The 230686-nt window shown below is 39.4% G+C and carries 197 protein-coding genes, 2 tRNA genes, 1 other RNA gene and 1 riboswitch (1 of these 201 cut by a window edge); of the genes, 115 read left to right on the forward strand and 85 right to left on the reverse strand.

From position 1 onward, the window contains the following. Positions 1–743: 743 nt before the first annotated feature. From ACH30E_RS05140 to ACH30E_RS05150, 3 genes are all read left to right on the forward strand, one after another. Complete coding sequence (locus ACH30E_RS05140; RefSeq protein WP_294994036.1) at positions 744–1820, forward strand: TolB family protein; 1077 nt, start codon at positions 744–746, stop codon at positions 1818–1820. Positions 1821–1951: 131 nt separating this feature from the next. Next, the gene (locus tag ACH30E_RS05145; RefSeq protein ID WP_490823934.1) at positions 1952–2749 is read left to right on the forward strand and encodes a glycerophosphodiester phosphodiesterase; all 798 of its coding nucleotides are present in this window, start codon (positions 1952–1954) and stop codon (positions 2747–2749) included. Positions 2750–2854: 105 nt separating this feature from the next. Beyond that, positions 2855–3328 carry a hypothetical protein gene (locus tag ACH30E_RS05150; RefSeq protein ID WP_294994042.1) on the forward strand — a complete coding sequence of 158 codons (474 nt, stop codon included), beginning with the start codon at positions 2855–2857 and terminating at the stop codon, positions 3326–3328. Positions 3329–3421: 93 nt separating this feature from the next. On the opposite strand, the gene ACH30E_RS05155 is transcribed toward ACH30E_RS05150, so the two are convergent. Next, complete coding sequence (locus ACH30E_RS05155) at positions 3422–4204, reverse strand: DUF3108 domain-containing protein (RefSeq protein ID WP_490823935.1); 783 nt, start codon at positions 4202–4204, stop codon at positions 3422–3424. A 174-nt stretch (positions 4205–4378) separates the two neighbouring features. Here ACH30E_RS05155 and ACH30E_RS05160 point away from each other — a divergent pair, with 174 nt between their 5' ends. From ACH30E_RS05160 to ACH30E_RS05170, 3 genes are read left to right on the forward strand one after another with little or no spacing between them, the layout of a single operon-like run. Then, positions 4379–5401: a sensor histidine kinase gene (locus tag ACH30E_RS05160; protein ID WP_490823936.1), complete on the forward strand. Its 1023-nt coding sequence runs from the start codon at positions 4379–4381 to the stop codon at positions 5399–5401. Then, positions 5398–6111, forward strand: a complete 714-nt coding sequence (locus ACH30E_RS05165) for a LytR/AlgR family response regulator transcription factor (protein ID WP_490823937.1) — start codon at positions 5398–5400, stop codon at positions 6109–6111. The genes ACH30E_RS05160 and ACH30E_RS05165 overlap by 4 nt, the downstream gene beginning before the upstream one ends. A 17-nt stretch (positions 6112–6128) precedes the next feature. Beyond that, complete coding sequence (locus ACH30E_RS05170) at positions 6129–6599, forward strand: hypothetical protein (protein WP_490823938.1); 471 nt, start codon at positions 6129–6131, stop codon at positions 6597–6599. 412 nt (positions 6600–7011) lie between these two features. On the opposite strand, the gene ACH30E_RS05175 is transcribed toward ACH30E_RS05170, so the two are convergent. The 4 genes from ACH30E_RS05175 to ACH30E_RS05190 form a co-directional block, all read right to left on the reverse strand. After that, positions 7012–8148 carry a pyridoxal phosphate-dependent aminotransferase gene (locus ACH30E_RS05175; protein WP_490823939.1) on the reverse strand — a complete coding sequence of 379 codons (1137 nt, stop codon included), beginning with the start codon at positions 8146–8148 and terminating at the stop codon, positions 7012–7014. Between the two features lie 99 nt (positions 8149–8247). Next, positions 8248–8673, reverse strand: coding sequence for a nuclear transport factor 2 family protein (locus ACH30E_RS05180; protein WP_490823940.1), 426 nt, complete (start codon positions 8671–8673; stop codon positions 8248–8250). Between the two features lie 89 nt (positions 8674–8762). Further along, on the reverse strand, positions 8763–9257 hold the full coding sequence (locus ACH30E_RS05185) for a metallophosphoesterase family protein (protein ID WP_294992665.1): 495 nt from the start codon (positions 9255–9257) through the stop codon (positions 8763–8765). Next, positions 9254–9679, reverse strand: coding sequence for an NUDIX hydrolase (locus tag ACH30E_RS05190; protein ID WP_490823941.1), 426 nt, complete (start codon positions 9677–9679; stop codon positions 9254–9256). The genes ACH30E_RS05185 and ACH30E_RS05190 overlap by 4 nt, the downstream gene beginning before the upstream one ends. Before the next feature lie 269 nt (positions 9680–9948). Between ACH30E_RS05190 and ACH30E_RS05195 the strand changes: the two genes are divergently transcribed. The 14 genes from ACH30E_RS05195 to ACH30E_RS05260 all read left to right on the forward strand — a co-directional run bounded on the left by ACH30E_RS05195 (position 9949) and on the right by ACH30E_RS05260 (position 22860). Continuing rightward, positions 9949–11106 (forward strand): homogentisate 1,2-dioxygenase, encoded by a 1158-nt coding sequence (locus ACH30E_RS05195; RefSeq protein WP_294992660.1) that lies wholly within the window; start codon positions 9949–9951, stop codon positions 11104–11106. A gap of 110 nt (positions 11107–11216) precedes the next feature. Next, positions 11217–11597, forward strand: a complete 381-nt coding sequence (locus ACH30E_RS05200) for an iron chaperone (protein WP_294992657.1) — start codon at positions 11217–11219, stop codon at positions 11595–11597. 241 nt (positions 11598–11838) lie between these two features. Next, complete coding sequence (locus tag ACH30E_RS05205) at positions 11839–12243, forward strand: hypothetical protein (RefSeq protein WP_294992655.1); 405 nt, start codon at positions 11839–11841, stop codon at positions 12241–12243. A gap of 366 nt (positions 12244–12609) precedes the next feature. Next, on the forward strand, positions 12610–15411 hold the full coding sequence (locus ACH30E_RS05210; protein WP_490823942.1) for a hypothetical protein: 2802 nt from the start codon (positions 12610–12612) through the stop codon (positions 15409–15411). A gap of 128 nt (positions 15412–15539) precedes the next feature. Continuing rightward, complete coding sequence (infA, locus tag ACH30E_RS05215) at positions 15540–15758, forward strand: translation initiation factor IF-1 (RefSeq protein ID WP_026752042.1); 219 nt, start codon at positions 15540–15542, stop codon at positions 15756–15758. 66 nt (positions 15759–15824) lie between these two features. Continuing rightward, on the forward strand, positions 15825–15941 hold the full coding sequence (gene ykgO / locus ACH30E_RS05220; RefSeq protein WP_026774906.1) for a type B 50S ribosomal protein L36: 117 nt from the start codon (positions 15825–15827) through the stop codon (positions 15939–15941). Positions 15942–16005: 64 nt separating this feature from the next. Beyond that, complete coding sequence (rpsM, locus tag ACH30E_RS05225) at positions 16006–16386, forward strand: 30S ribosomal protein S13 (RefSeq protein WP_294992641.1); 381 nt, start codon at positions 16006–16008, stop codon at positions 16384–16386. Between the two features lie 178 nt (positions 16387–16564). Next, positions 16565–16975, forward strand: coding sequence for a 30S ribosomal protein S11 (rpsK, locus tag ACH30E_RS05230; RefSeq protein ID WP_294992637.1), 411 nt, complete (start codon positions 16565–16567; stop codon positions 16973–16975). Between the two features lie 145 nt (positions 16976–17120). After that, positions 17121–17726 (forward strand): 30S ribosomal protein S4, encoded by a 606-nt coding sequence (rpsD, locus tag ACH30E_RS05235; RefSeq protein WP_294992634.1) that lies wholly within the window; start codon positions 17121–17123, stop codon positions 17724–17726. 120 nt (positions 17727–17846) lie between these two features. Then, positions 17847–18848, forward strand: a complete 1002-nt coding sequence (locus ACH30E_RS05240; RefSeq protein ID WP_294992631.1) for a DNA-directed RNA polymerase subunit alpha — start codon at positions 17847–17849, stop codon at positions 18846–18848. 121 nt (positions 18849–18969) lie between these two features. Then, the gene (gene rplQ, locus ACH30E_RS05245) at positions 18970–19539 is read left to right on the forward strand and encodes a 50S ribosomal protein L17 (RefSeq protein ID WP_490823943.1); all 570 of its coding nucleotides are present in this window, start codon (positions 18970–18972) and stop codon (positions 19537–19539) included. A gap of 145 nt (positions 19540–19684) precedes the next feature. Beyond that, a complete protein-coding gene (gene carA, locus ACH30E_RS05250) occupies positions 19685–20791 on the forward strand; it encodes a glutamine-hydrolyzing carbamoyl-phosphate synthase small subunit (RefSeq protein ID WP_294992628.1) in 1107 nt (368 codons plus the stop codon). A 72-nt stretch (positions 20792–20863) separates the two neighbouring features. Then, positions 20864–21286: a type II 3-dehydroquinate dehydratase gene (gene aroQ / locus ACH30E_RS05255; RefSeq protein WP_294992624.1), complete on the forward strand. Its 423-nt coding sequence runs from the start codon at positions 20864–20866 to the stop codon at positions 21284–21286. Between the two features lie 35 nt (positions 21287–21321). After that, positions 21322–22860 carry an ArnT family glycosyltransferase gene (locus ACH30E_RS05260; protein ID WP_490823944.1) on the forward strand — a complete coding sequence of 513 codons (1539 nt, stop codon included), beginning with the start codon at positions 21322–21324 and terminating at the stop codon, positions 22858–22860. On the opposite strand, the gene ACH30E_RS05265 is transcribed toward ACH30E_RS05260, so the two are convergent. From ACH30E_RS05265 to ggt, 4 genes are all read right to left on the reverse strand, one after another. Continuing rightward, positions 22861–27594: a translocation/assembly module TamB domain-containing protein gene (locus ACH30E_RS05265; protein WP_490823945.1), complete on the reverse strand. Its 4734-nt coding sequence runs from the start codon at positions 27592–27594 to the stop codon at positions 22861–22863. A 143-nt stretch (positions 27595–27737) separates the two neighbouring features. Beyond that, a complete protein-coding gene (nudK, locus tag ACH30E_RS05270; protein ID WP_490823946.1) occupies positions 27738–28325 on the reverse strand; it encodes a GDP-mannose pyrophosphatase NudK in 588 nt (195 codons plus the stop codon). Between the two features lie 21 nt (positions 28326–28346). Then, positions 28347–28880: a DUF1572 family protein gene (locus tag ACH30E_RS05275; protein ID WP_294992612.1), complete on the reverse strand. Its 534-nt coding sequence runs from the start codon at positions 28878–28880 to the stop codon at positions 28347–28349. Positions 28881–28900: 20 nt separating this feature from the next. Then, positions 28901–30622 carry a gamma-glutamyltransferase gene (gene ggt, locus ACH30E_RS05280; RefSeq protein WP_490823947.1) on the reverse strand — a complete coding sequence of 574 codons (1722 nt, stop codon included), beginning with the start codon at positions 30620–30622 and terminating at the stop codon, positions 28901–28903. Between the two features lie 122 nt (positions 30623–30744). Between ggt and ACH30E_RS05285 the strand changes: the two genes are divergently transcribed. The 6 genes from ACH30E_RS05285 (at position 30745) to ACH30E_RS05310 (ending at position 40835) form a co-directional block, all read left to right on the forward strand. Beyond that, positions 30745–33243: a M14 metallopeptidase family protein gene (locus tag ACH30E_RS05285; protein ID WP_490823948.1), complete on the forward strand. Its 2499-nt coding sequence runs from the start codon at positions 30745–30747 to the stop codon at positions 33241–33243. Positions 33244–33316: 73 nt separating this feature from the next. Further along, positions 33317–34156, forward strand: coding sequence for an alpha/beta fold hydrolase (locus ACH30E_RS05290; protein WP_490823949.1), 840 nt, complete (start codon positions 33317–33319; stop codon positions 34154–34156). Between the two features lie 289 nt (positions 34157–34445). Next, positions 34446–37040: a PIG-L family deacetylase gene (locus ACH30E_RS05295; RefSeq protein ID WP_490823950.1), complete on the forward strand. Its 2595-nt coding sequence runs from the start codon at positions 34446–34448 to the stop codon at positions 37038–37040. Positions 37041–37043: 3 nt separating this feature from the next. Then, positions 37044–37187, forward strand: coding sequence for a hypothetical protein (locus ACH30E_RS05300; RefSeq protein WP_294992599.1), 144 nt, complete (start codon positions 37044–37046; stop codon positions 37185–37187). A 125-nt stretch (positions 37188–37312) separates the two neighbouring features. After that, positions 37313–39028: a sodium:solute symporter family protein gene (locus tag ACH30E_RS05305; RefSeq protein WP_294992596.1), complete on the forward strand. Its 1716-nt coding sequence runs from the start codon at positions 37313–37315 to the stop codon at positions 39026–39028. Positions 39029–39569: 541 nt separating this feature from the next. Further along, positions 39570–40835, forward strand: coding sequence for an alpha-amylase family glycosyl hydrolase (locus ACH30E_RS05310; RefSeq protein ID WP_490823951.1), 1266 nt, complete (start codon positions 39570–39572; stop codon positions 40833–40835). Positions 40836–40895: 60 nt separating this feature from the next. Here the strand turns inward: ACH30E_RS05310 and ACH30E_RS05315 are convergent, their stop codons facing one another. Continuing rightward, positions 40896–42416 carry a trypsin-like peptidase domain-containing protein gene (locus ACH30E_RS05315; protein WP_490823952.1) on the reverse strand — a complete coding sequence of 507 codons (1521 nt, stop codon included), beginning with the start codon at positions 42414–42416 and terminating at the stop codon, positions 40896–40898. Positions 42417–42796: 380 nt separating this feature from the next. Beyond that, entirely contained in the window at positions 42797–43054 is a 258-nt protein-coding gene (locus ACH30E_RS05320; RefSeq protein WP_490823953.1) for a hypothetical protein, read from the reverse strand. Positions 43055–43302: 248 nt separating this feature from the next. Here ACH30E_RS05320 and ACH30E_RS05325 point away from each other — a divergent pair, with 248 nt between their 5' ends. Next, the gene (locus ACH30E_RS05325) at positions 43303–43857 is read left to right on the forward strand and encodes a hypothetical protein (RefSeq protein ID WP_490823954.1); all 555 of its coding nucleotides are present in this window, start codon (positions 43303–43305) and stop codon (positions 43855–43857) included. A 54-nt stretch (positions 43858–43911) separates the two neighbouring features. Here the strand turns inward: ACH30E_RS05325 and ACH30E_RS05330 are convergent, their stop codons facing one another. The 5 genes from ACH30E_RS05330 to ACH30E_RS05350 form a co-directional block, all read right to left on the reverse strand. Continuing rightward, positions 43912–44781 (reverse strand): IS1 family transposase, encoded by an 870-nt coding sequence (locus ACH30E_RS05330; RefSeq protein WP_490823955.1) that lies wholly within the window; start codon positions 44779–44781, stop codon positions 43912–43914. Between the two features lie 98 nt (positions 44782–44879). Continuing rightward, positions 44880–44962: transfer RNA gene (locus ACH30E_RS05335), tRNA-Tyr, on the reverse strand. Between the two features lie 143 nt (positions 44963–45105). After that, the gene (locus ACH30E_RS05340; protein WP_490823956.1) at positions 45106–46095 is read right to left on the reverse strand and encodes a hypothetical protein; all 990 of its coding nucleotides are present in this window, start codon (positions 46093–46095) and stop codon (positions 45106–45108) included. A 55-nt stretch (positions 46096–46150) separates the two neighbouring features. Next, positions 46151–46390: a hypothetical protein gene (locus ACH30E_RS05345; protein ID WP_490823957.1), complete on the reverse strand. Its 240-nt coding sequence runs from the start codon at positions 46388–46390 to the stop codon at positions 46151–46153. Positions 46391–46582: 192 nt separating this feature from the next. After that, entirely contained in the window at positions 46583–47581 is a 999-nt protein-coding gene (locus ACH30E_RS05350; protein ID WP_490823958.1) for an acyl-CoA reductase, read from the reverse strand. A 59-nt stretch (positions 47582–47640) separates the two neighbouring features. Between ACH30E_RS05350 and ACH30E_RS05355 the strand changes: the two genes are divergently transcribed. The 4 genes from ACH30E_RS05355 (at position 47641) to ACH30E_RS05370 (ending at position 50501) form a co-directional block, all read left to right on the forward strand. Next, on the forward strand, positions 47641–47988 hold the full coding sequence (locus tag ACH30E_RS05355; protein ID WP_294992583.1) for a 4Fe-4S dicluster domain-containing protein: 348 nt from the start codon (positions 47641–47643) through the stop codon (positions 47986–47988). A 269-nt stretch (positions 47989–48257) separates the two neighbouring features. Continuing rightward, positions 48258–49238: a D-alanine--D-alanine ligase gene (locus ACH30E_RS05360; protein WP_490823959.1), complete on the forward strand. Its 981-nt coding sequence runs from the start codon at positions 48258–48260 to the stop codon at positions 49236–49238. Between the two features lie 93 nt (positions 49239–49331). Next, positions 49332–50180 (forward strand): PASTA domain-containing protein, encoded by an 849-nt coding sequence (locus ACH30E_RS05365; protein ID WP_294992576.1) that lies wholly within the window; start codon positions 49332–49334, stop codon positions 50178–50180. A 15-nt stretch (positions 50181–50195) separates the two neighbouring features. Further along, positions 50196–50501 (forward strand): rhodanese-like domain-containing protein, encoded by a 306-nt coding sequence (locus tag ACH30E_RS05370; RefSeq protein ID WP_294992573.1) that lies wholly within the window; start codon positions 50196–50198, stop codon positions 50499–50501. Positions 50502–50589: 88 nt separating this feature from the next. Here the strand turns inward: ACH30E_RS05370 and ACH30E_RS05375 are convergent, their stop codons facing one another. After that, positions 50590–52974 carry a TonB-dependent receptor gene (locus ACH30E_RS05375; protein WP_490823960.1) on the reverse strand — a complete coding sequence of 795 codons (2385 nt, stop codon included), beginning with the start codon at positions 52972–52974 and terminating at the stop codon, positions 50590–50592. 62 nt (positions 52975–53036) lie between these two features. Then, positions 53037–53141: riboswitch (TPP riboswitch) on the reverse strand. A gap of 80 nt (positions 53142–53221) precedes the next feature. Between ACH30E_RS05375 and ACH30E_RS05380 the strand changes: the two genes are divergently transcribed. From ACH30E_RS05380 to porQ, 7 genes are all read left to right on the forward strand, one after another. Beyond that, positions 53222–53956, forward strand: coding sequence for a head GIN domain-containing protein (locus ACH30E_RS05380; RefSeq protein WP_490823961.1), 735 nt, complete (start codon positions 53222–53224; stop codon positions 53954–53956). Between the two features lie 55 nt (positions 53957–54011). Next, positions 54012–54083: transfer RNA gene (locus ACH30E_RS05385), tRNA-Met, on the forward strand. 232 nt (positions 54084–54315) lie between these two features. Further along, on the forward strand, positions 54316–55188 hold the full coding sequence (gene era, locus ACH30E_RS05390; protein ID WP_490823962.1) for a GTPase Era: 873 nt from the start codon (positions 54316–54318) through the stop codon (positions 55186–55188). 61 nt (positions 55189–55249) lie between these two features. Continuing rightward, on the forward strand, positions 55250–56563 hold the full coding sequence (gene der, locus ACH30E_RS05395; RefSeq protein WP_294992563.1) for a ribosome biogenesis GTPase Der: 1314 nt from the start codon (positions 55250–55252) through the stop codon (positions 56561–56563). 78 nt (positions 56564–56641) lie between these two features. Continuing rightward, positions 56642–56821: a hypothetical protein gene (locus tag ACH30E_RS05400; RefSeq protein WP_294992561.1), complete on the forward strand. Its 180-nt coding sequence runs from the start codon at positions 56642–56644 to the stop codon at positions 56819–56821. Between the two features lie 223 nt (positions 56822–57044). Then, positions 57045–59447 (forward strand): endopeptidase La, encoded by a 2403-nt coding sequence (gene lon, locus ACH30E_RS05405; protein WP_294992558.1) that lies wholly within the window; start codon positions 57045–57047, stop codon positions 59445–59447. Between the two features lie 223 nt (positions 59448–59670). Further along, entirely contained in the window at positions 59671–60705 is a 1035-nt protein-coding gene (porQ, locus tag ACH30E_RS05410) for a type IX secretion system protein PorQ (protein WP_490823963.1), read from the forward strand. Between the two features lie 6 nt (positions 60706–60711). Here the strand turns inward: porQ and ACH30E_RS05415 are convergent, their stop codons facing one another. From ACH30E_RS05415 to porW, 4 genes are all read right to left on the reverse strand, one after another. Beyond that, a complete protein-coding gene (locus ACH30E_RS05415) occupies positions 60712–61335 on the reverse strand; it encodes a CatA-like O-acetyltransferase (RefSeq protein ID WP_490823964.1) in 624 nt (207 codons plus the stop codon). Continuing rightward, complete coding sequence (locus ACH30E_RS05420) at positions 61332–62024, reverse strand: HAD family hydrolase (protein WP_294992550.1); 693 nt, start codon at positions 62022–62024, stop codon at positions 61332–61334. Before ACH30E_RS05420 ends, ACH30E_RS05415 begins: the two co-directional genes overlap by 4 nt. A gap of 143 nt (positions 62025–62167) precedes the next feature. After that, the gene (locus ACH30E_RS05425) at positions 62168–64573 is read right to left on the reverse strand and encodes a transglycosylase domain-containing protein (protein ID WP_490823965.1); all 2406 of its coding nucleotides are present in this window, start codon (positions 64571–64573) and stop codon (positions 62168–62170) included. Between the two features lie 75 nt (positions 64574–64648). Then, positions 64649–67585, reverse strand: coding sequence for a type IX secretion system periplasmic lipoprotein PorW/SprE (porW, locus tag ACH30E_RS05430; RefSeq protein ID WP_490823966.1), 2937 nt, complete (start codon positions 67583–67585; stop codon positions 64649–64651). Between the two features lie 84 nt (positions 67586–67669). Between porW and ACH30E_RS05435 the strand changes: the two genes are divergently transcribed. From ACH30E_RS05435 to ACH30E_RS05450, 4 genes are read left to right on the forward strand one after another with little or no spacing between them, the layout of a single operon-like run. Then, positions 67670–68065, forward strand: a complete 396-nt coding sequence (locus ACH30E_RS05435; RefSeq protein WP_294992542.1) for a hypothetical protein — start codon at positions 67670–67672, stop codon at positions 68063–68065. Beyond that, the gene (locus ACH30E_RS05440; protein ID WP_490823967.1) at positions 68058–68267 is read left to right on the forward strand and encodes a hypothetical protein; all 210 of its coding nucleotides are present in this window, start codon (positions 68058–68060) and stop codon (positions 68265–68267) included. Before ACH30E_RS05435 ends, ACH30E_RS05440 begins: the two co-directional genes overlap by 8 nt. A gap of 5 nt (positions 68268–68272) precedes the next feature. After that, positions 68273–68665, forward strand: a complete 393-nt coding sequence (locus ACH30E_RS05445; RefSeq protein WP_490823968.1) for a hypothetical protein — start codon at positions 68273–68275, stop codon at positions 68663–68665. After that, positions 68652–69278 (forward strand): SprT-like domain-containing protein, encoded by a 627-nt coding sequence (locus ACH30E_RS05450; RefSeq protein WP_490823969.1) that lies wholly within the window; start codon positions 68652–68654, stop codon positions 69276–69278. The genes ACH30E_RS05445 and ACH30E_RS05450 overlap by 14 nt, the downstream gene beginning before the upstream one ends. Before the next feature lie 161 nt (positions 69279–69439). On the opposite strand, the gene sucC is transcribed toward ACH30E_RS05450, so the two are convergent. After that, the gene (gene sucC, locus ACH30E_RS05455; RefSeq protein ID WP_294992533.1) at positions 69440–70651 is read right to left on the reverse strand and encodes an ADP-forming succinate--CoA ligase subunit beta; all 1212 of its coding nucleotides are present in this window, start codon (positions 70649–70651) and stop codon (positions 69440–69442) included. A 121-nt stretch (positions 70652–70772) separates the two neighbouring features. On the opposite strand from sucC, the gene ACH30E_RS05460 reads away from it, so the two are divergent. Beyond that, positions 70773–71330: a YceI family protein gene (locus ACH30E_RS05460; RefSeq protein ID WP_294992531.1), complete on the forward strand. Its 558-nt coding sequence runs from the start codon at positions 70773–70775 to the stop codon at positions 71328–71330. 83 nt (positions 71331–71413) lie between these two features. After that, positions 71414–72205: a hypothetical protein gene (locus ACH30E_RS05465; RefSeq protein WP_490823970.1), complete on the forward strand. Its 792-nt coding sequence runs from the start codon at positions 71414–71416 to the stop codon at positions 72203–72205. 57 nt (positions 72206–72262) lie between these two features. On the opposite strand, the gene ACH30E_RS05470 is transcribed toward ACH30E_RS05465, so the two are convergent. The 13 genes from ACH30E_RS05470 to panC all read right to left on the reverse strand — a co-directional run bounded on the left by ACH30E_RS05470 (position 72263) and on the right by panC (position 85830). Then, a complete protein-coding gene (locus ACH30E_RS05470) occupies positions 72263–72775 on the reverse strand; it encodes a DinB family protein (RefSeq protein ID WP_490823971.1) in 513 nt (170 codons plus the stop codon). A gap of 3 nt (positions 72776–72778) precedes the next feature. Continuing rightward, positions 72779–74476, reverse strand: a complete 1698-nt coding sequence (locus ACH30E_RS05475; RefSeq protein WP_490823972.1) for a S8 family peptidase — start codon at positions 74474–74476, stop codon at positions 72779–72781. 156 nt (positions 74477–74632) lie between these two features. Beyond that, positions 74633–75160, reverse strand: a complete 528-nt coding sequence (locus ACH30E_RS05480; RefSeq protein WP_490823973.1) for a DinB family protein — start codon at positions 75158–75160, stop codon at positions 74633–74635. Between the two features lie 5 nt (positions 75161–75165). Further along, positions 75166–76692 (reverse strand): L-piperidine-6-carboxylate dehydrogenase, encoded by a 1527-nt coding sequence (amaB, locus tag ACH30E_RS05485; RefSeq protein ID WP_490823974.1) that lies wholly within the window; start codon positions 76690–76692, stop codon positions 75166–75168. A 219-nt stretch (positions 76693–76911) separates the two neighbouring features. Next, on the reverse strand, positions 76912–77610 hold the full coding sequence (locus ACH30E_RS05490; RefSeq protein ID WP_294992515.1) for a LytR/AlgR family response regulator transcription factor: 699 nt from the start codon (positions 77608–77610) through the stop codon (positions 76912–76914). After that, positions 77607–78692 carry a sensor histidine kinase gene (locus ACH30E_RS05495; protein ID WP_294992512.1) on the reverse strand — a complete coding sequence of 362 codons (1086 nt, stop codon included), beginning with the start codon at positions 78690–78692 and terminating at the stop codon, positions 77607–77609. Before ACH30E_RS05495 ends, ACH30E_RS05490 begins: the two co-directional genes overlap by 4 nt. Positions 78693–78930: 238 nt before the next feature. Beyond that, positions 78931–79746, reverse strand: a complete 816-nt coding sequence (panB, locus tag ACH30E_RS05500) for a 3-methyl-2-oxobutanoate hydroxymethyltransferase (RefSeq protein ID WP_490823975.1) — start codon at positions 79744–79746, stop codon at positions 78931–78933. An 85-nt stretch (positions 79747–79831) separates the two neighbouring features. Continuing rightward, on the reverse strand, positions 79832–80728 hold the full coding sequence (locus ACH30E_RS05505) for a Ppx/GppA phosphatase family protein (RefSeq protein WP_294992506.1): 897 nt from the start codon (positions 80726–80728) through the stop codon (positions 79832–79834). Further along, positions 80709–82799 carry a polyphosphate kinase 1 gene (gene ppk1, locus ACH30E_RS05510; RefSeq protein WP_490823976.1) on the reverse strand — a complete coding sequence of 697 codons (2091 nt, stop codon included), beginning with the start codon at positions 82797–82799 and terminating at the stop codon, positions 80709–80711. The genes ACH30E_RS05505 and ppk1 overlap by 20 nt, the downstream gene beginning before the upstream one ends. Positions 82800–83035: 236 nt before the next feature. Next, complete coding sequence (gene rfaE2 / locus ACH30E_RS05515) at positions 83036–83533, reverse strand: D-glycero-beta-D-manno-heptose 1-phosphate adenylyltransferase (protein WP_294992500.1); 498 nt, start codon at positions 83531–83533, stop codon at positions 83036–83038. Further along, positions 83520–84533 (reverse strand): lysylphosphatidylglycerol synthase transmembrane domain-containing protein, encoded by a 1014-nt coding sequence (locus ACH30E_RS05520; RefSeq protein WP_294992497.1) that lies wholly within the window; start codon positions 84531–84533, stop codon positions 83520–83522. Before ACH30E_RS05520 ends, rfaE2 begins: the two co-directional genes overlap by 14 nt. A gap of 63 nt (positions 84534–84596) precedes the next feature. Continuing rightward, the gene (gene panD / locus ACH30E_RS05525; RefSeq protein WP_294992494.1) at positions 84597–84941 is read right to left on the reverse strand and encodes an aspartate 1-decarboxylase; all 345 of its coding nucleotides are present in this window, start codon (positions 84939–84941) and stop codon (positions 84597–84599) included. A gap of 37 nt (positions 84942–84978) precedes the next feature. Then, on the reverse strand, positions 84979–85830 hold the full coding sequence (gene panC / locus ACH30E_RS05530; RefSeq protein WP_490823977.1) for a pantoate--beta-alanine ligase: 852 nt from the start codon (positions 85828–85830) through the stop codon (positions 84979–84981). Positions 85831–85936: 106 nt separating this feature from the next. On the opposite strand from panC, the gene ACH30E_RS05535 reads away from it, so the two are divergent. Genes ACH30E_RS05535 through ACH30E_RS05570 form a run of 8 tightly spaced genes read left to right on the forward strand, consistent with a single transcriptional unit; the run spans position 85937 to position 93342 of the window. Continuing rightward, positions 85937–86755: a glycogen/starch synthase gene (locus ACH30E_RS05535; RefSeq protein ID WP_294992488.1), complete on the forward strand. Its 819-nt coding sequence runs from the start codon at positions 85937–85939 to the stop codon at positions 86753–86755. 13 nt (positions 86756–86768) lie between these two features. After that, complete coding sequence (locus ACH30E_RS05540; protein ID WP_490823978.1) at positions 86769–88259, forward strand: DUF4270 family protein; 1491 nt, start codon at positions 86769–86771, stop codon at positions 88257–88259. 40 nt (positions 88260–88299) lie between these two features. Next, positions 88300–89553 carry a methionine adenosyltransferase gene (metK, locus tag ACH30E_RS05545; protein WP_294992482.1) on the forward strand — a complete coding sequence of 418 codons (1254 nt, stop codon included), beginning with the start codon at positions 88300–88302 and terminating at the stop codon, positions 89551–89553. Between the two features lie 56 nt (positions 89554–89609). Next, a complete protein-coding gene (locus ACH30E_RS05550) occupies positions 89610–90143 on the forward strand; it encodes a hypothetical protein (RefSeq protein WP_490823979.1) in 534 nt (177 codons plus the stop codon). After that, positions 90133–90687, forward strand: a complete 555-nt coding sequence (locus ACH30E_RS05555) for an NUDIX domain-containing protein (RefSeq protein WP_294992477.1) — start codon at positions 90133–90135, stop codon at positions 90685–90687. The genes ACH30E_RS05550 and ACH30E_RS05555 overlap by 11 nt, the downstream gene beginning before the upstream one ends. A gap of 11 nt (positions 90688–90698) precedes the next feature. After that, the gene (gene rlmB / locus ACH30E_RS05560; protein WP_294992474.1) at positions 90699–91448 is read left to right on the forward strand and encodes a 23S rRNA (guanosine(2251)-2'-O)-methyltransferase RlmB; all 750 of its coding nucleotides are present in this window, start codon (positions 90699–90701) and stop codon (positions 91446–91448) included. Positions 91449–91464: 16 nt separating this feature from the next. Next, the gene (locus ACH30E_RS05565) at positions 91465–92334 is read left to right on the forward strand and encodes a hydroxymethylglutaryl-CoA lyase (RefSeq protein WP_294992472.1); all 870 of its coding nucleotides are present in this window, start codon (positions 91465–91467) and stop codon (positions 92332–92334) included. Between the two features lie 3 nt (positions 92335–92337). Next, positions 92338–93342: a GSCFA domain-containing protein gene (locus ACH30E_RS05570; RefSeq protein ID WP_490823980.1), complete on the forward strand. Its 1005-nt coding sequence runs from the start codon at positions 92338–92340 to the stop codon at positions 93340–93342. A 1-nt stretch (position 93343) separates the two neighbouring features. Here ACH30E_RS05570 and ACH30E_RS05575 read toward each other — a convergent pair whose 3' ends face one another. After that, complete coding sequence (locus tag ACH30E_RS05575) at positions 93344–93952, reverse strand: MiaE family protein (RefSeq protein WP_490823981.1); 609 nt, start codon at positions 93950–93952, stop codon at positions 93344–93346. A 169-nt stretch (positions 93953–94121) separates the two neighbouring features. Here ACH30E_RS05575 and ACH30E_RS05580 point away from each other — a divergent pair, with 169 nt between their 5' ends. The 5 genes from ACH30E_RS05580 (at position 94122) to trhO (ending at position 102245) form a co-directional block, all read left to right on the forward strand. Continuing rightward, the gene (locus ACH30E_RS05580) at positions 94122–95129 is read left to right on the forward strand and encodes an aminotransferase class I/II-fold pyridoxal phosphate-dependent enzyme (protein WP_490823982.1); all 1008 of its coding nucleotides are present in this window, start codon (positions 94122–94124) and stop codon (positions 95127–95129) included. A gap of 409 nt (positions 95130–95538) precedes the next feature. Continuing rightward, positions 95539–98007: a penicillin acylase family protein gene (locus ACH30E_RS05585; RefSeq protein WP_490823983.1), complete on the forward strand. Its 2469-nt coding sequence runs from the start codon at positions 95539–95541 to the stop codon at positions 98005–98007. 13 nt (positions 98008–98020) lie between these two features. Then, the gene (locus tag ACH30E_RS05590) at positions 98021–98377 is read left to right on the forward strand and encodes a hypothetical protein (protein WP_490823984.1); all 357 of its coding nucleotides are present in this window, start codon (positions 98021–98023) and stop codon (positions 98375–98377) included. A gap of 126 nt (positions 98378–98503) precedes the next feature. After that, positions 98504–100963, forward strand: a complete 2460-nt coding sequence (locus tag ACH30E_RS05595) for a DUF5686 and carboxypeptidase regulatory-like domain-containing protein (RefSeq protein ID WP_294992454.1) — start codon at positions 98504–98506, stop codon at positions 100961–100963. A gap of 241 nt (positions 100964–101204) precedes the next feature. Beyond that, on the forward strand, positions 101205–102245 hold the full coding sequence (gene trhO / locus ACH30E_RS05600) for an oxygen-dependent tRNA uridine(34) hydroxylase TrhO (RefSeq protein WP_490823985.1): 1041 nt from the start codon (positions 101205–101207) through the stop codon (positions 102243–102245). Between the two features lie 78 nt (positions 102246–102323). On the opposite strand, the gene ACH30E_RS05605 is transcribed toward trhO, so the two are convergent. Next, the gene (locus tag ACH30E_RS05605; RefSeq protein WP_294992449.1) at positions 102324–103256 is read right to left on the reverse strand and encodes a phosphoribosylaminoimidazolesuccinocarboxamide synthase; all 933 of its coding nucleotides are present in this window, start codon (positions 103254–103256) and stop codon (positions 102324–102326) included. 146 nt (positions 103257–103402) lie between these two features. Here ACH30E_RS05605 and ACH30E_RS05610 point away from each other — a divergent pair, with 146 nt between their 5' ends. From ACH30E_RS05610 to ACH30E_RS05630, 5 genes are all read left to right on the forward strand, one after another. After that, entirely contained in the window at positions 103403–106318 is a 2916-nt protein-coding gene (locus tag ACH30E_RS05610) for a TonB-dependent receptor domain-containing protein (RefSeq protein WP_490823986.1), read from the forward strand. A 135-nt stretch (positions 106319–106453) separates the two neighbouring features. Continuing rightward, positions 106454–107443, forward strand: coding sequence for a pyruvate dehydrogenase complex E1 component subunit beta (locus tag ACH30E_RS05615; RefSeq protein WP_294992443.1), 990 nt, complete (start codon positions 106454–106456; stop codon positions 107441–107443). 86 nt (positions 107444–107529) lie between these two features. Then, entirely contained in the window at positions 107530–108852 is a 1323-nt protein-coding gene (locus ACH30E_RS05620) for an alpha-L-fucosidase (protein ID WP_490823987.1), read from the forward strand. Next, positions 108849–110909 carry a TonB-dependent receptor gene (locus ACH30E_RS05625; protein WP_294992437.1) on the forward strand — a complete coding sequence of 687 codons (2061 nt, stop codon included), beginning with the start codon at positions 108849–108851 and terminating at the stop codon, positions 110907–110909. The genes ACH30E_RS05620 and ACH30E_RS05625 overlap by 4 nt, the downstream gene beginning before the upstream one ends. 34 nt (positions 110910–110943) lie before the next feature. Continuing rightward, the gene (locus tag ACH30E_RS05630) at positions 110944–112095 is read left to right on the forward strand and encodes a sigma-54-dependent transcriptional regulator (RefSeq protein WP_490823988.1); all 1152 of its coding nucleotides are present in this window, start codon (positions 110944–110946) and stop codon (positions 112093–112095) included. A 55-nt stretch (positions 112096–112150) separates the two neighbouring features. Here ACH30E_RS05630 and ACH30E_RS05635 read toward each other — a convergent pair whose 3' ends face one another. Then, on the reverse strand, positions 112151–113041 hold the full coding sequence (locus ACH30E_RS05635; protein WP_490823989.1) for a MerR family transcriptional regulator: 891 nt from the start codon (positions 113039–113041) through the stop codon (positions 112151–112153). Between the two features lie 409 nt (positions 113042–113450). Here ACH30E_RS05635 and lepB point away from each other — a divergent pair, with 409 nt between their 5' ends. Both lepB and ACH30E_RS05645 read left to right on the forward strand, forming a co-directional pair. Then, complete coding sequence (gene lepB / locus ACH30E_RS05640; protein ID WP_294992428.1) at positions 113451–114962, forward strand: signal peptidase I; 1512 nt, start codon at positions 113451–113453, stop codon at positions 114960–114962. A 405-nt stretch (positions 114963–115367) separates the two neighbouring features. Further along, complete coding sequence (locus ACH30E_RS05645) at positions 115368–115853, forward strand: cytidine deaminase (protein WP_294992425.1); 486 nt, start codon at positions 115368–115370, stop codon at positions 115851–115853. A gap of 72 nt (positions 115854–115925) precedes the next feature. Here ACH30E_RS05645 and ACH30E_RS05650 read toward each other — a convergent pair whose 3' ends face one another. Beyond that, positions 115926–116423: a methylated-DNA--[protein]-cysteine S-methyltransferase gene (locus ACH30E_RS05650; protein ID WP_294992423.1), complete on the reverse strand. Its 498-nt coding sequence runs from the start codon at positions 116421–116423 to the stop codon at positions 115926–115928. Between the two features lie 248 nt (positions 116424–116671). After that, the gene (locus tag ACH30E_RS05655; protein WP_490823990.1) at positions 116672–117001 is read right to left on the reverse strand and encodes a tRNA-binding protein; all 330 of its coding nucleotides are present in this window, start codon (positions 116999–117001) and stop codon (positions 116672–116674) included. Between the two features lie 36 nt (positions 117002–117037). On the opposite strand from ACH30E_RS05655, the gene ACH30E_RS05660 reads away from it, so the two are divergent. Beyond that, positions 117038–117448: an OsmC family protein gene (locus tag ACH30E_RS05660; protein ID WP_490823991.1), complete on the forward strand. Its 411-nt coding sequence runs from the start codon at positions 117038–117040 to the stop codon at positions 117446–117448. Positions 117449–117490: 42 nt separating this feature from the next. Here the strand turns inward: ACH30E_RS05660 and ACH30E_RS05665 are convergent, their stop codons facing one another. Continuing rightward, a complete protein-coding gene (locus ACH30E_RS05665; protein WP_294992414.1) occupies positions 117491–118363 on the reverse strand; it encodes a transglutaminase family protein in 873 nt (290 codons plus the stop codon). A 229-nt stretch (positions 118364–118592) separates the two neighbouring features. On the opposite strand from ACH30E_RS05665, the gene ACH30E_RS05670 reads away from it, so the two are divergent. Next, positions 118593–119672, forward strand: coding sequence for a fatty acid desaturase family protein (locus tag ACH30E_RS05670; protein WP_490823992.1), 1080 nt, complete (start codon positions 118593–118595; stop codon positions 119670–119672). Positions 119673–119749: 77 nt separating this feature from the next. Here ACH30E_RS05670 and topA read toward each other — a convergent pair whose 3' ends face one another. Continuing rightward, complete coding sequence (topA, locus tag ACH30E_RS05675) at positions 119750–122326, reverse strand: type I DNA topoisomerase (protein WP_490823993.1); 2577 nt, start codon at positions 122324–122326, stop codon at positions 119750–119752. 264 nt (positions 122327–122590) lie between these two features. Beyond that, positions 122591–123457, reverse strand: coding sequence for an alpha/beta hydrolase (locus ACH30E_RS05680; protein ID WP_490823994.1), 867 nt, complete (start codon positions 123455–123457; stop codon positions 122591–122593). A gap of 11 nt (positions 123458–123468) precedes the next feature. Here ACH30E_RS05680 and ACH30E_RS05685 point away from each other — a divergent pair, with 11 nt between their 5' ends. The 7 genes from ACH30E_RS05685 to ACH30E_RS05715 all read left to right on the forward strand — a co-directional run bounded on the left by ACH30E_RS05685 (position 123469) and on the right by ACH30E_RS05715 (position 128570). Next, the gene (locus ACH30E_RS05685; RefSeq protein WP_490823995.1) at positions 123469–124233 is read left to right on the forward strand and encodes a Rossmann-like and DUF2520 domain-containing protein; all 765 of its coding nucleotides are present in this window, start codon (positions 123469–123471) and stop codon (positions 124231–124233) included. 99 nt (positions 124234–124332) lie between these two features. Further along, complete coding sequence (locus tag ACH30E_RS05690) at positions 124333–124668, forward strand: 2Fe-2S iron-sulfur cluster-binding protein (RefSeq protein WP_294992402.1); 336 nt, start codon at positions 124333–124335, stop codon at positions 124666–124668. A 158-nt stretch (positions 124669–124826) separates the two neighbouring features. Beyond that, on the forward strand, positions 124827–125066 hold the full coding sequence (gene iscX, locus ACH30E_RS05695; protein WP_294992400.1) for a Fe-S cluster assembly protein IscX: 240 nt from the start codon (positions 124827–124829) through the stop codon (positions 125064–125066). Positions 125067–125077: 11 nt separating this feature from the next. Beyond that, entirely contained in the window at positions 125078–125593 is a 516-nt protein-coding gene (locus ACH30E_RS05700; protein WP_294992398.1) for a KdsC family phosphatase, read from the forward strand. A gap of 115 nt (positions 125594–125708) precedes the next feature. Next, positions 125709–126584, forward strand: coding sequence for a geranylgeranylglycerol-phosphate geranylgeranyltransferase (locus ACH30E_RS05705; RefSeq protein WP_490823996.1), 876 nt, complete (start codon positions 125709–125711; stop codon positions 126582–126584). Between the two features lie 70 nt (positions 126585–126654). Beyond that, positions 126655–127236: a Maf family nucleotide pyrophosphatase gene (locus ACH30E_RS05710; RefSeq protein WP_294992392.1), complete on the forward strand. Its 582-nt coding sequence runs from the start codon at positions 126655–126657 to the stop codon at positions 127234–127236. Positions 127237–127301: 65 nt separating this feature from the next. After that, on the forward strand, positions 127302–128570 hold the full coding sequence (locus tag ACH30E_RS05715; RefSeq protein ID WP_490823997.1) for a DUF2851 family protein: 1269 nt from the start codon (positions 127302–127304) through the stop codon (positions 128568–128570). Positions 128571–128609: 39 nt separating this feature from the next. On the opposite strand, the gene ACH30E_RS05720 is transcribed toward ACH30E_RS05715, so the two are convergent. Then, positions 128610–129014: an OsmC family protein gene (locus ACH30E_RS05720; RefSeq protein WP_294992386.1), complete on the reverse strand. Its 405-nt coding sequence runs from the start codon at positions 129012–129014 to the stop codon at positions 128610–128612. 45 nt (positions 129015–129059) lie between these two features. Here ACH30E_RS05720 and ACH30E_RS05725 point away from each other — a divergent pair, with 45 nt between their 5' ends. The 3 genes from ACH30E_RS05725 to ACH30E_RS05735 all read left to right on the forward strand — a co-directional run bounded on the left by ACH30E_RS05725 (position 129060) and on the right by ACH30E_RS05735 (position 131986). Next, a complete protein-coding gene (locus ACH30E_RS05725) occupies positions 129060–129881 on the forward strand; it encodes a hypothetical protein (RefSeq protein ID WP_294992384.1) in 822 nt (273 codons plus the stop codon). A gap of 130 nt (positions 129882–130011) precedes the next feature. After that, the gene (gene lipA / locus ACH30E_RS05730; protein WP_294992381.1) at positions 130012–130950 is read left to right on the forward strand and encodes a lipoyl synthase; all 939 of its coding nucleotides are present in this window, start codon (positions 130012–130014) and stop codon (positions 130948–130950) included. Between the two features lie 73 nt (positions 130951–131023). After that, positions 131024–131986, forward strand: a complete 963-nt coding sequence (locus ACH30E_RS05735) for a phosphodiester glycosidase family protein (RefSeq protein ID WP_490823998.1) — start codon at positions 131024–131026, stop codon at positions 131984–131986. Between the two features lie 57 nt (positions 131987–132043). Here ACH30E_RS05735 and ACH30E_RS05740 read toward each other — a convergent pair whose 3' ends face one another. Beyond that, complete coding sequence (locus tag ACH30E_RS05740; RefSeq protein ID WP_294992376.1) at positions 132044–133021, reverse strand: ROK family protein; 978 nt, start codon at positions 133019–133021, stop codon at positions 132044–132046. A gap of 27 nt (positions 133022–133048) precedes the next feature. Continuing rightward, a complete protein-coding gene (locus tag ACH30E_RS05745; RefSeq protein WP_490823999.1) occupies positions 133049–134656 on the reverse strand; it encodes an MFS transporter in 1608 nt (535 codons plus the stop codon). A 126-nt stretch (positions 134657–134782) separates the two neighbouring features. Here ACH30E_RS05745 and ACH30E_RS05750 point away from each other — a divergent pair, with 126 nt between their 5' ends. The 7 genes from ACH30E_RS05750 (at position 134783) to ACH30E_RS05780 (ending at position 143296) form a co-directional block, all read left to right on the forward strand. Further along, entirely contained in the window at positions 134783–136198 is a 1416-nt protein-coding gene (locus ACH30E_RS05750; protein ID WP_294992369.1) for a glycogen synthase, read from the forward strand. Positions 136199–136277: 79 nt separating this feature from the next. Beyond that, complete coding sequence (locus ACH30E_RS05755; RefSeq protein ID WP_294992366.1) at positions 136278–137561, forward strand: glucose-1-phosphate adenylyltransferase; 1284 nt, start codon at positions 136278–136280, stop codon at positions 137559–137561. 124 nt (positions 137562–137685) lie between these two features. After that, positions 137686–139080 carry an MFS transporter gene (locus ACH30E_RS05760; protein ID WP_490824000.1) on the forward strand — a complete coding sequence of 465 codons (1395 nt, stop codon included), beginning with the start codon at positions 137686–137688 and terminating at the stop codon, positions 139078–139080. Positions 139081–139240: 160 nt separating this feature from the next. Continuing rightward, positions 139241–141112, forward strand: coding sequence for an alpha-amylase family glycosyl hydrolase (locus tag ACH30E_RS05765; RefSeq protein WP_490824001.1), 1872 nt, complete (start codon positions 139241–139243; stop codon positions 141110–141112). 95 nt (positions 141113–141207) lie between these two features. Further along, positions 141208–142395, forward strand: coding sequence for a cation:proton antiporter (locus ACH30E_RS05770; RefSeq protein WP_490824002.1), 1188 nt, complete (start codon positions 141208–141210; stop codon positions 142393–142395). Positions 142396–142398: 3 nt separating this feature from the next. After that, positions 142399–142761 (forward strand): hypothetical protein, encoded by a 363-nt coding sequence (locus ACH30E_RS05775; protein WP_490824003.1) that lies wholly within the window; start codon positions 142399–142401, stop codon positions 142759–142761. A gap of 106 nt (positions 142762–142867) precedes the next feature. Further along, complete coding sequence (locus ACH30E_RS05780; RefSeq protein WP_490824004.1) at positions 142868–143296, forward strand: tail fiber domain-containing protein; 429 nt, start codon at positions 142868–142870, stop codon at positions 143294–143296. A gap of 212 nt (positions 143297–143508) precedes the next feature. Here ACH30E_RS05780 and ACH30E_RS05785 read toward each other — a convergent pair whose 3' ends face one another. The 4 genes from ACH30E_RS05785 to ACH30E_RS05800 form a co-directional block, all read right to left on the reverse strand. Continuing rightward, positions 143509–144246: a GLPGLI family protein gene (locus tag ACH30E_RS05785; RefSeq protein WP_490824005.1), complete on the reverse strand. Its 738-nt coding sequence runs from the start codon at positions 144244–144246 to the stop codon at positions 143509–143511. Between the two features lie 17 nt (positions 144247–144263). Then, positions 144264–147041 (reverse strand): outer membrane beta-barrel family protein, encoded by a 2778-nt coding sequence (locus ACH30E_RS05790; protein WP_490824006.1) that lies wholly within the window; start codon positions 147039–147041, stop codon positions 144264–144266. A gap of 217 nt (positions 147042–147258) precedes the next feature. Beyond that, the gene (locus ACH30E_RS05795) at positions 147259–148014 is read right to left on the reverse strand and encodes a GLPGLI family protein (protein WP_490824007.1); all 756 of its coding nucleotides are present in this window, start codon (positions 148012–148014) and stop codon (positions 147259–147261) included. After that, positions 148007–150736 carry a TonB-dependent receptor gene (locus tag ACH30E_RS05800; protein ID WP_490847329.1) on the reverse strand — a complete coding sequence of 910 codons (2730 nt, stop codon included), beginning with the start codon at positions 150734–150736 and terminating at the stop codon, positions 148007–148009. The genes ACH30E_RS05795 and ACH30E_RS05800 overlap by 8 nt, the downstream gene beginning before the upstream one ends. Positions 150737–150893: 157 nt before the next feature. On the opposite strand from ACH30E_RS05800, the gene glgB reads away from it, so the two are divergent. Together glgB and ACH30E_RS05810 are read left to right on the forward strand one after the other, a co-directional pair. After that, positions 150894–152921, forward strand: a complete 2028-nt coding sequence (gene glgB, locus ACH30E_RS05805; RefSeq protein ID WP_294995740.1) for a 1,4-alpha-glucan branching protein GlgB — start codon at positions 150894–150896, stop codon at positions 152919–152921. Positions 152922–153240: 319 nt separating this feature from the next. Further along, complete coding sequence (locus ACH30E_RS05810; RefSeq protein ID WP_490824009.1) at positions 153241–153906, forward strand: head GIN domain-containing protein; 666 nt, start codon at positions 153241–153243, stop codon at positions 153904–153906. A gap of 64 nt (positions 153907–153970) precedes the next feature. Here the strand turns inward: ACH30E_RS05810 and ACH30E_RS05815 are convergent, their stop codons facing one another. The 4 genes from ACH30E_RS05815 to ACH30E_RS05830 form a co-directional block, all read right to left on the reverse strand. Continuing rightward, entirely contained in the window at positions 153971–157450 is a 3480-nt protein-coding gene (locus ACH30E_RS05815) for a TraB/GumN family protein (RefSeq protein WP_490824010.1), read from the reverse strand. Between the two features lie 126 nt (positions 157451–157576). Further along, positions 157577–158341: an SDR family NAD(P)-dependent oxidoreductase gene (locus ACH30E_RS05820; protein WP_294995747.1), complete on the reverse strand. Its 765-nt coding sequence runs from the start codon at positions 158339–158341 to the stop codon at positions 157577–157579. A 69-nt stretch (positions 158342–158410) separates the two neighbouring features. Further along, the gene (locus ACH30E_RS05825; protein ID WP_490824011.1) at positions 158411–159361 is read right to left on the reverse strand and encodes a helix-turn-helix domain-containing protein; all 951 of its coding nucleotides are present in this window, start codon (positions 159359–159361) and stop codon (positions 158411–158413) included. 57 nt (positions 159362–159418) lie between these two features. Further along, positions 159419–159940 (reverse strand): GNAT family N-acetyltransferase, encoded by a 522-nt coding sequence (locus ACH30E_RS05830; protein ID WP_490824012.1) that lies wholly within the window; start codon positions 159938–159940, stop codon positions 159419–159421. A gap of 100 nt (positions 159941–160040) precedes the next feature. Here ACH30E_RS05830 and ACH30E_RS05835 point away from each other — a divergent pair, with 100 nt between their 5' ends. Then, complete coding sequence (locus tag ACH30E_RS05835; protein ID WP_294995756.1) at positions 160041–160334, forward strand: hypothetical protein; 294 nt, start codon at positions 160041–160043, stop codon at positions 160332–160334. Here ACH30E_RS05835 and ACH30E_RS05840 read toward each other — a convergent pair. Both ACH30E_RS05840 and ACH30E_RS05845 read right to left on the reverse strand, forming a co-directional pair. Further along, entirely contained in the window at positions 160306–161463 is a 1158-nt protein-coding gene (locus tag ACH30E_RS05840) for a sensor histidine kinase (RefSeq protein ID WP_490824013.1), read from the reverse strand. The genes ACH30E_RS05835 and ACH30E_RS05840 overlap by 29 nt on opposite strands. Positions 161464–161593: 130 nt before the next feature. After that, on the reverse strand, positions 161594–162568 hold the full coding sequence (locus ACH30E_RS05845) for a DUF8428 domain-containing protein (RefSeq protein ID WP_294995762.1): 975 nt from the start codon (positions 162566–162568) through the stop codon (positions 161594–161596). A gap of 40 nt (positions 162569–162608) precedes the next feature. Between ACH30E_RS05845 and ACH30E_RS05850 the strand changes: the two genes are divergently transcribed. Both ACH30E_RS05850 and holA read left to right on the forward strand, forming a co-directional pair. Next, entirely contained in the window at positions 162609–163325 is a 717-nt protein-coding gene (locus ACH30E_RS05850; RefSeq protein ID WP_490824014.1) for a ribonuclease H-like domain-containing protein, read from the forward strand. A gap of 223 nt (positions 163326–163548) precedes the next feature. Then, on the forward strand, positions 163549–164547 hold the full coding sequence (gene holA, locus ACH30E_RS05855) for a DNA polymerase III subunit delta (RefSeq protein ID WP_490824015.1): 999 nt from the start codon (positions 163549–163551) through the stop codon (positions 164545–164547). A gap of 82 nt (positions 164548–164629) precedes the next feature. Here the strand turns inward: holA and ACH30E_RS05860 are convergent, their stop codons facing one another. Further along, entirely contained in the window at positions 164630–165586 is a 957-nt protein-coding gene (locus tag ACH30E_RS05860; protein ID WP_490824016.1) for a bifunctional riboflavin kinase/FAD synthetase, read from the reverse strand. 187 nt (positions 165587–165773) lie between these two features. On the opposite strand from ACH30E_RS05860, the gene ACH30E_RS05865 reads away from it, so the two are divergent. Further along, positions 165774–166952, forward strand: coding sequence for an AIR synthase related protein (locus ACH30E_RS05865; RefSeq protein WP_490824017.1), 1179 nt, complete (start codon positions 165774–165776; stop codon positions 166950–166952). A 60-nt stretch (positions 166953–167012) separates the two neighbouring features. Further along, on the forward strand, positions 167013–167699 hold the full coding sequence (locus tag ACH30E_RS05870) for a cell division ATP-binding protein FtsE (protein WP_294995777.1): 687 nt from the start codon (positions 167013–167015) through the stop codon (positions 167697–167699). Here ACH30E_RS05870 and ACH30E_RS05875 read toward each other — a convergent pair whose 3' ends face one another. Both ACH30E_RS05875 and ACH30E_RS05880 read right to left on the reverse strand, forming a co-directional pair. Next, positions 167700–168836 (reverse strand): glycosyltransferase, encoded by a 1137-nt coding sequence (locus ACH30E_RS05875; RefSeq protein WP_490824018.1) that lies wholly within the window; start codon positions 168834–168836, stop codon positions 167700–167702. It lies immediately after the preceding gene. Further along, on the reverse strand, positions 168833–169915 hold the full coding sequence (locus tag ACH30E_RS05880; RefSeq protein ID WP_490824019.1) for a glycosyltransferase family 4 protein: 1083 nt from the start codon (positions 169913–169915) through the stop codon (positions 168833–168835). The genes ACH30E_RS05875 and ACH30E_RS05880 overlap by 4 nt, the downstream gene beginning before the upstream one ends. Positions 169916–170154: 239 nt before the next feature. On the opposite strand from ACH30E_RS05880, the gene smc reads away from it, so the two are divergent. Then, complete coding sequence (gene smc / locus ACH30E_RS05885; protein ID WP_490824020.1) at positions 170155–173676, forward strand: chromosome segregation protein SMC; 3522 nt, start codon at positions 170155–170157, stop codon at positions 173674–173676. Between the two features lie 160 nt (positions 173677–173836). Beyond that, positions 173837–174274 carry a hypothetical protein gene (locus tag ACH30E_RS05890; protein WP_490824021.1) on the forward strand — a complete coding sequence of 146 codons (438 nt, stop codon included), beginning with the start codon at positions 173837–173839 and terminating at the stop codon, positions 174272–174274. A 15-nt stretch (positions 174275–174289) separates the two neighbouring features. Here the strand turns inward: ACH30E_RS05890 and ACH30E_RS05895 are convergent, their stop codons facing one another. Next, on the reverse strand, positions 174290–175123 hold the full coding sequence (locus ACH30E_RS05895) for a hypothetical protein (RefSeq protein WP_294995792.1): 834 nt from the start codon (positions 175121–175123) through the stop codon (positions 174290–174292). A gap of 100 nt (positions 175124–175223) precedes the next feature. On the opposite strand from ACH30E_RS05895, the gene ACH30E_RS05900 reads away from it, so the two are divergent. The 3 genes from ACH30E_RS05900 to ACH30E_RS05910 are packed head-to-tail and all read left to right on the forward strand — an operon-like array spanning position 175224 to position 180882. Continuing rightward, positions 175224–176345, forward strand: coding sequence for a DUF3667 domain-containing protein (locus ACH30E_RS05900; RefSeq protein ID WP_294995794.1), 1122 nt, complete (start codon positions 175224–175226; stop codon positions 176343–176345). Positions 176346–176363: 18 nt separating this feature from the next. Next, a complete protein-coding gene (gene mazG, locus ACH30E_RS05905; protein ID WP_490824022.1) occupies positions 176364–177131 on the forward strand; it encodes a nucleoside triphosphate pyrophosphohydrolase in 768 nt (255 codons plus the stop codon). A gap of 7 nt (positions 177132–177138) precedes the next feature. After that, on the forward strand, positions 177139–180882 hold the full coding sequence (locus ACH30E_RS05910; protein WP_490824023.1) for a sensor histidine kinase: 3744 nt from the start codon (positions 177139–177141) through the stop codon (positions 180880–180882). A 7-nt stretch (positions 180883–180889) separates the two neighbouring features. Here the strand turns inward: ACH30E_RS05910 and ACH30E_RS05915 are convergent, their stop codons facing one another. From ACH30E_RS05915 to rplU, 4 genes are all read right to left on the reverse strand, one after another. Beyond that, positions 180890–182563 (reverse strand): DNA polymerase/3'-5' exonuclease PolX, encoded by a 1674-nt coding sequence (locus ACH30E_RS05915; RefSeq protein WP_490824024.1) that lies wholly within the window; start codon positions 182561–182563, stop codon positions 180890–180892. A gap of 93 nt (positions 182564–182656) precedes the next feature. Beyond that, positions 182657–182869 (reverse strand): hypothetical protein, encoded by a 213-nt coding sequence (locus tag ACH30E_RS05920; RefSeq protein WP_490824025.1) that lies wholly within the window; start codon positions 182867–182869, stop codon positions 182657–182659. Positions 182870–182942: 73 nt separating this feature from the next. Beyond that, entirely contained in the window at positions 182943–183209 is a 267-nt protein-coding gene (gene rpmA / locus ACH30E_RS05925; RefSeq protein ID WP_294995806.1) for a 50S ribosomal protein L27, read from the reverse strand. 52 nt (positions 183210–183261) lie between these two features. Continuing rightward, complete coding sequence (gene rplU / locus ACH30E_RS05930; RefSeq protein WP_294995809.1) at positions 183262–183567, reverse strand: 50S ribosomal protein L21; 306 nt, start codon at positions 183565–183567, stop codon at positions 183262–183264. Between the two features lie 275 nt (positions 183568–183842). On the opposite strand from rplU, the gene ACH30E_RS05935 reads away from it, so the two are divergent. Beyond that, positions 183843–185339: a GH3 auxin-responsive promoter family protein gene (locus ACH30E_RS05935; protein ID WP_490824026.1), complete on the forward strand. Its 1497-nt coding sequence runs from the start codon at positions 183843–183845 to the stop codon at positions 185337–185339. 14 nt (positions 185340–185353) lie between these two features. Here the strand turns inward: ACH30E_RS05935 and ACH30E_RS05940 are convergent, their stop codons facing one another. Then, a complete protein-coding gene (locus ACH30E_RS05940) occupies positions 185354–186106 on the reverse strand; it encodes a DUF6498-containing protein (protein ID WP_490824027.1) in 753 nt (250 codons plus the stop codon). A 395-nt stretch (positions 186107–186501) separates the two neighbouring features. On the opposite strand from ACH30E_RS05940, the gene ACH30E_RS05945 reads away from it, so the two are divergent. After that, positions 186502–187659, forward strand: a complete 1158-nt coding sequence (locus ACH30E_RS05945; protein ID WP_294995824.1) for a 1-deoxy-D-xylulose-5-phosphate reductoisomerase — start codon at positions 186502–186504, stop codon at positions 187657–187659. Positions 187660–187731: 72 nt separating this feature from the next. Then, positions 187732–189084, forward strand: a complete 1353-nt coding sequence (rseP, locus tag ACH30E_RS05950; RefSeq protein WP_490824028.1) for an RIP metalloprotease RseP — start codon at positions 187732–187734, stop codon at positions 189082–189084. A 51-nt stretch (positions 189085–189135) separates the two neighbouring features. On the opposite strand, the gene ACH30E_RS05955 is transcribed toward rseP, so the two are convergent. Continuing rightward, positions 189136–190308, reverse strand: a complete 1173-nt coding sequence (locus tag ACH30E_RS05955) for a hypothetical protein (protein ID WP_490824029.1) — start codon at positions 190306–190308, stop codon at positions 189136–189138. 124 nt (positions 190309–190432) lie between these two features. Beyond that, positions 190433–190805: a transfer-messenger RNA gene (gene ssrA, locus ACH30E_RS05960) on the reverse strand. A gap of 739 nt (positions 190806–191544) precedes the next feature. Here ssrA and ACH30E_RS05965 point away from each other — a divergent pair. Both ACH30E_RS05965 and ACH30E_RS05970 read left to right on the forward strand, forming a co-directional pair. Further along, the gene (locus tag ACH30E_RS05965) at positions 191545–193065 is read left to right on the forward strand and encodes a DUF2271 domain-containing protein (protein ID WP_490824030.1); all 1521 of its coding nucleotides are present in this window, start codon (positions 191545–191547) and stop codon (positions 193063–193065) included. Further along, positions 193055–193702, forward strand: a complete 648-nt coding sequence (locus tag ACH30E_RS05970) for a PepSY-associated TM helix domain-containing protein (RefSeq protein ID WP_490824031.1) — start codon at positions 193055–193057, stop codon at positions 193700–193702. Before ACH30E_RS05965 ends, ACH30E_RS05970 begins: the two co-directional genes overlap by 11 nt. 76 nt (positions 193703–193778) lie before the next feature. Here the strand turns inward: ACH30E_RS05970 and ACH30E_RS05975 are convergent, their stop codons facing one another. Beyond that, the gene (locus ACH30E_RS05975) at positions 193779–194381 is read right to left on the reverse strand and encodes a bactofilin family protein (RefSeq protein ID WP_490824032.1); all 603 of its coding nucleotides are present in this window, start codon (positions 194379–194381) and stop codon (positions 193779–193781) included. A 178-nt stretch (positions 194382–194559) separates the two neighbouring features. Between ACH30E_RS05975 and ACH30E_RS05980 the strand changes: the two genes are divergently transcribed. Together ACH30E_RS05980 and ACH30E_RS05985 are read left to right on the forward strand one after the other, a co-directional pair. Continuing rightward, positions 194560–195024: a bactofilin family protein gene (locus ACH30E_RS05980; RefSeq protein WP_490847330.1), complete on the forward strand. Its 465-nt coding sequence runs from the start codon at positions 194560–194562 to the stop codon at positions 195022–195024. 9 nt (positions 195025–195033) lie between these two features. Continuing rightward, the gene (locus ACH30E_RS05985) at positions 195034–195531 is read left to right on the forward strand and encodes a cupin domain-containing protein (RefSeq protein ID WP_294995845.1); all 498 of its coding nucleotides are present in this window, start codon (positions 195034–195036) and stop codon (positions 195529–195531) included. Here the strand turns inward: ACH30E_RS05985 and ACH30E_RS05990 are convergent, their stop codons facing one another. After that, the gene (locus ACH30E_RS05990) at positions 195532–195891 is read right to left on the reverse strand and encodes a hypothetical protein (RefSeq protein WP_490824033.1); all 360 of its coding nucleotides are present in this window, start codon (positions 195889–195891) and stop codon (positions 195532–195534) included. After that, positions 195891–196454, reverse strand: coding sequence for an RNA polymerase sigma factor (locus ACH30E_RS05995; protein WP_490824034.1), 564 nt, complete (start codon positions 196452–196454; stop codon positions 195891–195893). Before ACH30E_RS05995 ends, ACH30E_RS05990 begins: the two co-directional genes overlap by 1 nt. A gap of 71 nt (positions 196455–196525) precedes the next feature. Between ACH30E_RS05995 and ACH30E_RS06000 the strand changes: the two genes are divergently transcribed. Beyond that, positions 196526–197290, forward strand: coding sequence for a C40 family peptidase (locus ACH30E_RS06000; RefSeq protein WP_490824035.1), 765 nt, complete (start codon positions 196526–196528; stop codon positions 197288–197290). Between the two features lie 53 nt (positions 197291–197343). Here the strand turns inward: ACH30E_RS06000 and ACH30E_RS06005 are convergent, their stop codons facing one another. From ACH30E_RS06005 to ACH30E_RS06020, 4 genes are read right to left on the reverse strand one after another with little or no spacing between them, the layout of a single operon-like run. Continuing rightward, entirely contained in the window at positions 197344–197496 is a 153-nt protein-coding gene (locus ACH30E_RS06005) for a hypothetical protein (RefSeq protein ID WP_294995857.1), read from the reverse strand. Between the two features lie 44 nt (positions 197497–197540). Beyond that, the gene (locus ACH30E_RS06010; protein WP_294995860.1) at positions 197541–197981 is read right to left on the reverse strand and encodes a sulfite exporter TauE/SafE family protein; all 441 of its coding nucleotides are present in this window, start codon (positions 197979–197981) and stop codon (positions 197541–197543) included. Between the two features lie 5 nt (positions 197982–197986). Further along, positions 197987–198535 (reverse strand): inorganic diphosphatase, encoded by a 549-nt coding sequence (locus tag ACH30E_RS06015; protein ID WP_294995863.1) that lies wholly within the window; start codon positions 198533–198535, stop codon positions 197987–197989. A 38-nt stretch (positions 198536–198573) separates the two neighbouring features. Beyond that, positions 198574–198975: a hypothetical protein gene (locus ACH30E_RS06020; protein ID WP_294995866.1), complete on the reverse strand. Its 402-nt coding sequence runs from the start codon at positions 198973–198975 to the stop codon at positions 198574–198576. A 125-nt stretch (positions 198976–199100) separates the two neighbouring features. Here ACH30E_RS06020 and ACH30E_RS06025 point away from each other — a divergent pair, with 125 nt between their 5' ends. From ACH30E_RS06025 to ACH30E_RS06035, 3 genes are all read left to right on the forward strand, one after another. After that, positions 199101–200099: a fatty acid desaturase gene (locus ACH30E_RS06025; protein ID WP_490824036.1), complete on the forward strand. Its 999-nt coding sequence runs from the start codon at positions 199101–199103 to the stop codon at positions 200097–200099. Positions 200100–200287: 188 nt separating this feature from the next. Further along, on the forward strand, positions 200288–200491 hold the full coding sequence (locus ACH30E_RS06030) for a hypothetical protein (protein ID WP_294995872.1): 204 nt from the start codon (positions 200288–200290) through the stop codon (positions 200489–200491). 97 nt (positions 200492–200588) lie between these two features. Next, complete coding sequence (locus ACH30E_RS06035) at positions 200589–201305, forward strand: TlpA family protein disulfide reductase (RefSeq protein WP_490824037.1); 717 nt, start codon at positions 200589–200591, stop codon at positions 201303–201305. Between the two features lie 2 nt (positions 201306–201307). Here the strand turns inward: ACH30E_RS06035 and ACH30E_RS06040 are convergent, their stop codons facing one another. Then, positions 201308–201751 (reverse strand): acyl-CoA thioesterase, encoded by a 444-nt coding sequence (locus tag ACH30E_RS06040; protein ID WP_490824038.1) that lies wholly within the window; start codon positions 201749–201751, stop codon positions 201308–201310. Between the two features lie 413 nt (positions 201752–202164). Here ACH30E_RS06040 and ACH30E_RS06045 point away from each other — a divergent pair, with 413 nt between their 5' ends. Then, positions 202165–202914, forward strand: coding sequence for a M12 family metallo-peptidase (locus ACH30E_RS06045; RefSeq protein WP_294995881.1), 750 nt, complete (start codon positions 202165–202167; stop codon positions 202912–202914). Between the two features lie 206 nt (positions 202915–203120). After that, positions 203121–203576, forward strand: coding sequence for a DinB family protein (locus ACH30E_RS06050; protein ID WP_490824039.1), 456 nt, complete (start codon positions 203121–203123; stop codon positions 203574–203576). Between the two features lie 78 nt (positions 203577–203654). On the opposite strand, the gene ACH30E_RS06055 is transcribed toward ACH30E_RS06050, so the two are convergent. The 9 genes from ACH30E_RS06055 to ACH30E_RS06095 form a co-directional block, all read right to left on the reverse strand. Continuing rightward, positions 203655–205091 carry a TolC family protein gene (locus ACH30E_RS06055; RefSeq protein WP_490824040.1) on the reverse strand — a complete coding sequence of 479 codons (1437 nt, stop codon included), beginning with the start codon at positions 205089–205091 and terminating at the stop codon, positions 203655–203657. A 2-nt stretch (positions 205092–205093) separates the two neighbouring features. Next, the gene (locus tag ACH30E_RS06060; RefSeq protein WP_294995891.1) at positions 205094–205762 is read right to left on the reverse strand and encodes an ABC transporter ATP-binding protein; all 669 of its coding nucleotides are present in this window, start codon (positions 205760–205762) and stop codon (positions 205094–205096) included. Between the two features lie 15 nt (positions 205763–205777). Next, positions 205778–208177, reverse strand: coding sequence for an ABC transporter permease (locus ACH30E_RS06065; protein ID WP_490824041.1), 2400 nt, complete (start codon positions 208175–208177; stop codon positions 205778–205780). Positions 208178–208204: 27 nt separating this feature from the next. Next, positions 208205–210607, reverse strand: a complete 2403-nt coding sequence (locus ACH30E_RS06070; RefSeq protein WP_490824042.1) for an ABC transporter permease — start codon at positions 210605–210607, stop codon at positions 208205–208207. 10 nt (positions 210608–210617) lie between these two features. After that, positions 210618–212975 (reverse strand): ABC transporter permease, encoded by a 2358-nt coding sequence (locus tag ACH30E_RS06075; RefSeq protein WP_490824043.1) that lies wholly within the window; start codon positions 212973–212975, stop codon positions 210618–210620. A gap of 32 nt (positions 212976–213007) precedes the next feature. Further along, the gene (locus tag ACH30E_RS06080; RefSeq protein WP_490824044.1) at positions 213008–215368 is read right to left on the reverse strand and encodes an ABC transporter permease; all 2361 of its coding nucleotides are present in this window, start codon (positions 215366–215368) and stop codon (positions 213008–213010) included. A gap of 25 nt (positions 215369–215393) precedes the next feature. Continuing rightward, positions 215394–216071, reverse strand: a complete 678-nt coding sequence (locus ACH30E_RS06085) for an ABC transporter ATP-binding protein (RefSeq protein WP_490824045.1) — start codon at positions 216069–216071, stop codon at positions 215394–215396. 111 nt (positions 216072–216182) lie between these two features. Then, entirely contained in the window at positions 216183–217439 is a 1257-nt protein-coding gene (locus tag ACH30E_RS06090) for an efflux RND transporter periplasmic adaptor subunit (protein ID WP_294996733.1), read from the reverse strand. A gap of 16 nt (positions 217440–217455) precedes the next feature. Continuing rightward, positions 217456–217608, reverse strand: a complete 153-nt coding sequence (locus ACH30E_RS06095) for a hypothetical protein (protein WP_294996735.1) — start codon at positions 217606–217608, stop codon at positions 217456–217458. Between the two features lie 240 nt (positions 217609–217848). Between ACH30E_RS06095 and ACH30E_RS06100 the strand changes: the two genes are divergently transcribed. Together ACH30E_RS06100 and ACH30E_RS06105 are read left to right on the forward strand one after the other, a co-directional pair. Then, positions 217849–219213, forward strand: a complete 1365-nt coding sequence (locus tag ACH30E_RS06100) for a sigma-54-dependent transcriptional regulator (protein ID WP_294996737.1) — start codon at positions 217849–217851, stop codon at positions 219211–219213. 10 nt (positions 219214–219223) lie between these two features. After that, positions 219224–220585: a sensor histidine kinase gene (locus ACH30E_RS06105; RefSeq protein WP_490824046.1), complete on the forward strand. Its 1362-nt coding sequence runs from the start codon at positions 219224–219226 to the stop codon at positions 220583–220585. A gap of 190 nt (positions 220586–220775) precedes the next feature. Here the strand turns inward: ACH30E_RS06105 and dnaG are convergent, their stop codons facing one another. After that, entirely contained in the window at positions 220776–222710 is a 1935-nt protein-coding gene (gene dnaG / locus ACH30E_RS06110; protein ID WP_490824047.1) for a DNA primase, read from the reverse strand. Between the two features lie 149 nt (positions 222711–222859). Between dnaG and ACH30E_RS06115 the strand changes: the two genes are divergently transcribed. The 5 genes from ACH30E_RS06115 to ACH30E_RS06135 all read left to right on the forward strand — a co-directional run. Beyond that, positions 222860–223606 (forward strand): DeoR/GlpR family DNA-binding transcription regulator, encoded by a 747-nt coding sequence (locus ACH30E_RS06115; protein ID WP_294996743.1) that lies wholly within the window; start codon positions 222860–222862, stop codon positions 223604–223606. A 310-nt stretch (positions 223607–223916) separates the two neighbouring features. Continuing rightward, positions 223917–227072 carry a SusC/RagA family TonB-linked outer membrane protein gene (locus tag ACH30E_RS06120; RefSeq protein WP_490824048.1) on the forward strand — a complete coding sequence of 1052 codons (3156 nt, stop codon included), beginning with the start codon at positions 223917–223919 and terminating at the stop codon, positions 227070–227072. 19 nt (positions 227073–227091) lie between these two features. Continuing rightward, complete coding sequence (locus tag ACH30E_RS06125) at positions 227092–228741, forward strand: SusD/RagB family nutrient-binding outer membrane lipoprotein (protein WP_294996747.1); 1650 nt, start codon at positions 227092–227094, stop codon at positions 228739–228741. A gap of 109 nt (positions 228742–228850) precedes the next feature. Continuing rightward, the gene (locus ACH30E_RS06130) at positions 228851–229618 is read left to right on the forward strand and encodes a hypothetical protein (RefSeq protein WP_490824049.1); all 768 of its coding nucleotides are present in this window, start codon (positions 228851–228853) and stop codon (positions 229616–229618) included. 72 nt (positions 229619–229690) lie between these two features. After that, a protein-coding gene (locus tag ACH30E_RS06135; RefSeq protein WP_490824050.1) for a hypothetical protein crosses the window boundary here: on the forward strand, positions 229691–230686 show its 5' portion. 1503 nt of this gene lie beyond the right edge of the window; the window shows 996 of its 2499 coding nt (coding positions 1–996); the start codon lies at positions 229691–229693; its stop codon lies beyond the right edge, outside the window.

A 230686-nucleotide genomic window follows, 5' to 3' on the forward strand; every position in this document is an offset into this window, starting at 1 on the left:
TACTAATTGCTTGCAGCTTGTGGCATGTAGCCTGTGGCTCAGAAGATGCTAGCAAATTTTCCCCGGACAGCAATGGCTAACAGCTAATGGCTAATAGCTGTTTTTCCCCCGGAAAGTACTGTATACATTAAGCGGGCTTGTAAATTTCTTAGGGTTTTCCCCCATATACCTACAGGGTAATAACAATGCATCAACACTTAAAAACACAAATTTGTGTTGTGATATGTTTTTGATGTGTTGATGATGTGTTGATGGTTCGTGTAAATCCTTGATAATGTGCGAATTAGAATTGCCTGTTTTTTGATGGAAATTGCGATGGGAAATCCATTAAAACCAGGTCGTAAAAATCTTCTTTTACCGCCAATCAATGCCTAAAGCTTGCAATCATTACTATCCAGGTAAATTTAGCTACAGGTAGGATGGAACACGGATTTTCATGATTTTCAAGATCTATCATGATAAATCTTGAAAATCATGAAAATCCGTATTCTATTAATAGCAGATAGCGCATTTGGAGGAATCACTTATTTATTTACCTGCTGAGTTTAAATGATCTTATTCGTAATCCCCTCATTTATTCCATTAAAAGCAGAAAGTCCATAATAAGCACCCATCAAAGCTTGTAGCCTGCAGCTTGCCGCTTGAAGCATTTTGCCAAATTCATTTACTTACCAATTTCCTATGACAATTCTTTGACAATTCAAGCGGCTGATTCTGAATACTTTTGCGGCAGATTTTTAACTATGAGCAAACTATTTCTATCTACCCTTTCATTATTAGTCCTTACGAATTGTCTGGCACAGAACACGTCAAGCGATACTGTACACTTCGATGGTGAAAAGCATTTTAAAAATGTACAGCAATTAACTTTTGGAGGCGATAATGCAGAAGCTTACTGGAGTTATGATGGTAAGTATGTCATTTTTCAGAAAACTTATGCAAAAGAAGGGATACCCTGCGACCAGATATATATTGGTAAAGTACCAACCAAGCCTGGAGAAAAATTTACCCCTAAACTGGTAAGTACCGGAAAGGGAAGAACCACCTGTGCTTATTTTCTGCCCGATGGCAAACACATCATCTATGCATCTACCCATTTAGGTAGTCCTGATTGCCCACCAACCCCTGATCGTGCGAAATATGGTAACCGTTATATATGGCCTCTCTACAGCAGCTATGATATTTTCATGGCCGATACCAGTGGTAAAATCGTAAAGCAACTGACCAACGCAAAAGGCTATGACGCTGAAGCAACGCTGTCGCCCGATGGTAAGAAAATGATTTATTGCAGTGATAAAGATGGCGACCTGGAACTATACATCATGGACCTAGCCACAGGAAAAGAAAAAAGAATTACCAATATGCTCGGCTACGATGGAGGCGCCTGGTTTAGTCCTGATGGAAAGAAGATTGTATGGCGTGCAAGCAGACCTAAAACAGAAGCAGAAATAAAGGAGTATAAAGAATTACTGGCGGAAGGCATGGTAGCTCCAACCAATATGGAAGTATGGGTAGCCAATGCAGATGGATCGGATGCAAAACAAATCACCAATCTCGGACAGGCTAACTGGGCTCCTAATTTTACACCGGATAGCAAGAACATATTGTTCTGCAGTAACCACGAATACAAAAGAGGATTTCCATTCAATATGTACCTGACTGATCTGAATGGAAACGGATTGGAAAAAATAAGTCGCGATAAAGGCTTTGACGCATTTCCGATGTTTAGTCCAAATGGCAAAAAAATAATCTTTGCTTCTAACAGAAATAATGGGGGCACCCGAGATACCAACCTTTTCATCGCTGATTGGGTGAAATAATTTTACTATGAAAAGTCCATTTTTTAAAGCGGGTCAATCTTGATCCGCTTTTTTGTTTCCCTGTTCACGAAATCTTCATTTTTAAGCTGCTTCAGCTTTACTACATTTGAGCATCTTAAATTCAGAACGATATGAAACGGGTATTATTCTCGCTCTTTACCATTATGACGATTTCGGGTATTGCACAAAAAAATGAAAAGAAAATGACCTTCGCAGCTAACCAGGTAGTGGCACATCGTGGGGCATTCAAGGCAAAAGCTTTGCCCGAGAATTCATTGGCAGGACTCCGAAACGCTATTTCTATGAAATGCACCGGTTCTGAATTTGATGTTTGGATGACTGCAGATGATTCACTGGTGGTGAACCATGATCCTAAATTTCATGAACTTCCAATTGAACAAACAAAATATGCCGACCTGCTTCAGTTTACACTATCGAATGGAGAAAAAATACCTACGCTTCATGAATATTTGTCTGAAGGACTTAAAAACAACACAAGTACCCGCCTGGTTTTAGAAATTAAACCATCTAATGTCAGCAAAGAAAGAGGCAGAATTGTAGCGGAGAAAGCCTGGAGACAGGTACAGGCACATAAAGCTGCTAATGCTACTACTTATATCAGTTTCGATTTAGGGATCCTTACCCGAATCCTTGAACTGGAACCAACAGCACCCACTCAATACCTTAATGGAGATAAATCACCGGAAGAGCTTAAAGCATTAGGAGTGGCAGGTGCAGATTATCATTTCAGTGTATTCAGAAAAAATCCTGATTGGATTACCAGCGCCAAAAAATTAGGCATACTACTCAATGCCTGGACAGTAAACTCAAAAGAAGATCTGCAATGGGCACTCGATAATCACTTTGATTTTATTACAACCAATGAGCCAGAGCTCTTGTTTGAGATGGTGCGGGAGCGTAGACCATAGTCCATGGTCCATAGTCCATAGTAAAATTCTGCTCAGGTCCATGGACTATGGTCTATGGACTATGGACTACAGTCCCTATCTTGCACTAACAAAAAATCAAAACAGATGGAAACCGGACTACTTCACTTACATAACCTGCTTCGCTGGGTAATACTTATTTTGCTGTTGGTATCAATTGCCAAAGCCTGGACTGGATGGCAACAGAAAAAAGTATTTTCTCCTGCAGATAAAAAAGTATGGTTATTTACCATGATAGCAGCCCATATTACGTTGCTGTTAGGACTATACCAGTGGCTTGCTGGCCGCTATGGCGTTTATACCACTACACTGCCAGAAGGTGTGAGTATTATGAAAGACAAATTTTATCGGTTTTATTGGGTAGAACATCCATTGGGAATGATACTCGCTATTATACTTATTACCCGTGCACATGGTATGGCTAAAAAACAGGTGGCAGATATAGTAAAGTATAAAAAAGCCTTCTTTTTCTTATTAATAGCCTTACTGATTATTCTCGCAGTAATTCCATGGCCATTCCGTGATGCATCAATCGCAAGAGGGTTGATGCCGGGGATGTAGGTAATTTGAAAATTTGAAAATGTGTTAATTTGAAAATGAAAGAAGTATACTGCTCACTTAATTTTCAAATTAACACATTTTCAAATTTTCAAATTATAAAGAAAACGGCAGCTTGATTTTATACCTGAATCTCTTTCCAAACTGTTGTTCCAGTTTTAAAACTTCTTTTGTTTGCTTACTCACCCAGAATACTTCTTTGTTATTGAAACTGGGGTCTGAATGTTCGAGCAACCAGCAATCAGCTTCTTTGCCATCAAGTCCTGGTAATTTTCCACTTCCTGTTACGGTATAAGGTACCCATTTTGGTTTGCTTGATCCGGGATCATAAAAGTTAATCATGAATGTGCGGTTTGCCTTGTAAGGCAGTAGGGGAAACACTTCCAGGTCGAGGTGCCAGTTAAGTGTATATTGATTTAAAGCACTGTCGAACGCCTGGCGGATTGTTTTTGTCCTCATGGCGGTATCGGATGCTGTTAACGGTTTATCGTTGATGCTGGCTTCCCCTGATAAAAAATTAAACTTAGTGCTGCCTCTTTGCTTCCACCATGACTCGTGGTAAAGCGTATGAAAATCCTTTGCATCGGCAATGGATAAAGTAGTATGCATGATGCTGTCATTGTCTTCCCATTCCTGCTTTACGACAATGGCATTTTTGCCATTATATTGTTTCCTTTCGATATTCCTCGACCAGATATTAAACATTTTTCTTGGACTGTCTACACCCATTTTAAAATATACCAACCACCGATGAGTGCCCTGTATCAAAACACGGGTATTGATGTTTTCGGGTTTTATATAAATCGTATCAGATTTTTGGGCGATTACACTGCCAAAGGGGAGCAATAAGGCCAGGATTAATAAACTAAATGGATTCATGGTTTCTTTTTTGTAAAAATCAATGTATCCTGTTCCTGTAAAAACCATTTTTTAACAAGTGAGCGCATTTATTAAACCAATCAGCTAATTAGCCCATGTAATCAATCTGTTGAAGAAATCCATTAATTGGTTGAAAGGGTTTACCTGATGGTAAATTCCCTGTAGTTTTGGTATATGCGAAAGCTTCTTCGGTCCTGGGATATAGCACAAATACAGTGGGTGATCTGGATATTGTTATTCGGAATCAATGTAATTACCTTATTGCATTTTGATACACTGCCGCAGGCGATGGGTTATGCGTTTATCATGATCAGTTCCTATATGTTGATTGTATATGGTAACGCTGCATGGCTGATACCAAAGTTTTATATGCGGGAACAAAAGCTGATTTACACCATCCTGGTATTGGTTTTATTGCTGGTGGTTGCATTCTACCGTGCTGGTACTTCATGGTGGTTTTACAATACTTTTTTTGCACCAAAACCTGAAGCATTTCCTTTCCGGTCAGTGTTCAGCACTTTTGTGTCCAGCATTCTTATATATTTTACCAGCGTACTTTTTTATATCGCACTGCGTTATTTCCGCCTGCAAAAAGAACAACAGGTTTTGCAAAAGAAACAACTTGAATCTGAACTGAACTTATTAAAAGCACAGGTACAACCTCACTTTCTATTCAATTCACTGAATAATATCTACTACTACGCACAGAAGGAATCTCCGGTAACAGCCGCAATGATTGAAAAACTTTCTCAGATCATGCGCTATTTTGTTGATGAGGCACCAAAAGAAATGATTCCTTTACAAACAGAATTAAATTTTATACATCATTATATCGATCTCGAGAAAGACAGGATGCGTTATCCGCTTGATCTTTCTTTGAATATTTCGGGAGATATATCATCCATTCAAATTCCACCCATGCTCATCATTCCATTGGTAGAGAATGTTTTTAAACATGGGGTAGACAAAAGAAAGGATGATAATTATATCCTGATTGATCTGCAAAACACCGGTAAGCAGTTAAAGGTAAAAGTGGAAAACAGGCTGATTGCGTCAAGGGAAAAATCAATAAGTGGAAAAGGGTTGGCTAATCTTAAAAACAGACTTGGATTACTTTATGGTGAAAATGGCTTAATTAGTGCGGGTGCCGATGACAGTGGTTCCGTTTTTACTGCTAACTTAACCATTCCCTTATGAGCACAAAAATTACCTGTTTGATCATTGAAGATGAGCCACCGGCCATGCAGTTGTTGGAAGACTATATTCATAAACTGCCCATGCTTCAGTTGAAAGGTAAATTTTATGATGCTTTGGAAGCGTTGGATTACCTGAAAAGGAATACGGTTGATGTTATATTTCTCGACATCAATTTACCTGCATTATCAGGACTTGAAATGGCCGCAATACTTCCCAGGGACCAAAAAATTATTTTCATTACTGCCTATGCAGAACATGCCTTGGATAGTTTTTCCTATCATGTGATTGATTACCTCTTAAAACCGGTTTCTTTCAAAAGGTTTTTACAAACCATTCAGAAACTCCAATTGCATATAATACCAGCCCCGCAAAAAGAATTACAACAGTCTAAACAGCAGGAACTACTTTTTATAAAAACCGGGCGTTCAATGATACAGATTCAATACCATGAAATTTTGTATATAGAAGCACACAAAGAGTATCTCTGTATTCATACAGAAAAACAAAAACACCTGGTTTATAAGCGAATGAAAGAAATGGCCGGTACACTGCCGGAGAATTTTGTACGTATCCATAATTCATATATCATTAACCTGCAACATGTAAAAAAGCTAGGTACACAATCTGTGGAAATAGCGAATAGAGAACTACCGGTAAGCGCAGGGTATAAGGAAGCTTTCCAATTGCGTATTCAACAACATCTTATGTAATAAAAAAACAGATAGTGATGAAAAACGGCAAACTATTTATCAAAGCCTGGATTTTGGTAGGGTTGCTCGATATACTTGCAGCATTTATTTCATTTTACCTCTCTACAGGAAAATCGCCTCTTATTGTACTGAAATTTATCGCTTCAGCTGTATTGGGACAATCTGCCTATACACCTGAATCCGGCAGTATTTGGATCGGTCTGTTGCTACATTTTACTATAGCTTTTTTATTTACAGCTTTCTTTTTTTTACTCTATAAACCATTACGATTATTCAAAGTGCAGTGGGTTTTTCTGGGTGTGATCTACGGATTAGTAATCTGGCTGGTAATGAATAAATTGGTACTCCCGCTCACCTTGGTAAAACAACAACCATTTAACTGGATGGATGCTGCAAGGGCTGTTTTAATTTTAATTACAATGATCGGACTGCCCCTCTCATGGATGCTTAAAAAGGCAGGAAAACAGCCTTTAGCCTTTAGCAATTAGCTGTTAGCTGTAAGTCTCGCTTAGGGCGAGAGGGGGGGGGGTTTTAGACTATCTGCTTTTATTGGAATAAAAGAGGGAGATACTTTAAAATGAGCGTGTTAAATAAATAATTGATTGTTATTAATGTACTACCTGTTATTAATAGAACACAGATTATCATGATTTTCAAGATCTGTCATGATAAATCCTGAAAATCATGATAATCTGTGTTCTATCTAAGCAGCCAAATAAGATTAGGAGTTATTATTTTATAGGTGCCTGCTTTAATAAAGTCAAAAGACCTCACTATTGATAATTTTCACATTTTTGGCAGAATTCAACCTTTGATTCGCATTAAAGGCTAATGGCTAATAGCTAAAGGCTAACGGCTATAACAACGTTCATCCCCTTAATTCGCATTATAACCGAGTAGTTATACTCTCACAGTTTTCATTACTTCAATAAATTGTTTCATTTCATCCATTGTGCCAACACTTGCCCTTGCCCACTTGCCATGTACATAATTGGAGGAACGCAGGTAGATGTTTTTTGTCAGCATATCTGCGGCAAAGTCGCCCTGATAATTTGGAATCGGGAAGAAGAGGAAATTGGTATAGGAGCGTACCACATCAATGTTTAATGCCTTTAAGGCGTTGTATGCATAATCTCTTGCTGCAGCGTTTTTATCTTTACACTGTTTGAGCCAGGCCGGGTCTTTCAAACTGGCCAGCGCGGCACTCATTGAAAGCGCGGAAAGCGACATTTGTGTTCTGGTAAAATAATTATCAGCAAGCGATTTGATCAGCGTGGGATGTCCGATTACCCAGCCAATACGCAAACCAGCCATGGCATGAATCTTAGAAAAAGTGCCTATAACAAAAACCTTCGGATGTTTTTCTATCAATTGCATCATGGACTCATTATCCGGAGCATCGAGAAAATCAATATAAGCTTCATCAACACCTACATAGGCTTTTTTAGAAGCTTCTATACAGAAATTTTTCAATGAAGCGGAAGAAACAATAGTACTACTCGGATTAGCCGGGTTGCAGACATATACCAATGAAGTATTATTATCAACCGCTTTAAGCATTGCTGGTAAATCATGTTTTTGATCGGGGGTTAATGGTACTTCTATAACTTCTTGCCCGAGCATTTTTGCAGTTGCAGGAAGTATGCCAAATGTAGGATTGGCAGTAACCAGTTTACCATTGCTGAAATGGCGTGGGAGCAATCCAAGTGCCTCGCCAGACCCTGCCGACACCAGCACCTGGTTTTCATTCACACCATAATGTTCGGCGATTTCTTTCTTGAAATTTTTAAGGTGAGCATGATTGTATTGATAGCGATGCGCTTCATTCAAAGCATTAAGCAAAGCCTCTCTGGCCTTAGGTGAAATACCATAAGGGTTTTCGTTTGAACTAAGGTTAATCAAACCATCAGGTGCAACAGGCGTTCTTATTAAACCTTCTTCATTACCTAAACCCCAGGAAGGGGCACTTAATCCTAAACCAAGGGCTGTTAAAGAACCCAATTTTAATAGGTCGCGACGATTGATAGCGGATGACATAATAAGCAGCTTTAGTGATGAAAAGATACTAAAACTGTCTGATTTTAAGCAACAGATTTGCGTATTCGTTTTTAACCTGAGCGATGCCGACAGTCGCATTTATTTATTTACCCTTGAAAATATCTTGCTCACAATTTTCCATTCTCCATTTATTTTCAGCATATTCATATAATCGTATAAGATTACCGTATCTGTTTCAATTTTAATTTTCGCATTGGCGGCTGTACTTTCAATATTGAGCGATTCAATTCCGATGGTTCTCTTACCCGGACCAGAACCAGCTTTTACACGGGCAATATAATCTGCGATGGGAACATCTTTAAATTCACCGGTATTAATGTCAATATATTTCATGAAAGCTGTTGGATGAAAGGCTTTTTCAACACGATCACCAACACCACTCATGTAATTCTCCAGACAGGCTTTTATAGCCGTTTCTTCAGGGTGAGATTGTGCCTGCAAAAAGTTCAGCAGGAAACAAAATAGTAAGGTTGTTAATATTTTTTTTGAAATTCTGCTTAGCATAATAGTTTGGATTTGAATTCCTAATATAAACCTCTGTTTCATACACAAGCATGTTAAATAGGGATGAACGGTTGCCAGATAAAATTTGTTTACCGCCCTCCAAGTTCAATCACCTGGCAATTTTTCATGTCTTTACCATCGATAGTTAGCTTTACTAATGTGCGTACTTTATGCCAGCCTTGTTTTCCTGCGGCTCCGGGGTTAATATGCAGGCATTGCAGCTTATCATCAAACATAATTTTGAGGATATGTGAATGTCCGCTGATAAATAGTTGAGGCTTCTCTGAAATAATAAGCGGTTTTGAGTGGGTATTGTATTTGGGTGGATATCCGCCGATATGAAGCATCATGACCTTTATTTCCTCGCAGTTCCATATCAATAACTCAGGATACAGAGATCGGATATCTTGACCATCAATATTTCCATACACTCCCCGAAGTGGTTTAAATTGTCTGAGTTGTTCAGCCAGGGCATCATTGCCAAAATCACCGGCGTGCCATATTTCATCACAATCACTGAAATGATGAAATACTGCTTCATCCAGAAAGCCGTGTGTGTCGGAGATAATACCTATTCTTTTCATAAAGCATCTACTTTATCGTCATCAACGAGCTGTTGAAATAGCAGTTCAACACCTGGTACCTGTATGGCTTCTTCCCGGAATGTACGGTAACTGAAAAATCGAATTGCTGCTATTTCTGCATCAGCAACCGGTGTGGTATTTAATGAATAGAAATAGCAATCTTGTTCCATCATCAGTGGCGGGTATTCTCCATAAGCTGGAGCTGAAATATGGCAATACCATTGCAGTTCTTCTGGTAAAATATGGATAGACAGTTCTTCTTTTACTTCCCTGATTAGTGCTGTCACCGCATCTTCACCCGGATTTAATTTACCTCCCGGCAAATAAAAAGCCTGTTTCCGACTACTGAATGCCCGCAAAAGTTCCCGATCTTGGATAACTACCAGTCCGGCCGTGAATAATTTTTTGGTTCCTTCATCCATAAACTTTCCTAATTTCACAGAGAGATTGCAACCTATGCCATTTAAACGAAATTTCACTTATTGGATCGATAAACGGGTATGGAAATATTATTTCCTGCTACTCTCGCTTTCTCTTGTAGAAAATCATTGATTTTTTCCTAGAATAATAATCTCTTCTCCTTTTTTCGAGTTGATTTTCATCGTTATAGATTGAGTGTAATCACCGCAGAGAACAGGAGAATGCTGAGTTAACGCTGAGTTTTTTTATTTTTTAATCTTAAGATTATTTTATGCCACATTATCATAGTTTAGGAACTATACCCCATAAACGTCACACCCAGTTTCGCAAAGCTGATGGAACATTATATTCTGAACAATTATTCTCAACGGAAGGTTTTAGTAATGATTATTCCCTGCTTTATCATCATTATCCGCCAACGCAAATTATTCATACAGATGAGCCCATCAATGTTCAACCAAGGGTAGCCGAGGAAAAAATGTTGAAGCACAGAAGTTTTGAAGGGTTTAATGTTAAACCTGAAAAAGATTACCTGACTAGTCGCAAACCTGTATTGGTTAATAATGATTGTCATATAGTTCTTGCTGCACCGACACAAAGCATGACCGATTATTTTTATAAAAATGCAGATGCTGATGAAATGATTTTTGTGCATGAAGGAACTGGTGTTTTAATAACACAATACGGGCAGCTTCGATTCGGATATGGAGATTACCTGGTGATTCCAAGGGGAACCATTTACCAGATTTCATTTGACACTCCTGATAACAGGTTGTTCATAGTAGAAAGTTTTAGTCCGATCCGTTACCCCAAACGTTATGTAAGCAAATACGGTCAGTTATTGGAACATGCACCGTTTTGCGAACGCGATATAAGGGTACCAACGGATCTGTTGACTTTCGATCAGGAGGGTGATTTTCTGATCAAAACAAAAAAGAAGGGGGTTCAATATGGGTTACACTATGCACATCATCCTTTTGATGTGGTAGGATGGGATGGATACTGTTATCCCTTTGCATTTAGTATCCACGATTTCGAACCTATTACAGGCAGGGTTCACCAACCACCTCCGGTTCACCAGACATTTGAAGCGCATAATTTTGTGGTATGTAGTTTTTGTCCGAGATTATACGATTATCATCCGGAAGCAATTCCTGCTCCTTACAATCACAGCAATATCGACAGCGATGAAGTATTGTATTATGTAGATGGTGATTTTATGAGCAGGAAAAATGTAACCAGGGGGATGATCACTTTACATCCTGCCGGAATCCCGCACGGTCCACATCCTGGGGCCGTTGAAAAAAGCATCGGAAAAAAAGAAACACAGGAGCTGGCCGTAATGGTAGATACCTTTCATCCATTACAACTAACAGTGGAAGCATTGGAAATTGAAAATCCCGGTTATACGATGAGCTGGGCGGAATAGTGTGAATTGTCAATGGTGAATGGTGAATAGAGAATTAGGAGTATTTTTTTTGTATTTTACAATCTAAACATTCCTATTCACCATTCACCATTGACAATTCACACCCCTCAATGAAAGCCTACGAAAACATAGATGCCTACATTGCAGATTTTCCACCGGAGAAGCAGGCCTTACTTATTAGGATGCGTGCTCTAGTGCAGAAGGCCGCACCGAAAGCAACGGAGAAAATCAGTTACGGGATGCCCTGTTTTTTTCAGGAAGGTAACCTGGTATATTTTGCTGCAATGAAGCATCATATTGGTTTTTATCCATCGTCTTCAGGTGTGTCGAATTTTAAAAAGGAACTGGAAGGGTACGTTACTTCAAAGGGGGCCATTCAATTTCCGCTGGATAAACCTTTACCGGTAAAGCTTATTACCATGATCGTTAAGTTCAGGGTGCTGGAAAATCTGGAAAAAGCTGCCCTCAAAAAAAAGACCCCCAAAAAATAACCCAACTCCTTCAGTGCCTTTCTGTGTCTTCAGTGGCAAATTAAATTAGTCCGGGAGTCCGTCCTTCCTTCGTCAGGATGTCCGAAAGTCCGGTGAAGATTGCCACTGAAGACACAAAGAGGCACTGAGGTATGGGTTTGTAAAAATTCTTTCGGACTCTCGGACTCCCGGACTTCCGTACTCCCAGATTTCCCCCCAATCCAAAAATTCCTTAACTTATGCTCCTAAAACGAATTGCCATATGATTAAATTCAGCGACATTAAAATCGGGGACTACGTAATGGCGGAATATGAAGGAAAAATGTGGGAGGGTGAAGTGGTTCGCCTAAACGGTGATGAAAAACAGGTTTGCGTACAAACTGATGTACAGGAATTTTGGTTTACCACCGATCATTTGCATCCACTTCCGCTTAACGATGATGCACTTGCAAAACTGAGCTTTGCAAAACAGTCAAACGAAGATGGATCGGTGAAGTACATGAAAGGATCGTTTCGTTTGGTAACACCCCAGCCAAATGATTTTTCAAAAATTGAAATGTGGTACAGGGAAGACAGACGCCATCACCCGGATGTTCATTATGTGCACCAGTTGCAAAATCACTATTTAGACATGACTAAAATACATTTGACACGAGATCCGATGTAAGAATAAACAATTGAAAAGGGTGCTGAAAACAGTACCCTTTTTTTTGTTATGTACTGAAAAATTATCAAGGCGACTCAAGGATTGTAATTACATAAGAGCAGAAAATGGAACGCAGATTTATCATGATAATCATGATAAATCAGTGTTCTATCTAAGCAGCCAAAAAAGATTAAGGGCTGAAATTTCTTATGAGTCTACTTTTAATGACGTCAAAGGACCCCTCTAATGATTTACTCATTTTGGCAGATTTCAACCATTTATTCGCATCAATGGCTAATAGCTAACGGCTAATAGCTAATAGCCATTTGCCATTGATCCGCTTTATCAGATGATTGGTTTATGTATCTTGTTATAAAATTCAGTTTCATGCGGTATGTATGCGCAGTGATATGTGTATTGTTTTTTTCCATGAAAATCTGTGCTCAGCGTTTTGGAGGGAACCCATCTTCGCAGCAATGGAGACAGATTAAAACGGATACTGCACGCATTATTTTCCCAGCCGGAAATGAAAAGCAGGCTGCAAAGATTGCCTCAATTATTCATGGGTTGCAACTGCAGAATAAAAATAGTCTGGGAGGCGGGTTGCGGAAAATTAATATAGTGCTGCAGCATCGCACTTTGTTTTCAAATGCCTATGTAGGATTGGCACCCTATCGTAGTGAGTTTTATACCACAGCTCCGCAAAATGCTTTTGAACTTGGAGGGTACGATTGGATAAGTAACCTGGCAGTACATGAATACAGACATGTACAACAGTATAATAATTTCAACAAAGGTTTTTCAAAACTGGCATCTGTAATATTGGGAGAAGAGGGGCAGGCAGTAGCCAATGCAGCCAGTGTTCCGGACTGGTTTTTTGAAGGGGATGCTGTTTATAATGAAACATTGCTCACAAAACAGGGGAGGGGAAAATTACCTGCTTTTTTTAATGGTTACAGGTCACTTTATCGATCCGATAAAGCCTATAGCTATATGAAGCTGCGTAATGGATCTTTGCAGCATTATGTTCCCAATCATTATGAGCTGGGTTATCTGCTGGTAGCCTATGGCAGAAAACAATATGGAGATGATCTGTGGGAAAAAGTCACCAACGACGCAGCAAGGTTTAAACCATTGCTCTATCCTTTTCAGGGAGCAGTTAAAAAACATACCGGTATTTCTTTTAACCGGTTTGTTGATGATGCATTATCTTATTACAGAACCCAGTGGGAAAAAACGGAAACGGTTGAACCAGAATGGATCACCGCTATTGAAAAAAACAATGTAGTGAACGATCGTTATCCAACCCTAATGGAAGACGGTTCAATACTCGCATTGCATAACAGTAATTCCGCAGTTCCCCGTTTCATGAAAATATCTGCTGACGGAAACAGGGAGCAAATAGTGGTTAGGGATATTGCGATTGACCCCTACTTTACCTATAAAAAGAATAAGCTTGTTTATACTTCCTATCAGCCGGATACACGGTGGGCAAATGTGGAATACAATGCCTTGAAAATATTTGATCTTTCAACCAAAACAGAAAAGCTGGTAAGGTCTGGAACGCGGTTGTTTTCTCCGGATATATCCAACGATTTACAAAAGATACTGGCAGTTGACATGCGCACTGATGGAAGTGCAGCATTAGTACAATTAAAAGTATTGAACGGGGAAGCTGATACATTGCTGTCATCACCAGACAGAATTTATTCTTATCCACGCTATGCGAAAAACGACGAAGGCTTTTATTCTATATACCGTGAAAGGAACGGGAATATGGGCATCAGTTGGTTTAATGAACGGGGCAATACGGAGAGAAAAATACTTAACCCTTCAAATCGTGTAATTGGATACCTGCAGATACAGGGTGATACGCTTTTATTTACTTCAACAGGTAATGGTAGTGATGAGTTATGGGCAGTGATTGACGATGGAAAGCAATCGGAAGGTCCATTTAGACTGGCAACTTACCCTACAGGGATTTATCAGGGGGTATTAACCAGACAAAAGCTGGTTGGTTCAGTTTTTACGGCAGATGGGTACAGACTGGCTGCCTTTGCGCCAAAATGGGAGAAAATAACACAGGTAAAAGAATTAGTTCCTTTATATACGGGGAATACCCTTCAAACCCAAAGCTTCGGCTTTACGGAAAATATCCGGGATAGAAATTTTGAAACGAAACCATATAAAAAGTTTACAAAACCGTTTAATATTCATAGCTGGAGGCCTTATTATGACCGTCCGGAGTATTCTTTCACTTTATACGGCGAGAATGTGTTGAATACTTATGCATCGGAAATGGCCTATACCTATAACGAGAATGAGGGTAGTCATAAATTGAGTGCTGATATAATTGGAGGAAGCACCTACCTGCAGCCTGTTATCGGAATATCGAATACCTGGCAGCGTTCGGGGGCACTGAACAGGGATACTACTTTAACCTGGAATGAATTTTCCTGGCGCGCAGGTTTACGGTTACCTTTAAACCTGACTTCAGGCAAATCTTATAGAAACCTCTTGTTGCAGGCCAGTTTTAATCAGAATAAGGTTAGCTGGACAGGCATAGCGAAAAGATTATTCAGGGATGCGAGTGTTGATTACCTTGATCTTAGTATGTCCTATTCAGCCCAATCGCAACGGGCAATAAAGCATATATTCCCCCGGTGGGGTATTGCCCTTGGCGGCAGATACAGGATGGCAATGGGTAAAACTGAAGCAAACCAATTACTTTTAAATGGGGCATTGTATTTGCCCGGTCTGGCTTCCACGCATAACCTGGTTTTAACGGGGGCAATACAGCAGCGTGATACCATGAACCAATATATATTCTCCGATAATTTTCCTTTTGCCAGGGGGTATCGGGCGGTAAATTTCCCGAGGATGTATAAAATAGGGGTCAATTATCATTTTCCCCTGTTTTACCCGGACTGGGGTTTTGGGCAGTTGGTTTATTTTCAGCGGGTGCGGATGAATGTATTTTATGACCAGACGGTGGGAAAAAGCCTCAGAACGGGCCGGAAATTCCATTTTGGATCGGTGGGAGGAGAGTTGATGTTTGATACAAAGTGGTGGAACCAGGAGCCTGTGAGTTTTGGATTGAGGTATAGCCGGTTGCTCGATCAGGAGTTTGGCGGGATAACCCAGGCCAATTATTGGGAGATTATTTTGCCTGTGGCATTGTTTAGATGAGTTATATTTGCCTTTATAAGGGGTTCAGGGCCATCATTTTAGCTCATTTTCCACAAAATTGGGAATTTTTCCCCCATTTTTTTCATATTTCAGTTGCAATCTAATATCTTTGCAGCCCCAAAAATAGTATGTCGAAACAACCGCTGATTAAACAAGATGGAGTAATTCTGGAAGCCCTGAGCAATGCTATGTTCCGGGTGAAGTTAGAAAATGGCCATGAAATCCTGGCCACCATCTCAGGAAAAATGAGGATGCACTACATCAGAATTTTACCTGGGGATAAAGTAGGGGTTGAGATGAGTCCATACGATTTGAGTAGGGGAAGGATCATTTTCCGATACAAGTAAACATTTGCAGAACGCTGAAGGCTTAAGCTGGAAGCCGGAAGCAGTAAAGCGATAAATAATAAAGCAATGAAAGTCAGAGCTTCTATCAAAAAGCGTAGTGCAGATTGCAAGATCGTGAAGAGAAAGGGCAAGTTGTACGTGATTAACAAAAAGAATCCCCGTTATAAGCAACGTCAGGGATAATTTTTAGTGCTATTAACAGAGGGTTAATAGTACCAGTATTAAAGTTTAAAATTAAAATCAGAATATGGCTCGTATTGCCGGTATTGATTTACCAAAGAACAAAAGAGGCGAAATTGGTCTGACCTATATATTTGGTATTGGTCGTGCAACCGCTCAGTATATCTTAACACAAGCTGGTATTGACTTTGACAAGAAAGTACATGAGTGGAATGATGATGAGCAGACTGCTATCCGTAACATCATTAACAATGAGTTTAAGGTAGAAGGTGCTTTGCGTAGTGAAGTGTCGATGAATATCAAGCGTTTGCTGGATATCGCCTGTTACCGTGGTTTACGTCACCGTAAAGGTTTGCCTGTTCGTGGTCAGCGTACCAAAACGAATAGCCGTACCAGAAAAGGTAAGCGTAAAACAGTTGCCGGTAAGAAGAAAGCTCCTAAGAAATAAATGATACCATGATGCTGGAATGAATTCATTTCAGCATCATGCTGTTATAAAAATCCTCTACAGCTTGGATAGTCCGCCTCAGGTGGAAAGGAGAGTGTAGCGGTTTCCGCCCGGTGCGGAATTTTTCATTGTTAAACGGATCCCGATAATTTCGGGGTGACTACCTCAAAAAACGAAAATGGCAAAACCACAAAAAGCGCAGAACAGTGCAAAAGCTGCTGCCAAGAAAAGAGTAGTAAAAGTAGATGCGGCTGGTGAAGTACGTATTTCTGCTACTTTCAACAACATTATCATCAGCTTTACCAACAAAACCGGTCAGGTTATCAGTTGGAGCAGTGCTGGTAAAATGGGTTTCAAAGGTTCTAAAAAGAACACTCCATATGCAGCTCAAATGGCTGCTGCTGATGCTGCAAAAGTTGCATTGGAAGCTGGTCTGAAGCGTGTAGAAGTATTTGTAAAAGGTCCAGGTGCTGGTCGTGAAGGAGCTATCCGCTCTATTTCTCAATCAGGTATCGAGGTTGTATCTATCAAAGACGTAACCCCATTGCCACACAATGGTTGCAGACCTCCTAAGCAGAGAAGAGTATAATGATATTAGATGTCAGATGGCAGATCTCAGATATAATAAAATCTGACATCTGCCATCTGACATCATCAAATATTAACAGGGTTCGTTATCAATTTTAGATTTTTAAGATACCGGATCGTCATTAAAAAATCGCAAAACAACAAAAATGGCACGTTACACTGGTCCAAAGACCAAAATTTCCAGAATCTTCGGTGAACCAATCCTGGGTAACGGGAAGTGGTTAGGTAAGAACAGCAACCCTCCAGGTCAGCATGGTGCTGCCCGTAAGCGTAAAAGCCTTGGTGAATACGCATTACAGCTTAGAGAGAAACAAAAGGCTAAATACACTTACGGTGTATTAGAGCGTCAGTTCCGTAAAACTTTCGAAGAAGCATCTCGTCTGAAAGGTGTTACTGGTGAAAACCTGATCAAATTACTGGAAGCTCGTTTGGATAACACTGTATTCCGTATGGGATTAACAGCAAGCCGTCCTGAAGCTCGTCAGTTGGTTAACCATAAGCACATCACCGTTAATGGCGAAATCATGAATGTACCTTCTTACCAGTGTAAGCCAGGCGACATCATCGCTTATAAGCCAAAGAGCGCGGATAATTCTTCTATCGTAAGCAAAACCCGTGGTAAAAATCCTAAGTTTAGCTGGGTTGATTGGAATGAAGCTGAGAAGAAAGGTACTTTCATTACCTATCCTGAGCGCGAGAATGTTCCTGAGAACATCAAGGAACAACTGATCGTCGAATTGTATTCTAAATAGTGAATAGTGAGTAGTCTGTAATGAGTAAAATATTCACTACAGACTACTTACTACTCTCTCATATCATCCGGAAACCAATAATGGGTTCCGCCACAATCAAGTAAAAAATAAAGTTTTAATATGGCCATATTAAGCTTCCAGAAACCCGACAAAATCGTTTTACAAAAAGCAACTGATTTTGAAGGTCAATTTGAGTTTCGTCCATTAGAACCAGGTTATGGTCTTACCATAGGTAACGCCTTACGCAGGGTATTACTGAGTTCTTTGGAAGGATATGCTATCGTAGGTATCAAAATCGAAGGTGTAGACCACGAATTTGCTACCATGAAAGGTATTACAGAAGATGTAACCGAAATCATCCTGAACCTGAAGCAGGTACGTTTTAAAAAGCATGTGGAGCATGATGTAGCCACTGAAAAGATCAGCCTTTCTATCAAAAACCGCACTGAATTCACTGCAGGTATGTTAGGTGAGGTATCCCAGCATTTTCAGGTTATGAACCCTGAACTGGTGATCTGTACCCTGGATTCTTCTGCAAAAATGGATATCGAACTTACCATTTCACGTGGTCGTGGTTATATCCCTGCTGAAGAAAACAAAATTAAAGATGCTCCTTTCGGATATATTGCCATCGATTCTATCCACACTCCAATCAAGAACGTTAAATACGCTATTGAAAACTATCGTGTGGAACAACGTACGGATTATGAAAAACTGATCCTCGATGTAGCAACTGACGGAACCATCCATCCTGAAGATGCTGTTAAACAGGCTTCAAGAATCCTGATCCAGCACCTGATGATCATCACCGACGAAAACATCACTTTCGATAACAAAGAAGATAAGAAAGAAGATGTAGTTGATGAGCATGTATTGCAACTGCGTAAAGTATTGAAAACACCACTTGAAGATTTAGATCTTTCAGTACGTGCTTTCAACTGTCTGAAAGCAGCAAAAATCAACAGTCTGAGTGAACTCGTACAATACGAGCAGGAAGACCTGATGAAATTCAGAAACTTCGGTCAGAAATCCCTCTCTGAAATTGAGCAGGTATTAACTGAACGCGGTCTGAGCTTCGGTATGGATCTGAACAAGCTTGGATTAGATAACTTAGATAATTAAGCTGCTAGCTGCCAGCTTCTAGCTTCTAGAAAATTGCTAGAAGCTAGAAGCTAAAGGCTAGAAGCTATTCTTAAACGCTCTGCAATTCCTGACACGGTGCAGGGTATAAAAACAACAAGTCATGCGTCACGGAGACAAAATCAACAACCTGGGTCGTAAGAAAGCACACAGGGAAGCATTACTGGCCAATTTGGCTAGTCAACTGATCACACACAAACGTATCGTTACAACTTTGGCTAAAGCTAAAGCACTGAGAACTTACGTTGAGCCACTGATCACCAAAACAAAGAAATCTGATAGCAAAGAAACCATCATGCACCAGCATAGAGTGGTATTCAGCTACCTGCAAGACAAAACCGCTGTGAAAGAACTTTTCACCGTTGTTGGTCCTAAAGTAGCAAGCCGTCCAGGTGGTTATACCCGTATCCTGAAACTTGGTATTCGTCCAGGTGACAACGCGGAAAAAGCGATGATCGAACTGGTAGACTTCAACGAAATTTATGGTAAAAGCGTTGCACAAGCTGCTGAACCTGCTAAGAAAACTCGTCGTAGCCGTGCTACCACTAAGAAAGCAGCTGACGCTGAAACTGCTTCCGCTGAAGCTACAGCAGTTGAAGCACCTGCTACCGAGGTAGCTGCCGCTGAAGCTCCAGCTACGGACGCTCCTTCAACTGATAAAGCAGCTGAATAAATTGAAAGAACAATTTCTACATAAAAAGCAAGACTTATTTGTCTTGCTTTTTTTATGCGCAGGCCATAAAAACCAATTGTGTGAAACTTATTTGCCAAGATTAACCAACAATTCTTTTTTTTGCACCGTAAAACCGTAAACAATTATGCCCCAATCAAAACAACCCGCTATCCTTGTACTGGCTGATGGTAATGTCTTCTATGGACACGCTTTTGGAAAAACTGGTACTACTACGGGTGAAATTTGTTTTAATACCGGTATGACCGGGTACCAGGAAGTATTTACCGACCCAAGTTATACCGGACAGGTACTGATCATGAACAATGTTCATATCGGGAATTATGGCGTGAAGGAATCTGATGTAGAAAGCAGCAGCGTAAAAATTCATGGTCTTATTGCCCGAAACCTGGAAGAACAATACAGTCGCATCCAGGCAAATAACAATCTTAATGCCTACCTGCAGGAAAACAATATCGTAGCCATCGATAATGTTGATACAAGGGCTTTGGTAGCTCATATCAGAACCAAAGGAGCTATGAACTGTATCATCTCTTCAGAGATATTAGATGTTGAACAATTAAAACAACAACTGTCTGGCGTGCCTGATATGGATGGACTTGAACTTGCAAGCACCGTTAGCACTACTGAAGAATATGAAATGGGTGATGTAAACGCTCCTATAAAAGTAGCTGTGCTCGATTTCGGTGTAAAGAAACATATCCTTCAGTGCCTGGTAGACAGAGGCGCGCATATCAGGGTACATCCTGCCAAAACTCCTTTAAGCAGACTGAAAGAGTTTAACCCGAACGGATATTTTATTTCCAATGGTCCTGGTGACCCTGCTGCAATGGATTATGCAGTTACTACTGTAAAAGACCTGCTGACAGAAAACAAACCTGTTTTTGGGATCTGTCTTGGACACCAGCTGCTGGCATTGGCTAATGGAATACCAACTTTTAAAATGCACCATGGACACCGTGGACTCAATCACCCTGTAAAAAATATCATTACAGGTCAGTGTGAGATAACTACCCAGAACCATGGATTTGGTGTAGATCCTGAAGCAGTAAGAAATCACCCTAATGTAGAAATTACACATATCAACCTGAACGATCAGTCAATTGAAGGCATCAGGATAAAAGATAAACCCGCTTTTAGCGTACAATACCATCCGGAAAGCACACCTGGTCCACACGATAGCAGGTATCTCTTCGATGATTTTCTTACCATGATCAAAGACCGAATGAATTAATATAATTCGTTTCAACATGCTGGCCACGGACTACAAATGATCCGTGGCCATTTTTTTTCCTAACTTCGGACTATGAAGATCGCCATCATAAACGGTCCAAACCTCAACTTACTGGGCAAAAGGGAGACAGATATTTATGGTAACATGCCATTCGATGAATATTTTTCATCCTTACAAAAACTGTTTCCGCAAATTGAATTGACCTATTTTCAAAGCAATATTGAAGGAGAACTCATAGACGCTATACAAAAAGTAGGATTCAGTTATGATGGTATAGTATTGAATCCCGCTGGATATACCCATACCTCAGTGGCATTGGGAGATGCCATAGCTGCGGTAAAAACACCCGTTGTGGAAGTTCACATCAGTAATGTACATGCAAGAGAAGAATTCAGAAAATTGTCGCACGTTTCAGGAAAGTCGGCAGGGAGTATTTTTGGATTAGGACTTAAAGGATATGAATTAGCCATACGTTGGCTGATTGAAAGGCACTAATCTATTGGTACGGTCTTTGCATTTTCAGCAACATCATGTATCAACAATATAGCAGAAAAGTTTTTTGGCTGATTATTATCAGCGCTATTGTAAAACTCATCATCGCAGGGTTCCTTGAATTGGGCAATGATGAAGTGTACTACTGGACCTATGCCCTGCAGCCAGACCTTAATCATTTTGATCATCCTCCAATGGTTGGTTGGTTGATACGACTTACTACTTTGAACTTGTGGTGGGTAAATGAAGTAACAATACGATTAGGAGCTATACTTTGTTCAGCTATTGCAACTTGGATCATTTTTAAATTAGGTAAACTGATCGATAGTGAAAGAGTAGGGTGGCTTGCGGCACTTATTTATACCTTGTCTGTTTACACAGGTTTTATAGCTGGTTTATTTATTTTACCTGACTCTCCACAAATGCTCTTTTGGGTAGCATCCTTATACCTGATGGCTTATCTCATCTTAAAAAGAGAAGAAGAAAATATCGGGGTATGGCTATTATTGGGTTTAACCATTGGACTTGCTACACTTAGTAAAGTGCATGGATTATACTTATGGGCAGGCTTTGGAGCATTTCTTTTATTTACGCGTATACAATGGTTAACCAATTGGCGACTTTATGTAGGTGTGCTGATTACACTTCTCTGTATCGTACCTATTGTTTATTGGAACTTTGAGTATGATTTTATTACCTATCGGTTTCATTCTGCAAGGGTAACCAATACTAGTTTACAATGGGATATGTTGGGAAGAGAAGTTGTTGGCGAAGCATTGTACCAACATCCGGTTGTCTATATCCTCATGCTGCTTTCTTTATTCGCAATCGCTACTAACCGGATCCGGTTTGGTAGAAAGCGCGTAACCTCCTGGCTCTTATGGATGAGTGTTCCGATGATATTAATCTTCTGGGGCGTATCCTTATTCAATCCAACTTTACCACATTGGGCAGGACCAGCATACATACCACTCTATTTAATCGCGGCACTGTTTTTACAGAAAAGCAGTAACCGGATTTATCCGATATGGATACAGGCTTCCTTTATATTGGTTGTTGTTGTGCTTACAGCCGGGGTAATTTTGGTTCGTTATTCACCAGTAAATTTTGGTAGCCAGCAAAAAGAGAACTATGGTGAATATTGTCCAACACTTGACTTATCGGGCTGGGAAACCATGAGTGAACAATTCAATAAAATTTATCAGGCAGATATTAATGCCGGCACCATGCGAAAAGATGCTGTATTAATAACAAACAAATGGTTTCCTGGTGGTCACCTGGAGTTTTATACAGCAAGAAAAACCGGCATGAAATTAATTGGAGTGGGTGAATTACAGGACTTGCATAAATTCGCATGGTTGAATAAAGCAAGGGGAGGATTGCAAAAAGGAGCAGATGCTTATTTTATTGCTGCTTCTAATCTGCCCTACGATGTAAAGTCCAATTTGTCCAAATACTTTACCTCAGTTGAAGATCCGATTATAATTAATCAAATGCGAGCAGGAAAAATAGTGCGCTATTTCTATGTATATCGTTTGAAAGATGCAATAGCTACTATTCCCGAAATATTGCCCTGATTATTTTTTTCCGCCAGTTGTACCTGTAGTATCTGTTGGAGCCTTAAACTGAATATTTTCCGGCTTGTTTGCGAAAATATTGTCGAAGTCACGGCGGTAGGAGATACTGGCACCAAATCGATTTCTTCTGCCAATTCCACTGCTTGAGTTAGATATGTCCAGACTGTTTTTATTAAACAATATAGCCCTTAGTTTTCTGTCTTTGGAAAGAATGAATTCTATATTCAGATCGGGTAACCATTGAAGGTTGCCATTTTTTATAGCTGCAGAATTGCTCACGTTAAAATCAAGGTCGCCTCCGAATGTTACAATCATTTTATCCTGGAAAAAGCTCTTTCCTAACTTAAAGTTTACCCGAGATCTGTCGATGGAATTACTATTAATAGCCCCCCCTGCAATACTATTGGTTAGTTCATTGTTACTGTACCAGGAAGTTCCCAGATCAAAACGCAGGCTTTTATCGCCAGTTAATTTATACAGGAAATTGGAAAACATTTTATTGATCTCCTTGGTGAGTATTTGAGAAAGGGTATTGGCTCCAATAGTAGTAAATGAATTATTGGCACCATTGCCGCCACCATTACCAACACTTGGTGGGGCGAAAGTGTTGAATACAATTAAAAAGGATACCTGTTTCAGTATTTCATTTTCATCCTTCTCCAGTCTGGTGATATACTGTGAAAGTTCATTATCACTTTTAACCGGACTGCCCTGTGGGAAATCGAGTTTAAACTGTATTTTCGGTTGGGTCAGTTTGTCCCTTAACTGAGCAATCACATATACTTCCCCTCTATATCCCTTTGCTGCACCACTGAGGTTAATATTGGAAACCAGGTCATATAAGGCAATGCGTTCTGCGGTATAGCGTGCATCAATATGAATGTCGGCTTTAAAAGGATCTCCATTCCATTCAATAAAATTGCCCGCATCAGGCATCAGCTCAAATGGTTTTTTTATGAGTGACTGGAAATTGAAATCGTAGTTTCCTTTTTCGATATTATACTTTCCCCTTATCGACAGTGGTTCTGATGTTCCGGCAGTTATGCGTAGGGTGCCATTGCCAGACGCTTTAATCACATCGCCGGTAAGGTCATCTAATATTACATCAATCTGGGTTTTGTTGGTAGCTGTTAAACGAAGATCAACAGACAGGTTAAATCCACTGTTCTTTTTTTCTGATGCCATTTCAGTACCATACTCCTTAAATACAATAAAGTCTGCACTGCCACTTTCTCTGCTGGTTGAGTTTGGAATATAAATATGAGAGCTGTCGGTAGACTCAGCAACCAATGTCATTTTCGCGTTTGATTCTGGTCCCTTCAGTGTAAAAGTGGTGACTTTACCAATTGCATTGCCATAAAACTGCTGGTTGTTTTCTGGTTTTGTATCAATCAGTAATAATTTATTGGTCTTAAGATCAAAATCAAAAGCCATATTTTTAAATCCACGCTCGTATAGTTTTCCACTTACCGAGCCGGTGTTTTTAAATTTGTCACGAATGGTAAATTGACCGAAGTCGATTCCATCTTCTTCAAATTTTATTTCTGCTGAATCAATGTTGTAATAAACTTGTGTGTAATCGACTTTAAGTCTTGCATCATATAATTTTACCTTACCTGAAAGCGTAAGATTGGCGGGATCACCACCTATAGATAGTTTTCCTTTGGCCTGACCCGACAAGTCAGAAAAAATACCTGTCAGGAATTGGTTCAGGAAACCAATTTTAGCATCGTTCAGTGTAATATCATTGCTAAGCGGATTTCCAATTGAATCCTTAAGGTTATAGGAACCCTTTGCCAGAAAATCAAACCCAGGATTAGGAGAAATGATATCGTATCGGATAACCCCAGTCTTCTTACTATAGTCGGCTTTAATTTTTACCAGTCCAACAGAGTCATCATCAAACCTGAATTGTTCAGCAGATAATGTTGCATCGGCATTAAACTGTCCAAAGAAATCACGCATTACTATTTCACCACTGGTAATACCTTCCAGTCTTGGATTTTTCATCACCAGTGAGGTAAGGTCACCCAAGACTACGTTACTGAGTTTAACGATCAGGTTATTGGTATTTCCACCATCTTCTTCTTCTGTTTCAACGGTGATTTCCTGAAAGCCTTGTGTAAACTTAACATTGTCTGCTAGTACAAAATTTTTCCTGATAACGAGTTCTCCTTCTTTTTCCAGGTTCCATTTTTTGTTATTCAGTACAAAGGAAGATGGCAAAAATTGTATCCTGGCCCCATCAGAAAGGGTATAAACATCTGCGTTCAGATTAGCATCATTCAGTGTGTTATCGGCACTGGTTTTAATTGACACAAATGAGTGATCATCTTTCGCAGTTACGGAAAGATTTGTGCCGGGAAAACTTAAGCTGTCACCAATAGTTATGGTGGTTATATCTCCTTTCAATGAAAGGGTATCCATATTACCCGCTCCTTTTAACTGAACACCATTGAATGCATAATTGTCGATTTTGCCAAAAGGAACATTCAGGGTTAGTTGAATATCGTTTTTCTTCGTATCAATACTGCCGTATAAAGAGGCATCGTTAAAACCGGTAAATCTTTTGTTGAAAATCTGCAGATAGGGTTCGATATAATTGGTATTTACCTTTACATCAAAACGTTGGTTTTCAGGGATGCTTTTAGGTGCTGCAACATAAACAGGGTAATAGTGATGCAAGAAAGATTGAATACTAGTGGGTAATTCAAGTATGCTGAATTCTCCTTTTATCTCTGCCCTGAATTCATTACTACCGACGCGTAAAATTTTTATACCTTCTTCCTGAACGGAGGTAATATTAAGCGAGTCGAAACTAATTCGGGTGGTTTCGTCTTTAACAGCGGCATTCAGGAATTTTGCAGTACCGAGAAAGTTATCAATATTGGTGCCAGTGAAATTGGCATCAAGTAATCCGGTTAATTCAATCTGATCCTGAATAAAATTCAAAGCTTTCAGGTTAGATTGAACAAGGTCACCAACCACGTTAAAGCTGGGCACGTCTTTTGAAAAATCAATTTCAACAGAAGTAGTGAAATTTAAATTAGGGTCATCAATTTCCAGTTCACCAGAAAATGCCTTTTTCTGAAAAGTACCATTCGTTACTATATTCGAATAGGTATAGTTATTAAAGTTGAGTGAATCGATGGTTCCTTTCAGGGTTGTTTTAATCTTGTCAACAGCAAAACTACTCCCTTCAATTTCTCCTTTAAAGTTTACCAAACCCAGTGAATTGGTATTTAAGAAGCGCCCAATATTAAAACGGGTGGTTTCAAGGTTTCCCGTATAAGTGGGTTCTCCTTTAGAAGGTAGTTTCAAACTAATATTGGTTTTCAATCCACCCAATTCAGTGCTGAACATACCAGCAGTAACAAAATTGTTAATAGTGCCTTTAAAATCTCCGCGGTAAATAATATTCCCGAGTTCAGCAAGGTTGGGATCTTTGATATCTTTCAAAGCGGGGATAAAACTATATAGATCATTATAGTTTGTTGATACCACACCATTACTAAAATTAATTAGTGTGGTATTGATATTGGGAAGTCCTTTCATGGCAAAGTTGCCGGTGATATTAGTTTTATTTCCCAATCTTGCTGAAAGTCTTTCAACAGAAAAATCCGCAACAGTTCCCTTATAGTTTCCGGAAAGGTCAATATTTCTTTTAAGGGTTTTCAATTCAGGAGCGAAAAAAGCAATATCATCACTACTGATTCTTGCTTCACGGAAACGTGCATCCATCACAACCTTTTCTACATAATCGCCAAAATCCTTATTAAAATCCGTGAATTTCATCGCATAATAGTTGCCGATTCTACTCTTGTTGGTTCTGATATCAAGAGCCGCCAACTCCATGATCTGTGGTGTAAACCTGAATTTGGTTTTTAATTTCTGAAGCTGAAATCCGCTTCGGTCTTTCACAGATAGGTCAATGTCTGCGCGTAAGGTATCTTTTACAAAAGAAACCTGGTTGAGGGTACCATTTAATTTACTCAATTGAATATGTGACCCATCGAAATAGGCTGCAGGTTTTTTTTCATTGCCATCCAGAAAAAGTCTACCGTCAACAATTTGTAAAGTTTTGGCTTTAACCAACATATTGCCCGCATTGAATTGCAAGCCTGTGTCTTTACTTGGTGGTTGTTGTTGTCGAATCTTAGCTGGTCGAAGTGCGGCAATACCCTGAACAGCAAACAGTGGTTGAACCAGTTTAATATCATCTATCAGGAAAATAGATTTCTTCAAATCAACTTTTGATGCATTCAGCACCATGCTCTGCATTTCGACGGTCATTTTTTCTCCTGCCCATCTGTCATTTTTTACAAGCCTGATATTCTTAAGGTCAACTTTTTTCAGGTCGAGGTCCAGGCCACCTCCTTTTTTCTCATCGGTAGAAGGAGAGGAAAAATGATCAACAATATACTGGTAGTTCCAGGTGCTGTCTTTCCGGTTTATTTTAATGATGGCATCTTCCAGTCCAACAAAGCGTAATACGGCTTTGTCTTTCAGAAAGAACCAGTCTGTAATACGCACTTTAAGGTTTCCAGCGTATAATAAAGTGTCTTTTGAGCGGTCTCGAACCAATAAACCCTCCATATTCAGCCTGTTGAATAATCCAATGCTGATATACTTAATCTTAATTTCGGTTCCGAGTGATTTGGATAACCTGCTTGTGGCAATGCCTACCAATTTATTTTGAACATAGTCGGTCTGGATAGCAATAAAGATCAACAAAATCAGGGCTAAAATAACCAGCAGTACGCGCCTTAATATTTTGAGGGATTTCTTCAGAACAGAACGGGTTTATCGCAAATTTACAGAATACCTACCTGAGTGCAAATTCAGTACCAAAGACTTCAAAACCAGCTAAAAAAGAATTAATTATGGTCAAAAAGTCGATTTATAGCTGCGTATTGAAGCAGCATGATGGTTTTTCCATCTTTTATTTCACCAGATTCAATCATTTCAAGTGCTTTTCTGAATGGTAGTTCCAGCACTTCTATATGTTCCTGTTCTTCAGCCACCCCACCACCATCGGATACTTTCATGTCTTTATTATAAGCAGCCACGAAGAAATAAAGTATTTCTGTAACTGATCCGGGAGACATATACGCTTCAAATACCTTTTTTACATCTGTTACCTGGTAACCTGTTTCTTCCTCGGTTTCACGTCTTATACAATCTTCAGGGTTATCATGGTCCAGTAATCCTGCACAGGTTTCTATCAGCATTCCATGATCATTTCCATTCACAAAACTGGGCAGCCTGAACTGCCGGGTTAATACAACAGTTTGTTGAAGTTTATTGTAAAGCAAGATGGTTGCTCCATTGCCTCTGTCATAAACCTCTCTAACCTGTTTTTTCCAATTACCATTGTTCTCTTGAATTTCGTAGTGTATCTTTTTTAATAGGTACCAATTGTCTGATAAGATCTCTGTACTGATAATCCGGGCAGGAGATTGCATGAATATTTATTTAATAGGAAATTATTTTTGGGCGGCTTTTACAGATGCAAGATAGCTAAGGCTTTCACCTTTAGGAATGCTCAGCGATTTCCAGTCGGTATCCCGAATCATTCTGCCAACGTAAACAATCTGACCTACATGATAAGGATAGTGTGCTAATTGCCTGAGTATAGCATCATATACCGTGAGGGGCTCTGTACGAATGGTAACTGTTTTCATCAGGTCTTCCGGTTGAAGACTTTCCAATGTTTTTAAAAGGCAGTTCCAACCTTCATTCCAAAAGGAAAGAACATCTTCCTTACTTAGGGGAGTGTTTTCAAATTCGGCATCTCTTTTACGCCACTCTTTTTCTCCGTCTTCTGTTAGGAAATTTGTCCAGCGGCTCAGCATATTACCATACATATGCTGCACAATTACAGCTATGGTATTGCTTTCAGCAGAAGGTTGAAAAAAGAAGTCTTTTTCTTCCAACTGGGCAAATGTATGGTCGCCCAGTTCCTTATAGTATTTGAATCTCTTGATGGAGTCTTTCAAAAAGCCAGCTTCGAAATGCATATTAGTTTCAAATTTTTATATTAAAATCCTGCCACTGAATCATCACCTCTTTTATCTGCCACCGCTTCACGAAGTCCGGTTGTCAGAATTCTGATGCCTTCCGTTCTTCCTATAGGATTTCTTTCTTTTATTTTATACCCCATTGCTTCCAATTGTTTTCTGGTATCCTGTAGAAAATCTCTTTCAATAGATACCTCATCAGGAAACCATTGGTGGTGGAATTTGGGTTTATTGATGGCATTGTCGAGGTCCATCCTGAAATCAATCAGGTTTACCAATGCCTGAAAAACAGAAGTAGGGATGGTTGTTCCTCCTGGTGTTCCAATGGTTAGGTAGGGTTTGTTGTTTTTAAGCACAAGGGTAGGGGTCATAGAACTTAGCATCCTTTTGCCTGGCACAATAGCATTGGCTTCCCCGCCAAGTGCGCCATACATATTTGGTACACCGGGTTTAACGCTAAAATCATCCATCTCATTATTGAGAAAAAAACCAGCACCACCAACCACGGTTCTGCTTCCATATCCACCATTCAGTGTAGTGGTGATAGCAACGAGGTTACCCTGTGCATCAATAATACTTAGGTGGGTTGTTTCTTCGCTTTGTTGGATAAGTCCGGCTTTTACTTGTGTGCTATTTCCTGCTTTGTCTGGGTTGTAATCTGCCATTCGTTGGGTGAGGTAATGCTCGCTAATGAGGCTATCAACAGGAACATCCCAGAAATCAGGGTCGCCAAGGTGTTCTGCGCGATCGGCATAAGCCCTTCTTTCTGCTTCAATCATTAACTGCACACTTTTAGCAGTTTGAAATCCATAAGCATTAACCGGATATTTCTCGATCATTTTCAGCATCTGAGCAATCAATATTCCACCGCTGCTTGGAGGTGAAAAGCTGATGATATGGTGCCCCCTGTAATCAAAACGGATGGGCTCTCTCAATTTTGCTGTATAGTTTTTCAGGTCATCATAAGTAATGATGCCTTTACCACGCTGCATTTCTTCAACAATCAGTTTTGCTGTTTCACCACCGTAAAAACCCTGTGCGCCATCTTTCTGCATTCTTTTTAAAGTTGCAGCAAGTTCTTTTTGGTATAGTGTATCACCAGCTTTCCATTTTTCGGCTTTAATAAATGCCGTTGGCCTTGTGCTGTATTTCTGTATTGATTCCCTAACACTATTCAGTGATAAAGCTTCTCTTTCTGTTAGGGTAAATCCTTTTTCTGCAAGGTCTATTGCAGGTTGTATCAAACGGGCAAAAGATAATTTGGCATAGGGTAGGGTAGCAAATAATCCGGCCACCGTTCCTGGTATACCAGATGCGAGGTGGCCATTCTGGGATAAGGCAATCCTGGCATTTCCTTTTTCATCCAGGTACATATCTCTATTAGAGGCCTCAGGTGCTGCTTCGCGGTAATCGAGCCCGATTAATTCACCATCTTTTTTTCGTGCAAGTAAAAATCCGCCACCACCGATATTTCCGGCAGCAGGATATACTACTGCTAAAGCTAATTGTGTAGCTATTGCTGCATCAAAAGCATTGCCTCCCTGTTTCATAATCATGGCACCTACCTGACTGGCCAGGGGGTGTGCACTGGAAACTGCAGCCTTTTGGTAATTGGCTTTTTTGACAATGGAATACTTATAAGGGTCAATAGCTTTCCCTTTTCCTACAATCGAAGGAATATTTTGTGCCGACACAGACAAAGAAGCACAACCGATTAACGGAATAATCCACCATTTTTTCATGGCAGAAAATTAACACATTTACCAGAGACCTGATCCATTCAGCACCTTCTGTCGATAAAAAATACCCGATTCTTGTCAGATACCTGTATTCTTCCCTACTTTCACAACACATTTTAGCATATATGAAACCAATTATCTCCTTACTTTCTTTTTTGATGCTTATTTCGGCATCTTTTGCACAAAACGTTCCGAGTCCTGAATCCTACCTGGGATATAAAATCGGAACACGTTATACAAGACACCATAAAATTGTTGAGTACTTCAATGCTGTTGCCAAAGCCAGACCAGACATGGTTAAGCTTGAACAATACGGACTTACCAACGAAGGAAGGGAACTACTGTTGGCATTTGTAGGTACGCCAGAAAATATCCAAAAACTGGAATCAATTCGATTAAATAATCTCCGTCTGGCAGGCATAGCTAAAGATAAAGCCGCGCCAGTAATAAACGGAGCCCCAGGTATTGTTTGGCTCAGTTATAATGTACATGGTAATGAACCTTCCTCTTCAGAAGCTGCATTACTGATGATACATGCTCTTACTGATCCTGCCAATACCCAAACCAAAGAATGGTTAAAAAATACCATCGTTGTTATTGATCCTTGTATTAATCCGGATGGCCGCGACCGCTATGTTAACTGGTTTAATTCAATGGTTGGAAATAACATGAATGTACATCCGATGGCAAGAGAACATGCTGAGCCATGGCCAGGTGGTCGTAGCAATCACTATAATTTCGACCTGAACCGCGATTGGGCATGGCAAACACAGGTAGAAACACAGCAACGAATTAAAAAATACAACGCATGGCTGCCACAGGTCCATGTTGATTTTCATGAACAGGGATATAACTCACCTTATTATTTTGCACCTGCAGCCCAACCTTTTCATGAAGTAATTACCACCTGGCAACGCGACTTCCAGGAACTGATTGGAAGAAATAATGCATCATATTTTGATAAAAACGGTTGGTTGTTTTTTACCAAAGAAAGTTTCGATTTGCTATACCCTGCATATGGCGATAGTTACCCAATTTATAATGGGGCTATTGGTATGACCTATGAACAGGGTGGACATAGCAGGGGTGGTTTAGGTGTTGTTACTGCTGATGGGGATACGCTTACATTGGTAGATAGGGCAACGCATCATTTTACTACAGGGTTATCAACTGTTGAAACTTCAAGCCGTAATCACGAGAAATTGATGTCGGAGTTTAAGAAATATTTTGATGATGGAAGGTCCGGTAAAGTAGGGGAGTACAAGACCTATGTATTAACTGCTTCAGATCCACACAAACTAAATCCGGTTATTGAGTTACTTGAAAAAAATGGTATTCAATGGGGAACAGTAAGCAATAAAAATTTCCGAGGCTTCAATTATTTTACCGGAAAGGATGAAAACTTTACGGATGAAGGATTTAATATAGCAGTAAGTGCCTACCAGCCAAAAGCTGTGATGGCAAAGGTTTTGCTGGAACCAAAAACAATTGTGAATGATTCCAATACCTACGATATCACAACATGGTCATTGCCCTATGCCTATGGTGTAAAAGGATATGCGGTTAAAGAAAAACTTGATTTGGGCAACGACTGGAAACAACCCGTTGTAAATAAAGTGAATTCAAGCTATGGTTTATTAATTCCTTATACCTCTTTCAATAGTGCCAAACTATTGGCTGAATTACTGAAACAGCATATTAAAGTTCGTTTTGCAGAAAAGCCATTCCGTTATAAGAATAAAAACTATGACAGAGGTACTTTGATTGTACTTAAAACAGGAAATGGTACTGTTAATTGGAATGATATTACCAATGGTGCATGTATGAAATTTGGTGTGCAGGCAGATGTGGTTGAAACAGGCTTTATGGATCAGGGAGCAGACTTTGGTTCTTCAGATATTAAAAACATCAGTGAAGCTCCCAAAGTAGCTTTATTAACCGGCGATCAGGCCTCTTCTTTGGGTGCAGGAGAAGTATGGCATTATTTTGAAAGAATGCTCGACTATCCAATTACATTGATCAATGGAAGTGATCTTGGACGCATGAACCTGAAAGATTTTAATGTAATAATTGCTCCTGATGGCTATTTCCGCTCATTGGGTGAAAAATCGGGTGCTGACCGATTAAAAGATTTTGTGCGTGGTGGTGGTAAAATAATTGCCATGGAAGGTTCTGTTTCTGCCATGGCTGCTGAATTCGGATTGAAAACAAAATCAGATAAAGAAGAAGAAAAAGGAGATTATGTTGATGTGAAAAAGTATGGTGAAAGAGATCGCTCCTATTTACCTAATGCGATTCCAGGGGCTATATTTAAAGTTGACCTTGATAATACCCATCCACTCGGATTTGGTTATCCCGACTTCTATTATACACTCAAACAAGATGGTAATCTGTATGAGTTTATGAAAGGTGGCTGGAATGTAGGCGTGCTTAAAAAAGAAGCTTACGTAACAGGCGTTGCAGGAACAAAAGTGAAAAACAGACTCAAAGACGGTATGCTGTTCGGTGTGCAGAATATGGGTTCAGGATCTGTAGTTTTTCTTGCTGAAAATCCATTGTTCAGGAATTTCTGGGAGAATGGAAAACTTTTAATGGCAAATGCTGTTTTCCTTGTAGGACAATAAATAAAAAGGCCGTCCCAAATTAACTGGACGGCCTTTTTTAAATACCATGCGTCAGAAAAAATTTAAAAAGGTTATGAAAACAACCGGGGTTGTTTTAGTGCTGGTACTGTTGACATGGGTAATAGTAGGGGAGAGTTGCATGAAATTCAGGATGAGTGATGAAACCGCTTTAGAGAAATTCAGAAAAGCTGGCGTTCCCCTGGATATCCAAAGACTGAAAGTAAATGGACGAACACTGCATTATGTGAAAACTGGGAATGATAGTCTCCCAACCATTGTATTCGTTCATGGTTCGCCTGGTTCATGGGATGCTTTCGAAAGCTATATGCGCGATTCTTTATTACTCCGGAAATACAGGATGATTTCTGTTGATCGACCAGGTTTTGGATACAGTGATTTTAGGGATGCATTGAACCTGCAGGACCAATCGATGATCATCAATGCGCTTTTTGTTAAAGAAAAGAATCACCGCCCTGTTTACCTCGTGGGACATTCCCTTGGTGGTCCGTTGATTGTTCAGATGGCCGTTGACAGACCAGATTATTTCGATGCATTAGTTATCCTTGCCGGTTCAATTGATCCGGCATTGGAAACGCCAGAAAGATGGCGCCCTTTATTCATGAATAATCCACTTAAATTTTTAGTACCGGGAGCAATGCGGCCATCCAATGAGGAATTATGGTTCCTGAAAAAAGACCTCAAATTACTTGCGCCAAAAATGGGTAATGTGCGCTCAAGAATATTTGTTGTGCATGGCAACAAAGACATTCTTGTACCTTATGCCAACCTCGACTACGCTGTTAAACAATTTAAAAATGCCCGTAGCATCGACACCTTAACACTCCCCGGTGCAAACCATTTCATACCCTGGAGCCATTATAGGGCTGTAAGGGCGGTGTTGTTGAAGCTATAATAGCTGCAGGCCACAGGCTTCAGGCTGCAAGCTTTTTTTATTATTAATTAAAATATGAACAAGCGTAAATGTGGTAATGGAATATTTCTTTTAAGTAGGGTTTGCAAAACAAATTTGCAAACCCTATTATTTATGCCAATAACAGCAGAAAGCCTAAAATAAGCACCAATCAAGGCGTGTAGCTTGCAGCCCGCAGCTTGAAGCAATAACTGCAAGCTTTGATTTTTTCTATAAATGGTGCGGCATATCATCTTCCAGCCTTTATCTTCGTTAGCACCATTCCTGTCGTATGAAAAAAAAATGTATACTGCTTTTATCGGGGTTGCTGGGTTTTAGCATTATCTATGGTCAGATCGTACCTGTTACGGCAAATGCCGCAGATATTTACCAGCAGATCAAGAAATTGAATGTACTTGGCTCTGTTTTGTATCTGGCAGCACATCCAGACGATGAAAACAACGGTCTTTTACCTTATCTCGCAAAAGAAAAGCTATATCGAACCGCATACTTAAGTCTTACAAGAGGTGACGGTGGACAAAACCTGATTGGTCCTGAACAGGGGATTGAATTAGGCATGATCAGGACTCAGGAGCTGCTTGCCGCTAGAGCCATTGATGGATCTGAACAATATTTCACCAGGGCATATGAATTTGGATTCAGTAAAAGTTCTGAGGAAGCATTAAGGGTTTGGAACCGAACAGAGGTGTTGGCTGATGCAGTATGGATGATACGATCATTACAACCTGATATCATTATTGCAAGGTTCCCGCCTGATGCAAGAGCCGGACATGGTCACCATGCCGCATCTGCAATCATTGCAGAAGAAGCGTATAAGGCTGCAGCAGACAGTACAAAGTTTCCGGAACAGTTTAGATACGGCTTAAAACCATGGCGCGCCAAAAGGTTATTGTGGAACACTTTCAATTTTGGAAGAAACAATACAATCAGCGAAAATCAATTAAAAATAGAAGTTGGTGCTTATAATCCATTACTTGGCAAAAGTTATGGTGAACTGGGAGGAGAAGCAAGAAGCATGCATAAAAGTCAGGCGGAGGGTCGGCCAAGACGCAGAGGGGAGGTATTTGAATATTTTGCACATGTCGCCGGTGATTCTGCTGTATCAGACCTCATGGATGGAATTAATACAGGCTGGTCAAGGCTTAAACATGATAAAACAGTTGTGTTTACAAATGGGTCTGGTAAAGAGACAACCATACAGTTGTCAATAGATTCTCCACTTGCGCAAATTCAACATGGCATTGATGATATACTGGCGCAATACGATTTCAGGAAACCCGAGAAATCTGTTCCGCAATTGGTACAGGTATATAAATTAATGATGAGCAAATTGCCGTCAGGCCCATGGAGAACCCAGAAACTAAAGGAGATACAGGAAATTATTGAGTATGCGTCCGGGTTATTTGCTGAAGCTTTTACACAACAGGAAACAGCCTTGATGGGAGATAGCGTAAAGGTCAATTTTTTTGTGAATAAAAGAAGCGATGTAAACCTAACCATCAGATCTATGCGGTTTGATCGACAAAAAGATTCAGTGGTGATGCAGGTGGCAGAAAAAAATAAAAATTACCAATACACGCATATACTCATTCCTGACAAAGGTTCAGACCAGACCCAACCCTACTGGCTTCGCAAAACAAAAACTACCGATGGCATGTTTGTGGTTGAAGACCAGCAAGAGATCGGCAAAGCCTGGAACGATCCTTTATTTACCGTATGGTTCGATATTGAAATCGAAGGAGTGAAATTCCAGGTTCAAAGACCAGTCATGTATAAATATGTAGATGCCGAAAGAGGCGAGTTATACCAGCCCTTTATCATTGTGCCAAACATAGAGTTGTATATGAGTCCTTCAGTGGTATTGTTGAATGTAAAAGAAGAGAATGGAAAAAACAGGGCAGATTCAATGTTGCATGTTGTTTATCGTTCGAATTTCTCCCAGAAACAAGTCACCACATCCCTGAATATCAGACAGGAAAAAATTAAACCTGTAATCAGCCGGGAGAAAAGAGATTATGTAAAAGGACAACGTGAAATCATCGATATTCCACTTGCTACAGTATATAATCCTAACGCAGCAGCACAATATCTTGAAGCTACTATGTCTATTATATCGCCACAAGGAAAAACCCTGAACTTTTCAGATTATTTTAAGTCTATTCGTTATGATCATATACCCAATATCAATTACGCATTTCGTGATCACATCAAAATAGTAAAAGAAGAAATTAAGGTAAAAGGTAAAAAAGTGGGTTATATACCTGGATCAGGAGATGTAATACCAGAAGCACTCAGACAATTAGGCTATGAAGTGAAAGAATTAGATGATGCTGATTTAACCAATGAGAACCTCAATCAGTTCGATGCAATTATTACCGGAGTACGTGCATATAACCTGCACGACTGGCTTACCGGAAAATATGATGTGATGATGCGCTATGTTGAAAATGGAGGCAACCTGATTGTTCAATATAACCGAAACCAGGGAGGAGTTCCATCACCTAAAATAGGTCCATACCCCTTCCAGATTTCAACCAATCGTGTTACGGAGGAAGATGCAGAAGTTAGGTTTGCTTTGCCGGATCATCCTGTATTAAATACACCCAATAAAATAACGGATGCCGATTTTTATGATTGGGTACAAGAGCGTAGTACCTATCAGGCTGATCAGGCAGATAGCCGTTATCAGGCTCCATTATCTATGAATGACAAGGGAGAAAAAGCCAGCAGTGGAAGCTTGATTACAGCAGCACATGGGAAAGGTAATTTCGCCTATGTAAGTTTGGTGATGTTCAGGCAATTACCTGCAGGAAATCCTGGGGCATTTAAAATACTGGCAAACCTTATCGCAATGCCTAAGCATTAATGTATGAAGCAAAGAAGACAAATCGGAATATTTACAATTGTTATTATCGGAGTTGGACTTGGATTACTGATTAAAAATGTTCGTATCGGTCTATTGATAGGATTGGCACTCGGTTTATTTGCAGGAAGTTTAATTCGAAACAGATAATTTAAGCAAATGGAAAACAAAGAAAAAATCCCCCTTTTTAAGAGCTGGAATGGCTGGTATTTACTGGTCTTATTGGTACTTATCGGGCTGATTGTTTTTTTTCAATGGCTTACTAAAAATTACGCATGAGTAAAACAGACTGGATTGTATTGGTAGTTACATTGGTGGCTATTATTACCTACGGTTTATATAAGAGCAGGACAAGCAAAAATCTCGAAGGATATTTTTTGAGTGATAGAACTATGCCCTGGTACCTGGTATTGTTAAGCATCATGGGTACACAGGCAAGTGCCATTACATTTTTATCTGCTCCAGGTCAGGCATTTACAGATGGGATGCGCTTTGTGCAATATTATTTTGGTCTGCCATTGGCAATGATAATTCTTTGTATCACATTCGTTCCTTTGTTCAATAAACTCAAGCTCTTTACTGCCTACGAGTTTCTGGAAAAAAGATTTGATCTCAAAACAAGAACTTTTACTTCCTTTCTGTTTTTATTATCCCGTGGACTTTCCACTGGAATAAGCATATACGCACCCTCTATCATTCTGTCGTCGCTGATGGGTTGGGATATATTCTGGACGAATATAGTTATGGGGGGCATGCTGATAATTTATACAGTAACCGGAGGAGCAAAAGCAGTAGCCTATACACAGCAATTACAGTTATTAATCATCTTCGGCGGAATGTTTGTGGCCGGATACCTGATAGTTGATTATCTGCCTGAAGGAGTTGGGTTTAGTGAAGCATTGAAAGTTAGTGGTGCTACAGGAAAACTAAATGTAATTACAACCGGGATAACAGAAAACGGGTTCGACTGGAAAGACAGGTATAACCTTATTAGTGGTGTAATTGGTGGTTTTTTTCTTGCCTTATCTTATTTCGGTACAGACCAGTCACAAGTGGGTAGATACCTTACTGCAAAAAATACTACAGAAAGCAGGGTGGGGTTATTGATGAATGGTTTGGTAAAAGTGCCGATGCAGTTTCTTATACTTTTATTAGGAGCTTTATTATTTACTTTTTATCAGTTCAATCCATCACCAGTATTTTTTAATAAAGCGGTGGAAGAAAAGGCCATGCAAACAAGCTATAAAGATGAACTGGCTGGTTTGAAAAATGAATTCAATACCCATCAACTTAAACAGCAGGAGTGGAGCAAGTTGTATGCTATTGAAATGAATGAATTGTATAAAGACAGTATCACCATTGGGGCGAAAAAACTGGTCACCATTCAGGATAAGTATAAAAAAGTGTTGGCTAAGGCAAGTCCAGGGTCAGATACAAACGATACCAATTATATATTTCTTCGTTTTGTGGTCGACTATTTACCAAAAGGATTGGTTGGATTATTGATTGCCATTATTTTTCTTGCGGCCTGGGGTTCTATTGCAGCAGCATTGAACTCGCTGGCATCCTGTACCATGATTGATTTTCATCAAAGGCTAAGGGGCATTGAAAGTGATAATAGCAATCTTGTACAATCGGCCCGCGAGTATAAACAATCGCGTTACTATACACTGGCATGGGGTATATTCTGTATCATCACTGCAGAGTTTGCCTCTGGTATGGGTAGTCTTATTGAAGCGGTGAATGTATTGGGCTCCCTGTTTTATGGGGTGATATTGGGTATATTTTTAGTAGCATTCTACCTGAAACAAGTAAAAGCAAATGCGGTATTTGCCGCCGCCATTCTTGGAGAATGTGTTGTGATTGCATGTTTTCTGCTGGATAAATACAATATTATCGGACTTGGATTTTTATGGTTGAATGTAGTGGGTGCTTTGGTAGTAGTATTATTGAGTGTTATTTTTCAGATGTTTCAAAGAAGGGTTGCGTAGATTAGCGTTCAATTCCATTGCTGTCCGGGGAAATTTGGCTGCATGCTACAAGCTGCAAGCTGCAGGCCTAGTTGGTGCTTTAATTGGCTTTCTGCTTTTAATGGAATATACGAAGGGGACCTGCGAATTAGATAATTTAAAATCAGTGACTTAAATAAATATTTGATAGCCGAAAACGCACAGTCTGCTATTAATAGAACACGGATCTTCATGATTTTCAAGATCTATCATGATAAATCTTGAAAATCATGAAGATCTGCGTTCCATCATACCCGTATCATGAAGCTCATGGCCCACAGCTCAAAGCCTGTTTTTGATGACATCTTTGGGCTCATCTGGGTTTTTATAACAGGCAATAACTGTTAAGGAAGTACAATCTAACTGTTCTGACTTATGTAATTCAATAGGTTTACCCTTTCGATGATGCGATACTTAACTTTTTTTATCCAAGAATTTTTAATGAACAATTCTATTAAGCCCTTAAAGCATTGACAATACCTATAAATACCTGATTTTCCCTAAAAATCAGTATCATCGTAAAATGAGTCATAGCTTTAAACCAGTGCCCTGGGCCGAATCTGCTTCGATCTATGAAGTCAATATCAGACAGTATACATCAGAAGGAACATTTACAGCTTTTAGTAAGCATCTTCCAAGATTAAAGGATATGGGGGTAGATATACTCTGGTTAATGCCTGTTACTCCAATAAGTATAGAAGAAAGACAAGGTACACTTGGCAGTTATTATGCTTGTAGCAGTTATACCCGCATTAATCCGGAATTCGGTAACGAACATGATTTTCGTTCATTGATCAATGAAGCGCATGCGTTAGGTATGCGGGTTATTATTGATTGGGTGGCGAACCATACTGGCTATGACCATCACTGGACGAAAGAACATCCTGAATGGTATATAAAAGATGAGTTGGGTAATTTCACTGAAAGAAACGGATGGAAAGATGTGATTGATCTCGATTTTAACCAGGAGGCCATGCGCACGGCAATGGTTGAAGCAATGCAATATTGGTTGAAAGAGTTTGATATTGATGGTTTTCGATGTGATATGGCACATCTTGTTCCACTCGATTTCTGGATGGAAGCAAGGGCATGCTGCGACGCAATAAAACCTGGTTACTGGCTGGCAGAATGTGAAGAAGTGAATTATCATAATGCATTTGATACCAGTTATGCATGGTGGTGGATGCACACAACGGAAAAATTTGTAAAAGGTGAAACAGGTTTACATCAACTACATGAAGTATTACATGCCTATTCACAATACCCTGTAGGAGCAAGTAAATTATTTTTTACCAGTAACCACGATGAAAATAGCTGGAACGGTACCGAATATGAAAAGTATGGTCTTTGCGCCAAAGCATGGGCCGTATTTACCTGTACCTGGCAAGGAATACCACTGATATATAGTGGACAGGAAAATCCCAATATGAAACGACTGGCATTCTTTGATAAAGATCAGATTGAATGGCATAAGGAACCAATCTTACAATCGTTCTATCAAACATTATTGCAAATGCGAAAATCGAATGCCGCAATTACTGGAGGAGAAACATTCATACTTCCTGTTGAGGCGGCACCCGCAATGGCCTATTTCAGACGGAAAGAACATAATCAGGTACTGGTGTTGTTGAATTTGTCAGAACAGGAAAAATGCACCATACCTATTTCACATGAATGGTTGGAGGGAAGCTATGTTAACCTGTTCTCCGGAATTCAATATCATTTTTCAAATGCAGAAAGTTTTGAATTATTACCGGGCGATTATTTAGTCTATATCAAACAATATTGACATAAAAAAAGCGAATGAACTTACTTCATTCGCTTTTTTTTATAGCTTTTTTGGGAGGAATTATTCTCTTGATAAATTTAACGGGTAAGTATAACTTCCTTCAAATCCAGGATAAATACCTTCAAGTCTAACAACACCGCTCTTAACAGAAGATAATACTTCCTGAAGTTCTGCAACTGTTTTTACTTCACGTCCATTTACGCCAGTTATAACAAATCCATCCTGCATTTTGCTTTTGCTTAATAATCCTGTTCCTACTTTTTTAACACGGACACCACCTTTGATTTCATTTGCAGCAGCAAGACTTTTATCAATGGTTTCCAATTCGCCACCCAGTTGTTCAAGAGCAGAAGTAGATTTTACTACTTCAGTAGTACCAACTTTGTTTTTCAGGGTAATGTTTACGGTGTTTTCTTTTCCGCCTCTTTTATAACTCACAGATATTTTATCGCCCGGCTTATATAAAGCAACCTGTTCTTGTAATTCAGGTCCATTAGTAACTACATTTCCATTTACTTTGGTAACAAGGTCACCTTTTTTCAAACCAGCAGCGGCAGCGGCACCGCCATCAGGTACTCCTGTGATAATAACACCTTCTCCTTCTTTAATTGAGGTGCCCAGTTCTTTTTCCAGTTCACGTAACTGATCGTCTGAAAGATTTTCACTAGGGTAATTAATACCTATAAAAGCTCGTTGAACTGTACCAAATTTTACGATATCGGTAACTATTTTCTTAACGATATTAACAGGAATTGCATAAGAATAACCAGCATAAGAACCAGTAGGAGATGCAATGGCTGAATTAATACCGATTAATTCTCCTGAAGTATTAATGAGGGCACCACCACTATTACCAGAGTTAACTGCAGCATCTGTTTGAATAAATGATTCAACCGGACTTTGACTTTGGCGGCTGTTGATACCGATTGATCTTGATTTTGCACTTACAATACCGGCGGTTACAGTGGCATCAAGATTTAAAGGATATCCAATTGCCAATACCCATTGCCCAAGTTTTACTTCATCACTATTTCCATATACTAAGTATGGAAGGGCTTTCCCTTCAACCTTAATTACAGCGATATCGCTGCTTGGATCTGTACCAATTAAAGTGGCTTTATAAGATTTCTTATTGGCCAGCGTAACGTTGATTTCATCAGCACCATCAACAACGTGGTTATTGGTAATGATGTATCCATCTTCAGTAATCAATACACCACTACCGCTTGCGCGTTGCTCTGGAATAACACGTGGACCACCAAAGAAATCACCAAAATCGTCACCAAATAAATCGGCAAAAGGATTACTACGCTGACGTTGTGTATTACTAACCTGGCGAGCTTTGGTTTTTGTTTTTATGTGCACCACCGCAGGGGTAGCACTGGTAGCTGCTGGCGTAAAATCAATCGCAGCCGCCATATTATTGTTTTTATCAAAAAAACCAGCATAGTTCACCGGTAGCTTTCCGGATTCCTGTATGCCTGCTCGTTGGTAATCGTTGTATTTGCTAAAACCCCAAACACTGAGGACAGCAGTGGTGGCGCTTATGGCAACCACGGCTAAAATGTTCTTAAGATTCATAATGCATGGTCTTTTAATGATTTGAATAATCTAATTGGATCAAATAATATGCCTTTCAGACAGCAAATAAACAAAGCTGTTTAATTGACAGTATACCTCTGACAGTATTTAACAAATGTTTTACGGCAATCCTCGTAGATCGAGAGGAAAGCCAATGTTAAAGCTAACGAATTATCCGCAAACTGGCTAAGCCATGCAATAATGGGTAGTGGTACAGTTTGAAAATAAAACTTTAATTAACATGGAACGTCAAAATATAGAAATACCCGATTCCCCTATTGCGCTTAAATTTCAAGACGGTAGTTGCTTGTGCTTAGGAACTGGGGTTTTACAAAAGATTGTATTTGATTGGATGGGGAAAGACCCTAACACGGTCGTTTTTAAATCCTCTTCACTCGAACCTCCCACAACTGGCACAACTTAGCGTATATCTCTTTTTCTATGTTTATACCCATTTCAGGGGATGGGTTATACTTTATATCACTACCCCATATTCCTAACGCCATAAAGGTTTGATTTTTATAGATTTCTTTCTCAAATTCTATTGGGTATTTTATAGACAACTGTTCTAAAAAGCTGTCTAATTCCTGCATTTTATCCTTTTCAGTAGTAAATACCTCTGCGTAAGAGAACTTCATAAACCGTGTTTTCAGGTCAAAATATTACATTTACCCTGAACTTTTTAGCGTTTTAGCTATTTCTTGCTTTTCAAAACTTGGCAGTCAAAAAAAGCAGACAAGAAAAAAGCCTATAAACGCTCACGCTACGGCGTGGGCTTATGGCTATTGTCTGCGGGTTCTGCCAAGTACCTGAAAAGCGGTAGTTAATAATGTCCCACGCTATTTTTATGTGCTATCCCGCCGGGACGTAGGGTTTAATACATTTTATGAAACACCTATTAACCTTCGTTTTATTCTTGTTTTCACTTGCATCTTATTGCCAAAATAAAGCAGAAACAGAGGATTGGCTTGTTTATTACTTAAATAAGTATTTTACCCACTCTTATGACATTTTTGACTACCAAAAAATGATGTATTCCATTCGTGCAAATAAGCCATACGATTATCAAACTTACCAATATTCATTTTCTGGTACTAAAATGGTTGTAATAACACAAACATTTACTATTAAGGATAGCACAACGCAACCAAGAGGAAAGTTTTTACGAGAAAGGATAGATTCTCTCCCAATTAAAAATGTATTGCGAGTTGAAGTAACTAAAGGAGAAGGGAAAAAATCTGAATCATCCCCCTATGATTACAAATTTGAATTAATATTTCGACAGCCAGTAAATAAAGCAGATTTTTTGCAGCGATATATACCGTTTACCATAATAAGCGGGGACTTAAAATTGAACGATGAATGGGCGGCTAAAATAAAAACAGCGTTAGAAACTTTGGTAATTCATTACGGAGGCAGACCAGTGAGGGAAATATTCTAAATGATCCATTGAAAACAAGAAAAAGAACCTTATGACTCACGTAGGTAAGACATATTAAACTATACTTTTCTTATATGTTCCTCTTTTACCTACTATTGGTTCGGGTACTAATTTCACTATATCCTCAATAGTCATAGGCCTTTTAGTTAATCCCGCTTGCATAGCAGGTGTTACGCTTAATGACTGATGTATTTTGCAGAAGTTGTAATAAACAAAGTGCAGGGCAATAGCATAGCAATGATTTTCTACTTTCTTGCTGAAAGCATTGGTAAGTCTTGTAAATCTTCTCATGTGCATACGCATAGTTAAGTTTTGCCTTTCAACGTAAGATGTAGATATAAACTTCTTATTAGGCTCTCCCATTACACGGGTTTTCTTTGCACCTGTACAAGTAGCGGGGCTGTACCTTCTTTCATTATCGCTTGCTCCATCAGGGCTACCGTACATTTTAATAAGCATAGCGTAGTCTATATCATATTCAAATGCTCTTTCCACAGCTACTAAATAGGCTTTATGTCCGTCTGTTGTTAATTGTACTCTGTTAGATAATCTGTCCCGTAAATCATACATAAAGGAACACGCTGCATCCGCATCTCTATCACCCACAAGCCATGAAACAACCAGTTTTGTATCTGCATCTAATCCCACCCATGTCCATACATCACCATGACCACCCGCACCATTGTTTTTAGCCTTTTCCTTGCAGCCTACAAATGACCAAATTTCATCGCACTGTACACGTTCAGACTTTACGCCCTTAACTGTTTCATCATGGAATAATTGACACGCTTTACCTAAGTCTACAAGGAACTTTAATATAGTTGTTCGAGATACACCCGTAATGCGGGTAGCTGCTCTCAAACTTGTACCCTCAACTAAGAGGCTTACTATCTGTGCTTTCTTTTGTATAGGTAACGTGTTCATAATTCAAATATACTAATTATGCTTGACCGAACAAGCATTTAGCAAAATATTTTTTACTTTTTTTACGCTGTATTCACAGGCATTGTTTAATTTTACTGCGGAAGCGGCGGGAATCGAACCCACAAGTCGTGCCGACCACGGTGTTACAGACCGCACCTTTACCATTTAGGAGAACACTTCCAAAATAATTAAGCCTCTTTCTTTACCGGGAAGGGCTTTTTTATTTCTGATAGTGCAAGATTAGCGACAGGATGGCAGACTTTTAGGAGGACAAAGGGGGACAGTCCCCCCAAAGTATATTGGTTATCAATTAATTGAACTCAATTACTTTTTTATCTTTTCTACCCATTTATTGAACTTTTGTACCCAAAATGCGGCAGCAGCATCCCGCTCTTCTAATTCTTTGGATATTTTTTCAGGGTAGTATTTTTTTCTAATGGAATTAATACTAATATTTTCAGATTTTTTAGAGGAAAAATTTTTTGAAATCAGACGGAATAATTCTTCACAAGTAGTCTGACTAATCATATGCGATTCTTGCAATAATTTAAACAAATATGTTAGTTCAGCTACCGATAAATCCATTTTAATCTTTGTATGGGCTGGTACAATAAATTCCGATGGCTCTTGTTCTATTAGTTTTTGCTTCTCAATAACAATAGTATTTATGGGTACTATTTTCCCTTCTTTATACCGATTGACTAAAGGGCTGACGGTGTTGATAAAACTGGAAACAATCTTATTTAGAAGATTGAGATAATATTCCCTAAATTCATTATTCCAGTCTATTAGTTCTGCTTCATCTTCAATACAAAAGAACTTACTATGCCTTATTGTTTTAGTCTTAGCAAGGGTAAAATTTCCTGATAAAACCCCAATATAATCTGGCGTAGTTATTTGATACTCTGTATTGTGATCTCGGTAATACTCGGATGAGTTAATAAAGTCCGTTTCTTTCTTTTCTACTTCTTTTGTGAATTTCTCATTAGCCCTATCATTATAGGCATCTATCTCATTTAATAACCAACTTTCATTTATAGAACTTATACGAACATCTTGTAGCCATAAGTCTAATTCCTCAAATACATATACTTGTGTGTTTTCATTAGTGGTATTTATCACTTGGTATATCTCATCTTCCATTTGAGAATGACAAGTAAATACCAAATCGTAATATGTATCTAAGGTATCAGGTGAAACAATAATACGGGACTTCTTACTAAACTTCTCGTAATGAGCATAAACACGTTGAGCCGTGTAGTATTCTATTGTGAACCTTATGGCATTGTTTATTCGAGGGAATACGGGCTTCATTGGTGGAATTACCAACCCAAAATAATAAATCAAACCGATTTAATGCTTGACCGAATTAATCTTCTTTATTACCCCACCGGGCGGCGGCGGCTTTTTTGGCTATTTCAGACCTTTTTTTAGGGGATAGTTTGGCGGCTCTTGCTGGCCCACCTTTCAGCCCACCTTTTCTACCCAAAGCGGCGGCGGCAGCACTAATAGCCTCTTTTGAAATATTATCGGGTGTTTGTCCTGTGGCTATATCTACTATTGATTTAGCCCTCTTATTGGGGTCGGATGGTCTTTTTGCTTTTGCCATAATACAAAGATAATACTTCTTTGCTTGACCGTAAAAGCAACTAATTTTCAAACTGTACCACTACCCAATAATGCGAACCTGGGTTGTAGGGGAGGCTTGGCGCATAGTGATAGACAATGGTCCACGGTCTTTTACTATGGTCTATCGACTATGGTCTATGGTCCATGGTCTCTTGTCTATAGCGAATTATTGTCATAAATGCTGCAAAAATGCCATAGTATCAACACCGTCGGCATAATCTGTTAAGCCAGGACTTTGTGCCTGACCTATTGGAATAAAGCCATGTCCAACCACACACTGAATATCCTGGTTTTCGGAAAGCATTTTTGTCAGGGCCTCCTTATCCTTGTAAAATTGGTAGTGAACCTGGCTAACCGGCGAGAATGGAGAGATATTTTCGGTTAATACTAATGAATCATTGTTCATGTAGTATTTATTACCCATGATTAATAATGCCAGGTGGTAATCGTAATTGTGTTTGTATTTGTGGTAATCCATCAGGTACTCGTATCGCTTCAATTCATGTAAAATAGGTACGAAATCATAACTTTCGGGTACATATAACTGCGTAATATTCCTGCATCCGAGTCCGAAATAACGTTGTATGTCATCTGCCAACAGACTTAACTCCTCTTTCGTTTCACTACCATCCAACACAGCTACTGAGGTCCTGTTTTTACGGATGATATTCGGGTATTTTCCAAAATAGTATTCAAAATACCTGCCTGCATTATTAGAGCCGGTAGCTATATATGCATCACAGCCTTTTAACTGCTCTGCAAAGGATACCTGGTTCTGAATGGTGATTTCCCATTCGTAAAGTTTTTTAACCAGGTGTTTGATGAGCCATTCATCTTTAGAGGAAGTTTTAATGACCATGGGATGCCCACTGATAAAAACTGCCAGAAAATCATGAAAGCCAACTAGTGGAATATTTCCTGCCATCACAATACCAACGGTATGTGGGTTTGCGGGAGTATCTTTTACACCATAATATACTGCCCATTGCTGAAGCAGGTCGGGTTGAAGAAAATGAGTAGCAATCTGTTGAATAGCCAAATCCTGGAATTCAGGAATAAACCAGGCATTTTCACGATAGGCACGTTCACGAACTTCCATCCATGCTTCATCCTTTCCCAGCATATATTCCCCCAAGCGGGCCATTAATTGAATTCGTTCTTGTAAAATCATTTGTCAACCGTATTTTTGGAAAGCAAATGTAGAATCACTAACCCAACAAACCCATTAATATGGCTATCAAAATAACCGAAGAGTGTATCAATTGCGGTGCCTGTGAGCCCGAATGTCCTAATAACGCCATTTATGAAGGCGGTGTAGAATGGGCAATTGCAGATGGAACTACCATAAAAGGAAGTTTTACCCTGATGGATGGCTCAGTTGTAGACGCTGACCAGCGTTTTGAGCCCATTAGCGTTGATACTTATTATATTACACCTAACAAGTGTACAGAATGTCAGGGTTTTCATGAAGAACCACAGTGTGCGGCGGTATGTCCGGTAGACTGTTGCGTACCTGATGAAATGTATCAGGAAACAGTGGATGAGCTGCTCGCAAAAAAGGAGAAAATGCACATTTAATGCACAATACCCTGTGCTAAACTTTTGACCTGAAAGCTTGCAATTACCGGGGGTATTTTGTAAATTAGTACTATCAATTATTGTTGTATCTGAACATACGACAACTAGTAACGGCGGGTGATATTTCCCGTCAACGTGAGGTGAAGAGACGGGTAGTTTCTTCACCTTTTTTTATGGCAGATGGCAGATCCCAGATTTATTTTATATCTGCGATCTGACATCTGACATCTGCCATTCTTCTATCTTTGTTGAAAACCTGCAAAATTATCATGAAGAAAAAACTGGCCTTGGTTACGGGCGGATTAAGCGGAGAAGCCCAGATTAGTTATAAAAGCGCAGTAACAGTTGGCAATAACCTCGACAGAGATCTGTTTGATGTATATAAAATCGATATCAATTCATCCGGATGGTGGTATGAAAATGAAGCTGGCGAGAAGTCGAAAGTGAATAGAGATGATTTTTCCATTACTGATAAAGGTTCGCAGGTTCATTTTGATGTAGTGCTTTTATGCATACACGGAACACCCGGAGAAGATGGTAAATTACAAGGCTATTTCGATATGCTCGGGTTGCCTTATACCAGTTGTGATGCTGCCACTTCAGCATTAACCATGAACAAACGTTATACAGTTGCAGTGGCTGCTTTTAGTGGCATTCATGTGGCGCAATCAATGCATGTATTCAAACACACACCTGTTGAACCGGAAGTTATTTTAAGTAAACTTCGATTACCTGTTTTTGTAAAACCCAACAGCGGGGGTAGTAGTATAGGAATGAGTAAGGTGAATACTGCTGAAGAACTTCCATTGGCACTGGAAAAGGGTTTCAGAGAAGATACCCAATTACTGGTGGAAGAGTTTATCAGCGGAAGAGAATTTACGATTGGCGTATTTAAATCTGCTGGTAATATCCAGGTATTACCTATTACCGAAATTGAAACCAAAAATGAATTCTTTGATTTTGAAGCAAAATATCAGGGCAAAAGTGTAGAAACTACACCGGCACAAATTACCGATACCATGAAATCGCAGCTTGAAGCCGCCGCAAAAAAAGTATATGAAGTGCTTAATTGCAGGGGGGTAGTACGTATCGATTTTATTTATGAACAAGAACTGCAACAGCCTTTTATGCTCGAAGTAAATACTGTTCCCGGACAAAGCGATGCGAGCGTAATACCACAGCAGGTAAGGGCAATGGGGAAATCACTCAAAGAATTTTATACGGCGCTGGTTAATGAGGCACTTCGTTAAAATTATAAAAAACGTTGGCCAGGGGTTTGGTACCCAAGGGGAAACCTTTAACTTGGTTAATATTCGATAGACATTTTAGGTTTATATCAGCCAATGAAACAATTTATAAAGAAGATCACCGAAAAACCGCTGTGGGTAAATATGCTTGCAGCTTTAGGTATTGTTCTGATACTGATTATACTCTTTTTCTCTTTACTTGGATGGTTTACCGGCTACGGTAACATTACAAAAGTACCTTCCGTTACCGGACAGGAAGTAACCGCAGCCACGCAATTATTAGAGCAGGCCGGATTTGAAGTAGAAATTCAGGATTCGGTTTATGTAGACAGCATTCCCAAACTGGCGGTGGTTAGACAAACACCGGAAGCCGATGCAACGGTAAAATCGGGTAGAACCATTTATCTTACGGTTAACCGAATGGTTCCACCGCAGGTTGAAATGCCCAGTTTAATTGGCTATTCTGTAAAAAGTGCGGAATTGTACCTGCAAAGCCTGCAATTGAAAATGGGGGCCATCACCTATAAACCCGATATCGCAAGAAACTCCGTGCTCGAACAACTTTATAATGGCGTAGCCGTAAAAGAAGGCGATAAAGTTCCACTTGGTGCCACCATCAGTTTTGTGTTGGGTAGTGGATTAGGTGGCAATGAAATGGATGTGCCGAATCTTGTCGGCATGACATTAAGCGAAGCACGTTCCTATCTTTCCAGTTTAAGCATCAATGTTGGAGCAATCGTAGCCATGGGCAATATCCGCGATTCTGCTACTGCTTTTGTCGTTCGCCAGTCTCCGGATTACCTGTCTGAGTTACTCGATGATGCAGGTAACAGAATGCCCAATAAAATTCGTCAGGGACAGGTGATGGATATGTACATCAGTAGTGTCGGACCTATTCGCGATACAGGAAAAATCATGATTCCTCCACCTAGTCAATACAAATAATCAAGCTTAATTATCATGCAAACCATTACTGTTGAAGACCTCAAAGCAAAATTGGATGCTGGAGAACAAATTCACCTGGTAGATGTTCGGGAACCTCACGAACATGCAGAATTTAATATCGGTGGAATACTATTGCCTTTGGGCAAAGTACAAACCATGCAGGTTGATGAAATTGAAGACCTGAAAGATGAAACCATCTATGTCTACTGTCGCAGCGGTAACCGCAGCGGCCAGGCATGCCTAATCCTCGGTACCATGGGATTTCAAAACCTGGTTAATGTAACAGGAGGGATGCTTGCGTGGCAAGAAAAAAATAAATAAGAAATATAAAATAAGAAATATGAAATAAGAAATAAGAAAGGAATTGTTAGATTTACTTTCTTATTTCTTATTTCATATTTCTTATTTCTCATTCTCCCAGCTTCAAATTCACCGCAACCACAAAGTTCCTTCCTGCCATTGGGTAATAGCCATTGTCGGTGTAAAACACACCACCACTTGTATAGCTATAACTGTAGCCATTCGGCTCGTAGCGTTTATTGAACAGGTTATTTATTTGAGCAGTTAACTGCACCTGTTTAAAGGTTTTGTTGTTAAAGCTATAGATAATGCGTAAATCCTGCGTGGCAAATGCTTTCAATTCACTTCTGCTTAACTGGCTGTTGTCCATATACTGCTTGCCCACATATTTTCCGATCAGTCCAAGTTCAAGTGCTTTAACCGGGTAAAACATTAGTTGTGTTCCGGCAATTGTTCCTGGAGAGAAAGAAATGTCTGTATTGTTTCTTAGTACGGCATCCTGATTACCGGAATCATAGTTGTCGGTATACTCAGTGAACGATTTGATTTTATTCCTGCTTAAGGAAAGGTTTGCACCAACCGCTAACCAGGAAGAGGGTTTCCATGTACCCTGTAACTCAATCCCCAGTCTGTAACTATTGGGCACATTAAAACGGGTATATGCACCAACATCATTGATCTGTCCGGTAAGCACCAATTGATTAACATAATGCATGTAATAAAAATTGGCAGCAAACTGATAAGTACTTTTTTTGTATTCAAGACCGGCTTCCAGATCCTGTAATTTCTCTGCTTTGGGTTGGTTAATTGTACCCGCTTCAAAATCATCACGGTTGGGTTCTTTTTGTCCGATGGCATAACTCAGGAAAGCCTGCCAGCTATTTTTTCGATAAGTAATACCCAGTTTTGGGTTGAAGAAATTGAAATTCCGGTTAACCAATAATGTTGGATTATTTTGAAAGCCTGTCATATTATGAGATACATGTCTGTACTGCAGATCCACAAACCCATATACATGCGAAACAATCAGTTGTTGCCACTTGGCAAATAGGTTGGCGTCTTTTTTAATTGCTGGGTGGTTATAGTATTTATATCCTGCCGGTGCAGTTCCTGTTTGCAGCCAAGGCAGTGTACCATAATGATCTCCGGTATACGTATTCCATCCGCCACCAACGGTAAATTCATTTCCTTTCTTTTGGTATTGTAGGGAAATATTCTGACCATAAAAATAGTTGTTTAGCCAGCGTTGGCGTACCAGGTCGGTACTGGTAACAGGTACGCCACCAACTACCGGATTGGGCAATCCATATTTTGAATATTGTTGCCCCGCTTTGTATTCTTCATAATAACCATATCCACGGGTTAAAAAACTAGCGGATTGAAAAGACCAATGGCTATTAAATGCATGGTTGAAGAATAACTGGTAATGTGTTTGGGTATAATTGTCGGTCTGGTTATCATAAGGTGTTCCGGGTTTTTCAGTGCCAGCCGGGTTATTGGTACGGTCAGTGTTGAGCAACGATGCTGATACACCGTACCATGCCTGATAGGTTTTTTCTTTTCCGCTGAAAACATTGAAGCGGAGAGAAGAGCGTTGGTTTAACCAGGCGCCACTAACATAAAATGATTTAAGATCACTTTTAGCGCGATCGATATATCCATCACTTTGAATACTACTTACCCTTGCATCGAGGGTAAAATGTTTACCCATCAAACCGGTACCTGCTTTTAAAGTATGTTTCCTGGTATTAAAAGAACCATAACTATTGTTGAATTCAGTGTAGGCTTTTTCATTGAATTCGTTGGTAGACAGATTAATAGTTGCGCCAAAAGCTGCGGCTCCATTCGTAGATGTTCCAACCCCTCTTTGTACCTGAATACTGTTAACAGACGAGGCGAAGTCGGGCAGGTTTACAAAAAAAGTACCCATGCTTTCAGCATCGTTATAAGGTATGCCATTCAGGGTAACATTGATGCGTGTAGCATCTGTTCCCCTAATGCGAATGCCGGTATATCCCACACCGTTCCCTGCATCTGAATTCACCACAACAGAAGGGGTTTGGTTAAGTATGAAGGGAATATCCTGAGCAAGGTTAACCTTAGCAATCTCATCTTTGGATAGATTGTTTTTGGCAAACGGTGCTTTATCTGCCGCCCGAATGGATTTTACTTCCAGTGGCTGAAGAAACAGGCTGGTGGGTTCGAGCTCAATTTCCAGCATTTTGTCGGAAGTGCCTGAGGATAGGTTTAACTGGAAATCGCGGTAACCAAGACTTTTTACCTTTAAAACCGGCTTCGTAGTGCCTGACCAGCTAATGGTAAATACCCCTTCTTCGTCTGAGGTAGATTGGAACTGGTTAATACTAACCAGGGCACCAGAAATAGTCTGGTGAGTGGTTTTGTCAGTAATGCGGCCTCTTAGGAGGTTTTTTGTTTGCCCGGATGCGAGCAGGATGAGGAATGTCAGTGACATTGTTCCCAAAAACTTTTTCATTTTTAACGTTTAAAAGTTTACAAATGGGAACAGGGAAATAGCTAATAGGAGAGAGGTACGACCAAAAAAATGTACGCCTTCCCTTCGCAGGAATTACCCTGTTCAGGTTCAACGGGTATTATCTCAGCCTCTCCGCCAATGGCGGGGAAGCACCCCGAGGAATGATCGTCACAAAAGTAATCATTGCAGTAATTACCAGCAACTGTAACTTTAACGAGCAATAGCCGTTACACTCAAAACCCCTCTTATGAAACGGATAATTTTACTTTTTGCCTTTATAGCCACCTCTCTGGTGCCGGTTATGGCACAAATTGAAAAGAACCTGGTGCACGATGAAAATGCAGAACCCCGGAACCTGAAAGGATTTTCGGCCATTGATGTGTCCGGCGCTATTGATCTTTACCTTTCACAGGGTACCGAAGATGCTGTTGCTGTTAGTGCCAGTTCTTCAGAAGTATTAGGAAGAATACGTACGGAAATGCGTGGAAGTACATTGAGGATATATTTTGATGGAAAGGGATTGAACTGGAAAAAATGGGGTAACCATAAAATGAAAGCTTATGTAACTTTCAAGGACCTAAGCAGTATTGAAGCCAGTGGTGCATGCAATGTGAAAGTGGCAGGTAAATTAAATCTCGATAAATTAAAGGTTGAAATGTCTGGGGCCAGTGATTTTAAAGGCGATCTTACCGTATCAGACTTAAGTCTGGAAGCTTCGGGTGCGTCAAGAATCACCATCAATGGAACGGTAAAAATGTTGGGCATTAATGCAAATGGAGCAAGTGATATCAGAGGGTATGATGTTAGTTCAGAGCAATGTAAAGTAGATGCCTCGGGCGCCTCTGTTGTAAGGATTACAGTAAATAAAGAATTGAATGCCACCGCCAGTGGAGCAAGCTCTGTATATTATAAAGGTGCAGGATTAATTCGTGATATCAATACCAGCGGAGGTGCTACAATCAAGCGAAAATCGGATGATTAATTAAATAATATTTGGAAGAGAACCTTCACAACCGTACCTTTGCACTCCAATAAATCGCGAGGTAGAGCAGCGGTAGCTCGTCGGGCTCATAACCCGAAGGTCGGAGGTTCGATCCCTTCCCTCGCAACAGAAAATATAAATCTCAGGCCTCGAAATGGGGCCTGACGTTTTTTTAGGGTTTAAAAACCCGGAGAAAATCAGATAAGGATTTTCAGGTTCGGCTAGAGGCTACTCTGGATACTGAAGAAAATAGTGAATAAATAAAAGCCAATTGGCTATTCTATTCTGCTTACTTATTCCTCTAAGTAGTATTCTCTTGTCTCCCGGACTTCTCGACTTTCTGACTCCGGACTTATTTTATGAAATCAGGATTTGTAAACATATTTGGACGACCCAATGCCGGCAAAAGCACTTTGTTGAATGCCCTTATTGGCGAAAAAATGGCCATTGTATCCCCAAGGGTACAAACCACCCGTCACCGCATAAAGGCGTTTCTGAATAAACCAGGTGAATATCAGGTGATATTTTCAGATACCCCTGGCATCATTGACCCTAAATACAAATTGCACGAGCGGATGATGTCGTCGGTTAAAGGGGCTTTGGAAGATGCCGATTTGGCATTATTACTAGTAGATTCAAATGACAATTTTGAGGAATGTGACCAGATATTTAGTGCCCTAAGACTTAAAGTTCCCGCAATACTCGTATTGAATAAAATAGATACAGCCGCCAATGGTAAAATAGCTGAGGCGGAAGCTTTTTTTGCTGGCAAGCCTTATTGCAAACAATTGGTAAAAATATCGGCACTTCAAAAAGTGCACCTGCAAAAATTGATGGATGCGGTAATGAGTTATCTGCCGGAAGGTGCCCCTTTTTACAGTGAAGATGACCTGAGCGATCTTCCAACGAAATTTTTTGTGGGTGAAATGGTCAGGGAAAAAATTTACCAGTTGTTCGGAGATGAGATACCCTATCATACCGCAGTACTCGTTAACGAGTTCAAAGAAAAAGAGCAGTTGGTGAAAATTCAGGCAGACATCATTGTGCAAAGGGAAAGTCAGAAAGCCATTATTATAGGAGAGAAAGGGAAGATGATTCGACAAATAGGCACCCTAGCCAGAACCGATATAGAGGCTTTTATCGGCCAGAAGGTTTTTATCGAACTGTTCGTGAAAGTAAGGCCAAAATGGAGAGATAATGAAATGCAGTTAAATGAATATGGCTATCAATAATATGATAACCAATTATTTACTGATATTATTTTAATATTTAGTTTAATTAAATTGATGAATTATGGGTTATACAGTAGCCATCGTGGGTAGGCCGAATGTGGGGAAAAGCACTTTCTTTAACCGCTTATTGGAAACAAGAAAAGCAATTGTTGACGATATCAGCGGCGTTACCCGCGACAGACAATACGGTATTGCAGATTGGAACGGGAAAGTGTTTAACTTGATCGATACCGGGGGATTTGTGCCCAATACCGAAGACATTTTTGAGAAGGAAATACGCAAACAGGTAAAAATTGCCATCGATGAGGCTAACGCCATCGTTTTTATGGTGGATGTAGCTACTGGCATCACTGACCTCGATGAGGCCATGGCTGATATGCTTAGAAGAACCACCAAGCCAGTTTATGTGGTGGTTAATAAAGTTGATAATGGAACACGTGAGTTGGAAGCTACCGAGTTTTATAGCCTTGGATTTGAGCATAATTTCTTTATCAGCAGTATTTCCGGTAGTGGAACCGGAGAAGTGATGGATGCAATCGCTGGCGGAATTTCACCTGAAGATGCTGCAGATACACTAAAAGAAGACGGACTGCCCAAATTTGCCATTATTGGTCAGCCGAATGTTGGTAAGTCTTCCCTTTTGAATGCCCTTATCGGGGAGGAAAGGACCATCGTTAGCGATATCGCCGGAACCACCCGTGATACCATCCACACCCATTACAAGCTATTTCAGAAGGAATTTATGCTGATCGATACCGCAGGGATCCGCAAAAAGAGTAAGGAAAAAGATGACCTGGAGTTTTATTCCATCATACGTGCCATTAAGGCCATGGATGAGGCAGATGTGTGTCTCCTTGTACTGGATGCCGACAAAGGAATTACTGCCCAGGATGTTACCATATTTAGTCTTGCCACGCGAAAAGGAAAAGGAATAGTTGTGCTTGTAAATAAGTGGGATCTCGTTGAAAAAGAGACGAATACAGCGCGTGATTATGAAAAAACTTTAAAGCAAAGAATTGCCCCTTTTACAGACGTGCCAGTGCTTTTTATCTCGGTTAAGGATAAAACAAGGATATTCAAAGCCATAGAAATTGCCCTTGAAGTGTACGAAAACAAAAAGCGTAAAATCCCAACTTCCCAGCTAAATGATGTTATGCTGAAGGCAGTTCAGGCATACCATGCTCCGGTTGTTAGGGGAAATACTGTGAAAATTAAATATGTGACCCAATTGCCTACTGTCGTACCTTCTTTTGCCTTTTTTACCAATTATCCGGATGATATTAAGCAACCTTATCGCAATTACCTGGAGAATCAACTACGCACCAGCTTTAATTTTAAAGGGGTACCCGTTCGTATCTTTTTTAGAAAAAAGTAAAAAAAGCTGTTAAAAGTTTGTAAAAGCCAAATGGAACTTTATCTTTGCGTCCAAATAAAACTAAAAAAAACAAGTACAATGAAAAAAGTATTCGCAATTTTAGCTGTTGCAGGTTTCTTCGCTGCATGTAATTCAGGTGAAACTTCTGAAACTCCAGCTGCTGACACAACTGCAACTGTAGCTCCAGCTGCTGACACAACTGCTGCTGCTGCTGACACTACAGCAAAAGCTGACACAACTGCTCCAGCTGCTCACTAGTAGTATTTGTTTTTAGACAATATTACTTCTTGCAAGAAGCTTTCCCGATTAAATCGGGGAAAAAGGTCTTCCACCTCAGGTGGAAGATTTTTTTTGCGACAGTTTGTACCGATTCATCCATTTTTAAGGGCATGGCATCAATATTGACTTATTTTTGCAGACTTACCCTTTGGGTAAATGGAAAATAATTCATGCCATTCTGGCTTAAGACTGAAAACGATATATGTTGAAAGAGAAACTTTTTTTCAGATCGGAAGACGATACAGACTTTATGCCCATCATTCCTATTAACGAGAATGACGGCGATTTTGATAAAGACACCATTATCCCCGATACACTTCCTATTCTGCCCCTTCGAAATACCGTGTTATTTCCGGGCGTTGTTTTGCCGATTACGGTTGGACGAGATAAGAGTATCAAGGCCGTTAATGAAGCCTATAAAACAGATAAGCTGATCGGTGTGCTTGCCCAAAAAGATGTAAATATCGAAGACCCTGAACCCAAGGACCTTTGCACTTTTGGTACCATCGCCAAAGTAGTTAAACTGATAAAAATGCCTGATGGTGGAACAACCATCATTATCCAGGGTAAAAAAAGGTTCGAACTACTGAACATGGTTTCTGAAGACCCTTATTTCAGGGCCGCTATTCGCATGCTTGCGGATGACGAAGTTCCGGTAGAAGAAAATTTTAATGCTATAGTAAGTAGCATTAAGGACCTTGCTACCCAAATTATTCAGCTTTCACCCAACCTGCCGACAGAAGCTTCGATTATTCTTAAAAATATCGAGAATCCTTCCTTCCTCATCAATTTTGTGAGTAGTAACCTCAACTCAGACCTTGCCGAAAAACAAGGACTGTTAGAGATACATGATATCCATCAAAGGGCCGAAAAATTGATCCAGATACTGCAACGTGAACTGCAGTTTGCTGAACTCAAGGATAAGGTTACGAATAAAACGCGCACCGAAATCGATAAGCAGCAACGTGACTACTTTCTTCAGCAACAACTGAAAAGCATCAAAGAAGAACTCGGTGGCGATACCAACGAAAGAGAAATAGCCGAAATGAAGAAAAAAGCAGAAGGGAAAAAATGGCCGGATGCTGCTAAGAACCTCTTTAAAACTGGTATCGAAAAATTGGAGCGCATGCACCCAAGTACACCCGACTATTCGGTTGTATATAACCATCTCGACCTAATGCTCGATCTGCCATGGAACGACCATACAGACGATAATTACGACCTCAAGAATGCCAAAAAAGTCCTCGATATCGACCATTATGGCATGTCTAAAATCAAAAGCCGTATCCTTGAATACCTTGCAGTACTGAAATTAAAGGGCGACATGAAAAGCCCTATACTGTGTTTTTTAGGTCCTCCGGGTATCGGTAAAACCTCTCTTGGGCGTTCAATTGCACATGCCATTGGAAGAAAATATGTTCGCCTTAGTTTGGGTGGTATGCACGACGAAAGTGAAATACGCGGACACCGTAAAACCTATATAGGAGCAATGCCCGGACGTATTCTCCAGAATATCCGTAAATGCAAATCTTCTAATCCGGTAATGATACTGGATGAGATCGATAAAATAGGAAACGATTTCAGAGGCGACCCATCCTCTGCATTACTGGAAGTATTGGATCCGGAGCAGAACAACAGTTTCTATGATAATTACCTGGAACTGGAATACGATCTCAGCAAGGTATTGTTTATCGCCACTGCCAATAATCTCCAGAACATCCAACCTGCATTGAGGGATCGTTTGGAAATTATCGACCTGAGTGGTTATGCTATTGAGGAGAAAGTAGAAATTGCCAAGCGTCACCTGATTCCTAAACAGAAAGAAGCGCATGGACTGGCAAAAGTGCCCGTTAAAATCAATGATAAAGTAATTGAAAAAGTCATTGAAAATTATACCAGGGAAAGTGGGGTGCGTGAGCTCGACAGGCAACTGGCATCCATTATGCGCTATCAGGCAAAAGAGTTGGCAATTAAGAATAAAGTAAAATCAACGGTAACAGCCGCTGATGTTGAAAAGATACTGGGTCAGGCAAGGTATAGTAATGAAATCTATAAAACCGCCAATATGCCCGGGGTAGCTGTTGGCTTGGCCTGGACTTATGTTGGAGGCGATATCCTGTTCATTGAAACCATACTTGGTGAAGGAAAGGGTGATCTTAAACTAACCGGTAATCTGGGTAATGTGATGAAGGAAAGTGCCAGCACAGCACTTAGTTACCTTCAGGCCAATGCAAGGAAATATGGTATTGATCCCGAGGCATTTAATAAGAAATCTATCCATATACACGTTCCGGAAGGTGCAGTGCCTAAAGATGGCCCTAGCGCCGGAATAACCATGCTAACATCTCTTACCTCTGCTTTTACCGGCAGAAAAGTAAAACCTTACCTGGCTATGACGGGGGAAATTACCCTGCGTGGTCAAGTACTGCCAGTAGGGGGTATCAAAGAGAAAGTGTTGGCTGCCAAGCGCTCCGGACTTAAAGAAATCATTCTTTGCTGGCAAAATGAAAAAGATGTAAAGGAAATTGAAGGCGATTTCATTCGCGGACTCCAGTTCCATTATGTTAAAACCATGCAGCAGGTTGTGGATATTGCACTGGTTTAAATAAAAAACATCTTTTAAGTCAACTTTTGGCCTACAATATTGTTATTAAAGCATCAACATTTTCTTCATGTTGGTTGTTTTAAGGGTTAAGATCCTCCATTTTAATGGAGGATTTTTTCTTTTCATCAGCTTCCGGTTTAGAGGAAACAGGATTTCTTATTTCTAAGAATATAACAGAAAGCCTCCCGATTTCTTCCCCAGTTATATTAGTTTTGATTGTATTGTGCATTACCGGATTCTGATAACATCTTGTCTCTTCCTCATAGGGTATATGGGAAAATCCCAAACATTGGGTGGCAATGCTGTGTTTAATTTTTTAAAGCAACCCAATACCGCTCAACTTGCTGCGCTGGGTGGATTAAACATCAGTTCTTCCGGAAAGGATGTAGGTATGGCTTTTCAAAATCCTGCTCTGCTACGGAACGATATGCACCAGCAAATCAATACATCCTTTAATGCATTTATTGCCGGGATCAGCAACTATAGTATTACGGGTGGCTGGCATTTGGAAGAGGCTAAAACCAATCTGGGAATAGGGATTAATTATTTCAACTACGGAAGTATTGACCAAACAGATGCCAGTGGTAATATCTTCGGCAGGTTTACCCCCCGGGATTATGTTGTTCAGGTTATGGCATCAAGAAGCCATAAAGAAAAATGGTGGTATGGAACAACCCTTAAATTTATTCATTCAGGTTATGGTCAATACCGATCTTCTGGCGTAGCCATGGATGTTGGCTTGAATTACCACGACCCTGAAGAAGGAATACAAGCTGCAGTGGTGGTAAAAAATATGGGAACCCAGTTAAGTACTTACGCCGGTTCGGGTAGGAAAGAAGAATTGCCTTTTGATCTGCAGATGGGTATTTCAAAACGACTTAAAAATGCACCTGTACAATTCTCTTTAAGCTTTCACGACTTACACCGGTTCAATAATTTTTATAACGATACCAGTTTCAGGGCAGGGGAGGGTGATGATGATTTTTCAAAATCCAATACACTACAAAAAGTATTCAACCATATTGTTATTGCAGCCCAATTTTATCCGCATGAAAAAATTGAATTTACTACCGGCTATAATTTCCAAAGACGTTACGACCTTAACGGATTCAATATCAGTAATGGTTTAAATGGGTTTAACTTTGGGGCATCGGTAATACTTCCAAAATTGCATATCCGATATGCTAGCGGCTTTTACCAGCAACAATTATTTCACCAGTTTTCTTTCAATTTTAACCTGAAAGGTAATTCCCTGTAGTAAATCTTACTGCAATAAAAGTTCCTGAAAGCGGTCAACAAATGTTGCAACATGAAAGCCATCCATCAATGCATGATGGACATGAATGGAAACCGGCATTTGAGCATCGTCATTTGATCCGGTCATTTTACCAAATGAAATTTTCGGACAGGAATCTTTGAAACTAAAACTCCTGGCGTGCGATAAACTCGTGAAGTTTAGCCAGGGTATTGATGAATAGTGAATCACGTTTTCACCTGAAATTGCAGGAATCAATCCAGAGGTATTACGAACTTCATCAATTATATTTTTTGCGTTGGCACTAAAAATGGAAAAATCAGGATCATAATCCATATAAGAAAACCCAAAAGTGCCATCAGGTCTGTTGATCGTTGGAGAAGCATTTACCTGATCATATACATACACCTGTTCTCCTTCAATCCGGTAACGAAATGGGGTAGTTTCATTCGCTGCTTTTAGAGAAGCATGGAGGTAGTAAAGAAAAAAAGAAAAACCGTTTTCCTTTGCCACTTTATAAGCCCTGCCGCAATTTACCTGAACCGTTATGCCAAAAAAAGGCTCTTCAAATTGATTAAAAAAACGAAACTGGTCTTTACGGTTCCAGCTATTAATATCGAGTAAGGTTTTCATGGAAGCAAAAAGGATAAAACGTCTTTAATAGAGTTAACCTGCCTGAAGTTGACATGCTCAATATCTTTATCGATGGTTTCATGTGCCCAGGTGGTATGATAAGGAATATGTACTGCATGTCCACCAATATCCAGCACAGGTAAAACATCAGACTTTAGCGAATTACCCAGCATCATAAACTGTGAAGGTTGAATATCCAGATGTTTTAACAGCTTAAGGTAATCACTGTCTCTTTTCTCAGACATAATTTCAATATGATGAAAATAATGTTCGAGTCCCGACTTCCTTAATTTTCTTTCCTGGTCCAGTAAATCTCCTTTTGTGGCAACAACCAGTTTGTATTTTCCATGTAATGATTGAAGTACATCTTCCACATCTTCTAATTGAATAATGGGCTTTTCTAGTAATTCTTTACCAAGTTCAATAATCTTCTCAATTACATCAACCTTGATGGTCTTTTGTGAAAGTTCCATGGCTGCTTCAATCATACTCAGCATAAAACCCTTTACACCATAGCCATATAAGTTGATGTTCCTGATTTCCACCTGCAGTAGTTCCCTTGCAACTGAATGATGGGGGAGATAGTCTTCCAGTAATTCACAAAACCTGTCTTCAGTTTCCCTGAAATAGGGTTCATTTACCCAAAGGGTATCATCCGCATCAAAAGCAATAACTTTTAAATCATTCATGTCCTTCTGTTTGTAGTGCGAATCAAGCGTTGAATTACGGGTTGGTTATTTATAGCTTATGGTTCAGCTAAAATCAATAGGCCATGAGTTATAATCGCTATAAACCATATGCCAGGTCTTCTTCAATCCTTGATTAGCAGTCATTATTTCCCTCCTCCGGGTTTCTTTGGTAAAACCGCTTTGGGTTTTTCCGCCGGGGGTGGGGGTGTTGAACCCTTCCCCTCTTTTTTCTCCGGTGTTTTTGGTGGGTTTATTTTGATATCTGATTCAGGGGCGATATCCTCTAGTTTTATGGTTTGCGGCACTTCATAATCCTCTGAAGTACCTGTTCCAACATCTTCTCCTTCTCCTCCCAGTATAGGTGTTGAATCGTTAAGGTAATCGATGATGATATCGTTATTCATCACATCTGGTTTTACAAAGCGGGCACTTTTATCTATACCGCAATTCGGATCTGCTGCGGCCTTACTGAAAAAATAAGCCCATATTGGCATTGCAGCTCGACCACCTTGTCCCCATGCGCTCTCTTTATTAAAGTGAATAAAACGATCATCGGCTCCTACCCATGCACCAGCCATTAACTGAGGTGTATATCCCATAAACCAGCCATCACTATTATCATTGGTAGTTCCTGTTTTGGCACCCATTTCAACCGACGGCATTCCGTAACCCCAGATACCGCGTCCGGTACCCACCTGTACTGTTCCCTGCATCATTTTTACTACTGAATAGGCCGTTACTTCGCTGATTACTTCCTTACGCTTTGGCGTAAAAGTTGCCAGTACATTACCATTACGATCCTCAACACGGGTAATATACATTGGCTTTACATTAAAACCTCTTCCAGGAAACATACTGAAGCCCTGCATCATTTCATACAATGAAATTTCGCATGATCCAAGCGCAATGGATGGATAAGGTTCTATCTTGGTCTTAAAGTCGCAACGCTCAAGAAAATTCACCAATCTTTTTGCACCATTATTTCCTTCTCCATCTAATTGCTTCATTATATAGGCTGATGCACAGTTGCGTGAAAAAGCCAGTGCCGATGCCATTGGTAAAGCGCCACCCTGGCAAGACCTGCTGGTTGCTGGTACAAGCCCATAACCACCAAAATTCTGTTGTTCATCGTAAACAGTTGTGTTTGGGGTAAATCCGGCTTCTTCGATGGCAAGACTATACAGCAAAGGTTTCATGGTAGAACCTACCTGACGCTTTGTATTGAAATTTACGTGGTCGTATTTATATGTTTTAAAACCAATACCCCCAACCCATGCTTTAATTTCCCCAGTAAGCGGGTCCATTACCATAAAGCCGGCCTGTAGCATTTGTCTGTGGTAACGAATAGAATCATAGGGCGTCATGAGTGTATCTGTCTCCCTGTTATTGTTCCAGGCAAATATGCGCATGGGTGTTTTTTCGTAGAAGGTTTTTTTGATGTCTTCTGCTGACATACCCTCTCGGTCGAGATTTCTCCATCGGTCGCTTTGTTTCATAGCAGCTTCTAATACATTTTCATAACCTTTCCAGATCGACTTGTTTTTAATATTGGCCTGGTTATTAAAAAGCTTCTGCATGAAGTTCATGTGCTTGGCAACGGCTTCCTCCGCATATTGCTGCATTCTTGGATTGATAGTAGTATAAATCTTTAATCCATCCCTGTAAAGGTTGTAATGGTCGCCATTGTTCTTCTTGTTTTCCTTGCACCATTTTTTCATTTCTTCCGCAAGTATCATCCTGAAATAGGGGCCAAGACCAGCAGTTTCATCCAGCTTTTTATAGTTGAGTTCTATTGGTTTGCGCTTCAGTATGGTAGCTTCCGCATCCGTCAGGTATTCGTTACGAACCATTTGATTGATAACGGTATTACGCCTGTCGAGGGCAAGTTTTGGATTACGTCTGGGATTATAAATGGTGGCTCCCTTCAACATACCAATCAATACGGCAGACTCTTCAATATTCAAACGGTCTGGCTCTTTTTGGAAAAATGTTTTAGAAGCATTCCTGATTCCATATACATTATCACTAAACGCAACTGTGTTAAGGTATAGCGTGATGATTTCTTCTTTGGTAAAGTTGCGTTCCAGTTTTATCGCAATAATCGATTCCTTGATCTTCTGGATCATACGCAGGAAAATATTACGCGTGCTCCAGTTGTCCGTGAAGAGGTTTTTTGCTGTTTGCATCGTAATGGTACTGGCACCACCTTCTCTTCCAAGAAATACAAGGGCACGTCCTAAAGACCTTGGGTCAACACCGCTATGGTTGTAGAAGCGTTCGTCTTCAGTTGCTACCAGTGCATGTATCACATGTTTGCTGATATCCTGGTATTTAACATTGATCCTGTCTTCGCCATTGAGGTAATATTTACCCATCAGTGTACCATCCTGTGCATATACCTGGCTAGCCAGGGAGGCAGATGGGTTTTCTATATCATCAATGGAAGGCATACTGCCCAGCCAGCCCCAGTTAATCATCAGAAGGAATAAAATTCCTCCGCCCAGGGACCAGAAAAAAATGCGCCAGAAAATGCGAACGGGTTTTGACATAACAATCCTCTATTGGTTCTAAAAAAACGATGCGTAAAACTAAGTAAGAGTAATGGAAGCATGGCTTCCTACTCGTTAAAATTTACCAGGTAAAGCCTTTTGCATAAATTCCCGGAATGCGGCAATATCTTTTTTCTGCTGCAAGATCCGAAGGTTGGCAGGACTGATAATATTAAATCCATATTTTTCAGCACTTAACCAGGGTAATATGCTTTTGGCTGCCTGCGGTTTAATAAGATCTGTATAGCTTACTGCTTCACTCGCACTAAGGAATGGGCCCACCAGTAAAAGTTGTGTTTCCGGAACAATTGTAACGGTATTAATGGGTAATCGTTTGTTATAAAAGCGCTCCTGGTTGAATCTGTTCACAGCGTTTCTGGCCTCGCCCACAAACATGCCGTCTACTTTGTTTAATACCACAACAGCATACTGTGTATCTGCAGGTATAAACTCATATTCTGGTTCAGACAGCTCAAGTTTAGGCGACTTAACTGCATTAACAAGATTCAGTCCTGCTGCAGGTTTTAATTCCTTCGGTTTTGGGATATCAGTATCTGTTGAATCCTTTTTCGTTGCTGTATTGATGATGGTTGCAGGGCCGGTAAGGTCTATCCCCCTGGTTACCGATTCTGCTGGACGCTCAACAGTTAAATTCGTGAGGTATGATTCAATTTCCTTTCTTCTTTGAAGTACATCAATCATAGTTGCCGCTTTTTCAGTAAGGGGCGATGTTGGGAAATTAGTAATTAATTGCTCCAGCCGGTCGATGGCAATACTGTCTTCAGATTTTTTGATGTAATAAATGGATTCAATATACAATAGCTGGGGAGTCCACTTAGAGTTTTTAAACTGTAGCTCAATTTGTTTTTTAGCCGCAATTGCCGCTTCAAATTTTCCTTCTACAAATAAGTTGTAAATATTGTTATAACTGGTTGTAGCCAGGTCCTTGTTTGAAGAATTTGGTGTACCTGCAAGGAAGCGACTATCTGCGAAATTTTTGGTGAAGACAGCTTCCAGTGAATCAGCGGCGGAAATTTGATTGCTTTTACGGTAGCATTGAATCAGTTTAAAGCTTGCTTCTTCTGCTTCTGCTGAACGAGGGAATCTTTTCAATAAAGATTCATAAGCTTCAATTGCCGATGGGTAGTCATTAAGCTGATCCATGAAGATTGTTCCGTTTTCCAATAGTCCTCTTGCAATAATGATATTGGATATTTCTTTTTGTTCCGGAGTTAATGGGATGGAATTCTGTAATGCTTCCAGCGAAAGCTCTTGTTTTTTATTAACCGTTTTATTATCGGCAGATACAGTAGCCTGGTTTACAGCGGGCAATACTTTGTCAACTGCGGATTGTCTTCTCCAGCCATCTACATTTGGTCTGTTGCCCCAAATTTTGGTGAACTCATTAAAACCACGGCTCTTTAAATTGGCATTCTGAAAATAAAATTCTCCGGAATTATTGGCGAATAAATCAGCGGCCTGGTTTTTATCTGCAGGAATATCACTACCAAAAGAGGGTTCGTCCGTTTCTTTTAAACCTCTTTCTTTTCTCAGTTTTCTAAGTAGTCCTTTAAGCAAACTCAAACGTTCAGCTTCCGGCATAGCAGCAATCAACTGAACACTATCTTCCCGAATAATATTCTCCTCATTCTCTGAAATGAGTTGCAGCGCTGGTTTACGTTTGGTAATTCTTTCCTGCTCTACTTCTTTCAGCATACTAACCTGAATACTGTCGTAAAAACGGAATGATTGACCATACGATTTTCGATCATAATTCAAGTCGCCCAGTAAAAGAAAACTTTCTTGCTTTTGTAGCGGATTATCGTTGCTATATGCAATACTTTTTAACAATAACTGTTGCGCCGTTGGGTAATTTTTTCTGGACAACTCAAGCTTGGCAGCAGCATAATAAATGATGTCGCGGTACACATCGTATTTATCTTTTTTGGCCATTTTGAGTAATTCGTTCAGGTTCTCCTGTAGCGCATTTTCTTTATCGCCAGTAGAAAGAGCAGCAATGTTCAGTCTTGCATAAACTTCCATAAAAGGATCAGTAGAATACCTGATGGCTGTTTGGTAAGATTGTATGGAAGCTGTATTGTTTCCGGCGAGTTCGTATAGTTGTCCAGCAAGGTAATAAGACCTAGCTCTGGCAAGGTCATCATTCCCTTTTTTTAAAGAGCGTACGAGGTAGGTGGCGGCGCTGTCGTAAGCATTCAGTTTATAAAACAGGTAGGCGCTTAATTCATCGAGTGAAGGCTGTAACCTGTTTGGGAAGAGTGCGTCGCTTCTTAGCAGGGCAAGCAATCCGGCAGCTTCGGCTGTTTTTTCCTGTTCAAGATAAGTTCTGACCATCCAGATAAAACTTTCATTTCTGCTGGGGAGTGTTGTAGTTAGTTTTTTCCAGAGATTTCTTTTTTCACTTGTGGCAATAGAGAATACACCTCCTGCATTACTCTGGTTACTTCCGATGGGAATATCATAGCCGTCGTCTTTCGGAGCAAATGCATAATTCACGTATTGGAATACCATCTGGGCTGAATCAAAATCCTTTCTTAACAAATAAGCCCGGCCCATGAGCATATAAAGATTATCTACCCAATCGCTTCTAAGATCATGTAACAGAATGCCCGCTGTACATTTATACAAAACTGTATCTATATGATCCTGTGCTGTTGTTTCCAGGTCGTAATCATAGAACGACAATAGCTGGGTATAATCGTCTCGGTGCGATTCTGTGGCCCTTTCCAAAATTTCATTCAACCGCTGGTTGGCATTGAAGTAATAGTTGAAATGCGTAACGGTATTATTATAAATCCTCTTTGGAAGGGTAAACTTTTTATTGCCTGTTTTCTCGGCTGGGAGGGTGCGGTTTTCGTATGGTTTATCCTTTTTTACTTCGATGGTTGTATATGGCTGGGCCATGGTACTGTTTTGGGCAAACAGCAACAAAGCAACTATACAGGGTATATAGGCTACCACGGGTAATATAAATCTTGCATTTCTCTCCATAAAAACACTTTAAAAATACAGTTATTTCCCTTTCTGAGATGGGTAAAAGCAGAATCATCATTACCTTTAACCTGATTTTACCTTATGGCCAGTACAGAGAATAATAGTAACCTTAAACGCATTCGCAATAATTATCGCCTTGTTGTGATGAATGACGACACATTTGAAGAAGTGGTTACCTTCCGTTTGTCGAGGCTTAGTGTGTATATTGGATTAAGTACGGTATTTGTGATTCTTGTTGGACTAACCATTGCGCTTATTGCATTTTCTCCGCTTAAATATTATATACCGGGTTATGGAACCAGGGAGAGCAGGGCCGCGCTGCAGTCGCTGAAAATGCGCACTGATTCCCTGGAACAGGCTATACGTTATAAAGAACAGTATATAGATGGAGTGAAAAAAGTACTCTCAGGAAATACACCTGCTGCATTGGATACCATTGCATTGGTGATACCCAAAGCAGATATATCCAATGAATAAGAAACAGCGGAAACCCGTTTCTTACCTTCAATATGCCGGAATGGCTTCTCAGTGGATCATCCTATTACTTGCCGCAGTATATTTGGGTCGATGGATAGATGCCCGGGTGCATGTTAAACAACCCTTATTTATCTGGTTACTGCCTTTGCTGGCACTAACAGGATTACTGGTTAAATTAATCAGAGATACTTCCAAAAAATAATACCTATGTCGAAACATATTAAACCTCTGTTACTGCTGTTCCTTGGTATTAATGCGTTGATTTTGGTTGCCAAAAGCAGGCTGGAAGGAATGGGGATGCGATATGAAGTGGTTACCATTGCCAATATCCTACTCTTTTTATTCACCCTGATCAGCCTCCTTTTACAGATAAAAGCGGCATCGAATGCTAATCCAAATGCCATTGTAAGGGCGGTAATGGCTGGAATGGGTATTAAACTCATTGGTTTTGCCGTGGCGATACTCGTTTATCTTTCAATAGCGGGGAAAGACAAGAGTAATACATCTGTATATGCTTCGCTGGGTTTGTATATGATTTATACCTGGGTGGAAGTTCGTTTATTCCTGAAACAGAATCCAAAAAAGAATGCCAAAAGCTGAGCATCCCATGCAGGCGCTGGCTGCTTTTCTTCCGGAGGGCAGCTTTGAAAAAGTTGTTGTATTTATCCAGCAATACAAAGTACACCTAACTATCACCAAAAAAAGAAAATCTGTTTTAGGGGATTACAGGCATGCCAGTATGGGCAAGAATCACCGTATTTCGGTAAACGGCGACCTGAATAAATATGAGTTCCTCATAACGTTATTACACGAGTTGGCTCACTTACTTACATTCGAACAATACCGCAATAGGGTGGAAGCACATGGAAGGGAATGGAAAAACTGCTACAGTGCATTGTTGTACGATTTTGTTCAGTTGGGCGTATTTCCCGATGATGTGCGAATGGCTTTGCAGCGCTCTATTATGAACCCGGCAGCAACAGCTAATGGCGAAACAGACCTTTTACTCGTACTTCGTAAATACAATAAACAACAACAAACGGGATTGATACCTGTGGCAGAAATACCTTCCGGACAATTATTTCAAACAGAGAATGGCCGTGTCTTTATGAAAGGAGCACTTAGAAGAAAAAGATTTGAATGTGTGGAAGTAAAAAGTGGGCTTCGGTATTCTTTTAGTGCGGTAACAGAAGTGCTGCTGATAGAACCTTAATTCCTCTGTGTTACATTGTTCTGCCACTTCTTCTGTAGTGAATGGGGAGAGTGTTCACCGCAGAGATACAGAGATAATGAGGTTTTCGCAGAGGTGGAATAAAAAGAAAAAGCCTTTTATAAAAGATTATAAAAGGCTTTTTATCAGATAATAATTTATACTTAAGCTACTGCTTTTTTCACCAGAGCTGCTGCTTCACTTAATTCAATGGCAGATTGAACTTTCAATCCACTTTCATCGATCAGTTTTTTCGCTTCAACTGCATTGGTTCCTTGTAAACGTACAATGATCGGGATATTGATATTTCCCAGTTTGTTGTAAGCTTCAATTACACCTGCAGCTACACGGTCGCAACGTACAATTCCGCCAAAGATATTAATCAGGATAGCTTTTACGTTTGGATCTTTCATGATGATGCGGAAACCAGCTTCAACAGTTTGTGCATTTGCTGTACCACCCACATCCAGGAAGTTAGCGGGTTCTCCACCACTTAATTTAATCATGTCCATGGTAGCCATGGCCAATCCAGCACCGTTTACCATACAACCTACATTACCATCGAGTTTAACGAAGTTCAGGTTGTACTGACCGGCTTCTACTTCTGTAGGATCTTCTTCAGATACATCCCTTAAAGCGGCTGTATCTGCATGACGCATCAGTGCATTATCGTCGATATTCATCTTACAGTCAACCGCGATGATTTTTTCATCACTTGTTTTAAACAGCGGGTTGATTTCCAGCATGCCGCAATCTAATCCGACATAGGCATTATAAAGATTGGTTACAAATTTTACACAGTTTTTAAGGGCCTCTCCACTTAAGCCAAGGTTAAAGGCAATTTTTCTTGCCTGAAATCCCTGTAAGCCACCACCCGGGTGTACCCACTCTTTAAATATTTTTTCTGGGGTATTATGGGCTACTTCTTCAATATCCATTCCACCTTCCGTACTGTACATGATTACATTCATGCCTTTTGCACGATCAAGCAGGATGGAGAGGTAAAACTCTTTTACCGAATTTGGACCAGGGTAGTAAACATCCTGGGCAACCAGTATTTTATTTACTTTTTTACCTGCGGCACCAGTTTGAATGGTTACCAGGGTACCTCCAAGTATATTTTTGGCAATAGTTGCCACATCTTCCACACTTTTTGCTACGGCAACACCTCTTTGTTCTGTACCCTCAATTTTACCCTTTCCACGGCCTCCGGCATGTATTTGGGCCTTGATTACGGCAAAATTATTGCCGGTTTGGGTCTTAATCTGACGATAAGCTTCCTCAGCAGCCATTACTGTATCCACCGCAATACCTTCCTGTACGGGTACATGGTATTTCTTAAGGAGTTCCTTAGCTTGATATTCATGGAGATTCATACGCGGAAAAATTTTTGCGAAGATAAGAGAATCAGCCATTCAGATTTACCTAGAAATTTTATTGTTGAAACATTAATTTCCCTATTTTTACGATGCCCTATAACTGTAAAAACAAAAAACCATGAAAAAACTAGTTCTTAGTCTGGTAAGTGCCGCCATGATCATTGGCATTTCTTCTTTTACTGTATTAAAGAAAAAAGCTCCTATTACATTAGCTGTGACTGAAAAAAGCCGCATTGACTGGATCGGATCCAAAGCAGGTGATTTTCATACCGGAACATTTGCACTTAAAAGTGGTTCGGTACAAATAGACAACGGTAAACTTACCGGTGGATCTTTTGTAATTGATCTTGCTAATCTTAAAGTAACCGATGGCGCAGGCGATCGTTTGGCTGGTCACTTGAAAAGCGCTGATTTTTTTGATGTTGCAAAATTTGGTGAGGCTACCTACACCATCAGCTCTGTAAATTATACCAGCGATACCAATTGCGAAATCAATGGTAATTTATCACTGAAAGGAGCAAGCATACCAGTAAAATTCAATGCTAATATCCGTAGTGCAAGCGAGAAAGGATTTTTCGGACAAGCTTACTTCAGCGTAGACAGAACTACCTTTGGTATTTTGTACAAAGGTCCTTCTAATGATGTGCAACTGGCAATTCACCTTTTTGCTAAATAAGCAACTATTTTGTATCTTTATAGAAAGAGACCTATGGGTCTCTTTTTTTATGCCTACTGCCTTAAGAGACTTATTTTTAACCCATGTACCGTTTTTTGCTGCTCATTATTTTATTAGCATCCTGTAGATCAATTACCCCTTTGCAGATTAGCCAGGGCACCACTGGATCTTCTTTTTATCAGAAAACTGCCGCCCAGCAATGGAAGCAGAGAGAAACAATCGCCTTAGAATTATTGTCTGCCGGTAATATGCCCGCTTTTTTAAACCATTTTGTTCCTATTCGTGCGGAAATAAAAGATGTAAAGGGTAAAAAAATCAAAGCGGTTTACTATGTAATGCCCGACTATCTATCAATCGGAACCAATGCCGATTGGGCCAGGATACCATTAACGCCACAGACAGCACAAAAAGTAGCAGATCAGTACCATTGCTTTTTACCTACCAGAAAAATGGTCAATGATATTTACCAGCAAGCTAAAATAAAACTGGACCCCATACCCATGTTTGCGTTCAGGGATAGTACCGTTACGATGTGGCAACATCATCTCATGATTGAAGGACAGCGCAAGGGTAGGGCAGGACTTATCGCTGGCATTAAAAAAGATGTGGTTATTAGTACGGCCCTAAAAGTATATGAGAAAAATGACCGTGTAGCCATATATGGGTGGCATAAGCCAGACGGTAAGCCTATTCAACCCCTTTATACCAAACACGTTAACTGGTATGTTGATTATAGCCATGGTATCAGGCTGGTCTATCAAACTATTTGGGTAAATGGTAAAGCAATGAATTATAAGGACGTACTCAGTAATCCGCTATTACAAAAATTACTTTGCGATGAGGATAATTGTGATTATGAGGGGGGTAGGTATTAGGTGCTAGGTATTAGGTGTTAGGTTTTCTGAGGAAGTCCATAGTCCATGGTCTATGGTCTACCCCAAGCAACGTTCCTCAATAATGCTCCGGTGGTGCATCATGTGTCCATAAATAATATACACGAGGGCATTTGCAGTTATTCTCATACCACTTGCAACACCTGCATTATCAAATTGGGTGGGTTGGATAGATTGAAGTAAAAGGTTGGTTGATTTTCTTACTGCCATAAACTCTTCCTTAATATCATCAAATGATCTGTTTGATGCGGCTGCCTGTTCTGCATAACTGTTTTCATCAAAGGAAGCAAGGGGAGTAGCATCGTTTCTGGCTATTCTAAGCAGGCGATAAGACATAATCCTTTCTGTATCTACCACATGCTGCAGTAAATCTTTTAAAGTCCATTTTCCGGGAGCGTATGCGAAATCTGCTTTGGCTTCGGGCAAACTGGTATAAAAATTTTCCAGTGCTGTGGCATATTTATTTTTTATCTCCGAAATACTTTCAGCATCAATTTTACTGATATAACCTTCAAAATAAGGTGGGTAATCGCCTGCTACTGGTTTGCTCATCGATTAATGTGCTTTATTTTTTTTAATGGCAGAAGGTGTTACTTCTGTATTATTAGTGGTGGTACTTGCCGTATTAAACTGGTCTGCAGTTACTATGGCATTAAATGCATTTACGATACCTCCTGATTTTGATAAAGTTGCAAATGGAACAATATCCGCTTTTGGCCCTGGTCGGAAACAAAGATTATTAGTATCAGGTATCAATACAGATTTCTCGATGATCTTTTTTACCTGAATAGCAGACAGGTTTGGATAATAGGATCTGATTAAAGCAGCAATACCCGTTACAATTGGGGTAGACATGCTCGTGCCCTGTTGGTTGCCGTATTGGTTACCTCCTGGCATGGTAGAATAGATTTTTACACCTGGTGCAAATACATCCACCATTTCTTTGCCATAATTGCTGAATTCAGCTGTAAGGTTACCCGTAATTTTCGGATCACTACTTGCACCTACGGTAATAAAATTACTGGCGATAGTATTCCATTGCTTTAAACGCGGATTAGGAAATACTTCTTTTTCATCAATATTTATTCCTTCATTGCCTGAAGAGTGCAATACGAGTACATCTTTTGTTTCGGCATAACGAATTGCACTGTCTACCCATACTTTTTCAGGGGAGAAGGATTTGCCAAAACTCATGTTGATTACTTTGGCACCATTATCTACCGCATAGCGAATGGCAAGTGCAATATCTTTGTCGTATTCGTCTCCATCAGGCACTACCCGCAACATCATGATTTTTACATTATCTGCAACGCCATCAATACCCAATCCATTGTTACGTTGTGCGGCAATTAATCCACTTACATGGGTGCCATGATCCGGATTTGGGCCCATCACATCGGCATTTCCATAAAAACGATCATTGAGGTTAAAGTAATTGTCGCCCACTACTTCAGCACGATAATCTTTAGGTGCTTTTTCTTTTGATTCGAAGGCCGATTTTTTTCCGTCAATATATTCTTCCAGTTGTGATAGTAAAACTGTGTTTTTTTCTTCTGCATCAAGGCCAATCATTTTCATACAGGTGAGGAAACCCATTTTGGCTTCTTTCCCTGTTCTGCTGGTTGGCTGAAACTTTTCCAGTTTTTCAAAATTGTATTCTTCACAACCCATTTCCTGCCGAAGCACTTTATCATGCTTTTTCAGTGCCTTGGTGGTTACTTCTACAAACATCAGTTCCATCTGTTCTTCTGCACTGAAATTCAATTCGTTCAAGGCTTTCTTCCAAAGTGCAAATTGATCACGCTCTTGTTCCGTGAGTTGTTCAAAGTTGATCACTTTATCAGCAAACTGATTTTTCCATCTGTGGAATACCCTTGAGCGTTCATCGGCCGCTTTCTTTACATTTCTTCCATCTTTGTTTCCTAAGAAATTCCATCCATATACATCATCGATATAACCGTTATGATCATCATCTATTCCATTCCCCGGTATTTCTTTTGGATTGCGCCATAAAACAGATTTCAGGTCTTCATGGGTAGTATCGACACCTGAATCAAGTACTGCTACAATAACTGGTTGTGGTTTTTTCTGACTATTGCGAAGAAAATCATAGGCTTTATTCAAACTAATACCATAGAATGAATCTTTTGCAAAATCCATCTGATACCAGGTTCTGGGAACCTGTTGTGCATTCACATAGCTTGAAGCAATCACGAGTGGCAATGCCACTATTCTGTATATCCCACGAAACATTAAAAGTATATTTTTACTATCCCTACAAATTTCGGTAATGATAATGAAAATTTAATTGCAGGGGATATTTTTAGGATAATCTTGGCGTCGGATAGACTGGTTTTGAAGGCGGTAATTTTATTTTTTAGTTTTCCTTAACAAATGGCCGGGGTTTTATTAATCCCGGAGCAGAACGCCCAGATAAGCTTTCCAAGGACCAACCTCATCTTTGTATTGATAGGATAGAACCCTTGTTACTTGATGCAGGTGGTTTAAGTCGTGCACAACCCAGGTAGATAATAATTCCCCCAGCAATACTTTTCCAAATGCAGGATGTGTAGCTGTTCGGTTATAATCTGTTTCGGTAAGATTGAAAGCTAATAGACTTTCTATATTGGCTAACCTTATTTTTTCAAATTCAGTTAATAGGTCGATAAGTGTTTTGCCCTTGCTGATTTCAAACTGTGCAAAGCGATCGAAGGGCTGAAATGTTTTTTCTTCCTGGTCTGATAAACAAATTTTCAGGCGTGGTATCCAGTCTGTATGCTCACCATGAATCAAATGCCCAACAATATCATAAGGCGACCATGTGTCCGGACCTTCATTTCCAAAAATCAGGTGATTGGGTAAACCTTTGAGCAGGGTATTCAAAAGCTTTGGTGTGCGTTCCAATAAGTTTATTGCTTCCGAAACTGAAATAGCCATAACGGTTATTTTAAATCAAATTGTATGCCCTGTGCGAGTGGCAATTGCGTGCTCCAGTTAATGGTATTGGTTTGCCTGCGCATATATGCTTTCCATGCATCGCTTCCACTTTCTCTTCCTCCTCCTGTTTCTTTTTCCCCGCCAAAAGCACCTCCGATTTCTGCGCCACTGGTACCAATATTTACGTTTGCTATGCCACAATCACTTCCTGCATGCGACAGAAATTGTTCTGCCTCGCGCATATTGAGCGTCATGATAGCAGATGAAAGTCCTTGTGGCACACCATTTTGCAAGGCAATAGCTTCCTCAATGCTGGAATACTTCATAATGTATAAGATAGGTGCGAAGGTTTCATGTTGTACTACTGGTAGGTTATTGCCCGCTTCTGCAATACATGGTTTTACATAACATCCGCTTTCATAATTGCTGCCCTCGAGTACACCGCCTTCTACAATAAAATGACCACCTTGTTGTTTACAATCTTCAATCGACTTTTTGTATAGTTCAACTGCATCTTTATCAATCAACGGACCCACATGGTTATTGGTATCCAACGGGTTGCCGATACGAAGTTGGCCATAGGCTTTTATGAGCTTTTCTTTAAACTGTTCATAAACAGATTCATGAATGATGAGTCTTCTGGTAGTAGTGCATCTTTGTCCGGCAGTGCCAACAGCACCAAATACGCATCCGATTAATGCCATATCGAGGTCGGCTTCTTTAGAAATAATGATGGCATTATTACCACCTAGTTCTAAGATGGTTTTACCTAACCTGGCGCCTACTGTAGCAGACACAATCTTTCCCATCCTGGTAGATCCAGTGGCTGAGATCAATGGAATTCTGTTGTCTTTACTCATCCATTCGCCTACTTCTCTACCACCTTGTACCAAACAGTTAACGCCTTCGGGTACATTATTTTTCCTGAATACCTCGGCAACTATATTTTGCACTGCGATACCGCATAAGGGTGTTTTTTCACTTGGCTTCCAGACTGTGGTGTTCCCGCAAACCCATGCAAGTGCTGCATTCCAGCTCCATACTGCTACAGGAAAATTAAAAGCGGAGATAATACCAACCACACCCAGCGGATGCCATTGTTCATACATGCGATGCATGGGTCTTTCGCTATGCATGGTGTTTCCATGAAGTTGACGGGAGAGGCCCACGGCAAAATCACAGATATCAATCATTTCCTGCACTTCACCAAAACCTTCCTGCAGGCTTTTGCCCATTTCATAGCTTACCAGTTTGCCAAGGGGTTCTTTATAATTACGTAATGCCTCGCCAACCTGTCTTACGATTTCTCCTCTTTTTGGAGCGGGCCACATTCTCCAGCTTTGAAAGGCGGAAGTGGCAGACTGAAGTACTTTTTCGTATGTATCGTTATCTGCTATTTGTACGCTTGCAGTTTTTTTTCCATCAACAGGAGAAAAGGAATCTATGTTGATGCCTGTACCACTGATCCAGTTTGTTCCTGTTGAAGCAGAAGGGTTCTGTGATTCGATGCCGAGTATTTGTAAGAAATCCATGCTGGTTATTTTGCATAAAGGTAAAGAAATAAGTACCAGTGGATGAGATGGGGATTGTTGGAAACAAAAAAGTATCACCTTGTTGAGAACAACGTTGTGATACTTTTTTATCTAAAACCCTGCATGAAACGCCTTTCAGCATTTACAAGGTAAATTTACTTTGATGAGCTTTTGCTAATGCACCATATAGGTGAGTAATGGGTTTGAATCGGGGAATAATTACTTGGTCTTCGATATTTCAATTAACTGGTCATAAACAGCACTATAACTGCTACCAATCGGTATTTCTTTTCCAGTGATCCAAACTTTAGATTTGCTGAATTTTTCGATTTTAGCCAATGGCACAATAAAGGAGCGATGCACCCTGACAAAATCACGTGCCGGTAACTTCTCCTGAATGCTTTTTAAAGTCATGAGGGTGAGTACCGGATTAGGTTTAATGTAAATTTTGATATAATCATCCAAGGCCTCAATCAGATCGATGTCTTTGAGGTTCACTTTCATAATTTCATAATTCACTTTTATGAATAATGAATTTAACTGAACCTCTTGAGAACTAAGGAATTCGATGTATTCTTTGGCTTTGTAACAAGCCTTCAGGAACCGATCGTATTCAAATGGTTTTAGCAGGTAATCAACCGCGTCAACATTAAAGCCTTCAACCGCAAAATCTTTATAGGCAGTGGTAAAAATAACCGGAGGTTTATCTGTCAGGTTTTTATAAAACTGTATGCCGGTGATATCGGGCATTTGAATATCGAGGAATAAAAGATCAATTTTATTGCTCTGCATGTAACTAATAGCTTCATCGGTATTAGTGAAAGTTTTCTCCAGTTTCAGGAAAGAAATCTTTGCACAATATTCCTGTATTAGCTGTAACGCTAATGGTTCATCATCTATAGCTATACAATGTATCATGTTGTGATCTCGAGTTTAACGGTATAGGTTTTGTTTTCCGCAATAGTGGTTAATGTATGTCTGTCTGGATACATAAGTTCCAATCGGCGTTTAACATTATTAATGCCTATGCCCGTGTTTTCCATTAAATGACTTTCTGATGCAACAATATTATTGCTGGCATAGAACAAGATTTTATTTCCGGTCGTATTGATGGTAATATCGATGGTTGAAGTTTCTTTTGTGCTTACCCCATATTTGAATGCATTCTCTACGAATGGTATAAATATAAGCGGTGCAATCAATAATGTTTCGATATCGCCACTGGTTGAAAAGTTGAGCGTTACTTTATCCGTTAGGCGAACCTGCTGTAATTCAATAAAGTTGTGGATGAAATCAACCTCATTTCTCAATGGTACAAGGTCATGCTGTGTTTCAGTAAGAATATAACGCATAATCGATGACAGCTTCATAACTGCCGGAGCTGTTTTTTCACTTCTTACTACCGCAAGCGAATAAATATTATTCAAAGTATTAAAAAAGAAATGGGGGTTAACCTGCGACTTAAGGAAGGAAAGTTCCGTATTCAATTTTTCGTTTTCTGTCTCTTTCCTTGTTTGTTCTGTTTTAAGCCATCTCTGTGTTACAGAAATACAGGTTCCAAAGGCAAATACTAATAAAAAGAGTACAGTATTATAGGGGTCCGCAATTGGTCTGGCTCTTCTTGGCGCACGGGTAAGTTTCGGAATTCCTTTAAATGCGGGGTTTCTGATAAATTCATTATTCTGTCTTATATATTCGGGTTCTACTAAAATATTTGCAATTTCTTTAGGTAAGAACAAGAATGCCCCCAAACATGCTGCGATGGAAAGAATATACCAACCCCACTTTTTATTAATCAGCAATTTTGGTACCAACACATGTGTGTTGAAATAATAGAACAGTACAATAAAAATGTTATTGCAGATGATCGTTGTCAGCATGTTATCGCTCATGCTGAACTCCCTTAGCCTTGGAAAGAATACCAGATAGGGCACAAAGAAAAAGCATGCCCAGGCAACTATATGGGTAAATATTGTGATGATTTTCTTGTCGTTTCGCACGAATTCGGTTGAAGTGATGAATTGAATAAATATAGTCTTTTTTATAAAAAAGACATTTTGCAAAATAGGGTTTAGTCGAAAATAACCAGGTTGGGAAGTTGTGTGCTACACAAGCGCAATAATGAAACCCTTGTTCTGCCAATCTGCAACCCTGTAACCGGTTTTAATCAAATCTATTCATGCATTTTCGATTTTGAAAATGATTTTGGGTGAAGATGGTTTGAGTATCGGTAAAATGCTAATAAGACTCTTTTTCATTGGGAAAATCGCCAGATTTCACATCTCCGATGTACTGTGTTACCGCGGAGTGAATCTGTTCCTGAAGATTGAGATATTGACGTAAAAAGCGTGGCTTAAACATATTATTAATGCCCAACATGTCATGCATTACCAATACCTGACCATTACAGCCCCCACCTGCTCCGATGCCGATTGTGGGGATATTTAATGAGTTGCTCACTTCTGTAGCCAGGCTTGCAGGTATTTTTTCAAGTACAATAGCATAGCAGCCAGCGTCCTGTAAAAGCAAAGCATCTTTTTTCAGTTTGGCAGCTTCGGCTTCTTCTTTGGCCCTGACATTATACGTACCGAATTTATAGATTGATTGAGGAGTAAGTCCGAGGTGCCCCATCACTGGTATTCCTGCAGATACAATGCGCTGAATACTGTCTAATACTTCCTCCCCGCCTTCTAACTTTATTGAGTGTGCGCCACTTTCTTTCATGATTCTTATTGCGGATGCCAGGGCGATATCGGAATTTGATTGATAAGAGCCAAATGGCAAATCAACAACGACCAGTGAACGATTAATTCCCCTTACTACGCATTGGGCATGATAAATCATTTGATCGAGTGTAATAGGAACGGTAGTTTCATGTCCCGCCATCACATTGCTGGCACTATCACCTACTAAAACAACATCTATACCTGCTTCATCAAACAAACGTGCAAATGAATAGTCGTATGCGGTGATCATCGATATTTTCTCACCGGTTGCTTTCATTTTCAGCAATGTATGTGTAGTGATTTTTTTTATTTCTTTATGAACAGACATAAGCTTGTTTTTAAATAAGCATTTGCAAAGTAGGCAGATTTTCAGGGATAAGTGTCAGAATGGAGATAAATTCATCCTAAAGCTGTTATACAACCTTACCCGTTCTTTGTAAATCATCGTAGAGGTGTTGGATAAGTCCATCTGCCAGCCCTATTTTGGGAACAAATATTTCTTCTGCATCTGCCCAGCGCATCACATTGATATAAATTTGCAATGCAGGTACAATAACATCTGCGCGGTCTCCCCTTAATTTATAGATATTGATACGATCTTCCAGTGAAAAGCTGGCGATCTCTTTGTAATAATCTTTCAAAAGCTCTATTGACAGAGGCTTGCCATCTTTTTTCTTGCTTAAGGAGAATACTTTATTGATATTACCACCGGTACCAATCGCAACGATCTTTTTATACCCTTTTGTACGGGTTTTAATGATCTCTTTCATTTCGGTCCAATAGCTTTCTTCCACCATTTCTTTTAAAAGCCTGATGGTACCAATATTGAACGATTGTTTGAAAACGAGTTTGTCTTCCGCAAAAAAAGTGAGTTCAGTACTACCGCCACCAACATCAATATATAGGTAGCTATGGTCTGTATCCATATTCTCGGCAACATGATTCTCATATATAATGGAAGCTTCTAAATCTCCACTGATGATTTCAATATCCAGGCCAGTCTCCAGTTTTATTTTTCGTATAAGGTCATTGCTGTTACGGGCATCACGCATTGCGCTGGTGGCGCATGCAATGGTATGTTCCACGCCATAGGCATTAATCAAATGACCATAGGCTTTCATGGTTTGCAAAACCATGCCTCTTTTTTCTTTGGAAATTTCTCCTTTTTCAAACACGTCAAAACCCAAGCGCAAAGGAACACGCACCAGGTTTAGTTTATTAAACCTGGGTTTTCCTTCTGCATCATGACTGACTTCTGAAATCAATAAACGAGCAGCATTACTTCCAATATCAATTGCGGCGAGCCTCAATATTTACTATGTTTTTCCGATGTAGGTAATGATAAGTCTCAATCTGAGAACGTATCTTCTTTTTACCTGCGGAAGGTACATAGTTGTTGCTTAATTCTTTGTCGAGTATCCTTGCTTTTACGTTGTCTCTTAATTGAATGTGGATAATCTCTTTTAATTCATTTCTGATATCGGGGTCATTTACAGGTACGGCGGCTTCAATTCGGTGATCAAGGTTGCGGACCATCCAGTCGGCACTGGATATGTAAATCTTTTCATTTCCTCCATTGTGGAATATTAACACACGGGCATGTTCAAGGTATTCGTCTACAATACTGATCGCTTTAATGGGGTGTTTGAATTTCTTAAGTTCAATAACTGCGCAGAATATACCGCGTACAATCATTTTAATATCGACGCCTGCAGTTGCTGCTGCATAAAGTTTCTCTATTAATCTTGCATCACTCAACGAGTTGATTTTAATAATGATAGAAGCGGGTTTGCCTGCTTTTGCAGCTTTTATTTCTTTATTGATTAATAAATCAATTTCGCGGCGCATATTATTAGGACAAACAAGCAGGGTTTTACACTGGTTCAGTTGAAGTGTGCCAGATTTATAGTTCTCTAGGTAATGGAAAATACGGTTGATGTCGGCCATTACCATTCTGTTGGCGGTTAGTAAACAGTGGTCGCCATATACATGAGCTGTTTTTTCATTGAGGTTACCTGTGCTTACGAAACCATACTGAACCGTTTTATTGCCTTTCCTTTTTTTAATGATACATAGCTTGGCATGTATTTTCATTTTAGGAACACCCAGTAATACTTTTACACCATCTTCTTCGAGTATTTTTTTCCATTCAAGGTTAGCTTCCTCATCAAAGCGGGCTTTTAGTTCGAGCATTACAATAACTTCCTTTCCATTTCTGGCTGCATTGATCAGTGCATTAATCACTTTCGAATTTGAAGCGAGTCGGTAGGCGGTTATTTTAATGGATTGCACTTCCGGATCCATCGCTGCTTCGCGCAGGAGGTCGATCAGGGCATGAAAAGAATGATAGGGGAAATGTAACATCACATCCTTTTTAAGTACCACATCTGTTACCCGATACCGACCATGAAATGCAGGGTGGGGGAAAGGTTCACGTCTGGTGTTTTTTCCATCAAACACATCTGGGAAGTCCATGAAGTGCCTGAAATTATGGATACGCCCACCAGGAATAATATTGCTTTTTCTGTTAAGGTTTAGTCTTCTGATCAGGTATTCAAGCAGGCCTGCATCCATTTCTTTGTCGTATACAAAACGAACGGGTTTGCCTTTTCTCCTGTTCTTTAACCCCTTTTCAATTTTCTCCACAAAAGTGGTACTAACGTCGTTGTCTATATCAATTTCCGCATCCTTCGTTACTTTGAAAACATGGGCATCAAAATAGTCGTAATCGAAGTAGGTGAAAATATCTGGCAGGTTATGTCGGATAACATCTTCCAGTAAAATAATCCTTTTTTCGCCAGCCTTTGAAGGTAACAAAACGAAACGGCCAAGGTCTTTAGACGGAATTTCTATCAAAGCATATTTCTGGTCGTACGCGGAATCTTTTTTTCGCATCACTACACCGAGGTAAATGCTTTTGTCGCGCAGATAGGGGAGTTGCGGCAGGCTTTCGATCATCAGTGGAATGATATTCGATCGCACTTTTTCATCAAAGAAATGTCTGATATAATGCTTCTGTTCTTTTGAAAGTTGTTTCTCTGTAACCAGGAAGATTTTTTCTTTCTTCAGTTCTTTTAATATGCCATCCCAAATTCGGTTGAATTCATTTTGCTGATTCAATACAATGGTTTGTATCTGGTCGATGATCGATTGAGGATCTTCTTCCATATGCATGTTGAGCTTACGCCTTTTATCCGCATACTCAACCATGCGCTTTAGGGTAGCCACCCGAACACGGAAAAACTCATCGGTATTATTCGAAAAAATACCCAGAAATCGAATCCTTTCTTTCAGTGGCACAGAGGGATCATTAGCTTCCTGTAATACCCTTCCATTAAAACTTAACCAGCTTATATCGCGTTGAATCAGGTTTTTTTTCACAAATGACAGCGTTGATACGTAAATACTTCAGTGCTTCAAATATAAAAAAGCTGAAGTGAGGGCAATGTTAAGTTTGGGAAATTTGAAAATTTGGGAATTTGAAAATTTGGCTGCGAGCAACAAGTCGCAAGCTGCAAGTCTAGCGTAGTATGAAACGCAGATTTTCATGAAATTTAATGCCAATATTCCTTACAGCAATAGCTAGCAGCTAGAGGCTAGAAGCTCGCAGCCAAATATCAAGAGTAAGATTGCTTGATATGTTGAATAATGCCTGTGGTGGAAAAACCTTCCACTATGGGGTTTATAACTACCCGTCCTCCGGCTTCTATTACCTGTTTTGAGCCAACTATTTGTTCCACGGTATAATCGCCCCCTTTTACAAGCACATCTGGCATGATGGCAGATATGAGTTCGAATGGAGTGTCTTCTTCAAATACCACAACCGCATCTACCACTGCAAGGTTTGCCAAAATCAGGGCCCTGCTGTGTTCACTGTTTACGGGTCGGTCAGGGCCTTTTAATTTTTTTACACTCTTATCGCTGTTTACACCAACTATCAGGTAATCGGCTTCTTTAGCGGCAGCGCTTAAAGAGAATATATGGCCTTCATGCAGAATATCAAAACAGCCATTGGTAAAGGAAATGCTTTTGCCTGTTACGCGCCATGCTGCAACCCTTGCCAGTACCTGTGGAAGTGTCAGTATTTTTGTTTCGATAGCATTAATGGCTCTCATGAGATGTCTTCTTTTTATTATAAACCGGCAATACCAGCAAACTGATACAACCCAGTAAAACTACAATCAGGAATTGGGCAAACCATTGTAAAGTACCATTGGCAAAACCAATTTCAAAAGCTACTCCATTTTCCTCTAATACTTTAGCGATGAAAAAGGCAAATGCGCCAATGCCACCTGGCGTAATAATCATTCCGATACTGCCAAATGACAAAGCCCCTAAAGCTGCACCCAGTCCTAAATGGGCAGTTCCATCAGTTGCCATGAGTCCAACCCAGGTTCCGGCAGCGTATAAAAACCAAATCAATACTGAATATAAAAGGAAAAGCCCTTTCTGTTTTAGTTTGCGGATGCTGATTAATCCTTCCCAAACACCCCGGATGATTTTTTTTCCTAATTCAACAATTTTAAGGTGGGCAAACTTTTTGATCCAAACCCTTATTGCAATTATTAAAATAATCAATATGCCAGCAACTATCAGTAATGAAGTGATGGAAACGTTTTCCCCTTTCTTGAATAGTTGTCCTATTAGTTCCTTTCCATACTCTGCTAATATATCGGATTGAGTAACCATGGTTAAAACAAACACCAGGCCCAGTGATACAACATCTACAGCTCTTTCGGCAACGATAGTACCTACGAGTTTTTCCGCGGGCACTTTTTCATAGCGGGCTAAAAAAGTACATTTTAAAACTTCTCCCAGTCTGGGGATGGCGAGGTTAGCCAGATAGCCAATCATAACAGCAAAAAAAGTATTTGCAACGCGCGGCTGATAACCCATCGACTGGATCAATATTTTCCAGCGCAAGGCTCTTACGAGGTGACTAAGGGTAAGGATCAGAAATACAGGTAATAATAGCCAGTAGTTCGCTGTTGTTAAACTCTGTTTAAAGTCACCCCATTTGTCATCCGGTATTTGTTTAAAGCTCCACCATACCAGAAAAATGCCCAATCCAAGAAAAACGGCATATTTAGCAAAAGATAAGAATCGTTTTTTCATGGCCTGAAGGGGTTACAATAATATTCAACGCAGTGTTGGTTGAACAATAATCTGATTAGTAAGCTACAGCTTATTTCCTTCTTTTGGAAATACTAACGATGGTTTAAATTGTTTTGCAGCTTCGAAGTCCATGGTAGCATAAGAGATAATTACCACTGTATCACCCACCGCACCTTTTCTTGCCGCCGGGCCGTTAAGGCAAACTACACCACTACCTCTTTTACCTTTGATGATATATGTTTCGAGTCGCTCCCCGTTATTTACATTAACCACCTGTATTTTTTCATTCTCGATAAAATTGGCGGCATCCATCAGGTCTTCGTCGAGGGTAAGACTGCCAACATAATGTAAGTTCGCTTCGGTGATTACAGCGCGGTGAATCTTAGATTTTAATACTTCAATTAGCATAGTGGGCGCAAAATTACTTACTTCTTCGGATGTACCATCAATCCTTTGTCAGAGAAATGTTATCAATTAACCTGATTCCCGAAAGAAAAGCTGCCACCAGGGCAACAAGGGGTTGTTGTCCGTCCCAGTTATTCACTTCCTCCAAACTATGAGCATCTGCTATGCTGATATAGTCAATTTTGCTGAAACCTGCTTTTAATAGTTGATCTGCTGCCCGGGTGGTTAAATCTGTTAAATCGCCCTGTTTTAGGTTAGCCTTGATCCATTGAAGGCTTTTGTATATAGCGGTAGCTTTATCCCTGTCCTGTTCGGAAAGTCGCAGGTTTCTGCTGCTCATGGCCAGGCCTGAACTTTCTCGCATGGTGGGTACTATGGTTGTTGTTACGGGTAGACCGGTTTGTCGAATAAGTTCGGTTATTACCATACATTGCTGGTAATCTTTTCTACCCAGAAACAATTCATCGGGCATAACTATGCTAAGTAATCTGTCTACCACCTGACAAACCCCTTGAAAATGTCCGGGTCGGTATTTGCCTTCCAGTAAAGTTTCCAAAGAACCGAGTTGATATTGTTTCTTCACATAATCTGAAGGGTAAATAACCTCTACTGAAGGTAGAAATAGTACATCGCAACCAGCTTGCTCCAATAACCTGATATCTGCTTCAATAGTGATGGGATATTGCTGAAAATCGGCCGGGTCGTTAAATTGGGTCGGATTAACAAAGATGCTACATACGGTACGGTCGCAATGAGTTTTTGAATTTTTTATTAATGATAGATGCCCGGCATGTAAAGCACCCATGGTAGGTACAAAGCCTATAGAAACGCCTGTTTCCCTTTGGATTTGTATATATTTATTTATTTCATATATAGATTTAACGAGTAACATGGGATGCCTGATTTGCTTGCTTTTAATCTTGAAATGCAGTTCAACTATATTTTCGTACCTTTGCCAACTCATTTTATGCTTCCCGCAATAAAAAATCGGTGCAAGGATGTCAACAAAGAAAAGAATTTTATTTATAGCCACAGAAATGTCACCCTACCTCGAATTGACAGAATTCGCGGAGGTTATCAATAAACTGGCTATCAAGAGCAATGATGGAGGATTGGAAGTAAGGTGTATTATGCCAAGATTTGGGGTGATCAACGAAAGAAGACACCGTCTGCATGAAGTAGTACGTCTATCCGGGATCAACGTATCAGTAGATAACGATGATTACCCACTTCAGATCAAAGTAGCATCCCTGCCAAATGCCCGTTTACAGGTATATTTTCTGGAAAATGAAGATTTCTTCAAGAGAAAGCAGATTTTCCATGATGATGAAGATAAGTGGTTCGATGATAATGCGCTACGTACTGTTTTCTTCTGTAAAGGGGCACTGGAGACCGTAAAAAAATTCGGATGGCCGCCGGATATTATCCACTGTAGCGGATGGATGACCGGACTTATTCCCGCGTATATTAAAACAGCTTATAAGAAAGAACCCGTATTTGGTAACAGTAAAGTTGTATTCACCATTGGTGAAAACACCTTTAAGGAAAAACTGGGTGCCGGATTCTTGAAACAGGCTGTAATCAATGCCAATATTAAAGAAAAGGATCTGGAGGCATTCAAAGATGCCAATAATACTGCACTGTTTAAAGGAGGTGCCAGCTTTGCTGATGCCATTACTTTTGGTGCAGAAAAGATAGACAAGAAACTTGTAGAAGAATTCGGTAAAGTAAAGGGAAAGAAAGTAGTACCTTTTAAAGGCTTGGATTCTGATTTAACAGAGTATTTAGAATTGTACAACGACCTTGCGGGCAAGTAATCCACAACACAACATGCGTTTATTTTCGACACTTCGTAATACATTTATTTTCTGTATTATAACCGGCATTTTTGTAACCGCCTGCACCAGGATTACTTCTACCGATTTAGGCGGAGGTTTAATACCCCCGATTGATGGCGTATTTACAAAAGATACCATTCTTGATGTAATTACTGATACTTACAACGAAACAGATACCCCAAGAATTTATAAGGCAGATATTCACATGCTGGGAGCCATTACCAATGACCCGATTTTTGGTAAAACATCGGCCTCAATGTTTTTTGAATTATCTCCTCCTTATTTTCCATTCTTTACTTCTGGAAATAAAGACAGTCTGGTAATTGATTCTGCCGTTTTGATTTTAGGATACAATGGTTTCTATGGTGATTCAACACAACCATTACGTATAACTGTTTCTGAAATTGACCAAAGTACACCGCTCGATAGGAATCGTTTATACCCGGTTACAAATCCGGGAGTAACACCAATCAATATTGCCGGTCCATTGGCTAATCCTGTAAATGTAGATATACGCAGGTTGGGCGATACCGTAAAGAATAGGTATGAAGTTGCAACCAATCAGATCCGCATCAAATTACGGAATGATGTTGCACAGCGTTTTCTAAGAACATACGATTCCACAAACGCTTACAAATCTGATTCTATCTTCAGAACTTATTTTGCTGGTTTTGCTTTAACAGTAGACCAAACTGCACCTGCGAATGCCTTATTACGTATTAATCTGGCAGATACGAATACCAAATTTGCGCTTTATTACAGTTCAAGTTCTACAGGTGCAACTGTTAGAGATACATCTGTACTCTATATGCGTTTTAATACAGCAGCAAGTGGCGACGCAAACTTTATTGTAAGAAACAGAGCCGGTAGCCAGGTTACTAACTATCTTACTACTAATAACAATCCCAAATCAGATTCTCTGGTATATGTGCAAACTTCACCGGGAACCACTGTCAGGGTTAGGATTCCAGGGTTGGCATCTTTAAGTAACCGAATCATTCACAGAGCTGAATTAATTGCTGAGCAAGTTCCAGACGATGCAAACCTGCTTACCATCGATCGTCAAATGAGTGTTCCCCGATATTTATTACTCAGTGTATTGGATTCTGTAAATAACAGAAAACGCAATGTCAAGAACGATTATATTTTTGCAACTGATGGCCCTAACATAAACGATTTTGGAGGTTTTGCCTTCTATAAAACAACGCAGGGCTATGATCGTGTTGCAGGTTATACTTTTAACCTGAGCCGATATGTGCAAGGAATTGTAACAAGAAAAGATACTTCACATCTATTACAATTGTCGGCACCAACAAACGACTCTATTTATTATTCAAACCCTTATCCGCAAACTACTTCACCCATATTGTATTACCTGAATCCGAGTATTGGTAATGATCCGGCTAACGGAAGGGTAAGATTAGGGGGCGGAACGCATTCAAGGTTCAGGATGCGATTACGAATTGTATTCTCCAGAATCTAATCTTTCATTTGCCTATATTTGCACAAATTTAAATTAACCTATGCCTTATTTATTTACTTCCGAGAGCGTGTCTGAAGGACATCCGGATAAAGTAGCTGACCAGATTTCAGATGCATTAATCGATAATTTCTTAGCCTTCGATGCACAATCAAAAGTTGCCTGTGAAACCCTGGTAACCACTGGTCAGGTAGTACTGGCAGGTGAAGTAAAATCAAAAGCATACCTGGATGTACAGGAAATTGCCCGTGGTGTAATCCGTAAAATCGGCTATACCAAGAGTGAATATATGTTTGAAGCGAATAGCTGTGGTATATTATCAGCGATTCATGAGCAATCAGCAGATATTAACCAGGGTGTAGATAAGAAGAAAAAAGAAGAGCAGGGAGCCGGAGATCAGGGTATGATGTTTGGTTATGCCAGCAATGAAACCGATGATTATATGCCACTTGCACTGGATCTTGCCCATAAGATCCTGATTGAACTGGCTGCATTGAGAAGAGAGAATAAGCAGATAAAATACCTGCGTCCTGATGCAAAGAGCCAGGTTACCCTGGAATATGATGATAACAACCAGCCTGTAAGAATCGACGCAATTGTGGTATCTACCCAGCACGACGACTTTGATACAGAAGCTAAAATGCTGGCTAAAATCAAATCAGATATCATCAATATCCTGATTCCACGCGTTAAGAGCAAGTACAAGAAATACGCTAAACTGTTTAACAACAATATCAAATACCATATCAACCCAACCGGTAAGTTTGTAATCGGTGGTCCACATGGCGATACTGGTTTAACCGGTCGTAAAATCATCGTAGATACTTACGGTGGTAAAGGAGCACATGGTGGTGGAGCATTCAGTGGTAAAGATCCTAGTAAAGTAGACCGTTCGGCTGCTTATGCAACCCGTCATATTGCCAAAAATCTGGTAGCGGCAGGTGTTGCAAGCGAAGTGCTGGTACAGGTATCTTATGCAATCGGAGTGGCACAGCCAACGAGCATCAACGTAAATACTTATGGTACAGCCAAAGTAAACTTAACTGATGGTCAGATTGCAAAGATCGTAGAAGGCATCTTCGATATGCGTCCATACTTTATTGAGCAACGCCTGAAACTGCGTAGCCCGATATACAGTGAAACCGCAGCTTATGGCCACATGGGTCGTAAGAGTGAAGTGGTTACCAAAACATTTAAATCACCAGATGGTAAAGAGAAGAAAGTAAAAGTGGAGCTGTTTACCTGGGAGAAACTGGATTATGTAGCCAAAGTGAAAAAAGCTTTCGGGCTTAAATAAACTTAATAGATCTCATAAAAAGCCTCCGTTTACCGGGGGCTTTTTATATTTATAGTATGTCTCGTCAACCAAACCATCCATCCAGACAAAAACTCATTGTAGCCGTCATTTTATTATTGGGGGTAATAATGATCATGCGTTACCAGGGTGCAGCATTGATTATGCCTGATACACCATCGGGTATTCTTGCATTGGAATTTGCAAATACATCAGAGAAATTATCCCTCATCCTCTCATTATGGCCCATAGACGCTGCAAAGGTTAATATCTGGCTCGATTTTATTTTTATAATTGTCTATACACATTTTTTCTTACTTACCTTATCTATAGCCGCCAATCAATGGAAACATAAAATACTTATAAGGATAGGTAAATGGCTTATGGTATCAGCATGGATCGCTGCAGTGTTTGATGTTATGGAGAATATAATCATGCTTGCTAGTTTAGCCAGACATTATACGGGACTAAGTCTACAGGCAACAGCTTATTTCGCATCCATAAAATTCCTCATAGTAATACTTATTCTGTTATACCTGCTGGTTAGCCTGTTGACTAATTTATTCAGCCCAAAAACAAACTATGGAAACTAACCCCTGGACAACCTTACATTCTAAATCAGTATATGATAATAAATGGATCAGTGTTACAGAAGATGATGTGATTAATCCAAATGGTGGTAAGGGCATCTATGGTAAAGTGCATTTCAAGAATATAGCCATCGGTATTGTAGCCCTGGATGAACAGGAACAGATTTGGTTGGTGGGTCAGTATCGTTATGTACTGAATGCCTATAGTTGGGAGATACCTGAAGGTGGTTGCCCACATGATGAATCTCCATTAAAGGGGGCCATACGGGAACTAAAAGAAGAAACAGGTCTGGAAGCTAAACAATGGAAAGAGTTGCTTCGGATGCATTTGTCAAATTCCGTAAGCGATGAACTGGCAATTGTTTTCCTGGCTACTGAATTAACGCAGTCTGAACCTGAACCGGAAGAAACTGAACAATTGCGGCTTCAGAAAATCAGCTTATCAGAAGCCTATAAAATGGTGGAAAAGGGACTGATTACTGATTCAATCAGTGTAGCAGCAATTACAAAAATTAAATTATTACAATTACAGGGTAAACTGTTATAGTACATTTGCATATGGCTATCAAACAAAGTGGATTAATCATAGGCCGCCAACCACTGGTGGAAGCATTAGAATCGGGGAGGCCGATCGATAAGATCCTGATGCAAAAAAATATTTCCGGAGACTCAGTTGCAGCTATTCGACAACTTGCAAGGGATAACCAGATTCCTATACAAATGGTTCCCCCTGAAAAACTGCATTACCTGACCAAGGCTAATCACCAGGGTGTTATAGCTTTTGCGGCATTGGTGCAATATATGGACCTTCAACAGGTAATTGATCATGTAGTTTCAAAAGGAGAGCTGCCGTTGTTTGTGATGTTAGACGGTGTAACTGATGTGAGAAATATTGGCGCCATTGCACGTAGTGCCCATTGCTGTGGTGCACAGGCACTGATTATTCCCGATAAAGGAGTGGGCGCGCTGAATGCAGAAGCAATGAAAAGTAGTGCCGGTGCATTGGAACACATTAATATTTGCAGGGTCAATAGTTTATTAAAAGCCGTAGACACGCTACACCTGAACGGAATACAGGTTTTTACCAGCGAAATGCGCGCCGATAAAAAAGTATATGAATTGTCGCTGGCAGAACCTTGCTGTATAATTATGGGAGACGAAGGCAAAGGTGTACAGCCATACCTTGCTAAAGCAGCAGATGCTTTTTTTACTATTCCGATGGCAACTAAATTTGATTCATTCAATGTTTCTGTTGCAGCAGGAATTGTTTTATACGAAGCAATGAAACACCGGATTTCAAAAGATTGATTTATCAATATTTACCATGCAAGTAAAAAATGAGGATACGATACAACTAATAGAATGTCCGCGTGATGCAATGCAGGGCTGGCCTCATTTTTTGCCCACCGAAACCAAAGTGGCCTATCTAAACCTATTGTTGCAGGTTGGCTTTGATACGCTTGATTTCGGCAGTTTTGTATCACCAAAAGCTATTCCCCAAATGGCAGATACCAGGGAAGTGCTCGCTAATCTTCGGCTAGAAAACACTTCCACAAAATTATTGGCTATCGTAGCGAATCAACGAGGAGCTTTGGATGCATCTGTTTTTGAAGAAATACATTATTTAGGTTTTCCATTTTCAATCTCACCCACATTTCAACTGAAGAATACGAACAGTAGCATGGAAGAGAGTTTCGATCGGGTGAAAGATATTCAAGAACTATGCATTAAATCAGGTAAAGTGCTGGTGGTTTATCTCAGCATGGGCTTTGGTAATCCTTATGGTGATTTATATGATGCATCTATATTGTTGGAATGGGCAGATAGAATGGTTCAGGAAGAGATTAAAATTATTTCACTGGCAGATACGGTTGGACTCGCTTCACCGGAACAAATCAGTCTTGCATTATCAACACTGATACCACAATATCCCGCTGTTTCATTTGGGGTGCATCTTCATTCCTCTGCACAAAATTGGAAGGATAAACTTAAAGCCGCCCATAATTCAGGTTGCAAAAGATTTGATGGAGCCCTTAAAGGAATTGGCGGATGTCCAATGGCACAGGATGAACTTGTTGGCAATATGGATACAGAAAAAATGATTGAATATTTCCAGGAGAAAGGATTGTTGCCTGACCTTAATGCAAAAGCGCTGATGGAGAGTAGCATGATGGCAGGAAAAATTTTTCAATGATATATGAAGTTTCATTACGAGTTTGATATTAAGTCTCCCGAAAAGAAAATACAGCATGGACAAAATCTGGTGCTGATGGGTTCTTGTTTTACAGAAAACATGGGGGAGAAATTAAGGAAGCATAAATTCAGTGTTACAGAAAACCCACATGGTATTCTTTTTAATCCTGTAAGTGTCGCAGAAGCAATCACTGATTATATAGAAGAGAAAACATACACAGAAGATGATCTGTTTTTATTGAATGAATGCTGGCATAGCTGGAAGCACCATAGCAGGTATTCAGGAATTACACCAGGAAATGCATTGGGTAAAATCAATGAGTCGATTAATGATACGCACAAAGCGTTAAAACAGGCTGATCATATCATGATCACATTAGGGTCGGCATGGGTTTATATGCTTACTGAAAATGCGCCGAATTATAAGTTGGGCACAGTGGCGGCAAATAATCATAAAGCGCCGTCAGACTGGTTTTCAAAGCGATTAATGACTACGGAAGATGTGCTGACCGTGCTGGATAATATGATACATCGGCTCTTTCATTTCAATCCAAAACTGCAGATTATATTTACAATCAGTCCTGTTCGACACTTGCGCGAGGGTGTGATTGAAAATAACAAGAGCAAAGCAGTGCTTATTCAGGCTGTGCATCATCTGGTAGAAAAATTTGAAGGGCTGTATTATTTCCCGGCGTACGAATTGGTCATTGATGACCTGCGGGATTATCGATTTTACGCAGAAGATTTAGTGCATCCGAATTTCCATGCAACACAGTATGTATGGGAAAAATTTACCGGGGCCTGTATGCCTGATACAACTAAGCAGCTCTTAAAAGAAATTGCAGCCATCAACCTGGCTGTACAGCATAAACCATTTAATCCCGCAACAGAGCAGCACCAGCAATTCCTTAAAACTTATCAGGAAAAAACAAAACAGATGGTAAAAATGTATCCCTTTATTAATTGGGATACTGAATTGCAATATTTTGAAGTCCAAATCAGGAATTAAATTAATGGATACGATCGCCTCTTAGTTCTATTTCCTGCATGATGGCAGTTTCATAATCGAGCCATTGTTTCCATCGACTGCGCACTTTTGCTTTGTCTACATACATTTCTGCAAGTTCAATAAACAGGGTGTAGTGTCCAGCTTCACTTTCCATGAACCTGCGATAGAAATTACGCAAGTATTTATCGTTCAGCCCTTCACTTAAACGCTTAAATCTTTCGCAACTTCTTGCTTCAATCAGGGCCATGGTTAGCATCTGGTCAAGAAACCTACCTTCCGCACTGCCCCCCTTTTGTTGAAACTCTAGTAGCTTGTTTACGTATATGTCTTTTCGTTGAATGCCGAGTTGGAGCCCTCTTTTGTGTAATTCATTCAGCACAAGTCTGAAATGTCCCCATTCCTCTGTAACAATAGGGGACAATAGTTTTACCAGTTCTGCTTTTTGGGAATACCGTTGTATAAGAGATATACAAGTAATGGCAGCCTTCTGTTCGCAATATGCATGGTCGGTAAGAATAGCTTCCAGGCTAATACTTGCAAGGTCAACCCATCTTGGGTCGGTGGGTAGCTGAAGTCCCAATATGTTTTTCGTGTGTTCTGAAAGCTCCATATACATCAATTGAGTTGCAAATTACGCTCGAACCCGGACTTTTCATTGCTCATTGGTTAAAGCAAATTAGTTTAGTTTTACGGTTATGTATCCGGATGATTTTTTAGCCAGAAAATTGCAGGCCAGGATTGATGGTCAATCGCTGAGATCACTAAGCTTATCCGAAGGGATGATAGACTTTTGTTCGAATGATTACCTCGGTATTGCCAGGCAGCGATTATTGAATTATGGAGATGTAGATGGCTTATTAACTGGTTCCACAGGTTCCCGATTACTGGCAGGTAATTATCCTTTGATAGAGGCTGCCGAATTACAAATAGCCAGTTTCCATGAAGCAGCAACCGCATTGATCTTTAATTCCGGATACGATGCTAATCTTGGATTATTATCATCTGTTCCGCAGAAAGGAGATACGGTATTATATGATTATCTGTCGCATGCATCTATCCGTGATGGTATACGGCTATCTTTTGCTAAAGCATTTTCATTTGCGCATAACGATCTGGCCGACCTGAAGAAAAAACTTGAATCAGCAACGGGAAATATCTTTATTGTTACCGAGTCAGTATTTAGTATGGATGGAGATTTATGTCCCTTGCATGAAATGGTTCAACTTGCTAAAGCATATAATGCACACCTGATTATCGACGAAGCCCATGCTACTGGTGTAATCGGAGATAAGGGGGAGGGACTGGTACAATCAATGGGTTTGCAGGATCATGTATTTGCCAGGGTACATACTTTCGGAAAAGCATGTGGTTGCCATGGAGCTGTTGTGCTTGGATCGAAGCAACTCAAAACTTATCTCATAAATTTTTCGAGAAGCCTGATATATTCTACGGCATTGCCGGCTCATGCAATTGAAATGATTATACGGTCGTATCAACTATTTCCCTTGATGCAAAACGAACGCAAGAACTTGGCTGAATTAGTAGCTATATTTCAGCGATCTGATATTCGTTTTGAAAAATTGCAGTCGTTAACCCCTATACAGGGCGTAATTATTCCTGGTAATGCACCGGCAAAGCAGATGGCTGCGCAATTACAACAGGCAGGGTTGGATGTCAGACCGATTTTGTATCCCACGGTACCGGAAGGTAAAGAGCGTTTGCGTATTGTAATTCATGCGTATAATACAGCAGAGGAAATTTATCGATTAATATCATTTATGAAATAAAGGTTGATTCAGTTATTGTTCAAGAAAAACAGCTCCTAGCCACTAGCTGCTAGCTACTAGTCATTGTTGGCTGGTGAAAATTAGGCAAGAGTTGGAAGTCACGTGTAGGATGGAACACAGATCTTCATGATTTTCAAGATCTATCATGATAAATCTTGAAAATCATGAAGATCTGTGTTCTATAAATAATGGATAGTTCATTAATAGCACTCTTATATTTCGTTAACCAGCTCATTTTAAAGTATGTAATTCGCAGGCCTCCTCATTTATTCTATTAATAGCAGAAATCCTAAAACAAGCACCAATCAAGGCTAGCAGCTAGAAGCTAGAAGCTCGCAGCCAAAATTCCTTTACATCCAAGAACCAATTCTTCTATAAAAATCTTATATTCAATTTCAAAACTTTTTAAATGAGGATAGTTCCATTTATTATTTCGGCAGTAGGAACTGCCGGTTTAATATTTACCTTAAACACGCAACTACCTGTAGACTCAGGGAAAACACCAAGGCTTGGTTATTTCTTATCCCCGCAACTTGGGTTTTGGAAAAATGCGGAGCCGGTAAACGCTTCTCACGATGGAAATATTACACTTGCCGGATTACAGGGTAAGGTAGATGTTTATATGGACGACAGACTTGTTCCGCATATTTATGCAGAGCAGGATGCTGATGCCTACTATACGCAGGGATACCTTCATGCAAAATACAGGCTTTGGCAGATGGAGTTCCAGACACATGTTGCTGCGGGTAGGTTAAGTGAAATTGTTGGTCCGGACAGGATCAATACAGATAAATTTTTCAGGAGATTAGGTATGGTGTATGCCGCCGAGAAAACCATGCGTCAGGCATCTAAAAACAAAGCCCTTAAAACGGCCATAGAAGCTTACGCAGAAGGGGTGAATGAATATATCAAAAACCTTGATCCTGCAGATTTGCCTTTTGAGTATAAATTACTTGATTATAAACCAGAGGAGTGGACACCAGAAAAAACTTATCTCTTCCTGATGTTTATGTCTTACGATTTAACAGCAAGAGGTGTTACCAGTGATCTTCGAATGACCAACGCCAGAAACTATTTTGGTTATGAGGATTTTGATCAACTATTTACCAATGTACAGGATTCTTTAGATCCTATTATTCCAAAAGGAACAGTTTATGCTGCTCCGTCCATTGCAGTTAAACCGCCTCCCGGTGTTGATTCTGTTTATTATCATAAAACCAATCAACAAGGTGGTACAGCTTCAGCCCCAATTGTACCCGATAAAAATAATGGGAGTAATAACTGGGCGGTTTCGGGAACTAAAACAAAAAGTGGTAGACCAATTCTGGCTAATGATCCGCATCTCGGACTCAATTTACCTTCTCTCTGGTATGAGGTTCAAATCACCACACCTACACATAGCACTTATGGTGCAAGCTTTCCCGGATCACCCGCTGTGATCATTGGATTTAATGATAGTATCGCTTGGGGTGTTACCAATGCTGGTAGGGATGTGATCGACTATTATGATATGAAATTCAAAGACAGTACACTCGAACAGTACTGGTATAATGGGGTATGGAATAAAGCCGATGTAAAAGAGGAAGTAATAAAAGTAAAAGGTAAGCCAGATGTAATTGATCATGTAGCCTACACCGCATTTGGTCCGGTAATGTATGATCCCTCTTACAAAAACGAAAGTGCCAGTGGTAAATATCTGGCCATTAAATGGACCGCTCATGACGGTGGACAAGGACTCGAAACTTTCTATGAATTAAACCGGGCCAAAAATTTTGACGACTACCTGAGTGCGATTGAAAAATGGACCTGTCCCGGACAAAATTTTGTTTTTGCATCAAAATCTGGCGATATCGCTTTGAAACAGCAAGGTGCTTTTATTGCGCGTTGGAACAGGCAGGGTGATTTTATTATGCCGGGTGATGATAACCAATATATGTGGCAGGGAATAATTCCCAATAGTGAGAACCCTTTTATTAAGAACCCCGAAAGAGGTTTTGTAAGTAGCGCAAACCAAAAATCTACCGACGAAACATATCCTTATTATCTTGGTGCCGGAAGCGATTTCCCGGTTTACAGAGGCGTAATTATCAATAAAAAATTGGCAGCAATGAATAATATTACAGCAGCCGATATGCAAGCCATGCAAACAGATAATTACAATGTGTATGCTGAAATGGCGAGACCAGCACTTTTGCGTTTTGTAAACGAATCGATGCTTAAACCAGTTGAGTTGAAATATTTGCAAAAGCTGAAAAGCTGGAATTTGCGTAACGATATTGGGGAAGAAGGCGCAACTGTATTCAGGGCCATCTGGGACAGTCTCGAAACAACCATCTGGAAAGATGAATTTGATAAATCCCCTTTACCATTACCCTGGCCCGATGAACCCACATTACTGGATGTAATGATCAAAGACAGTGTTTATTATTTTGCGGATAATGCCAATACCCCCGATAAAACCGAAACCTTGCAGGATGCAGTATTAACCGCCATTCAAAAAGCATCTGCTGCATGTGAAGCTTTAGAGAAAAAAGGAGAACTTGCCTGGGGTAAATTCAAGGATACCAGAGTGAGTCATCTGCTTAAACTGGATCCACTTAGCAGGTTGCATTTGCCAATTGGCGGAGGAGTGCACATCATCAATGCAACTACACCAACGCATGGCCCAAGTTGGCGAATGATTGTTCATTTAACAGATGAAATAGAAGCCTATGGGGTTTATCCCGGTGGACAGAGCGGAAACCCTGGCAGTAAATACTACGATAATTTTGTGGATTCATGGGTTGCAGGAAAATATTACCGTATCCTTTTCCTGAAAAAGGAAGCTGCTTCAAAGCATAAGCAAATGAAGTGGCATTTAACATTTACCAACAGCTAAACAGTTTGTTCCTATGAAATTTTTATCAGCACTTCTACTTACAGCATTACTCGCATTCGCTTCGGGTTTATATGGTGTTCTTCCCTGGTGGAGTTTTGCCATTACTTCGTTTATAGTAGCCCTTACGGTTCATCAGAAAGCAGGAAAAGCTTTCCTGGCCGGATTCCTGGCATTGTTTTGCTTGTGGGTTGTTCTGGCTTTTCTACAGGATAATGCAAATGAACATATCTTATCAACCAAAGTTGCTAATATTCTTCCCCTTGGAGGTTCATATTGGGTGTTGATTTTATTAACCGGAGTTATTGGTGGATTAGTTGCCGGATTATCAGCACTTACGGGAAGCTACTTACGCCAATCTGGAAGAAAATAAGCGGGGATTTATTTATGAAACGATCCCAATATGTAAATTATTAATTATTAGTTAAAGCAGGATGGAGTAAATGTAATTTGACGAAAAGCAGCAACGCTAAGCTTACTTTCGTTTTAATTCCGTTATATGAAACCAATACTGCTTATTTTATTATTCTGTATAGGGTATTATACAGGTATTGCACAAACTGTTAGTGGTACAATCAGGAATACGAATCAGGAATTGTTACCATTCTCCTCCGTTATTGTAAAAGGTACTACACAGGGTGTATCTGCCAATGCTAAAGGTGTTTATTCTATTCAATTGTTGCCCGGAAAATATACCATGGTTTGTCAGTATATTGGGTATAAGGCAATAGAGAAAACAATATCTGTTGAGAAGGGAAAGAATATTGAACTCGATTTTCAACTGGAATTACAACAATACAGTCTTCAGGAAGTTACCGTTAAAACAGGGGGAGAAGACCCTGCTTATGCAATCATCAGAAAGGCAATTGAGAAAAGAAATGAGCATTTGAATGAAATAAAGAAATTCACTGCAGATGTTTATTTAAAGGGGCAACTACAGTTGCGCGATTATCCAAAAAGTTTCTTCGGACAGAAAGTTGATTTTGAAGATGGCGATACCAGCAAACGTAAAATGTTGCTGCTTGCTGAAACCATAGCAAAGTATTCTGTTGAACCACCCCGTAATGAAAAGATTGAAATAATTTCCACCAAAGTAAGCGGAAGAAGTAACTCCTTTGGTTTTAGCAGACCGCAAATCATTTCCTTTTACAATAATATTATTTCGGTTGGGGAAGGACTTAACCCAAGAGGGTTTGTGTCTCCTATTGCTAATAATGCACTTTCCTTTTACCGCTATAAATTCGAAGGAACCTTTTATGAAAATGGGGTTGAGATTAGCAGGATAAAAGTAATGCCCAAAAGAAAATATGAACCTTTGTTTCAGGGATATATTAATATCATTGAAGACCAGTGGCGCATTCATAGTTTGAGACTTAACCTGGTGCGAGAACAACAAATGCAGTTTCTTGATACATTAGTAGTCGAGCAATTGTTTGTCCCATCTGGTAATTTATGGGTGGTAAAAAATCAGGTGATATATCCCTCCGGAAAGCTGTTTGGATTTGATTTTTTTGGAAGTTTTGTTCAGGTATATGATCATTTTAACCTTGAGCCTGTATTTGAAAAAAAATACTTCAACAATACCCTCATTAAAGTTTTTGATAGTGCGAATAAAAAATCAATGGCATATTGGGACAGTATAAGACCACTGCCATTATTAGCTGAAGAAGTACTTGATTATAAAAAGAAAGATAGTCTGGAACAGGTTAGAAAGAGTCCGGCGTACATGGACTCGATCGACAGAAAACGGAATAAATTGTCACTGGGTGGAATATTTCTTACTGGTCAGTTTTACAGCAAACAAAAGCAAAAACTTTCAGTAAGTTTTGACCCCCTTATAAAAACCTTTAACTACAATACAGTGGAGGGTGGTGTTTTATATTTTTCACCTGTAATCAGAAAAAGATTTGGGGAAGAGGAAGGTCGTAAATCTTTGCAAATTGTTCCCAATCTTCGATACGGGTTTGCCAATAAACATTTTAATGCCAGTATTTCCGGGCGATATAATTTCGGCAAGAAATATTTCAACAATATAATGGTGGAAGGGGGAAGACAGGTATTTCAATACAATAATGCCCAGCCAATTTCGCAAAGAATGAATACCTATTCAACGCTATTATATGAGAATAATCACCTTAAAATATATGAGGCCAATTATTTTAAATTGAATTATGGTGGAGGGATAGGAAATGGGCTGACTTTTTCAACAAGTTTTCAGTTCCAGGATCGGTTCGCATTAGAAAACCTGACTGATCCGGTAAGTTGGAAAGATATTAGTGGTAGAAGTTTTACGCCTAATTATCCAACAGATATTTTAACGACCAATATGCCTCGTAACCAGTCGGCCACTATCACGGTTGGCTTATCATGGAGGCCAGGTGGAAAATACATTGAACTACCAGATCGTAAAATTGGTATCGGGTCCGATTTTCCCACTTTTAATGCCAGCATAACACAGGGAGTAAAGGGATTATTTGGCAGTGATGCCAACTTTACTAAATGGCGCTTGAGTGTTTCAGATGATATGAATTTGAAACTCGGGGGGAAATTAAGTTACCGGGGAGAAATAGGAGGTTTCCTGAATGCAAAACAAGTATACGCACCAGATTATAATCATTTCCAGGGTAACCAAACTGTATTTGCCAATAATCCACTCAGCGGTTTTCAATTGGCACCCTATTACCGGTACAGTAATACCGCTAAGTTTTATGCCACCGCAAACGTCGAATACCACCTGAACGGATTACTGACCAATAAAATACCGGGCTTTAGAAGACTCAACTGGTTTCTTGTAACAGGAGCCAATCTAATGTATACCCAAAAAGGGAAGCAGTATTATGAAACATTTATCGGTCTTGAAAATATCCTTAAATTCTTAAGGGTAGACTTTGTACAAGGCTTCGAGAAAAATGGCCCCTCTCCAAGAGGCGTAAGGATAACAGTACCACTTTTTGAATAAGACTATTTTTGATCTTTGATTTCTGATCTCTGATGTCTGATGTCTGATTTGTGAGTGTAATTCACTTAAATCTCAGATCCTCAGCAAAAATCAAAGATCAAAAAATCAAAGATCAAAAATCCATCACTTGACATCTGCTCTCTTTTCGTATTTTTGCACTGATTTTGACCACCCTGCAAGTGGTTCCATTATTCATGGATCCCGTCTTTCCCTAGGCTAGACGGGGCTGAAATTTGAAAATATGCCAGTTTTACACAACCGTGTTTCAAACGAAGAGTTGAAACAGCGCTTGATGGAGGAGTCATTCCATCGTATTACCATTAGTTTTTACCAGTATTTCCCTGTTCAAAATCCACAAGGTTTTAGGGATGAGTTGTATAAGCAGTTAAATGCTTTACAGGTGTTTGGTCGCATTTATGTGGCCAAGGAGGGTATTAATGCCCAGATCAGTGTGCCTGAACATTTTTTTGAATCATTTCGGACTTACCTGTACAGTATCGAACACCTGAATGGCATTCGCTTGAATATTGCCGTAGATGATGACGGTAAAAGTTTTTGGGTGCTGAAAATAAAAGTGAGGGATAAAATTGTAGCAGACGGAATTGATGATCCCATGTTTAGTATGGAAAACAAAGGGAAGTATGTGAATGCAGAACAGATGAATAAACTGCTTGAGCAACCTGATACGATTGTGATTGATATGCGTAATCATTATGAGTATGAAGTGGGGCATTTTAGCAATGCAATGGAAATTCCTTCTGATACTTTTCGCGATCAGCTTCCAATGGCTGTTGATATGATGCAGGGTAATGAGGATAAAAACATTATCATGTATTGCACAGGTGGTATCAGATGCGAAAAAGCCAGTGCCTATATGCTGCACAAAGGATTTAAAAATGTATTTCACCTGGAAGGAGGCATTATCAATTATGCACGTCAGGCAAAAGAAGCAGCGTTGGAAAGCAAATTCATCGGTAAGAATTTCGTATTCGACAATCGGTTAGGGGAACGGATAACAGAAGATGTGATTGCGAAATGTCACCAATGTGGCAAACCTGCCGATACACATACAAATTGTAAAAACAATGGTTGCCACTTGCTATTTATTCAATGTGAATCCTGTGCCGCTGAGTATGAAGGCTGTTGCAGTGTTGAATGCAAGGACACTATAAACATGCCAATAGAACGTCAGAAAGCCTTACGCAAAGGAATTGAAAACGGCCAGAATATTTTCAATAAAAGTAAAGTGCGGTTGAGACCGAGATTGGGAGAAAACAAATAAAGGATGGTGGATTTCTGATGGCTGATGTCTGATTTGAATTCAAAAGTCGAAAATCAGACATCAGACATCAGCCATTCTTCAAACTATTTGCAGTTTCCTCAGCGCATTATTCACCGCTTCTACAATCGCTTCGTCGGTTGGTTGTTCTGGCACAAATGGGGTGCCGGTTACTTTTTCGTAGAGCTCGATATATCTTTTGCTGATCGTATCAATCCATTCATCATTCATTTCTGGAACAGATTGTCCTTCCTTGCCCATGAAATTGTTACTGATCAACCATTCGCGTACAAATTCTTTACTGAGTTGTTTTTGTTTTTCACCGCTAGCCTGGCGTTGCTCAAATCCATCAGCATAAAAATAGCGTGACGAATCGGGTGTGTGTACTTCATCCATCAGGTAAATAGTATCACCGATTTTGCCAAATTCGTATTTTGTATCAGCTAGAATGAGTCCTTGTTTTGCAGCGATAGATTTGCCTCTTGCAAAAAGTTCCAAAGCATATTTTTCCAGTATTTCCCAATCTGTTTCACTAACCAGACCCTGTTTAATGATTTCCTCTTTGGAAATGTCTTCGTCATGTCCTTCAGCCGCTTTGGTTGAAGGAGTAATAATGGGTTGAGGGAAAAAATCATTTTCTTTTAAACCATCAGGCATTGTTACCCCACAAAGTGTGCGTATACCCGACTGGTATGTTCGCCATGCATGACCAACTACATTTCCTCTTACCACCATTTCTATTTTAAAGGGAACACATTTTTTTCCAATCGAAATATTAGGCGCGGGCACATCTACGAGCCAGTTTGGACAGATATCGCGGGTTTTTTCAAGCATAAATGCCGCAATTTGATTTAAAACCTGACCCTTGAAAGGGATGGGTTTAGGTAATATTACATCAAAAGCTGATATACGGTTACTGGCCACCATTACAAGCCAGTTTTCGCCAATAGTGTAAACATCTCTGACTTTTCCGTGGTAAATATTCGTTTGTTGGGGAAATTGGTAGCTACTCATGCTGCAAAATTAGCCAGTGGCGTGAATAATAAAGCGTAACATAGTTCGTTTTTCTTAACAGTAGTTTGGTTTTGTGGACAAATTAAATTTTTACAGAAAACTAACAATTGCTATTTTACAGTAACTAAACACTAAATCTTGCCAAAATGAGAAGAGTCTACAGTAAATGTCTGTATGCGGCTATGTGCGCAGCCATAACCATTCCGGTGGTAGCCCAGCAGACAACTACCGTTTCAGGTAGCGTTAAGAATGCAAGTTCTAAAGAAGCGCTTTCAGCCGTTTCTGTTACCATTAAAGGAGGCACGGTAGGTACTTTTACCGACGATAAGGGTAATTTCAAGTTTACAACAGTTCAAAAACCTCCATTTACACTTTTAATATCTTCAGTAGGTTATGCCAGTAAAGAAGTTACGGTGAAAGGGGCTAGTGATGTAATATCAGTAGACCTCACTCCTTCATTTACACTTGGAGATGAAGTGGTAGTGTCCGCATCAAGGGTACCGGAGCGAATTCTAGAATCACCTGTATCTATTGAGCGAATTGGAACAGCAGCCATTCGAAATTCACCGCAGCTTAGTTATTACGACATGTTGACCAACCTTAAAGGTGTGGATGTGGTAACAGCTAGTTTAACGTTTAGAAGTGTTGGTACACGTGGCTTCAACAGTAGCGGTAATACCAGACTAAATCAATTGGTAGATGGAATGGATAACCAGGCGCCAGGATTGAACTTCTCAGTAGGTAGTGTTATCGGCTTAAGTGAATTAGACGTTGAGAATATGGAGTTGCTGCCAGGTGCATCATCAGCATTATATGGCCCAGGTGGTATGAACGGAACTGTGTTGATTAACAGTAAGAACCCATTCAAACACCAGGGATTTAGTTTCCAAATCAAACAAGGTGTGAACCATGTGGATAGTAAATATCGTGGAGCAGCGCCTTTCTATGACTGGAGTTTAAGATGGGCAAAGAAAGTATCTGAAAAATTCGCCTTTAAAATAAATGCTCAGTTTTTGCAAGCCCAGGATTGGCTGGCGGAGCAATCTGATAACTATTCAAGAACAGCGATTACCCCAAATGGTTTCAAAATACCGGGCAACCGCGCAACAGATCCTAACTATGATGGTGTAAACTATTATGGTGACGAGACCTCTCAGGTAATGAGTTCTATTGCCTCACAGGTTTTTGCTGCTGCAGGATTAGGTTCGGCTCAGCTTAACGCATTTAACGGGTTTTTAGCTGCAAATCCTGGTGCTAAACTCGCACAGTTTAATACATTCCTAACTGGTGCTGGTGCAGGAGCACTTGTTACAGCAGGTGTATCACCATTAATTTATGGTGCTGCTCCTTCCAGAAATTTATTGGGCTTTCAGGCTGTCAGCAGAACTGGCTATGCTGAATCAGATGTAATTGATCCTACTACATTAAATATGAAACTTACCGGCGGGCTTTTTTACAAACTCACCGATAAAATTGAAGCCTCTTTCAATGTTTATTTCGGAACAGGTAATTCTGTATATACCGGAAGTGATCGTTACTCTTTAAAAGATTTAAAAATTGCTCAGTTTAAATATGAACTAAAGCATAAAAACTGGTATGCCAGGTATTATTCAACACATGAGAATGCGGGTAATTCCTTTAATGCAACTATTGCAACCAGATTATTTAATGAAGGATGGAAAGCCAGTTCCGCATGGTATCCTCAATACATAGCAGCATATGTGTCGGCTTACGATGCAGGTGCTGATTATACAACGGCTCATAATACTGCAAGGGCTTTTGCTGATCAGGGCAAACCAACCGGTTTTATCGGAAATTCCAGCCTGTTTCAATCGATTGCCCGTAAACCGATTTCTCAAGGTGGTGGACTTTTCCTCGATCGTTCACGTTTAAAAGTGTTTGATGGTCAGTATAACTTTACAGAAGATCTTGGTCTTTCAAAAACAAATACCGACTGGCTTGTAGGGGTAAGTGCAAAACAATATGTACTTAATTCTGAAGGAACTTTATTCGCGGATACTGCTGGTGTAATTAAAATCAATGAGTTTGGCGCTTATACTCAGATATCACAGCGCTTATTCAATGATATCCTGAAATTAACCGTTTCTGGTCGTTATGATAAGAATACGAACTTTAAGGGTCGTTTTACACCAAGGGCTTCAGCGGTAATTAAACTGGCAAAAGACCATAACCTTCGTTTCTCTTATCAAACCGCTTACCGTTTCCCAACCACTCAAAATCAGTGGATCAATCTTACCGTGGGCGGTGGTACAAGATTATTGGGAGGTTTGCCACAATTACGCAATTTCTACAAGTTTAATACCAACCCTGTATTTACCTTGCCGAGTGTACAGGCATTTGGTGCAAGCGCTTTAGCTGGTTCACCAAATCCGAACCTGTTACAGCAACAAACTTTTGGAGAATTCAAGCCTGAATCAATGAGGTCTTTCGAAGTTGGTTATAAGGGTCTGATTGCTCAGAAATTATTGATTGATGTATATGCTTATTGGGGTCGTTATAAAGACTTCTTAAGTTCTGTTGTAGCAATGCAATCCAGAAATGCAACATTCAACCCTGCTGATCTCTTAAATGCAAATACAAGGATCGCTTACAGCATTTCTGTAAATGCTCCAGGTGAAGTTAGTACCTCAGGTTGGGGTGCATCTGCAGAATACCTGCTTCCTAAGAACTTCACTTTCTCTGGAAACATTTATCACGACCAAATTGGTGCGTTACCAACAGGCTTTGTTTCATACTTCAATACGCCTAAATACCGCATCAACATGGCCCTGAATAATACTGGCTTTGGTAAAGACAAACGCTATGGATTTAGTGTGGTTTACAGGTGGCAGAACTCATTCTACTACGAAGGTACTTTCGGGGTAGGTATGGTGCCATATGTAAGAACAGTTGACGCGATGATCAGCTATAAATTACCAGCAACCAAGTCTATGATTAAAATAGGCGGAACCAATATTTTCAACAAATATTACCGTACTGGTTGGGGTAACCCACAAATAGGTGGCTTATACTATATTAGTTATGGCTGGAATGTATTTTAACCCCCTGTTTTAACTAAATAATGCCTAAAGAAAGGGAAAGTGAAAGCTTTCCCTTTCTTGTTTTTAAGGGTTGGGGCTTTCTTTTTTCTTATTCCTTGGAATCCTATATTTTTGCTCCTCATTTAACAAACAGATATGATGCGTTCAATAGCTTTCAGAGAGGCCCTCAGAGAGGCCATGAGTGAGGAAATGAGAAGAGACGAGCGGGTGTTTCTGATGGGAGAGGAAGTGGCAGAATATAATGGTGCCTATAAAGTAAGCCAGGGCATGCTAGCCGAATTCGGTGCAAAAAGGGTTATTGATACCCCAATTGCCGAACTGGGCTTTGCAGCAGTAGCTGTTGGTGCGGCCCAAAATGGCCTCCGCCCGATTGTTGAGTTTATGACCTGGAACTTTGGCGTATTAGCCATGGACCAGATTCTGAATACAGCATCTAAAATGCTGGCTATGAGTGGCGGTCAAATCGGCTGTCCAATAGTTTTCCGTGGTCCAAATGGTAGTGCCGGACAGCTCGGTGCCCAACACTCAACAGCTTTCGAAAGTTATTATGCCAATATCCCAGGGTTGAAAGTAGTTTCCCCTTCTAACGGATATGACGCTAAAGGACTGCTTAAACAAGCTATCCGATACGAAGAAGATCCTGTGATGTTCATGGAAAGTGAAGTTATGTATGGCGATAAGAGCGATGTGCCCGATGAAGAATATTATATCCCATTAGGTAAAGCAGACGTAAAAAAGGCTGGTCGCGATGTAACCATCGTTTCTTTCAATAAAATGATGAAAGTAGCCCTCGGCGCTGCTGCTGAACTGGAAAAAGAAGGTGTAAGTGCCGAAGTAATCGATTTGCGCACTATCCGTCCGCTCGACTGGATGACCATTCTTGAGAGTGTTAAGAAAACCAACAGATTGGTTATTGTAGAAGAACAGTGGCCATTTGCATCGGTTTCTTCTGAAATCTCTTACCGCATACAAAAAGAAGGATTCGATTACCTTGATGCACCAATCAGAAGAATTACCAGCGCAGACGCTCCAATGCACTACGCACCTAACCTGACAGCCCTCGCCATTCCAGATGTGAGCCGCACAGTTAAACTGGTGAAAGAAGTAATGTATATGAAAAAATAATCGCAGATCTTATTTATTCAATAGTAAACCCGGGGAACTTTCTCCGGGTTTTTATTTTCTGACTAACTTCATCCAAACTAATGGCAATGAAAAAAAAAGGCCTAATATTTATTATCTGCCTGGGTTTATTATCTGCGAATGCCCAATACAAACCATCTCCCCAAAACCTTCAAACCCGCACTTGGTTCGATAGTGCCCGATTTGGATTATTTATTCATTGGGGTGCATCCAGTGTATTAGGTGCAGGCGAATGGGTAATGAATAACAGAAATATTCGGGTAGAAGAATACAAAAGACTACTGCATTTTTTTAATCCCATCGCATTCGATGCACGCCAGTGGGTTCAAATGGCCAAAAATGCAGGGATGAAATATATCACTTTTATAACCCGACACCACGATAGTTTTAGCAACTGGGATACAAAACAGTCTGACTGGAAAATCACCAACACTGCCTATGGCAAAGATGTACTTAAAGAACTATCCATTGCATGCAAAGAACAAGGCATAAAACTCTTTCTTTACTATTCTTTGGTTGATTGGTTCAGAACAGACTATCCCTATGAAACTGGCAGAACAGGTAAGGGTACAGGACGAACGCAAAAAAGCAATTATGATGCTTACCTGAATTTTATGAAAATGCAGTTGACTGAATTGCTTACGGGATATGGAGATATATCAGGAATTTGGTTTGATGGACACTGGGATCAGTTGGATAATGATACAGACAAATCACAGCAACCTAAAATAGATTGGAAATACCAGGAAATATATGCTCTCATTCATCGTCTGCAGCCTCAGGCATTAATTGGCAATAATCATCACCTTACTCCTTTGCCTGGTGAAGATTTTCAAATGTTTGAAAAGGATCTCCCCGGAGAAAACAAAGGTGGACTAAGCGGCCAGGCAGTGTCGAAACTCCCCCTCGAAACTTGTGAAACCATTAATAATTCCTGGGGTTTTAATATCACCGACAGAACGTATAAGTCTACCAAAGAAATTATTCAGTTATTGGTAAAAGCAGCAGGGTATGGAACAAACTTATTGCTCAATGTAGGTCCCATGCCTGATGGTAATGTTCAACCAGAATTTATAGTTCGATTAAAAGAAGTGGGCGATTGGTTAAAACAAAATGGACAAACAATATATGGTACCAGAGCTGGTTTTATAAAACCACAGGATTGGGGCGCAATTACAGAAACAGAAACAACAGCTTTCGTTCATATACTTTCAAAAACTGCTGATCGAATCTTTTTTCAGGTATCCTATAATATTGAGTCAGCTAGATTTTTAAAAAATAACCAACCAGCAAAAATTGAAAAATTAACCGATGGATATTGGTCAATCGACATTTCTCAGGCAGACCTTAATCTGCCCGACGATATAATCCAATTAAATATCAGACGATGATAAGAAGGGTGGGAAAGACAAAACTGTTATTATTGATTTTACTGTCACCATTTTTTACCTATGCACAAGATGCTACACAAGATACTATTGCCTTAAATGAAGTGGTTGTGAATGCTTTTTATGGACGAGCTAAATGGCAGGCATTACCAGCGGCTATTTCCATTATCCGTGAAGCTGATCTGAAAAAAACGCCGACACTTACCTTTTTACCTGTCATGAATTCACTTGCTGGGGTTCGTATGGAAGAGCGATCGCCTGGTAGTTATCGGTTATCAATCAGGGGTAGTTTATTGAGATCGCCATTTGGTGTTAGAAACATCAAAGTATATTATGAAGGGTTGCCTTTAACAGATGGGGGAGGTAATACTTATCTTAATTTAATTGACCTTTCACAGGTAACAGGTGCTGAAGTTTTGAAAGGACCAGTAGCCGCTGTTTATGGTGCTGGAACGGGCGGTGCTGTATTGTTAAGGTCGCCGCTTAAGTTTTATGCCAATCCGGTGAATAAAATAAACGGAGGGCTTGCAGGAGGCTCCTATGGGTTATTTCGTCAACTTTTGAACTGGGAATATGCAACACCCAAATTTTCCAGTAGTTTATCACAGGTCCATGCTCAATCCGATGGGTATCGCGAACAATCGGCAATGCGCAGGGATGGATTAAAATGGCAGGCTGCCATAAACGGAAAGCAGCAGAACTGGCGCATACTCAGCTTCTATACTGATCTGTATTACCAAACACCTGGAGGGATTAATGAAACACAATACAAACAAAATCCTAAACAAGCCAGACAGCCAGCAGGAGCATTACCTGGAGCAGTGCAACAAAAAACAGCCATTTATAATAAAACATGGTTCAATGGACTGCATCATGAGCTGATACTTAATACTAATAGCAGTATCCAATCATTCGGCATGTATAGCAGCACAAAATTCACCAATCCATTCATCACCAATTATGAAGAAAGAAAAGAACACAATACTGGTTTTGGCACACAATGGCAATATAAACAAGCAAAACAAGATCATCGTTGGCAATTGAATATAGGAGGTGAGTGGCAGCAGCAAAAAGCTTCTATCGATAATTTTGGCAACAGGTCAGGAGTTAAAGATACCGTACAGTACCGCGATAAAGTTTTTGCAACACAATGGTTTTTGTTTTCCCAATTCCAATATTCTTTTAAAGAGCGATTTACTATTACTGTTGGTGTAAGTAACAATCAACAACTGTATCGCTACAAACGATTAACAGATATAAGCTCAGGTTATACAAAAAGAAAAATTGAAAATATTTTTACCCCGAGGCTTGCTATGGCTTACGCAATCAAACCAAATCTTTATGTGTATGGGGTTATTGCGAAAGGATTTTCAGCACCGAGTCTTGCAGAGTTCAGACCATCTGATGGAAATTTTTATGGCGACCTGAATGCAGAAAGCGGATGGAATTTGGAAGCAGGTATTAAAGGGGAAATACTGGATAATAAATTAATGTTCGACATCGCTTTTTACCGGTTCAAACTTAATAATGCGATTGTGAGAAGAAACAGTACTTCCGGAACAGAGTATTTTGTTAATGCAGGAAGTACTTTACAAAGAGGTATTGAAGCAATGGTTAAACCTATGATCATTCAGAATGGCCCCGGATATGTAAAAGAGTTATCAGTTTCTTTTGCGTATAGCTTCCAGCCTTATCGCTTTATTAATTATCAGCAAGGTAGTGTTGATTATAGTAATAATAAACTCACAGGTGTTCCTTCGAATACTTTAAGCTCGGCGATTGACCTGCGGTTAAAGAATGGGATATATGTATCCTGTTTCTTAAATACTGTATCCGCTATTCCTTTAAATGATATCAATGATGCTTATGCTGAACATTATGAACTATTGCAATGTCGAGTAGGTTATAAAGCCAAAAAATGGGAAATTTTCATGGCTATTGATAATGCATTAAACCAGACATATAGCCTTGGTAATGATATCAATGCACTGGGACGGAGGTATTATAATGCAGCGCCAGGCAGGAACCTGCTGTTCGGCATGAATTTTGAATTACGCTGACATCACATTCTTTAACTTAGCAAAAAAGTATACCATGCCAACTATATTGATTATTGATGATGAAAGGGCTATCAGAAACGTATTAAAAGATATTCTCGGGAATGAAGGGTTTAAGGTGGAAGAGGCTGCCGATGGAGAAGAGGGGTTTAAAAAATTCTCTTCCGGATCATACGATGTAGTACTATGTGATATTAAAATGCCCAAACTGGATGGAATTGAATTCCTGCAAAAAGTAACAGAATCGGGATCTGATACACCGGTAATTATGATCAGTGGACATGGTAATATAGAAACAGCGGTTGACGCAGTTAAGAAAGGTGCATACGATTATATTTCAAAGCCTCCAGACTTAAACAGATTATTGATCACCATTCGAAATGCAATGGATCGTACCACTTTGGTACAGGAGACAAAAGTGCTGAAGCGTAAAGTTTCGAAAGTACAGGAAATCATAGGTGAAAGTGAAGCAATCATACGCATCAAAGAAACCATCGAAAAAGTGGCACCAACAGATGCCCGAGTGTTGGTTACCGGAGAAAATGGTAGCGGGAAAGAGTTAGTGGCAAGATGGTTACATGAGAAAAGTAATCGTGCCCAGGGACCGATTGTAGAAGTGAACTGTGCAGCTATTCCAAGCGAATTGATTGAGAGCGAATTGTTCGGTCATGAAAAAGGATCTTTTACCTCTGCGATAAAACAACGCATTGGTAAGTTTGAGCAAGCAAATGGAGGTACCCTGTTTTTGGATGAGATAGGCGATATGAGCCTGAGTGCTCAGGCAAAAGTATTGAGAGCATTACAAGAAGGAAAAATTACCAGAGTAGGGGGAGATAAAGAAATTGCAGTGGATGTTAGGGTAGTTGCCGCAACCAATAAGGATCTCCTGAAGGAAGTGGAAGAAAAAAACTTCCGGCTAGATCTTTATCATCGACTAGGTGTTATACTGATCCATGTACCATCCCTAAACGAAAGACGTACAGATATACCTCTTCTTGTTGCAAAATTCTTAGATGATATCGCAGCAGAATATGGTCAATCGAAAAAAGAAATCGATAAAAAAGCATTAGAGGTACTTCAGCAACATAACTGGACAGGTAATATCAGAGAGTTGCGTAATGTGGTAGAAAGATTGGTAATCTTATCCGGAAAAACAATCACAGAGCAGGACGTAACTGCGTATGTGTAATGTTACTGTTGCGAATTTGGGAATGGCTTATGGTCCATGGTAAATTGGCTATGGTCTATGGACTATCGTCTATGGACTTGATATATGCAATCATTTCCGGTAATGAATACAGCACTTTCAGATTTGAGTGGTGGGCTTTAATTTCTTTGGTCAGGGGGCCAGACATTAATATTTGTTGGTCTGGAAATAATTGAACCAAAGTAGCAACATGTTGTTCTATGGGCTGGTCACTTACATTCGCAATAGCATGAAAATATAAATGGGTGGGATTTTTATGTTTTACATAAGTAACCAGGTCATCAAAAGGCAAATCAATACCCATGTAGATGCATCGTTTACCACTGGCCTTCATAAGGTAATAAACAAGCAGTAGCGGAATTTCATGTCGTTCTCCTTCTAATGTAAACAATACATACACTTTGTCAGAAATTGAGGGGCTCTCTTTCAGCGATTCAATCTGAACAATCATTTTTCGGCGGATAATATTGCTGGAAAAATGCTCTTGTGCCGGTATTATATGGTCGGTAAGCCAGAGTAGCCCCATTCTCTCAAGAAACTGGTAAACAACATCAATCAGGGTATTTTCAAACCCCAGTTGTTTAAAAGCGGTATCCAGTATTTTTTCAAATTTTGGCTCATCAAAATCAATGGCAGCTTCAATCATTTGGTGAACCAATATAATAGAACTGGCCTTGTCTTCAGCAGACCCCATCGTCATAGAACGTATCGCGTCATCGGTTAGCCCTGCAATTTTGGATATTTTGATACCCCTATGATATAACTGTGAAATACGTAATATCTGTTTCAGGTCCTCATTGTCATAATACCTGTGCAAACTTTCCTTACGTTTAGGAGCCAGAAAATTGTATCGCTGCTCCCAAATCCGGAGCGTATGCGCTTTTATACCACTCAGGTTCTCTATGTCTTTAATCGTAAAATGATTCATCCAGCGGGTTTGATTATCAGACGGGTATAGATTTATAAACACACAAGATATAAATTAAACAAAGTTTTGTGTAATATTTTCCTAAGCTTGAAGACTAAGAGCCTGTTTACGATTTATTCTACCGGTTTATTATGAGCTATTTTCGAGCGAGCCGAGGCGAATTTTGCAGCCATAGTCTAAACGCCTAAGGCGAAAAATTCAACGAAGGCGCAGCCGAAAAGAGCCATAAGAAACTGGTAGAATAAATCGTAAGCAGGCTCTTAGTCTCAAAAGCAGCGGGAAGTGGATTATTTAATGAATCTAAATTTGTCGTTATTGATTGAAAATCATGTAGTTGGGAAAAGTTTTGTAGCTTTCCCCTCATATCTGGCTGAAAAGAATATTTTTGTTTTTATCTAAAAAATAAATCATGGGTTTAATCTTGTTTATTGTTGGTATTATCGGATGGCATCTTGGTATGTGGGGAATGTTTAAAAAAGCAGGCATTGAGCCCTGGAAGGCTCTTATACCGTTTTATAATACCTGGTTAATAGTAGAAAAATGCCATATCCGTAAATATTGGTTTTGGTTGCAATTGATTCCAATAGCCGGACAGTTTATTACTATCTGGATTACCATCATTTTTGTTATGCATTTCAAACGGTTTAATATGGTGCATCATACTGCTGCTGTATTATTACCGTTCATTTATTTTCCTTACCTGGGCTTCTCAAAAAATGAAAAATATTATGGTTCCGATGTAGTTAAGCAATATAAAAAGCCAGGATCAAGAGAATGGATAGATGCGGGTGTATTTGCGGTGGTTGCTGCAACAATTATCCGCACTTTTGTTTTTGAAGCTTATGTAATTCCAACCGAGAGTATGGAGAAAACATTGTTGGTGAATGATTTTCTTTTTGTAAACAAGATGAGTTACGGTGCAAGGATACCTCAAACACCACTTTCGTTTCCTTTTGTACATAATACCATGCCTTTCTCTCTTACTACACCATCTTACCTGAAATGGATTCAATTACCCTATAAACGTCTTCCTGCTTTTACGGAAGTTAAACGGAATGATGTGGTGGTATTCAATTTCCCTGCCGGAGATACCATCATTAATTTGCCTGAATTTGGTAGTAAGACTACCTATTATGATGTGCTCCGTTTTACATTTAAAGGAAACAGACAGGAGTTAATGGCTAGCCCGGAATATCCAATCATCGTTCATCCAATGGATAAAACGGATAACTATATCAAAAGATGTGTGGGTGTTGGAGGAGATGTGTTACAAATCAGAAATGGTGAATTATTTGTAAACGGCAATCCTGCTGAAGTGCCAGGCGGCTCACAAACGGAATACATCGTTGTTACCAACAAGCAACCATATGATCCTGATTTCTTAAAAGAAGAATTGGGTATTGATGTATCTACAGATACAAAAGGACAATTATACATGTTGAGCGATAGCAGTTACAAGTTTAACCTGACACCAGATGAACTGGAAAAATTAAAGAAACTGCCCAACTTTGTTTCTGCAACCAGGTCTATTGAAAATTATGCGGGTATGACATTCCCGAATGATGAAGCAAACTATCCATGGAGTATTGATAATTTTGGTCCGATTCGTATACCTAAGAAAGGAGATGTAATAGAACTTAACAATCAGAATATTTCTATCTATCGCAGGTTAATCGCGACCTATGAACACAATACACTCGAAGAAAAAGAAGGTAAGTTTTTTATCAACGGACAAGCAACAAACACCTATACAGTGAAACTTAATTATTACTGGATGATGGGTGATAACCGCCATCGCAGTCAGGATAGCCGATACTGGGGTTTCGTACCGGAAACGCATATTGTTGGAAAGGCATCACTTATATGGTTTAGCTGGGATAAAGGTCCACGCTGGAAAAGAATTATGAGAAGTATTAAGTAGTTATTTTTCCTGAAGGGGTTTCTTGTAGCAAGCTACAAGTAGGATAGAACACGGATTTTCATGATTTATCATGATAGATATTGAAAATCATGAAAATCCGAGTTCTTTTATTACAGACAGTGCATTAACGGCAATCTGATATTTCTTTAACCAGCTCATTTTAAATTATCTCCCCTCATTTATTCCATTAATAGCAGAAGACCTAAAATAACCGCCATCTAGCCCTAGACGAGACTAGTAGCTAAAGGCTAAAAGCTTTTTTTACCAGACAGCAATACCCCGAAACACTGAGCATACAGGGGTCATTTTTGCAATTTTTTAGATAAATAATTCGTAACTTACATTACCGTAAGGGGTCCTCATAGCGTATGCTTTGAGGACTTTTTTGTCTTAATAAGTTAGTGTATGAATCAGCAACAATTTCAGTTCTCATTCGAAGTGTTTGAAACTGAAGCACAGCTAAATGAACGTGATGCGGCACTTTTAAAAATTGCCAGAGAAACAACTAAAATGGCCTATGCCCCTTATTCACAATTTAATGTTGGAGCCGTGGCCCGCATGGCAAATGGTGAGATCATCAGGGGAACAAACCAGGAGAATGCCAGTTTTCCGGTAGGAATTTGTGCAGAAAGGGTATTACTATCCAATGCAGCCATGCAGTATCCGGGTGTTGCAATAGAAAGTATTGCCATTAGTTATGATAATACGAATGGACAAAGCCAACATCCCATTTCTCCTTGTGGAATTTGCAGACAAAGCTTGCTTGAATATGAATTAAGGGTAAAGCAACCCATTCGTTTGATTCTAGGTGGATTGTCAGGCAAGGTTTATGTTATTCCTCAGGCAAGTAGTTTACTACCATTAAGTTTTACCAGTGCCGATATGCACTAGTGGCTGTGAACTTTATAAATGATTATAGCTGTAAAGTCCATAGACCATAGTCCATGGACCATGGTCTATGGACTAAAACAGTGTCTGTACGCCGTGGGTGATCTTGAATTCATGCTGCAAAAGCCATTTCTTGCGCCACATACCGCCTGAATAGCCAACCAGCGATTTATCGCTGCCAATTACACGATGGCATGGTACAATGATGGCAATATTGTTTCTGCCATTGGCACTTGCTGCTGCTCTGATTACTTTAGGATCTCCGAGCCGCTTTGCCATGTCGAGATAACTGATGGTTTTGCCGTAGGGGATTTCCTGCAGCTCACCCCAAACCCTTTTTTGAAATTCGGTTCCTTCCTGGTGTATGGGTATATCAAAATGTTTCCTGCTTCCATGAAAGAATTCAATCAGTTGCTCAGTGCATTGATGCATCACTTCACTAATACCTGGTTCGCCATAAGTAAGCTGGTCCGGGTTGTCGACATAAGTAAGTTCGCCTATAAAATGTTCTGTGCCCCCTATCTTAAGAAGGCCAACCGGACTTTCATAATATGTAAAATAGAGTTCGCTCATGGTAACCTGCTATTGCAGAAAATCAATATCCGAATATACTACCTGAAAATGGTAATTGGTAGTTTATCAGGAAAATGGGCCATAGTCCATAGTCCATAGACAATGGACCATGGACTATGGTCGATCTTATTCTAAGTAACTATTTCCCCAGCTTTCTTAATTATTCCATTAAAAGCAGAAAGTCTATAATAAGCACCCATCAAGGCTTGTAGCTTGCGGCTTGCAGCCAGAAACTTGCAGCTAAAATACTACCCCACTCTTTGTCCATTTTCAACTATCCTTTCCGGTTGCAATAAAATTACTGCTCCTTCACTGTCGTAGACGCCTAAAACAAGGCATTCACTGAAGAAGTTAGCGATTTGTTTAACAGGGAAATTCACAACGGCCAATACCTGTTTTCCGATTAATGCATTTTTTTCATAATGCCGGGTAATCTGGGCAGAGGATTGTTTAATCCCTAATGGACCAAAATCTATTTTCAACTGATAGGCTGGTTTTTTAGCTTTGGGAAAATCTGTAACTTCAAGAATGGTTCCGCTTCGGATATCAACTTTTTCAAAATCATCCCAACTAATCATAACGCTTTTATTTTTTCAAATTTAAAATTTATTACCATGAAACGCAATGCAACCGCTGTTTGGAATGGATCAGGTAAAGAAGGCAATGGACACCTGACCACTCAAAGCACTACACTCAACCAAACCCAATACTCTTTTAATTCAAGGTTTGCAGAAGGTGTAGGAACCAATCCTGAAGAATTGATGGCAGCGGCACATGCCGGTTGCTTTACCATGAAGTTAAGTTTTGTATTAGGAGCTGCCGGATTTACACCAGACACATTAGAAACCCAGTGTACCATTACTCTCGAAGATGGAACTATAACAAGCTCACATTTGGTACTTAAAGCCAAAGTACCTGGAATTACAGCAGAACAATTTGAGGCATGTGCAGCAGACGCAAAAGCAAACTGCCCGGTTAGTAAGGCCTATAATATGGATATTACTCTAGACGCTCAGTTGGTTTAATCAGTAAAAGCTGGTCTGGTAGGAAGTATAGTTTAAGTTGAACTATACTTCCAATGAACCGGCCAACTGCATTAGTTCCCGATGCTTGTAAGCATTGGTTGGACTGTCGAAGCATTTCGCTAATTCTTCCAGTAAAAGCTGAACAAGTCTTTTGTGCGATAGTGGTTTAAAATAAGCAGCTACCGGAGGAACAGAGATACGCTTGAAATAATTTTCAATATCTGCGTGAGAAAAAGCCTGCCCCGTAGTACCATCTACAAAAAAATGGATTTTGTCTTGCGGATGTCCCGGATATAATGCATCATCATAATCTGAGTGATAGAATGCCAAAATGCATTGTTTTGGGATATTAATAATTCTGGCATTGATTTCCAGTTGGTCACAAAGTATCTGATAAATAAGGGCGTTTGAAACTGCGTTCCCTTTTTTTGATTCAAGGACTTTATGCAGGAAAAACTCATCTGGCTTTGTGTAATTTACTTCACCACCTTTAAGGTTGTAATAATTGTAAAGTATACTTGAAAGAACATTGGCCTGTTCGAGTGGTGTGAGAAAGCTGTTTAACTCAAGCCATACATTCCTCCTGATCTTTTCAATTTCATGGATAACAGGGGCTGTTTGCAGATCGGGATACTGGTATTTAGAAACCAGCAAAGCCCCGAATAAAAGGTCGTGGTAGGCGCTGTTGTTCCATTCACTGAAATCATTCGTAAGGTCGCAGAAATGCAGCCTGTGAATGATCATCTCTATTCTTTCCTGTACGTCTTCGCTGGGGGTGTTTTCCCACAAATGCTCCAGATTGGGGATAATTCCCTTGCCGTATCCAAGGATACGTTCTGAAATAGTGGAATAAACCTCTTCATCCGGATCATCGATCAGGGTAAATAGTGCATGTATTTCCTTGGTTTCCTGCATGTGTTTGGGTAAAGACCTGATAAGCAGTCTTATTTCTTATCAAACTAAAATAAAAATGATGTATTTGTCAATAAGAAGTTATTCAGTGCTGTGGAAATATTCAAATTATAGTAAATACTATAGTCATGGTTTTGTCGTTAATTTTCGCTCTGGGGTAAAATTCAGGGTTTTAACAAGCAAGTGATGCATAATTAGCGTTACTTTGTAGGATCATTTCAAGTATTTATTCATGTCACAGGTTTCTACTCCCAAATTTCCCTCCGTAAAACAATCATTGCACACTGAATTAAAAAAACGAGTACAGCAATATTTTGATGAACGGGGAATCGCTTCTACAGGTAATCCTAAACTTTTTACAAAAGCAATCATCATGGTTATTGCTTTTATAACGGTATACCTGCATTTAATTTTTTTCACACCAGTTTGGTACCTCGCAATTTTTGAATGTGTGGTACTGGGCGGCCTGGTTGCAGCCATCGGTTTTAATGTAATGCACGATGGTAGTCATGGCAGCTTCAGCAACAATAAATGGATGAACAGGATAGCAGCATCTTCTATTAGTATGCTTGGGGCTAACCATTTTATGTGGAATATGAAACATAATATGATTCACCACAGTTTTACAAATGTAGATGGGGTAGATGATGATATTGAAGTTGGATTATTGATGCGTATGGCGCCCACACAGAAGCATTATAAGCTCCATAAGTTTCAGCACCTTTATTTCTGGATTTTATATATGCTCCTTTATGTATTCTGGATATTCTTTGCAGATTACAAAAAATATTTCTCCCGTAAAATCGGTTCTGTGCCTTTGAAAAAAATGAGCCTGAATGATCATGTAGAATTCTGGGGCGTAAAAGTTTATCACGCCATCGTTTTTATACTGCTCCCTTTACTTACCGTAGGTTGGCTCTATTGGGTGATCGGCTTTGTTGTAATGAGCTTTTTCGCAGGCTTTGTATTAAGTATTGTTTTCCAACTGGCACATACAGTAGAACATACAGAGTTCCCGGTGGCTGATATTGAAAGCAATAAACTGCCCGATGAATTTGCGGCTCACCAGATTAAGACAACAGCAAATTTTGCCACCAAGAATAAGCTGGTTAGCTGGTTGGTTGGTGGACTAAACTTCCAGATTGAACACCATCTTTTTCCTAAAATTTCACATGTGCATTATCCTGCTATCAGTGAAATTGTAAGGAATGTTTGCAGAGAATATCAATTGCAATACATCGAATACCCAACCATGCGTAAGGCTGTAGTGGCGCATGTTCGCTTCTTAAGACAAATGGGTAGACCAGTTTAAACAAACAAATTGATTCGCTATAAAAAAGCCCCGTACTTTTTGTATGGGGCTTTTTATTGACTTTATATCCAAAGTGGTTACTTCTTTTTTGGTGCGGCTTTTTTAGCAGCTTTCTTGGCCGGAGCTTTTTTAGCAGCCGGAGCTTTGGTTTTCTTGGCAAATGCATTTGGAACCTGCTCTTCAATCATTTTTTTGATGTCTTCCAAATCAACTTCTGCTAGTTCCTCCGCAGTATATTTTGTGCCATCTGCCTTTCTTCCCATCTTCAACATTTTTTTATTGAAGCGGATGAATGGTCCCCACCTGCCATTTTCGATATTGATCTTTTCAGCGGGCCATTGCCTGATAAACCGGTTAGCCTCTTTCTCCATTTTTTTCTCAATCAGTTCATTGATATCCTGTTGAGAAAGCTTGTCGAAATCGTAGGCTTTGGGAATATTGATGTACATATCGTTCCATTTAATAAATGGACCGAATCTTCCCTTACCTTTTGTTACAGGTAGTTCATTATAAAAGGCCACCGGGGCATCAGCCTGTTGTTTTTCATGCAGAAGTTCAATTGCCCTGTCGAGCTCAATGGTGTGCAGGTCTTCCCCTTTTGGAATAGAGATGAATTGATCACCCAATTTAATATATGGGCCAAACCTTCCTACATTAACAGACAGTTCCTGGTCTTCATACATGCCTAATACCCTGGGTAACGCAAAGAGTTCCATGGCTTCTTCCATGGTAATGGTCTCAATACTCTGATCAGCTTTTAATTTGGCAAACCTTGGTTTTTCTTCGTCTTCTGCCTGACCAATCTGTACCATTGGACCATAACGACCCATACGGGCAATTACTTTTTTACCGCTGGCTTCATCAATACCCAATTCTCTTTCACCTTTTGCCCTTTCAGCATTTTCTAAAGTGTGTTCAATATTTTCATGGAATGGCTTATAGAACTGGTCTATCATGCTGCTCCACTTAGTTTTTCCTCCGGCAATTTCATCAAACTCTTCTTCAATTCGCGCAGTGAAACCAAAATCCATCACTTTGCTGAAGTATTGTTTAAGAAAATCAGTCACAACCATTCCAAGGTCGGTAGGAAACAATTTGGCTTTTTCCGCGCCCGTATTTTCGGTATGTATTTCTTTGGCTATTTCCTGCTGTTTGTTCAGCCTGAGAATATTTACCTGTCTTTTTGTTCCTTCTTTATCTCTTTTCTCAACATAGTTACGTTTGATAATAGTAGATATAGTAGGTGCATAAGTGGAAGGTCTGCCGATACCCAACTCCTCCAGTTTCTTTACCAATGAGGCTTCCGTGTACCTTGGGGCCGGGCGTGAAAATTTTTCTGTAGCAGTCATCTCCCTGAAATCAAGCAATTGTCCGGCAACCAGAGGAGGCAACATTCCTTCATTGTCTTCGTCCTCCTCATCATCTTTTCCTTCGAGATATACTTTCAGGAAGCCATCAAATTTCATTACTTCACCGGTTGCATTCAGTGTTTCTTTGTTGGTAGACACATCTATTTTTGCTACGGTTTTTTCAAACTCAGCATCACTCATTTGTGAAGCAATGGTTCTTCTCCAAATCAGTTCATATAACCTGCGGGTATCTTCATCGGCCACAGTCCGGTTATTCATATAAGTTGGACGGATGGCTTCGTGTGCTTCTTGTGCGTTTTCGTTTTTATTCTTGTATTTCCTGGGCTGGTAATAATCAGTGCCGTAGCTGTTATCTATTTCTTTTCTTATATCAGCCATGGCTGTATCACTCAGGTTGATACTGTCTGTACGCATATAAGTGATCTTACCACTTTCATAAAGTTTCTGCGCCAGTAACATGGTCTTGCTAACTCCATAACCCAGTTTACGCGATGCTTCCTGTTGTAGGGTGGAAGTGGTGAAAGGAGCAGCAGGAGAGCGTTTGGCAGGTTTTACTGTAACCTCATTAACCGTGTAAACAGCGTTTTTACATCCGTTCAGGAATGCTTCTGCAGATTCACGTGTATTTAGTTTAGAGGGACCCTCAGCTTTGAAAGAGACATCTCTGTTATTAATGTCTTTTGCAGCAAAAATGGCTTCTACTTTATAACTGCTATCTGGAACAAACTGGTTTATTTCCCTTTCGCGTTCAACGATTAGTCTAACGGCAACACTTTGTACCCTTCCGGCACTAAGACTCCGTTGCATCCCTATTTTGCGCCATAAAACCGGGCTAAGTTCAAAACCTACCAGTCTGTCTAATACCCTTCTGGCCTGTTGGGCATTAACCAGGTTCATATTGATAAGCCTTGGTTGTTCCACGGCCTTTTTTATAGCAGGAGCAGTGATTTCATGAAACACAATTCTTTTGGTGGTTTTTGGATCCAATCCCAATACCTCAGCCAGGTGCCAGCTAATACTTTCTCCTTCACGGTCCTCATCCGATGCCAGCCATACTTCATCTGCTTTTTTGGCCAGTTGTCGAAGTTCTTTTACCACCCTTTCTTTATCATCCGGCACAATATAACGGGGTTGATATTGGTTGTTTACATCAATACCCATATCGCCCTTATCCAGGTCTCTGATATGCCCATAACAACTTTTTACCTCGAAATCTTTCCCGAGGATCTTTTCAATTGTTTTGGCTTTTGCCGGCGACTCTACTATTAATAAGTTTTTTGCCATCTACCTTTTCCTTGCTGTTTTAACAGCCTTTTGGTTGCTTGTATACATACTTATTTATCGCATTTATACCTATATATATGTTGCAAAAAAATGGTATGCTACCCTGCAATATTAGTCGAAACGTCGAAAACACAAAAAATGTTCGCCAATTAAAGCAGTAATTCTCCGTATAAAACACGTACTGGGCTTAGGGGCGATTTTTGTTCAAATTGATTATTAGTATATTGATAATCAGTTGCTTATAGTGTCATTAAAATGACAAACTTATGACTGTATCAAAAATTTAATAATTAATTGTATAACACCCTTATCATGATAGATTTTATTATGTCCGAGACCATTCGTTATATGAAATTGAATATGTGGATGTTGCATCGATTGCACAGGAATGGTATCGGCGTAGGGACAAATCCGGTCTTCTTTATCATGAATCCATAAAATGGGTGGGTTTATTTGCTCAACAACCCTTTTGATGGAGTAATGGTCCATTTGTTTTCCAGTCATCGAATGGATCATTTGTTCAAATTCGGACTGTACGGTAGGATTAATCTTAAAAAGTTGATAAAATCCCTGTACGGCAGATCTGGTTTCTGTAGCGGGGGCAATCAAGGCAAATTTTCGGTTTTCGAGATGCTGAAAATCTTCCGCAAGGAGAGAAGTTGCTAGTCCCCCGAGGGAATGGGCTATAAATCCATAAATGCCTCCGAATTCCTGGTCTATCTTTTTCAAAAATCGCATGTAAATAAGGGCGTTGATCATGTTTCCTTCACTTAAACCGTGGGCAGGTGCGTCGAAGGCCAAAACTTCAAATCCCTCTTTTAATAATGGTTGGATATACTGCTCAAACTTATAACTGTAGCTGCTGAAGCCATGTACAACCAGTACTTTTTTGCCATTATAACGCTCTGGTATCCATTGAAACCCCAGGGTATTTAACCCTTCAAACGCAACGTTATGTTTTATCGCTTTATGAAAGATCAGCGGTTCTTTTTGTTTTACTCCTTTGCTGTAAGGGGTACAGAATATTTTGAAAGCCTGTTCTGCTGCCTTCCTGGGTGAAGCCAGACCAAGGGCGCGAAGTTTTGTTTTGTAATAACCAATCACAACTCTTTGTCCTAATTTCATCTTCATAATATAAAGATATGGACGTAGTTCTGATAGGGGCGGGGAATGTTGCACATGTATTGGGAAGATCACTTAAAGCAGCCGGTCATGTTATTATAGGTATTTGGAACAGAGATGCTTCCAAAGCGGAAATGCTGGCAAAAGAATTAGGTGCTGAATGTTTAAATAACTTATCTGCAATACCGGAAAATGCAGATTTGTATGTGCTGGCAGTAAGTGACCATGCCATTGCCGACCTTGCAAAACAACTTAACCTTAAAAATGGGATATTGATACATAATGGTGGCACGGTTGCTATCGAGGTATTAGCCGGCGCCGCCCCAAAATATGGTGTTCTCTGGCCTATGAAAATGATGCGAACTTCTATGAAAACCCTGGATGATTGCACGATGGTATTGGATGGAAGTGACGAAGAAACAAAGGAAAAGCTGAAAGAATTGGCTTATTCGTTGTCTGAACGGGTTACTATGGCCGATAATTTAACCAGGCGAAAAATGCACCTGATAGCCGCTATTGTATCAAATTTTACCAATCATTTGTACCATCTGGCATCAGACTATTGCACGGCAAATGCTATTGATTTTTCCATCTTTTACCCAATAATCGAATCGGTGGCCAAGCAAATACAAACCGAATATCCTGGAAATATACAGGCCGGACCAGCATTCAGGGGAGATGCTGATACAATTGAAAAGCATAGGCAATTATTGGCACAGAATCAATCTCTTTTAAAGCTCTATGATGCCATTACAGCCAGCATCAGGGATAAATTTCCCAGATAGCCCATTACCTGAAATTTCGCTTTCCGGAAGCAAAACCTCATATTGATCGTGGTAAAGAGACGGTTTTGAAATACTTTTGCAGTCCAAACGGCATATATTATGTACACGATTAAAGTTAAGTTTGAACAGAAAGACCTGGAGCCGGTTACTTTAACGGCCATTGAACCCGATCAGAGTTTACTCGAAGTTTGTTTAGATAACGGAATTGAATTACACCACAATTGCGGAGCTGTTTGCGCCTGCAGTACCTGCCATTTATATGTTGAAAAAGGGATGGATTATCTGGAAGAACTGAGTGATAAAGAAGAAGATTTTATTGACAGGGCAGTAAATCCCAGACTGAATTCAAGATTAGGTTGCCAGTGCGTACTGCTCGAAGGAGAAGGAGAAGTAGAAGTGCTTTTACCTGATCAAACACAGTTTTTGGGAGAGTAATTAATTTGGAAATTTGGAAATTTGAAAATTTGAAAATGATGAAGGCTTAGACGAAAGAATTATTTCCAGTTTAATAGTGCTTTTAAAAATCCAAGATCCCTCATTTCCAAATTTTCAAATTTCCAAATTTCCAAGTTTTCAAATTTTCAAATTAATATATGAACCATTTCGAACCTCCCATTCACTGGGCAGATCATGAAGACATCGCTATGAAGCTCTATGAGCGTTTTGGGGATGAGTTTAATGAAAGTAAGATATACCGTATTCGATTTACTGATTTACTGGAATGGATACTTGAAATCCCCAATTTTGCTGGAAAGCGGGAAGAGAGTAATGAAGGTCATCTTGAAATGATCCAGAGTGCCTGGGTATATGAGTGGAGAGATAACCAAAAATAACCTGATCTGCAATGTTAGAAGCATTTCGCCATATAACCACTTTTGTATTCGACGTAGACGGTGTAATGACCGATGGTACTTTATTGGTGCTTCCTGACGGAGTAATGGCCAGGCGAATGAATATTAAAGATGGTTATGCTTTGCAACTGGCCATAAAAAAAGGATACCGTGTATTGGTAATTTCTGGCGGCGATTCCCCTGAAGTAAAAGATAGGTTGAAGAAACTGGGAGTAACAGAAGTTTGGATGAAAACCCACCAAAAAAGAGCAGTCTTGCAGGAGTATATGCAAAAGGAAAGTGTTGGGGCCGGGGAGATTCTTTTTATGGGTGATGATATACCTGATCTAGATGTAATTCAAATTGCGGGACTTCCCTGCTGCCCATCAGATGCAGTTCAGGAAATAAAGGACAAAGCCATTTATATATCTCATTTAAAAGGAGGAGAAGGTTGTGTAAGGGATGTGATTGAAAAAGTGATGAAACTTCGTGGTGATTGGAACGAAGACACATCGGTCCGAGCTAAATAATGTTTTGTTGATGTGTCGCATTCTACGCTTTACTTATCTTGTGCTATAAATTTTATTATTGAAATTACTCACTGCTTTTTTTCAGTTGGTGCGGTGGCCCAACTTGTTATTTATCATGCTCACACAAATATTGTTTGAGTACTGTATCTATGCACGTATCTATGGTGAAGCAGAAGGAGTGTATCTATTCCAATTTTCTTATATCGTTATCGCATCCGTGCTCATTGCTGCTGCGGGAAACATCATCAACGATTATTTCGACCTTAATATCGATCAGGTAAACAAACCTGATAAAGTGGTGGTAAATGTAGTCATCAACCGCAGATGGGTAATTTTCTGGCACATGCTATTAAGCTTACTCGGACTGTTTTTTACGGTAATGGCCTTGCCGGTTTCTTTATACTGGCATCTTGTTCTTGCAAATATTGGAAGCGTTGTATTGCTGTGGTTTTATTCTACCAATTTTAAAAAACAATTACTTATAGGAAATATTGTGATTTCCTTATTGACAGCCTGGGTAATACTAATTCTTTTTTTAGCCAAACAACCGCTACAGATTAAGTCGCTCATGTCTGTTGGACATAATGAAATCCGGTTTTTCAGGTTAACCATTTTATATGCATCATTCGCATTCATCATTTCATTGGTTAGGGAAGTGGTGAAAGATATAGAAGATATGGAGGGCGACAGAAAATATGGTTGCAAAACTTTACCCATCGTTTGGGGAGTGCAGGCTGCCAAGATTTTTGTGGCAATCTGGCTCGTCGTATTAATAGCTGTATTGATCATACTGCAATTGTATGTTTTACCCCTGGGTTGGTGGCATAGCGCACTTTATTGTTTACTGGCAATCATTACCCCACTAATCTGGATATTGGTCAGGTTGTTCAAAGCAACAACACCTGCAGATTTTCATAAGCTTAGCACCATGATAAAACTTGTAATGCTTACAGGAATATTATCGATGGTGTTTTTTCGGATTTATCAATGAGTCCATAGTTGATAGTCCATAGACCATGGTCCATGGTCCATGGACTATTGGCTACAAAATAGAGATCAACATGAAATCAATCATCCTGGCTTCACAATCTCCGCGTAGAAAAATGCTATTGGAGTGGGCTGAAGTTCCTTTTGAAGTGGTCGTTAAGTCAACAGATGAATCCTTCCCGGAATCTCTTGAAATAGAAGAAGTGCCGGTTTTTATTGCCAGGGAAAAAGCATTGACTGTTCGTAAACATTTACAGGAAGCCTACCATGGTGAATATGCAGATCGTACCATTTTAGCTGCTGATACAATAGTTGTTTTAAATAATGAAATCATTGGTAAGCCTGCAGACAGAGATCAGGCCTTAGAAACATTGAAAAAATTATCCGGTCAGACACATCGTGTAATAACAGGCGTTGTGATACTTTCAGGTAAATCAGAAATAGCTTTTGCTGATATTACTTCGGTAAGTTTTAACACTTTGACAGAAGATCAGATTGCTTTTTATGTAGATAAATACCAACCCTATGATAAAGCCGGGGCTTATGCAATACAGGAATGGATTGGAGTAATTGGTATTCAATCTATCAACGGTGATTTTTACAATGTAATGGGCTTGCCGGTAAGCAGGGTGGTTAAAGCCTTGCAAGAATTATAGTCAACAAATAATCAGGTATATCCCGCAATCCATTTGCCAGTAGTTTGCTGCAAAACTATTGGAATATGAATGAACGTTTATTGCAGTTTATCTGGCAACACCAACATTATAACAAAAACCACCTGCAGCTTGTTTCCGGAGGGAGTTTAAAAATTATACATCCCGGATTTCTTAACCATCACCAGGGACCTGATTTTACCGCTGCTAAAATTCAATTGGATAATACCATATGGGTAGGCAATATCGAATTACATGTGAATGCATCTGAATGGTATAAGCACCAGCACGATAACGATCCAAATTATAGCGGGGTTATTTTGCATGTGGTTTGGGATGCAGATATAGTGGTTTTGGATCAATATGGCCAGGCAATTCCAACACTTGTTTTAGATGGAAGGGTAAAAGGTGCTTTACTCGAGCGTTATGAACAAATGATGGAAATAACCACCAGGGTAGCCTGTCATCATTTTTTACCTGCGGTTAACGAATTAACCTGGTATGCATGGAAAGAGCGGATTGCAATAGAAAGGATGGAAAGAAAATCCCTTCTCATCACTAACTTCTTAACGGAAACAGATAATCATTGGGATGAAGTATTTTGGCGACAGCTAGCTATGGGATTCGGTTCAAAAACCAATGCATTTTTTTTTGAGCAACTAGCCAGAAGTATCCCATATACCATCATACAAAGGCATAGAAATTCAGCAGAGGAACTTGAGGCACTGCTTTTTGGACAAGCGCATCTTTTACTTAAAAAAAGAAAAGATGCATACCCAATGCAATTATTCAGAACCTATCTCCATTTACAACGTAAATATCATTTAGTTCCACCTGCTGGTCAACCTGCTTTTTTACGTATGCGGCCTGCCTCGTTTCCAACACTGCGTTTATCGCAATTAGCTGCCTTATTGCACCATCATGAAAGCATTTTTTCAAAATTGAGGGATACAGCCTCAACAGACAACCTCATGCAACTTTTTCACGTAAAAGCTAGTCAGTATTGGACAAGTCATTACAGGTTTGATGAGTTAACCACGCCATCCATGAAATGGCTCGGACAACAAATGACCCTTCACCTGTTAATTAATGTAGCGATACCTATGGTCTTTACTTATGGGCAAGCTACTGATCAACAGATATATAAGGAAAGGGCTTTACAGTGGCTCTATGCTTTAGAACCTGAGCAAAACAGGATTACCAGGTATTGGCAATCGGCTGGTATCCATAACCGATGTGCACTAGATTCGCAGTCACTGATCGAGCTGAATACGCAATATTGTGTTAATAAGCGCTGCCTTGATTGTGCCATAGGCAACAAACTGCTTCGGCTATGAATCATTTGTTTGCTGTACTAAGGCACTTGTGGGAACTGCTTACCAATAAAACGCCATATCCAGTTCGAGGTCGGGGTGAAGGCTTCTCTCAACCGGACAGGTGCGGGCAGTTCTTTCCAGGATTTCTTTGGTTTTATCGTCTAATTGAAGGGTAGATGGGAAATAAACATGGGCTATGATTTTACCGATCCTGCGAGGATCGCTTAACATGATTTTTGTGGTGTCAATACGGGTGCCATCCAGATCAATATTCATTGTCCGGGCTTTGATGGCCATGGTAGTTACCATGCAGGCACTTAGTGCTGTAGCTACTAGGTCGGTAGGTGAAAATCGTTCACCCTTACCCTGGTTATCTGTAGGGGCATCGGTTTCAATACTGGTTCCACTCTGAAGATGGGTTGCGATTGTACGTAACTCACCTTTATAAATAATTTGTGAAGTCATTGCGTCAATTTTGCTATAAATTTACAAGTAACAAATCTAATGGAAGTGAAGAAGCTATTTATTATTGTTAGTCTCTTTGGGTCAATGGCGGTTTCCGCACAGCAGAAATCTCAAACACCGGCTCAACTAGATAAGGCCAGGAAAAAAGCCGAGAGAAAGGAAAAGATCAATCAAATGATCAAACAAGAGGAGGAGGGAGCCCTGGTTTTTAATAAGCAGGGGTCATTCAGTTTTAAATTCAATACCGATGGATGGGGCATGTTCTATGAACATGGTAAATACAAAACAGTTACTAAAACCAACCTATGGTGGCTGGAATTTGGGGAACATAAACACCCTAAAGAAGAAAAAGTTCCCACAATTAGTGCGTCCGGTGGCTTCCTGATTGTATCAAGCTATGTTTACGGAAAAAGGAATAATTTTTATAACCTTAAATTAGGTTTTGGTCAACAAAGACTCATTGGCGGAAAAGGAAATAAGAACGGAGTAGCCGTTTCTGCCATCTATGGGGGAGGTTTAACTGCAGGTTTATTGAAACCCTATTATATCGAAATCCAAAATCCCAATACCAATAAACAAGAGCAGATTAAATACGATAACAATGATAACCTGTTCCTGGATCCGACTATAATTCTGGGAAGAGGCTCTTTGACCAAGGGTTTTGGGGAAATCAAGTTTGTTCCGGGAGCCCATGTAAGAACGGCCCTTCGATTCGATTATGGGCGGTATAATGAGGTGTTGTCAGCGCTTGAAGTAGGGTTAAATGCAGAGTTTTATTCCCAAAAAATGCCCATATTACTCCTGAATAAGGAGAAAAATCTCTTTTTCAACGCATATGTAGCCCTCACGTTTGGTAAGCGAAAGTGACTTATTTTTGCATCTGAAAGTCCGAAAGTCGGAAAGACCGTAAGTCTGAAGTTTATTTGAACAGTAACAGATTGTTATTGTTTTGTTTTTCCAGTGATTTTTCTGTTTAAGGACTAAAAAAAGGCGTCAGATGCAAGAGTTACCAGTTGTTTCCAAAATAGATCCGGTTAGTTCCAAAATACAAAAACCCTCATGGCTTAGGGTTAAATTACCTATTGGAGAGAGTTATAAACATGTACGTGGACTAGTTGATACCCATAAACTGCACACCATTTGTGAAAGTGGAAACTGTCCCAATATGGGCGAGTGCTGGGGGGAAGGAACGGCCACTTTCATGATATTGGGGAATGTTTGTACCCGTAGCTGCGGCTTTTGTGCAGTAGCCACCGGTAGACCTGAGCCAGTTGATTGGGATGAACCACAGCGAGTTGCGGAAGCAATTCACCTTATGAAAGTAAAACACGCGGTGTTAACCAGTGTTGACAGAGATGAGTTGAAAGATGGCGGATCAATAATATGGTACAATACCATTAAGGCGGTAAAAAGCCTGAATCCTGACACTACACTTGAGACACTAATCCCAGATTTCAAAGGAAATGCAGATCAGGTACAACGTATTATTGACGCTGCCCCCGAAGTAGTAAGCCATAATATGGAAACCGTTGAACGCTTAACAAAACAGGTTAGGGTACAGGCCAAATACCATCGAAGTCTTGAAGTGCTCCGGTTATTAAAAGAAGGCGGGATGCGCACTAAAACCGGTATGATGTTAGGGTTGGGTGAAACGAAAGAAGAAGTTATTCAAAGCATGAAAGACCTGGTTAATGTTGGTTGTGATGTGCTTACACTTGGACAATACCTTCAACCCACCAAGAAACATCTGGCTGTACAAAGATTTGTTCACCCTGATGAATTCGCTGAACTAAGAGAAATTGGCTATGAGTTGGGTTTTGATTATGTGGAAAGTGGTCCATTGGTTCGTTCCTCTTACCACAGTGAGAAGCACGTGATAAAAGGATGGGGAATAAATAAGTGGAAAGAAGAAAAAGAACAATTGATTGCCCAATAAATAAATGCAAACGCCGGAATTTTTCCGGCGTTTGCATTTATATTTACCTGCATTCAAGATACTTTCATTTAATATGATTAAAACAACACTACTCGCACTCCTGTTTTTTTTCGGGATGGCAAATATTTCCTTCGCACAGGTTACATGGACGAATGTAGATGCATTGTTTCAGCCCTTGCCTTCATCTGTACATGTCTATAAAACAACCGATTCGTTAGATGGGAAACCTAATATTGCTTTTTATGTAAGCGTTGACCTGAACAATAAAAAACTTTCCTTAACCACAGATACCGGACTTGGTAAGCGTTACACACCAATTGAATATTTTGAACGCAATAAACAGCCGCTACTGGTAATGAACACCACCTTTTTTGAGTTCGTTCACAATAGTAACCTGAATGTTGTTATCCGCAATAATCAACTGATTTCCTATCACCAACATTCACTCCCAGGCAAAGGAAAAGATACCTTAACCTATCGCCATCCATTTGGCAGTGCAATAGGTATCAGCAAAAAAAGAAAAGCAGATATTGCCTGGCTTTATACTGATTCTGCCTTATCAATGGCTTATGCAAGTCAAACAGTCATTAATCCATTCAAAGACAGTATTGCTGATCCATCCGCAGCAGTTATGTTACAAAAGGGAGATTTTAAAAAATGGAAAATGCAAACTGCTGTTGGTGGCGGACCGGTATTGGTTCAAAATGGTGACATAAGTATTACCAATAACCAGGAAATTAAATTCGCCGGTAAAGCAATTGATGATAAGCATCCCAGATCTGCAATGGGGTATACCCTGGATGGGAAGCTGATTTTTTTGGCTATAGAAGGTCGTTTTCCAGGGAAAGCGGAAGGGGCAAGTTTAAAACAAACAGCAGCACTACTTAAAAGTATCGGATGCTATGAGGCTCTAAATCTTGATGGAGGAGGCAGCAGTTGCCTGTTGATCAATGGAAAGGAAACCATAAAGCCGAGTGATAAAACCGGACAAAGACCCGTTCCCGCAGTTTTTATTATCAGCAATAAACAGCGCTAAAATATTGTAAGAAAAGGAGCTATGGACTATGGACCATAGTCCATAGCTCCTTCAAGATCAATTTTTCTCCCAAACAAGCGCTGAAGCCCCAAGAATGGCTGCATCAGATTCTTTGAGATGGCTGACGAGTATTTTCACCTTATTCTGGAATACCTGTATTAGATTGTCTTCCATGCTTTCGCGGGTAGGCTTAAGTATCAGATCTCCGGCTTTAGTAAGTCCGCCAAATAAAACAATGGCTTCAGGACTCGAAAACATCACAAAATTGGCAAGTGCGAGTCCCAGGATTTTACCCGTATATTCAAAAATCTCTTTCGCTAATTCATCACCCTGCATAGCAGCTTCATAAACTTTTTTTGAATCAAGTTCTTCTTTGGGTATACTGCGTAATAAGCTTGGTCGATCACTTGTTTCAAGGATTTCTATGGTAGTTAGTCTTACGCCTGTTGCTGATGCATAACTTTCAAGTGATCCTTTTTTGCCAGTACCATCGTGGTATCGCCCTTCGGGAATAATGATGGTATGTCCTAATTCACCGGCAAAGCCATCGTGCCCATAAACAAGTTTGCCATTGGCAACAATGCCACTTCCCACACCGGTACCCAATGTAATCATGATAAAATCATTCATACCCTTGGCAGCACCATACATCATTTCACCAATAGCAGCTGCATTGGCGTCGTTGGTAAGGGTAACAGGTAATTTGAATTTATCTTCTATCAGTTTTGCCAGTGGGATAATGCCCTTCCAGGGAAGATTAGGTGCATATTCAATAGTGCCTGTATAAAAATTACCATTTGGTGCACCAACTCCAATTCCTTTCATTCTTCCAATTCCACCTGCTTTTACAATAAGATCCGCAAGGTGGGTATATAATTCATCTATAAATGGTTCTACTTCGGAGTGTGAACGAGTAGACATTTCACTCGAGAACAAAACATTCCCAACGCGGTCTACGATACCAAACTTAGTACCTGTACCGCCAATATCAATGCCAATTGCGAGTGGCTCTAAAGATGTCACATTACTAGCCATATCAACTCAAATTTATCTTCCACAAAATTAATGACCACCGCTTACTTGTGCATCAAAATCTAGTCCCTGCGCATTCAATACTTTTTTGAGTTTGATAGCAAGGAACCCAAGGAAAGCAAATGATGCGGCTGCAAGTAAATAGGATTGGTGCATACCTACTGATTCTATATCACCAATAGCACCTTGTAAAGGAGGAATAATGGCCCCACCAAGAATCATCATGATCAGGAAAGCCGATCCCTGGCTGGTATATTTTCCTAATCCGCCAACACCAAGTGAGAATATACAAGGCCACATAACAGAGCAGCATAATCCACCAGCCATTAAAGCATATACTGATATGATACCTGTAGTAAATACACCAACAAGCATAGCTATTGTAGCTAAAGCAGAAACTGCCAGCAATGTTTTGGCAGGTTTTTCCTGACCATAAAAGAAGGCGATGAGGGCAAACACAATACAAATGCTATAACCCCATAAGTCACGGATATCGCTGCCATATAGAGAGTTAACCCCTAATACAATAAGAAATGCCACAAACGGAACAATGATGGTCATAATTCGCTTCATTGAAGCAGATAAATTAAATACACTGATGGCGCCTGTCCAACGACCAATCATTAAACTTCCCCAATACAAAGAAATGTATTTAGAGATCATACTCTCATCAAGCCCCATTTCAGTAAGGTATCCAGGGGTTTTCAATAATGCCCCAAAGTTATTATCAATGGTAACTTCAACTCCTACATATACAAAAATGCCCAGCATGCCATAGATCAGTTGCTGGTATTTCATGGCACCCCATCCTGTATTGTTTTTTATGGCACTTGCATTCGAGTAAAAAAGAATACCTACTACCGATACAAGAGCGATTAACAATAAAGTAAGCTTTGGTACATCGGTTAATTGTCCTATAACAATAATGGCTCCAATTAATAGTGTCATGATGGTTAATGAAGCTGCCGCTTTATTGGCTTTTTCAAACTTTTCATCATTCTTGCCATCCGGTAATTTGGAGAAAGCGAAAAACAATGCCACAAGTGCAAATACACCTGCAACGATCATATAAAGAATATTGATATTGGTAACAGTTACGGCTGCATGGTCGCCCCCAATAGAGCCAAACAGGAAGAAGCTAACAATGATTGGTCCTAAAGTGGTTCCCAATGAATTTACTCCACCGGCAAGATTAAGCCTGTGCGCACCAGTAGAGGCATCACCTAATGAAATGGCAAAGGGTTGTGCAGAGGTTTGCTGTAAAGAAAAGCCCAATGCAACTATAAAGAAAGAGCCAAGTAATGCTGGAAAGGAATTGGCATTGGCAGACGGTATAATTAATAAAGCACCAACCACTGAAATCCATAAGCCGTAAATGATTCCTTTCTTATATCCTATTTTGTTTAGAATATCATATCCTAAAATGTTCGAAGAGATAAACAAAATCAAAGAACCAATAAAATAGGCGCCATAAAAAGCAGAACCAATTAATTGAGACTGAAACTGGTTGAGTTGAAAATGTGTTTTACAGAATGGGATGAGGATACTATTGGAAGCAGCAATAAATCCCCAAAAGAAAAATACAATGACCAGTGTGGCAAGGGCACTTGTATTGGTTGGTTGTTTTGGTTGGTTCATAACAATCGGTCGTTTTAAGTGGAGTGTAAAATACAGGAGAAAATCTAGCCCGAAAAATTTTAAAGTAGAATTTGACAGTACCATTTTACTTCCTAACTTGAAAGCAAATCAGCTAAATAACGATTCATGGAGATTATTCATGTAAGTGCCGAATGTTACCCGGTTGCTAAAGCCGGTGGATTGGGTGATGTAGTTGGGGCACTTCCTAAATATCAGGTAAAAGCCGGGGATATTGCCAAAGTGGTAATGCCCATGTACAGAACTAAGTTTTTATACGATAATGAATGGACTGTTGACTTTAAAGGACAATCAAATCTGGGGAACTGGTTTTTTGAGTATACCGTAATAAAAGAAAAAACTAATAAGTTGGGTTATGATCTGTACCTGATAGACATAAACGGACTACTCGACAGACATAAGATTTATGGGTATGAAGATGATGCAGAAAGGTTTACCGCATTTCAAATTGCCTTTGTAAACTGGCTGGTTCATTGGGAACATCAGCCGGATATTATTCATTGCCACGATTATCATACAGGATTAATACCCTTTATGATGCAATACTGTTATGATTATAACCGGTTAAAACATATACCAGCCGTACTTACTATTCACAATGCCCAATACCAGGGCTGGATGGGTTGGGATAAAAGCAGGTACATACCCCGTTGGGATCTTTGGAAAAGGGGAATGCTCGATTGGAACGAATCTATCAATCCCCTGGCATCAGGTATAAAATGTGCAGCAAAAGTTACCACCGTAAGCTGGAGTTATATGGATGAACTCAGGTCAAATTCAAATGGCCTCGAAAAACTGTTTGAATATGAAAGGGGGAAATGTGTAGGAATATTGAATGGAATTGATAACGAAGTATGGAACCCCGCTACTGATAAATACCTCGAACATCATTACACGATTAAAACTACTGCCGCAGGTAAGGAGAAAAATAAAGCTGTTTTATGTGAGCGTTTTGGCTTTGATATTGAAAAGCCATTATTTGTTTTCATTGGAAGACTGGTAGGCGAAAAAGCAGCAGATATCTTACCCTATGCTATTCGGGAAGCAATAGCCCAAACGCAGGGACAAGCCAGCTTTTTAGTTTTGGGAAGTGGTGAAACCACCGTAGAGTGGGAATTTCAGCAGATGGCCGAGCCTTTTAAGGGTGTTTTTGGCGTAGTAATAGGCTACGATGAATCTCTCAGCCACCTGATGTATGCCGGGGCCGATTTTCTTTTAATGCCAAGCAGGGTAGAGCCATGTGGACTAAACCAGATGTATGCGATGCGATATGGTACTGTACCAATTGTAAGAAGCACAGGTGGTTTGCAGGATACGGTGGTAGATATGGGTGACCCGGATGGTTTTGGTATCCGTTTTAACCAGGCAACTGCGGGGGATGTAATTTATTCAATCAACAGGGCTGTATCTGTTTATACAGATAGTGCGCAAATGGCAAAAATGCGAAAGTTGATGATGGAGATTGATCATAGCTGGGAAAATACGGTAGACGAATACATAAATGTTTACAAAAGCCTGAAATGATTAATGAGCATAGGTGTTGAAATAAATCTGACATCTGCAATCTGATATCGAACAATTTAACACACAAACAACAAGCTATATGAATAGTATCTCAAAATCAGTGTTAGCGGTAATCCTCGGTGGTGGAGCTGGTACACGTCTGTATCCCTTAACAGCAAGTCGTTCAAAACCTGCCGTACCTATTGCAGGTAAATACAGGTTGGTAGATATTCCCATCAGTAACTGTATCAATAGTAATATAAACCGGATGTTTGTGTTAACGCAGTTTAATTCTGCGTCATTGAATAAGCATATTAAAAACACCTATCATTTTAGTGCCTTCAGTACAGGTTTTGTAGATATACTTGCGGCAGAACAAACTCCCGATAATCCAGGTTGGTACCAAGGCACGGCAGATGCAGTTCGGCAATCGTTGAGGCATATATCCAACATGGATTTTGAATATATCCTAATACTTAGCGGTGACCAGTTATATCAGATGGATTTCAGTGAAATGCTGGAAATGCATAAAACGAAAGGGGCGGATATTTCTATTGCAACCATTCCCGTTAATGAAAGAGACGCACCTGAATTCGGAATTTTAAAAGCCAACGAAGAAAATTATATTACTTCCTTTATTGAAAAACCTAAGAAGGATTTACTGCCTGATTGGGTAAGTGATACCGGAGCAGAGATGCAATCAGCCGGGAGGAATTACCTGGCTTCGATGGGTATTTATATTTTTAGCAAGAAAGCATTATATCACCTGCTAAGTGAAGTGCATCCCAATGCTACAGATTTCGGTAAAGAAATCATCCCGGATTCTATCCAAAATTATAAAGTAGTCAGCTTTCAATATGATGGCTATTGGACAGATATCGGAAACATCTATTCATTCTATGAAGCCAACCTGGCCCTTACTCAGGAAATTCCTCCTTTCAATTTATTTGATAATACTAAAACAGTATACAGCAGGGCGAGGATGTTACCTCCGGCTAAAATTAGCGGAACAACCCTGGAGAAAACTATTATCGCCGAAGGTTCGATCATACATGCCAGCAGAATTGAACAAAGTGTGGTTGGTATAAGATCAAGGATTGGTCATGGCACTACTGTTGTAAACAGTTATCTGATGGGTAACGATTATTATGAAACCATCGAAGAAATGGCACTGAATACTTCAAAGGGTTTGCCGAAAATTGGCATTGGCGAAAGGTGCTATATTAAAGATGCTATCATCGATAAGAATTGCCGAATTGGAAATGATGTCAGGATAAACGGAGGAAGCCATCTTACCAATACCGATCATGCACTGTATACAGTGAAAGATGGAATTGTTGTAGTGAAAAAACTGGCAATTCTACCAGATGGTTTTGTGATCTAAATTTTAAACAGGCGCTAAGTTTTGAAAATAGATGATCAGCTATTTTTGGCTGAATAGTAGTTTGATCATGGTGAAAATGGTTTACATTTAAATAATGTAATTATTACACATTAAAACGATTGTTATGGCCAGTTCTGCCTCACCTACATCAACTGCTAAAGGTCTGGTGCCTAAGCCACGCTTAACCCTTTCCCAAATATGCTTTATGAGCTTTGGCTTTTTAGGGGTTCAATTTGGCTTCGCTCTTCAAAATGGCAACACCAGTAGGATTCTACGATCTTTTGGGGCAGATGTTGATCAGTTACCCATGTTTTGGATCGTAGCTCCACTTATGGGTATGATTGTTCAACCGCTAATTGGTCATTACAGCGATCGAACCTGGAATAGAATCGGAAGAAGAAAACCCTATTTTCTGTTAGGCGCACTTCTTTCATCCGCAGCACTTGTTTTTCTTCCCAATGCCGGATCTATGTCGGGGTTAATACCCGCTTTATGGATTGGTGCCGGTATCGTAATGATTATGGATGCTTCATTTAATGTGGCCATGGAGCCTTTCAGGGCATTGGTTGCAGATAATTTACCTGATACACAAAGAACCAGCGGTTTTGCCATACAGACTTTTTTGATTGGTGTGGGAGCGGTTGTTGGTTCAGAATTGCCTTCCTTATTGGCCAAAGCCGGATTTTCACAAGATGCTGGCGAATCTGGTGTTGCAGATAATGTGAAATATGCATTCTATATTGGAGCCGCAGTATTTATTTTCGCCATACTGGTAACCGTTTTCTTTTCAAAAGAATATCCTCCTGCTCAATACGAACAATACCACGGCAAACCCGATGAAGCTTCACAAAAAGCCGGTCTTGGGGAAATATTCAAAGACTTTAAAAAAATGCCCAAAACCATGAAACAACTGGGATTGGTGCAGTTTTTTTCCTGGTTCGCATTATTCAGCATGTGGGTGTTTACTACCGATGCTGTTGCTACACATGTATTTGGTTTATCACCTGATGATACAAGATCTGTAGCATACAATAGTGCCGGCAATGCAGTAAGTTCTGCATTCGGTACCTATAACCTGGTGGCAGCCGTTTATGCCCTTTTTATTCCTCTGGTAGCCAAATTTTTAGGTAGAAAAGGTACCCATGCTTTTTCACTGATTGCGGGTGGGGTAGGACTAATCTCCATTTATTTTATCAAGGACCCTGCCATGCTTAAATTTTCCATGGTTGGTGTTGGACTGGCCTGGGGTAGTATACTTGCAATGCCTTATGTAATATTATCCGGCTCAATACCGGCAGGGAAATTGGGTATTTATATGGGAATATTCAATTTCTTCATAACACTGCCGCAAATTGTAAATGGAATTGGCGGGGGCTGGATTGTAAAGAATATTTATAATGGCCAACCAATATACGCTATTGTTCTTGCCGGTTTTTTCATGCTATGCGCGGCTATAAGCGTATTGTTTGTTTATGATGCCGGGGCAATTCAGATAAAACAGCAAAAAATGCCCAACTAGGATTGTAGTACGAATCAGTTGCTTAAAGCTTTTGGGGCATCGCGTATAGTTTATCGAGATAAGCTATGATCAATGAGCTATATGCCATGTCCCTTATAACACTTGATTCGCATATAAATTAAATTCGTTTTTTTTCTATATTGATTTAGTATTTTTCCGCATGAAAAAGATCCTTTCAATTGCATTGCTAATGGTAATTGTGTATCAATTGAATGCACAAAATGTAACCATTTATCCTACACATTGGTTTGCAAACATGCAATACAATAATGTACAATTAATATTAAAGACAGAGGATACGGCTTTTTGGAAATATAAGTTTACAATTAATTATCCTGGAGTACAAAAATTGAGGTCTCACCGATTCAGTAATGGAAAATATGTTGGTCTTGATATTGTCATTTCTAAAGACGCAAAACCAGGTAAAGTAGAGATAGTAGGTGTTAGAAAAGGAAGTGCATCCATCAGATTATCATGGGAAATTAAACCCAGAAGGAATGGCAGAGGTACATTATTTGCCAGTGGAGTTACTTCGAAGGATTTTATTTACCTCATTATGCCTGATCGGTTTAGTAATGGGGATTATACAAATGATAAATTCCCGAATCTGAGGGATACAGAAGCGGATAGAAATAATGTTTTACTCAGACACGGCGGCGATTTAAAAGGAATTCAAAACCACCTCGATTATCTTTCCAATCTTGGTGTTACAACCTTATGGATGACGCCTGTTATTGAAAATAATATGCCGCTTTATAAAGAGAATGCCGGAATGATGAGTGGTTACCATGGTTATTGGTTTACCGATCATTACAAAGTAGATCCCCGGTTAGGTGGTAACAGTGCTTATCGCGCATTGTCAGATGATTTGCATAAACGTGGAATGAAATTAATTCAGGATGCGGTTTATAACCATATAGGTGCAACCAGTTGGATAGCACTAGAACCTCCCTCTCCTAACTGGATCAATAGATGGCCGCTGTATACTGGGTCTAATCATAGAGATGAGGCTATTTTTGGTCCTTACACGAGTACAAAAGATAAAAAACAAATGCTCGATGGATGGTTTGTGCCTCACTTACCCGATGTTAATCAGCGGAATCCATTTGTAGCCAATTTTTTAATTCAACATGCCATATGGAGCACAGAAGAATTTGGGATTGATGGCTGGCGCGTAGATACCTATAAATATTGCGATGAATCATTCCTGAATAATATCAATAACGCACTATTGCGTGAGTATCCTTCCTTAACAGTATTTGGCGAAGCATGGGCCAATACCGTAACCGGGAGTGCTTATTTTACCCGGAATAATATGAATGTTCCCTTTAAGCATAATGCCGGAGGTGTAACCGACTTTCCTTTAAACAGTGCAATGATTGCCTCCGTTAATCAGCCATTTGGGTGGACAGAAGGGGTGAATAAATTATACATGACACTGGCGCAGGATATTTTATACCAGCAGCCTCTCAACAATTGCATCTTCCTGGATAACCACGATATGGATCGTTTTTATTCTGTTGCTGGTGAAAATATGCAAAAGTATAAACAGGGGATAGGCATGCTGCTAACCCTTAGGGGCATACCACAGATTTATTACGGAACGGAAATATTGATGAAAAACTTTAAAGACCCCAGTGACGCTATGGTAAGACTGGATTATCCCGGAGGGTTTGAAGGTGATGCGGAAAATAAATTTGACAAAACAGGCCGAACTGAAAAAGAACAGGAAGCATTTGAGTTTGTACAGAAACTTGCTTTGTTCAGGAAAAAGTCTACGGCACTGACTGTGGGTAAAACCATGCAATACCTGCCTGTAAACGGACTGTATGTATATTTTCGATACAGTGATAAGCAAACGGTAATGTGTATTATGAATACTGGAAACAATGTGCAACAAGTGAATTTTGCTGATTATCAGGAAAGAACAAAAGGGTTTGTTTCAGGAGTCGATGTGCTTACGCAAAAAGTTTATAAGGATGGGTTAAGTATTCCTGCCCAGGGCTTTGCCGTTATTGAATTGAAAAAATAATAACCTGAAAGGCATAAGTAGCCATTTTGTTAATTGTCTTTTATCGAACCTGAATATTATGAAAAACGACTATTGCAACTTATATTGCAATTAGCATGACTACATCTATTATTATTACCCTGTGCGTATTAATATTGTTGGCTTATCTATTCGATATTAGCTCTGCTAAAACGAGGATACCAACAGTTATATTGTTATTATTGCTTGGATGGATATTAAAGCAACTAACCGTTTTCTTTACCATTGAAGTGCCTGATCTATCCTCCTTACTTCCATTGTTAGGTACTGTAGGACTAATATTAATCGTACTCGAAGGGTCGCTGGAACTGGAGATCAATAAATCAAAGCTTCCACTTATCAGAAAAGCCACCATTGTTTCCTTCTTTCCTTTGATTATAAGTGGGTTAATATTAGCCTGGCTCTTTAATTATTTTGAAGGCTATCCTTTTAAGCAGTCGTTGGTGAATATGTTGCCATTTGCAATTATAAGCAGTGCAATAGCCATTCCGAGTGCCCGTAACCTAAATACTTATAACCGGGAATTTGTAACTTATGAAAGTAGTCTGTCGGATATCGTGGGAGTCATTATATTTAATTTTGTTGCCCTCAACGAAGTAATCAACGGTGCGGCATTCCTTCATTTTGGCTGGCAATTAGTGATTATCCTGGTGGTTTCATTTCTTGCATCTGTTGGCTTATCCTACCTGCTTGGACGAATTCAGCACCATATCAAATTCATCCCAATAATGGTGATGGTAATTCTGATCTATATTATCTCCAAACATTATCACCTGCCTTCCCTATTATTCATATTGTTATTCGGCATATTCGTGGGGAATCTGGACGAGTTGAAACAAAATAAATGGATAGCGAAATTAAAACCAGATGATCTCAATAAGGAAGTACACAAGTTCAAAGAAATTGCCGCAGAAGCAGCATTTGTGATCAGAACATTTTTCTTCCTTGTTTTTGGATACCTGATCGAAACTGCTGAACTACTTAATACCGATACGCTGCTATGGACAGGTATTGTAGTAGTGGTGATATTTGGTACAAGGGCTTTACAATTAAAATTGTCGGGTCTCTCTTTGTTCCCGCTTCTTTTTATTGCACCGCGCGGGTTGATCACTATCTTATTATTTTTATCTATTGCTCCCGCAGATAAAATTCCATTGATTAATAATTCACTGATTATACAGGTGATTATACTCACTGCATTAATAATGATGGGGGGGATGATGGGAGTAAAAAAACAATCCCCTAATGAATTGTCAAAACAATAAATAATGCGACTTCACGAAATAGAACTGGGCGCGAATAATCCTGTAGTTATAAGTGATTTATTAGCAACTACTTTGGAACTTCCTGTTAAACTATCTGAAAACACATTGACGGTTTTTGATACTGGAAATCAGGGAGTAGATTTAAATGTAGCTAATCACCTTGGAAACGGAGCCGTTCGGATCAGTTTTATTACGGACAATCTTCAGGCGGTAATAATTAGGTTAAAGTCACAGCAAATAACTTTCGAAGGCCCATATGAATCTCATCTATCAATGATGGCGATAAAATTTGTCACAGCAAACGGGATAGAAATTGTTATCAATACGCCAACCGATAGCTCACCTGAATGGCTGAAGACCAAATAACTGATGATTGGTATTTTTCGGGTAGAATATTTCACAGGAATTTTAGAAAAAAGGAATCCTAATGCTGTTTCTTTGCAGTATTCGATGACCTTCTAAATGCCATATTATGAAGCCTACCCTGAAATTTATCTATGCCGTACTGATTACCTGTGGAATTAGCCAATCTTTGATGGCTCAGGAATTAAACGATTCCGAATTAAAAAAATATATAAGACCCGTTAACGATGCCACGGGGCAACTTGTAAAGCTGAAACCGGAATTATATGAATTTAAAACGGAGTATAACCGCTCATTAAAACTACCAGCAGGTAGACAGTTTGGTTTCAATGTTGAAAATGTAGAAACTGTTTTCCCTCAATTGGTAAAAAGCAGGTCAATATCTTATACTGCCGGAAAAAATTTATTCAAACAGGCTCATGTTAAAGAAGTGTCTATGGAAGGATTAATACCTGTATTAGTAGCCTCCATATCTGAATTACAGGCCGAACTTGTTAAGCTTAGAGCAGAGCTTGAAGCTATAAAGAGGAATAAATAGGATTGACTACCAGTTTAATTGAATATTGGTTTTGAATCCTGGCAAGATGAAGTTCTTACACTTGAAGCTAAGAAGGGCGGCAAAAAATAAGGAAAGTCCGTGAGTTTGTGGTTAGTAGTAATTACCCCCAAAACTATCTAACCAGGTAAACCCCCGGACTTCCCAGTATAGCTTCCATCTCACATGCGGGCTAATTGCCGCCCAGTTTGGTTTTACAGTTGAGAAGACCACAAAATTCGTGCCGCACCTGTTCCCCAATCCTTCATTGCTTTGTTTAAATCAGTTGACAATTGGGTCCAGCTTGCTTTTTTCCCTTTTTGTGAAGGAGAAAGCTGAGCAGGGGTTGGGTCAACCAATTCAACCTTAGTAGCAAACCAGGTTGTGTGTAGTCTGGGAACAGCGAGGCCGAGGATCATTCCCGGCAGGCCGCTAAAACTTTCAGGGCCACTGTTAACTAAAATCTGGTCGGTATAAAATGCGACTACATAAACAGAATCACAAATTTTTGTCACTGCTTTTTTACAATCAAAACCAGCAATATTGCGGGTTTCTTCTGTAATACGCCATTCCAGTTGGCGCAAACTATCTTGAATCAAATAGGTTTGTTCAAATACATCTCTTTGCATGGAAATAGTTCCTTTATTGATGTCTTTGATTGTTACATCAGATTCAGAAGGCTTACCCATCCATAGGTATTTATTATCCGGGTTTTCTTTTAGTAGCCGATAAACAGAACGCTCATTATTGAACCTCAGTTCATAATAATCTGTCACCATCTTCGGGTACATTTTTTTCATTTCCGCAATCCAAGGTCCTTCGCCTTCACCCTCAAACTGGCTATGCTGGTTGTATTTTCTTTCAAATTCTACACGGCCTGAGCTAATAAACCTGGTTTGACTAAAGCCTGCTGTAGTGGAGAGTAGCAATAATGCTATGAATATATTTTTCATAATCTGGTTATTAGACATTAAAATCCGTTGTTTGGTTTTCCGTTTTTACTGAAATTATAAGCCAGGGTAAACATCCAGAAGCGCTGGATATTCTGACGAACTGTTTCAGTAATAAAGTTGGTACTTATATTACGCTGGATATTTTGATTCTGGTTGAAAATATCGTTAATAGCCAGTTTAATCTCGAACTGATCGCTTTTTCCAAGGGTTTTAGTTAAGGAACTATTTACTAAATATACATTGCTGTTGCCGGCAAAAACGGTTGTTTTTTGGTACATCGTAAGTTGAGCTGAAGTATTGAAAACAAATTTAGCTGGCAGTTTAAGTGTTAAATCGGCCCATGATGAATAAGACCAATATTTTGTTGATGCATTTGGTCGGATAGAAGAGCTTGAATTATTATAACGTGCATCAAAACTCACATAAAAATTAAATTTCTTTTCAGACCAGTGATTAATACCTAAATTAATTCCAAGCGAGTTGTTTTTACTAATGTTTTCTAGTCCATTTACTACGTTTACAAACCTTGAGATCTGTGGTGAAAAACCAAAGTTCAAATTATAAGAAGGAAAGATCTCAAATCCGTAACTGCTCCACATTGAACCATTATAATTTCCGTTTACATTTATAGATTGATTGATTCTTCTGCCCAATGTATCTATAAAGTTTGCATTGGTAATGGCGTTATTGGTTGTGCTGAAATTAGCACTTAGATAAATATTCCTGCTCTTTAATACTTTATAATCGCTAAAGCTTAGATTAAAATTGTGTCTGAATTCTTGTTTAAGATTTGGGTTACCAATGGTAATATTCAGAGGGTCAATATTATCAACAAATGGTTGTATCTGTTGCAATGTTGGGTTGCGTGTAGTTCCATTGTAACCGATATTGATTCTTCGTTGCTTTTTAGGGTTGAATATAATATTGGCAGTCGGTAAGAAATTGGTAAACTGAATACTTCTGTTAGCACCCTTATTAACATCATCAAGGTTGAATTTAGAAACTCCTAAAGATGCACCACCGGCAATGCTGAATTTCTTCTCATTCAGTCTTATGGTAAAACCACCTGTATGGTTATTATTATTATAGATAAAGTGGTTGCTAAGTGTGTCGATCAGGTTTTCATATTTGCCACCCGGACTTGTTTTCTCCAGTGTTTTTCTTTCCGCATCGTTTCTGTTAAATGCGAAGCGATAGTTTAACTCCATGAAAGTGTTTTTCCAAAGAGGTTCGGTATATGATAATCTACCGTTTACTCCAGATAATGCTTCCTTATTGGTTTTTAACTGATCAAGGTTATCCTGACGAACAAGAGAGCCTGTTTTGTTGTAGAAATCGTTCTTGGCAAATAAGAAACCATCATTCTTTTTATTCATTACATTGAAGTCACCACTGAAAGAAATGGTTCGGCCTTTTTTCTTCAAACGTTTTTGCCATTGTAATGAACCCAGGAGATTCCTGTCTTCACCATCATTAGTAGTTGTACGGTCAGACTGGTTAATGATTTGACCTTCTTCACTAATTGCCTTGCTTAAAAAGTTGTTGGCATTTCTATTACTAATAATAGAGCCTGTTAAAGACATTTTTAAGGTGCTGGTAGAATCTATTCTTAAATCATACTTGCTGGTAATTCTGTTTCTCCTTCTATCACTAACGAAATCCTGATTTTGTGTATTGGTGAAAGTAGTATCTGGCAAAATATTTTGTGTAATTGTTTGTGTTCTGCCTTTTACGTTGAGGTTATTAAATTGATAGGAAGTGTTGATATTATGCTTATCCTGGTTCCATTTGTTGGTGAATAATAAACCTCCGGTTGTGGAAGTAGGTAAGCCTTGACCATAAGAAAAGTCATCACCGCCACCACCGGTAATCATAATTCCCCCATCTTCCATTATCTGCATATTGTCACCCATACCTGAGCCGTAATTGCTTCTTTCATTCCAGTTGAGCGATTCAAATTTGGTATTATCGTTGGTTATATAGGCGGCAATCTTTCTTTTACCTTTAAAAGCATTCAACATTCCCTTTCCGTAGCGATAACGATCAAAATCTGAGCCAGCTTCCACTTTTCCAAAGAATCCTTTTTTCTTGTCTTCCTTCAATTGTAAGTTGAGTGTCTTCTTGGTTTGCCCATCATCAATGCCAGTAAAAACAGCCTGATCGCTTTTCTTATCAAATACTTGTACGTTTTCTACCGCATCTGCCCTTAGATTCTGGGTAACCACTGCAGGGTCGTCACTAAAGAATTCCTCACCGTCAACCAATACTTTTTCTACTTTTTGTCCCTGAGCGGTAATTTCTCCTTTTGAGTTTACCTGAATGCCTGGCATTCTTTTTAAGAGGTCCTGAACATTGGCATTGGGGCCAACGTAAAAACTATCTGCTCTGTATACCATCGTATCACCCTTCATCCGTATGGCGGAAAGGCGTTGTCTGACTACCACTTCTTCAAGCAAATGTGCTTTGGTAGTTACATATATATTTCCCAACGATTTTTGTGATTGTGTGGTGAGATCTAATTCGTCTACAAAATCCGCATAATCCGGATAAGATACCACCATGATATACTTGGTAGAAGGGAGGTTGCTGAATGCAAACTGTCCCTGCTGGTCTGAACGGACAAATTTTACTAATACGGAATCCTTGGGTCTCAAAAGTGAAATCACTGCATTATGCAGGTTTACTTTATTGGAAGAGTCAATAATAGTGCCTTTAAGGGAGCCATTATTTTGTGCATAAACGTTTGTAAAGGCCGCAATAGCCAATACCAGGCAAAAAGTAGTCAGTTTTTTCATTGTAGTCGGTTGCAATTAAGGATGCCTAAAACAGAAAATTTCATAAAAAAACATAATAACTAATTAATTAGTTGAAAAATAATGTTAATATTTTTCGTTATTTGAATATGTTTCTTATAAATGATAAAGTTAATAAGTCAAAAAACGTCAAGTTTTTTTATCCTATTAAAGGAGTCATAAACTGACGGAAGGTTGGAATAAAGGATAAAGAGGTTTCTTATAAAAGTGATTTCAACAAATACTTCCGCCCATAACTGCCCCAGCCAGATAAAGACGATTTTCTTAGTTGATCAATTACACCGGCATAATTTGTTTTTTTCGCCCTGTTTGAAGTTGGGGGCATCAGTTTTTCGGTTTTTGGTTCTATAAGCTCGAGTTTGGTAGCCATAATCGTAATATTCATCCTTGGAATTGCGATCCCCAATATCATTCCGGGTAGCTTGGCATAGGAGAGTGGACCACCGCTCACTGGTATCTGATCGGTATAAAAAGCAATTATGTATACAGAGTCTAAAATAATGCCGGTTGCTTTTCTGCAACTGAAGCCAGCGATATCTCTTGTTTCAGTAGTAATCTGCCATTTTATTGTTCGAATGGAATCGCTGATTAGAAAAGTTTCCTCGAAAACCTTTTGCTTTTTTACAAAAGTGCTATTCTCCAGATCTGCATAAACGATATCATCTGTAGTTTCATCCTCGCCCCAATACATAATCTTCTCATCATTATCTCGCCCCTTTTCGTATAAAGTTTTCCCGTCTTTAAAATAAAGGTTGAAATAGGTGGTCTGAAACTTTGAGATTTTATCTTTAAAGCTGTCGTAAAAACTATCGCCCTCAATTTCCTTATGGATATTGAGCTTTTTTTCAAATTCTATTTTACCCTGTCTGGGGAATTGCACCTGTGCATTCGTTTTTATATTGAAAAAAAGCAATAAAATAACAAAGCAGGTAAAATAGGAGCGGTTGTTATTCATCTTCATCATTTTGTTTTCTGTTTTTACTGAATTTCCAACGGATCGTGAACATCGCATACCGCCGAACCATATCGTATGTGCTTTCTGAAATAAAATTACTGCTGACATTTCTGTTAAACCCAATTTGTTGATTCAATAAATCGTTTACAGACAATAGTGCAGTCAGGTCTTTCTTTTTTGAAATTTTCTTCTCAAGACTAATGTTCCATATAAAAGCATTATTGTTTCTGTCATTCGGAGAAAGTTTCTGACGGTAGTTAGCCTGGATATTGTTGTTAAATTGAAAACCCTGCAAAATTGTATAAGAAAACTCCAAATTAATATTCTGAATCCAGTAGCGGGTTTGTTGTCCTCGATTGATTGTTGAATTAGAACTGGTATAAGTAGGGCTATAACTTAAATAGGCATCTAGTTTTTTCTCGATATTTTTTGAAATGCTCACCGAGGGAGAAATTGAAATGGTATTGGTAGTATTCTCCAATCCATTTACAAAACTTTTAAACCTGCTTCCACTGATTCTCGGAGAGAGTCGGTAATTCAGTTTCAGGAATTTTATTTTTCTTCCATAGCCAATGCTCAGGTAATAATTGTAATTACCATTAACATTAACCGTTTGTGTGGTTCTTACACCCTTGTTATCTACCACTGTTTTTGAGCTGAATGCATTTTCAGTGAAATTGATATATCCCCAAACCGATTTACTGGCACTGGTTAATACTTTATAATCATTGAGGCTAAAGTTGAAAGAATGGTTAAACGAAGGCTTAAGATCCTGGTTACCGATGGTTAAATTTAATGGATCGGTATTATTTAATATGGGCTGCAACTGTGAGAGTTGTGGCTGTTGTGTACTACCGCTGTACCCCAGACTGAAACTTCCTGATTGTGAGTACTTCCACCTGAAATTGGAACTGGGGAAAAAGTTTATAAAATTACGAGCGTATGAGGAATCTATAATCAGATTGGTTTGACGAATAGACAGATCCTGCATCGCAAGACCAGCACGGAAATAAATTTTCTTTCCATTATAAGTGTAAGTAATTCCTCCGCGATGAGAAATACTTTTGAAAATGAAATGGTTACTGAAACGGGTGTTTAGCGAATCGTATTTGCCAGTATTCATTTTCTCAAATGTCCTGATATCCTGTTCACTATTGGAAACATTTAAGGAGTAATTCAGGTTCAGCGCAGCTTTTTTAGACAGTGGTTGTATATAACTGGAAAGGAGCTTATAAGAAGTACTTTTATTATTGTTCCTTTTAAGCTGATCTATTACCTGCGTTGAATCAAGTATGCCATTACTGAAATAGTTAATCGCATTTCTCAGGTAGCCTATATTGTCCATAGTATTGTTGGTAAAACCACCATTGAGGGTGAATGATTTGGTTCCGGTTTTGTTCAACTTTCTTTTATAGAAAATATCAGCACTTGTTTGGTTATTGGTGCCATCCGTAGAACTAGTGCGTTCGCTGTTATTCACCTGCATTTTCTCTTCCGATAAGTATTCGGTAGTACCAAATGAAGAACCACTGCTTTTGGTAAAGCCAGCTCTAGCATTAATAGTGATGGTATTAAAGGAGTCAATGTTTAATTCATTCCTGGTGCTAAAACCATGTTTTGATCGGGTGCTTTTATTGCTGTTAAATTGATTGTAATAATACAGCGTGTCAGGAAGAATGTATTGTGAGTTGTTGTAACTGTTGCCTGCAATAAATTGCCGGTTAAAGTTGTAATTGTTAGCAGTATTGTTCTTTAGTTTACCATACTTCTTATTCAGCATAAAGGCCGACTGTAAATTTTCCGGAATGCCTTGTGAATTGAAAAAACTATAGCTGTCATTTTCAAACATCAGGTAGGTTTCTCCATTCTCCTCAACTGGAGTAAATCCACCAAAATTTTCCATATCCTCCCAAGTCATAGAATTTCTTCCCGTTCGGTCAACACCAATATAGCCTCCTGCTTTCATGGTGCTGGTAAACCGGTTCGCAGTGGCTTTTCCCTGGTAATATTTGTTTAAATCAGATCCAGCTTCTATTCGTCCGAAATAGCCTTTTTTGGCATCCTCTTTCAATACAATATTGATGGCTTTTTCTTTTTCCCCGTCGTCAATACCAGTTAATGTGGCCTGATCTGTTTTTTTATCAAATACCTGAATCTGTGCTACATCTTTCTTATTTAGATTCTGTGTGGCCATTGTCGGATCATCACCAAAAAATTCTTCCCCATCCACGTATACTTTTTGAACCTGTTGCCCCTGGGCAGTTATTTCTCCTTTACTATTTACCGTAAAGCCAGGTAATACTTTTAATAAATCTTCCACTGTTGCGCCAGGCTTAACTTTAAAACTGTCAGCCGTAAAAATCAAAGTATCTCCCTTAAACCGAATGGGAGCAATTGTTTGTTTTACGATTACTTCCTCTAAAATATGCGCCCGTGTATTAAGTGCAACCTCATTGAAGTTGTTTATATCATTCGGTTTCAATAGAAGCGTATCCATCATTTCAACATAACCAGGGTAGCTGATCATAACAATGTAGCGACCCGGTACGATGTCTTTCATAATAAATGAGCCATCTGATATGGCCCTGGTAAATTTTACCAGACTGCTGTCTTTACGGTCGAGCAAGGTAATGACAGCATCCTTCAGAATTACTTTATTGGTAGTGTCAACAACCGTACCTTTAAGGGAGGAGTTTTGTGTAAATGCTTTCTTTGTTGCCATAAAGCACAACAAAAGCAAAAATGCAGTCAGTTTTCTCATTGTTTTCGGTTGCAGGCTTAGATGCCTGAATTGGAAAAATCCATAAAAAAAATCATAATAACTAAAGGATTAGTCGAAATTTTATGTTAATTTTTTCTAATTTGATTATGAATGTCTTATGAGCAATAAAAAAAATATGTCGAAAAAAGATATTACCAGTGCTTCAGACAAGGCAGCAGGAAAGGAAGAGAAAGTTGTAAAAACTGAGAAGAAATACGAAGCAATACATTTTGTGGATACCAATCAAACAGTATGGAACTACTCTTTATTTACAGATGAAGATGTCAGGAATTTTCAAATGGGTACTCATTACAGACTCTATGATTTTTTTGGTAATAAGCAGCTTGAAGTGTTAGATACCCCGGGAACTTATTTTGCAGTATGGGCACCCAATGCCACTTACGTAAGTGTTACAGGGTATTTTAATGATTGGAACAAAACAGCCCATCCCTTGAAAGTACGGTTAGATAATTCAGGTATTTGGGAAGGGTTTATACCGCATTTGCAACAAGGAGAAGCGTATAAATATCATATACACGGTTATAAAGGCATTAAGTTAGATAAAGGCGACCCTTATGCTCATTTCTGGGAGAAAAGACCCGATACTGCATCTATAACCTGGCAAACGGATTATCTGTGGAACGATCAGGACTGGATGAAAAAACGTAAAAAGAGCAATTCCTTAAATGCACCATGGTCTGTTTATGAAGTACACCTGGCCAGTTGGATGCGGCCAGACAAAAACAATGAAGAATCGTATAATTCCTATCAGCAAATTGCAGAAAGACTCGTTCCGTATGTAAAAGAAATGGGTTTTACGCATGTTGAATTCATGCCTGTAATGGAACATCCATTCGATGGTAGTTGGGGATACCAGGGAGCAGGCTATTTTGCACCCACATCCCGGTTTGGTACACCGCAAGATTATGCAGCACTGGTAGATGCATTTCACCAGGCAGATATTGGTGTAATCCTCGATTGGGTTCCATCACATTTTCCTTATGATTCCCATGGACTATTTATGTTCGACGGTACCCATACCTACGAATATGCAGATATGAGAAAGGGCTATCATCCCGATTGGAACTCTTATATTTTCAACTATAAAAGAGGGGAAGTTAAATCCTTCCTGATCAGCAGTGCCAGGTTTTGGTGCGATCGATTTCATACAGACGGAATTCGGGTTGATGCAGTAAGTTCCATGCTTCGTTTGGATTATAGCCGCAACAAAGGGCAATGGGAACCCAATGAATTTGGAGGTAACGGTAACCTCGAAGCTATTGCGTTTATAAAAGACCTGAATGAAACATTATACCGCGACTTCCCCGAAATCCAGACAATAGCTGAAGAAGCAACCGATTGGCCAAAAATCAGCAAACCTACATTCGAAGACGGACTTGGCTTTGGCATGAAATGGATGATGGGGTGGATGCATGATACACTTGATTATTTCAAGATGGATCCGATTTACCGGCAGTTTCACCAGGATAAGTTTTCATTTAGTATGATGTATTTCTATGATGAAAATTTTATGCTTCCGCTTAGTCACGATGAAGTAGTGCATGGTAAGAGTCCGATGTTGTATAAAATGCCGGGCGACGAATGGCAGAAATTTGCCAACCTGCGGATTCTCTATACTTATATGTTTACACACCCAGGCGCAAAGCTATTATTCATGGGGAATGAATTTGCAGCAACAAATGAGTGGAACTACAAAAGCGAATTGCAATGGGAGCTGCTACAGTTTGTTAGTCATGGTGGCATGAAATACTGCGTTCAAAAACTCAATGAACTATATCGCACAGAGCCCGCATTATATGAAAATCAGTTTACTCCCGATGGTTTCGAATGGGTTGACCTCAACCACCGCAGTGAATCTGTAATGGTATATAAAAGAAAAGGAAAGAAGCCTAAAGACGATGTATTGGTAATACTAAATGTTACCCCTGTAGTTCGAAATGATTGGGAAGTATATGTAAATGGGAAAGGAACATGGAAGGAAATATTTAACAGCGATGATAAATCGTTCTGGGGAACCGGGGATGTTTATAATCCGGAAATAAAGTCAAAACTGGTTGATAAAGCCACTAAATGCTACCAGTTAAAAGTGCATTTGCCAGCCCTGGGAGCAGTTGTTTTACGATAGGTAGCTGAATTTAGCTTTGAGCTGCGAGCTTCTAGCCTCTAGCTGCAAGACTAGATTGTTGCTTGTTTTAGATTTTCTGCTATTATTTGAATAAAGGAAAGGGCTTGCTAGTTTGCTTTGTGAAAATCCCACTTAAAATAAATATTTAATAACCTTATGTATGATTGTAGATGGTTGAATTCATACCGAAAAAAGCTAGCAGCTAGCAGCTAGTGGCTAGAAGCTTTATTTCCCCCGACAACAATTATCGCGTATCTCTGGCTTAAAAGCTGTAACTTTTTTTCTGACCATCCGTTACACCTAAAAAAATCAATAATTCATGAAAAAGGTATTTACAAGCCTGATGGCAATTGGTCTGTTATTTTCCTTTGCCCTTGGTCAGGAAGTAGTAACAGGTGAACATGTGCAAAAAAGAAGTGTAGGTTCATTTCATGCCGTTAAAACTTCTGCTGGGATACAGGTGGTCCTAACCAAGGGAAGTAAGCCAGAACTGGCCGTTACTGCAAGTGATGCAGATCTGCTGGATAAGGTAAGAACAGTTGTTTCAAATGGTGAACTAAAGATTTCAAGAGAGAATGATAGCTGGAGATTTTGGGAGAAGAGAAGAAACTGGAAAATAGTTGTGTATGTATCCTATACCGAACTGGATGGGCTCGATGCCAGCAGTGGCGGATCTATACAGGCAAAATCATTAAATCTGGATAGACTATCAGCCGACGTAAGTAGTGGTGGTAGTATTACCATATCGGGTACTGCAAATGCATTGTCTGTAGATGGCAGTAGTGGTGGTATATTCCGAGGCTATGATTTTTCTGTAACCAACTGTAAGGCTGATGTTAGTAGTGGAGGTGGGGTTCAGGTAACCGTAACAAAAGAAATTTCCGCTGAAGCCAGCAGTGGTGGTTATGTGCGATTTAAAGGAGACGGACTGATTCGAAACATCAGTGTTAGTAGCGGTGGGTCGGTAAAAAGACAAACGAATTAATTTGAAATAATGAATAAATAACAAAACAAAGGGCTCTTTTATCCGGAGCCCTTTGTTTTGTTATTTATTCATCCTCATTTTCTTCATTTTTATCTAAGTTCTTGAGATAGGTTTCCAGTACTGTTTTAATATCATTGTCTCCTATTACATCATCATAATAAATGCCGGTTAGTTCTTTTGCTGTTGTAACCATTTTACTGCCTAATTTATAACCACCCGCTATACCAAGATAAGTGGATTTGCCTTCCTCTTCCTTAAAGGTTACTTTGTATAAGTAGAACATATAAACAGTATCCTGAAATTTACTTGTTTGAATACCATGAAACTTTATTTCAACATCTTCTTCGTCATAATCATAAGTTGCTTCTTTGAAAATTGCAGCATCGGCAAATAGTCGTTGAGTAAGGAATGCTGGTGGATATAAGGATTCCTTTTTTTGTTCCTGAAGCGCATAGTATAAATCCAGACGGGTGCCCTGAAATTTAGCAATATCGGTTAAAACATTAGAGGGTATATTGATGTCGGCAGACAGGAGCATAATCGCAATATTATTCTTTAGGTATCTGTTTTTTGTGTTTGTAAATTTAGATGCCATATCCAATGCCTCCTTAATGTCTGTTTTACTCAATAAATAGGCAATACTGTAAGCTTCTCCCATATAATCAGTACTATCTGCCTGCAGTAATTCATGATAAATCATGTCGGCATGTTTTAGTAATGGAACGCTCAGTGTTTTTAATTCCTCCTTTGATAAATAACTGCTGTCGTATAAGTCTTGTAATACAGATACAACTGTTGGCCCCCAAATGCTATCTGTTATAAATGGGATGAAGAGCGATAAGTGTTGTTTGAATAGGATCTTGTTATTTGTTAATCCAGTAGAAACGTTATAGCCCGGTCTAACTTTGACTTCCTTTTGTGGGATTAACTTTGCAAGTAATTGATGGCTATTTGCAGATTGTTGTTTGGCTAAAATCGCGAGTGTGGATTGTATAAGTTCGTTGTCGGTTAATGGGTCAAGTTTTTTATACTTACTCTCAATAGTGGATAATAATAGGGGCTCATTAAGTTTACCTAATGCTTTGCCGATAGCGATGTTTATTAGTCCTGATGGATTGTCTGAATACGGATTTAAGTAAACTGTTAATAATTTGTCAGCAAGAGCAGTAGTGTCTTTTGCTGAATGAATATCGTTGTCGTTTAAATATTGATATGCTGCGGCTCTTATATCATTCTCAGTGCTCTCAAGATCTTTTATTAACTGGCTGGTCTTCGGGATAAAAATCCAATTCGGGTCGCCCTTGGTTGTAAATGTATAATTATTGAAAGCTTTTTCAACATTTTCTGTTTTCAGGTATTGAGGGTCAGCAAAAGCAAATATTTTATATAAGATGTTCCCATTTATGATAAATTTTGCTTTGAATTGTTTGTCTGAACCAGCTATTTTTATCAGCCATTCGCGGCTGATAGATTCTTTATTGTCTGAAGTAACTTCTTTTTCAATGCTCATGTCGTTACCTAAAGTAGGCTTATGGGTTTCCCATATTTCGTTACGATTCCTGTATGAAGTGTATTGGCTTAATGTGTCTCTTAGGAATAAAATCGAATAGGAAGTAGCAGTATCATAGGAAATAAATACCGGTTGTGTATTGTCTTGTTCAGGATTTAATTGAAAAGTGCCTGGCCCAAAAGTTCTAAATGAATTATCTGAAGCTTGCTGTAGTTCCCATGTTTTGAATACCGGTGGATGAAACGCAAATGTTTGAAAAATGGTATCGATCCTGGGAGATTGAAACATGGCATTACTTGTGACTACCGCAACCATATGTCTCTTGCCGTATTGTATGGTAGAAACCGCACGAATTCTTTGATCATTGTAATTGTTTCTATCTCCCTGATATATTTTTACTTTATTTCCATTAATTAAGGAGTCTTTCATGGACAGGTTGGCATACTCATTTTTTAAAGATTTATACCATTCTGTTTCTAATTGATTATTGTCTTGCACATAATAACCTGGTTGAGCTTCACTCAGGTAATAGAAAATATAAGAACCAGTTATATCATCAGCTCCACCATATACCGTGCCTTTCCAGATTTTTGAAGTTGATTTTTCGCTTAATAAGGAACTGTATTCAAGGTTAGTAGGACTTGTAAAAGATAGGCCGTTTTTGTTAATACTAAAATGATAGAACGAACTTGAGTCAATCTGTGCGGTGGTGACAGGATATATTTCAATACTGTTAAAGAACTTTCTGATATTTTCTGGTGAAATTTTTGCTGGATTTTGACCATTCACCATTGCCATTAATAACATGTTCTCATACGGAACCATCTGTATGCGCATGTACTGTCCATCTTCGTCCATTGTATATTCTTTACCTTCATAACCACTCCTTGAGAATTTTTCTTCAGTTGGTTCTCCGGATTCTCCAAAAATATTATCCCGCATCTGATTAAGCAGTGAATCCTTGTTTCTATTCGATAGATTAATGGGGATTGAAAAAATGGTATATGCAGCAAATTCAGCAATATCGAAATAAAAATGCATGTCCATGATGCCATACATTTTTGTAAAGGCGGGATTTCCCTGGGTTAAGAATCGGTAATTCTTGTGTTTAACTTCTGTCCATTCAATGGGTTTTTCTTTAACCTGGTATTTTTTTGCATGTATATAAGATGAAGAATACACGGGCTCAAGTATAAATCCTTTGTTTCTTAAAAGATTAATTAGCCCATACATCCCAGATAAATGTGCGCTCCCAACCGTAAAAAACATCGTGCGAATTTGCATTAAGCTATCAATGCGTCTTGCCATTTTAATATTCCTGCGTACCATCGATTTCTCAAAACCACTGCTGTCTGGTGTACGCATGCTCATTTCTATAGAATCAATATTCTGTCTCAGGTAAATATTGATTATTGTTTCAATTGATTTATCTATCTGTGGTTTCTCATCTGTTAATAGTAATTCTTTGATGTCTGTAATACCAAAAGTTCCATCCTTGGCCGATTCATAGTCTTGAATATCTTCAATACCTCCCAACCATTTGCCTTGCTTTCTGGCCAATTGATATAGCCAGGCATCAAGAAAGCTGGACATGCTTCCTTCTGTCATATAGTTAGACATCCACTTGTTTTTACCATTAAGCACATCAACGGTGGTAATGTCTTTCGCGGGTTTGCCCAGTTTTTTTTCAAGTAATGCTGCGTATTCCTTAAATGATTCAGAGGGAAGGATGTCAACAATTTTTTTTGCGTTTGTTTCCTCTGCTCCCATGAATTCTTTTATAGCATAAGCACCGATTTCATCGGGATTTATTTCAATAGCTAAACCATCTGTTTTTGCAATTGCCTGGTATACTGAATCGCCGAGATTGAATACCCGTTCATCAGATAAATGAATGGAGCCGAATAAATAGGATGGTTTTGCCAATCCCTTTCCGCTTATTTTCCAGAGTAAAGTGTTTGGTAATTTTTGCTGTCCAAGTGAAATCGCACAAACTCCAATTATGCTTACTAAAAATAAAATCCCCCTTCTCATGTGTACTTGTTTACCTCAAATTATTGTAAAAAATAATAAGAGCCATCAAATCTGAATGAATAAATTTTATTCATCAGTTTTATGAAGTATAAATACACAAGAAAAGAGGGACTAATTTTCAACCATTTAGATATGTATACCACCAGCAACCTCAATACGCTGCGCATTTACCCATTTAGCATCATCTGTACAAAGGAAAGCTACAACGGTTCCAATATCATCTGGTAAACCAACACGTCCTAAAGCAGTAAGAGAGGCAATATAGTCGTTTAGTTCTTTATTGTCCCTTATTGTACCACCGCCAAAATCTGTTTCTATAGCACCAGGTGCAACCACATTAACCCTGATTTTTCTATCGCCCAGGTATTTTGCCTGGTATTTTGTAAGTGTTTCTACTCCACCTTTCATTGTAGAATAGGCATCGTAACCGGTATAGGTAAACCTTGTCAGTCCTGATGAAATATTTACAATTCCACCACCATCATTTATCAGGGGTAATAATTTTTGTGTAAGGAAGAAAGGCGCTTTCAGGTGAATATTCATCATGCTATCAAACTGTTCCTCTGTTGTTTGTCCAAAATCGGCATGTACTCCCGAGCCTGCATTATTAACCAGGAAATCTAATTTATCCGTCTGGAAACTTGTTTGCAAAGTATGTTTAACGGAATCAACGAATGCATCAAAACTGCCTGATTGTGCCACATCTAATTGCAAAGCAGCAGCTTTTCTACCTGTTTGATTAATTTCTGCTACCAATTTTTCAGCATCTGTAACCTGCTTCTGGTAAGTGATGATTACATCCAATCCCTTTTTTGCCAGCTCTATGGCCATGCTTTTGCCCAAACCGCGACTTCCGCCAGTTACCAGGGCAATCTTTGTTGTACGAGTCATTTTATGTTTTTTTATTACAACACAAAATTGCGTACATAATAGCCAGGGCTTGTTGCAAGAATCAGTCTATTATTTGTAAATATCAAATAATTGCTCCCGATAATGCAATGGCGACATATTGCTGTGTTTCTTAAAAAAGTTGGAAAAATGAGCCACTTCTTCGAATCCGAGACTAGTGGCAATTTCGGAAATGTTCCAATTAGTTTGCCTTAGCAGTAATTTGGCTTCCTGGGCAATCCTGCTGCCAATGATTTCAGTAGTGGTTCGGCCGGTAAAGTCTTTTAATACTTTATTGAGGTGGTTAACATGAACACTTAAAGTGTCCGCATAATCTTTTGCCGTTCTAAGTGCGAGTACCTGGGTATTGTTTTCTATGGGAAACTGCCGCTCCAATAATTCAATAAACAAAGCAGAAATACGGCTCGAGGCATTAATACTGTTGCCTGTAGAAGAAATGGGTTTTAGTTTCTGTCCATTGTGAATTAATTCTAACACATAATTCCTTAAAAGATCATATTTAAATGCATAGTCCGAGCTCATTTCAAGGTGCATTTTCCTGTAAATGGCTTCAAAATCAGCAGCCTGGGACGCAGAGATTTCATATACAAAATCGCTTCCTGGTTTGAAAATCGGGATTTCATCTATTAAAATTCCGGCATTTGATTTCGATATGAAAGCATGCGTAAATACACAAAAATGTCCGGACTGATCTGAGTCAAGGGGAGTATAACTATAAGGTAACTTAGGTGTGGCAAATAATATGGCATGCTCCTCTATTTCAATGGTGCGATCTGCATAGTCGACTCTGTTTCTGCCATTGATAAGACTTATTTTATAATAAGTTCTTCTGTTATAAGGCATTTTGGCCTTTGTGGAACAGGTTGCATGTAATTTACTGATATCAAACACATTAAAATGCCCGATATCTATCCCATCATTGGCATCTAACATTTTGTCTATTTCCGGGCAGGCGCCTCCGAAAATTTCTTTATAAAAAGTTTTGATAGTTGTCGGTTCCATTGATTTGCAAAATTCAAATAAGATGCAAATTACGGTTTTTCGCCTGTTTGATAGTATTTATAATAGTTTAACCATATCAATATTGTCTTTGCCATTCATTTCAAACTTACCAAGCATCTGAAAACCAAGCGAATAATAATACCTGACGGCTATTTCATTTTTGGCCTGTACACCACCCCAGAGTAATACCTGTTTAATTTGCTTTTGTTGTAGGTCTGTCTGAATAAACTGCCAAAACAGTTTACCAACCCCTTTCCCCCTCCATTCAGAAGCAAGCGAAGGGGCATACATTGCAGAGGAGTAATTATGGTTCAGCAGGGTATACTGATTATACCGACTGAGATCATGCTCGAAATATCCATGATGGATAATGGCATATCCTATGATGAAACTACTTTCAGATTCTATCAATAAATATCCTTCATAGGATGGATGATGAAATAGTTCAATTAAAGTTTGCAGGTTAAACGCATGCGGTGCAAAACGTTCTCTGGTTTCATGGTCAAGGTGATGCAGGTAGGATAACAGATGTGGCAGATCAGTTTCCTGCCAGATATTGCAAACAATAGGAATATTCAAAATTCACAGATTATACACAAAAAAATCGGGTAACAATTCCTTTACAATTTAATCATTCTATGGTGATATTACTGTAGTCACTTGCAGCAAACAAAAGTGTATGAAAAATTCTTCTTACCAATTATTGGTGAATGCTGCCGGACAATTATTACAACAACATGCGTTTGATCATCTTTCGGATGAAAAACTTTCGAGGATGAACAGTTGTTTGCATAAGTTGGGGCAACAATCATCTAATGCAGATTTACGGTCAGTAGAAACAGAATTACTGAACTATTGCCGTGAAGCAAACCTGTATGTTGAAACAGCAACGCCACAATCATTGCATCAATGGTATGCTGCAATGAGTTGTTTTGGGGAATCAGTTATGCCTTTGGTGGAAGAGGTAGAATAAGCCGGAAGCAAGTACCTTTTCCTGCTTCGCTCCATTTTACAAATAATTTACCATTGTGGTATTCTTCCATAATTCGTTTGCTTAAGGGCAGACCTAAGCCCCATCCTCTTTTTTTGGTGGTAAAACCAGGTTTGAATACTTTATTCAGGTTTGAAGTCTGTATACCTTTTCCAGTGTCTGTAACATCGATCATTAATCCATCAGCAGTAATCTGCGATTCGATCCGGATTAAGCCCTTTCCTTCCATGGCATCCAATGCATTTTTGATCAGGTTTTCAATTACCCAATCGAACAGAGGGGCACTTAATAAGGGGTGTTGCGAAAGAGGAGCAGGATGAAACTCAAATTGAACCTGAGCCCCTGATCTTTTTTTCATGTAAAGGATCATTTGTTCAATCTGTTCGTATGGATTACCTGCTTCCAGTTTTGGTTGACTGCCTATTTTCCCAAAACGATCCGTTATGAGCAAGAGTCGGTTTACATCTTTTGTTATTTCCGGGACTATCTTTTCGTTTTCCTTATTCTGTTTCAGTATCTCAAGCCATCCTTCCAGACTAGAAACAGGTGTGCCTAGCTGGTGTGCTGTTTCTCTGGCCATAGATGCCCATAACTGGTTCTGTGCACCTTTGTAATGCGACTGCACAGCCATGATTGCAATGGCAATAAATAAAGCAACAATAACCAATTGAATTAGAGGGTAGAGTTTCGCTTCTTTCAATAGCTTACTCTGTCCATAATAGTAATGGTTGGCGGTATATGGACTATCCCTGATAACAAGTACAATCGGTTTATTATTATAGCGACGGAATTCTTTAAGTTTTGAAGAAAGGTAGGTAGGGTTATCCTGCACTAAGTTGCTATCCAGGTTTTTGTAATTGCCGGTTATGCTATCTTTTTCAGTTGTTTCAATAATGGGAATCTCTTTATTCTCAAAAGAAATAAAAGTTGCAAGATTTAAACTGGCTGTATCAGGTGTATTTAATATAGATCTCTGTGCTTCAACCCATACAGTTACATATTTTCTCTCTTCAGAAGCAATTTTTCCTGAAACATACTGCGAATAAAAAATAGTTCCACTGACGAGAATGATCGCTATGATCACCAAAACAATTCGCCAGTTAATTCGCATAAAAGATTTTTTTTTGATGAAGATAATGAAAAGGGGGCAGGCTTTTAAGCTAATTAAAGCATAAAAGGAAGTGGTAAAAAAGAAGGGCACCATTCGGTGCCCCCTGTTGCTTGCTCTGAATATTATTGATCTAGCTGAATAAACCGCCTTTCTTCAATGTTTTAGTTCCTTCTCCGATTTTAAATCCATTATTATAGATTTCAATCTTATAATTACCAGTCTGGTATTTATCACTTTGCTTCCAGTCGAAGCTTACCGGAGTTGGCTTACCCTGTTCATAGTTCACGGTTACTTTACTTGTATAAGTTTTTTCGCCGTCTTCACGGGTAACAAATTTGGTTCCTTCAGTAATTACTTTACCATCCGGTCCAGTTACACATACATAAATATCTTTTGCACCACTGGCCGCAATTCGATTCGGGTCAAGTACAAATGAAATGCGCATCAGATCGGCACGTTTCGATGTAGTGGTAGCTTTTTCTTTACCGCTGTTCCGCACGTCAATGGCTGTAATACCAATGTTTGAAGCATGCAGGGTAGAGGCAACATCTACTTTTTCGTCTAATTCTTTTTTCGTAGCACTCAGGTTTTGCTGCAGGTTCTCTTTATCAGAAGTGAGCTGCGTTTTTTCGGTGTTGAGTTGTTCGTTGGCAGCCGTAAGCTGCTTATTCTCCCCCTGCAACTTCTCAATTTCCGCGAAGAGACCGTCGATTTTTCCGTTTAATTCACTAATCATTTGTTTGGCCTGAGCCAGTTCAGCGTCTGAAGCATTCTTACGCTTAAGAATATTATTGATACTGCCTTTAAGTTTCTGGATTTCAGAACCGCGGTCAGCCAAAGCACCCTGTAACTGGATATTGTTTTGGGTTAGAGAATCAGCTTTCGCAGAAACTTCCAGAAACTCCTGCTGAATGGCATTGCGGGCGCTGTCTACATTAGTAATGCGGGTTTCCAGTTGCCCGATTGTTTCTTTTGTCTGGCTCTTATCATAAAAGATATAAGCCCATGTGCCCAAAAGGGCTAAAATAAGAATACCGTAAATTACTTTTCGGTTGTCTTTTTGCTGTGTGCCAGCATTTGGGTCGGGAGTGTTGAAGCTATTCATATTTGATGTTTTCGGTTAACAAATTTTAATTTTTTTTCGCATGCTCAAGGATTTGTTTTTACTGGATATTGAAACCGTCCCCGGTCAATCATCCCTTGCCAGCCTTGATTCTCACTGGCAATCTCTATTTTGCGACAAAATATCTAAAACCGTGCCAGAAGGCGAAACCCTGGAAGAATCTTACAGAAAAAGGGCAGGAATTCTGGCAGAGTTTGGACGTATTATCTGTATTTCAACTGCGTTTTTTTATGAGGATGGGAAAGGGCAATGTTGCTTAAAATTGAAGAGTATTTATGGTGATGATGAAGTAGAAATACTGAAAATTTTTACCTCTTTATGCGAAAAAATGCGCTCGATCAATCCTGGTTTTCAGTTTGCTGGTCATAATATTCGTGAATTTGATATTCCGTTTATTGGCAGAAGAATCTTAATCAATCGATTGGAATTGCCTTCTTCATTGCGGATACAGGATAAGAAACCCTGGGAACTAAATATGTTTGATACACTCAACTGGTGGAAATTCGGGGATCATAAAAACTATATATCCCTGGACCTGCTGGCAAATGTATTGGGTATTCAAAGTTCCAAAAGTGATATGGATGGGTCAATGGTACAGGATGTTTATTACAAGGACAAAAACCTCAAACGCATCGTGCAATATTGTGAGCAGGATGTTATTGTTACTGCTAATATAATACTGCGGTTTCTGCAACAACCACTTCTTAAGCCGGAAAATATTGAAATTGTAAAGTCGTGATGGCAATAAGCACAGGGAAATGGCGTTGAAGAATAGAGTTGGGAAGGTTTCCTGTGGCTTATTTATTAGGTATTAGGTGCTAGGTGCTAGGTGCTAGGTGTTAGGTGTTAGGTGTTAGCCATTAGCCTACTTTAAAACCTAGTACCTAATACCTAACACCTATGTTCATAACTATCCGACCTGTCATTTTTTTAATCATAAACCATCCAGCATCTTTGCACCCATGTCGGCAGAAAAGATCATAAAAGAATGGAAGATTGGCGCTTTTAAGCCTATTTATTGGCTGGAAGGCGAAGAATCTTATTTTATTGATCAGGTGGTTGATTATGCCGAACATCATATCCTGCCTGAATCAGAAGCTGGTTTTAACCTTACTGTTTTCTACGGAAAAGATGCTGACTGGGCCGCTGTAGTAAATGCCTGCAGGCGATATCCCATGTTTGCTGATCGGCAGGTAGTAATACTGAAAGAGGCACAACAGATGCGGGATATTGATAAATTGGAACCCTATATTGAAAATCCGCTCAAATCCACGGTATTCATTGTAAGCTATAAAGACAAAAAAGTAGATGGCCGATCTAAACTAGCCAAAACCCTGAAAGCAAAAGGGGAAATGCTCACTACTAAGAAAATTTATGAAAGCCAGTTGCCGGAATGGACGCAGGAAGTAGTAAAAAAACATGGCCTGACCATTAACCAGAAAGCATTAATGCTTTTAGTTGACCATGTAGGGAACGACCTGAGCAGAATTGAAAATGAAATAGAAAAACTGGCTGTTAACCTGGGTGCAAGAAAGAATATTACGGAAGATGATATTGAGAAATATATAGGAATTAGTAAAGAGTTTAATGTCTTTGAATTGCAGGAAGCAATCGGAAAAAAAGACCTCTCCAAAACAATCCGTATCATTCAGTATTTCGAGGCCAATCCCAAGGCTGCGCCTATACAACAGGTACTCCCGGCATTGTATAATTATTTCAGCAAAGTGTATATGTTATTTGGCTTGCAAAATCCAGATGAAAAAACAGCCGCAAGCTCGCTTGGTGTAAACCCTTACTTCATCAAAGACTACATGAGTTCCGCCAGAAAATATGAATATTCAGGAGTGGAAAGGGCATTGCTATTGCTCCATCAATATAATCTGCGCAGCGTAGGCGTGCATGATGCAGGAACTTCTGATGCTGGACTTATGAAGGAAATGGTGGTGAAAATGATGAACTGAGGAGGCATTACAGGTAGCGTAATTTGCTTAGGGTATTAGACCATAGTCCATAGACCATGGACCATGGACTATGGACTATGGTCTAGCTCCTAAAACCTGCTATTGTCAATGCTTCCATGGCTGCAGATTTATCTTTGGCTAGTTGTGCCTTTAACCCTTCCAGTCCATCAAACTTCACTTCGCTTCTCAATTGTTGTAAAACATGTATACGCAGGGTTTGACCATAGATATCACTATCGAAATCAAAAATATTTACCTCAATAACCCTTTTTTTTCCGTCAACTGTCGGCCGTAGGCCGATGTTCATCATGCCACCGAAAATTGTATGAGGGGTATTTACTATTTCAACTTGAACCGCATATACCCCATTCCCCGGAATGAGTTTGTCTTCGGTGCCAATATGCAGATTAGCTGTTGGGTATCCTATGGTTCGTCCTAATTGATTACCAGTTATTACCATCCCTTCAAAAAAATAGGGATAGCCTAAAGCTGCATTTGCTGAGGCAATATCATTTTCAATGATTGCTTTACGAATGCGTGTAGAACTTACCGCAATTTCATTTAGTAACTGTTCGGTTATTTCTTTTACTTTAAAACCTAATTGTTTGCCAAAGGATTCAAGTAGTTGATAGTCTCCCGTTCTCCCTTTTCCAAATCGATGATCATAACCAATAATGATGGTGTGGGGCTTGAAATATTTGTAGAGAAAATCGGTGATATATTCTTCTGCAGATTGGTTGGCAAAATGGTGGTCGAATGGTACAACTACCAAGTGATCAATACCAGCTTTTTCAAGTAAAATTCTTTTTTCCGTAAGGGTGTTCAAAAGTTTTACATCGCCGGGTACAGAAGAAACAATTTTCCTGGGATGAGGATGGAAAGTTATGATTACGGTTTCGCCATCAATAGCCGCAGCTTCTTCTTTTAATTGCTTAAGTATCTGTTGATGCCCTTTATGTACACCATCAAAAGTGCCGATAGTAACTACTGCATTCCTGAATTCCGGTAAAGAACCTGCCAGTTCACGATGTACTTTCATAAAGGAACGAAGGTAGTGAAATCTGTGATTTCAGCTACAGGCAGCAAGTCCCAAGCCTTAGACTTTAAAATCAAGATACACTAGCCTCAATTGCCAAATCCCCTTTTCAACCCTTACCTTTGCAGCCAGGAGAATAAGCAGGGCGCCAATTCTCAAATTTTCAAATTTTCAAATTTTCAAATTAAAAATGTCTCTCTATTCCCAACGTGGTGTTTCGGCTCAGAAAGAAGAAGTACATGCAGCAATTCAAAAGTTGGATCAGGGATTGTATGCCCATGCATTTTGTAAGATATATCCAGATTTTCTTTGTAACGATGATGGATATGTAAATATCATGCACGCAGATGGGGCAGGCACCAAAAGCATTCTTGCCTATTTATACTGGAGAGAAACAGGGGATGTGTCGGTTTGGGAAGGAATTGCCCGCGACGCCGTTGCAATGAACCTCGACGATTTATTATGCGTTGGCGTTACGGATCAGCTTTTATTTTCTTCTACCATCGACAGAAATAAACTTCGCATACCGGGTGAAGTATTACAAGCTGTAATCAATGGAACACAGGCTTTTTTTGATCAATTGAAAACTTATGGCGTAAATATCCATTACCTGGGTGGAGAAACAGCAGATGTAGGTGATGTAGTGCGCACTATTGCGGTGAATGGTACCATGACCAGCCGCTGGCCCAAAGAAAAACTAATTACCAATGATAAAATTGCTGCAGGAGATGTAATTGTTGGTTTTGCCAGCGCCGGCAAAGCAATTTATGAAGCAGCATATAATAGCGGATTGGGAAGTAATGGATTAACCAGTGCCAGACACGACGTACTTAACAAACATTATGCAACAGCTTATCCGGAAACATACGAAACAACTCTCGCAGATGAAGTTGTTTATATAGGCAAAAACCGAATGACAGAAACCCTGGCCGTTGATGGATTCGGCGAATTGTCTATCGGTAAATTATTGTTGAGTCCGACAAGAACCTATGCGCCATTGGTAAAACAATTGTTAGACGGTTATTTTGATCAGATACATGGAATGATACATTGTAGCGGGGGCGGACAGACGAAATGCATGAAATACCTGCCAAAACCCTATAAAATTGTCAAAGACAATCTTTTTACAATTCCCCCAATATTCAACCTGATTCGGGAAAATTCGGGTGCCGATATGCGGGAAATGTATCAGGTATTTAATATGGGGCATAGGCTGGAAGTGTTTACTGATGCCGATTCTGCCAAAGCTATGATTGAAATAGCTGCATCATTGGGTATTGAAGCAAAAATTGTGGGCAGGGTAGAAGCAGCGGATAAAGCCAGTCTGCACTTACTTACCTCAGAAGGAACAATTACTTATGAATATTAACAGGATTAAAACCTGCTGATACTTATTTTTGAATAGCAGTAGAAATTGTAATTTAGAACCATGTCAGAAACAGTAGTAGCCATAAATAACGCCAAGATTTACCAGGGAGGTAACCTAATCCTGGAAGACGTAAATTTCTCTGTAAATAAAGGAGAATTTGTGTACCTCGTGGGTAAAACAGGTACAGGGAAAAGCAGTTTGCTTAAAACCTTATATGGAGAATTGCCGCTTACAGAAGGAAGTGCATCCGTTGTAGGGTTTAACCTGCGTGATATGGACTGGAAAAAAGTACCCTTTCTGCGTCGTAACCTCGGCGTTGTATTTCAGGATTTCCAACTACTTACCGACAGAAATGTACACGAAAACCTGCGCTTTGTGTTAAAGGCAACAGGCTGGCAGGATGAAAAGCTGATTGAAGAAAAAATCAATGACGTGCTTGACAAAGTGGGGTTGAGGAGCAAGGGTTTTAAAATGCCCTTTGAAATGAGTGGAGGGGAACAACAAAGGGTAGATATAGCCAGGGCCTTACTCAATTCGCCTAAACTAATATTGGCTGATGAACCTACCGGTAACCTCGATCCGGAAACCAGTGACGAAATCATGCAATTGCTGATACATATCGCAAGGGATTATGGTACAGCCGTAATAATGGCTACGCATGATTTTATTGTCATCAATCGTTATCCTTCCAGGATTCTGAAAACGGAGAAAGGAAAAGTACTCGATAGCGCAAATGTGTCTGCTTAATCATTTACTGCCAACCATTAATTCCTGAATAAATCGGGCTCCTTTTTCATTGTTAAAGGTTGTTTGAATTAGTGCTATCCTTCTGTTCATTTCATCTGAAGAAAAAGGAAGCGAGAATAATTGGGTGATAAGCTGAATAAATTCCTCTGCTGTATCGGCTTTAGTACAAATTGAGTCAAGTTCAGAACCTCTTATTCCGGCCGTATTACTAATACAATGTCTTCCATTAATAAGCGCATTAACCAGTTTGATTTTAATGCCAGTAGTAGTTAGGGAAGGTACAATATTAATATGCGCTTTGGTAATCATATCCTGCATTTCATGTTCCGTTGGATTAGCAACGAGACAGGTATGTCCCAGTACATGCGCCTGCTTCTCCAGTTTAGGAGAAGGGTTTCTACCAGCTATAACAAACGGAATAGAAAGTTTGCTGAATACTTTTGTCAGCAGCCAGATGGCCATTTGCTCGTTGGAGTCAATGCTAAGATCCCCATGGTAAAGGCAGTAAGCGCCATTGGGATCTTTCTCTTTTGGCGCCCAGTTATCCCCAAGAAATAAAGGAATGGTATGAGTACGCTTTGCCCCAAACAGGGTTTTGTAAACCCCTTCATCTGTAGCAGTTATGCTGAGCAGAACAGCTTTGTTAGCAATGCGTTTTTCATAGGCTTTTAATAGGTAGCTTTCCCAATGGAAGTAACATTTTCTGAAGAAGGATTTCGCATGTGAAGCCAGTTCCTTATAGTATCTAAATTCTGTATTGTGCAGGCGCAGCAAACAAATGCGGTTTATAAAACGCTTATCTAAAAGCAAATAACTGGTATGTACCCCTTCCATTAGTATGGGGTAATTGTCTTTCAATAACTCATCAAATAACTGCTTATTATACCTGGAAGAGACAATATAGGGCAGGCTTAGCGAAAACGCATTGAATCCTCTTAGTCTTTTATAATAATGAACAGCGTAGCAATACTTATCGAGGGTGGCATCTTCGCCCTTTCCGTAATCGAAACAATGCAGGTGAATCTTGATGCCAAGCGCATGTAATGCTTTGATTTTATAGAATACATCAAAAATGCCCCCCTGGTCTACCGGGAAAGGAACATTAAAGGCAATAATATGTAGGTGTGTATCGCTCAATTCAGTTTCTGATAAAATTGGATCAATTTTTCTGATTCGGTTTCCCAGTTTAGTTCCAGTCTGGCTTTAAGTGCTTTTTGGACTATTTGTTTATACAGAACAGTATCGGTGAGCAGTTTGTTCAATCCTTTGGCGACACTATCTGTATCTGTGTCTTCAACAAGCAGGGCAAATCCATATTTGTCATTAATTGACCTATATTCCGGATAGTCAACGCAAATTTGTGGTATCCCTGCCATCATGTAATCAAAAAAACGATTCGCGAGTGATTGATATTGGTTAAGTCCTTTTTTGTCGAAAAGGGTAATGCCTATAAGCGCAGCTTCCGTAACTTCCCTCAGTGCCTCCGGGGCAATATTGCCTTTCAGGACGACCTTATCTTCAAGTTGATATTTGCGGATAAGTTCTTTTACTGAGTCGTAATAATTACCGTTGCCGCAAATAACCAATCTGGCATTAACCTGCAACATAGCTTCAATTAATTCATCGAAGCATCTACCTTCATTAACAGACCCCTGGTATAAAATGTAATCTGCTTTTGCAATATTTTGTAATGTTGTTTTAGTAGGTAGATTTTTGATAACATCGTATTGAACACCATATTGTTGTGAGAGCCAGTTCGAAATAAATTCATTCACGGTATAGCCATTTTTAAATCGTTTAACCATCCATTTTTCAATCAAAAGCCAACATTTTTTTATGAAGGGTCTGCGTATGATTTCAAATTGCTCAGTGAAAAGCTCATGAGCATCGTAGACCCTTTTTTGTCTTTTTAGTATACTTGAAATGTAGCAGGGAAGTATGGTGTCAAGATCTATTGCACATATGATATCCGTCTTTTGAAAAAGCAGGAATACCAATAACCGGAAATTATATTCTGCATAAAATAGGACCCCCTTATTCCAAAAACAGCGAAGTCTTTTTTGCTGAAATAGTTGTTGAGATAGTTCGGTGCTATCTTTTCTTATTCTTCCTACCAATAAAACGTCATATCCTTCTTTGACCAAAGTGCCTGCAATACGATGCATACGCTGGTCGTAATTAAGGTCGTTGGTAACGGTAAAAATAATTCGTTTCAATAGTAGGGGCTTAAGCAACAAATATACAGGCTGTAAAGCGCTTGAATCATCATGTCTTTCGGGAATATTAATATTAAAATATAGTCATCAATAAGTTGATAATCAGTTTATTGTAAGTTTTAAATCTATATTCCTTTTTTTTATCATCTTATTTCTCCACCTATTATACACAGCCCTATAATCTTTCCGAAAAATCTACCTCATTTCCTGTATGTTCGCAGGTACTAAATAGCGGAAAAGTGAGATTAAAATCATTAGAAATCAAAGGGTTCAAAAGTTTTGCTGATAAAACCGTAGTGAGTTTTGATGAGGGCATTACAGGTATTATCGGTCCCAATGGTTGCGGCAAGAGTAATATCATTGATAGTATTCGTTGGGTAATTGGCGAACAAAAAATATCGGCCTTAAGAAGTGAAAACCTAGAGGCCCTGGTCTTCAATGGTAGTAAAACCAGAAGTGCAAGTGGATTGGCAGAAGTGAGTCTCACTTTTGAGAATACCAAAAATCTGCTTCCTACAGAATTCAGCACGGTAACAGTTACCCGTCGTTTTTATAAAAATGGGGAAAGTGAATACCGCTTGAATGATGTTACCTGTCGACTAAAAGACATCCACAATTTATTTCTTGATACAGGTGTTAGTACCGATAGTTATGCCATCATTGAATTGGGGATGGTTGATGATATCATCAAGGATAAAGAAAACAGCCGCCGCCGTATGTTGGAGCAGGCAGCGGGCATCACTATTTACAAAACCCGTAAGAAAGAAGCAAAGAATAAATTAGACGCTACAGAACAAGATCTGGCACGTATTGAAGATTTGCTCTTCGAAATCAATAACCAGTTAAAAACACTGGAGAACCAGGCAAAAAAGGCGGAGAAATATTACGAGATTAAAAAGGATTACAAAGAAATTTCCGTAGAACTCGCAAAAGCGGCACTGGAAGGATTCAATATAACCTATAAGGAGCTTAATGAGCAGCAAGAACTCGAGATCAATAAAAAGGTACAACTTGATGCTGAGATAGCAGTTGAAGAAGCCGCTATTGAACAGGAGAAAGTTGGTTTTATTGAAAAGGAAAGAGCCCTTCAAAGCATGCAGCATGAATTCAACGATTTGCTGCAAAACTTACGCTCAAAAGAAAACGAACGTAACCTTGCTACCCAGAAACTTCATTACCTGAAGGAAAAAGAAACCAGCTTAAAAGACTTCCTCGAAAAAGCATCCGGTCAGTTAAAAACAATAGGTGATTCCATTGAATATACCCAATTACAGGTAGGAGAAGAAGAAACTAAGCTGATTGAATTACAAGACAGAGTAGAAACAGCCAAGCTGGATATCGAAGATAAACGTCGCATTTACGATGAGCGCAGAACTGGTGTAGACAGTTTACGTAATCAATACCAGCAGATACAGAGAAGTCAATTCGATGCTGAGAAAAAAGTAGCGGTAGCTGATACTTCTATTCAGAACCTTCAAAGGGCACAAACTCAACTGAATGAAGAAAAACAAAGCAGAGAGCAGCAATTGGAACAATTGCAGCAGGAGTTGACAGAAAAAGAAGAGGACCTCGCAGCTCGCAGAATTGATCTGCAACAATTACAGGAACAACATGAGCGTACCCGTGAGAATATTTTTGAAACCCAGGCACAACTTGAAGTGTTACGTAATGAATTGGCTGAAGAAAACCGTAAGCTAGATGCCAAAAGGAACGAATACAACCTCCTTAAGAGCCTGATCGATTCAATGGAAGGTTATCCGGAGAGTATTAAGTTCCTCCATAAAAATCCTGAATGGAATCATGCGGCCCCAATTCTTTCAGATATCATTTATGTAAAAGAAGCATACAGGGCGGCAGTTGAAAATGTGTTGGAGCCATACCTCAATTACTATGTGGTAAATAACCTTCAGGAAGGTTTGCAGGCTGTACACTTACTGGATGCCAATGCAAAAGGTAAAGCCAACTTTTTCATGCTCGAAAAATTTGCCGACCTCCGCGTTGAAACCCATCAACCTGCCAATACCATCCCTGCTATGGATGTTATTGAAGTTGATGACCAATATCGCAAACTGGCAGAATATCTTTTAGGTAACGTATATATTGCAGAGAATGATGAGGCTATTGCCAATAGCAATGGCGCAGTCGTTCTTGAAAAAACCGGTAAGTATGTAAAAGGAAAGTATACACTTACTGGCGGTAGCGTTGGACTTTTTGAAGGAAAGAAAATTGGTCGCGCGAAAAACCTCGAAAAACTGGCCGAAGAAATACAGGATCAGGAATCGGTAGTAAGTTTACTTAAAGCTGATATTCAGGCAAAGCATAATGAGGTAATTGCCTTCAATGAGCAATTGAAAGAAAATGCCATTAAGCAAACCGAAAATGAAATTAACCAGCTAACCAACCAGGTGTTTGCTACCAGAAACCGCATCGAAAACCTGCAGGCTGCCCAGCAAAACGCTTTTCAACGTCTTACCGATATTGAAACCCGTTTGCAGGATGAACAGGATGCCATTGCCGCTACTAGAGAAGAATTGTTTCAACTGAATGATCAGTTGCTGGAAACAGGCGAGCAGATGAAACTGGTAGAACAGGATTATCAGTTGGCAGAACAGGAGTATAATTACGCTTCTGTACAATACAATGAAACAAACCTTCAGTTAACCCGTCAGCAAAGCAAAATCACTACCCTTAAACAGGAGCTTGTTTTCAAAGAAAACCAGCTAAGTGAGTTGCACCAACAGATAGAAAGCAATACTGCACAGCTTTCCGAAGCTTCCGGCAATATTGAAGAAGGTGAAAAAGCTTTGATTGGTTCAGAAGAATTATTGCTCGATCTGATGCGCAAAAAAGAAGCAGAAGAGCAGAAATTGAATGAAGCAGATCAGGCTTACTATAACTTACGTAACGCGCTGCAGGAAAAAGAAAGTGAACTTCGCCTTAAAGTGAAGAGTAAGGAGATGATTGATCACCTCGTTACTGAAATCAAAGACAGGCTGAACGAACTTAAGCTGCAGTTAGCTGGTATGAAAGAAAGATTGAGTGTTGAATTCAAGGTTGAACTTGATGAGATTCTCGATCAGGCCAGAACTACGGATACTTCACTGGAAGAATTGCAAGCCAGCTCAGACAGGATGAAAAAACGCCTGGAAAACATGGGAGAGGTTAACCCTACCGCTATTGAAGCCTTTATGGAAATGAAAAAGCGTTATGAGTTTATTCTCGAGCAAAAGAATGACCTGGTTTCAGCGAAAGAAAGTCTTTTGCAAACCATTCAGGAAGTGGAAGCAACAGCCAACCAGCAATTCCTGGATACTTTTAATCAGGTTCGTGAGAACTTCCAGAAAGTGTTCAAGGCCCTGTTTACAGAAGAAGATACCGCAGATATGGTACTGGTTGACCCGACCAATCTGGCAGAAACAGGTATTGAAATTATTGCCAAACCAAAAGGTAAAAGACCTTCATCTATTACTCAATTGAGTGGAGGAGAGAAAACCCTTACTGCAACAGCATTGCTCTTCTCAATCTACCTCATTAAACCAGCTCCATTCTGTATCCTGGATGAGGTTGATGCCCCATTGGATGATGCCAACGTTGGTAAGTTCACCCAGATGATCAAGAAGTTCAGCGATAACTCACAGTTCATCATCGTAACACACAATAAGCAAACCATGGGAGCTGTTGATGTGATTTACGGGGTAACCATGCAGGAGCCCGGGGTAAGTAAACTGGTGCCGGTAGATTTCAGGAGCCTGTCGAATTAATTGGAGAATAAAAGCCTTGCGAACAGGAAACCGTGAATGGTCAATTGTGAATGGTCAATAGTTAATTGGTGAGTAGTGAGTAGTTTGATATTCAAATTATAATACTCAGTATTCACTCTTTTCGCTATTCACCATTCACAATTCACGTCCCCTGATATTCATGTACAAATCCATATTCATACTATACCTCCTCTGTTTTGGCTGCTACCTGATATTTACCAGGCAGCCAGATTATTTTGATGGTGTTAAAGTGCCGGCATTGGTTGAGTTGCGATTTGATTCAACAGCAAATAAAGAACTGTTAAGGGCTGTATTTAATACAGGTACAAAGGAATATGCGATCAATCCGGATTATCCATTAAGGTCTCTCAAAGCCGGGCAAAGCCTTACCGTTATATATGAAACAGGTAATCCCGCATTGGGAAAAGTATATGGCGGATGGGGGTATTGGTGGTTATGGGATGAATTGCTTTTGTCTGCTGTGTTATGCTTTCTGTTGTTTCAGGTAGCAGTGTCTGTAACCAGTAACCCTAACCCGGAGGCCCTCATTGAGCAACTGGAATATAAAGAAGAGAAAAAGAAAAAATACCTGGATTAAGGTTTGAATAAGCTCCTAGAAACTGGTGTATTGATACATGATTCTTCCAACCTGTAATTTGCTTTTGTCGCTGCAGATTTCTTCTGTTTTTAAACCTTTTTCGTCGTACTTGTATTTCCAAACAAAATAGTTATTGCTGCCAAGCGAAAACTGGGTCATCTGAGTTGGTTGGTTGGCAGCATTGTATTCGTAGATAAAATCGGGCAGTAGTTTCTTTAATTTGCTATTATATCTAACAATATCTGTTAACTGCTTATTGGCATTATAGTAATAATAGTAGCTTTCAATTGTTCTGCCATTCTTTTTCCATCTTTCTTCTGCAATACAACCTTGGTCATCTTTAATAAAAGTTACCATGGTGGTATCGAGCCTGTTTTTTATTTTAAGCATACTGGCCGGTGCCCCATATTCATCATAAGTATATTGATGTGTTTCAGCAATCGTGCTATTCATGAAAGTATCAACAGTAGAAAGTGATACCGAAATAATACGTCCTTGTGCATCGTAAGTGTAGTCGGTTTTACTGTTAATATTTTTATGATCGCTTTGGGTTCTCTTCAAAATACCCAGTTCATAAGTATTAACGGTAACTGTCTTTTCCTTGTTTGTTAAAGTGGTAAGCGTAACCTTTTTTCCGTCTCTGCTGATTTCCTGACTCACTGAAAAATCTTCAGTAATAGTATTGTCCGGTTCATAAGAAATGGCTTTAACAGAAGCTATTTTTTGTGCCCGCAGGATTTTATACTGCTCATTTCCCTGACGAATAGAAACGATATCGTTGAAATAGTATTGAGCATTGCCCAAAAAAGGGCCGAGTACAAAACAAAGAGAAACCACTATTTTCTTCATGCCCCAAAAATACTCAAATCCTGCTGTTCATTTTTCAACATTCAGGTAACAGCTCTTGCCACAATGGATTAGTTGTGTATTTTTAGTCAAACGTTAACAAGTGTCGCATTTACCAGAAAGAAAGGAGAAAATTTGCTTGAATTGCGGGGCAGCCCTGCATGGCCGTTTTTGTCATTATTGCGGTCAGGAAAATATTGAACCAAAAGATAGTTTTTGGCACCTTGTTACCCATTTTGTGTATGACATCATCCATTTCGATGGAAAATTTTTCAGTACACTTAAATATTTACTGTTCAGGCCGGGGTTTCTTTCGCATGAATACCTGCGGGGACGGAGAGCCGATTATCTTCACCCTATCAGGATGTATGTATTTACATCGGCTTTTTTCTTCCTGATTTTCTTTAGTTTCTATCAGAAAGAAAAGGAAATAGATATAAAAGAAATAAAAGACACGCCAGCTCAGGTGATGAAGAAGCTGGAAAGACAAAAACAGCGGCTGGAAGCGGCTTTGGCCAATCCAACTGCGGTAGTTGCAGCCTCTCAGATAAAAGACAAGCTTGACCAAACATCAGCAGAAATCATTATGCTGAAGCGGGATTCTACTTTGGTAGATTCTGTTAAAAGTTTGCCAGAGGGTGGATTCACTATCATGAGTTTTGATAATAAGATCACTCAAACCTTATCTACGGTAGCTGAATACGATTCTTTACAGGCACTATTACCAGAAAATGAAAGAGATGGTTTCTTTGTTCGGACCATTGAAAGGCAAAACCTCCACCTAAGGAATAAATATAAGGGCGACTCAAAAGCAAGTATGCGGGCCATTACGAACAAGTTCATACACTTATTTCCTCAAATGCTATTTGTTTCTTTGCCGTTGTTTGCCTTGCTTTTACAGTTATTATATACCAGAAGAAAACAATTCTATTATGTTAACCACATAATTTATTCCATACACCTCTATTGTGCCATTTTTATCATCATTCTCACAGGTTTATGGGTGAATAGTTTATTTACTTGGAGTACTCATAAAGAAAATGATTGGATCAGCGGATTGTTTACCATCGCAGGATTCTTTTATTTATATAAATCAATGCGCAATTTTTATGGACAACGAAGGGGCAAAACAATCTTAAAATATATACTGTTGTTATTTGCATCGATGCTTGTAATGGTATTCCTGTTTTTAGTGTTTTTCCTATTTTCTGCTTTCGCAGTATAATCTGAAATATATTTCCTTATGACGAATTCAGTAGCAGACAGTTTTTTGGCATTGGTGACTATAATGGACGAGCTAAGGGAAAAATGTCCGTGGGACAAAAAGCAAACCATCCACAGCCTTCGTTCTATGACCCTTGAGGAAACGTATGAACTAGTGGATGCTATCGATCAGAAAAACTGGCAGGGTATAAAAGAAGAACTGGGTGATATGTTGTTGCATATCCTGTTTTACACCAAAATCGGGTCTGAAGAAAAAGCATTCGAATTACAGGATGTAATTGAAGGAATATCACGTAAATTAATAAACAGACATCCACATATTTATGGAGATGTAAAAGTGGAGAATGATGAGGATGTTAAGCGGAACTGGGAACAAATAAAAATAAAAGAAGGAAAAAAATCTGTTTTGAGTGGTGTTCCGGTATCCTTACCTGCCGTTGTTAAGGCAACAAGGATTCAGGAAAAAGCTAAACAAGTCGGATTTGAATGGGATAACCGCGAGGATGTTTGGAAGAAAGTTGAAGAAGAGATGGGGGAGTTGCAGGAAGCGGTAAAGGCAAACGACCAGAAAGAAATACAGGCCGAATTTGGCGATCTTTTGTTTAGTCTGATAAATTATGCACGGTTTTTGCAGGTTGATGCCGAAGCTGCACTTGAGCAGACCAATAAAAAATTCATTCATCGTTTTCAGACCATGGAATCAATGGCAGCCGAACAGGGAAAAAATCTGGGCGACATGACGCTCAACGAAATGGATGCCCTTTGGAACGAGATAAAACGAAAATAACAGACTGTTGATTAAAACACTCAGAAACGCAGCCTATAAACACGGATACCTGGCCATTACAGCGGCCTGGCTTTATACTTTTTCCTTTATTTTCATCAATTACTGGAGTTATAATGCCTCACCGGAAAAGGTGAAAGCTAAGCTCGAGCAACAAATACATAAATACGAAAACAAGTACTTCGATCTGCTGCAGGATACAGCCCGGCTGGGTAAACTAATCGAAGCAACCAATAACGACACAAAAGAGGAAACAACCAAAGAGCCTATTGGCTTATTCATTTATGCATTATCGGAAAATGCAGATCCCACCCTTTTATACTGGAACGCCAATAAATATTATACCGTAAACGACGATCTTTACCGGAAAGATAGCGCATGGTTTTCTGTTAAACGAAACGGTGAATTTGAAATACTTAAAACCAATATTGCTGTTGAAAAAGGGAATTTACTGGTAATAGGCATGATACCAATCAGGTGGTCCTATTTTATTGAAAACAAATACCTGCACACTGATTTTGAAGGTTTTGAAGGACTTGATGAGCAATACGAACTGGTTACTGTTTCAGCGGATGATGTGTTACCAATCTATAACCAGGCAGGTAAAAAATTATTCAGCATAAGACTTAAACCTGGAAAGTCATTTATTGCTTACGATAGTGTTACAATTATCTTAAGGGTACTGGCCATTGTATTCCTATTGATATTTTTAAATGCCCTGGCTGTTGAACTTATGGCTGTTCATGGTTTTCGATTTGGATACAGTATGCTGGTAGGGGTGGTCTTATTACTCCGATTAATTGCCTACAAGGTTTCCTTTCCATTTGATTACGGAAAATTACCGCTATACGATCCCTCCATCTATGCCTCAAATATTATACATCCCTCTCTTGGCGATCTGTTAGTAAATGCTATTCTGTTGTTTTGGCTGATAGATGTTTATAAAAGTTATACAGATGGGAAAACATGGTTGCCAAAACCCCTCCCGGTAAAAATCAGGAATTTCGGTACCATTTTTTTACTAACCATAATCGGGTACGCCATTGCGGGAATTGTGCAGAGCCTGGTGCAGGATTCTAAAATTTCAACCGATGTAACCAATTTCTTTAGTCTGGATATCTACAGCGTGGTATGCTTTGTAGTGCTTTGTTTTCTAGTATTGGGTTTCTTTGGTCTTTCGCAAATTCTCCTGCACCCACTTTTTGAAAGAAAATTTTCATTGCTGGAGCAGGTAGTTGCAACCATATTAAGTGGGTTTCTGTACATGCTCTTGTTTTTCCCGAATAAGGAAATTCCAACCGGATTAATGATCTTATTATGGTTAGTTGGTTTTCTTGTACTGATGCATTTTCGTAAAAAAGACCTTCAACTTCCGCTGCTAAAGTCGACCTTTTTTATTTTTTGGGTCATGTTTTTTACTTTCTCCATTGCAGCCATGGTCCTTTATGAAAATAGGGTAACGGAATTCGCCCAAAGAAAACGGATCGCGGAAAAACTGGCCCTGCAGATCGATCCTTCCGGAGAGAATTTATTGAATATAGCAGCTACAAATTTCGATGACCAGTTTCTGTTACATAATTTTCACCGCTTCCAAAATGAACTGGAGAATAAGTACATCAAAGACAGCCTCATCAACCAAAACTTTTCTGGTTACCTGAATAAATACGATACCAGGATTTATACTTTCGACAGTTTATATCACCCGCTGTATAATGAAGATGCTACAGATTATGCGGCTATAAAGACCATCATCCTAAACCAAGCCAGACCTACTATAATTCAAGGTTTATACAGCTATGATAATACATCGGAGGGTTTTAGTTATCTCTACCAAAAGGAAATAAAGGAAAATAATCAAACCCTTGGGTATCTCTTTGTTATTGCAAAATCGAAAAGATATAAGAGTGAAGCATTGTATCCTGAATTATTTAATCAGGTTCAAAACCTATCATCTGATCTTAATACGAATTATGCTTATGGTATTTATAATAAAGGGAAATTAATCAACCATTTCAATACCTATCATTTCCCATCCCGGCTTAAAAAGAATGAAATTAATCAGTTCGAGTTTACTTACAAAATATCTGGAGAATACAGTGAGCTCTGGTATAATAGTGGAAATGACAAACAGGTAGTAGTAGTTAAACGTAATACATGGGTAGTTGAATTCCTGACCCTTTTTGCCTATTTGTTTTGTTCATTTTTGGCCATCATATTTGTCTTCCACCTGGGTAATCAGTTGCTAAAAGCCAGGTTTAAGTGGGAGGAAATAAAGTTATTGTTCCGGTTTAATATCCGAACACAAATACAGGCCACGATCATTTTTCTAAGTGTGTTTTCATTCCTGGTAATTGGTATTGCCACCATTTCTTTTTTTATTATTCGATTCAATAGAAGTAATGAAGAAAGACTGTCGAAGTCTATTCAGGTAATGTCGAATGAGATCAATAGTAAAATGAATTCACAGTTCAGCTTTGATGATGTATTAACCTTTAAAAATGTAGGTCTCTCACGTGAATTGGAACAGGATATTGCTGAAATTTCGGACCTGCATAATGTAGATGTAAACTTTTATGATATACATGGTAGCCTGCTTACCTCCACGCAGCCTTATATTTATAACAAACATTTGCTAAGTACGCAAATGGAGCCCAAGGCATACCAGAAGCTTCATTATGAAAGCAGTATTCGTTATATACAATCTGAGAAAGTCGGAGATTTCGAATACCTGAGTATCTACGTCCCATTATCTGACGATGCGGGTGAAAATTATGCATACCTCAATATTCCCTACCTGAATTCTCAAAACGAACTCAATCAGGAGATTTCCGGTTTTTTGGCAACATTAATTAACCTGAACGCATTTATCTTTCTTGTAGCTGGTGCTATTGCATTTTTCCTGACAAATAGAATTACCGCATCTTTTGGATTAATCGGAGACAAAATGCGGCAAATGAATATCGGGAAGAGTAATCAGGAGATTGTATGGACAAGAAATGATGAAATTGGTATGCTGGTAGGAGAGTACAATAAGATGGTTAAAAAGCTTGAGCAAAGTGCGATGGCATTGGCCAGAAGTGAAAGGGAAGGTGCATGGCGTGAAATGGCAAGACAGGTTGCTCACGAGATAAAGAATCCACTTACGCCCATGAAACTGAGTATTCAATATTTACAGAAAGCGATATTAAATGGTTCGCCAGATGTAAAAACACTCACTTCAAACATGGCCTTAACCCTGATTGAACAAATTGATCAGTTATCCAAAATAGCCAGTGATTTCTCTCAATTTGCCAATATAGGAAATGCCAGGATGGAAGAAATTGACCTTCGCGAAGTGATAGATTCAGTAACCAGGTTATATGCAACCCATCCTGAACTGGAATTATCATTTGATATGCCGGAAGAACCTGCAATTGTATTGGCCGATCGTATACAAATGAATCGTCTGCTGACCAATCTTTTGCAAAATGCGGTAGAAGCCAACCCGAATAATAACCAAAAAGTTGCTGTCACCTTGAAACTATCACATCAGGATGATAGAATCATTCTTTCTATTCAGGATAATGCGGGAGGGATACCAGCATCTATGCAGGACAATATTTTTACGCCCAATTTCACCACCAAATCATCCGGTACCGGATTAGGATTGGCCATTTGTAAGGGAATTGTAGAAAAAGCCAATGGAACAATCTGGTTCGAAACGACCGAAAACGAGGGAACAACCTTTTTTATATCACTACCAGTCGTTGGATAATTTAGTCTTACCGTTTACTATGTTGTTGCACCAGGAAAGCTTCAAATGCTTCTTTGGAAAAACTGCTAAGGTTATTTTCTTTGGTAAGTCCGGCTTTCTGGGCTACTAGCACCCCAAATCTGCAATCGTCATAACCTTCAATCGAATGTGCATCCGGATCAATAGAGATAAGCACCCCTTTTTCCACTGCTTTATCTATCCAGCGCCAGTCGATATCCAGTCTTCTTGGGTGGGCATTTAATTCAATTACTACATCATTGGCTACGCATGCGTCTATAATCTTTGCATGGTTAACCGGATATCCGTTGCGACTAAGTAATAAACGGCCCGTCATATGGCCTAGAATACTTGTATAAGGGTTCTCAATGGCATTTATAAGGCGCATCATCGCCTTATCTTCCTGCATCTTGAGGTTTGAGTGTATGGAGGCGATTACGAGGTCGAATTCGGCCAGTACTTCATCCGGGTAGTCCAGGCTACCGTCATTAAGTATATCGCTTTCGATACTTTTATAGATTCTGAAGTTGCCAAGTTTGCTGTTTAATTCATCAATCTGTTGATGTTGGGCAGAAACACGATCGATATCTAAGCCACTGGCATAAAAAGCCGATTGTGAGTGATCGCTGATTACCAGGTATTCTAGTCCTTTTTCAATGGCAGCATTGGCCATTTCCTCCAAAGTATTACTACCATCGCTCCATTTACTATGACTGTGGATGATACCCCTGATATCTGATTCCTGAATTACCCTTGGTAATCGCTTTGCTACCGCTTTATCAATAATAGTTGGATCTTCTCGTAGGTATGGTGGAATAAAAGGGATACCTGCTGCTTCGAAAATGGCTTCTTCCTGCTTGTAATACTGTTCCGGGTTCCAATTAAACCTGTTTTTCCATGCATTCAGGAATGCTTCACTACAACTTGTATCAAAAAGTTTTTGATAAAGGTGCTGTTCACTGCAGCAATAGAATCCAAGGCTAACATTTTCCTTCGACTTTACAGTTAAGTAGTCATCTGTTTTTGTTATGATTTCAAATTGTTGTGCTTCCAGAAAATTTGTGATGGAATCGATAGGGCAGGTGGTAACCCACTGTAAAATTTCAACAATTTCATCCTGTTTTCGATAGGCTCCGGTAGGCAGAAAGCTATTATCGGGAAAATGTTCACGTAGTTTTTTAGTGGCATTAATCGCCAGGCTTTCCATTTGTTGGTACAAATAACTGCCCAATGAGCCAAAATAAAACTCTATCGATTCACGGATATTGTGCTGTGTTTTTTCTCCAAAGCCTTTGTAAAGCATCAGCCTGTTTTCATTACAGGCATATAATAATTCACCGAGCGTTTCTATCTCGAGTTCCTTCCAGATCGTGGCAATTTTTTTAGGTCCAAGTCCTTTTATATGAAGCATTTCTAAAATGCCGGCAGGTGTTTTCTGGATATACTCATCCAGTAAGGCGAGTCTTCCGGTTTCCAATTGTTCCAATATTCTTTTACCGGTGCTTTCGCCGATACCTCTTTGTGCGAATATTTTATCAGCAGGGAGGGTAGAGAGTTCAACAGGTAGTTTATCTATCGTGAAAGCCGCGCTGGAATAGGATTTGGCCTTGAATGAGTTGTCTCCATGGATATCCATTAATTTGGAAAGTAGGGAGAAATTTTCGGCAATTGCTTCGTTCGTCATAGCGTAAAATAGAAGAATCGTGAAGTTAGGATAAAAAAAAGTCCCGCCGTAGGCGGGACTCTTAAATCTATTTTAGCTAAAGCTAAACTAAGATTACTTCTTTTTAGCGGCTTTCTTAGGAGCGGCTTTTTTAGCAGCTTTTTTAGGAGCAGCTTTTTTAGCAGCTTTCTTAGGAGCGGCTTTTTTAGCAGCTTTCTTAGGAGCAGCTTTTTTAGCAGCTTTTTTAGGAGCAGCTTTCTTAGCGGCTTTCTTAGGAGCAGCTTTTTTAGGAGCAGCTTTCTTAGCAGCTTTTTTTGCAGTTGCCATGTTTTTTAGATTTAATGGTTAGTAAATAATACATTAAAAATAAAAACTTATTTGTAACTACAAAAAAATTTTTTTATGCGGTCTCAGCTACCTGAGAAACCGAAACGGTAGTTTTATCGTTTTTTCCCTTTCTGAATTCAACGATACCGTCTGTTAATGCGAATAAAGTAAAGTCAGAACCAACACCTACATTCTTACCAGGATGGTAAACAGTTCCTCTCTGACGTACAATAATATTTCCAGCAATAGCAGGCTGGCCACCATATATCTTTACACCGAGACGTTTGCTCTGTGAGTCGCGGCCGTTCTTTACACTACCTTCACCTTTTTTGTGTGCCATGGTTATTTGTTTTTAAACCAGGATCATTTGCGCGATCCGGGCATGTTTTTTACTAAGCGATGCTTTCGATTTTGATACGCGTATAATGCGTTCTGTGACCGTGCTTCTTACGGAAGCCTTTTCTCCTTTTCATTTTAAAGGCGATCACTTTGTCACCCTGTACCAGGTCACTGATGATTTCAGCTTTAACAGTAGCTTTTACACTACCACCTGCTGCAACAGTACCTGCATTGTCAGTAAACAATACATCGGTGAATTCTACTTTGTCTCCGGTTTTACCCTGCAGGTGAGGAACATACAGGCTTTGACCTTCCTGTACCTTAAATTGCTGACCTGCGATTTTTACAACTGCTAACATAGCTATCCAAAATTAGGACGGCAAAGGTAAGGATTCACTGGCAAAATTTGCAAAGATTTTTGAAATAATTCTTATTCACATGCCTTGACAAAGTTTTTTTTCATCTAATCAGCCATTTTTAATCGATTTAAGATGTATTTCGCAATAGTATAATATTTAAAATTGCTGTTTAAGTAATTGAAATCAAATATATTATAATTATATCCCCCATCAACTGATATAACCCCCAACTTCTATCTATTTTTGCCCGACAGGTCTTAAAGACCATCTGTACTATGAACCTGAAATCTTTACTGGCAAAACCATTTGCCCAATATATATATAAACAGATCAAAAGAAACAGTGTCCATGCTCTTGAAGACCAGGAACTTATTCTGAAGCAATTGCTAAAAACCGGCAGGGGTACACAATTTGGAAAGGAGCATGGTTTGCATGAAGTTGAAAATCATGCCGGATTTGCTCAGGCTGTACCTATTCGCGACTATGAGGCTTTTAAACCTTATATAGAACAGATTAAACAGGGCAAGGAAAATATACTTTGGAAAGGCAAACCCATCTATTTTGCCAAAACAAGTGGTACCACCAGCGGAGTAAAATATATACCCATTACCAAAGACTCTATTCCCAATCATATCAATACAGCCAGAAACGCATTACTCTGCTATATGGCTGAAACCGGTAATACTGCATTTGCCGGGGGTAAAATGATATTTTTAAGTGGTTCACCGGTATTGGAAAGAGTTGGCGGAATTCCAACCGGACGTTTAAGCGGAATCGTAAACCACCACGTGCCAAGCTATCTCCGCGCCAACCAATTACCCGGCTACGAAACCAATTGCATTGAAGACTGGGAAACCAAACTCGATAAAATTGTTGAAGAAACCATTCAAAAAGATATGACCCTCATCAGCGGCATACCACCATGGATGCAGATGTATTTCGACAGACTGATAGAAAAAAGCGGTAAAAAGGTTGGAGAGCTCTTTCCAAATTTTAGTTTAATGGTACAAGGTGGCGTAAACTTCGAACCCTATCGCGCTAAATTATTTGAAAGTATCGGAAGAAAAGTTGACAGTATTGAATTATTTCCTGCCAGCGAAGGCTTCTTTGCATTCCAGGACAAACAAGATGGGGAAGGATTATTACTGAATACAAACAGCGGTATTTATTATGAATTTGTACCAGCCGCAGAAATCTTCAATGAACATCCAACAAGATTAAGTTTGAAAGATGTAAAGGTTGGCGAAAACTATGCCCTCATCATTAATAATAATGCTGGTCTATGGGGGTACAATATTGGTGATACTATTAAATTTATCAGCACAGATCCATATAGAATTATTGTTAGTGGCAGAACCAAACATTTTATATCCGCATTCGGTGAACATGTTATAGGAGAGGAAGTGGAATTTGCCTTATTAAAAGCTGCTGAAGAAACCAATGCTCATATAACCGAATTTACCGTAGCACCTATGATTCAACAGGGACAAGGAAAAAGCTACCATGAATGGTTTATTGAGTTTGAAAAAGAACCGGATAATTTCAACACATTCATACAAAAAACGGAAGAAAACCTGCGTAATAAAAATGTATATTATGACGACCTGATTCGTGGAAATATACTCCAAACACTACAAGTACGCCGGGTTCGCAAAAACGGATTTATTGATTATATGCGTTCTATTGGAAAACTTGGCGGACAAAACAAAGTGCCCAGACTGAGTAACGATAGAAAACTTGCCGACGCTTTATCGGCCTTTATTACAGAATAAAAATGCAAAAGAAGTTATTCTAAAAAGAGATCCAATTGCTCATCCGTAACCTGCAATTTGCTTCCTTTAGCTGAAAGCTTTTCTTTTAATTTGTTTCTTGCCTGAGCGTTATATTTTATAGCTTGAAGGTAAAGGTCTAATACTAGTCTGGTTATAATTAATAATAACGCAGCAACCATTGCGCCGTCTTTGAAAAAGAAGAAAAATCCTGCAAGTATTGCAACCAGTTGTTGTATAAAAATCCGAATATAGGGTTGCATGAAAAGCGTATTCACCGTGTATTTGTGATACCTGCCTGTAACGAAAAAATTTCTAAATGTATAACCAATATTGGCTAATGCAATCGACGCAAATGCCAATTGCATATCAGTCTGAGATAATAGAAATTTATAATTGCCGAAAACATTAAACGCGTCCGACGATAAGCCAGGCAAACTCTTACCTACCGCAGAAAAAATAAAAACCGACTGCACAAAAATGAAAAAGAAATAATGAACAAGGAAGAATGGAATAATGCCATAGCCATTAATCTGTCTGGGATCTTTTGAAGCAACATGATTATTTTGAGCCTCACCATATTTTAATACATACCAAAGCTTAAACAGGTGAATGATACCAATAATGATGGTTTCGAAAACATAAGCAAATACAATAATTACCGGTCTCCAGCCAAAAAAGAATAAACCCGCCAACATCAGCAAACTGTTGGCCCAGATAAATAAATTACGACCAGTCGGCAAAAAGTATTTATAAATTGATGGTTCCAATTAATAAATTATGGTAGTAAGATATTGCATATTTATGAAATTAAGAAAGTGTGTATTGTTTGGCAGAACTGGTTGGGCAAAATTAGCTGCGAGCTTCTAGCCTCTAGCTGCTAGCTTTGATTGGTGCTTGTTTTAGGAATTCTGCTATTATTTTAATAAATGGCAGGGCTTGCGAATTTGTTTTGTAAAAATCCTATTTAAATAAAAATTTAATTATAATGTTTAAGATTGTGGATGGTTTAATTAATAGCCCAAAAAAACTAGTAGCTAGCAGCTAGAGGCTAGAAGCTGTTTTTCCCCGGAAATCAATACTTAAAAACCCTCGCCAAATATCACGATACTCCTTTTTTTGGCATAAATTGTGTAACTATGCCCGCATCTTTGGGAATGAAATTATGAATCAAAAAAGGATTGCCATATTTGGCTCTACAGGATCTATAGGTACCCAGGCATTGGACGTGATTGCGGCTAATCCAGACCTTTTTACAGCGGAAATATTAACTGCTCAAACCAATGATGCATTACTGATTAAACAGGCTTTGACTTTTAATCCGAATGTAGTGGTGATTGGGGATGAAAAAAAATATACCACTGTAAAAGAAGCACTTGCTCATACTGATGTCAAAGTATTTGCAGGTGAAAAAGCATTGGTGGAAGCTGCTGGGATGGACTGCTACGATATGATGCTGGCCGCAATTGTTGGCTATGCGGGATTAAAACCTACCCTGATGGCTATTTCAAATGGAAAAGCCATTGGCTTGGCCAATAAGGAAACATTGGTGGTTGCAGGAGATATTGTAGTAAGAATGGCCATGGAGAAAAAAGTGCCGCTTATTCCCGTTGACAGTGAACATTCTGCCATATTTCAATGCCTGGTAGGTGAGGGCAGGAATAAAATAGAAAAGATCATACTTACTGCAAGCGGAGGTCCGTTCTTGGGCAAAAAGCCCAATTTTCTGGTTAATGTAAAACGTGACCACGCATTACAGCACCCAAACTGGAGTATGGGAGCTAAAATAAGTATCGATTCGGCTACATTGATGAATAAAGGGCTGGAGATGATTGAAGCAAAATGGTTGTTTAATCTTCATCCCGATCAAATTGAAGTATTGGTACATCCACAGAGTATCATACATAGCATGGTGCAATTTGAAGACGGTAGCCTCAAAGCACAGATGGGCTTACCTGATATGAAACTGCCGATTCAATATGCCATGGCATTCCCTGAAAGAATACCTAATGGATTCCCCAGGTATGATTTCAGAAAGCCCAATACACTTACATTCGAAGAACCAGATACTAAAACCTTCCGAAACCTTGCACTGGCAACAGAAGCACTCTATAAAGGGGGGAATATGCCCTGTATTTTAAATGCTGCCAACGAAATAGCTGTATTTGCCTTCCTGAGAAACCGGATTGGGTTTCTCGACATGACAGAAGTAGTGGCCCAAACCATGCAAAAAACGGCATTTATCGAAAAACCCACGCTTGAAGAGTATTTTGAAAGCGATGGTGAGGCACGTAATTTCGCCGCTTCTTTGATTCACATGTAATCTTTGCCTATTTTCACAACCAATATACTGCACGAAATGAGGTATAACATCTAAAACAATCAGTAAACCTGTATGACTTTATTAGCAATTGACTGGGGTAGTGTGGCAGTTAAAGCCGGACAATTTATTCTATCTTTCTCCATTTTAGTGATCTTGCATGAACTGGGGCATTTTTTACCGGCGCGTTGGTTTAAATGCCGTGTAGAAAAATTCTACCTGTTTTTCAACCCATGGTTCAGTCTATGGAAGAAAAAAAAGGGAGAAACTGAATATGGTCTGGGTTGGGTACCATTCGGAGGCTATGTGAAAATAGCTGGTATGATTGATGAAAGCATGGATAAAGAGCAGATGAAACTGCCCCCACAACCATGGGAGTTTCGTGCTAAACCAGCCTGGCAAAGACTAATTATCATGATTGGCGGTGTAGTAGTAAATGTGCTACTGGCTATTGTTATTTTTATAGGCATCACCTGGGTTTGGGGTGAAGAATACCTGCCGGTAAAAAACCTTAAATATGGTGTTCATGCCGACTCTCTCGCTAAATCAATTGGCGTACAGGATGGAGACCTGATTACGGGCATCAATGGTAAGCCTCTTGAAAACTTTTCTGCGCTTGAATCTGAAATCATGTTTAAAGAGGCCGCAACGATCGAAGTACAACGCAATGGTACAGAGGTAGCATTGAAAGTTCCCGGGGATTTCACCAAGAAAATGGTGAAAAACAGAAAACTGGGAAGCATGATCCTGCCTCGTTATCCTGCAATTGTTGATAGCGTTTCAGCAAAAGATGCAGTTTTCAGATCCGGAAAATTACAAAAAGGAGACACCCTTGTAGCGTTTAATGGAGAACCAATTACTTATTACCACGAATACCAACAACTGGCAAAAAATTATGCAGATTCAATCATCACATTATCTGTATTGCGTGGAGCTGATACTGTTCAGGTAAGACTTTTACTAAATGAAAAAGGAAAAGCTGGTTTTTGGGCAGTATCTCCTTTCAAAATATTTGGAACAGTTGAAAAAGAATATACGCTGGCACAGGCTATTCCGGAAGGATTTAACCGTTGCTGGGAAGCATTAGACAGGTATATGACTGGTCTTAAACAGTTGTTTACCGGAAAACAAGACGTAAATGATTCACTCGGTAGTGTAATCAGCATTGGGAATACTTTCCCAGGCGAATGGGACTGGCAGCGTTTCTGGACACTAACCGGTATCTTTTCAATTGTATTAGCATTCATGAATATTCTCCCCATACCTGCACTTGATGGAGGACATGCGCTATTTACACTCATCGAAATGATCACAGGCAGAAAACCTGGCGATAAATTCATGGAATATGCGCAAATGGTAGGAATGGTGTTGTTGTTGGGATTGATGGCGTATGCGTTGGGACTGGATTTCTGGAGATTGTTTAAATAGTCCAAAATAAATTATTTAATAAAAAAGCGTTACACTTCATGTGACGCTTTTTTATTGCTGCATGCTTTGTTTTTTATTTAGCACAAGATGCTCAAGTAATAACAGGTGGTTGTAAGCCGGACAATAGTAATAGAATGTACCTAGTTTTAATTTTGTCATTCTTTTTTTCCATGAATCTGGTAACATAGATGCCATGCTGGCGATAAAAAAGCAGAATTTTTCATCTTCAACCATGTTAATGAATTTTGTGTCGCTGGAATTGCCAAGATTAATTACAGGTGGTTTAACACCCCATCGCAATAATGAAGTACCTAAAATTACCTGATCCATAAAAACAGTGGAAGTACTTAGTGCAACTTTTGCATCTTCAATTAGTTGAGGCTTTAGTTTTTCCAGTGGAGGAATGGGTTTTAAAGCCATTAACCTGGAAATATGGTACAGTATATTCGGAACAGTTACATAATGTGGAGAAACATAATTGGAATAATTAATGTGCTTCTTTGTTTTAATCATGTCTTCAATCAAAAATAAACTGGCTGAGTCTGCTGCGGTCCATGTAAGATTATAAAACTGAACAAAATACAGCACATTACAGAGTACGCTGATATCAAAATCGACCGGCATTTTTTTGCCAAACCAAGTAGAATATGCTCCAATCTTTTTATATTCAGGAAAAGTATTGCTGATTTTTTTCTCTTCATTATTAGTATAGCCCTGCATCAGATCATGAACTTCTTTAGCGATGGAATCGCTTTTGCGTTGTGCCATCAATAGAATAACGGTATCATCTAAATCATCAGGAAGTGCTCTTTTTTTGTTGAAAAGATTTAGCCATCCACTATAAGTGAATATGCGTGGAGTATCGGTAGGCCAGAAATTATAGGTATTCCTATCCGCATTTCTGTTTTTAAATTTCGGGTATGCAGAAAATGATTGGTGAATAATTTTGTTGGCCAGTTCATGTTGATAGGGTGAGAATTCGGATTTTAGGTCTTCCAGTGTAAACCCTATCAGACCAGTAAAAAAAGGGTTGATATCAGCTTTCTGTCTTTGCTTCTTCAAAGCATACGTGCGATAAGTAGGGAAACTCCCCTTAGGAAATATACCATCTTCTTTTGTTTGTAATATATCCAGTCGTTGTAATAGTCTGGAAATGATAACGCTGTCATTTGCCATCATACCCGAGCCAGTCAGTAAACATAAAAGTAATAAAGACAATTTCATGAGTGGTAAAAATACAATGTTTTACACCTTTATGTTTTTTAGCTGATCGAATTCTGTCTAACTGAGGCATCATACACTCAATGTTATCCATAAAAAAAGCAGGAAATCTCAAGTATCTCCTGCTTTGTGGAGTCGAGGGGAGTCGAACCCCTGTCCAAACATCGCTACCATTAGCTTTCTACATGCTTATTTCATGATTATTTGTCGGTATACTGCCGGACATGAACAAACCAACAATACACTTAGCTGGATGGTCTTAAGCAACAGTCACAGCCTTCTGTTGCAGCAACCTGTGTTTATTTTGAGTCGGCGGCGGCACCTGGTAACAGATCAACCTGTGCGGCGGCCCAAATGACTATCTAATCACCGATTAGGCAGCCATGGCATACTGTGTATTGCCATTTGAAGTTTGAATATTCAGATTTAAGTGCTAATTATCCAACGCACTGCATGCTTACACCAACCGTACCATATGCTGTCAAAACCAGTACGACCCCGGTAAGTTTGCAAAGGTATGAATATTCGAGGATTACCGTAGGGAAAAGAGCTTCGAGCTTATAGCCTCTAGCTGCTAGCCTTGATTGGTGCTTATTTTAGGCTTTCAGCTATTGATGGAATAAATGAAGGGGGGATAATTTATAATGAGCTGGTTAAATAAATTATTTGATTGCTGTTATTGCACTTCCTGTTATTAAAAGAACGCAGATCTTCATGATTTTCAAGATTTACATGATATATCTTGAAAATCATGAAGATCTGTGGCCCACCATAGACACCCCTAAAGATCGTCGTCAAATTTTCCCGGACAATACTGACCACTAGCTTCTGGCTTTTTTTATCATGAACTGAACCTTTCATTAGCTTAAGTTCTACAATTAAATACTCCTTTTGAGCAGGGATATCATAAAAAATCGCATGCCCTCTTATATATTCCAGTCAAAGCTGATAGTCTGCAATACGCACCAATCAAGGCTAGCAGCTAGAAGCAAGAAGACAGCAGCCCATAGTTTTATACCGATTTCGACAATGTGTCCATTAAACTTATGATAAATCCATCCATCTAATGCTGTTATCACAGCATTAGCGCGAAATAGTACTTGGTCGTTATTTACGCCTTTTTTACCGATCTGGTAAATGGTTCAGCGTGAATGATTTTACTTTTAACCGCTTATTCTAGCCTTCTTGCATGCCTAATTTGAAATTAACTTTTAAATAGTCTACAAACATTTGTACTTCATGAAAACATCCGGACGTATCAGTTGCCTCTTACTGCTGCTAGCTTTTTTCTCCAGCGCTACACCCAAAAAAACAAAACCCGCCAAAATCTTTATCGCCGATTATGAGAATGTACTGGGTACTTCTATGGAGATAAAAATTGTTGCCGATCAGGAACAATTTGCCAACAAAGCAGAGCAGGCAGCATTAAACGAAATTGACAGGCTCAATAAAATATTAAGTGGCTACGACGCAAACAGTGAATTCAGCAAATGGGTAAGTACTACTAATACAGCCACTCCGGTTTCGGCTGAATTATTTGAAGTGCTCGGTCTCTTTGAGCAATGGCGTGCCAGAACCAATGGCGCACTTGATGCCTCTGCAGAAGCTATAGGTAAGCTTTGGAAAACCACTGCTAAAGAAAACCGAAAGCCCAATGAAGCAGAAATAGCAGCAGTTTTAAACATAGTTCGTCAACAGCACTATTCATTAAATGAAACAAATAAAACCGCAACCCATAAAACCAATGCGGCGCTTATGTTGAATTCATTTGCGAAAAGTTATATCCTTCAAAAAGCAGCAGATGCAGCACTTGCTGTTGCAGGTGTACATGGAGTAGTGGTAAATATTGGAGGCGATATACTGGTAAAAGGTACACATACCGAACAGGTACTTGTAGCAAACCCGAAAGCAGATGCAGAGAATGATCTTCCTATCGCACAACTTGAAGTTGCCAATAAAACCATCGCCACCAGCGGTAACTACAGAAGGGGTAATATGATTGAAGGTAAATGGTATTCCCATATTGTTGATCCCAGAACCGGCTTCCCTACCAGCGAAGTAATCAGCGCTACCGTAATTGCAGATAATGCCACCGATGCCGGAGCACTGGCAACTGCTTTAAATGTGTTGAGTCCGGCAGAAAGCGAAAAACTCGTAGCAACTGTGCCCGGGGCAGCATACATGCTCATTACTGCAGATGGAAAGCGCATTGAAAGCAAAGGCTGGAATGCAAGCATGCCATTTAATAAAACAGCCCCGGCACCGGTATCTAACAACTTTGCAGATAAACAATGGAACGATAAATATGAATTGGCCATCAACCTTGAATTAGCAACCATTGAAGGAACACGTATAAGGAGGCCATTTGTGGCTATCTGGGTAACCGATGCCGATAAAAAACCAGTCCGTTTGCTGGCGCTATGGTATAATAAACCGAAATGGCTCAATGATATGCGTACCTGGTATGCAACTTATTATGATCAGTTTTCTGCAGGCCCTAATAACATCAGCTCAACAAGCAGCGCAACAAGAACTCCCGGTAAATACACCATTAAATGGGATGGGAAAGATGATAAAGGCAATCTGGTGAGCCAGGGTACTTATACCATTCATATTGAAGCAGCAAGAGAACACGGCACTTACCAGTTGATGCGTCAGGAAATAAAAATTGCGACAAAAGCACAACATATCGATATCCCCGGAAACCTGGAAGTAAGCTCAGCATCATTGGATTTTCAAAAGAAAGCGAATGGAAATTAAGCAGACCGCTACAAAGGACAAAAAAGCCGGAGCTAAACAATCTGAGTGGAAAAAATTAACAGCCAGGTATTCTCGTTGGTTACATATTTACCTGTCGATGTTCAGTTTTGTAATCGTGCTTTTCTTTTCTGTTACCGGAATCACCTTAAACCATCTCGAATGGTTCGATGAATCTGTTGAACGTGAAAATAAAGTACAAGGTTCTATTCCTGCCAGTTGGGTTAATATGTCTGATACTGCTCTAATTAAAAAAATGGAAGTAGTTGAGTTGCTGCGAAAACAATATGGTATCAAGGGATATGTAAGTGATTTTATGATCCAGGACGACCAATGCATGGTGTCCTTTCGTGGACCAGGATATAGCGCCGATGCATTTATAAACAGGGAAGACGGTGCCATGCAATTAACAGAGATGAAACTCGGGGTTATCGCATTGTTCAACGACCTTCATAAGGGACGCGACAGCGGAAATGCCTGGAAATGGGTTATTGACCTATCGGCAGCATTCCTGATCATTGTTTCATTGAGTGGGTTGGTGATGCTGTTCTTCTTAAAGAAAAAACGGGTAAATGGGTTATTGATCGCTTTAATAGGCGGACTTATTTGTTACCTGATTTATAAAATCTGGATACCATAGCATATCAAATGAGTATAAAAAGTAAAAGGGATACTGAACAGTATCCCTTTTACTTTTTATGATGAACTGAGATCTGTTAAGACTCAGTTTCAGGAGTGTCGTCGCTTTCAGGTGCAGCCGTTGTTCCCGGATTAGGGGCCACGTAAATCGTCTGGTGGTAAAATTTATTGGAAGGCTTAACCAGGTTCATTTTCTCCTGGAAAATATTCAGGTAATTGTTGTCCTTATTATTCTTACCAAATACTTCTTTCAGGTGTGTAAACAAATCCATTGAACTACTTTCAAAAGCAGCAGCTTCCAGGCTAATCAGTTTAATATTCGCATCAACGTATTGGTTCATTTCTGTATTGATAATGGTACAATGGATATTTCCTTTTAATACCGAATCCTTACAGAGATTAACCCTTAAACCATACACAGATCCTTCAAACTCACCTTCCACTTTAATATCATTACAGATGATAACACCGGTCATTACACCAGTAGGAGTGATATGAACAGTTTTCTTACTGTACAATACACCACTGAAATTACCGTCCAGAATAATGTCATTCTCTGAATCAAGTATACCAGATACATTGGTTGATTTAGTAATCAACAATTGTTTGTCTTCCGGGAAAGACTGTGTGCCGAAACTTGCATTGGGATCATGCAATAATTGCTCCCTGAACTTGTTCATGTGTTGGTTTTTTATAAACGTATAACAGACACAAAGCTAAGGCCTGTTGGCGGTTAGAAGGTCAAGATACAAATTATTATTTATTTGTAAACATTTAGGAATCGCGTTATAATCGAGGTAAAACCACATATTTTGGCTATCTTAAACGTCCATTTCCTCATAAAACCAATCCAATCCCATGTTTTTCCTTAAAAAAAACAAATCAGAGCCCATGCTGCCAGCCGTTCAGGTTGTCTCGGGGGGCTTTTATTTTGGCATCATCAGAACCATTTCACCAATCAGGATAGAAGGCGATTTCAAAGGCATTATTTTTTGTAACAATAAGGTTATCGTAGACAGTAAAGCCACTGTTAGCGGTGATATCTTATGCCATGAAATAGTTGTTGGTGGACTTATTGAGGGAAATATAATCTGTAAAAACAAATGTCACCTGCAGGAAGAAGCTACCGTTAGTGGTGTTGTTCGGACAGCATTGTTTGAAAACGAAACAAACAGTTCTGTATCAGGCCCGGTTTACGTTAACAAGGAAAACAATAATATTGATATCGATGAGTATTATGATCTTTTCAATAAAAAAGAAAACCTCGAAAAAATTAAGAATGAATATTTCTCACTGCCGCAAAAATTAATCCTGATTACCTGATCTTTGGACATGCATTTACCTGCGAAGCAACTAATTGAACAGTTTCAGCTTATACCGCATCCGGAAGGGGGGTATTATCGTGAAACATATAAATCCGATGAACATATTGAGCATAATGCCCTGCCGGATCGCTTCAAAGGCAGACGTGCTTTTTCTTCCGCAATCTATTTTTTATTAGAGAAAGCCAATTTCTCTGCTTTTCACCGGATACAGTCCGATGAATGCTGGCATTTTTATGCAGGGGATACTTTATTGGTTCATGTGATAACTCCGGAAGGTGAATTAACCACCGTTCAACTGGGAAACAGTCCTGGTACTACTTATCAATATGTGGTGCCGGCTGGTTATTGGTTTGCTTCTGAAACAGCACCGGGTGGAGAATATTCTTTTGTAGGATGCACCGTGGCTCCTGCTTTTGACTTCGCCGATTTTGAAATGGCAGAAGCATCAAATCTGATAAAAATATTTCCGCAGCATAAAACCTTAATTAAGCGGTTGTGCAGATAATCAACCATTATGTTGGTAGATCCTGATAACCCAATAAGCCAATATGCATAACAAGAGAATCGTAACAATGGTTATTAAGGTCCATTGTTGGTTATTGAGTTGTCTCCTGCGTTTATTCCTGCGGCCTTTGGAAGTTTGTTTTTGCAATTGCAGGTTTAATTGTCTGGCATATTGATCTAACTTTCTTTTATCCTGAAAATCTTGTAAGCCTTCAACAGCATCATTGATAAATTCAGAATCGGCCATCCTTTTCTCAATGGCATAGCGCTCTTCTGCTGAAGTTTTACCCTCCAGATAGCGGAGCAGGTCTTCCTGCTTTAATCCATCATCATCCTGTAATATGTCTTTCAGGTCGCTCATCAGGCTTGTTTCATTTTCTTTTCAACCAATATTTTCAGGTTTCGTTTTCCGTTCTGAATATGGCTTTTTACTTGTAAAAGAGAGAACCCGGTCGTATCAGCAATCTCCTGGTAGCTTCTTTTTTGCAGATAGAATAAAGTTACACATGTTTTTTGCTCGTCATTGAGTTCTTCTAATGCCTTTTCAAGATAATTAAGGGTAATTTCTTTCTCAATCAGTGCATCCTTGTCAGATTCAGGCGCAGTTAGTCCTTTTTGCTCTTCTGCAGACACAATCACATGTTTGTCGCGCAGTTTCATCAGGCAATGGTTCTTGGCTACCATATATAGCCAACTTTTCAGGTAGTCAACCTTGTATTTACCCAGTTCTGTTATGGCTTTTAAAAATATCTGCTGTACGGCATCTTTGGACTCTTCTTCGTTTTTCAGGTATTTCATACAAACACCGAGCAGGAGGTAAGTATAGCGTTCCAGCAAAATACCCAACCATTCAATATTATTGTCGGCATAGAAGAATTCCAACAGTTCGTTATCGCTGATATGTGAATACTTTCCTGAATGCACGCTTTAAAATAGCTATTTCTTATTAGATGCCCAACCTTTAAAATTCCATATCTTGAACACAAATATTCGATATGTCTTTTGTTATGCCTATTGTGGCAGTTGTTCCTATGCGTAAAGAGCCTTCTCACAGGTCAGAAATGGTGAGTCAGTTATTATTTGGAGAACTTGCAATGGTAAAAGAAACCAGTACCGATTTTGTACTGGTGCAAACATTATACGATGATTATGAAGGATGGTGTCAGCAGTCGCAATTGATTTTTTTGGAGCATGCACCAGATACGCAATCTGACCAGCTTAGTACGGGATGGGCATCAGCACTTCAATACCACGGTACAACTATCATGATAGGAGCGGGTACACCTTTGCATCTGTTTAAAAACGGAGAATTGGTATTACCCGAACATCGTTTCATCTATTCCAGCCAAACCTGGAAAACCGGTATGGCTGAATTCAATGAAAGTAGTATAACTTCTATTGCTATGCAATATTTGAATAGTCCTTATTTATGGGGAGGAAGAACGGTATTTGGAATAGACTGCAGTGGATTTGCTCAACAGGTTTATCGTCATTTCGGAAAACATTTACCCAGAGATGCTTATCAACAGGCAGAAAAAGGGGAAACAGTTGGTTTTTTACAGGAAGCAATATGTGGTGACCTGGCTTTCTTCGATAATCCGGAGGGTAAAATTACGCATGTAGGGATTATGTTAGGTCCAGATACAATTATACATGCTTCCGGACAGGTCAGGATCGACCGAATCGATAATATGGGCATTGTTCATTCGGGAAATGGAAAACGAACACATCAGTTAAGAATCATTAAAAGGTATGTATAAAAGAAAAGCAACCCTGAGGTTGCTTTTCTTTTATACATACGGTTGAAAATAGCTTACATAATATCCATGCCTTTGGCAAAATAGGTAACAGTGCCCGGTAAAGCCAGCCAGAAAAACTCACGGTATACAATCAGTAATACGATCATCAGGGCTAACCAGAAAAAGCAGAGTGCCCAATATTTGGCAGTGGATTTTTTTGCTTCCATTTTTTTCAATTTTGGCAAAGATAGGGTGATGCCTTGAATCGGCATCAGCCTTTTTCATGGTTTTTTTCGGTCCTTTGAACCTGAGTATTACTTGCCTGTGCTTTTTTATCGCCCGAACGATCGAAAAAAAGCATTTTAATAGACAGGATAAATAAAAGCACGGCAAATACCTTCTTCATTTTCTCATCGCTCAGGGAGAGTGCCAGTTTGCTTCCCAAAAAGCTGCCGGCCACGAAAGCCACGGCTACGATTAGAATGTAATTAACATTGATATATCCCTGTTTATAATATTGTATTACCGCAAGAATCCCGATAGGTAATAGCATAATACCCAATGAAGTTCCCTGGGCCTGTTTTTGGGTAAATCCAAGTAATAAAACCAATGCTGGTACCAGTATTATACCACCTCCGATTCCGACAAGTCCACTTAAAAAACCTGCTGCAAGGCCTATCAGGACCAATAAAACAATCGTTGTACTATTCATATATGTTATTTGTGGCCGAATTGTTCTTTGTAGAAGTCAATCGCCTCCTGAACAATAGTTAGTGCTTTGGCTTTATCGCCAAAATCTTCAACAACTACTGATTTGTTTTCAAGTTTTTTGTATTCCTCAAAGAAATGCCTCAATTCGTCAAAAAAGTGTTTGGGCAGTTCTTCAATATTATTGTAATGGTTAACACCAGGGTCTGTTGCCGCTACGGCAATAATTTTATCATCCGGGTCGCCCCCATCTATCATTTGCATAACCCCAATTACCTTGGCATCCATTAATGTAAGTGGTTGCACCGATAAAGAGGTAATAACCAATATATCGAGCGGATCTTTATCTCCACCATAAGATTGTGGGATAAAACCATAATTAATAGGGTAATAAAAAGATGAGAAGATAACACGGTCTAGTCTTAATAAACCTGTTTCTTTATCAATCTCATATTTACACCTTGAGCCTTGCGGTATCTCAATAACTGCATTTACAATACGCGGAGCCTGTTCGCCGTAATGAACACCATGCCAGGGGTGAAGAACTGTTTTATGCATATTTGCTTGCTTTATGGTTCAATTGAAAATCTACTGGGTTATAAATTCGGGTTGAAGGTATATTTAAAATCAACCAGCCATTTTTCTGCTTGTTTAATCACTTTAATCTTAAGCGGTTGCTGATCAAAAGAATTACTATAATAAATGATTGAAGTTGCTGTATCTACATCGCTTACTTCGCTGATATTTATAGAAGCAGACCTCAATTGTTGCCGCCCTTCTTTATCGTAATTCCTGTATTTGGTTTCAGCTCTGTTCAAATGCCCCTGATTGGTGCTATCATCCACCATATACCATTTTGCGCGGGCAAAATCACCTTTTAAACAGGCATCAATAAATTCACGGCCTGCATCAAGTGCATTTTCTGCATTTGTATAAGGTTTCTGCGATTGTCCGCATGCCATCAACAGCACCAGCATTGCATAAATGAATTGTTTCAAGGTCTTTTTTTGATAAAGGTAATACGGTCTTCGGAAACCTACACATATTTCATGTTGCACCATCGTATTCAGATAATTGCTCTATTAATGCCCTATCTGTGTATTTATGCATATATTGTCCGGATATGCAGCCAACGAAAAGCTTTATCTATTCTCAGGAATCAGAACCCCATCGTCATAGGACCAAAAAAATTCTCAAAGCTCATCCCCAGATCAGACAGTTGATTGGTAAGAACAAGCTAACTTTTATTGCTATTTTCTTACTGGTAGTTGCTCAAACCTGTATTGGATGGTTCCTGGGTGCACAATCCTGGTGGATCGTACTGGCAACTGCGTATATTATTGGTGCATTTATTGATCATGCATTATTTGTAATGATTCATGAATGTGCGCACCGACTTATTTTTAAATCACCCGTTGCTAACAGGCTGGCAGGGATATTCGCAAACCTGCCGCTGATATTTCCCAGTTCTGTATCCTTTGAAAGGTACCATATCAAGCACCATTCTTTTCAGGGAGTACATGAACTTGATGGCGATCTGCCCAATCATTGGGAAGCAAAATTGATCGATAATTATTTTATCGGGAAAGTAATCTGGTTGTTGTTTTATCCCTTTTTTCAATTGTTTCGTATATCAAGACTAAAAGAGATCAAACCTTTTGATAAATGGATATTGTTGAATTGGGTAGCGCAAATCGCATTTGTTTCAGCAATTACCATCTTTTTTGGCCCAAAAGCATTGGTATTTATGATACTGAGTTTTTTCTTCTCAGTTGGCTTGCATCCACTGGGTGCACGATGGATTCAGGAACATTATCTCACACACGGAGAACAGGAAACCTATAGCTACTATGGAGTATTTAACCGGGTAGCATTTAATGTGGGTTATCATAATGAACACCACGATTTTCCTTCAATACCATGGAACAGGTTACCCAAGATCAGAGAAACGGCACCTTCTTTTTATAATTCACTGTCATACCATACTTCCTGGACAAAACTATTTTTCCGCTTCTTATTCGATAAAGAAATCAGTTTATACTCGCGTATTGTCCGCAAAAACAGGGGGGCAGTGCCACTTTGTGACCAATCAACACCAGATTTAACCACTCAAACCTCCTGAGGACCAATTTAACAAGTATTTTATTGTTTTATTTTTTTATGAGCCTGTTATGTAGTAATTTTGCACCCTGAAAATGAGCAGGTAATAACATCTCGCGGGTTCGCTTTGCATTCTGCACCAACGATTGACTTAAATTCCCCCTGATACTGCTCACAGAAACTTTGTTGTAAAGAATAAAACGAAATATTATGAAGAGTAATGTCATGCCTTCTATTGTCCAAATAGAAGCAGAAGAACTGAAAGAACTGGTAAGAGAAGTAAAAGAAACTGTTGCTGTTGATGTAATCAACGCAAAAAAAGAAAAATCGGGCACTTCATTTGGTGCTATCGACCTTTGGAAAGTTCGCAGGAATGTGAAAACTGCAAGAGCTTCTTTCCACTGGGAATATTAATACCCTTATCAATTCATTTCAAAGTCCTTACGTGTAAAATCGTCAAGGACTTTTTTTATGTTAAAAATTGTTGTAATTTAAGTTTATAAACCTTGTTATGAGAATCTGTTTATTTATCCTGGCATTTACAACAGTATTACTTGCAGGTGCTCAGGCACCCACTACAAAAGTTAGACTTGACGACAGGTCAGTAGTAAAAGATTCTGCTGGAATATTATATCCGTACGCAGTATGGCAGAAATTGATACAATCAGGTGAATATGGTATAAGAATAGTAAACGCAAATGCAAATCCCCCAGAATTCCTGCTTTTTCGCATGAGTGAAGATGAGATTAGGGAGCGTGATGCCCGTGCACCCAAACCAAGGGAAAGCAGTTTTTTCTCCACAGGGAAAAGCATTAGCAACATAAAGCTGGTAACACTCGATAAGAAAAAGTACCAGCTTAAAGACCTGAAAGGGAAAGTGGTTGTGTTGAATTTCTGGTTCATCAATTGTCCGCCCTGCAGACTTGAAATACCTCACTTAAATAATCTGACCGCTGAATACAAAGGTCGGGAAGACGTTGTTTTTCTGGCAATTGCGTTAGATGAAGCCTATGACCTGAAAAATTTTCTAAAAGAAATGCCCTTTAACTATGGCATCGTTGATGGAGGAAGATATGCCGCTGCGCAATATGGTATAACTATGTATCCTACACATGTAGTGCTTGATAAAGAAGGGCTCGTTACATTTCATACTTCCGGCTATGGAAATGGGACAGTACCCTGGCTTAAAAAATCAATTGAAGCTGCATTGGTCGCTAAGCCGGAATAATATTATTTTTCAATCCAGGTAAAATCAGCCGATTTAGGTACACATTCAAAAACCTCCCTGAAAGAATCAGGGGGTGCTGTGAGTTTGCGGATTTTGGTATCGAGCCAGGCTCCATCTACATGTAGGATTGCGCTCAGGGTATCACCGTTTTTCCAGATTTCATGCTTCATACTCCAGCGTCCCATATCATGTGAGGCTTTACTGAGCATGAGATTCAAGGTCACTTTATCACTAAAACTTATTTCCCTTTTAAAAATACATTCCTCTCTAAACAGTATTGGTCCGGTATGTAATTGCATCAACAAGGATGGGGTAATACCATTTTCTGTCATAAACGACATCCGCACAAAAGCACCCCAGTCGTAATACACTGAATGGCGCAAATGAAAGTTCGGATCTAAATCGCTCCATCTTACTGATACTTCTTTTATATAAGGACTACTCATATTTCCAATCAATTAATTACCAAATGTATGGCTCCTGAGTCGAATAATCTTCATGGGTTGAATCAGGGACAATAGGCTGCGAGCTTCTAGCCTCTAGCCTTGATTGGCGGTCACTTTAGGCTTTCTGCTATTATTGGTATAAATGTGTAGGACTGCGAATTCGGTAATTTAAAATATGCTTGCTAAGTAAATATTTGATTGCTGTTAATGCATTATCTGTCATTAATAGAACGCAGATTATTATGATTTTCAGGATTTATCATGAAAGATCTTGAAAATCATGATAATCTGTGTTCCATCCTACCAGACTTAAATGGCTAAAAGCTGCTAGTCCAAAGTTGTCTCAACCTTTTATCAATTTTTGGCATCATTTTTTCATTATTACCTGTATCAACGCCTTCAAATGCAGTTTTATGAAAAAAAACTACCTTATTTTTCTTTTGGCCATAGCCATTTCGGGTTGTAAAAAGGAAACTACCAGCAATATTATCAGTGGCCCCACTACCAATGTCGATAAACAATCGGCCGGAAGTTCAGCAGCCTCTTTACTGGCAGCCGATAATTATTCAAGTCTGCTGGTAGAAATTCAATATGCTCCCGGAATGCAGCCACAAACACAAACGATTACCAATCTATCGAATTTTTTGTCGGATCGATTGCAAAAACCCGGTGGTATTATCGTTCAAACCAAACAGGTTGCTTCATTCGGTAAGCCTACCATCAATGTTTCCGATATAACCAATTACACCGATCGTTATCGAACAGCCTATACTGATGGTTCACGGATAACGCTATACCTGATATTTGCCGACGCAGATTTTTCTACAAATGGTGTAGTAGGGGTTGCCTACAGAAACACAGCATTATGCGTGTTTGAAAAAACCATTCAGGCCAACAGTGGCGGTATTAACCAGGCAAGCAGGGTGAAAGTAGAATCAGGGGTTTTATTACATGAAATTGGTCACCTACTCGGACTTACCAATAATGGTACTGCGATGAGCACACCACATGAAGACGAAGCCCATAAAGCACATTGTAATAATAGCAACTGCCTGATGTATTATAGTATTGAAACAAACGGTTTGATGAATATGCTCAATAATAATGTACCTGCACTGGATGCCAATTGTTTGGCTGATTTGAAAGCTAATGGAGGGAAATAAGAAATAATGCTTGCCCTGAGCTTGTCGAAGGGGAATAAGAAATAAGAAATAAGAAATAAGGAATAAGAAATAAGGAATAAGAAATAGAGCTTGCCCTGAGCTTGTCGAAGGGGAATAAGAAATAAGGAATTGGGGTAAGGGATTTTATTTGGGGATTGAGTATATTTAAATGGTAACTTTTCGGATAAAGAAGTTGCTAAAATGTTATGACAGAAACGGTAAGAATAGCGGCATTATTTAATGCCTTTTATGATGGAGAATGTTGGATTGGACTGAATTTTATTCAGGCGATTGATGGGTTAAGTGCGGAACAGGCCAGTGCCCGAAAGGGGGAAGGCTTTAACAGTATCTGGCAATTGGTAAATCATATCATCTATTGGCGGGAAACAGTGATGATAAGAATGAATGGAACATTAGGAAACCCACCTATGACCGATTTTTATCAACCCTCAATAATTACGGAAACAACATGGAAGGAAACCTTGCAACATTTTAAACAAGTTAACACTTCCCTGGTAAAAGCAATCCATGATTTTCCTTCAGACCAGCTCGATAATCCATCACCCAAGAAAGAACAAAGTTATTATCAGTTGCTAACTGGATGCCTGCAACATGATGCCTATCACTTAGGTCAGATTGTTGTACTTAGAAAGGAACTATAAATAGGGGGGCATAGACCATAGACCATAGTCCATGGTCCATGGACTATGGTCTATGGTCTATGGTCTATCGTCCATGGCCTACCACAACGCTTTTCCCTGGTAGAAATCCAGGAGTTTCATGCGCAATATGTAATCGTATTTGGCAGCGATAAAATTTGCATTGGTACGGTCGATATTGTTCTTTGCCAGCATATATTCCACTACTGTATTTACACCGGCGTTAAACCTAACTTCGGCAACTTTAAAAGAAGCGGTGAAATCAGCAACTTGTTTTTCCAAAGTCTTATAGCGCTCAAAAGAAGTGTTTAGGTTAACATAGGCCTGGTCTACTGCACGATGAACTTGTGTTTTAATACTTTCTGATTCAAAAGCAGTTCTTTGCTCATTAATGATAGCTTGTCTGATCCTCGTTTTGCCTTGCATTCTGTTTAAAATAGGTATTTGCAGGTTGATGCTTATGGATGAGTTGAAATTGTTTTTCCACTGATCACCATATCCTATTTTTTGGGAACTAAAACTGCTTTGAGGAGCAAACACAGGAACTTTTGTATTATTGATGGTTACATATTGTGAAGTAGCAACATCAGTAGTTCCCAATAATAATTGCCTGCTTGCCACACTTGAATAATTGGTTCCCAATCCTCCGTTCAGACTTAACGTAGGTAATAGAAGTGCACGTGCTCCTGATACTGCTTTGCGGGCACTTTCGTGTCTTAATTGGGCGGCTTTAATCATAGCCAGTTGTTGTGAAGCTGTCTGAAACACTTGTTCCGCATTTGCTTCATATAGCTGTGTTGCAGTTGTTAAATCAAGCGGCTCCAGTTCCATATCAGGGGAGTAGGGCTGATTCATTAATTGTGCAAGGGTAATTTTTGCTGTTTCGAGACTATTTTTAGTGCTTAATAAAGAAAGTTGATCTGATCCTAACTGGCCTTGCATATCATAAAGCGTAGCAGGAGCAATGGCACCACTGTTATTTAATATCTCGAGTCTGTCTACCTGCCCCTTCGTTACAGCAACTTGTTTCTCTGCTATTCCTAATTGTTCCTTACTGCTTAAAACCTGTAAATAGGCCAGGATAATATTGATGGTTACATTATCCTTCTCCTGCTGCCAGCTCATTTCACTTGCCTGAACATTTAGTTGATTTTGTTTGATAGAATTGTTAATGGCGGATCCATTCCACAAAGTAATACTGCTGTTGATGCCATAGTTAGCCTGTGTAATTTCACTATTTACATAACTATTGGTAAAAGGATCAATGCTTCTACCCTGATTAATACCATGTGAAATATTACCATTAAGCGTCGGCAGGCGGCTTGCTTTTGCCTGTTGAAGGTTTGTTTTATCCGTGGCAAGCTGATAAGCAGTTTGTCTAACCTGTAAATTATAGGCTATCGCTGTTTCAATACAAGTTCGCAGACTAAGCGGTCCGTTTTTAGTTTGCGCAACAGCATGCTTTGTCCATATAAGGGATGCTAAAACAATAAAGTATTTCATAATCTTCCTGTTCATCTTTATTTTTTTTCAATCCTGCCATCCAGCAGTTCAATTACTTTGTTGCCATAAGCGGCATTTTTTTCCGAATGTGTTACCTGAATAATCGTAGTGCCGTTTTCCTGATTCAGTTTTTTAAACAACTCCATTATTTCTTCCCCCTGAGATGAGTTAAGGTTACCAGTAGGTTCATCTGCTAATAGCAATTTTGGCTTAGTAATTATGGCCCTTGCTACGCCAACCAATTGCTGCTGTCCACCAGAAAGTTGAGAAGGGAATAGGTCTTTTTTTCCCACTATATTAAAACGGTCCAGTATATCCGCTACCATAGCCTGCCGCTCCGACTGTTTAATATTATGGTAGAGTAATGGTGTCTCGATATTTTCATAAACGGTTAATTCGTCGATCAGGTGATAGGCCTGAAAGACAAAACCAATATTTTCTTTGTACAACTGCGAGCGCTGTTTTTCTTTCAGGGAAAAAACAGATGTGTTTTCGAAGATATAATCACCTTCTGATGCCTGATCGAGCATGCCAATAATATTCAATAAAGTGGATTTGCCTGAACCTGAAGGCCCCATGATAGAGACAAAAGCACCCTGTTCAATTTCAAGATTAATATCTTTCAAAATAAATACACGATTACTGCCGGCATTTACCCATTTGAAAATATGTTGTAGTTGAATCATTGTATGTGTATTTTATTATTCAGTTCTTAAATTTTTCACCGGATTAATCGACGCAGCACGGGCAGCAAGAATGCCGGTAGTTAAAAGAACGAGGCTAAGTCCTATTATGGCAGCCAGTAGGAATAACCACCATTCAATATTTATCCTGTAGGCAAATGATTGAAGCCATTTATTAATGCTGATAAATGCCAGTGGGAATGCAATAAGCATAGAAATAAGGGAAAGCTTAATAAAATCACCCGACATTAGCTTGATGATATCCGTAATACCTGCCCCCATAATTTTACGAATACCAATTTCTTTGATTCGTTGCTGCGCAGCATAGGAGCATAGTCCCAGTAACCCAATAATGGCTAATAAAATAGAAATGCCGGTAAAAATGTTAAATACTTTTCCAAGTCGCAATTCTGAAGTGTACATTTTATTGAACTCATCATCAAGGAACTTGAATTGGAAGGGACGGTGCGGGGCCATGCTTTTCCATTGCTTTTCAATTCCTGAAAGCATATTGCTGATATCACCTTTTGCTGTTTTTACAAGAATGACACTGCTCCATTGTGTTGGGAAAAGCACCAGTGGGCCTATCGGATTATGGATTGATTGAAAATGAAAGTCTTTAATAACCGCTTTTACATATCCGGGTCTGGTATCGTCAAGGAACATTTTTTTTCCTACCGCTTTTGCCGGATCAAACCCCAACTGTTTTGCAGCAGTTTCATTGATAATAAAAGGGAAGTTTTTAAGTGAAGGATCCATGTCGAAAGTATATTGTTCAACACTGGCAATATCCTTTTCAGTAAAATTTGATCCATATAATATTTCAATGCCCGTGGCAGGAATATATTCTTCGTCTATCGGATTTGCTTTAACATTCAGTTGAGCATTTGATGGCATTTGTGCACTTCGCATATTGTATCCGCCAATAATATTATGTGGCGCATTTTGCGCACGGCTAACATACATAACCCCGGGTACTTTCTTTAACTCAGATTTGAAACTGTTGATCGTCGCCGTAATTTTACTATCAGAAGGAAGCATGAGTACCTGCTCGCGGGTATACCCCATATTTTTACTCCTGATATAGTGTAATTGCTTCTGGATGATAAAAGTAGATACCAATAAAAAAAGTGAAATACCAAATTGAAATACCGTTAAGGATCTTCTAAGTGTATTACCTGAACCTGATCTTGCAAATGATCCTTTCAGTACCTTAATCGGCTGAAACCGCGAAACAACTAGAGCTGGATAGCTGCCCGATAAGAAAATAATAACCAGCATAGATCCTAATAATGCCAGAAGGATCGTTTTTGAATAAAACAGACTGAGTGGAATTTCTTTATCTGTAAGTTGGTTGAATAGTGGTAAAACAAGCCATACGATTACTACAGTAAGTAAAGTGGCAATTACGGTTAGTATAACCGATTCGCCCATAAACTGAACAAAAATTTGTTTGAAGGATGCGCCGACTGTTTTACGGATGCCTACTTCTTTTGCACGCTCAAGGGATCTGGCAGTGTTTAAGTTAATATAGGTAAAACAAGCGATCAATAAAATCAATAACGCTACCCCGGTTATGATATAGATATACTGAATATTATTATTCGGTTCAAAGCTATCGTAAGGAGATAATAAGTGAATATTAAAAAGTGGTTCCAGGAAATAAGTGAGATAAACACTGCCCTGGTCTTTCATTTCTTCTTTTATAAAGCCAGGAATCTTTGCCTCTACTGTTTTAATATCATCCGGACTTCGCATAAGCAGATAAGTAGTATAATTAGCATTCCAATACGTTCTGTCCTGATTCGCTTCCAGAGAGGAAAAGGAAGCCAGCATATCAAAACGCATTTGTGAGTTGGATGGAATATCCTCCATAATGCCGGTAACTTCGTAGGGTATACGGTTTGATCCTACATATAAAATTTTACCAACCGGATCGGTATTCGTAAAATATTTATATGCGGCTGTTTTTGTAAGAATAATTTTGTTTAATCCAGATAAAGCCGCTTTGGGGTTACCCTGCGCCATTTTAAAATCGAAAAGATCAAAAAAGGTAGAATCGGCAAACATTACTTTCTTCTCAGAAAAAAGTTTGTCTTCATACGATATTACCCTTTCATACTGTATCATCCTGACCCCTTCCTCAATCTGAGGAAACTGTTTCTTGAAGGCAGGTAAAACTTTGGTGCTGGTAAAGTTGCCCGTAGTTACGCTTCCGCCAAAACTATACTCCATTATAACCCTTGCAATACGATTTCCCTTACTGTGAAATTTATCATAGCTTGTTTCATGTGCAATGTATAAGGTAATTAGTACGCAACAGGATAAGCCTACCGTTAAACTAAAGATGTTAATGGCAGTGTAAAACCTGTTTTTGAACAAACTTCTTAATGCAGTTCTAAGATAATTTTTAAACATAATACGGGTTTTATGTACAGTGTTATATTATTCTGATCGCAAATTTTTAACCGGATTTTCTGTGGCTGCTCTAACAGCCTGAATGCTGATTGTTGTTAGTGCTATCACTGTTGCTAAAATACCTGCAACCAGGAATATCCAGAGCTGTATGTCAATCCTGTATGCATAATTGCTTAACCATTCCGACATTGCCCACCATGCTATTGGACTTGCTATTAAAATGGCAATACATACCAATAAGATGAACTCTTTGGAAATCAGTTGAACGATATTCCCGACGGACGCACCCAATACTTTTCTAATGCCAATTTCTTTGATCCTTCTTTCTGCAGTAAATGCGGCTAATCCAAATAAGCCTAGTGCTGATACGAATATGGTAATGAAGGCAAACAAAAGCATGAGGGTAGTTATCCGCTGATCTGTTTTATATAATTCTTCAAAATCCTGGTCCAGGAAATGGTATTCAAAAGGAAGCTTAGGGAATAATATTTTCCATTCTCTTTCTATTGCAGCGATTCTTTCGCTGGTATTGCCTGAAGCTATTTCAAGAAAAATGGTAGATTTCCAGGATGATTGTCCGGTGATGAGTAAAGGAATGATTTTTTCGTGCATACTCCTGAAATGGAAATCCTTCACAACGCCAATAATTGTTCCAGTATCACCACCACGTGTAAATCGCTGACCAATTACTGGCTTTCTGATGCCTAACTCTTTTATTCCTGTTTCATTGAGAATATATCCATGCTCGTCGGCTTTGTTATTATCCCTGAACCAATGTCCATCGATCATTTGAAGATTAAACATCTCCTTAAATGTTTCATCTCCAGAAAGGATGGAAAGGGTTGGATTAAAATCCTTATTCCTTCCGTCCCAGTCAAACCCGCCGGAAGAAGAACTCTGGTTGTCAAGAATTGATCCATTTGCCTGTGAAATACGGTTTATACCGGAGATCTTACTAAACGAATATTTGATTTTATTGGAAAAAGCAGGAATTTCTTCTCGCTTCATTCCTTTAGTAACGTTCCAGGGTAGGGTTAGTCGTACAATCTGATCTTTTTGGTATTGATTATTGCTCTGTTGTATATGTTTCATTTGCATATAGGCAATAATCGTACTACCAATAAGGGTAACCGAAATGGTAAATTGTACTACCACTAGTGCTTTTCTGAAAAAACTATCTTTTACTACCGGTAAGCTACTTCCTCTTAAAACTTGTAGTGGCTTAAAGGAAGTGAGTATCAATGCAGGATATACTCCATTTAATAAGGTAGCTAAAGTAAGTGTGCCTATTATAAGCGTAGGAATTTGCCAGTTGGAAAAGTTAAGGCTGAAATTATTTTCTGTGAAACGATTGAAATAAGGAAGGGTTACCTGAACCAATAAAATTGTTATCAATAGGGCGACAAAACTTACCAAAGCAGATTCCGTCATGAGTTGTATAAACAACGATTTATTACTGGCACCATTAATTTTTCTGATGCTGATTTCTTTGGCCCTGATACTTGCCCTGGCAGTACTTAGGTTTACATAATTGATACAAGCTGTTAATAATACAAGTATGGCTATAATAAAGAAAACCGTTACTATTTGCTTGTTGGTATGAGGAAAAGTATGGTTCTGTAGATCAGTTTCGAAATGTATATTTTTTAAGCCAACTAAGCTGGTGCGAATGGTGCTGTCTTCCTTGTTTTTACGAAGTAATTCTGTTAGCTTGTCTGCAACTTTATTTGCATTACTCTGTTCATTAAGCCGAATAAATGTTATGAAATTGAAATTGCCCCAGCTTTGTTCATTTCTGGCCCGCTCGGGGTCTTTAAGTAAAGCGGATATATCAGCTAAAATATCAAACTTGAAACTTGAATTGGATGGAATATCTTTAACAACTGCCCTTACAGTATAGTTTAAGCTATCCATCCTGAGCGTTTTTCCAATAGGGTTATCATTCCCAAAGTATTTTTTTGACTTTGTTTCTGTCAGAACAAGGCTATATGGGTTATTGGAAAAATCGGTAAAACTTCCTGCCAGTAAATCATATGAAAACAAAGAGAACCAGGAAGAATCAACATAGGCAATATTTGATTCTTTAATCAACGAGCTATTGTGCTCAAAAATGAGTGGGATCCAATTCCCGGAAATCATTTTTGCGACTTTATTGATTTCAGGTACCTGAGAACCTGCTACCTTGGTGTAGGGTAGAGGAGAATTTTCCCATACCCAGGTTTCATCTGGGGAGACCTGAATATGATTGGTAATCCGATATATGTTGTCTGCTTGTTTATGGTAATTATCATAGTTTATTTCATTAACTACCCAGATTAGAATAAGTAAAGAAACAGTCATGCCAATCGATAACCCACTGAGGTTAATGATTAATGTTCTTTTCTGTTTAATCAGGCTTCTATAAGCGTTTTTAAATAAGTTTTGCAGCATGTATGTTAGATTATTCAGTTCTCAAACTTTTTACCGGATTTGATGTAGCTGTTTTGAAAGCGTTTAGTCCAACAGTTATCATACAAATAAGCAAAGTGATGCAACCCACCAGGAAGAATATACCAATGCCCATATTTATCCTGTAGCTAAAATTGCTTAACCACTCACTCATTAACCACCAGGCAATCGGGATAGCAATTGCAAACGAAATAAGTACCAGTACAAAAAACTCCTTCGACATAAGTGTAAGTAAGCTTTGAACAGAAGCTCCCAGGATTTTCCGAATACCTATTTCCTTTGTTCTTCTTTCTATGGAAAAAGAAACGAGTCCGAACAAGCCAAGGCAGCATATGAAAATTGCAAGACTTGCGAATAGGAAAGCCAGGCGAGCAATAAGTTGTTCATTCGAAAATTTGTCGTTAAAGGTGGTATCAGCGAACTTGTATTCAAATGGGTATTCGGGGATATATTTCTTGTAATTGCTTTCGATAAGGGCCACCGCTTTCTTAACATCTGCGCCTTCTTTTACCCTGATGTTGATGCTGCCAACCCAATTAGGTTCATATGAAATCATTAAGGGAATAGGTAACGCAAAAGGAGAAGTCATAATAAGGTCATCAATAATACCCGTAATTCTTTTTTCTCTACCGCCCCAGGTAATGGTGGAGCCAATCGGATTTTTCAATTTCATAACCCGAATGGCTTCTTTATTAAACATTACAACACTGGAATCACCTGCTTTGAAATCACGGCCTTCAATCATTTTAGCCTTCATGATATTGGTGAAATTTTCACCGGTTCCAAGAAAGCCAATAACGAGGTTAGGATCTTCCGGAGCACCGACCCATCTTACACCAGAGGTAAATCCGAAAATGTCACTTACTGGTAAACTGGTTACATTTACTGCTTCAATTAAACCACTAGCCAGTAAGCTGTTTTTCAACACTTCGTAGTTTTTGGCTGCGTCATTATTAGCTGTTACCATGATCAGGTTATTGGTATCATAACCTAAGTCTCGGTTCTGCACATGTTTTATTTGTTGATAAATGATGAGCGTAGCAGAAATCAGGATAATCGACACCGCAAATTGCGCCGTAACCAATACACGCCTGGGAAGTAATGCACGTTTGCCAGGCAGAAAACTGCCTTTCAACACTTTAACAGGTTTCATGGCAGATAAATAGAATGCCGGATAACTTCCTGCAATTAATCCTGTAACGATAATTATGCCTAAAGTATAGAACCAGAACTGAGCTTGTGCAAAGGGTATGGGTATTTCCTGCTTTAGTAACCTGTTAAAAGGGGGTAAGCCAACATAAATAATGCATGCTGCGAATACAAAAGCAAAGATGGTCATTAATAAAGATTCACAAAGGAACTGCGCCAATAATTGCTTTTTCTCTGATCCTAATGTTTTCCTGATACCTACCTCGCGTGCTCTTTTTTCAGAACGTGCGGTAGAGAGGTTCATGAAATTTACGCAGGCAATAATTAAGATGATAATGGCAATCCATGTAAACAGGTTTACGTACTGAATGCGGCCGCCGGTATTTTTACCATCCCTGAATTCTTCGTATAAACGCCATTTACTCATGGGTTGCAATAGTAAACTGCCTCTTGTAGTAGGATTTTCACTTGGAGAGTTTTTCTTGATCAGGTTCAAAAACTTTTGTTCCAGTTGGGCAATGTTTGTCCCGTTTTTTACTTTATAAAACGTTCGGTTATTACAATTTACCCAATCATTAATGGATTGCTTGATCCAGTCTGAACTCAGGTTAAAAGGAATAATTGCATCAAATACCAGCGTAGAGGATGGTACAATGTCTTTGATTACGCCTCTTACGGTAACAGATCTGTGACGGTTCAGTTCTAATATTTTTCCTACAACATCGGTATTGTTGAAAATAGCTTTTGCAGTACTTTCTGTTAGAATAATGCCATCCGGTTCTTTTATGGCTGAGGGATCGCCATGCACAAAATCATAAGAGAACACATCAAAAAAATCGCTTGTTACCGTAATGGTAGGGCGTTTAATTTTCTTTTCTCCAGCGGTAAAGAGGGTGTTTTCTCCATAAGACACTAGGGTAGAACCTTCTACTTCCGGAAAATTTTCCTTTGCTGCTTTTGGAAGGGGAAACATAAGGTCTGAGCCAGTGGTGAGTTCTCCATTAAAATTTCTTGTAGAAAACCCCTGGTAAACCTGGTTGTAGTTGGCCTGTGTTTTATTCCAGCTTTTTTCATACTGTACCCATAAAAATATCATTATGGTACATGCCATACCGATACCTAATCCAGCTATATTTATAAAGGAGAACATTTTGTTCTTCCAGATATTTCTCCAGGCAATAGTGAAAAAATTGCGAATCATATATAATGTTTTTACAGGGTTAGCTAAAGTGATTATTCTGAACGTAAACTTTTAACCGGGTTAGCAAGCGATGCTCTTATAGCCTGCGTGCTTACGGTGATTAAGGCAATTGATAAGGACAATAATCCTGCTACAGCAAACACCCACCATTCTATGTTGATGTGATAGGCGAATCCCGTAAGCCAGTTATTCATCATCCACCAGGCAAATGGGAAAGCTATAATACAGGAAAGCATTACCAGCATCAGGAAGTCTTTTGATAATAGTGTAGCTAATCCACCTGCCGATGCGCCCAATACTTTTCTGATACCGATTTCTTTGGTGCGTCTTTCTGCAGTATATGCAGCTAATCCAAATAAACCCAGACAGGAAATCAGGATAGCCAATATCGCGAACAAAGAAGCAAGTTTGCCGGTTAAAGTCTCCGTTTTAAATTGTTTGTCGAAAGAATCATCTACAAATTTGTATTCAAACGGGTAGCCGGGGTTATTGGCCTTTAATACAGTTTCTGTTGCAGATAAAGCGGCATTAATATCTGCTCCTTCAGTAAAACGAATATTTAAAATATTTGTATTTGGTATATAGTTAAAAAGAATCAATGGCGCCGATTTTCCATACATGTCGTTATAGATAAAATCGTCAACTACTCCTATAATGGTGAACTTGTCATTACCGTTTGTGTTAATTACTTTCCCAATTACATCTTTATCGGAAATGATGCTGGCAAGGCTTTTATTAATAATAATATTGTTACTATCAGCATTACTATTGGCCTTGAAATCTCTTCCCTGAAGTAATTTCATTCTAAATGTATTGATGTATTCTGCACTTACATATTCCTGTGTAATGAGCAGTTTTTTGTTTGGGTCTTTCCCCTGCCACGAATAATCTCCCGAATTGCTGCCCAATTGTAAAATCGGACTGCTGCTCAGGCTGGCATTATTTATTTTGCCGGTATTAATCAATTGTGTTTTAATTGCTTCAAAATGCTCCTTTATTTTCCCTTTAGTGTTCAGGTAGACAATATTGTTCTTATTATATCCGAGCTCCCTTGATTTTACATGGTTAATTTGTTGATAAATGATGATCGTTGATATGATCAGAATGATCGAAATACTAAACTGTAAAATAACCAGTCCCTTTCTGGTATAGCTATTGCTCTTATTTTTTCCAATGCTTACCCCTTTTAATACTTTAACTGGTTTGAACGAAGAGAGGTAAAGTGCAGGATAACTTCCGGCCAATAAGCCACAAATTAATCCGATGGCTAATAAAATGAGGAAATGAGATGGGGAGCTAAGATTGAATTCGAGTTGCTTCTCAACCAGTTGATTAAAATAAGGTAACAAAAGGAATATCAGGAGGATAGAAATAATCACAGATATAAATGATAGTAGCAATGATTCGCTGATGAATTGCGTAATAAGCATTTTCTTTCCCGCTCCCAATACTTTTCTTACACCAACTTCTTTTGCCCTTTGTTCGGAACGGGCAGTTGCCAGGTTCATGAAGTTGATGCAGGCGATGATGAGTATGATCCAGGCTATTAAAGTAAATAGTTGAATATATTTAATCCTGCCACCTTCAATTTTACCATTTACAAAATTGTTGTGGAGTCGCCATTTGTTCATGTTAAAAACAAAAAGCTGCGAAATAGCGCCATCCATTTTTGTTTGAATAAAACCTTTTAGCCGTTTATTGATTTCATCCGGATTTGCGGATGGATCCAGCTCGGCGAATGTTTGTGTGCCATTATTGCCCCAGCTTTCAAGCCAGGCATTATTTTTTTCGTAAATGGTATATGGAGCAAGCCACTTAAACTGAAAACTACTATTCTCCGGTAAGTCTGTAAATACAGCACGAACTACGAAGGATTGGTCATTATTGAGAACCAACTTTTGGCCTATAGGGTTTTCTTTACCAAAGAAATTTTCGGCCATGGTTGCTGAAATAACCAATGACTGTAAATCTTTAAAAGCGTCTTTGATAGTACCTTTTATAACAGGTAGTTCGAGTAAATCGAAAATTCCCGAATCTGCATAATTACCCCTAACATAAAGTGCTTTTTCTCCGTAATTAAATAAACTGTTAGATCCCCAGTCCATCCTTGCTGTTTTAAGGAAGCCAGGAATTTCACTTTTCAGTGCTGCGGACAATGGGCCGGGGGTAGCTGCGAAAGTATAGGTAGTACCATCATAGGTCTGGTTATTCATAACCTGATACAGCCTGTCTCTTTTTTTGAAATTATGGTTATATGTTAATTCACTTTGTACCCACAGGAAAATAAAAGCAGCACAGGTAATACCAATGGATAATCCTGCAATGTTCAAAAATCCATAGGATTTCTTTTTACTTAGATTCCTGAAAGTAGTCTTGATATAGTTCGTTAACATTACTTATGTTTTAAAGAGTGCTCTATTATACCAGTATGTTTTCAGTTACTGTTTGGCCATCAAGCATGCGAATGATTCTATGGCTATACCTTGCGTCATGTTCAGAGTGTGTTACCATTACGATTGTTGTACCCTGTTCATTCAAATTGGTGAGTAATTCCATTACCTCATTACCATTGGATGAATCGAGGTTTCCGGTAGGTTCATCTGCCAATATTAATTTGGGGTTATTCACTACCGCTCTTGCAACGGCAACCCTTTGTTGTTGACCACCGGATAGTTGTTGTGGGTAGTGGTTTCGCCTATGCATGATTTGCACCTTTTCGAGCACCTCTTCAACTTTGGCCTTTCTGTCCGCAGCTTTTACACCTGTATAGATTAATGGTAATTCTACATTTTCAAAAACGGTTAATTCATCTATGAGGTTAAAACTCTGGAATACAAATCCGATATTTCTCTTGCGTAAATCGGCACGCTGGCGTTCATTGAACCCCGCAATCTCCTGGCCATTGAAAATAAAACTGCCTGCATCAGGATCATCCAGTAATCCCAGGATATTTAAAAGAGTAGATTTTCCGCAACCCGACGGACCCATCACTGCCACAAATTCACCTGCTTTAATTTCCATTGAAAGTTTATTAAGTGCAATGGTTTCTACTTCATCGGTTCTGTAAACCTTTTCTAGATTGGTGATTTTTATCATGTTGTTTTGTTTGATAGTTTTTTTGTCAATTGTCAGTTGTGAATTGTCAATTGTGAATGGTGAATAGTGCGTTGTCAATATATAAGTCATTCACTATTCACCATTCACAATTCACTGCTTCTTCAGCACCAACTCCTGCATATTTCCAAAGTTTTCATAACTGGATGTGATTACTTTTTCTCCTGGTACCAAGCCCTGTACTACTTCATAATAATCAGGGTTCTGACGATTCAGTTGTATGTCAACGCGATATGCTTTCTGGCCATCTGCGCTTAACTTAAATATCCAGTTGCCACCTGTTTGCTGATAGAATCCTCCGCGTGGAATCAATAGTGCTTCTGTTTCATCACTTAGTGCAAGACCAATCTGCAGTGTTTGTCCGCGTCTGATTCCTTGTGGTATCGCTCCTTCAAATTCCATATCTACCTGAAACCTTCCTGCATTAACCTGCGTATAAACTTTGGTGATCTTAAGCTGGTATTGTTTGTTCGCAAATGTGAAATCGCCTTTTAATCCGATGAATACCCTGGAGATATAATGTTCGTCAATATCAACACGTACTTTAAAACCATTTAGTACATCTATCTGTCCAAGACGTTCGCCTTTGTTCTTATTCTGTCCGATTTCCGCATCAAGTGAAGTAAGCTGTCCGTCAATAGGGGCGCGCACCACCAGGTCGCCTACTTTTTTTCTGGTTAGTTGTAATGCATTTCTGGATCCCTCAAACAATTGTTTGGCTTGTTCAAGACTTTGTTTTGTTGAAACTGAATCTTGTCCTAATATTTTTTGTGCGAGTTTCTTTTTCTCAAGCTGATAATTGTAATTATTTTCCGACTGTTTGAATTCCTGCGCACCAATAGCTTTTTGTTCGTACAGGTGTTTGTTTAATTCATAGACCCTTTTGGCTTCTTTGAGCAGATTATCAACATCAGTCATCTGGTTTAGTCTGGTAACGGTATTTTGTTCCGCAGCATTTCTGGCAATTTGCATCTGGGTAAGCAGGTTAAATACTTGTGTTTCTTGTGTAACGAGGTTAAGTGCCAGATCGGTGTTGGATAGTCGCATAATCGGCTGTCCTTTTTTCATGATAGCGCCATCTTCTACATATTTTTCTTCTACACGTCCGCCTTCCAATGCATCGAGGTAAATGGTTGTAAGTGGTAATACCACACCATTGACTGGTATAAATTCTTTGAATGGCGCTTTTTTAACCTCGCTGATGGTTAATCGCTCAAGGTCAACATTCAGTTTTGGTTTACCTGACGTATAATAATAGCTGGCACCAATCAGCAGAACGATTCCAATGATCCCCACCAGGGTCATGATTCTTTTGGAATTCCATTTCTTTTTTTGAATAACTCTGTCCACTTGCTGAATTTTTCGTTTAAATAAGGGTAATAAAATGGGTAGTTGATATCTCAATTGCCTGTTGCGGACCATTATCACAAAAAACAATAACACAGGCTACCAGGCAACTGGTAAATGCGATTAGCAGGAAGCCCGGGATAAAGTCTTTATGGATAATCCACTTTTTCATACGATTTCTTTACGCTGAGGATATTGAAAGGATAATGCCAAAGCTTTTTAGTTATGATAATCAATTAGTTATAATTTTAACCTCTTACAAAACTGTTCGCTTTTGATACAAAAACTGTCCGGTTTTGATACAGTTCCGGAAACTGCCATTTTGCTAATATGTTCGTTTTCAGATTCTTAGCTAACTGGTATATTTATGGGATGAAATGGAAGTACAAAACATTTCTATAAAATGAACGGCATGAGTTTGAAAAAAGCACGCATATTAGTTGTGGATGATGATACGGATGTTTTAACGGCTGTAAGATTATTGTTGCGTCCGGAGGTTAAAGAAGTGGTTACAGAGAAAAATCCAGAGCAATTACCCGACCTGATTATTACAGGAAACTTTGATCTGGTATTGTTAGATATGAATTTCAACGCCTCCATAAATACAGGTAATGAAGGAATTTATTGGCTGAAACGGGTAAAAGAATTAAAACCTGATATAGCTGTTATTATGATTACGGCTTATGGCGACATCGATCTAGCCGTTCGGTCATTAAAGGAAGGTGCAAATGATTTTGTTGTAAAGCCCTGGCATAATGAAAAATTAATAGATACCATTGAAACCGTTTTAAAAGGATCGGGTTTGAGTCGCTCGAATGATCAGGGTAGTAAGGGGATTTCCATCGGCAATTCAGGTAGTGCTATGTTGGGTGAAAGTGAAGTGATGAAGGAAATATTTTATAAACTGGCCAAAATAGCCCCCACAGATGCCAATATCCTGATACTGGGTGAAAACGGAACGGGGAAAGATTTGATCGCTGCTGCTATTCACCAGCAATCGCTCAGGGCGAACAAACCCTTTATTAAAGTTGATGTTGGTTCATTGACGGAAAGTTTATTTGAAAGTGAATTATTCGGACACAAGAAAGGTGCATTTACAGATGCAAAAGACGATCGTGCCGGTCGTTTTGAAGCAGCCGATGGAGGTACTTTATTCCTTGATGAAATTGGTAATATCAGTCTTCAGCAACAGGCCAAATTATTAACCGTATTACAAAACAGACAGGTTACCCGATTGGGAGCCAATCAGGCAGTAACTGTTGATATTCGACTTATTTGTGCAACAAACCTTCCATTACAGGAACTGGCCAATGAAAACAGGTTCAGGAAAGACTTGATATATCGGATTAATACAGTTGAGATTGTTGTACCACCATTGCGTAAAAGAAAAGATGATATACCATTATTGGCCAATCATTTTGCCAAAATATATGCAGGCAAATATTTTAAGCCCAATATTAAGTTTGCTGCATCAGCAATAGAAAAGCTGCAGCAATACTCGTTCCCCGGTAATGTAAGGGAGTTGCAATACACGATTGAAAGAGCCATCATTATGGCAGAAACAGATTTAATAGAAGCCAAAGATTTGCTCTTCTCTCCATTAGAAAATGCGGAAACAGAACAGGAAGAGGACCATGACCTGAAATTGAGCACCCTGGAAAAAAATACCATCATGAAAGTCATTGACAAGCATAATGGGAATATCAGCAGGGCCGCAAAAGAATTGGGATTAACAAGAACGGCATTATACAGGAGGCTTAGCAAGTACGAACTTTAAATAAATGGGCATGAATAACAGTAACAATAAAAGAGGGGCATCGTTTCAGTGGGACATATTATTAAGGGTTATTTTATTGTTGTTGGTAATTACCGCAATGGCATTTCTTTTTGCCTACCACTTCTTTATCTATGCAATATTGTTATTGCCAGTGATCAGTTACCAGGTGTATGATTTTTATCGGTTTCATAAAGTAGCAGAAACCGAAGTACGCGATTTTGTTGAATCGATTCACTATCGCGATTTCTCCCGGAATTTCAACGTAAAAAATGCGCCACATGAATTACAACCTTTGCGTAAAGGGTTCAATGATATTAATTCAACATTTAAACTTATAACCAGAGAAAAAGAAACGCAGTTTCAATACCTGCAAAAAATATTAGAATTGGTTGATACTGGAATTCTATCTTATGAGTTGGAAACCGGAGAAGTAGTCTGGATGAATGAGTCTTTAAAGAAGATGTTGCTTACACCCTACCTTAAAACAATCCATTCATTGGAGAAAAGAGATGCAGTTTTGTATGAACAACTTAAACAGGTAAAACCAGGTAATAGTGTGGTTGTAAATGTGCACCAGGAAAAAAATAATTTACGTGTATTAGTCTCTGCAACTGCTTTTCAAACCGATGATAAGGTTTTCAAATTAATTGCATTCCAAAATGTTAATGAAGCACTCGATGAAACAGAATCTAAAGCATGGCAAAGATTATTGAGTGTTATGACCCATGAAATAATGAATTCAGTCGCGCCTATTTCATCATTGGCAGATACATTACACCACAGACTCGAATCTTCTGCGAAGCAACTTACCAGTGGCAATGGCTTGGTGGAAGACTTAACGATCGGGATTGATACTATTAAGAAAAGAAGTGAAGGACTATTGAAATTTGCAGAAGTTTACCGAAACCTGAATAAAGTTACGCAGCCAAATCTGCAGCAGGTTTTTGTGCGCGATCTGTTCGAGAATATGTATCATTTGATGTCGCCCACCTTAGATCAGAAGAAGATTGAAATGGATATAGTATTGAAGGAAACAGATCTTTCTCTTGAGCTGGATCATAATCTCATTGAGCAGGTGTTGATTAATTTAATCATCAATGCAATGGATGCCGTAAAAGAATCACAGGATCCCCGTATTACTTTATCGGCGACTTCTTTGCCAAATAAAAAAGTAGTGATTAAGGTAGCGGATAATGGAATAGGCATGAGCGAAGAAGTGATGAACAATATTTTCATACCGTTTTTCAGTACCAAAAAAAATGGCAGCGGCATTGGACTTAGCCTCTGCAAGCAAATAATGATGCTGCATAAGGGCAATATAACGGTGCAGTCGGTGGAAGGAACGGGAACTGTTTTTGCTTTGCAGTTTTAAAGTGAATTGTGAATTGTGAATGGTGAGTGGGGGTGAATTGTGAATTGTCAATGGTGAATTGGGGCGTGAATTGTGAATGGTGAATGGGAGGGGGTATTTGCCAGTCAGTATTAAAATTCAAAATTCAAAAATCAAAATTCAAAATTCCAAACTTTCCATTGACAATTCACCATTCACAATTCACGCCTCACTACTTAATTATCACCGTCCCCAATTGATTCGTTATTGACTGTTCGGCTTCTTTGAGGTATTTGTGTACTTCGAGTAGTTGTTTGAAATCGTCGATGGAAGCGTGTTCGATATCGCGTTGGTTTTCTTCAATCATTTTTTTAATCCGGCGGAGCTTGTAATAGTTAACGCTCATCATTACATCCTGTTTGCTGGTATCTCTGTTTACAATGTTCATACCTTCCAGCACTTCATCCCAATTCTGACTTAATTCGAATGGAAATACAGATATGCTGACGATCAGGTTTCTTAACTCATCATCATTATGATACAACATGGATTTGGTAGTGGGTTCAAGTCCCTTGGCATACCATGATTTATACTCTTCAAATAGTTTTTCCAACGCCGGTATTTCAAAGTGAAAATGTTCCAGTTCTTCGAAAATATAATCGGCCATATTGCGGGTCTCATCCCATGGTTTAAGACCATATTCAAGTAATACCCTGAGGATATTTCTTTCATGCGCTTCATCCTGTGCAAATAGGCGACTAGTATCGTCTAATACATCTTCCGGTTGACCACCGTCTTGTAACTGGTTATTTATTTCGTCAAAGGAAGGATTCCTTTTCTCCTCTTTGGCAATTTTATCGCGCTTGTATTTATTGACAAGATTGGTTAAGCCTGCTTCATCAATCCTTAATAAACCTGCGCATTGCCTGATATAATCCTGTTGGCGGGTAAAGTCTTCCGCTTTGTTGATTTTACTGAGGGTTTCAGCTATCTGGTTTACAACGGCACTTTTTCTGCTGACATCATTACCTGCTTCTTTCAGCATCACTTCCAGTTGGAAGAGGATGAAATCTTTTTTTGATTTAGCTACAAACTCATTGAAAGCAGTAACACCAACTTTGTTTACATAGCTGTCGGGGTCTTCGTTATCGGGTATAAGAACAAGCCTAACATTAAGTCCTTCTTCCAGGGCCATATCCAATCCACGCAATGCTGCTTTCACACCTGCACTGTCGCCATCATAAATGATGGTAAGGTTGTTGGTATATTTTTTAATCAGACGAATCTGATCTGTTGTTAAAGAAGTACCCCCACTGGCTACTACATTTTCAATGCCAGCCTGGTGTAAGCTTACTACATCTGTATAACCTTCTACCAGTAAACATTCATCGGCTTTATCGATGGCCATTCTTGCCTGGTAGGAGCCGTATAATATCCTGCTCTTTACATAGATTTCATTCTCCGGAGTATTGATGTATTTGGGGCCGCGATCACTTTTGCCAATAACCCTGGCACCAAATCCGATTATTTTACCTGTATTGCCGTGTATAGGAAAAATGATACGGTTACGGTAATTATCTACCAGTTCATCATTATTACGTAATGCAACCAAACCGGTTTTGGGTAATATTTCACGGTTAAACTGGTTAGCAAGTAAGGCTTTGGTAAGTGTGTCACGTGCTTCCGGGTTATAACCGATCTGAAATTTTTGAATAATTTCTTCCCTGAATCCACGCTCCTTTAAATAGGAGAGGGCAATATTTTTTCCCTCTTCGGTTTCTAATAATTGTTGAGAGAAGAATTTCTGCGCAAAATGATTGATGGCATATAGGCTCTCTGAAGTGAGTTGCTGTTGTTTTTGTTCGGGACTTACTTCTGTTTCTTCAATTTCAATATTATATCGGGCAGCGAGCCAGCGAAGTGCTTCCGGGAAACTGTATTTCTCATGTTCCATCAGGAAAGTGATGGAATTACCGCTTTTGCCACAGCCAAAGCATTTGTAGATTTCTTTGGTAGGCGATACGGTAAAGGAGGGGGTCTTCTCGTTATGGAATGGGCAGTTGCCAATATAATTTGTACCTCTTTTTTTCAGTTTCACGAATTCACCTACAATATCAATGATATCGATACGGTTGAGAATCTGTTGTTTAGTGTTTTCTGAAATCATGGTAGTGAAAGGTCAATGGTGAATTGTCAATGGTAAGATTGGTATTAACCATTCACCATTGATCATTCACGAAACGAATGCCGGAAGGCGAAAATACAATTTTGCCCCTTAGGAAATTGGGCAATTGTATCATTTCCTTATTTTTAACCATGCTAAAGAAAGAACGTCAGGCTTATATTATCCAGCAGATCAATATTCACAATAAGGTTTTGTCTTCAGACCTTAGTGTGCAACTGGATGTTTCGGAAGATACGGTACGTCGTGATCTTCAGGAACTGGCAGAAGAGGGGAAGCTTATTAAAGTGCATGGGGGAGCCCTTTCCAAGTCGTTTCACTTCACCCTTGAAACAAGCAGTATCTATTCTTTAACCGAGAAGAAAAGGATTGCCTATAAAGCGATAGAACTGATAAAGGATGGGATGTTCGTGGTTTTATCGGGTGGTACAACCATTCGTGAACTGGTGAAAGCGCTGCCACCTGATTTAAATGCCACATTTATTACCGTAAGTGTACCTATTGCACTAGAATTATTGGAGCATCCGAATAGTGAAGTGATATTTCTGGGTAATAAACTTTCCAAGACCGCACAGATATCTGTGGGTGCGGAAGTAATCCAGCGTTTATCGGGTATCCGGGCAGATTATTGTTTCCTGGGTACAAACAGTATGGACGTAAATTATGGCATAACGGATCTGGAATGGGAGATTATTGAAGTGAAGCGTGCGATGATGCATTGTGCCCAAAAGACCGTGTCGCTGGCTATTTCTGAGAAATTGAATACTACACAACGTTTACAGGTATGTAAACCAGAGGAAATTGATATCCTTATAACAGAGCTTGAACCTACGGATCCTAAGCTTGCACCCTATATTCAGAAGGGTATTACCGTTCTATAAAATTACGAAGATTTACAGATTTTGAACAAAAACCGACGAAAACCTGCTATTTATGGGTAAAAATGCAGGTTTTTGCGGAAATTCACGTATTACCCGCAAAATGTGTAAAAAATTATCCTCAAATATATTCGTTAATATGCACCGTAAACTTTAACATTGCTTTATTATTCCGCTTTTCGATAAATCGACTTGATTTTTGCAGCTTTTTGCAGCATTAAAAAACCAATTCGGTGCATTGTTTTGCGGGATTTGATTGTCTGTCATGGATTAAGGAAGAACTCCTTACACCTAAAATCGAAAACATACCAAAATGAGAAAATGTCTAACTGTTATGAGAATGGCTTTAATGCTGTTTTTCATCTCCTCGCTGCCAGCCTTTAGTCAGGCCCAGTCTACTGTATCGGGTACGGTACTGGCAGATGAGGATGGAACGCCACTGGTAGGTGTTACTGTAACCAACGCTAACACCAACAAAAGAACGCAGACCAACACAGCCGGTTATTATTCAATTACGGCTGAAAAAGGTCAACGTATCACTTTCGCTTATGTGGGTTATGCCTCCATTACCATGACTGTTGCTGATGAAAAAACCATCAGTGTTAAAATGGTAACCAGCGACAAAGAGCTGGGTAATGTTGTGGTAACCGCTTATGGTCAACAAAGAAACAAAAGGGAACTTGCCTATCAGGCTCCTGTTGTTAAGGGTGATGATGTTGCCCAGACCAGAAGAGAAAACTTCCTCAACTCACTTGCAGGTCGTGTACCTGGTTTAGCGGTAACTTCTACATCAGGTTTGCCTGGTGCGAGTGCACAGGTTGTACTTCGTGGAGGTGCCTCAATTGCAGGTAATAACCAACCATTGTTTGTAGTGGATGGTGTTCCTTTAGATAATAACTCTCTTAACCAGGAAGCTTTACCTGCTGCATCTAACCCAAGTGGTATTGCAATGGGTAACAGAAACAGCGACTATACCAACCGTATCGCTGACTTAAACCCTGAAGATATTGAAAACATCACTATCCTGAAAGGACCAGAAGCAACAGCTCTTTATGGTTCTGATGGTACTTCTGGTGCGATCATCATTACTACACGTAAAGGAACTGCCGGCCGTACAAGGGTAAGCTACGATAACTCTTTCCGTTGGGATAAAGTATATCGCTTCCCTGAAATTCAAACAACCTATAGCCGTGGTGCTGCTGGTTTATATGATCCAAATGCTTACGCTACTTATGGTTTCCGCATGTTTGGACCTAAATACGCCAACGGAACTAAAATTTATGATAACCTCCGTAATTTCTTCAGAACAGCTAAAACACAACAACATAATGTAAGTGTTGAAGCTGGTACCGCTGATGCAACTTACCGTTTCTCTGCTGGTTACCTGAAGCAGGAAGGTATCGTGCCTAATACCAGTTATGAGCGTATGAACTTCCGTCTTACAGGTTCTGCCAAACTGGGTAAAAAAGTAACGATGAGTTCAAGCTGGATGTACACCATTACCAATAATGATAAAGCTCCAAAAGGTCTGAACTCTTATTATCCTAATATCATCAACTGGCCCGTTGAAGACGATATCAGAAATTATATCAATGCAGACGGAACCAGAAAGCCTTTGAGAAATAACCTGAATGGTAATTTGTCTGGCGAAGCGGATAACCCTTTCTGGGATGTTAACAAAAACAAATCGAACGATAAGAACGATCGTATCACCGGTAATATCAACCTTGCGTATAACGCTACCAAATGGTGGAACATGAACTGGATCGTAGGTCTGGATCAATATGCAACGGATGGTATGTTCGTAACACACCCTTATTCAAGATGGGGTTATATTACCAGAGGTTATTTGAGTACTTATCAGCAGAACTTCAGAAATATCAACGGTACTTTCAGAACTACTTTCACCAAAACTATTGCGAAGAAATTCTCTAATAGCTTAACATTCGGTGCATATATTGAAGATGCTAAACGCTCTATCACAGCACAAAGAGGCGAACGCTTCTATGAGCCTGATTTCGTTTCTATCAACAATACCGATCCGCTTTCAAGGGATGCAAGACTTACCCGTGAGCAGGTTCGTAAAGTAAGGTTCTTCAGCAACTATACATTTGGATTTAAAAACATTTTCTTCGTTACTGCATCTGCAACAAGAGAAGGTGTTTCTACCCTGACTTCTAAATTCAATGATAAGCAGCCATTCTTTAGCTATGGTTCACTCTCTTCAAGCTTTATCTTTTCTGATCTTCCAGTGTTCAAAAAAATGGAATGGTTAGACTACGGTAAGTTGAGAGCTTCCTATGCAACGAGTGGTAAAGCACCTTATGTACCTTATGTAATTGACTATAGCTTCGGTAGCCAGATAACTACCGGTGGTGGTTATGCACTGGGTGTATTTGGTAACAACTTCGATCTGCAGCCTGAGCTGTCTAAAAACTTTGAAGTAGGTGCTGAATTAAATTTCCTTAATAAGAGAATCACTGTCGACGTTGCTTATTTCAATAATAAAGTAACCAAACAAATCGTATCAAACCGTTTGAGTTATGGTACCGGATTCGTACTTAAATATATCAATGGTGGTGAATTGTCTGCTAAAGGCTGGGAAGTTCAGTTGAAAGCAACACCAGTTCGTACCAACAAATTGACCTGGGATGTAACAGTGAACTTTGATAAGAGCAGGGTTATTGTTGAAAAAATGCCTGCTGACTTACCAGCGTACTATGATTCTGATACATGGTTATATGGTAACGCACGTTCTCAGGTATCTGTAGGAACATCACTCGCAAATATTTCTGGTAGTACTTACCGTAAAAATAGCAGAGGTGATATCCTGATCTCTCCAACTACTGGTTTGCCTTTGATCCAGGCTAACTTTGATCCGATTGGTGACAGAAACCCAGATTTCAAAATTGGTTTGATTAACCAGTTATCATTTGGTGAATCATGGCAGTTAAGCTTCAACCTCGATATCCGTAAGGGAGGTGATGTATTCAATGCCAATGAAATGATGATGCGTACACAGGGTACAAGTGTAAATACACTTGATCGTGAAACGCCAAGAGTTATCAGAGGTGTGCTGGCTGATGGATTAGAAAATACGGCTAACCCAACTTATAACACCATTGCTGTAACGCCATTCCTGAGAAACGATTTCTATTCTTCTTCTGCATCTGTATCTACATTGCCTGAAGCAGAATTCATAGAGAATGTTAACTGGATCAGGATGAGAGACCTTACATTGGCTTACAGATTACCAGCTTCTATACTGAAGCGTCAGAAAGTATTCAAACAAGCTTCAGTGTTTATTACTGGTACAGACCTGTTCATGATTACCAACTATTCAGGTGTTGACCCGAATGTAAATGGTATCAATGCAGGTAATGCACGTGGTTTCGGTGGACAAGGTATTGATTTCGGTTCTGTTGCTACTCCACGTGGTATTAACGTTGGTTTAAAAGTTCAATTCTAAACCTGATAAATAATTAATTATGAAACAAAGAATATATATCGCTGGTTTCTTATTAACCGTGCTGATTGCATCATCAGGTTGTAAGAAATACCTGAACATAAATTCCGATCCTGATACAACTCAGGCTCCTTCAGTAGCATCTGTTTTTCCAGCTATGCTGGCTGCGGTACCCCGTGGTATACAATACGATGCACGCTATGTAGGAAAGTACATCCAAAACTGGCTTACCCTTAACAATAATAACAACGACGTATGGGACACCCATAGCTATGTTGCCAACAGCGATGCTTCCGGTGATATCTGGCGTCAGACTTATTATGGACTGGGTAAAAACCTGGACTATATTATTACCTCTGCAGACAGGGACAAAAAATACGATTATGTAGGTGCTGCTATGGCGCTGAAAGCGTATATGTTCCAGACTGCTACTGATTATCATGGCGAGATCATCTTCAGAGAAGCATTTAAAGAGAATACTTACTATTTCAAGTACGACACTCAGGATATCGTTTACAAAGGTGTTGATTCATTATGCCGTGTTGCCATCAAGTACCTTGAAATGGCAGAAGCAGTTAAATCAACCAATACACTTAGCCTGAGTGATTATTCTTACGGTGGAGATGTTACCAAATGGAAAAGATTTGTTTACGGTATCCTTGCCCGTAACTACAATCACTTGTCTAATAAGGCAAGCTATAATGCTGATTCTGTAATTAAATTCTGCAATAACGCATTAACTTCTATCAACGACGATTTTGTTATTCCTTTCGATGCAAGTAAAAACGATGATGCCAATTTCTTTGGTCCTTATCGTGATAACCTTTCTTCATTCAGACAAAGTAACTTTATCGTTCGTTTACTTGATGGAACAGCACTGGCCGGAAATACCTGGGCTGAAAACAGGGATCCTCGTATGCCTCATATGATTTCTGCTTCTGCGGATACATCAGGTACAAACAATGGCGGTTACCGCGGTGTAAACCCAGGTACTGGTGATCCTTTGAGTGCATCTACTTCTGGTGCAAACTTTAGAAAAAGAGTACCAGTATTATGGGCCGATAGTACCATTGGTAACCCTTCAGCAGCTACATTCCTGGATAATGGTAAATACCTGTTCAAGAATAAAGCTGTAATGCCTATAATGACATTCGCTGAAATTAACTTCATCAAAGCTGAAGCTGAATTCAGGAAAAATAACCTGGCTGGAGCACATGCGGCTTACCTGGCTGGTATTAATGCACACTTTGATTTCATCAACAGAAACTACAGCAGTTTCAGAGGTGCTGCCAATATCTTTAATGGCAATCAGATTTCAGCAACACAACGTAATAATTACCTGGCTTCACGTAATGTTAAGCAAACTTCAGGTTTACTTACTATGACAGACATCATGTTGCAGAAATATATTGCTGGTTGGTGCTGGAACTGGGTTGAAACATGGGTTGATCTGAGAAGGTTCCATTATACTGACCTCGATCCTGCAACCAATGATCAGGTTTTCAAAACATTTCAAATGCCTACTTACGCTGCAGTGAATCTGGGTAACCCTGTTCAGCGCGTAAGACCAAGATATAACTCTGAATATGTTTGGAACCTGGATGAACTGCGCAAATTCGGCGGTGATAAAACAGATTACCATACTTATGAAATGTGGTTTAGTAAACCTTAACGACAATCTATAAATTGTTAATAATGAAATGAGCCATAATAAGTATTGATCGTATCAGTAAAATTTATCGGCGAATTCCATGTGACCCAAATCAATAAAAGATACACACATGAAAAAGATTATCATACCAATCATAGCGATTATCACAGCCGTAGGGTTGATGTCCTGTGAGAAAAATATCCAACGGGAATTGGAAACTGTATCCATTGATGGAAAAGCATTTGTAAAAATCAACTATGCAATGGCTTTTACCGTTAACTCAAATGCGCAGTTAAAAATCAATGGTACCAGGGTTAGTACCACACTTACTTTCCCTTATCCATTTCCAGGTGGTGGATTAAACACCGGTGGATCAAGCAATCCTGATTACCTGGCATTGGATCCTAAACAAATTGATCTGGTAGTTTCCAGACCAAAAGCTGGTAGTTCAGAAGATTCAGTTGTATTGTTCTCCAAAAGTTTTGCAAGCAATGCAATATTTTTCGGTAGCAATTATACTATCCACTTAACCGATACAGGTGCAAATGCAACTGGTGTTGTGGTAACAGACAATATCACTTTGCCTGATTCAGGTTATTCAAGGTTTAAATTCGTAAACCTGCTACCTAATCAAACTGCACTTGATCTGTATAACGGAACTGTGAAAGTAGCTTCTAACATTGCGTACAAAGGAACCAGTCCGGAGTTTACCATTCAGGTTACTGGTACTTCGGCAGCATGGGCCATTAGACCTGCAGGTGCGGCATCAACAACTACTGCATTGGCTACCTATTCTATGACTGTACCCAACCAAAGATCTATGACCGTATTTGCGTCTGGATATAGCGGAGCGGCAAGTCCTAGAAATGCAAGAGTTTCACTTCTTTATAACAGATAAATTTTGTATATTTACAGAAGAAAGCCCCGCTAAATTTTTTGCGGGGCTTTTTTTTCACCTACTGAACTAAACATGAAAAACCTGGTATCCCTGTTCTTCTTCCTGGCCTTTATGTGTGGCCTGCAGGCTCAAACGGCAAGTAACTTAACCAAACTTAGTCCCGATTCTGGCTTGCAAAAATTCCGGGCAAATTACCCGCAGGAAAAGGTATTTGTACAAACAGATAAAGACAGTTACCTCTCGGGAGAAACCATTTGGATGAAAGCCTGGTGTACACTGGATGCTGTTCCCAGCTTTCTCAGTAATATCCTCTATATCGATCTCGTGAATGAACAGGGGAAAGTGGTAGTAAAAAAAATGTACAAACTGGATTCACTTAGTAGTACACCTGCAGATTTTGAACTGGATGCTAACCTGCTTTCCGGCAACTATACCATCAATGCATATACATTATGGATGCTTAATTTCCCGGATTTTATTTTCCAGAAGCAAGTTTATGTGTATGGCGCTGATTACCTGACGAAAAAAAGAGAAACATCGCGACCCTCATTAATCTGTCAGTTTTTTCCCGAAGGAGGAAACCTGATTGAAGGGATTAATAACCGCATTGCATTCCTTGTTACAGACCAGCAGGGAAATCCACAGCAGGTAACCGGTAAACTGATTGATCAGGATGGCAAAGAAGTTTCAGTAGTGAAAACAGTACACGCCGGAATGGGATCGTTTGAACTGGAAGTAAAACCTGATGCAAAGTATAAATTGAATATTCCTTTTTCTAATGGTTCTAGCATGGATTTTCAATTACCACTTGCATCTCAGGAAGGTATCGCTATCCGGATTGAAAATGGTAACGCCAACCGATTAACCGCACTAATTTTCAGGGGTGAAAAAAACAAAGAAGCCTTCAATAAAATAAAATTAGTTGCCCAAATGAATGGGCAAATGATTGCCATGGCCGACCTGAATTTTGAAGAAGGATTAACGGCCTTGCCAATCGCTAAAAAGAACCTTCCAGCAGGGATTATTCAACTGACCGCATTTGGTGAAAATGGACTACCACTGGCCGAA

The sequence above is a fragment of the Sediminibacterium sp. FW305-C-61 genome, from assembly GCF_058231065.1.

Bases quoted from the DNA above. Each gene is read 5' to 3' on its own strand.
- ACH30E_RS05140 (WP_294994036.1), top strand. From the start codon at position 744: ATGAGCAAACTATTTCTATCTACCCTTTCATTATTAGTCCTTACGAAT.
- ACH30E_RS05145 (WP_490823934.1), top strand. From the start codon at position 1,952: ATGAAACGGGTATTATTCTCGCTCTTTACCATTATGACGATTTCGGGT.
- ACH30E_RS05150 (WP_294994042.1), top strand. From the start codon at position 2,855: ATGGAAACCGGACTACTTCACTTACATAACCTGCTTCGCTGGGTAATA.
- ACH30E_RS05155 (WP_490823935.1), bottom strand. From the start codon at position 4,204: ATGAATCCATTTAGTTTATTAATCCTGGCCTTATTGCTCCCCTTTGGC.
- ACH30E_RS05160 (WP_490823936.1), top strand. From the start codon at position 4,379: ATGCGAAAGCTTCTTCGGTCCTGGGATATAGCACAAATACAGTGGGTG.
- ACH30E_RS05165 (WP_490823937.1), top strand. From the start codon at position 5,398: ATGAGCACAAAAATTACCTGTTTGATCATTGAAGATGAGCCACCGGCC.
- ACH30E_RS05170 (WP_490823938.1), top strand. From the start codon at position 6,129: ATGAAAAACGGCAAACTATTTATCAAAGCCTGGATTTTGGTAGGGTTG.
- ACH30E_RS05175 (WP_490823939.1), bottom strand. From the start codon at position 8,148: ATGTCATCCGCTATCAATCGTCGCGACCTATTAAAATTGGGTTCTTTA.
- ACH30E_RS05180 (WP_490823940.1), bottom strand. From the start codon at position 8,673: ATGCTAAGCAGAATTTCAAAAAAAATATTAACAACCTTACTATTTTGT.
- ACH30E_RS05185 (WP_294992665.1), bottom strand. From the start codon at position 9,257: ATGAAAAGAATAGGTATTATCTCCGACACACACGGCTTTCTGGATGAA.
- ACH30E_RS05190 (WP_490823941.1), bottom strand. From the start codon at position 9,679: ATGGATGAAGGAACCAAAAAATTATTCACGGCCGGACTGGTAGTTATC.
- ACH30E_RS05195 (WP_294992660.1), top strand. From the start codon at position 9,949: ATGCCACATTATCATAGTTTAGGAACTATACCCCATAAACGTCACACC.
- ACH30E_RS05200 (WP_294992657.1), top strand. From the start codon at position 11,217: ATGAAAGCCTACGAAAACATAGATGCCTACATTGCAGATTTTCCACCG.
- ACH30E_RS05205 (WP_294992655.1), top strand. From the start codon at position 11,839: ATGATTAAATTCAGCGACATTAAAATCGGGGACTACGTAATGGCGGAA.
- ACH30E_RS05210 (WP_490823942.1), top strand. From the start codon at position 12,610: ATGCGGTATGTATGCGCAGTGATATGTGTATTGTTTTTTTCCATGAAA.
- infA (WP_026752042.1), top strand. From the start codon at position 15,540: ATGTCGAAACAACCGCTGATTAAACAAGATGGAGTAATTCTGGAAGCC.
- ykgO (WP_026774906.1), top strand. From the start codon at position 15,825: ATGAAAGTCAGAGCTTCTATCAAAAAGCGTAGTGCAGATTGCAAGATC.
- rpsM (WP_294992641.1), top strand. From the start codon at position 16,006: ATGGCTCGTATTGCCGGTATTGATTTACCAAAGAACAAAAGAGGCGAA.
- rpsK (WP_294992637.1), top strand. From the start codon at position 16,565: ATGGCAAAACCACAAAAAGCGCAGAACAGTGCAAAAGCTGCTGCCAAG.
- rpsD (WP_294992634.1), top strand. From the start codon at position 17,121: ATGGCACGTTACACTGGTCCAAAGACCAAAATTTCCAGAATCTTCGGT.
- ACH30E_RS05240 (WP_294992631.1), top strand. From the start codon at position 17,847: ATGGCCATATTAAGCTTCCAGAAACCCGACAAAATCGTTTTACAAAAA.
- rplQ (WP_490823943.1), top strand. From the start codon at position 18,970: ATGCGTCACGGAGACAAAATCAACAACCTGGGTCGTAAGAAAGCACAC.
- carA (WP_294992628.1), top strand. From the start codon at position 19,685: ATGCCCCAATCAAAACAACCCGCTATCCTTGTACTGGCTGATGGTAAT.
- aroQ (WP_294992624.1), top strand. From the start codon at position 20,864: ATGAAGATCGCCATCATAAACGGTCCAAACCTCAACTTACTGGGCAAA.
- ACH30E_RS05260 (WP_490823944.1), top strand. From the start codon at position 21,322: ATGTATCAACAATATAGCAGAAAAGTTTTTTGGCTGATTATTATCAGC.
- nudK (WP_490823946.1), bottom strand. From the start codon at position 28,325: ATGCAATCTCCTGCCCGGATTATCAGTACAGAGATCTTATCAGACAAT.
- ACH30E_RS05275 (WP_294992612.1), bottom strand. From the start codon at position 28,880: ATGCATTTCGAAGCTGGCTTTTTGAAAGACTCCATCAAGAGATTCAAA.
- ggt (WP_490823947.1), bottom strand. From the start codon at position 30,622: ATGAAAAAATGGTGGATTATTCCGTTAATCGGTTGTGCTTCTTTGTCT.
- ACH30E_RS05285 (WP_490823948.1), top strand. From the start codon at position 30,745: ATGAAACCAATTATCTCCTTACTTTCTTTTTTGATGCTTATTTCGGCA.
- ACH30E_RS05290 (WP_490823949.1), top strand. From the start codon at position 33,317: ATGAAAACAACCGGGGTTGTTTTAGTGCTGGTACTGTTGACATGGGTA.
- ACH30E_RS05295 (WP_490823950.1), top strand. From the start codon at position 34,446: ATGAAAAAAAAATGTATACTGCTTTTATCGGGGTTGCTGGGTTTTAGC.
- ACH30E_RS05300 (WP_294992599.1), top strand. From the start codon at position 37,044: ATGAAGCAAAGAAGACAAATCGGAATATTTACAATTGTTATTATCGGA.
- ACH30E_RS05305 (WP_294992596.1), top strand. From the start codon at position 37,313: ATGAGTAAAACAGACTGGATTGTATTGGTAGTTACATTGGTGGCTATT.
- ACH30E_RS05310 (WP_490823951.1), top strand. From the start codon at position 39,570: ATGAGTCATAGCTTTAAACCAGTGCCCTGGGCCGAATCTGCTTCGATC.
- ACH30E_RS05315 (WP_490823952.1), bottom strand. From the start codon at position 42,416: ATGAATCTTAAGAACATTTTAGCCGTGGTTGCCATAAGCGCCACCACT.
- ACH30E_RS05320 (WP_490823953.1), bottom strand. From the start codon at position 43,054: ATGAAGTTCTCTTACGCAGAGGTATTTACTACTGAAAAGGATAAAATG.
- ACH30E_RS05325 (WP_490823954.1), top strand. From the start codon at position 43,303: ATGAAACACCTATTAACCTTCGTTTTATTCTTGTTTTCACTTGCATCT.
- ACH30E_RS05330 (WP_490823955.1), bottom strand. From the start codon at position 44,781: ATGAACACGTTACCTATACAAAAGAAAGCACAGATAGTAAGCCTCTTA.
- ACH30E_RS05340 (WP_490823956.1), bottom strand. From the start codon at position 46,095: ATGAAGCCCGTATTCCCTCGAATAAACAATGCCATAAGGTTCACAATA.
- ACH30E_RS05345 (WP_490823957.1), bottom strand. From the start codon at position 46,390: ATGGCAAAAGCAAAAAGACCATCCGACCCCAATAAGAGGGCTAAATCA.
- ACH30E_RS05350 (WP_490823958.1), bottom strand. From the start codon at position 47,581: ATGATTTTACAAGAACGAATTCAATTAATGGCCCGCTTGGGGGAATAT.
- ACH30E_RS05355 (WP_294992583.1), top strand. From the start codon at position 47,641: ATGGCTATCAAAATAACCGAAGAGTGTATCAATTGCGGTGCCTGTGAG.
- ACH30E_RS05360 (WP_490823959.1), top strand. From the start codon at position 48,258: ATGAAGAAAAAACTGGCCTTGGTTACGGGCGGATTAAGCGGAGAAGCC.
- ACH30E_RS05365 (WP_294992576.1), top strand. From the start codon at position 49,332: ATGAAACAATTTATAAAGAAGATCACCGAAAAACCGCTGTGGGTAAAT.
- ACH30E_RS05370 (WP_294992573.1), top strand. From the start codon at position 50,196: ATGCAAACCATTACTGTTGAAGACCTCAAAGCAAAATTGGATGCTGGA.
- ACH30E_RS05375 (WP_490823960.1), bottom strand. From the start codon at position 52,974: ATGAAAAAGTTTTTGGGAACAATGTCACTGACATTCCTCATCCTGCTC.
- ACH30E_RS05380 (WP_490823961.1), top strand. From the start codon at position 53,222: ATGAAACGGATAATTTTACTTTTTGCCTTTATAGCCACCTCTCTGGTG.
- era (WP_490823962.1), top strand. From the start codon at position 54,316: ATGAAATCAGGATTTGTAAACATATTTGGACGACCCAATGCCGGCAAA.
- der (WP_294992563.1), top strand. From the start codon at position 55,250: ATGGGTTATACAGTAGCCATCGTGGGTAGGCCGAATGTGGGGAAAAGC.
- ACH30E_RS05400 (WP_294992561.1), top strand. From the start codon at position 56,642: ATGAAAAAAGTATTCGCAATTTTAGCTGTTGCAGGTTTCTTCGCTGCA.
- lon (WP_294992558.1), top strand. From the start codon at position 57,045: ATGTTGAAAGAGAAACTTTTTTTCAGATCGGAAGACGATACAGACTTT.
- ACH30E_RS05415 (WP_490823964.1), bottom strand. From the start codon at position 61,335: ATGAAAACCTTACTCGATATTAATAGCTGGAACCGTAAAGACCAGTTT.
- ACH30E_RS05420 (WP_294992550.1), bottom strand. From the start codon at position 62,024: ATGAATGATTTAAAAGTTATTGCTTTTGATGCGGATGATACCCTTTGG.
- ACH30E_RS05425 (WP_490823965.1), bottom strand. From the start codon at position 64,573: ATGTCAAAACCCGTTCGCATTTTCTGGCGCATTTTTTTCTGGTCCCTG.
- porW (WP_490823966.1), bottom strand. From the start codon at position 67,585: ATGGAGAGAAATGCAAGATTTATATTACCCGTGGTAGCCTATATACCC.
- ACH30E_RS05435 (WP_294992542.1), top strand. From the start codon at position 67,670: ATGGCCAGTACAGAGAATAATAGTAACCTTAAACGCATTCGCAATAAT.
- ACH30E_RS05440 (WP_490823967.1), top strand. From the start codon at position 68,058: ATGAATAAGAAACAGCGGAAACCCGTTTCTTACCTTCAATATGCCGGA.
- ACH30E_RS05445 (WP_490823968.1), top strand. From the start codon at position 68,273: ATGTCGAAACATATTAAACCTCTGTTACTGCTGTTCCTTGGTATTAAT.
- ACH30E_RS05450 (WP_490823969.1), top strand. From the start codon at position 68,652: ATGCCAAAAGCTGAGCATCCCATGCAGGCGCTGGCTGCTTTTCTTCCG.
- sucC (WP_294992533.1), bottom strand. From the start codon at position 70,651: ATGAATCTCCATGAATATCAAGCTAAGGAACTCCTTAAGAAATACCAT.
- ACH30E_RS05460 (WP_294992531.1), top strand. From the start codon at position 70,773: ATGAAAAAACTAGTTCTTAGTCTGGTAAGTGCCGCCATGATCATTGGC.
- ACH30E_RS05465 (WP_490823970.1), top strand. From the start codon at position 71,414: ATGTACCGTTTTTTGCTGCTCATTATTTTATTAGCATCCTGTAGATCA.
- ACH30E_RS05470 (WP_490823971.1), bottom strand. From the start codon at position 72,775: ATGAGCAAACCAGTAGCAGGCGATTACCCACCTTATTTTGAAGGTTAT.
- ACH30E_RS05475 (WP_490823972.1), bottom strand. From the start codon at position 74,476: ATGTTTCGTGGGATATACAGAATAGTGGCATTGCCACTCGTGATTGCT.
- ACH30E_RS05480 (WP_490823973.1), bottom strand. From the start codon at position 75,160: ATGGCTATTTCAGTTTCGGAAGCAATAAACTTATTGGAACGCACACCA.
- amaB (WP_490823974.1), bottom strand. From the start codon at position 76,692: ATGGATTTCTTACAAATACTCGGCATCGAATCACAGAACCCTTCTGCT.
- ACH30E_RS05490 (WP_294992515.1), bottom strand. From the start codon at position 77,610: ATGATACATTGTATAGCTATAGATGATGAACCATTAGCGTTACAGCTA.
- panB (WP_490823975.1), bottom strand. From the start codon at position 79,746: ATGTCTGTTCATAAAGAAATAAAAAAAATCACTACACATACATTGCTG.
- rfaE2 (WP_294992500.1), bottom strand. From the start codon at position 83,533: ATGAGAGCCATTAATGCTATCGAAACAAAAATACTGACACTTCCACAG.
- ACH30E_RS05520 (WP_294992497.1), bottom strand. From the start codon at position 84,533: ATGAAAAAACGATTCTTATCTTTTGCTAAATATGCCGTTTTTCTTGGA.
- panD (WP_294992494.1), bottom strand. From the start codon at position 84,941: ATGCTAATTGAAGTATTAAAATCTAAGATTCACCGCGCTGTAATCACC.
- panC (WP_490823977.1), bottom strand. From the start codon at position 85,830: ATGTTACTCGTTAAATCTATATATGAAATAAATAAATATATACAAATC.
- ACH30E_RS05535 (WP_294992488.1), top strand. From the start codon at position 85,937: ATGTCAACAAAGAAAAGAATTTTATTTATAGCCACAGAAATGTCACCC.
- ACH30E_RS05540 (WP_490823978.1), top strand. From the start codon at position 86,769: ATGCGTTTATTTTCGACACTTCGTAATACATTTATTTTCTGTATTATA.
- metK (WP_294992482.1), top strand. From the start codon at position 88,300: ATGCCTTATTTATTTACTTCCGAGAGCGTGTCTGAAGGACATCCGGAT.
- ACH30E_RS05550 (WP_490823979.1), top strand. From the start codon at position 89,610: ATGTCTCGTCAACCAAACCATCCATCCAGACAAAAACTCATTGTAGCC.
- ACH30E_RS05555 (WP_294992477.1), top strand. From the start codon at position 90,133: ATGGAAACTAACCCCTGGACAACCTTACATTCTAAATCAGTATATGAT.
- rlmB (WP_294992474.1), top strand. From the start codon at position 90,699: ATGGCTATCAAACAAAGTGGATTAATCATAGGCCGCCAACCACTGGTG.
- ACH30E_RS05565 (WP_294992472.1), top strand. From the start codon at position 91,465: ATGCAAGTAAAAAATGAGGATACGATACAACTAATAGAATGTCCGCGT.
- ACH30E_RS05570 (WP_490823980.1), top strand. From the start codon at position 92,338: ATGAAGTTTCATTACGAGTTTGATATTAAGTCTCCCGAAAAGAAAATA.
- ACH30E_RS05575 (WP_490823981.1), bottom strand. From the start codon at position 93,952: ATGGAGCTTTCAGAACACACGAAAAACATATTGGGACTTCAGCTACCC.
- ACH30E_RS05580 (WP_490823982.1), top strand. From the start codon at position 94,122: ATGATAGACTTTTGTTCGAATGATTACCTCGGTATTGCCAGGCAGCGA.
- ACH30E_RS05585 (WP_490823983.1), top strand. From the start codon at position 95,539: ATGAGGATAGTTCCATTTATTATTTCGGCAGTAGGAACTGCCGGTTTA.
- ACH30E_RS05590 (WP_490823984.1), top strand. From the start codon at position 98,021: ATGAAATTTTTATCAGCACTTCTACTTACAGCATTACTCGCATTCGCT.
- ACH30E_RS05595 (WP_294992454.1), top strand. From the start codon at position 98,504: ATGAAACCAATACTGCTTATTTTATTATTCTGTATAGGGTATTATACA.
- trhO (WP_490823985.1), top strand. From the start codon at position 101,205: ATGCCAGTTTTACACAACCGTGTTTCAAACGAAGAGTTGAAACAGCGC.
- ACH30E_RS05605 (WP_294992449.1), bottom strand. From the start codon at position 103,256: ATGAGTAGCTACCAATTTCCCCAACAAACGAATATTTACCACGGAAAA.
- ACH30E_RS05610 (WP_490823986.1), top strand. From the start codon at position 103,403: ATGAGAAGAGTCTACAGTAAATGTCTGTATGCGGCTATGTGCGCAGCC.
- ACH30E_RS05615 (WP_294992443.1), top strand. From the start codon at position 106,454: ATGATGCGTTCAATAGCTTTCAGAGAGGCCCTCAGAGAGGCCATGAGT.
- ACH30E_RS05620 (WP_490823987.1), top strand. From the start codon at position 107,530: ATGAAAAAAAAAGGCCTAATATTTATTATCTGCCTGGGTTTATTATCT.
- ACH30E_RS05625 (WP_294992437.1), top strand. From the start codon at position 108,849: ATGATAAGAAGGGTGGGAAAGACAAAACTGTTATTATTGATTTTACTG.
- ACH30E_RS05630 (WP_490823988.1), top strand. From the start codon at position 110,944: ATGCCAACTATATTGATTATTGATGATGAAAGGGCTATCAGAAACGTA.
- ACH30E_RS05635 (WP_490823989.1), bottom strand. From the start codon at position 113,041: ATGAATCATTTTACGATTAAAGACATAGAGAACCTGAGTGGTATAAAA.
- lepB (WP_294992428.1), top strand. From the start codon at position 113,451: ATGGGTTTAATCTTGTTTATTGTTGGTATTATCGGATGGCATCTTGGT.
- ACH30E_RS05645 (WP_294992425.1), top strand. From the start codon at position 115,368: ATGAATCAGCAACAATTTCAGTTCTCATTCGAAGTGTTTGAAACTGAA.
- ACH30E_RS05650 (WP_294992423.1), bottom strand. From the start codon at position 116,423: ATGAGCGAACTCTATTTTACATATTATGAAAGTCCGGTTGGCCTTCTT.
- ACH30E_RS05655 (WP_490823990.1), bottom strand. From the start codon at position 117,001: ATGATTAGTTGGGATGATTTTGAAAAAGTTGATATCCGAAGCGGAACC.
- ACH30E_RS05660 (WP_490823991.1), top strand. From the start codon at position 117,038: ATGAAACGCAATGCAACCGCTGTTTGGAATGGATCAGGTAAAGAAGGC.
- ACH30E_RS05665 (WP_294992414.1), bottom strand. From the start codon at position 118,363: ATGCAGGAAACCAAGGAAATACATGCACTATTTACCCTGATCGATGAT.
- ACH30E_RS05670 (WP_490823992.1), top strand. From the start codon at position 118,593: ATGTCACAGGTTTCTACTCCCAAATTTCCCTCCGTAAAACAATCATTG.
- topA (WP_490823993.1), bottom strand. From the start codon at position 122,326: ATGGCAAAAAACTTATTAATAGTAGAGTCGCCGGCAAAAGCCAAAACA.
- ACH30E_RS05680 (WP_490823994.1), bottom strand. From the start codon at position 123,457: ATGAAGATGAAATTAGGACAAAGAGTTGTGATTGGTTATTACAAAACA.
- ACH30E_RS05685 (WP_490823995.1), top strand. From the start codon at position 123,469: ATGGACGTAGTTCTGATAGGGGCGGGGAATGTTGCACATGTATTGGGA.
- ACH30E_RS05690 (WP_294992402.1), top strand. From the start codon at position 124,333: ATGTACACGATTAAAGTTAAGTTTGAACAGAAAGACCTGGAGCCGGTT.
- iscX (WP_294992400.1), top strand. From the start codon at position 124,827: ATGAACCATTTCGAACCTCCCATTCACTGGGCAGATCATGAAGACATC.
- ACH30E_RS05700 (WP_294992398.1), top strand. From the start codon at position 125,078: ATGTTAGAAGCATTTCGCCATATAACCACTTTTGTATTCGACGTAGAC.
- ACH30E_RS05705 (WP_490823996.1), top strand. From the start codon at position 125,709: ATGCTCACACAAATATTGTTTGAGTACTGTATCTATGCACGTATCTAT.
- ACH30E_RS05710 (WP_294992392.1), top strand. From the start codon at position 126,655: ATGAAATCAATCATCCTGGCTTCACAATCTCCGCGTAGAAAAATGCTA.
- ACH30E_RS05715 (WP_490823997.1), top strand. From the start codon at position 127,302: ATGAATGAACGTTTATTGCAGTTTATCTGGCAACACCAACATTATAAC.
- ACH30E_RS05720 (WP_294992386.1), bottom strand. From the start codon at position 129,014: ATGACTTCACAAATTATTTATAAAGGTGAGTTACGTACAATCGCAACC.
- lipA (WP_294992381.1), top strand. From the start codon at position 130,012: ATGCAAGAGTTACCAGTTGTTTCCAAAATAGATCCGGTTAGTTCCAAA.
- ACH30E_RS05735 (WP_490823998.1), top strand. From the start codon at position 131,024: ATGATTAAAACAACACTACTCGCACTCCTGTTTTTTTTCGGGATGGCA.
- ACH30E_RS05740 (WP_294992376.1), bottom strand. From the start codon at position 133,021: ATGGCTAGTAATGTGACATCTTTAGAGCCACTCGCAATTGGCATTGAT.
- ACH30E_RS05745 (WP_490823999.1), bottom strand. From the start codon at position 134,656: ATGAACCAACCAAAACAACCAACCAATACAAGTGCCCTTGCCACACTG.
- ACH30E_RS05750 (WP_294992369.1), top strand. From the start codon at position 134,783: ATGGAGATTATTCATGTAAGTGCCGAATGTTACCCGGTTGCTAAAGCC.
- ACH30E_RS05755 (WP_294992366.1), top strand. From the start codon at position 136,278: ATGAATAGTATCTCAAAATCAGTGTTAGCGGTAATCCTCGGTGGTGGA.
- ACH30E_RS05760 (WP_490824000.1), top strand. From the start codon at position 137,686: ATGGCCAGTTCTGCCTCACCTACATCAACTGCTAAAGGTCTGGTGCCT.
- ACH30E_RS05765 (WP_490824001.1), top strand. From the start codon at position 139,241: ATGAAAAAGATCCTTTCAATTGCATTGCTAATGGTAATTGTGTATCAA.
- ACH30E_RS05770 (WP_490824002.1), top strand. From the start codon at position 141,208: ATGACTACATCTATTATTATTACCCTGTGCGTATTAATATTGTTGGCT.
- ACH30E_RS05775 (WP_490824003.1), top strand. From the start codon at position 142,399: ATGCGACTTCACGAAATAGAACTGGGCGCGAATAATCCTGTAGTTATA.
- ACH30E_RS05780 (WP_490824004.1), top strand. From the start codon at position 142,868: ATGAAGCCTACCCTGAAATTTATCTATGCCGTACTGATTACCTGTGGA.
- ACH30E_RS05785 (WP_490824005.1), bottom strand. From the start codon at position 144,246: ATGAAAAATATATTCATAGCATTATTGCTACTCTCCACTACAGCAGGC.
- ACH30E_RS05790 (WP_490824006.1), bottom strand. From the start codon at position 147,041: ATGAAAAAACTGACTACTTTTTGCCTGGTATTGGCTATTGCGGCCTTT.
- ACH30E_RS05795 (WP_490824007.1), bottom strand. From the start codon at position 148,014: ATGAATAACAACCGCTCCTATTTTACCTGCTTTGTTATTTTATTGCTT.
- ACH30E_RS05800 (WP_490847329.1), bottom strand. From the start codon at position 150,736: ATGGCAACAAAGAAAGCATTTACACAAAACTCCTCCCTTAAAGGTACG.
- glgB (WP_294995740.1), top strand. From the start codon at position 150,894: ATGAGCAATAAAAAAAATATGTCGAAAAAAGATATTACCAGTGCTTCA.
- ACH30E_RS05810 (WP_490824009.1), top strand. From the start codon at position 153,241: ATGAAAAAGGTATTTACAAGCCTGATGGCAATTGGTCTGTTATTTTCC.
- ACH30E_RS05815 (WP_490824010.1), bottom strand. From the start codon at position 157,450: ATGAGAAGGGGGATTTTATTTTTAGTAAGCATAATTGGAGTTTGTGCG.
- ACH30E_RS05820 (WP_294995747.1), bottom strand. From the start codon at position 158,341: ATGACTCGTACAACAAAGATTGCCCTGGTAACTGGCGGAAGTCGCGGT.
- ACH30E_RS05825 (WP_490824011.1), bottom strand. From the start codon at position 159,361: ATGGAACCGACAACTATCAAAACTTTTTATAAAGAAATTTTCGGAGGC.
- ACH30E_RS05835 (WP_294995756.1), top strand. From the start codon at position 160,041: ATGAAAAATTCTTCTTACCAATTATTGGTGAATGCTGCCGGACAATTA.
- ACH30E_RS05840 (WP_490824013.1), bottom strand. From the start codon at position 161,463: ATGCGAATTAACTGGCGAATTGTTTTGGTGATCATAGCGATCATTCTC.
- ACH30E_RS05845 (WP_294995762.1), bottom strand. From the start codon at position 162,568: ATGAATAGCTTCAACACTCCCGACCCAAATGCTGGCACACAGCAAAAA.
- ACH30E_RS05850 (WP_490824014.1), top strand. From the start codon at position 162,609: ATGCTCAAGGATTTGTTTTTACTGGATATTGAAACCGTCCCCGGTCAA.
- holA (WP_490824015.1), top strand. From the start codon at position 163,549: ATGTCGGCAGAAAAGATCATAAAAGAATGGAAGATTGGCGCTTTTAAG.
- ACH30E_RS05860 (WP_490824016.1), bottom strand. From the start codon at position 165,586: ATGAAAGTACATCGTGAACTGGCAGGTTCTTTACCGGAATTCAGGAAT.
- ACH30E_RS05865 (WP_490824017.1), top strand. From the start codon at position 165,774: ATGTCTCTCTATTCCCAACGTGGTGTTTCGGCTCAGAAAGAAGAAGTA.
- ACH30E_RS05870 (WP_294995777.1), top strand. From the start codon at position 167,013: ATGTCAGAAACAGTAGTAGCCATAAATAACGCCAAGATTTACCAGGGA.
- ACH30E_RS05890 (WP_490824021.1), top strand. From the start codon at position 173,837: ATGTACAAATCCATATTCATACTATACCTCCTCTGTTTTGGCTGCTAC.
- ACH30E_RS05895 (WP_294995792.1), bottom strand. From the start codon at position 175,123: ATGAAGAAAATAGTGGTTTCTCTTTGTTTTGTACTCGGCCCTTTTTTG.
- mazG (WP_490824022.1), top strand. From the start codon at position 176,364: ATGACGAATTCAGTAGCAGACAGTTTTTTGGCATTGGTGACTATAATG.
- ACH30E_RS05915 (WP_490824024.1), bottom strand. From the start codon at position 182,563: ATGACGAACGAAGCAATTGCCGAAAATTTCTCCCTACTTTCCAAATTA.
- ACH30E_RS05920 (WP_490824025.1), bottom strand. From the start codon at position 182,869: ATGGCAACTGCAAAAAAAGCTGCTAAGAAAGCTGCTCCTAAAAAAGCT.
- rpmA (WP_294995806.1), bottom strand. From the start codon at position 183,209: ATGGCACACAAAAAAGGTGAAGGTAGTGTAAAGAACGGCCGCGACTCA.
- rplU (WP_294995809.1), bottom strand. From the start codon at position 183,567: ATGTTAGCAGTTGTAAAAATCGCAGGTCAGCAATTTAAGGTACAGGAA.
- ACH30E_RS05935 (WP_490824026.1), top strand. From the start codon at position 183,843: ATGAACCTGAAATCTTTACTGGCAAAACCATTTGCCCAATATATATAT.
- ACH30E_RS05945 (WP_294995824.1), top strand. From the start codon at position 186,502: ATGAATCAAAAAAGGATTGCCATATTTGGCTCTACAGGATCTATAGGT.
- rseP (WP_490824028.1), top strand. From the start codon at position 187,732: ATGACTTTATTAGCAATTGACTGGGGTAGTGTGGCAGTTAAAGCCGGA.
- ACH30E_RS05955 (WP_490824029.1), bottom strand. From the start codon at position 190,308: ATGAAATTGTCTTTATTACTTTTATGTTTACTGACTGGCTCGGGTATG.
- ACH30E_RS05965 (WP_490824030.1), top strand. From the start codon at position 191,545: ATGAAAACATCCGGACGTATCAGTTGCCTCTTACTGCTGCTAGCTTTT.
- ACH30E_RS05970 (WP_490824031.1), top strand. From the start codon at position 193,055: ATGGAAATTAAGCAGACCGCTACAAAGGACAAAAAAGCCGGAGCTAAA.
- ACH30E_RS05975 (WP_490824032.1), bottom strand. From the start codon at position 194,381: ATGAACAAGTTCAGGGAGCAATTATTGCATGATCCCAATGCAAGTTTC.
- ACH30E_RS05980 (WP_490847330.1), top strand. From the start codon at position 194,560: ATGTTTTTCCTTAAAAAAAACAAATCAGAGCCCATGCTGCCAGCCGTT.
- ACH30E_RS05985 (WP_294995845.1), top strand. From the start codon at position 195,034: ATGCATTTACCTGCGAAGCAACTAATTGAACAGTTTCAGCTTATACCG.
- ACH30E_RS05990 (WP_490824033.1), bottom strand. From the start codon at position 195,891: ATGAGCGACCTGAAAGACATATTACAGGATGATGATGGATTAAAGCAG.
- ACH30E_RS06000 (WP_490824035.1), top strand. From the start codon at position 196,526: ATGTCTTTTGTTATGCCTATTGTGGCAGTTGTTCCTATGCGTAAAGAG.
- ACH30E_RS06005 (WP_294995857.1), bottom strand. From the start codon at position 197,496: ATGGAAGCAAAAAAATCCACTGCCAAATATTGGGCACTCTGCTTTTTC.
- ACH30E_RS06010 (WP_294995860.1), bottom strand. From the start codon at position 197,981: ATGAATAGTACAACGATTGTTTTATTGGTCCTGATAGGCCTTGCAGCA.
- ACH30E_RS06015 (WP_294995863.1), bottom strand. From the start codon at position 198,535: ATGCATAAAACAGTTCTTCACCCCTGGCATGGTGTTCATTACGGCGAA.
- ACH30E_RS06025 (WP_490824036.1), top strand. From the start codon at position 199,101: ATGCAGCCAACGAAAAGCTTTATCTATTCTCAGGAATCAGAACCCCAT.
- ACH30E_RS06030 (WP_294995872.1), top strand. From the start codon at position 200,288: ATGAAGAGTAATGTCATGCCTTCTATTGTCCAAATAGAAGCAGAAGAA.
- ACH30E_RS06035 (WP_490824037.1), top strand. From the start codon at position 200,589: ATGAGAATCTGTTTATTTATCCTGGCATTTACAACAGTATTACTTGCA.
- ACH30E_RS06040 (WP_490824038.1), bottom strand. From the start codon at position 201,751: ATGAGTAGTCCTTATATAAAAGAAGTATCAGTAAGATGGAGCGATTTA.
- ACH30E_RS06045 (WP_294995881.1), top strand. From the start codon at position 202,165: ATGAAAAAAAACTACCTTATTTTTCTTTTGGCCATAGCCATTTCGGGT.
- ACH30E_RS06050 (WP_490824039.1), top strand. From the start codon at position 203,121: ATGACAGAAACGGTAAGAATAGCGGCATTATTTAATGCCTTTTATGAT.
- ACH30E_RS06055 (WP_490824040.1), bottom strand. From the start codon at position 205,091: ATGAACAGGAAGATTATGAAATACTTTATTGTTTTAGCATCCCTTATA.
- ACH30E_RS06060 (WP_294995891.1), bottom strand. From the start codon at position 205,762: ATGATTCAACTACAACATATTTTCAAATGGGTAAATGCCGGCAGTAAT.
- ACH30E_RS06065 (WP_490824041.1), bottom strand. From the start codon at position 208,177: ATGTTTAAAAATTATCTTAGAACTGCATTAAGAAGTTTGTTCAAAAAC.
- ACH30E_RS06070 (WP_490824042.1), bottom strand. From the start codon at position 210,607: ATGCTGCAAAACTTATTTAAAAACGCTTATAGAAGCCTGATTAAACAG.
- ACH30E_RS06075 (WP_490824043.1), bottom strand. From the start codon at position 212,975: ATGATTCGCAATTTTTTCACTATTGCCTGGAGAAATATCTGGAAGAAC.
- ACH30E_RS06080 (WP_490824044.1), bottom strand. From the start codon at position 215,368: ATGTTAACGAACTATATCAAGACTACTTTCAGGAATCTAAGTAAAAAG.
- ACH30E_RS06085 (WP_490824045.1), bottom strand. From the start codon at position 216,071: ATGATAAAAATCACCAATCTAGAAAAGGTTTACAGAACCGATGAAGTA.
- ACH30E_RS06095 (WP_294996735.1), bottom strand. From the start codon at position 217,608: ATGAAAAAGTGGATTATCCATAAAGACTTTATCCCGGGCTTCCTGCTA.
- ACH30E_RS06100 (WP_294996737.1), top strand. From the start codon at position 217,849: ATGAGTTTGAAAAAAGCACGCATATTAGTTGTGGATGATGATACGGAT.
- ACH30E_RS06105 (WP_490824046.1), top strand. From the start codon at position 219,224: ATGAATAACAGTAACAATAAAAGAGGGGCATCGTTTCAGTGGGACATA.
- dnaG (WP_490824047.1), bottom strand. From the start codon at position 222,710: ATGATTTCAGAAAACACTAAACAACAGATTCTCAACCGTATCGATATC.
- ACH30E_RS06115 (WP_294996743.1), top strand. From the start codon at position 222,860: ATGCTAAAGAAAGAACGTCAGGCTTATATTATCCAGCAGATCAATATT.
- ACH30E_RS06120 (WP_490824048.1), top strand. From the start codon at position 223,917: ATGAGAAAATGTCTAACTGTTATGAGAATGGCTTTAATGCTGTTTTTC.
- ACH30E_RS06125 (WP_294996747.1), top strand. From the start codon at position 227,092: ATGAAACAAAGAATATATATCGCTGGTTTCTTATTAACCGTGCTGATT.
- ACH30E_RS06130 (WP_490824049.1), top strand. From the start codon at position 228,851: ATGAAAAAGATTATCATACCAATCATAGCGATTATCACAGCCGTAGGG.